Source organism: Bacillus basilensis (assembly GCF_050630465.1).
Taxonomy (GTDB): Bacteria; Bacillota; Bacilli; order Bacillales; family Bacillaceae_G; genus Bacillus_A; species Bacillus_A basilensis.
In genome coordinates, this window is sequence record NZ_JBNTQO010000003.1 from 115,343 (window position 1) to 346,028 (window position 230,686).

Consider the following 230,686-nt stretch of genomic DNA (forward strand, 5'->3'; position numbering starts at 1 on the left):
TTACAGAGAAAGAAAGGGTTATCTCGGAGTGCTATCGTGTATTACAGAAGGACGGAAAGTTAGTTGTAATTGAAATGATTATTAATGCCCACATTGGGAGGGAAGAGGAAGAGAAAATCGCCCAATTATATGGCATGAACGAACTATTAACTGAGAGTGAGTGGATTCAATTATTTCAGAAAGCAAACTTTAGGCGGGTTACAATTGCTGGCGGTGGCACAATTGCAGAAACAATCTCTAGCTATATAGAAGAGCCAGAATGGAATGTATCACAATTTATTCCGAATGATTTATATGAGGCATGGGTACAGCATGAAAATGTACGACTTATGTACCAACATATTTTAGGCCATCGTATTTTTATATGTGAAAAATAAAGAAAAAGAGTTGGCTAAAGGTAGTCAACTCTTTACTTATGTTAAATGAAAAATAATGCAGCCAATGTAATTCCGAAGATGAAACCAAATCCGAGTTCAACACCCCAGCCACAACCGCCGCCTCCCCAGCCGCCGCAACTACCACAACCACGACCGCCACATCCACAGCCGCTGAATCCACCACCACAACCAAATCCACAACTATCACATCTGTTAAGGCCGCCGCAAAGATCACAACCACCGTTTGCATATGCGTCGTAGTATCCGAATCCTGAATCAAAAGATGAGTGCTGTTGCACTGGTTCAATCCATACAGAGCTATTTGTCACATCAATTATTTTCCCTAAATGAATGCGACCATCACGATCTTCAATGCGAACGACTTTACCGAAATAACGTCGGCACGTATCATAACATTTTTGTCTATGCATGTTCTTTCCTCCTTCCGCATTACAGTAATACGATATGTAAAGGGGACAAGTGCGGCTTGTACGAATGTCCTAACTATCATAATTGTTATAGGAAAGGGGAAATATAGGAAGAGGATATATAAGGAGGAAAAGTCATGAAATCTACAGATCAGTTTCAGACATACGAAGTACCGTGGGAAGAGTTTATTGAAGCATTGCGAGAGGAAATGAAGAAGCAAGTAGGGGCAGACATTATTGATACAGTAGTTTGCAATTTAGAAGATGGCTTTGAAGTGTATACATATGTGCAGGGGGATTTGGATTTTGAATATAAGGAAGCACTGGAAAGAAAATACGGGAGCGATGCAAAAACTCCTAATGTGTTAACGATTATGTTATTAGCTAGTATTTATAGTACAAGTGAAGAGAATATACGCTTGCATACGGATAATAAAGATAATCCAGTTGTTAAGGTATATGTGAAGCAATAAATCAAACTTTTTGCTAAGTGTTTTGAATATAAAAAGTAGGAAAAGTCTGTTTTAAGTGTAGAGCTTAAACAGGCTTTTTTTACTTATATAATGGGGTAGAGAGTGCGAGAGGAAATATTACCAAGTTAATATAACTATTTACATAATAATTTTATGGTGTGTTCGTTGTCCTAAAATACAAGTCATATATCTTGTATCCTCTCATAAATTTAAACATAGGAATTTGTCTACAAAGGTGGCGAAGCCTCATCATGAAAATTCGAATTTGTGCCACATTCATGTTGTTTCTATTTATATGGTTACATCCTTTTTGGACTTTTGCAAAAGGAGAGGAGGCAAAGGAAAGGGTCGTTTCACTTGTATATGATGATTCGGGCAGCATGAGAAATAACGATCGCTGGAAATATGCCAATTACGCTTTGCAAAGTTTAGTTGCGCTATTAGATGAAAAAGATAAATTTTCCTACGTTCCAATGAGCAAGCCGAATGATCCATTAAACATTTCGTTAACGAAGGATAAGAGACAAACGGAAATTGAGGGAATTGGAGCATGGAAAACGTATTTAAATACTCCGTTTAGCGCAGTAGAAACCGCGATGCAATCTATAAAAAAGGAAGCAGATATAGATGGGAAACGTGAATTTTGGCTTATTGTATTAACTGACGGGGCATTTAATGATTTAGAGAAAGATAAGGTTGGCGGAAAAGAACAAATTACACAGAAGTTAGCACAGTTTAAGAAAGAAATGGATGTAAAAAAGATATCGTTACATCCAATTTTAATTACGATGGAAGAGGATTTAGGACAGCAGGAAAAGGCACAACTAAATACGTTTAAAGAAATATGGAAGAAAGAGATAAATGGAGTTACGATGCCATCTAGTGGAGAGGATGGCATCGTAAAAAGTGTCAATCAAGTGGCAGCATTAGTAGCAAATCGTGATCCATTCTCCTCTGTTGAATCGATTGTAAAAACGAAAGTAGTAGGAAAAAAAGTAGAGATTACAACACCATTTCCTTTAAAGCGTATGACACTTGTACAACAATCACCTTCTTTGTCTAATTATCAGGTCACACAAATTTCTAAACCATTACAATTACAATCTTCTTTTTCCATACATGCACCAGGAGAAGCGAAATTATTCGGAAATATAGTTCATATAAGTACGGAAAATGAGGAAGTTATTAAACCAGGAACTTATACGATAGAAGTGGACCAGGATATTGAGAAAGAAGGGTTACAAGTACTTGTTGAACCGGCGCTTAATTATACGGTTTCTACTTATGACAAAGAAGATAAGGATAGAAAAAAAGTTGAGGAAATGTATGAAGATGTGACAGCTGTTATTGAAGCAAAGCCTACTGAGTTGCCAGTTCAGTCTTCTTACTTCCAGGCAGAAGTAGAAATAGACGGAAAGCAATATGCAATGAAGTGGGACGATAAAAGACATGTGTTTTATTACGAAACTAAGCTTACTAAAGGATTAGTACGTGGGAAAGTTCATATGAACATAAAAGGATTCTACAGACAGACGAAAGAATTTAAAATTGAAACAACTAAAAAGCCTGAATTATCACTTCAAACTGTCACGAAAGATTATGAAGAAAAAGTATCAAATTTAGAGAATAGTAAACCGTTTATTATACAACCACAGTTAGATGGTAAGCCGATGAAAGAAGAGGCTGTAAAGAAACTATTAAAATCTACTGGTGTCACATCTAAACAATCAATCAACTATGAAATAAAACAACATGGTAATCAAATTTATATTTATCCTCGACCTCATTACTCCGACACATTCAATTTTACAGATACCGGCACCGTAGAAGCTACCATCGTAGTGCAGGATTCAAAATTACAAGAAGTAAAGAAAAAAATATCACTTCATATTCAAAATGCACCGTTTTATGAAAAGTATGCGCTTATTTTTAAGTTTGTTATTCCTATCACTTTATTACTGTTAATAGTAGGAATAATCGTTTTAGGATGGATTGTCCGTCCAAGATTTCACCGTAAAGCACTATTGTATTACGAATGGGATCAAGAGGTAGCGAAAGATTGGTTATATCAATCTGAGCCAGAGTTACTTAAAAATAAATGGTGGAAACATTATTTTGGTATTCCGTATAGAGCAGAAAGAAAGACTGTGCAATCCGTTACGTTTATAGCAAAGAAAGGATCGAAATCAATATTTGTAGCGAAAGAGTCACAAGTAGTAGGAATGATTATTGATGGGATGTTTATAACAGAGGATGAGGTTGGAATGGAACATAAGACATTATATCCAAATGAACTTTTAGTAATTGATAGAGGATATGGTAAGGAGATTTATAAATACGAGTGTGAATAATAGATGGGGAAAAGAGTAGAGTACTATCTTCCCCCCTCTTTTTAAACAAGCAAGAATAGGAAGGTGGTTCACATGACGTTACAAGTTCCAACAATATTAATTGGTTTAGGTGGAATCGGTAGTACTGTGACACATCAAATATATGAAAGGCTACCTGAGGAGCGCCGAAAAAAGGTAGCAATGCACGTATTTGATACTGATGTGAATACATTGAGTAAATTTGATCATATTCGAAAGTTTAAGACGCAAACGAGTTCTAGTAAAACGCCTAGGGAGTATATTGCGGGAGATCCGACGATTCCAGAGTGGTTTCCAATGGACCCGACTATACTTGATAAACCACTGACAGAAGGAGCAGGACAGTTGCGCGTTATTTCACGTCTAGCGTTACGTGCTGCAATGAAAGAAGATAAACTCACCTCCTTTTGGCAAGAAATCGAGAAAATTTTCCCGGTTACAAGTGATCAAACGGAATATGGTGTGCGTGTCATTATAGTAACATCACTAGCGGGTGGAACAGGTTCAGGGATGTTTCTACAAATTGCATTATATTTACGTGAAATGCTTCGGAAGAAATTGCAACACCACAACATTTTAATACGTGGTGCGTTTCTAATGCCTGATGTGTTAGTGAAGACGAGAACGGTTAGTGCGAAAGAATTTGAAACGGTGCAAGCAAACGGCTATGCATCGTTAAAAGAATTACATGCCATTACACTCGGTTCTACCGGAGAATTATCAAAACGCGGTGGCGTTACAATTGAATTAGAATATCGACCTGACCAAGTAGATGAAGACGGCAGAACGAATCATACAATTAAACAACATCATTTACCGTACAATTATTGTTTCTTATACGATTACGAAAATCTGCATGGACACCATCTGCATAATTTATCAGATTATATGGAGCAAATGGCAAATACGATTTATTTACAGTTATTTAGTCCGATGTCTGCAAATCATTTTGCACAGGAAGATAATCAAATTCAGCAATTAGCAGAATCAAGCGGGAAAGGACGATATTGCGGGGCAGGAACGGCAAAGATTATTTATCCATATGAGCACGTGTTAAAATATTGTGCTTTAAAATGGGCCGTGCAAGGTTTAGATGAATCTTGGCTTCATTTAGATCAGTTGTTTCAAGAGAAGAAGCAAAGATATGACCAAGATGTAAAACGTGGTATGCAGCGTGAAAAGCCAGAGCGCGGGAAAAGTTATTTAGAAGACTTAGAACATCTTGCTACTCGTCCTGAACAGGCTCATATTTTCTATAGACAAATGTACAATGAAACACGTGAAGGAGCAGAAGGCGGTAAGGTCGGTGTTGCGAAATCTAAACTGTTTTTAGAAGCTGTAGAAAGTTATGTACAGCGTACGGTGCAAAAAGACGAGGAATTAAATCGTCTGCAGCATGAGTGTAAAATTTCGGCTGCGAAGCTGAAAATGATGGAGCAAATGAAAGGTGAAGTAGCAAGGGTGGATCATGCGGTTCGTTTATATGCGTATGCGATTCCAAGCCGTGTACATGAACATGTAACGACACTATTGTATGACATGATTGAATCAGACCGTTTTTCACCAAGTGGTTCTGAGGGACAGTCATATCAACTAAATACATGGTTTTTAAAGAAAACAGATCCTGTTCATCCAGTATCAGCTCGTTTTATGTTGTATGAAATTCGAAAACAGTTAGTAGAAAAAATGAATCGACTACATGAAAATAATGAGCAAAAGCGTAATTTAATTCAAAACTACGATAAGAAATTTAATGTGAGTAATATTGATGGAACGGTAACAGCTGTGCGCCGAGTAGAAATTGCGCAGCAACAAGGCTGGTTTGGAAAAATGATTAATAATCAGCAACGTTTGTTTAAAAAAGAATTTGAAGATATTGTAACGCAGTACGTACACAAATTAAACGAGTATCGTAAAGAAATGCTATTAGAACTCGTGTATCAATCACTATATCAAGCAGTTAACAAAATGATTCAATATTGGGAAAGGTTTTTTGATAATTTACATGAAACACGTGAAAATTTATTGTTTGAAATTCAAAAACGAAGCAAGGAATTTGAAGGGAAAACAAATCCAACGAATGTATACGTATTAGCTGAAGAGAAGTTGCAAGAAAAGATTTGGCAAGATATGCAGCAACATTTAAATTTAGGTGTATTACCGAAAGATATATCTGCGGAAATTTATATGAGTTTGTACGGGGAATATTGCCGAGATGCGAAAACAGAAGAGATTCAATCGAAAAAGGTAGAAGACTTTTATCGTGAGCACATATTAAGTTATTGCTACGATGAATTACAAATACGCTATCGTGATAAATTAGAGCTAAATATCGTTGAGGCGTTACGCAAAGAAGCGGATTATAAGAAGCGTGATCGTGATGAATACGTTCGTGAAAAAATTGAAGACTTGTTCCATTTAGCTAGCCCATTCGTGCCAAAAGTTTCCCATCATAGGGAATTACAATATTGGGGGATACACCCATCTTTAAAGAAAGAACTGCAAGAGGAATTAATTCAAGAAATGTTTAAAGAAAAAGATACAGTACACGAAGCTTTTTCACCATTTGAAGTCATTTGTTATCGTGCGCATTACGGTTTATCTTTGCAAGACTTTCCTAAGCTTTCATCTGGACATATTGCAAATGGATTTATGAATGATAAAGGTGATTATTTTCAATCTTATTATCGCCGTGTGAATAAATTAAATAGTAAAAAATCTAGTTTAACACCGCATTTAGATAAGTATTGGCACTTACCAGCATTCATGCCAGATTTAAATGCAACGCAAACGAAGTTAGATTATGATAAATGTAATCGAGCTCTTCTATACGCGTATATATATCGCTGGATTAGTTTAGTTGCTGTTGATGGCCAGTTCGTGTATCAATATAACGGTGTTGGACGTAGCTTTTTAATTCAGTCGATGGGAAAAAATATTTCAAGCGAAAGTTACAAATTACACAGAGCGTTGCTCCATAACCCATTTATTTATGAAAACATCTTGTCCAGATTTGAAGAAGAACAAGAAAAGGCGATGATACAAGGTGGACATTTATATACACATCCATTTGTATTAGGTGCTCAAGATATTAGATGGCTTCGTAAAGAGCATGTCCATAATATTTTAGATATGATTTTAATGTATGACCGTGAAGCAAAATATGACCCAACGTTAGAAGAAACTTCTGATGAATTATTAAGGTTATTCCTTGATGAAATTGAGTTATATTTCCAAAACTATTACGGTACAGGTGCCGATATGGTTGCAAAGAAAGAGAAAGAAATGTTTATTAAACAATTGTGGGATCGTTCGTACGCAAAAGGTTATGTAGATCCAAATAGTGCTCCTTATAAAAAGTGGCAAAATTTATTAAGCGTTCATGATGAAGAAGAAACGCCAAAAACGAATGTATAATGAATGAAAAGGGAATCCTTAAAAGTGGCAATACAACTTTAGAAAAGAGGGATTCCGATGCCGTTTTTAGGAAGTGTATATCAAATATTTGGATTGTATCCAGAAATTTATTATGGGATGATTTCAGCTGAAATCGCAGAGCAGCAAAGATTGGAACAAGCGGAAAACGAAGAACCAGAAACAGAAGCGTAACTATATAGGAAGCTTCAAAATAAAAATGATACACGCTACTTGCTCTTTAAACGTATAAGAACAAGTAGCGTGTTTTTGCTATTTAATAATCTCGTTTTCTAAAATTTTAATAGTAGGTTTTACTTTTACAGTAGCTTTTGAAAAAGCACTAGGCCAATCGCTTTCAACCTCTTTCCATTTCTTATATTGAAATGCTCTCGCATAATCACCAAATCCGAATGGATCGAGTTGCTGTTTTTGAATTTTGTGGATTAAATCGTTTAAATCTTCGTTTAGTTGTTTCGTAATAAGTGAAGTTAATTTCTTTTTATCAGCATCTATATTCATGTTGAATGTCATCTCAGATACCGCTATAGCCGGTCCTGATTTTTCGTTTCATAGTAAGAACATTTATTGTTGCGAAATCGCCACTGATTATAGTTTACTTTATATGGGCTATTATGGATAGTTTCATACGGACATATGCGTAGTTTAAATTTTATATTGTATATTTTTAAATTTAACGCTATAATTATAGTGTTAAAGATGGAATCGTGATATGACCTGTTATGAATCTATCGTTTTATTTATGAATAAATGGATTGGTATTTTAGCAAGATGTGCTAATAAACTACTCCACCATGATAATAACGTGCCGAAATGTGGTGCGTATATTTTCGTGGTGGAGTTTTTTTATTCTCAAAAAGGGGGAAAGACCATGAATGACAACATGGTTCATATTACAATTGACGGAAAAAAGTATACAGCGGAGCCCGGTTCAACGATATTGGGTGTTATTAATGAGAACGGGGTTGAACATCCGCAAATTTGTTACGTGCCAGAAGTAGATCCTATTCAAACATGTGACACTTGTATTGTAGAAGTTAACGGAAAGTTAATGCGCTCTTGTTCGACAGTGGCGACGGAAGGTATGAACATTGAACTGGCTTCTGGTCGAGCGAAAGAAGCACAAACAGAGGCGATGGATCGGTTACTAGAAAATCATTTATTATACTGTACAGTATGTGACAACAACAATGGGAACTGTAAGTTGCATAATACAGCAGAATTAATGGAAATTGAACATCAAAAATATCCTTATGAACCGAAAGTAGATGTAAGTGAAGTTGATATGACGCATCCATTTTATCGCTATGACCCTAATCAATGTATTGCATGCGGTCAATGTGTTGAGGTGTGTCAAAACTTACAAGTAAATGAAACGTTATCGATAGACTGGGAAGCGGAACGCCCACGAGTTATTTGGGATGAAGGAGTAAATATTAATGATTCTTCATGCGTTAGTTGTGGTCAATGTGTAACGATTTGCCCTTGTAACGCTTTAATGGAGAAAACGATACTTGGTGAAGCTGGATTTATGACGGGATTAAAACTAGATATTCTTGAACCGATGGTAGATTTAATTAAAGAAGTTGAGCCTGGATATAGCGGTATTTTTGCGGTATCAGAAGTGGAAGCGGCTATGCGTGATACTCGTACGAAGAAAACGAAAACAGTATGTACATTTTGTGGTGTAGGTTGTTCATTCGAAGTGTGGACGAAAGGGCGTAAAATCCTTAAAGTACAGCCTTCTTCTGATGCACCAGTTAACGCAATTTCTACTTGTGTAAAAGGAAAATTTGGCTGGGATTTCGTAAATTCTAAAGAACGAATTACGAAGCCTTTAATTCGTAAAAATGGAACGTTTGTTGAATCTACATGGGAAGAAGCGTTGAATGTAGTTGCAAGTAAACTAGGGTCTATTAAAGAAGAGTACGGTAAAGACGCTATCGGTTTTATTTCTTCCTCTAAAATTACGAATGAAGATAATTATGTGATCCAAAAATTAGCTCGACAAGTATTTGAAACGAATAATATTGATAACTGCTCACGTTATTGTCAATCACCAGCGACAGACGGATTATTCCGTACAATTGGTATGGGCGGAGACGTTGGAACGATTAAAGATATCGCACAATCCGGTCTTGTTATTATTGTAGGTTGTAATCCGACAGAAGGTCATCCTGTTTTAGCTACACGTATTAAACGTGCGCATAAATTACACGGACAAAAATTAATTGTGGCTGATCTTCGTAAAACAGAAATGGCAGAGCGTTCAGACGTCTTTATTAGTCCAAAACAAGGAACAGATCAAGTATGGCTAATGGCTGTTACGAAATATATGATTGATCAAGGTTGGCACGATCAACAATTTATTGATGAGAACGTAAACTTCTTTGAAGATTTCAAAGAGAGTCTTACAGAATATACACTTGAATACGCAGAAGAAATGACTGGCATTTCAAAAGAAACACTTATTCAAATGGCTGAAATGATTCGTGATGCAGATGGTACATGTATCCTTTGGGGTATGGGAGTAACGCAAAATACAGGTGGATCTGATACTTCCGCTGCGATTTCAAACTTACTTCTTGCAACAGGTAATTATCGTCGTCCAGGTGCTGGTGCATATCCGCTTCGAGGTCATAATAACGTGCAAGGTGCTTGTGATATGGGTACTTTACCAGGATGGCTCCCTGGATATCAGCACGTTACGAACGATATGGAACGTGCGAAATTTGAAATGGCTTACGGAGTGAAAATTAATAGTGAACCAGGTCTTAATAATATTGAAATGTTGCATGCAATTGACGAGGGGAAAATGAAAGCTATGTATCTTGTCGGAGAGGACATGGCTCTTGTAGACTCTAATGCGAACCATGTACATGAAGTGCTATCAAGCCTTGATTTCTTCGTTGTGCAAGATGTTTTCTTATCTAAAACTGCTCAATATGCAGATGTTGTATTACCGGCAGCACCGTCTCTTGAAAAAGAAGGTACTTTTACAAATACAGAACGACGTGTACAAAGACTCTATCAAGTTCTTCCTACGCTTGGAGATGCGAAGCCAGACTGGTGGATTGTGCAGGAAGTTGCGAATAAATTAGGTGCAAACTGGAATTATAGCCATCCGAGTGAAATATTTGCTGAAATGGCAAGTTTATCACCACTATTCTCACAAGCAAACTATGAAGTACTTGAAGGATGGCATAGTTTCCATTGGGGAAGTTTTGATGGATCGAATACACCACTACTTTTCCAAGAAGGATTTAACTTCCCGGATAAAAAAGCTCGTTTTGCGATTGCTGACTGGGTACGTCCAGCTGAATTCCCAGCGGAGTTCGATCTTCACATTAATAACGGGCGTATGCTTGAGCATTTCCATGAAGGGAATATGACAAATAAATCAACAGGTATTCAAACGAAAGTACCTGGCGTTTTCGTTGAAGTTTCTCCAGCACTTGCAAAAGAACGCGGAGTGAAAACAGGTTCATTAGTTCGTCTCATTTCTCCTTTTGGAGCGTTAAAATTACGTGCACTTGTAACAGATCGTGTAAAAGCGAATGAGTTATATTTACCGATGAACTCTACTGACAATGAAACGGCAATTAATTTCTTAACAGGTCCTGCAGTTGACACACGTACGAATACACCTGCTTATAAACAGACGAAAGTACGTATGGAAGTGTTAGAAGTTGATGGCGAAAATCCGATGCCAAAAGCGAACCCACGTAATAAAAAACGTCACCCTCAAGCCGGTATTGAGGTACATCGTAAGTGGGCGCGTCAAGGGTATGTGCATTTAACGGATAAGTAGGAGGAGAAAAATATGGCTGCACCTATAAAAATGATTCAAAAACAAGAATTAACTGAGGAAGAAATAAAACAGCAAAAATTAGATGATTTAAAAGAGCTTCTAGCTAATAATGAAGACGCTCTAAATCAAATGTTTAATATAGTAGGGGAATTGAATGATATTGGCATGCTAGAAGCAGCAAATTCTATGCTAAAGGCGAAAGAACCAATCGCAAAGATTGTTCTTGGCCAAGTGACTCGTGAGCCTGTTACAAATTTAATTAATAATATGATGGGGGCTGCGGGTGCTTTAACAGAACTTGATCCGGAGCTTACGAAAAAGCTTATAGGTAGCTTATTAGTAGGGCTAGAAAAGGGTAATGAACATCTAGAGAGTAATAAAAAAGTAGGGGTATTCGATCTTATGAAAGTATTGAAAGACCCAGATATTAACCGTGCTATCGGGTTTGGGCTTCATTTCTTAAAAGGTATGGGAAAAGGATTAAAAGAAGAATAAACTTCATTAAGTGAACCTTTTCGCCCAAATGTTTGTACGAAATAGTTTGGGCGGAAGGCTCATTTTGGTAAAATATATAATAAAGTAAAATGAGGCTTTTGGGAGGTATAATTGTATGTCAAAAAAAGTACATGAATTTAATGATATGATACGAAAACTTCGAAAAGAACTTTTCGGAAAAGGGCCAGAACGAATTCATACTGTTTTTGCAGAAAACATGGCGATCGCGACTCTTTATGGAAACTTAACACCTACTGAAAAATTCATTTCAAGTACGATGGACGGTGCGGAAATGGTCCATATGGCTAGAACGAAAATGATTCAAGAAGTATATGCTGCGAATTCCCGTGAACATTTGGAGGAACTTGTTGGAGCGAAATTAGTGAACCTATTTTCAGATATGAAAGTAGAAGAAGATATTGCAGTTTCGGTATTTGTTTTTGATAAAAATATAACGTGAGAGAAGGATACTGATCGTGAAACCGATACAGGTAGAAAGAGAAATCTTTCGTTATGAGCAAGGGGCGTTTAAACATATAGAGGACAGCATTGTAACAGAGTTTCCAGTCACGATTAAAATGAACGGACAGGAGTTTGTTACAATGGTTAGTACTCCAGAATATATAGAAGATATGGTAATAGGCTTCTTAGCATCTGAAGGAATCATTCGGAAGTATGAAGATATTGATGACATATGGGTGCAAGAGAAAGAAGGATTTGTACATGTCACGACGGCAAAAGTAAATCCGTATTACGAACAAATGCAAAATAAACGTTATATTACTTCATGCTGTGGTATGAGTAGACAAGGATTTGTCTTTGCAAATGATGCATTAAGCGCAAAGAAAATGAATGGCGTGCATGTACAAGTTACTGCAGAAGACTGTTTTCGATTAATGAAAGAAATGCAGCAATCTGCTGAGACATTTCGTCATACAGGGGGCGTTCATAATGCGTCTTTGTGCGATGTGAATGGTATTATTTTAAGTCGAATGGATATCGGAAGGCATAATGCGTTAGATAAAATTTACGGTTATTGCTTAAAAAATAATATTTCTATAAGAGATAAAATCATTGTTTTTAGTGGTCGTATTTCTTCGGAAATATTATTGAAAGTTGCAAAAATTGGTTGTGAAATTATATTGTCAAAATCAGCTCCAACTGAGTTGGCTTTGCAGCTAGCAGAAGAATTAAGTATTACTACGATAGGATTTATTCGGAATCAATCCTTAAATGTATATACGCATCCAGAGCGTGTTTTAAATATAAAATAAGTAAAAGCGAGGCAATAAATATGAAATCTTTCACATTAGACAAACTACAACGTCCTTTAAAGGATTTACGTATTTCTGTTACTGATCGCTGTAATTTTCGCTGTCGTTATTGTATGCCAGAAGAAATATTTGGTCCTGATTATTCGTTTTTGTCTAATGATAAAATTTTATCTTTTGATGAAATTGAAAGAATAACACGTATTTTCGTTTCTTTAGGTGTACGAAAGCTACGAATTACAGGTGGAGAACCGTTACTTCGAAGAGGGCTTCCAAAGCTTATCGAGCGCCTTAATAAAATAGATGGTGTGGAGGATATCGGCTTAACAACCAATGGATCGTTACTTAAAAAGTTTGCTCCTGATTTATATAAGGCGGGTTTATCACGTGTGACAGTTAGTTTAGATTCCTTAGAAGAAGAGCGTTTTTTCTATTTAAATGGTAATAGAAGCAAAGTACAAAGGGTTCTGGAAGGAATACAAGCTGCAGCTGAAGTTGGTATGAAAATTAAAATAAACATGGTCGTTCAAAAGGGGAAAAACGAACAGGACATCTTGCAGATGGCGCAATACTTTAAGGAAAATAAGCATATTCTTCGTTTTATTGAGTATATGGATGTTGGAAATTATAACGGTTGGGAGTTAAAAGAGGTTGTCTCTAAACAAGAAATAGTAGATGCGATTCATCAAGTTATGCCATTAGAACGGATAGAAGCGAATTATGCAGGTGAGGTTGCGACTCGCTATCGTTATATTGGAAGTGATGAAGAAATAGGTATTATTTCATCAGTAACAGATTCCTTCTGTTCCTCATGTACGAGAGCACGTATTTCTGCAGAAGGAAAATTATATACGTGTTTGTTCGCTTCTAAAGGAAATGACTTGAGAGAACTGCTTCGATCTGACTACACTGACGAGGAAATAACAGATATCGTACGCGACATATGGAACAACCGAGAAGATCGTTATTCAGATGAACGCTTAAGTAATAGTAATAAAAAAGCTATGCCTAAAATTGAAATGTCACATATAGGTGGTTAATATAAAGTTGACATAAAAGTGAAAAATGGAAGGTGTACAAGAATTGTAGATTTTCTATTTTATAGTAAAAGTGATGATTGATCTCTCTGTAAAAGATGTGCAGAGAAATTAAGCAGCATTCAAAAACCTTTATTTTGAAGAGGTTTTTTGAAGCTGCTTTTTTATTTGGAGAAAATGGAGGAATTAGTAATGGCATTTCATAAACCGGAACAAATTGCTGAGCTTGTCATTGAGGCCGGTGTTCAAAAAGTAAGTCAGACCTTGCCAGCAATGCTTATTCTCGGTTTTTTAGGAGGAGCATTTATTTCGCTCGGTTTTTTACTTAACATTCGCGTTTTAGGTAATTTACCTGAGCGCTGGGGGAGTTTAGTAAATGTTTTAGGAGGAGCGGTTTTTCCTGTTGGACTCATGTTGGTCGTATTAGCAGGAGGAGAATTAATTACCGGAAATATGATGTCAATGTCTATGGCGCTTTATGCAAAGAAAATTACATTGGTCAGTGTGCTGAATAACTGGATTTGGATTACTTTCATGAATTTTGTAGGAGCTATTTTCGTAGCGTATTGTTTCGGCCATCTTGGCGGATTAACAGAGGGGGATTATTTAAATAAAACAGTAGCGATAGCGGAAGGCAAGTTACATGAATCTTTTGGAAGAACTTTAATTTTAGCAATTGGGTGTAATTGGCTCGTTTGTTTGGCGCTTTGGCTCGCTTATGGGACAAGTGATTTTGTCGGAAAAATAATCGGAATTTGGATTCCAATTATGGCATTCGTAGTGATTGGATTTCAGCAAGTAGTAGCAAATATGTTTGTCATCTCAGCAGTTATTTTTGCAGGTCATCTGACGTGGATGGATCTTGCTAGAAATTTTGTTCCTGTTTTTATTGGAAATGTAATTGGAGGAGCTGGATTTGTTGGATTTGCTTACTTCTCTTGTTATCAAAAACAACATTCTAATATGAAATAGAGTTCGTGAGAGGGAGGGTATGTAATGGCTGAGCGGTATTCACGACAACAGTTGTTCAAACCAATTGGGAATGGAGGGCAAGAAAAAATTAGAAATAAACATGTGTTAATTGTAGGAGCAGGCGCATTAGGAAGTGCAAGTGCTGAAAGTTTCGTACGTGCAGGTATTGGCAAGTTGACGATTATTGATCGTGATTACGTTGAATGGAGTAATTTACAAAGACAACAATTGTACTCTGAAGAAGATGCGAGAGAGAAATTGCCAAAAGCAATTGCTGCTAAAAATCGGCTAGAAAAACTTAATTCGGAAGTACAAATAGATGCTTTCGTAATGGATGCATGTGCAGAAAACTTGGAAGGACTATTAGAAAATGTTGATGTAATAATTGATGCAACAGATAATTTCGATATCCGATTTATAATAAATGATTTATCACAAAAACATAATATCCCGTGGGTATATGGTTCTTGCGTTGGCTCGTATGGTATGAGTTATACAATTATTCCGCAAAAGACACCGTGTTTACATTGTGTGCTGAAGAACATTCCAGTTACAGGTGTGACGTGTGATACAGCTGGAATTATTAGCCCGACTGTACAAATCGTCGCAGCATATCAGGTGGCGGAAGCACTCAAAATTTTAGTAGAAGATTTTTCAACTATTAGAAAACCATTTTTCATGTTTGATATATGGAGTAATCAAAACCATTTTATAAAACTAGGGAAAATAAAAACAGACGCTTGTCTCTCATGTGGTTTGAATCGAACTTATCCTTATTTATCATACGAAAACCAAACGAAGGTAGCTGTTTTGTGCGGAAGAAATACAGTTCAAATTAGACCGGTAGAAAATAGACAGTACAATTTTGATGATATAGAAAAAGTATTAAGTAAACTAGGAAAAGTAGATCGGAATCCGTATTTACTATCTTGCCAAATAGATGAGTACCGCGTTGTTATTTTTCGAGATGGTCGTGTTTTCATTCATGGTACAAATGATATTTCGAAAGTGAAACAATTATATTATCGCGTATTCGGTTAATAGAAAGGGTTGTCAATAATGGAAAGAAGAGTGCCAATTACGGTTGAAGACGCTGTTCGTAAAGTAATGGGATTTGCTCATAAAGGATTAAAGGAGCTACTACCTATTGAATTAGCTTATGGACGTATATTAGCAGAGGATTTAGTAGCTGACCATGATGTACCTTCATTCAATCGTTCCCCGTATGACGGATTTGCTATTAGAGCAGAAGATACGAATTTAGCAAGTTATGAAACGCCAATTGTATTTGAAGTAGTGGGTGAAATTGGTGCAGGATCGCTATTCGATGAGAAAGTAGGTCCGTTTCAAGCAGTTCGAATTATGACGGGAGCACAGATTCCGAATGGATGTGATGCAGTTGTTATGCTAGAGCTGACTCGTCAATATGAGGAGGCTGGCAGTAAGTATATGGAATTGAAGCGGTCATTCAAAGCGGGCGATAATATTTCTTTTCAAGGTGAAGATGCTCGTAAAGGAACGGTTCTTGCAAAGAAAGGAACATACATTCATCCAGGTATTTCAGCTCTTCTTGCTACGTTCGGGTATAGCGAGGTGCCAGTTGCGAGAAAGCCTGTAATTGGACTATTAGCGACTGGCAGTGAATTACTGGATGTAAACGATTCATTACAGCCAGGGAAAATCCGAAATAGTAATACGTATATGATATTGTCTCAAATTCGAAGAGCAGGCGGAAGAGTAAAATATTTTGGGAAGTTTAGCGATGATTTTCATACGTGTTTTACGGCTGTAAAAGAAGCATTAAGCCAAGTAGATATGCTCATTACAACAGGTGGTGTATCAGTAGGGGATTACGATTATTTGCCAGCTATATATGAAAAATTAGGTGCATCAGTTCTTTTCGATAAAATTGCAATGCGGCCAGGAAGTGTTACGACTGTAGCGCAATTAAATGGCAAGTTATTATTCGGTTTATCAGGAAATCCATCTGCTTGTTACGTAGGATTTGAATTGTTTGTAAGACCTTGTATTCGAACGTATATGTTTAGTGAAAAAGCACATGTAAAAAGAGAAAAAGCGTTATTAGGAGAAGACTTTTTAAAGCCAAATCCATTTACAAGGTTTGTACGAGGAAAACTAACATATAACGAAGGGCAGTTAATCGCTTATCCGTCAGGGTTTGATAAATCTAGCTCAGTTTCTTCTCTAGCAGAGACAAATATATTTATTGTACTTCCAGGTGGTACGAGAGAGTATAAAAAAGATATGTTCGTAGATGTTCTCTTGTTGGAAGATAACGAAGGTAGTGAATGGCCTTGGACATTTTATAAAGTGAGAGGTGATTCTAATGGGACAAGTGCTATTTGAAATTGTCGATATACCGATTGTAGTTGAAGAAGTAACGAATAAAGTCGCAAGAAGAGAAGCAGGTGCGATTACAACTTTTATTGGTACAGTGAGAGAATTAACAAAAGGAAAACGAACGCTACATTTAGAGTATGAAGCATATAAACCGATGGCAGTAAAACAACTTACGAGAATTGGGGAAGAAATAAATGAAAAGTGGCCGGACGCAAAAGTAGCAATTACGCACCGAGTAGGACGGCTAGAAATAATGGATATTGCGGTAGTCATTGCAGTTTCATCACCACATCGTAAAGTAGCTTATGAAGCGAATGAATACGCGATTGAACGTATAAAACGAATCATCCCAATATGGAAAAAAGAATTTTGGGAAGATGGAACGATGTGGATTGGAGATCAACTTGAAAATACACCTTATCCAGAAGGAAAACCGAAGAAGGAAGAATGAGAAGATGATTACAATTTTACTGTTCGCAAATTTGCGTGAGGAAGTCGGATTAGATCAATTAGTAATTTCCGAGAAACAAGAAATGACAGTTCAGCAATTAAAGGGATGGCTCAAAGCAAACTATTGTTTACAATCGCTTGATAGAGTGATGGTGGCTATTAATGAAGAGTTTGTAACGAATGAAGAGATGATAAAAGCTGGAGATATAGTCGCATTAATCCCGCCCGTTAGCGGGGGGTAATAAGGATTTGTAAGATGTTGTATATAAATTAGAATTATGAGAAGGGATGAGTTCTATGATTACTCAAGAACAAATAATGAATGCGTTAAAACATGTGGAGGATCCAGAGTTACACAAAAGTATTGTAGAATTAAATATGGTTAGAAATATACAAATGAATGGAACAGAGGTTAAACTTGAAGTAGTGCTAACGATTCAAGGTTGTCCGTTAAAAGCAAAAATTCAACAAGATGTGGAAGAGTCTCTTCAGGCAATTGGCGCCTCTAAAGTGGATTTGACATTTGGTTCTATGACACAAGAAGAACGAGCTGCGCTAACAGAGAAGTTAAAGAAAAATAGTAGAACAGAAACTGGTATGCCGAGCATGCTTCGCCCTGATTCAGGGGTACGATTTATTACTGTAACGAGCGGAAAAGGTGGAGTTGGCAAATCAACGGTGACAATTAATCTTGCAACGGCTTTAGCTCGTATGGGCAAAAAAGTGGGGATATTAGATGCAGATATATATGGTTTTAGTATTCCAGCTATGATGGAAACGAATCAAAAACCAACGATGATTGATCAAACAGCAATTCCAGTCATTAGTCACGGTGTTAAAATCATGTCGATGGGATTTTTTACAGAAGGAAATAACCCGGTTATGTGGCGCGGACCGATGTTAAATAAATGGATTCAAAATTTCCTTGCGAATACGCACTGGGGAGAATTAGATTATTTACTGCTTGATTTACCACCAGGTACAGGAGATATTGCCATTGATGTTGCAGCTATGATTCCGCAGGCGAAAGAAATTATCGTTACAACACCACACAATGTAGCTTCATTCGTAGCATTTAGGGTGGGGGTAATGGCAAAACATACGAAACATGAGATTTTAGGTATTGTGGAAAATATGGCTTATTTTGAAGAACAAGATGGATCGAAAAATTACCTTTTTGGAAAAGGCGGTGGTGAAATGTTAGCAGAACAATTGCAAACGGAAGTAATCGCACAAGTACCTTTTGCAAAACGGGAAGAAAATAACGGTTCATCTGTATATGATGAAGATTCTCTTGTTGGAGAAGTGTTTACAACGTTAGCGGAAGATATTATTTATAAAGGATAGAGGAGGAATTTTTTTATGGGGTGTAATATTGATCATTCTATTGAAGATGTAATGAATAAGCTTGAAAGTCAAAAGAGTTTTTTACCGGAAGTAATTTTTAAAGAGGTAAAGGGATTTTTGCAAGGTAATCATTCGCAGGAAATATTAAATGTTGTCTTTCATCTTCTAAAAAAGTATGACTTAGTTAGTGAAGAAGAAAGAGAGACGAGAAATACTCAATTATTGCTGATTATAAAATAAATACGCTTTGGCTTTTGTTTTGTAACAGGAGGGGTAAATGTAATGAATATGAAGAAGATGATTGAAACGATAGAAGCAACAAAAATGACTGGAGAAGAATTATCGATTGCTCATTTACATCAAAAGCTTGTAAAGTTATATAGTCAAAAAAATGTAACTGATTATACGGAGTTATTAAAATATATTTTATCATTATCCGTGCAGCTGGATTTACATTTCGTATTGAAATATTTTGGTATGCGACCGGTTGTTGCTACAGATGAGCGTATGCAATTTCAAGAGATATTTAAATGCTTAGCTAAGAAAGACGATAATGGGGAATGGTTTTTAAATTTTGTTTCTTTATATGTAGGGCTAATTGTAGTTCTTCATTTTGATGAAAAAGAGATTGAGAGAAGTTTTTTCGATGCTATAGTAGTGGGGGAAGTAAATGAAATATAAGATTCTGCTCATAACATCTTTCTATTTAATTGCTATAACTGCGATTTTAATTGGTTATATAAATATGAAGGTAACGAATTAAAATAGTTTGATAAAAACTGTTCTTCAGTTGTTTCCATCGTTTTTTCATGTTACCATTAAGCGAATTTTTCATAGGGAGAGAAAGCGATGAAATGGATTTATTTTATTATTATTAACGTTATAGCTTTTAGCCTTATGGGGCTTGATAAACGAAAAGCGAAGAAGAAACAGTGGAGAACGCCAGAAAGTACGTTGTTTTTATCAGCAGCAGCTGGTGGCGCAGTTGGTGCTTGGATCGGTATGTATATGTTTCACCATAAAACTCATAAAAAGAAATTTGTTTTCGGTATACCGTTACTTGTCGTTATCACAGTATGTTTACTTTTTGCTGTATGAGAAATGTCGAAAGAATTGCAGAGTGATTATTGGTAAAGTGAGCACGTGGGACCGTATAATGGAGAAAAACGAGAAGAGGAGAAAAGGAAGATGGGGAGTCAATCAGCACAGCAACAAAAAGGGATCATATATGCGGCTGGTGCTTATACGATGTGGGGAATCCTACCAATCTATTGGAAATGGGTTGAGGAAGTTCCGGCCGATGAAATATTAGCGCATCGCATCGTTTGGGCGTTCGTTTTTATGTTACTTGTATTAGGTGTTACGAAGAGATTTCGCCAGTTTATTGGGGAGTTCGTGAATCTTTTTAAACGACCTAAATTATTAATGTCATTAACAATAGCTTCAGTCTTGATTAGCGGAAACTGGTTTGTCTACATATGGGCCGTTAATCATAATCATGTCATTGAAGCAAGTCTTGGATATTATATTAATCCGCTTATTAGTATTTTACTTGGTACAGTCGTTTTAAAGGAAAAGTTAAACTTTTGGCAATATGTTGCAGTTGGTTTAGCTGGATTAGGGGTTATCATTTTAACAGTACGTTTCGGGGCTATTCCGTGGGTTTCTCTATCACTTGCCTTTTCATTTGGGTTATATGGATTAACGAAAAAATTGTTAAACTATGATGCCACAATTGGACTTACGATGGAAACGATGTTAGTAACGCCGTTTGCGGTTATTTATCTCATTATGACAGGAGTACATGGCTTCGGTTCATTTGGATCTATTTCCATGTTATCGACGTTACTTTTAATAGGAGCAGGTATCGTTACAGCATTACCACTTTTTTATTTTGCAAAAGGAGCACAACTTATTCCGCTTTATATGGTAGGATTTTTACAATATATTGCACCAACGATTAGTTTAATTTTAGGTGTATTCGTATTCGGTGAACATTTCACATCTACTCATATGATGGCATTTTTCTGTATATGGGTTGCGTTATTTGTATTTTCGGTAGCGAAAACAAAGTTCTTAGTACAGAAACAACCGAAATTTATAAAAAATAAATCAGCAAAAGTATCATAATGCGTAGTATTTTCTACGCATTTTTCTTTATACTTATATTATATAGAATTTCCATTATAGTCAGTGAGGAGCTGAGAACGTGGAAACAATTTTACATAATGATCCGCTTATGGCCGCTGTAATTTCGTGGTTTTTAGCACAGTTTACGAAAGTCATTTTTAAATTAGTCAAAACGGGCGAATTTGATTTTGCAAAGTTTTTCGCTTCAGGTGGGATGCCAAGTTCTCATGCTTCAACTGTGACAGCGCTCGCGACAGGTGTTGGCGTTGTGGAAGGTGTGGAAAGTACCATATTTGCTGTTGCTGCTATTTTTGCAATCATTGTTATGTATGATGCTTCAGGAGTAAGGCTTGCAGTAAGTAAACAGGCGAAAATATTGAATGAGTTTTTTCACGGTAGACAAACAGAATATAAGAAGTTAAATGAACTTGTCGGGCATACACCGTATGAAGTAGTAGTCGGTGCCTTATTAGGGATTATTGTCGGGGTAGGATATTGTTTATGAGCAGAACATTTTATATGTTCTGCTTTTCTTTGTTTTCATACATATTCAGCGACTTTTTTGAATATCGTTATACGGATTTCGAAAGGGTGGGTGAGTAACTTGCTATTATATGAAAAAGTGCATGAAGAAATAGTAAGAAGAACAACTGCACTTCAAACGATGCAACGGCAAGATGGTACGTGGCGGTTTTGTTTTGAAGGAGCTCCATTAACAGATTGCCATATGATTTTTTTATTAAAATTATTAGGTAGAGATAAAGAGATAGAACCGTTTGTAAAAAGATTAGCATCACTCCAAACAAATGAAGGAACATGGAAATTGTATGAAGATGAAGTGGGTGGTAATTTATCTGCTACAATTCAATCTTATGCTGCCTTGCTTGCTTCGGAAAAATATACAACAGAAGATACGAATATGAAGCGAGCGGAAATGTTTATAAATGAGCGTGGCGGGGTAGCGCGTGCTCATTTTATGACGAAGTTTTTATTAGCAATTCACGGAGAGTATGAATATCCTTCGTTCTTTCATTTACCAACACCAATCATGTTTCTACAGGATGATTCCCCCTTCAGTATATTTGAATTGAGTAGCTCAGCACGTATCCATTTAATTCCGATGATGCTGTGTTTAAATAAAAGATTTCGAGTAGGGAAAAAGTTATTGCCAAATTTAAATCACATTGCGGGCGGAGGCGGAGAATGGTTTCGGGAGGATCGGTCTCCGTTATTTCAAACGTTATTAAGTGATGTAAAACAAATTATATCGTATCCACTTTCGTTACATCATAAAGGATATGAGGAAGTCGAACGGTTTATGAAAAAGCGTATTGATGAAAATGGAACGTTATATAGTTACGCAACTGCCTCGTTTTATATGATTTATGCTTTACTCGCGTTAGGACATTCTCTTCAATCATCAATGATTCAAAAAGCGATAACTGGGATAACGTCTTATATATGGAAGATGGAAAGAGGAAATCATTTGCAAAACTCTCCGTCAACTATATGGGATACAGCTTTACTCAGTTATGCTTTGCAAGAAGCTCAAGTTCCGAAAGCAAGTAAAGTGATTCAAAATGCATCAGCGTATTTACTAAGAAAACAGCAAACAAAGAAAGTAGATTGGAGTGTACATGCACCGGATCTCTTCCCAGGTGGTTGGGGCTTTTCGGATGTGAATACGACGATTCCAGATATTGATGATACAACTGCTGTGTTAAGAGCATTGGCGCGAAGTAGAGGGAACGAAAATGTAGAAAATGCTTGGAAGCGAGCGGTTAATTGGGTTAAAGGATTGCAAAATAATGATGGTGGTTGGGGAGCTTTTGAAAAAGGGGTAACGAGCCGTATATTAGCAAATTTACCAATCGAAAATGCGAGTGATATGATTACAGATCCTTCTACACCAGATATTACAGGGAGAGTGCTAGAGTTTTTCGGGACGTATGGACAAAACGAATTGCCTGAGAAACAAAAACAAAGTGCGATAAATTGGTTAACGAATGCACAAGAGGAAAATGGATCGTGGTATGGGAAATGGGGGATTTGTTATATATATGGTACGTGGGCGGTTATGACTGGTTTACGGTCACTAGGAACTCCATCTAGCAACCCATCATTAAAACGAGCCGCTTTATGGCTTGAACATATACAGCATGAAGATGGTGGCTGGGGAGAATCTTGCCACAGTAGTGTGGAGAAAAGGTTCGTTACTTTACCATTTAGTACACCATCCCAAACAGCATGGGCGTTAGATGCCCTCATTTCTTACTATGATAAAGAAACGCCAGTCATTCGAAAAGGTATTTCATATTTGCTCTCCAACCCTTATGTAAATGAAAAATATCCTACTGGAACAGGCTTGCCAGGTGGGTTTTATATTCGTTATCATAGTTATGCTCATATATATCCGTTGCTTACTTTGGCTCATTATGCAAAAAAATATAGAAAATAAACCGAGAGATGTCTCTCGGTTTATTTTGTTGGGTAGTAGGTCCCTTTTGAAAAGAATAAGGTTGTGATGTACCTTATTTTTCGGTTGATTGGCGTTTTTGACGTGCATCAGCGGCATTTGCACGTGCGTTTGCTTCTAAGTCATTGTGGTCAGCGAGTTCGCGAGAGAACTCAACATCAATGCCATCAGTTGCTTTGCTTTGTTTGAAATTCTTTTTGTTCATTCGACATAATCTCCTTGCACTTTATGCGACGTTGCAAAGTTAGTTTGACACAAATAGACTTTTTTATACAAAGAGGAATTGGAAAGCAAAAAGCCGAAATATACAGTATAAGTAATAGAAATGGGGGATAGGAATGGAGTTTTTAAATGGGAAAACAGCTGTTGTAACAGGAGCTGCACAGGGAATTGGAAAAGAGATTGCAAGGGTTTATGCAAAACTAGGGGCGAAAGTATTAATTAGCGATGTAAATGAAGAGAATCTACAAAAAACGACAAGTGAGTTATCAGATGAAGGATATGAAGTGTGCTCATATCGATGTGATGTGAGTAATCAAAATGAAGCAAAGTCGTTAATTGAATATGCGGTTCAAAAATTTGGTACATTACATATTTTGGTGAATAATGCTGGGATTACAAGAGACGCAATGTTACATAAAATGGAGAAGTCTGCTTGGGAACAAGTATTACAAGTGAACTTAACTGGAGTTTTTTATTGTATGCAACCAGCGCTTCTTTACATGAGACAACAAGGGTATGGACGCATTATTAATATATCTTCAATTAGTAGAGAAGGAAACCTAGGTCAAGCAAATTATGCGGCTACAAAGGCAGGAGTTGTCGGTTTAACGAAAACAGCAGCGAAAGAAGTTGGAAGCTTCGGTATTACTTGTAATGCGATTTGTCCGGGTTTTATGGATACAGATATGACAAAAACGATACCAGATAAAGTGAAAGAAAAGATGGTTGGTGCTATTCCAGTTGGTAGAATTGGAACGCCAGAAGATATTGCGAACGCAGCAGCTTTTTTAGCATCAGAATACGCATCTTATATTACAGGTGAAGTATTAAATGTGAGCGGAGGACTGCAAGTTTAAAGGAATACATAATGAAAAGAACCTGACCAGGTAGGTCAGGTTCTTTCTCATTAATTTAAGTTAAGCCAAACGCTCTTTACTTCTGTATAGTTATTTAATGCGTAAGATCCCATTTCACGGCCAAGACCGGATTGTTTAAATCCTCCAAATGGAGATGCTGCATCAAAGACGTTATAACAGTTTACCCATACTGTACCTGCACGTACTTTACTTGCAACATAGTGTGCTGTTTTAACATTTTCTGTCCACACACCAGCCGCTAAGCCGAATTGTGATTTATTTGCACGTTCAATTACTTCATCAATATCGTTAAACGGTATTGCAGAAATAACTGGACCGAAAATTTCTTCTTTTGCGATCGTCATTTCATCATTTACGTCAGCGAATACTGTAGGAGAAACGAAGTAGCCTTGATCGAATGGATTACTTCCTCCGCATAGTACTTCAGCTCCTTCTTCAATCCCTTTTTCAATGTAGCCCATTACACGTTTTTGTTGTTCTTCAGAAACGAGAGGACCAATTGTTGTTTCAGGGTTAAGACCGACACCTTGATTTAGTTTTTTAGAATAGAGGACGAGATCAGCCATGACATTATCATACATTTTCTTCGGAACAAATAAGCGTGACCCAGCAGAGCATACTTGTCCTTGGTTAAACATAACACCAGAAAGTGCACCAGGAATCGCGCGAGATAAATCAGCATCTGGCAAGATGATATTTGGTGATTTACCGCCTAATTCAAGTGTAACGCGTTTTAATGATTCGGATGCTTGTCGCATAATTTGTTTACCGACAGGAGTAGAACCGGTAAATGCAATTTTATCAACGAGTGGATGATTAACGAGAGCTTGTCCAGCTGATTCACCGAATCCAGGTACGATATTAATAACACCTTTCGGGAATCCAGCTTCTTCAATTAATTCAGCTAAGTATAGAGCAGATAGTGGAGTTTGTTCTGCAGGTTTTAAAACGATTGTACATCCTGTAGCAAGCGCTGCTCCCATTTTCCACATTGCCATAAGAAGCGGGAAGTTCCAAGGGATAATTTGACCAACGACACCAACAGCTTCATGGCGTGTATAGTTAAAGTAATCACCGGAAACAGGAATTGTTTGACCAACGATTTTCGTAGCCCATCCAGCGTAATAGCGCATATGCTCAATTGCAAGTGGTATGTCTGCTGCCATTGTTTCACGGATTGGTTTTCCGTTATCTAATGTTTCGAGCTGTGCAAGCTCTTCTTTATGTTCTTCCATTAGATCAGCCAACTTGTACATGAGACGGCTTCGCTCAGCAGTGCTCATACGAGACCAAGGACCTTCGTCAAAAGCCATACGAGCTGCGACTACAGCTTTATGAATATCTTCGCGACCAGCTTCAGAAACGACGGCAAGTGTTTCACCAGTTGCTGGGTTAGGTGTTTTAAATGTTTTACCGGAAGCGCTTTCAATGAAAGATCCATTCACATATAACTTTTTTGTACCTTGAAGAAACTTTTCTACCTTTTCATGAAGATTTACAGCTAGTTGACTCATTGTATAACCCCCTTGAAAATATAATGTAAACGCAGTACGAGACGGCGCTTATTCCGAAATCAAGGATGTGGAAACTAGATGGAAAGCCTCTAATTAAAATCATAATTAATAAATACTGAAAATTCAAATTTCATTTGTGTTACAATTGTAAAAAATATGTAATGTAAGAGAAGCTTCTATATGATTATAAAAAATCCTGCTTGTTTTTGCTTTCTAGTAGGAAAAACTAGAAGAACAATGGTACAATAATACATCGTGAGAGGAGGGGGAAAAATGAAAGATTATCATGATGATCCACGCTTTAGAATAGCCCATAGAGAAGCGTTAATTGGTCTTGGACTTGCTATTATTAATTTTATAATATGGTACGGATTTGCTTATGGGCTTGGTAGTAAAGATCCGAGTGAATATACATATGTATTAGGTTTTCCCGCATGGTTTTTTTATAGCTGTATCGTTGGATTTATCGTTATGGTTATTTTACTTAGTTTAGTTGTTCGTTTTGTATTTCAAGATATTTCACTCGATGAGGAAGAAAAAAGTGAGGAATAATAGATGAATTGGTATGTAATCATTCCAATGATAATTTCGTTTATCGTTGTATTTTTAATTGGTGTATATGCTTCAAGACGCGTGCAAGCAACTGCTCATAATAAATTTTTGCAAGAATATTTTCTTGGTGGGCGTGAGCTTGGCGGTTTATTATTAGCGATGACAATGATTGCTACATACGGTAGTGCTAGTAGCTTTATTGGTGGTCCTGGTATTGCTTACAATATGGGGCTGGGCTGGGTACTACTATCTGCGATTCAAGTTGTAACAGGGTATATCGTTTTAACGGTTATCGGTAAAAAGTTTGCAATTATCGCTAGGAAAATGGAAGCCATTACTCTTATCGATTATTTAAAGGGAAGATATAATAATAAAGCAGTCGTGATCCTTTCTGCGTTATGTATTATAATCTTTTTATTTTCAGCAACAGTAGCCCAGTGGGTCGGCGGTGGACGATTAATTGAGTCGCTAACGGGTTTATCTTATACAACAGCACTATTTTTATTTACTTTCTCTGTACTTGTGTACGTATTAATTGGTGGATTTCGTGCAGTTGCGCTATCAGATACACTACTAGGTATTATCATGTTGGTTGGAACGACAATCATTTTAATTGCTACTGTCATTGCTGGTGGTGGAATTGAAAAGATTATGCAGGAACTTGTTCAAATTAATCCAAATTTAATTACACCATTCGGAGCAGATGGCAGTTTAACGAAATCATATGTCACATCATTTTGGATTTTAATTGGAATTGGCGTTGTAGGTTTACCGCAAATTAGCGTGCGTGCCATGTCTTATAAAAATTCAAAAGCTATGCACCAAGCTTTAATAATTGGAACAGTTGTCGTTGGTACAATTATGATTGGTATGCATTTAACAGGTGTATTTGCAAGAGTAGTACTTCCAGGTATAACGGTACCAGATAAAGTAATGCCGCTACTCGCGATGGAAGTGTTGCCACCTTGGTTAGCTGGAGTTTTCTTAGCTGCACCAATGGCGGCGATTATGTCTACAGTAAACTCGCTATTGTTACTTGTAAGTTCATCAATCATTAAAGATATATACGTAAATTACATAAATAAAGATGCGGCAGACAGTACGATTAGAAAAGGAAGTTTATGGATTACTGCTATCGTAGGACTGCTCGTTTATGCGGCAGCAATTAAACCACCAGATTTTTTAATATGGTTAAATTTATTTTCTTTCGGTGGATTAGAAGCAGCATTCATTTGGCCGATCGTATTAGGGTTATATTGGAGGAAAGGAAATGCAACAGGAGCGCTTGCCTCCATTTTAGTTGGAGTAAGCTCATATATGTGCATTCATCTTCTCTATCCAAATCCATTCGGTATACATACAGTTGTATTCCCGATTTGTTTTGCGTTTATTGCTTATATAATTGGAAGTATGATTGCTGTGAAGAAAAACAGTATAGGTTAGATGAAAAACGCAGTCCGTATAGGGCTGCGTTTTTTCGTATAAATTTGTTCTTTTTTATTCTGTATATGTATGACTATTCATAAATTAATAACAATTGAGGGGATGGAGTTGAGGGTGATGAAAAAAGTATTATTTTTAGGAGACCCGGGAATTGATGACTCGCTAGCCATAATGTATGGGTTGTTGCATCCTGATATTGATATTGTTGGTGTTGTAACGGGGTATGGAAATGTAACACAAGAAAAGGCAACAAGTAATGCGGCATATTTATTGCAGTTAGCAGGCAGAGAAGATATACCAGTTATTAATGGTGCGAAAATCCCTTTATCTGGAGATATTACAACGTACTATCCAGAAATTCACGGGGCGGAAGGTTTAGGGCCAATTCGACCTCCGAAAAGTCTTTCTCCAAATATAAAGCCTTTTTGTGAGTTTTTCGACATTCTTGAAAAATATAAAGGAGAATTAATTATCGTTGATGCTGGTAGGTCAACGACACTTGCGACAGCATTTATTTTAGAAAAACCATTGATGAAGTATGTGAAGGAATATTATATAATGGGCGGTGCTTTTTTAATGCCTGGAAATGTTACACCAGTCGCAGAAGCGAATTTTCATGGTGATCCCATTGCGTCACAATTAGTGATGCAAAATGCCAAGAATGTGACATTGGTGCCGCTTAATGTTACATCTGAAGCTATTATTACGCCAGAGATGGTAAAGTATATTACGAAACATTCTAAAACGAGTTTTAATAAATTAATTGAACCGATTTTTACGTATTATTATAAAGCCTATAGAAAGTTAAATCCGAAAATAACAGGAAGTCCAGTACATGACGTCGTTACAATGATGGTTGCGGCGAATCCGTCAATATTGGATTATGTGTATCGTCGTGTAGATGTAGATACAGTGGGGATTGCAAAGGGAGAAAGTATTGCTGATTTCCGTCCTCAACCTGATGCAAAAGCCTTAAAAAATTGGGTGCGAATTGGTTGGTCATTACATTATAAAAAATTTCTCGAAGACTTCGTAAAAATTATGACGTAGACATAATGGGAGAATACAAGTTAAAATAATGGAGATGATTACTAAAATAATCATCTCCATTATTTTGTTTGTAAGAGATAGATAGAGAAGAGTTACACAATAGGAGAGGAATTTTACTTGAAAAAAACTATAGTATGCGCAGTGATTGTGGGTATTTTCGTTTTGCTAATATCGGGTAACTTTTTAGTGAAAAAAGTATGGAGTTCGAATAATGATGATGCGCAGTATATCGCATCCTTTATTGAGGAACATAAAGATGAAAAAAACAGTGCGCTTTTAGTAAAGAGAAATGATAAAATTGTTTATTCTGTAAATCCCAATGTTGTATTGCCAGTTGCTAGTACGATGAAATTAATTGTGGCGCTTGAGTATACAAAACAAGTTACAGAAGGGAAAATTGATTCGTCTCGTTTCGTTTCCATTAATGATGTGAATCGGTATTATGTGCCGAATACAGATGGTGGTGCGCAAGATAGATGGCAAAGGTATTTGGAGAGAACAGGCAAGATAACTGAAGGAGCGGTTTCTTTAGAAGAAGTGGCAAAAGGAATGGTTAAGTTTAGTTCAAATGCTAATGCTGAATATTTAATGGAAGTGTTAGGATTAGATAATATTAATCGAAATTTACAAAGTTTATCACTTCCAGCACATCAGCCACTATTTCCGATTGTTTCATCTTTATATATCCCTGGATATTTGCATAAAGAACTACATGTTCCGAAATATAAAATAGAGAAAAAGTTAAAAGAAATGTCTCAAGAGCAATATCGTGAATATGCGATGATTATTCATGAACGCTTAAAAAAGAAAGGACCATTATTACAGAAGGAAATTCCTCTGTATTTAGAGGAACGTTACGATAAAATTTGGTCAGATCGATTACCAGCGGCTTCTGCAAATGATTATATGGTACTGCTTCAAAAGGCAAATCATAAAGGTGGCCTGACAGAAGCAGAAGAAAAAGTATGGGCAAATATCGTTGAAACAGATATGAGCGCTAAGAAATACCGTAAAACATTTAGACATGCAGGGCAAAAAAATGGCTATACGCCATGGACAGTTACAAAAGCAGTTTATGCGATGGATAAACGCGGGAACTGTACAGAAATAGTGTTCTTAGCAAATAATTTAAATGAGGACGACAGTGCAGAAATACGGAAACATTTAGCAAACTTACATTTCCAAGTGTTGCAAAGTGATAAGTATGATGCGACTTTTATTAAATAAACTCGGTGCTTAAAGCGCCGAGTTTATTTTTATGTACAAGCACTTTTTTGCCATCACTGGGTATGATGGGTAGTAATACTTAGGTGAGAGGGGAAAAGGTGATGAAACAAAGTAAAGAAGAGTTTATAAAGAGTGAAGGCGCTGATTTCCCTGGGAAAACATATGTAGATTGTGTATTACAACATGTATTTGACTTTCAGCGTAATTATTTACTGAAAGATATGTTTCAAGTGCATAAAGCACATATTATGATGCTGACGGAAGAAAGTGTAATGAAAATAGAAGAAGCTAAAGTTATATTAAACGCACTTAAAAAAGTAGAGGGAATACAAAAAAATCAATTGCTATATACAGAGCAGCATGAAGATCTCTTTTTTTTAGTGGAACATTTAATTTCTCAAGAAGCGAAAAGCGATTTTGTAAGTAATATGCATATTGGTAGAAGTAGAAATGATATGGGTGTAACGATGTATCGCATGAGTTTAAGGCGATATGTGCTACGATTAATGGAACATCATTTGTTATTGCAAGAAAGTATGCTGCAACTTGCCGATGATCATAAGGAAACGATTATGCCAGCTTATACACATACACAACCAGCGCAGCCAACAACATTTGGTCATTATACGTTAGCGATTTATGATACGATGCAGAGAGACTTAGAAAGAATGAAACGAACGTACAAACTTTTAAATCAATCGCCAATGGGAGCCGCTGCTCTTTCTACAACAAGTTTCCCAATTAAACGAGAGCGAGTTGCCGATTTACTTGGATTCACAAATGTAATTGAGAACTCATATGATGCTGTCGCTGGAGCGGATTATTTATTAGAGGTTAGCTCGTTACTTATGGTAATGATGACGAATACGAGTAGATGGATTCATGACTTCTTACTATTAGCGACGAAAGAATATGATGGTATTACTGTTGCAAGGCCATATGTACAAATTAGTAGTATTATGCCGCAAAAGCGAAATCCAGTTTCAATTGAACACGCCCGTGCAATTACGAGTAGTGCTTTAGGGGAAGCATTTACAGTATTTCAAATGGTTCATAATACACCATTTGGTGATATTGTCGATACAGAAGATGACTTGCAGCCGTATTTATATAAAGGAATTGAAAAGACTATTCGTGTTTTTTGTATTATGAATGCAGTCATTCGAACGATGAAAGTAGAAGAAGAAACATTGAAAGATCGTTCCTATAAACATGCAATTACGATAACTGATTTCGCAGATGTTTTAACAAAAAACTATGATATTCCATTTCGGCATGCTCATCATGCAGCAAGTGTTATTGCAAATATGTCATTGGAGCAACAAAAGGAGCTTCATGAATTACATTTCAAAGATGTAAATATTTACTTACAAGAAAAATTTAAAATACATTTATTGGAAAAAGAGTGGGAAGAAATTATATCGCCAGAAGCATTTATTCAAAAAAGAAAGGTATACGGTGGACCGAGTAAAAAAGAAATGGAGCGCATGATTAAAAATCGAAAAGAGTCATTTCAAAAAGAAGAAGAGGTATTTGAAAAGGAAAAACAGAGAATTTTACAAGCGGAAAATGATTTGAATATGTTAGCTTTGAATATTATTGAATCGTAAAAGAAGGATTTAATGAATTAATCGCCAATACTTAATGAAACTATAAATAGAGAGAAGAGATTGTCGATGATTCAATTACATGTATATGAAGAGATTCTTAATTTTAAAGAAGAGGTTACACCATTTTTAGAAAAGAATGAACAGGAAAACAATCTCATATTAGGTGTATTACGAATGGTCCAACAACCGATATTTATGGGGGTAGCAAAACAAGAGGAAGAAATTGTAATTGTATTTCTTCAAACAGAAGAAAAGAAACAAATTATTGTTGCTACGTCTGAAATGATGGAAGAGGACATCGTGGAACTTGCAAAAAAATTAGCGGAAGTATATCCAAATGTTCCTGGATTAATCGGTAATAAGAAAATTGTACAGAGATTAGCGGAAGAGATTGCAGTGTTAGAAAATAAGAAAACTACGGTTGTGATGGAGCAAGGTATATATGAATTAAAACAAGTGAAGAAAAAGTGGGACGGAGATGGAGTCTTTCGAGAAGTAAGTAGTGATGAGCTAACATTAATAGAACAGTGGATATACAAATTTTGCGAAGATGTGAAGCTTCCTACTACGAAAGAAGAAGCGAAACAAACCGCTCATACATTAATTACTAACCGTCGTCTATTTGGTTTAGAAGTAGACGGGAAGCTTGTTTCTGTAGCTGCAAAAACGAGACCAACTACAAACAATATAACAGTTAATTTCGTATATACACCGAAAGAAGCAAGGAAAAAGGGATACGCATCTAATTGTGTAGCGGCACTTAGTCAGTGTATGTTAGACGAAGGTTACAAAACAACGACATTATATACGGACCTAGCAAATCCAACATCGAATAAAATTTATCAAGAGATTGGTTATGAGAAGATGATGGAGTCTGTACTTATATTTTTAGAGAAATAGAATGATAAGGCACGCTATTATAGCGTGCCTTTTTGTTATTCATCAATTCGAATTACTTCACCCTGCGGGAAAATCTCAGTTTCTAGTAAGTTACGAATTGCTTTCGCAACGTATTCAGGTGACAGTAGTTTTCCTTCTTCTTTTAGTGTGATGAAGCGGTCTAAATTTATGAAGTCTTCTTTATTTGTTTCACGAATTTGCGCTTGCATATTTGTATCAACAACACCAGGTGCAAAAGCGACGATTTTTACTGGATATTCTTTTTCCACTTCTTCAGTTGCTACGCACTGTGTAAACATATTTACACCTGCTTTCGTTGTGCAATAAGCACCCCATCCGAAATAAGGATTTTTTCCTGCACCAGATGAAATGTTAATAACGCGTTTATCTACTTTCCATTTTTTCGTATGTTTCATGAAAGTAGATGTAAGAATCATAGGTGCAAGTAAATTAATGTGGACGTTCGTAATGAATTGTTCACTTTCTGCTTTTTCAATTGGCTTCATAGGAGCAACTGTACCCGCATTATTAATTAAATGAATAGAGGATACAGTGTCTTCTTGAATAGATGAAATGATTTTGTTAAAGTTCGTTTCTAAATTATGTACATCTTGAAGATCTAAGGAGTGGAAGACACAATTGCTATTATATTGTTCTGCGAGTTTCGTAAGTTCTTTATTTTCTCTTCTAGAAATAGAGATGATACTCGTGTTTTCTTCTAACAATTGCGCGGCGATTGCCTCACCTAAACCTTGTGAAGTTCCTGTTACGATAACATAGCGCATAGTGTAGTAAGCTCCTTTCGTATGTGCGGAATTTTGTTGGACAAAGTACATTGCATAGTTTGTCTACATTTTATAGTATAGAGCACTTTTTACTATAAATGAAATGAGATGATTACGTGCCTTTTTTGAATCGCTTTACAACAACAGTAACTGGTGCCGTCACGTTCACTGGGAACACGTTAGGACTTAGTCCCACATCGCCTGCACCAGGTAATATTTTTGGTACACTTGCTGTTTTTACAACTGTAAATACAGCGCTGCAAGTACCAGGGTTCCCAGCAGGTACAACGGATGACTGGCGATTGAATTCTTCAAGTGCAATTTTAAATCTTCCTGCAGGGAGTAGTATTTTGTATGCAGAGTTAGTTTGGGCAGGAACTTTCCGGACTGATACAGAAGATGTATTACCATTTTTAAATGATAATATTACATTTACAACACCAGCAGGAACGTTTTCTGTTACGCCAGACCCTGCTACCGCGCAGCAAGGTTCAGTAGGAAACCAGTTTTATTATGCTCGCTCTGCTAATGTAACGAATCTTGTTAGTGTAGGTGGGGCAGGAACTTATACGACAGGGGCCGTACCGGCTACAAGAACTTCAGCTGATCCAACAATTAGTCGTTCAGCTGGCTGGACGCTTGAGGTTGTGTATCAAAATGCAAGTTTACCACTTCGAAATTTGTCAGTATATGCAGGTCAAGAAATTATCGATGCTTCATCACCACCAGTTGATGCTACTATTTCTGGATTTGCTACTCCGGCAACAGGAGCTGTAACAGGAAGGGTACTTGTAACTGCCCAAGAAGGTGATTCTAACATTTCTGGAGATCAACTTCGCTTTGGGCCAAATGCGAATACTACAGTTGCGTTATTCGGACCAAGAAATCCCGCGAATAATTTCTTTCAGTCACAAATTTGTAATGACAGTGGAAATTTAGATACGAGCGGTACATTTGGAGATTTGAATCAGCCGTTAGGGGTAGCTTTGGCTGTCCGAAGACAAGGGTGGGATATTACGAATGTAGATGCCTCCTCATCTTTAGTAAACAATCAAACGTCAGCAACTGTTCGCTTCGTTACAAATGGAGATGGATACGCTGCAGCTGGTTTTGGTGTTCAAATTGATGCGACAGGTCCAATTATTAATCCAGTTAAATCGGTTAATAGAACAGTCGCAGGGGTAGGGGATACTCTCACTTATACGATTACGGTTCCGAATACAGGAACAGGAAGCGCAGAAAACGTTGTATTACGTGATAGTATTCCGAGCGGAACAACGTTTGTTACAGGTAGTGTAACGGTAGGAGGCGTAACACAGCCGAATGCGAACCCTGCTAATGGAATTAATTTAGGTACAATCCCAAATAACACGCAAAGAATTGTTACATTTCAAGTTCGAATAACATCATTCCCGAATCCAAATCCTATTTCAAATCGTGCAATGGTGTCATATCAATTCCGTCCTTTCGTCGGTAGTCCACCTATTACAAGTACCTCTTCTTCCAATACAGTACAAACGACAGTGAATCAAGCAACTATAAGTATGCAAAAATCTGTAGATCTACAGACGGCAACGCTTAATGATGTATTAACGTACACGGTTAATGTGACGAACAATGGAAATGTTACTGCAAACAATGTTATTTTTGTTGATAGTATTCCTGCAGGAACAACATTTGTCGCAAACAGCGTTACGGTAAATGGAGTAGCACGTCCAGGAGCAAATCCAGCAAGTAGTATTAATCTAGGAAGTATTAATGCTTCGCAAACGACCGTAGTGCGCTTTCAAGTTCGAGTAACATCGAACCCTCTTGTCAATCCAATTCCGAATCGTGCAAGTGCAACATTTACCTTTACCCCAGTGCCTGGTCAACAACCAGTTTCAGGGCAAGCGACAAGTAATACTGTAGTTACTACTATTAATATAGCTGATATAAGAACGAGAAAAACAGTGGATAGAGCTTTTGCGACAGTGAATGACGTTCTCACGTACACTGTTACAATTGAAAATACAGGAAATGTGCTTGCAACGAACGTTATTTTTCAAGATCCAATCCCAATTGGAACGACTTTCATCCCAAATAGTGTAACTGTTGATGGAGTTTCGCAACCTGGGGCCAATCCAGCGACTGGGTTTACGGTAGCTAATATATCTCCGGGCGGAAGTAGGAGGGTTACTTTTCAAGTCCGAGTGACATCGACGCCATCGGGAGGTACGATTGCGAATCGCGGAAATGTAACTGCTAATTTCATCGTTATTCCGAATCAGCCACCGATAACGATTAATAGACAAACGAATACAGTTGTGACACAAGTTAATACAGGCGGTTTAAATGTAATAAAAGAAGTGAATACAACACAAGCGGCAGTAGGGGACACTTTAACATACACAATTGCCGTTCAAAATACAGGGAATGTTCCGTTAACAAATGTGTTTTTCCAAGACGCTATTTCTTCAGCTGTTTCTTTCGTTGCAAATTCTGTAACAATTAATGGAGTACCGCAAAGTGGATTGAATCCGAATACAGGATTTTCTCTTCCGAATATTACTGCGGCTCAAACCGTTGTAGTCACATTTGACGTAATAATTGTACAGGATCCAGAAAATGAAGATATTTTAAATCAAGCAAATGTAACAGCAAGTTTTCAAGTGAATCCGAGTGAACCACCAGTAACAATCAATGTTCCGAGTAACATTGTGAATACAACTGTACAATCAGGGAATTTTGAAGTTGTGAAATCAGTAAATACAGATGTTGCGACGGTAGGGGATGTTTTAGTATATACAATCGAAATCATAAACGCGGGTAGTGTACCAGCAACAAATGTATTTTTCCAAGATTCAATTCCACAAGGTACATTATTTATTGAAAACAGTGTCTTTGTGAATGGGGTCTTACAAGAAGGGGCAGATCCAGAACTTGGATTCCCGTTAAATGATTTGCCTACTGGTGCGAGTGTAATTGTTACATTTGAAGTATTGATTGATGAAATTCCGCTTGGAAACAACGTTGTAAACAGTGCGAATGTTACAGGAGATTTCCTAGTAAATCCAACAGAGCCACCAATTACTGTAACAGAACCAAGTAATACTGTTATGACAGTTGTGAATTCTTCAGGTTTAAATGTAATAAAAAGTGTAAGCGCTACTGAAGCGGGTGTAGGAGACACGTTAACGTATACAGTTCGTATACAAAATAGTGGAACGGTAGCAGCTACAAATGTATCATTCCTTGATCCAATTCCATCTGGAACAACGTTTGTAGCAAATAGTGTAATAATAAATGGAACGCCTCAACCAGGTTTAAACCCAACAACTGGATTTCCACTTGCTAATATTCCAGTAGGAGGGATGGTAACAGTTACTTTTCAAGTGACGATTACGAGTGTACCACCAAATAGAGTTCTTCCGAATAATGCGAATGTAACTGCTGATTTCCAAGTAAGTCCTCTCCAGCCACCAATTACAATTGTAACGATTAGTAATATTGTTGTGACGCGAGTGAATGTAGGATCACTGAATGTAATGAAGAGTGTAAATACACTGCAAGCAGGTGTAGGAGATACGTTAACGTATACGATTCTTATTCAAAATACAGGAACTGTTCCTGCAACGAATATTATTTTCCAAGATCCAATTCCGTCTGGTACTGCGTTTGTAGCAAATAGTGTGACGATAAACGGAGTCGTTCAGCAAGGCGCGGATCCTATGGTAGGATTCCCGTTACCAAATATTCCGATCGGGCAAACGGCCACGGTTACGTTTCAAGTTACAGTGACGAGTATTCCGAGCGGTGGAAATATAAGAAACCAATCGAACATTACTGCAAGTTTTCTTATAAATCCAGCAAATCCTCCAATAACGACTGTTACAAACAGTAATTTTGTAGTGACGCAAGTAAACACAGCACAGTTAAATATACAAAAATCTTCATCTGTACAACAAGCAGCACTTGGAGAAACTTACACGTATTCTGTTGTTATTCGAAATAATGGAACAGTAACAGCAACAAATGTCTCTTTCATTGATCCAATTGCCCCAGAAACAACATTTGTAGCAAATAGTGTAACGATAAATGGAACGTCACAACCTGGATTTGACCCGAATGTCGGTTTCCCGCTTCCTAATATTGCAGCTGGAACATCCTTGACAGTAACGTTCCAAGTTACGGTAATTGCACCGTCTACACGTGGAGCAGTATTAAATACAGCATCTGCTACAGCCACTTTCTTATTAAATCCTTTACAACCACCTGTAACAACAACGAACTCAAGTAATACAACGGTAGTTACAATACCGTTACCTCCTCCCGGTGAAGTAACCGCAACAAAAACAGTTGACGTTGCAACCGGAGCGGTTGGGGATGTATTAACGTATACCGTGCTCATTTCAAACGTAGGAATTATACCAGTTACAGATGTGTTCTTCCAAGATGTCATACCAGAAGGAACGACATTTGTAGAAGATAGTGTAACAATAGGTGGGGTGCAGCAACTTGGTTTAAATCCAGAAATAGGATTTACAGTTACGCCATTATTAATTAATGGTGGAAGTATTGAGGTAACGTTCCAAGTGACGATTACAGAAATTCCAGATAATGAAGTCATCTTAAATGATGCAGACGTTACATTTACTTCACAACCAAATCCGCAAGAACCACCGATTACGGCAACGATATTAACGAATTTAGTCGTTACGACGATTAATATAGCGTTTGTTTTTCCATTGAAACTAGTAGATAAAGAAGTAGCGACTGTAGGAGAAATATTAACGTATGATGTATTCATCTTTAATTTCGGAACAGTGCCAGCGACGAATGTTCAATTTATTGATACGACTTCCGCGGGAGTAGCATTTGTACCAGGAAGTGTGAGTATAAATGGGGTACCGACACCAGGATTAGATCCTTTCATTGGTTTTACAGTTCCAAATATACCTGTAGATAATTTTGTACGTGTCACCTATCAAGAGATGGTAACTAGCATACCAGAAGGTGGAACGATTGTTAACTTTGTAGACGTTACAGCAACATTTGCTGTAAGTGAAACAGAGCCGCCTATTACGGAGACGACGACAAGTAACACGACATTAACAGAAATAAATGAATCTGGTTTGAATGTATTAAAATCAGTAAGTCAGCCGGTTGTTGCAGTAGGCGATACAATCACATATACAACAGTAGTTCAAAATACAGGGACAGTGGTAGCGACGAATATTCAATATAGTGATGTATTACCGTCCTCTATAGCATTCGTGCCGAACAGTGTAACGATAGAAGGTGTGTTACAACCTGGATTCAATCCTAATAATGGATTCCCGCTTCCAGATATAAATCCAGGTGAAAGTGTAGAAGTAACATTCCAAGTAACAGTGGTTAGTGTTCCATCAAATGGAACAATTGTTAATACAGCAAATGTAACTGGAAGCTTTGTATTAGTACCAGGAGAACCACCGGTGATAGTAAATCAACCGAGCAATACAAAACTTACAACTGTAAATAGAGGACAATTTAATGTTATAAAACAGGTAAATAGGGCTGCTACCCTAGTTGGAGATGTATTAACATATACGGTTCAAATAACGAATACAGGAACAGTAACAGCTAATGATGTTCAGTTTATTGATACTATTTCAGCAGGAGCGTCATTTGTACCAAATAGTGTAACGATAAATGGAGCCCTGCAACCAAACTTAAATCCGATTACTGGCTTTGGAGTTGGAGATATACCAGTTGGTGAAACGGTTGTAGTGACGTTTCAAGCGACAGTTACAAACATCCCGGCATCAGGAACAATTACGAACGTTGCAAATATAACAGGAAGCTTTACTTTAGTACCAGGAGAGCCACCGGTTGTAGTAACAGAGCCGAGTAATACGACAATAACAAGGATAAATAGAGGACGATTCAGCGTTATAAAATCTGTAAATAAAGAAGCAACACGTTTAGGAGATACGTTAACGTATAGTGTGCAAGTTACAAATACAGGAACGGTAACAGCGACAAATGTTCAGTTTATTGATGTTCCATCACCTAGTTTAGAATTCGTTCCCGGAAGTGTACAAATAAATGGGATTCCACAAGTAGGTTTAGATCCATTTGTAGGCTTTTCATTACCTGATCTTGCAGTAGGGGATAGTGTATTAATTACCTTTGCAGTAAATGTAATCGCAGTTCCGCCTTCTAGTAGCATTATGAATACAGCGAGAGTAACGGGTGATTTCGAATTAATTCCAGGAGAACCTCCGTTTACAATTACGAATTCAAGTAATACGACAGTCACACCAGTAAATAGAGGCAGTTTAGATATGCAAAAAGAAGTAGATCATTCAATTGTTGGAGTAGGAGAAACGGTAACGTATACGGTTCGAATATTAAATACTGGTACTGCTGATGCGATGAATGTTCAATTTATCGATGTCCTATCTCCGGAAGCTGTTTTTGTACCAAATAGTGTAACTGTAAATGGAGTAGCTCGTCCGGGAGTAAATCCGCAGGTTGGATTTACGATTGTAGACATTCCAGTCGGTGAGACGGCGATTGTAACATATGAAGCTACGATTACGAGCTTTCCAGATGGTGGTACAGTAGTGAACGTTGCTGGGGCGTTAGCAGAATATATTTTAGTACCAGGGGAACCGCCAGTTACAGTGATGGATACGAGCAATACAGTTATTGTAACGGTAAATACTGCAATCTTATTTGTTGCAAAAGGGGCAAACTTTGAAGTAGCAATGGTAGGGGATGTTGTCACTTACGGAATTGCCGTTATAAATGATAGTACAGTTCCTGTGACCAACATCGTGTTAACAGATATCGTTGATCCGAATACGTTATTTATAAATGGCACGGTAACGGTAAACGATGTACCTCTTCCATTTGCTAATCCGAATACCGGTATTCCGTTAGGTGATTTTCAGCCAAATGATGCGGCAATTATTAATTTCCAAGTTGTAATAATAGGAGGGCAAATAAATAACTTAGTCACAAATACTGCTATAGCAAATGGGCTCGCAATTGTAAATCCGAATGAGCCGCCAGTAGTAGTTGAAGGTGATAGCAATACAGTTGTTATTCCGTTTATTCCTCAAAATGTCTCAACGACAGTTGTAAAAACGGCAGATCATCAAACAGCAACGATTGGAGATGTCATTACGTTTACAACAGTTATTACAAATACGGGTGATACTGTAATGCAAAATATCCGTTTTCAAGATATGTTAGATAGTAGTGTTCGATTTGTCCTTGGAAGTGTAACGGTTGGTAATATACCAGTGCCAAATATAAGCTCGGTATCAGGATTTCTTGTAGGGAATTTAAATCCAGGTGAAGCGCGAACAGTTTCGTTCCAAGTAGTAGTTCAGAACGCGCCAAATGGTTCAGGGAATTATATTAATCAAGCGAGTATTCGCTTCGAACATCAAGTGGGCATAGTGTTACCACCTGTTACACAAATAGTAGAAAGTAATATGGTTGTCATTCCGTTTATTCCAACGATTGAACAAATTTGCGAAACAAACTTTAATTGTTTAGATAAAATTCCATTTCAATGTTCTCCGTGTATTCAGTTGCACGGACATAAAAAATAAAAAGAAAAAGAGCATCCTGAAAGAATAGGATGCTCTTTTTGTATTAATCATATAGATTCATTTTCGGACGAGATAAAAAACTCGTTGATTTTGTTTGATAGTAGAAGTGGAATAGCTCCTTTTATAACAGAAATGTCCCAGTCCCACCATGCGAGATTCTCTAGTTTGTCAATCATTTCTTGCGGAAAACGATATCGAATAAATTTTGCAGGATTACCAGCTACAATTGCATATGGAGGTACGTCTTTTGTAACAACACTCTTTGCACCGATAATGGCCCCGTTACCAATTGTAACACCAGATAAAATGCAGGATTGATACCCAATCCATACATCATTGCCGACTACGATATCACCTTTTGAAGAAGGGTGACCAGTAATATGCGCTCCTTCATCAAAAAGTGCATTAAATGGGTAAGTCGTTATCCAGTCTGCACGATGCTCACCGCCAAGTATAAAAACGACTTCTTCTCCTAATGAACAAAACTTACCTATTTTTAATTTCGTTTCATCGTTCCAAGAAAAAATGGTTGGCCCTACTTTACTATAAGTATAATCACCAATATCATATTTATTATATTCAGGTTTTTGATTTAAATATAACATAACAAATTTTGCATCCTCTCTAAAGCAAGTAATGGAACATTATATGCAACTTGGAATAAGTTGAACTGTGTTGTATGAATTGGTAATGAACAAATATAATTAGTAGGCACAACGAATAAAAAAGGAGTGGAATGAATGATATATGAAATGGGGTTATATAATAAACCTTTTCAGTCAATTCAATCAGGAAAAAAAGTATATGAAGTACGTTTATTTGATACAAAACGTCAACTTATAAAACAAGGCGATAATATTGTATTTACAAACCTTACGACAGCAGCAACGATGACTGTAAAAGTAGGAGAAATAAAACGATATGAATGCTTTAAAGCAATGTACGAACAAATTGATAAAAAATTATTGGATTGTGAAAATGATAGTTTAGAGGAAATGTTAGAAAGTACATACAACATATATACGAAAGAACAAGAAAAAAAGTGGGGAACAGTTGCGATTCGTATTGAGGTAATAAAATGATAAGAAATCGCGGCGTAGCTATTATTGTGCAGGAAGGGAAAATTGCTCTTATAAAACGTATTAGAGAAGGGGAAACATATTATGTTTTTCCAGGCGGAGGAATTGAAGAAGGAGAAACACCTGAAGAGGCAACGAAGCGAGAAGCTTATGAAGAATTAGGGATACATATAAAAGTAGGGCATCTTATTACGAAGGTGGAGTATAAAGGAACGGAGTATTATTTTAATGCTCATAGTATAGATGGGATTTTCGGAAGTGGGAAAGCTAAAGAATTCGAGCTGAAAGAGAGAGGGAGTTATATTCCGTTGTGGTTGCCGATACGCGAGTTGGAAAAAGTGAATATAAAACCGTATGAAGTGGTCGGAAGTATATTAGAACATTATAAAATATAAGGTCTGACAACATACAAAAAAAACCATTGACATAGTCTTCTGATTTAAGTATTGTATTCGAGTATGTTTATAATCAGGAGGTTTATATGAGCAATCAAACTACTACACATCATGTGAAAATGACAACAGCAGATCCATCTGGAATTGGTCTATTTGGATTAGCGATGGTAACACTTGTAGCATCATCTCAAAAGCTAGGCTTAACAGATGGCGTTTCTCTTGTATTACCATGGGCAATCTTTTTAGGAGGATTTGCACAAATCTTTGCATGCATTCACGATGCAAAGCATAACAATACATTTGGTACAACAGCATTCGGTGCGTACGGCCTATTTTGGTTAGGCGTTGGAATGACTTGGTTAATTCAACTTGGAGTATTTGGCGAAAAATTAGCACAAGCTGCAGATTCAAAACAGCTTGGTGTAGCCTTTATCGGATATTTGATTTTCACAATCTTCATGACAATTGGTGCAATGGAAACACATAAAGTATTATTTATGATTTTCGTCCTTATTGATTTCTTATTTATCGGTCTTTCATTAAGTACTTTAGGTGTTATGCCGCACGCAATGCATAATTTAGCAGCATATTCTGAACTTCTTATTTCATTATTATCTTTCTATGGTTCAGCAGCAGCAGTGTTAAATACACACTTCGGGAAAGTTGTTTTACCAGTTGGAAAGCCATTTGGTATTTTTAAAAAGTAATAAAAAAGCACAGATGATTGTATAGTCATCTGTGCTTTTTTGTGATGTAAACAGAAATAATAAAAAATATAATTGAAATTGATTCTCATTATTAATATAATGAGAATGAGAATCATTTATTGTAAGAGGGGGATGCCGAAGTGGCGAAAATTTTAATAGCTTATGCAAGTATGTCAGGAAATACAGAGAGTATTGCTGATTTAATTAAAGTTAGTTTAGATGCCTTTGATCATGAAGTAGTACTGCAAGAAATGGAAGGCATGGATGCTGAAGAATTATTAGCTTATGATGGAATCATTTTAGGATCTTATACGTGGGGCGATGGTGAATTACCATTTGAAGCGGAAGATTTTCATGATGACTTAGAAAATATAGATTTATCAGGGAAAAAAGTAGCGGTATTCGGGTCAGGTGATACGGCGTATGAACTGTTTTGTGAAGCGGTAACGATATTTGAAGAACGCCTTGTAGAACGCGGTGCAGAGCTTGTACAAGAAGGATTGAAAATCGAACTAGCTCCAGAAGACGAAGAGGATGTTGAAAAATGCAGTAATTTTGCAATTGCATTTGCTGAGAAGTTCTAAGAATGGGAGTGTCAACGTGGAGACAATGTTAAGTGCGACCGCTATTACAAAGTTAAGAGATGGAAAGCTTATGTTAGCTACTACATATAATGGTTTATTTATTGAACAAGACGGAGAATGGAAACAAATTTTAAATGGTTTTCAAAAACGAATTAGGGATTTACATAGCGAAGATAATGTAGTGTATGGTGTAGGTGACGAAGGAATTTTTATTCGTAGTATGAATGGTGGAGAGAAGTGGACGGTTCAACGTTTTCCAACAAAAGCAACGAGTTGGAATGTATGTAGTAATGTACTAGGAACTGTCATTGCTCATGGAGATAAAACGTTGTATCATTCTAATGATTTTGGTTCGACATGGGAAACTATTCATCCATTTCTTGAATATGGTGGCGGGGCACCATCTATTCGATCGTTGTTTTTATATAAACATTACTTATTTATCGGTACGAAAATACATGCTAAATATGGTGGTGTTTGGCTCTTTAATTTGGAGACACGTAAATTAAAGAGGATTAAAATCGTAATGAATCAGATGATCTCAGCGTTGACTTTACACAACTCTTATTTAGTAGCAGCCAGTGGATCATGCAAGGGGATTAGCGGGAATATCTCTTTTTGTAAAATAGATGAAAGTATTGAGAATGAAAAAACATATTGGCACACATGTCAAAGCGAGCAGAAAGCAAGTAGCTATTTAGACTTAAGTGTAGATCAACATGTGCTATATACAACGTCAACGCAAAATAAGGCGGGGATTAGTACTGTTTGTCGTGTACTTTTAGAAGAAGGAATTGTTACAGTATGCGACTCAGTTAAAGGGCATGGCTGGCGCATCGTTAACGAAAAAGAAGGCTATGTTGTAGCTGGATCAGGTGAATCAAAAGCGATGCAGTGGAAGAAAAAAGTTGTATAGCAAAAAAAACTTTGCTTTTATTATATTGATATGATATATTATATTTAAACCATTTTACTTTTAATAATATAGAGATTTAAATGAGCTGTAACTTCCGAGGAGGATAGCAATGTTAAATCTCCTCAGAGTTGCAGTTTTTTTAATGTCTGACTTATTTTTGTAAAGTGGTTGAAAATGAATATGTACATATAGGTACATTGTAGGAGGATTTTTTAAATGCAAAACGGTAAAGTAAAATGGTTTAACTCAGAAAAAGGTTTCGGATTCATCGAAGTTGAAGGCGGAGAAGACGTATTCGTTCATTTCTCAGCTATCCAAGGCGAAGGTTTCAAAACTTTAGAAGAAGGTCAAGAAGTTACTTTCGAAGTAGAACAAGGTAACCGTGGACCTCAAGCTACAAACGTTAACAAGAAGTAATTGTGGAAAAAAGAAGGGCTTGCCCTTCTTTTTTTTGCATTTTTATTGAATAACCTCCTATGTACATATAATAATGAAATTGAATTTTCGTTTTTTAGACGAAGTATTACATGCATAAAGTGTATGATTAAATAAATACTGAAAATAAAGTATGTGTGTGAAAAGGAATTTAGAAAGAGGTAAATAAATTGGAAAACGCTACACATTTTATTGTGTTTGATATAGAGAGAAATTTCAGGCCGTATAAATCAGAAGATCCGTCAGAGATAGTTGATATCGGAGCTATAAAAATAGAAGCAAGTACAATGAAGGTAATTGGAGAATTTTCGGAGTTAGTAAAACCGGGTGCACGACTTACTCGTCATACGACAAAATTAACGGGAATTACAAAGAAAGATTTAATTGGTGTAGAGAAATTCCCGCAAATTATTGAGGAATTTATTCAGTTTATCGGGGAAGATTCTATATTTGTTACATGGGGAAAAGAAGATTATCGATTTCTATCTCATGATTGTACGTTACATGGTGTAGATTGCCCATGTATGGACAAAGAAAGAAGAATGGATTTACAAAAATTTGTTTTTCAAGCGTATGAAGAATTGTTTGAACATACGCCAAGTTTACAATTTGCGGTAGAACAGCTTGGTTTAACGTGGGAAGGGAAGCAGCACCGAGCTTTAGCGGATGCTGAGAATACAGCGAACATACTTCTTAAAGCATATAGCGAGAGAGATATTACTAAAAGATATAAAAGACATGGTGAGCTTGAACTTGTAGAAAACGGCAAACTAACAGAAAAAGCGAAAAAAAAGATGCGAAAATGGGTATTTAAAGAAATGAGAAAAAATACAGAGCGTCCTTTCGTTTGGAGTACATTTGAAAGTAGTGATACGTGGGAAAGTATAACGGAAAGATATTATATAAGTGAATCTACAGTAGAACTTCTGAAAAAGCATTTTCGTACTGCGGTTAGAAAAGCGGAAAGACAGATTAGGTATTTGGCTGAGATGGAGGAGAATACAGAGGTTAAATGATATTCTCCTCTACTTCTATCTACATAAATTTAACGTCATTGTATTGATGGGTGAATAAAGTATCCATATTAAATAGGAATTGATTTGTTCGAATGGGGCCATTGTAATTGCTTTGAAAATTAAGATGTGGCAAGAATTTTAAAATCTATTAATAAAAGCTCAATTTATCTTTAAATCGTGGTGTATTAAAGATTAAAATAAAAGAGTAAGATAAGAGTTTTATACAAGGGAGGTATGATAGTGATAGACTTGGATATTAAAGATGTCACCGTACAGATGGAATTAAACGGAGTCTTTTGGAATGAGGACGGGACTGCTGAAATGATGGTGACTACAAAAGCGGAGCATTCTTTTATTCTTCGTCTAGTAGTTGATTTAGAAAGTAAAACGATTCGTACGATGAATGCCGAGATAGTAGGTGGATTTTGCCCTCTGTGCAAACAGAAAAGGAATGAATGTAGTGAACTTAATGACCTACAAAACAAAATGGAAATTTTAGAAGAAGCCTACGATTGGGTGAGAGAGCATCCGGAATATCGTTTTCAACTATCTTTTTATGAGTACAATAAATTTGAGGTAATAAAGTAAAAGTTTCATTTTAAGAATATACATAGTGACTAAAAGGAAGCGTACCAAAAACTTTAGAAGGACTTGGTCAACTAGAAATATTGAAGCAAAGATCTCTAATGGAAATACGCTTGATTCTGCAACAAATGTGATCTTGGATTAAAAATTATTTTTAAACATAAGCATATTTTGTTATAAAGTAAAAAAACCGATTCTTAGTAGAATCGGTTTTTAATATAATTGTCAATTCTGTCCCAAATAAAAGAGCGCTTATTAAAAGCGCTCAGTAAAAAAGTTATATGGAAAGATTTATTCAATCCCGTTCCGATCATAAGAATACTGCTGCTTATTCTCAATCCGCTCCATTACGTCTTGCAATTCATCCGGCTTCAGAAACTCAATCGGAGAGAATCCTTTTTCAAACGTAAGTGTATCAGCCTCAATCATTAATATATATCGGTCATTTACCTTTGCGATATGTATTTGATCCCCGAAATCAGCAAGCAGGGCCTTCACAGAGATATGATCTGCTTTTAGCTTTAATTCTACTTCAGGAGCATGCTCGACGATTTGGGCAGTTGCTTCCATTACTTCTTCGGTTGAAAATTGTTCCATAATTTCGCGTTTCGGACTGGCAGCCCATACTTCCATCGCTTGGTCGAATTGTTCGCGTTCTTCCGTACCTTCTTCAAATACATCTTCAATTTGGTCGTATACCATGTCCATTACTTGTGTTTTCATAATTTCAGGCATAGAGCGTTCATATTCGACGAATTTTAAGAAGTCTTCAAAGTAACGGGCGTGTGATGCTTGGTGAATTTTTAGCTCGCCCACTTCGACCATACCTTCTTCAGGCATGTACGGATATTGGATAGATTTCATGTTTTTTGTTGTGATAGCCATTTCAACGTTACGAATCAGTGTGGATTCATCGGAAATAGAAGCGACTTTCGGCTCGAAGTCACATTTCATAACGAAAACGAATGGATCATCAAAGTATTTGCGTAGTTTTGCTTGCGCAATTAAAAATACACCACCGCGTACAGCACTTGTGTCAAGATATGTATAAACTAGAGGTTCGCTCATATCTTTGAAGTTTTCCTTTGTTTCCGCAAAGCGAATGCGATTAAATAGGTTGTAATGAGGGTTTGAATCAAGTTCGTGCCCTTCTTCTACAATAAAGCGACCGATCTTTGTCGGAGCTTGTTCTGTTTTCGCATGACGTTCTACTTTTCGCTTTGAAATTTTTAATAATTCTCCATTCAAAAATTCTTTTAAGGAGCTATCTCCATACTCTTCAGCGTCTAATGTTTGAAAATGTTTGTAGCGCTTATCAACAGCTTCACCTTTTCCTTCTACTTGTACAACATAAAAGGATAGATAATTTATTTCAAAATCCATATTTATCACCTTGTTTCATTTCATTAACTCTTATCAGTATAGAGATGGAAAAAACTTTCGTCAATTTATATAAGGAAGGGGGAGTCCCTTCCTTCATATATTTTTTATTTTCGAAATTAAAATCCGTCTTCTAATGCTGAAAATGGAATGTTTAGTCTGTTTTCTATTGTACGTAAACGTTGGTTTAAGCGGTTTAATCTACGTGTATGACGCTCAACTGTGTTTTCTAATTGACGTACTCTTTGCTCAAGCTCATTTACTCGTCTTTCTAGTTGACGGTTTCCAGTACCAGGAAAAGAGATTGGAAGTTGGAATTGTCGATTTTGATCATATGGATTAACTTGTTCTGCTGGATCTATATATTGTTGGTATTGTGCTTGTAAATCATATTGAGGCTGATAACCATTTTGGTTATATGGATCGTATGGATTGTAGGGGTACATAAAAAAATCCTCCATTTCTTTAAAATAGGTTAATTTCACCATAATGTATGTGCAAAAGCGGAGCGGTGGCACGGCAAATACCTATTTATGTTCAAGAGAAGTTTCTTTATAAATAAGAATATGGAGTTTTTACATTTGTATTTCTTTTGTTTTATGGTATATACTGGATAAAAGAATGGGGTTACATAAAGGTTACAATTCTATCAAACTCAAACTTTTATGTAAATATGTATAGACATTTGGAAAAGAAAAGAGTAATTTATATAGAGTAAAAAATAACTTGTAACAATTTATAAATATATTGTAAAATGATTGTAACAAAACATACATGAAAATGAAATAATACATAAAAGTAATGTTGGGAAAAAGGGGAGAGTATATTGTTCCGTAAAGTAAAGGGTATATTAGTTGGGGTGTTATGTGTAGCTGTAGTGAGTGGTTGTGGTACAAAAGTAAGTGATGTTGCATTAGTAAGTGATATTGGTGGCCACACGGTAGAGGCTAAAGCAGAAGTACAGGATTCTATTAGTTTAGTTGATAGTCGAACTGGTATGGAAGTGAAAAAGCTAGATTTATCGAGTCTAGGTTATTTTGAAGACGAAGCAAAATTTAAAAAATCGGTAACGAAGGTTGCTAGCGAGGTTGGGAAAAGCGTCGATAAAAAGATGGTTCCTTCGCGTTTAGCATCTGATGGAAGTTGGCAAGAAGGAAAACCTTCTTATGAATTAATGGAAAAAGAATTAGTAGATAAATTATTAAACGTTGGTATGTGGGATTCTTCATATCAGTTACCTATTGTTGAGAAAAAACCTACCGCGACATTAAGTGACGCGCAAGGAAGCGGTACGGTAATTGGTAGATATGAAACGAATTTAGGAGGCTCAGCAGGTGGCCGTATTGAGAATATCCGTTTGTCGGCAGCGAGCATAAATGGAGTTGTATTAGCAAAAGGAGATCGTTTCTCTTTCAATGCATTAATTGGTGATACAACGCCAGATAAAGGATATCAATTAGGAAAAGAAATTGTAGATGGTAAATTAGTAGATGGATACGGCGGTGGTGTTTGTCAAACATCATCAACTTTATACAATGCAGCAGATCAAGCTGGTTTGAAAATGGTAGAGAGAACGACACATTCTAAAACAGTAGGCTATGTTCCACAAGGAAGAGATGCTACAATTGCGTATCCATACTTAGATTTAGTATTTGAAAACACAAATGATGCACCTGTGAAACTTTACATGGGTATTCAAGGTGGAAAGTTAGTTGCTGAAGTACATAAAATGAGATAAGAGTTATAAAGTCACCTTTTCTGAAAGTTAGAAGAGGTGGCTTTTTTATTATGAAAATTAAAAAGTGGATAAATTCTGACTTTTCTTATTTACATAGGATGATTTTAGTTGTATCCTTCATAGTAACGGTTATATGTAATGGAAAATATTGGGATAAGGAGATGGAGTTATTCATGGTAAAAATTCATCCGAAAACACGTATTGGTCATGTTGAATTTAAAGTGATAGATTTAGAACGTCAAATTGCCTTTTACGAGAATGTTGTAGGCTTAGAAGTAATTAAGCAAGAGGAGAATAAAGCATATTTATCTGGAAAAGGTGGAAAGAACGTGTTACTTGTTCTTGAAAAGTTAGAGGACGGGGTACTGCAAGAGCCGCGTACGACTGGTATATATCATATAGCCTTTTTAGTTCCGACTCGTGAGGCGTTTGCTTCGGCATTATTTGGGGTGATTCGCAATAAGAATGTAATTGATAGTCCGGTTGAGCAAGAGGGGCGTTATACATATTCAAATGAAATTTTACCAATTTCAAGGTTTAATAGTGCAAGTGATCATACGTATAGCGAAGCGTTTTATTTACAAGACTTAGAGGGAAATGGTATTGAAATTTATGCGGATCGTCCGCGTGATCAATGGGGAGAAGGGCCAGGAGGAAGTACACCACTTAATTTAAAAGAACTAGCAACACTCGTTGATTATGAGGTTGATGGATTACCTGCTAACACTGTTGTCGGGCACGTACATTTACGAATAGCTGATGTAGAGAAATCACATGAATTTTATGTCGAAACAATAGGTTTTGAAGTACAACAGCGTGAAGAGGATTGCTTATTTATTTCAGCAGGGGAATATCATCACCATATTGGTGCAAATACTTGGAACGGAGTAAACAATCCACATCCACCAGTACATGCAACTGGACTAAAGGTATATGCGATTGTACTACCGCATAAAGAAGCGTTAGATGAAGTGAAAGAAAGATTAATAGAAAAACAACATGAAATAAATGAAACTACAAATGGGTTTGTGGTGGTAGATCCAAGTGGTATTACAGTGCAGTTTGAAATAGAAACAGCATAAAAGAAGTCGGAAGGTGTATAATCACTTTCCGACTTCTTTTTGATACGTAATCCAAGTAGCACAAGGGTTAAAAGGAAAGGATTTTAATATTTCCATTGCATATATACTCGTTGAATCAAATTCACCTTGAATAAAAGAATAGCCGTGTTTATTTGCATACATAGCTTGTTTGAAAAAGAGCAGTTTCAGTAAGGGTAAATCTTCTATAGTGTGAGTTCCGCACCATCCTAGTTCTAACGCAGTATCCCTTTCCGATGTATGGAGGAAAGAGTATGCCATAATTTGATGCGCTTCATCTATAATGAGAAAGCTTCCATCTAGTAGTACATCATCAGCTAAAATCATCTCTTGCCAAGTTTCGAGAGAGAGTTAGGCAACCAGATTTGCTAAGTGAGTATACTCGTAATTCGTTTTTACTAAGTGAGCTAGTTTTTCAAAGAAGTTATTATTGGACAAGATGGTGGATAAGGTTTGTACATGATAATTTGAATGAAGCGTTGTCCCGATAGGTATGATTTTTTGTACGTCTAATATCGGCATATATGTTCTTCGGATTTCCATAAAATTATTTTGCTCATAATAATCTTTTAAATGAGCTGACGTTTCCCATATAGAGGTTTGTAATGGTAGTATGAAATTTTCTCGTTTTGGAATCTCGTTTAATAAAAATTGTTCAATGCGTAGCCCTGAATAGAAAGGATTCGTATATATTCGAAAGTATGTGCAGTATGGATGGAAGTTACTGCCCCAGGTAAAAAAGATGCCTACTGCATCTTTTTTATAGTAGGCAACATACGCGCATTTTGTTTTATTATCTCGTAATAAGTGAAATAGATACGATTCTTCATTATATAAATCAATAAGTTGTTTTACTTGAAGCTCATTACTTCTACTATACTTCTCTATAACAAGATTATTTTCATTGGAGGACTTCTTCATAGCTCAATCCAAAATCTTCTTACTACATTTCCATCTTCCTCAGTGAAATCATCATCACGAAGCCCGCCGTTATGTAAAATTGTTTTTTCTGAAGCAGTATTTACTTCATCGCAAACGACAAGTGCTCTCGTGATGTTTAATTCCTTCGTTTTTTCTAGGGATAATTCTAATAACCTCGTAGCATAACCTTTTCTTCTTTCAGAAGGACGAATGCCATAACCGATATGACCGCCAGCGTTAAATAAATGTTCGGTTAAACTATGGCGTATATTAACAGCCCCCACAATTCTATTATTATCTGTAACGAGCCAATATGTAGAGTCTGGTACCCAGGATTCAGGAAGGTTTACTCCGTTATGTGCATCGAGTAATTCTTGAATCAGAGCGGGGAAGTTAGAAGGGTCTTTTGAAATGACCCACGGGATCATTGTTTCACCGCTATCTTTCCATTCGTTATAGAAATCTAAGTATTCTTCTTGTAAATCAGTAGTAGGTGTAAGTAATGAGACGTTCATTGTTAGTAAGCTCCTTTATTTATGTAGTTTTTATAAATAATTATGATACAAAATGAAAGCGTTTTCTGAACTTTCTCAACCTAACTTCATGTAATCCACCCTTGTTTTTTAGAAAATTAGTGGAGGTTTAAAATTAGAAGTTATTTATTTTATGTTAATATTTAAAATATTAACATAAAACGGTCGGAGTATTAAGTGTATTTTAGTGGTATTCCTTCATATTGATAAATAGATGTTTGTGATAATTTTTGTTTTATCTATCTATAATGAATGAAAGGAGGAAGAGCCCGTGAGTGTAGATTTTGATTTTATTATACGAATCGGTGTTGCTGGCTTGTTAGGAGCAATGATTGGTATTGAAAGAGAAATTCGATCGAAAGAAGCTGGATTAAAGACTCATTTCCTCGTAGCGGTAGGAAGTGCGTTAATAATGGTTGTTTCGAAATATGCCTTTTCAGATATTGTGTTTGAAGAGCATATGTCTCTAGACCCAAGCCGTATTGCAGCACAAGTCGTTAGTGGAGTTGGTTTTTTAGGTGCAGGTACAATTATTATTCAAAAGCAGGAGGTGAAAGGATTAACGACCGCGGCTGGTTTATGGGCTACTGCAGGAATAGGATTAGCAATTGGAGCGGGAATGTATGTAGTAGGCATTGGAGCGACGATTCTCGTTTTAATTGGTTTAGAAATTGTAAGTCGTATTTTTAAGGTGCAATTTTTATTTCCACAAAATATAACGGTGCAAATGTGTATAAATAAACAGGAAGCAGTACAACAAATATTAGAAACACTACAAGTGAAAGGCATTCCAATACTTTCATATGAAGTGGAAGCTTCACAGCAAAGTATAGAAACTGTTTATAAGGTAGGGATGAAACTGAAAAATATATCGTCAGAAGAAAAGAATGAGTTTATTCAGCATATGCAAACATTACCGGAAGTTACATTCATAAAGTTAAAATCATAGTGTTAAAAACGAGGATAGATGTAGCGGGAATTTCGCTATGATCTATCCTTTTTTGATATAAAACGCACGTAAAGTCAAGTGTTAATTTTGCACGACATGGATACATGTGTGAACGTTACCTTATTTTTTTCTCAATACAGTATAAAAAGTAAAAATAGTAAAATAATGGTGCGGGACACTAAAAAATGTAAGGTAGGGGAGAGCATGAAAGGTTATTCGAAAAAAGTGTTATTAGGGGTAAGTTTTGCTAGTTTAATGTTAGGAAGTTTTCAAGGGAGTACATTGGCAGAAAGTACAAAGGGAGAGCAAGTTTCTTATCGAAATGTGCTCAAAATGGAGCCAGTTGGCGTACAACCACCAGTGCAAGAATTAGCTCATTCATCAAAAGTGCTGGAAAATAAGTCTTTTGAGAAAAGGCTACAACTTGCTGATTTATCACAAAGACCGCCTGAAGTGAAAAAGGAAAGTAAGCAATTAGCTGCAGCGAAAACTTATACAATTGCTGAATTAAATCAATTGAGCAATCAGCAGTTAGTAGATTTACTTGTAACAATCGATTGGGAGCAAATTACTGGGCTATTTCAGTTTAACAAGGATAGTCTTGCATTCTATCAAAATGATAGTAGGATGCAGGCAATTATTGATAAATTGAAGCAGCAAGGACAAGCCTATACGAAAGATGATTCAAAAGGGATTGAGACTTTAGTAGAGGTGTTACGATCTGGTTTTTATTTAGGGTTTTATAATACAGAATTAAGTAAACTAAATGAGCGGAGCTATCATGATAAATGCTTACCTGCATTGAAAATGATCACAAGCAATCCGAATTTTAAACTCGGTACATTAGAACAAAATAGAGTTGTATCATCATACGGGAAATTAATAGGAAATGCTTCGAGTGATGTGGAAACGATAACATCAGCTTCAAAGATTTTTAAACAATATAATGATAATTTTTCTATATTAGTAGATAATTTATCAGCTGGAAATGCGATTTACGATATTATGCAAGGCGTCGATTACGACATTCAATCGTATTTGTACGATACGAGAAAAGCGCCAAAAGATACAGTATGGTATCAGAAAATAGATAGCTATATTAATGAGCTAAGTCGTTTTGCATTAATGGGAACGATTACAGAGAAAAACGGATGGCTTATTAATAATGGGATTTATTATACAGGTAGACTTGGTACGTTCCACACTATAGGAACGAAAGGGTTACAAGTAGTAACAGACGCAATGAAAATATATCCGTACTTAGGAGAGCAATATTTCGTAGCGGCTGAGCAAATTACGACGAATTATGGCGGGAAAGATGCAAATGGTAACGTTGTTAATTTAGATCAAATACGAGAAGATGGGAAGAAAAAGTATTTGCCGAAAACGTATACGTTTGATGATGGGGCAATTGTTTTAAAAGCTGGAGATAAAGTGACAGAAGAAAAAGTAAAACGTCTTTATTGGGCGGCAAAAGAAGTAAAGGCGCAATTCCATCGTACGGCTGAAAGTGACCAGCCATTAGAAAAAGGAAATCCTGATGATGTATTAACAATGGTTATTTATAATAGTCCAGCTGAATATCAATTTAATCGTCAATTGTACGGATATGAAACGAATAACGGTGGTCTTTATATAGAAGGAACAGGCACGTTCTTTACTTATGAACGTACACAAGAAGAAAGTATTTATAGTTTAGAAGAATTGTTCCGACATGAGTTTACGCATTATTTACAAGGAAGATATGAAGTGCCAGGACTTTGGGGCCAAGGTAAGATTTATGAGAATGAGAGATTATCTTGGTTTGAAGAAGGAAATGCTGAGTTTTTTGCAGGTGCAACGAGAACGGATAATGTTGTACCGAGAAAGAGCATTATTGGCGGATTATCTTCAAATCCAGCGGAACGTTATACGGCAGAGCGGACGTTAAATGCAAAGTATGGAACGTGGGATTTCTATAATTATTCCTTCGCTTTACAATCGTACATGTACAATAAGAGATATGATATGTTTGACAAAATTCATGATCTTATTAGAAAAAATGATGTAACAGCATATGATGCATACCGCTCTGCTTTAAGTAAAGATGCGAATTTAAATAAAGAGTATCAAGACTATATGCAAATGTTAGTCGATAACCGTGAGAAATATAATGTTCCATTAGTATCAGATGATTATTTAGCAACTCACGCACCGAAACCAGTTTCAGATATTGCGGCAGAAATTACAGCAGAAGCAAAATTAAGTAATGTATCGGTTAAGAAAAATAAATCACAGTTCTTTAATACATTTACATTGCAAGGGACGTACACAGGTACTACTGCAAAAGGGGAATATGAAGACTGGAAAACAATTACACAAAATGTGAATGATACGTTAAAACGTTTAAGTGCAAAAGAATGGACAGGCTATAAAACAGTAACAGCTTATTTCGTAAATTACCGTGTGAATGCATCAGGACAATTTGAATATGACGTTGTATTTCATGGGATTAATACAGAAGAAGGCGCTGTGAATAAAGCGCCAGTTGCGGTTATAAATGGTCCCTATAGTGGAAATATAAATGAGGCAATTTCGTTTAAAAGCGATGGATCAAAAGATGAAGATGGGAAAATTGTTGCTTATAAATGGGAGTTTGGTGATGGTACTGTAAGTGATGAACAAAATCCGACTCACGTGTATACAAAAGAAGGAACATATACAGCGAAATTAACAGTAACAGATGATAAAGGGTTAACGAATACTGTTACAACGAATGTAACCGTTCAAAAGAAAGAGGATAATAGTGTAGAAAAAGAACCAAATAATTCATTCCAAACAGCAAATAAACTGCAATTAAATCAAGTTTTACGTGCTAGTTTAGGAAATGGTGATACGAGTGATTTCTTTGAAATAAATGTGGAAACGGCGAAAAACCTGCAAATTAATGTAACGAAGGAAAATAATATAGGAGTAAACTGGGTTCTTTATTCGGAAGCAGATTTAAATAATTATGTTACGTATGCACAGCAAGAGGGGAATAAGTTAGTAGGAAGTTACTACACGTATCCAGGAAAATATTATTTACATGTGTATCAGTATGGCGGGGGAACAGGGAATTATACGGTAGAAGTAAAATAGTAAAAGGGAAATTGTTTTTCAATGAATGGAAATCAATTTAAGCTTATATTTAGTAATGCAGGTAACGATATCAGTTGCAAAAATAAATACTGGAATATCGTTATGCATATCAAAAAAGCTTATACTTTAAATGAAAAAATAACTGTAGGGAATGTATCCAATGATATTAAGAAATCAAGTATTAAGAGCTGATCTTGAAGTTAAGCAGATCTAATCAGTAAATGAGATACAGTCTATGAATCATTATTTCATAGAGATGTGAGCAAAGTAATAAAATTTAAGTATGTTTGATTTAATTAAAGGACTAGAGTTTATCCGTAAAAACAGATAAACTTTGGTCCTTATTACTTTTAATTCATTCAAGAAATCAAGATGACTAATGAGTCAAGTAGCAGCATTTTTTAAATTTATTTAATAAGTTAAGTAGTAAAATTTTATCATTTAAATAATTCCGTCATATTAGCAGGGGATACTAATAGAAAAGCGTGTCCCTTTACCTAATTCACTCTCTATCTCTATATCTCCGTTTAATTCTTTAATAATGCTATAAGCAATCATAGTACCAAGTCCAGTCCCTTTTTCTGTTGTTGAATAGAATGGCAAAGCAATTCGTTTTATTTGTTGAGAGGACATTCCAATCCCTGAATCAATAATATCGATTATAATATTACCTTTTATTTTCTGTATATTTATTTGTAATACTCCACCATTTGTCATGGCCTCAATTCCATTTTGTATGATGTTGTTTAGACAGATTCTGAATTTTTCGGGGTCGCCATTTATATAAAAGGAATCTGTACTATTTTGTTTTATTTCAACTTTATATGATAGAGCGAGTGGTGAAATAGTGTCTTTCACTTGATTTAAAATATGATTAATATCTATTTTCTCTTTTAGGGTGTTCTGTGGTTTTGTTAAAGATAAATAGTTATTAATAGTAGATTGTATTTGCTGCATTTCAATTAACATGATTTCTAAGTACTGATTCTGAGGTAGCTTAGAGGCATGTTTTTCATTTAACAATTGAGTGAATCCATGTACTGTGGTTAGTGGATTGTGGATTTCATGTGCAATGGACGCGGCTAGTTCGCTAGCTATATAAAATTTTTCAGCCCGTTGCAGCTTTTCTTTCATTTTATATTTCTCAATCATTCCCTCTATTAAATAAACTGATAATAATACTGTGAAAATATTAATGATTATATAATTTAATAAAAATTCTATGAGAGTAGAGTCTATTTTACCGCCTGTATTTATTTGAGTTACAAAACCGCAGATAGAAAGTGAAGTTGTACATACTAAAATAAGAAGTAAGCTTAATAATAGCTTTTTTTCTTTAACATACATAGGTAATACGTAACGAAAGAACATTGTTATAACAGAAATAATAGTAAAGATAATAAATGATGGAAGAACGCCATTTCCGCCTAAGTAAAATCGATAAGAAAGATATAAAATTCCTATAAAAACAATGTTTTTTGTATTTCCGTATAGAAAAACTAATATGATAGGAATAAAACGTAAATCGTAAATAAATCCAGCATGTAAATGAAAAGGAAAAGTCATGCAAAAAATAATAGCAACGGAGGAAAGGATAGAAATCAATATATTATTACATGTTATTTTTTCTTTAAATTCTAGCCAAAATACGTGGTAGCTAAGGATACAAATTATTATTATAAAGGTATTTAATAAAAGAGTAGATATTCCCATAGTTTTGCATCTCCGATAGTTTGTATATTGGATTATGTATGAGTTAAACTTAGATGTTTAGTATCAGTAAACTTTCTATCTAAAAAAGGAAGGGCACTTGAAAAAGTACTATTATATTACTCGTATTAGAATTGATAAGGAAGTTAGAAAAAATAATAGATAAAAAAATCTACTTAGATATTTATACATATGAAACTAGAAATTGATTTTTGTATAGGTGAAATTTGAATTAAGTTACTGATAAAATAATGATTTTTTAAGTGTGAATATTCTGTGAAGGTAATATATGTGGTGACTTTTGTTTTATAGCCTTCGTTATATTAACATGGAATATATCAAATTACAAAGTGAAAATTTCAAAATTTTTTATTAGTATATTTTATCTGAAATGGAAACACTATTTATTTGAGTGTCTTGGTACTTAATTGTATGAATTCTTGTGAGAAAAAGAATTTGAAATTTACATGTTCTTTTTTATGAAGCATAATACTGTAGCCTTATCTATGTCAGTTTCTTAATAACCATTAAGGTGTAATTTTAAAATATATAGGTTTAAAGATATGAATTATTACATAAAAACGTACTTACAAAAGAATGTATGATGGTAATAGACTACAAACATCGAGGGGGAACTTAAAATGAAGTTAAATAAACTAGTGCTTAGTTGTGGAGTAATTTCAGCATTAACACTTGGAGTGTTGGGAAATAATACTTATGCTGAAGAAGTAAACAAAATGAATGATACAATTCATTTTGTTGAACATATTCCTACAGACATATTATTAACTCAAACAATGGATTATAGTGGAGAGGCTATAACTTCTTTTGTATATAGTGGGAGTGAAAATTTAAGCTTCTTTATGAAAAATAATGGTCAAAATACAATGGGATATAGTGTGAAAGGTCCAAATATGGAGCTAATTGTTGGTGGTTATATAAAACCTGGAGAACAACAAATTAATGTTACAAATGTACGGAATGCTTTATCTCCATTACCAATTGGAACGTATAGTATTTACGTTTCAAATGATGATGGTTCTAAGGGACAATTCCAAGTTGCAGTAGGATCTATGAATTAAATTTAAAACGCCTTGTTTATAAGTTAATTTAGTCTTTATTTACCGGAAAGAAACTATATTGAATCGAGAATTACACATAAAAATAAAAATGAGCACCTTATGTAATTACGAGAGGGTGCTCGTTTTTTGCTATAAAACAGAAGAGAATGGTTTTCAACTATTTATAAATACATGTTGATATTTTCATTGCTAATTTACTAGTTTGTGTAAAAAAGAGGATGTCGGTTGTGATAAATCTTAAAATAAAGGTAACTTATCATTCAGTTAAGTTACATGGAAAACTAGAAAAACCACTTATATAAGTGGTTTTTCTAGTTTTAGGCTATACATTTAAAATTAGGCTTAGTTAAAGTAATAAGCATTTTATTTGATTGGATTATTTTGGTTCTGGATAATGATTGTAGTACGAAATTCTAATAAATTCTTGATATACATTTGTTAATTTAGCATCTCTGAGAGCATCATTGAATTTTTGCATACGAACACTACCTTGAGCGTAGCCTCCACCAGGAACATAAGGATTTCTAGCTTCAAAGTCATCCATAAAGGCTTTTAATTTTTTATAGTCCTGAGATTGATAAAAAGTAGCCGCTTCTTCAGGAGTGACATCAAAGTAAGAAGATGATGTTGAGTTATAAGAAGCCGCTTGTGCGGTAGGTGTTTCTAGCATAGTTGCAGCCCCACCAAACATAGTAAGCGCCATAGAAGATACAATGATTTTTTTAAACATAATAAAACCTCCACGTGGAATATTTGGATTAATAGTAATCCTGTAATCATTATAGTTACAATGAAAATGTTTATCAAATGCAATGTTGCATAATTTATTATTTGAACGAGAATATATTTTCTCAACAGGACAAATGGTAAATATCTATAAGTACTACTTATAAGGATAATTGGAAAATAGAAATTAATAATAAAGGGGAATGCGAAATGACAACATTAATATCTAATAGAGATCTAGCTAAAATCCGAGAGGAAGATGTAGATGTATTAAAGGTAATGGCACATCCCGTTCGATTAAAAATTGTAAATGAATTAATGCATCATAAACTGTGTAATGTTTCGCAGTTGACAGAAATATTAAGGCTCCCGCAATCCACTGTTTCACAGCATCTATCAAAATTAAAGGGAACCGTGCTCCGTGCAGAAAGACGAGGATTAGAGATGCATTATTATATTGATAATGCTAAGGCTCGCCAGATTGTAGGAATTCTAGGTTTGTAGGTTCATAATTCGTAAAAAATTTTCTAATAGAATTAGTGGCGTACAAAGTAAAAAGAGCACTTTTCAAAAGTGCTCTTTTTAAGATGTACATTAGGAATTGAAAGAGGCATCAATGATAATTTAGAAAAAGTGTGCTTGGAATCAATCTTTTCTTAAAATAAAAGATAGTTATTTACATTGTTTAATAATTACTTAATATATTATTAAGTTGGTTACCTTACAAAACTGTAAGGTTATTTCAATTGACACTCGTATATATAAGTAACTATACTAGTTACACAATGTTGGTGAATATATTAAATAGTTTTAATCTATAAGTGTATGTCTGAAGATTCTTTTCGGAATAATAGTTCGATTTTAAATTATTCATTTGTAATATAGTGTTAATGCCAACTTAATCTATGCTTTATTCTAAGGAGTAGTATTTAAAGATTAACTATAAATGATATATTTACTAACTTGTAATAAATTTTTAGAGGTGCTAAATTTTGAAAAACAAATTAATTGCTACAGGAATTCTTGCTGGAAGTCTACTATCTTATTCTTCTAGTATTTTTGCAGATACTCACAAATTCCCAGATGTTCCTGCATGGGCTGACAAATCCGTTACTTATTTAGTTGATAAACAAGTATTGAGTGGTTATCCAGATGGAACTTTTGGTTCAAATGACACATTAGATAGAGCTTCTGCAGCAACCATTATGACAAAGGCTCTTGGTATACACATTGATTTAAATGCAAAACCATCTTTTAAAGATTCACAAAACCACTGGGGAACTCCTTATATTGCCGCAGCTGAAAAGGCAGGAATAATTAAAGGTGAAGGAAATGGAATATTTAATCCTTCTGGAAAAGTTACTCGTGCTGCTATGGCTACTATGCTAGTGAATGCATATAAACTACAAAATAAAAGCACTAACAATGGACAAAGTAAATTTGAAGATTTAAAGGGACATTGGGGTGAAAAGTTCGCAAATACTTTAATTGATTTAAAAATCTCAGTTGGTACAGATAATGGTTGGCAACCAAATAGATTCATAACACGCGCTGAAGCTGCACAACTAACCGCAAAAACAGATATGCTTCAATATAGTCAAAGTAATCCTTTAGAAAATAAAGCAATAATTATTGATCCAGGACATGGCGGCGAGGATCCAGGAAAAAACACAAAGGGATTACCTGAAAGTAAGATTGTACTAGATACTTCTTTACGTCTACAACAATTGCTTGAAAAACATACTCCATTTACAGTTTTACTAACTCGTGAATCTGATACTAGACCTGGACATGATCAAAAAAGCTCTTTACAGGAACGTGTTAAGTTTGCTAAGCAAAATCAGGGTGATATCTTTATAAGCATTCATGCAAATGCTTTTAACGGTAATGCAAAAGGGACAGAAACATACTACTATAAATCTTCTAAATCTGAAAAAACAAATCCTCATGTGGAAGAAAGTCGTGTTTTAGCTGAAAAAATTCAAACACGATTAGTAGACGCACTTCAAACACGTGATAGAGGTGTTAAACATGGAGATCTTCATGTTATAAGAGAAAATGACATGCCAGCTGTGTTAACGGAACTTGCTTTTATAGATAATGGTATCGATTATAGTAAGTTATCTACAGAAAACGGAAGGCAGATTGCAGCAGAAGCCATTTATGAGGGGATTTTAGATTATTATGAATGGAAAGGGAATAATGTATCTGAATATAGATTGTAATAAGTAAATGAAAATATAGTAATTCTTGAAATGAAGAATTCTATAATTTTTTTACATTTTTTTAAACAACAATTTTAAATTCATATTTAAAATTGTTGTTTAAATCGCTATTTTGTGTTTTAATAATGTTGATAATAGTTATCAGTAAAAAAGAGATGAAAATTAGCAAAACAAGTGTTGATAGTTAGTGTCGTAAAGATTAATAAATTTCTACATTGTAACGTTATGAATCTATCTTTAGTATTGAAAACTAAAAATAATACGTTTATATCTTTTAAATGTTTAAGAAGGAGTGGCTGTCTGTATGAAAAAAGCAAATGGAATAGCTAAAAGTGTTGCGGTAGCGTCCGTTATTATGTCTGGATCACTTGGTTTACAAGCAACATCTGTATTTGCGGATTCTAAAGGAACTGTAGAAAATCTTCAAAATGGTGGAAAAGTCTATAATAGTTTTAAAACTACTTATGACATGAAGCAGAATATCAAAAATTCAATAAAGGTTTCTTTTATTGAGGATCCTTACGCAGATAAAAAGATTGCAATTGTTACCACTGATGGTAGTAATATAGATGCTAAATATACAATTAATGGCGGATACTATAACGCAGGTTTAAAATGGCCATCGGCTTATCATACTGAAGCAGAAATAACAAGTGGTGATAGCGCTCAATTCCATAAAGCTGCCCCAGTTAATACAATGACTTCAGCAAAGGTTACTTCCGAGGTTGGGTATACACTTGGTGGAAGTGTTAAAGTTGGGGTAAATGATAAAGGACCCAATGCCGATGCGAGTATTACGGGTAGCTTTGCTTGGAAAGAAAGTGTATCTTACGATCAAGTAGACTATAAAACGGTATTAGAGACTCACACAGATAAAAAATTAAATTGGAAAGTAGGATTCCAATCATTTAATTACCCGGAGTGGGGAATTTATAATCGTGATTCATTTAATACTTTCTACGGTAATCAACTATTTATGAAATCACGTAGTTATAATGAAGGAACGAATAATTTTGTTTCAAAGGATACAGTACCAGCTTTAACAGGATATGGTTTTTCTCCTAATGTAGTAGCGGTTATTACTGCTGATAAAACAGAATCTACATCAGATTTAAAAATAACAAATCGTAGAATTTCAGATCAGTATAATATTGAATGGGTAAGTTCAAAATGGTGGGGAACAAATAATAAAGATACATATAATGAGTTCTTTACAAACAACTATAAATTGGACTGGAAAAACCATCAAGTTACCCTTGATAACCAAAAAGCCCTTGAAGAACAAATGATTGGTATCAACAACGTGAATAACAAACTTAACAAAGGAAAAGGGAAATTATCTTTTTCAATGAATGGAAACCAACTCAAAGCGACATCTATCAATGCTGGCTATGGTATCAGTTACGAAGATAAAAATTGGGGCATCTTTGTAAATGGTGAAAAGGTCTATACGTTTAATGAAAAAACAACTGTAGGAAATATCTCAAATGACATTAACAAATTAAACATCAAAGGACCTTATATTGAGATTAAACAAATCTAATCAGTAAATGAGGTACAATTGATGGATAATTATTTCATCAAGATATGAGTATAAAGGTTTATTTTAAATCTGCATAACGTAATGAAAGGACCAGAGTTTATCTGTAAAAACAGATAAACTCTGGTCCTTATTATTTTTCGTTCGTTCTTATACTCAATCAGAAAAGAGCGTGAAGTATTTGAAAGCTATTCATGCTACACAGCGGGATATTGTTTTAAGTATGGTGTTTATTTTTATTTCATTTTTAAATGAATTCTTTGTATGATGACATAGGGTAGGAGAGGGTTAGGGGATGTTTCTTTTTGAGGCGTACGTTGTGTGGCGAATAGTTTAAAGTAATCAAGACTTCATCGGTTGTTAAGTTACTACTTTAAATATATAATTAAATTTCATTAAAAAGATACTCTATTCAAAGTCCTTATTGGATTTTTGAAGTGAAATATATATTATTTGAGGTGTGTAAAATGGGGAAATCTCGAGAGCAGACGATGGAAAATATTTTGAAGGCTGCTAAGAAAAAATTTGGAGAGCGTGGCTACGAAGGTACGAGCATACAAGAAATTGCAAAAGAAGCGAAAGTGAATGTCGCTATGGCTTCATACTATTTTAATGGGAAAGAAAACCTGTATTATGAGGTGTTTAAGAAATATGGCCTTGCTAATGAGTTACCTAATTTTCTTGAGAAGAATCAATTTAATCCTATCAATGCTCTTAAAGAATATTTAATAGTCTTTACTACACATATAAAAGAAAATCCTGAAATTGGGGTATTGGCATATGAGGAGATTATTAAGGAAAGTGCAAGATTAGAAAAAATCAAACCCTATTTCATAGGTAATTTTGAACAGTTAAAAGCAATATTACAGGAGGGTGAAAAACAAGGAGTTTTTCATTTTTTCTCCATAAATCATACGATACATTGGATCACTTCTATTGTTTTATTTCCAAAGTTTAAAAAGTTCATTGATTCTTTAGGACCAAATGAAACGAATGATATAAATCAGGAATGGATGCCAGAAGACTTAGTGAACAGAATTATTTCTGCTTTAACAGATAAGCCTAACATGTAAATTATTCATTGTTTATGAATTTTAATTTTCTTATTAAAAAGCCTAATTTCTCAATATATTGTAGAGAGATTAGGCTTTTTTGGACACTTCATTCTTAAATTATTTTAGTATTTATTGTTTATTACATTTGAAATGACTTTTAATGTGTATAAGCACGTGATAAGTAAATTAAATAAACAAAGGCCCTGTAAAAAATACAGGGCCGGATACAGGGTTAAGGGAACGCATAGTTTCTTAGTAACATATTAGCATAAAATTTTCATGTAACTACATAAGAGTTTTGACAAATTTAAGAACAAGATAGAGGGTTTTTAAGAATAAATAGAGTACTGAAAATTAGGGTTGTGATTTAAATGTTAGCGTTGTTATATCGTTAAAAATAGATGAGTATTTTAATCATGATAACGTTTAGGAATGTATATTGAAGAAATATTTTTTGATTAGGTTAAAAGAGAACTCTGTCAATTTAATATACGTTATATCCAAATAACTTTAGATCTTCTCCTGAGTCCGAAATAATCTCTTCGAACTGCAATCCTACTTTTTCTAAAAGCTTTCCTGAATAGATGTTATCGATAGTTGTAATTGCTACAATTCGTTTCAGTCCTAGTTTTTGTACTCCGTATTCGATTACAGCAGAAGCGGATTCAAAGCCATATCCCTTTGAACGGAATTTCTCTAAAAAGGCAAAGCCGATATCAACATCTTCTAATGAATCCCTTTTAATAAGACCACACATACCAAGTGGAGTGAGATCTTCTTTTCGTTCAACTAAGTAAAGACCAAAGCCCATTTTATTATACATATCAACGGGTCCGTTTAAGATGTATTTTTTTGCATCTTCTAAGTTTTTAATTCTTTTATCACCGATATACTGAATCCATGCAGGATCGTTTACTAATTCAAGAATAAATGGAGCGTCTTTTATATCAAACCAGCGAAGAACGAGTCGTTCAGTTTCAAGAACTATCAATCCAATGCACCACCTTTAACATTTATAATAATTAGTATGGATTGCGTAATACGAAATCGCAACATATTTTAAAAGAGTCCTGCTTGTTCACATAAAGTTCGTTTGTTTTGTATAAAAGGATATTTTATAATTAGATTTGATTGTAAAGAGTGAGATGCTTATACAATGACTCCTAGGTGACTAGGAGTTTTTACTATATAACTATCATTATTACTAAATATGACACACTACACATTCTACTCAAGGAGGTACATAATGAAGAAATTATATAATGCATCGTTTACGTATTTGATTATCGGTTTATTATCAGGGATTTTCGCTAGGGAATATGGAAAGTATAAGGGGATTGTAGGATCTACGTTGTTAAATCTTTTGCATACACATACACTTGTACTTGGCTTTTTCTTCTTTTTAATTGCTTTAGGATTAGCAAAAGTATTCGCGTTTCATGAAGCGAAAAGTTTTAATAAGTGGTTTGTTGTACATAATATCGCATTAATTTTAATGTTAGGTTCATTGGCAGCAAGAGGGCTTTTTCAGTTAAATGGAGCGGATTTTAACGGGTTAACTTATATTGTTGGTTTTTCTCATTCGCTAATGGCAATTACTTTAATTTGGTTTATGTTGTTAATAAAGAAGTCGTTTAAAATGTAGTTTTATAGAAAAGAACTTGAAACAATTGTTTCAAGTTCTTTTTTTATTCGAAAGTAAGAAATGAATTTCGTATATGTAAAACTTGAATTATTTAATTTTTCGGATTATTATGTATAAAACACTTAACATATTTTGTAATTCTAATTTATAGAGAGTAGGAGAGTGTACGATGGAAATAACAGTAGAGCGTTTAGTAAATGAATTAAAGGGTGTACTTCCCAAAGATCGAGTAGTTGTGAATACGACAGTAAGAGAGTTACATAGTAAAGATGAATCTTATCATGCTAGTAGTTTACCTGATGTAGTAGTTTTTCCGAAAACGACAGAAGAAGTTAGTGCCATAATGAAAATAGCGAGTGAGCACGGAACAGCTGTCGTTCCATTTGGGGTAGGTTCTAGTTTAGAAGGACATGTAATTCCTTATGAAAAAGGGATTACGGTTGATTTTTCATTAATGAACAAAATTCTTGAAATAAGAGAGAAAGATTTTCTGGTGAAGGTACAGCCGGGGGTGACTCGTTCTCAGCTCAATAAAGAATTGAAGAAATACGGTTTGTTTTTTAGTGTAGATCCAGGGGCAGATGCAACGTTAGGTGGAATGGCTGCTACAAATGCAAGTGGAACGACAGCGGTGAAGTATGGCGTTATGCGTGATCAAGTTCGTGATTTAGAAGTCGTTCTTGCTGATGGAGAAGTAATACATACTGGGAATTTAGCCGCGAAGTCGTCATCAGGTTACCATTTAAATGGTGTTTTCGTAGGATCAGAAGGTACGCTTGGATGCTTTACAGAGTTAACATTAAAAGTATATGGCATACCAGAGCATGTTATGGCCGCAAGAGCATCGTTTCCAACTATAAATGATGCAGTTGAAGCTGTTATTAACATATTGCAAGCGGGTATTCCGATTGCGAGAATTGAACTCGTTGATGAACTATCTATGAAACAAGTCAATCATTATAGTGAAACAAGTTACAGAGAAGAACCTACATTGTTTTTAGAGTTTCACGGTAATGAAGCAGGGTTAAAGCAAGATGTTGAATTTACGAAGGAAATTGTTTTTGATCATAAATGTAAAGAAGTTGCTTTTGAAACGGAAACGGCAGCGAGAAATAAATTATGGGATGCCCGGCATAATCTAGCATACGCTTACGTTCATAGCTATCCTGGTAAAAAGCTTATGAGTACAGACGTATGTGTACCTATTTCAGAATTAGCTGGAGCTATCCAACAAGCGAAAGAGACATTAGAAAAGAATGGTCTTGTTGGTGGCATTCTTGGTCATGTAGGAGATGGGAATTTCCACGTGCTCTTAATGGTTGATCCAAATGATAAAGAAGAAGGGGAAAAAGCGGATGAAATAAATGAAAGTATTGTTCTATATGCTCTTAAACGAGGGGGAACGTGTACAGGAGAACATGGCGTCGGAATCGGAAAAAGGAAGTATCAAGAAGAAGAACACGGGGCAGCATTAATCGTAATGGAAAAAATAAAGAAAGCTCTTGATCCGCAAAATATTTTGAATCCGAATAAGGTGTTTCAATTAAAGGATAGGGGCTGATTGGGTGAAAGTACTAGAAGCGATAAGTAATATAGCTGGAAAGTATTTTGCATTTTGGGTTATTTGTATTGCAGCTATCGCATATTTTATTCCTGCTCCATTTCTCGGGTTAACTAGTTACATAACGATTTTACTCGGAGTTGTCATGTTTGGGATGGGTTTAACATTAAAGGCTGTTGATTTTAAAATCATTGCTACAAAACCATTGCCAGTTATTATTGGTGTATGTGCTCAGTTTATTATTATGCCACTTGTCGCATACGTACTAGCCTACGTTATGAATCTACCAGCCGAATTAGCAGCTGGATTAGTGTTGCTCGGTTCAGTACCGGGTGGCACTGCATCAAATGTTATGGTTTATTTAGCAAAAGGGAACTTAGCGTTGTCTATTGCAATGACGTCATTATCAACGTTACTAGCACCCATTGCTACACCTCTTATTTTATTATTACTTGCAGGACAATGGATGCCAGTGAATGCTATGTCTATGTTTCTTTCTATCGTACAAGTCATTATCCTACCTATTATTTTAGGATTAGTGGTGAAGAAGTTTTTCCCTAAAACTGTTACGAAAGGAATGACTGTTATTCCTTTAATATCAGTATTAGCAATTATCATTATTGTTTCAGCGGTAGTTTCAGCAAATGTAAGCAGTATTACTTCTTCAGGCCTTCTTATCTTTATTGCGGTTATGCTCCATAATGCGTTCGGATTTTTACTCGGATATATAACAGCGTTCGTACTTGGACTAGATGAAGGGACAAGAAGAGCTATTTCAATAGAAGTAGGAATGCAAAATTCAGGTTTAGGTGTTGCACTAGCAACCGCACATTTTGGACCAGCTGCGGCACTTCCAAGTGTATTAGCAGCAGTATGGCATAATATTGCAGGGCCGATTTTAGCAACCATCTGGTCAGAAAATGCAAAGAATACTTTCAGGGATGAAAATGTATCGGTAAATATAGAAAAATAGGAATGATAAAGAATGCAAAAACGTATTGTACATTTTGAAGGCTTAGTTGTATTCTTAGCCGCGATTTATATGTATTCATTATATGAATTTAGTTGGATTATATTTTGGATATTCCTATTAGCACCGGATTTATCAATGTTAGCTTATGGGATAAATAATCATATTGGTGCTAAAATATATAATATATTTCACACATATATTATATCCATTTTAATAGCTATAGTAGGTGTTTATTTTAAGATGGATACCGTTATTATGATAGGCCTAATATGGACGGCACATATCGGAATGGATCGAATGTTTGGATATGGATTGAAATATGAGACGGATTTTAAGGATACTCATATTCAAAGGTTGTAAATTGTATTGGGAAGAGGGATATATTGAAACAGAGAATTACTATCGAAGAATATAACACCAAATGGGAAAGTGAATTTAATAAACTACACACTCTTATTAACGATGTAATGGAAGACAGTATTTTATCCATTGAACATGTTGGGAGTACATCTATTAAAGGACTTGCAGCAAAACCAGTATTAGATATTGATATAGTAATAGAAGATTACGGAATTTTTCCTGAAGTAGTAACAAAGCTTGAAGCGATAGGATACTATCATCAGGCAGAATGGAGTTACAAAGGGAGAGAGGCGTTTGGCAGAAAGGACGCTTTCGTTCCGTGGGACGGAGAAAGTACAGATTGGATGGAACATCATTTATATGTTTGTGACAAAAATAGTGAAGAGCTAAGAAGACATATAGCGTTTCGGGATTACCTTCGTGAACATGAAGCCGTTGCTGCTGAATATGGGAGTTTAAAGAAAGAGTTAGCAAGAGAGTCGAAACATCGATCCAGTTATAGTGAAGGTAAGACGGCATTTATTACAAATATATTGGAAAAAATAAACTAAGGTCGCATTGAGTATATGCGGCCTATTCTTTTTTAATTGAGAGCTGCCATTATAAAACAAATATAAACTGGCCCTGTTGAATGCTACGAGACTTAAATATAATTAGAAATAAAAGATCGGAAAAGAGGGAGCTTATGTACGTACCAAAATATTTCGCAATAGAAGATGAAAAGATGAAGTATGAGATAATAGAACAAAATAGCTTTGCAACATTATTTTCTCAACATAACGGGGAACCATATGCAACGCATTTACCGTTGTTATTAAATTGGGAGACTCTAACTTTACATGGTCATTTCGCACGTCCGAATGAACAGTGGAAAGATAGTGAGAATCAAGAAGTGTTAGCTATATTCCAAGGACCACATAGCTACATATCTCCATCGTGGTATGAAACAAACAATGCAGTACCAACATGGAATTACGTTGCAGTGCATGTATATGGGGAATTAGAAATTGTTGAGGATGAACAGGAATTATTAAATTCTCTTCAAGAGTTAGTACATAAATATGAAGATCCAGAGAGCACCTACTCACTTAATGATGTAGATCCGAATTATATGGGAGGATTAAGTAAAGGGATAGTTGGTTTTAAAATTAAGATTAGTAAAATAGAAGGAAAAGCGAAATTAAGTCAAAATCATTCTGTGGCAAGAAGAAAATTAGTTGTGGAGGAACTTGAGAAAGTTGGTAGTGAGGGGAGTAGGGGGATTGCGGAGTTGATGAGAAAATAAAGTCTACATCAAAGGGAGATATTCTAAATAAGCGTATTTAAAAAGACCTTCTTAATTGAAGGTCTTCCGTTTTTTAAAGTGCTTTTTCAGCTGTTGTTGAGTTGTAGTCTTTACTTGCGTCAACAGATTGAACAAGGTCAGGTCTTTGTGGTGCAGGAAGATCAGCATGACCCGCTTGGTATGTAAATGAACTATGAATACCAGTAGCTAGAATACCGAAAACAGATAGTCCTAAAAAAACAGAGCTAATTTTTTTAATCATTTCAATGCCCCTTTCTCAAACGTTTTTTCTTTTGCTTGTAACGCTTTATGAAAATATTCACTTGCCTTAATGTGGTTATTTTCACTATAAAATTTAACAGCTAATTTTTCTGAGTATTCTTGAGTGTAGTTATATAATAATTCTTTGTCGAAAAACGTAATTCCTTTAAGAATAATTGTTTCTAATTCTTCAGAAGCAACATTATTATTTAGTTCGTTTAGAATTTTAAAATGATATATATATTCTTCATTATTTAATTCAGTACAAATTTTTAACCCTTTTTGGATTAACCCTTCAGCAATACTAGTTTCATCTAGTTTAGAGTGTTCTCTTGCTTGCAAGAAGAGAGCTTTGAAATGTGTAGGTTTCTTTTCAGTTACTTCTGATAGGTGACGGATTGCGAGTGTGGAGAGGTTTTGACTCGCATATAACCAACCCAAATTATTACGTACACTTAAAATTAATTCTTTTTCATTAGATTTTTGTAAAAGGTGTATTGCTGAATTATATTGTTCTTCCGCTTGTTCATATTGTTTTAAATATACAAATGAGGCACCTAATGTATTTTTGCATAATCCAACTTTAACTTCGTAGCCAGTATGTTTATCGAAAATCTCTTTAGCCTTAGTTGCATATTCAATGGATTCAATTGGTTGATAAAAGTGATAATGGAAAATCGCCATTCGATAATAAAATTCAGCATGCTCTAGATTATCAGTGTTATTTACTAGTAATAACTTAGCTTGTTCATAATGTTCGCTAGCTAAGTTATAGTCTGTGGTTAAAGTTGCATAAATGCCTTTAAAGAAGTGATAGTAGTAAGCCAGTGGATGGTTGGATGAGATTAAGTAAGAATCTATTTTATCAAAACAATCTTTTGAAATACTTAAACTATCTACTAAAACTTTATATCGAAAGTCTAGTAAGGAATGATATAATGCTAAGTTTTCATCTTCTTCAAAGTTTAGTTCCTTTTCCTCAATTTCATGCTTTAAGTTTGTCGCCTGGGACACATCTTGTTTAAGCATAGCTAAATACCAATCATTAAATAATTTCGTAATTTGTTCATTACCTTGTAGTTGAACGTTCATGAAATCCCCTCGCTTTTTGAATATTCTTATAAAATATATTATCAAAAATAACAATATTTAGAAATGTAATTTTTATTTCTCAATATTTGTTTAACGAGCTTATGAGTAAGTCTATTGGAATAGTTTAATTTTTGTTTTGGAGTAAAGAAAAGGAATCGGGAAAGGTGCATTTTAAAGTTCTAGTTGAGAGGGGAGAATATAAAAAGGTGTGTTCACACAATCTGTATGAACACACCTTTTTACATGTTAAACAATCAAGTCCCACAAAAAGTACGATAAGGACGATTCGTCGGTGCAGGTGGAACGCAGTATTCTTCTTGCTCTGTAGCATACGCATAAGGATTGGATAGAGCTTCAAGAAGTTTTTCCATTACGCTATAGTCGCCATTTGTGACAGCTGCTTCTAGTGCTTCTTCTACGCGGTGGTTTCTTGGGATGACCGATGGGTTATTATTTTTCATCATTTCGTAGGCGTTTTCTTTCAATTCTTCTTGTTTTTCTAATCGAGATTGCCACAGTTTGTACCATTCTTTAAATTCAGCGCTATCGAATAGAGGCGTATTTTCTAACGTATCAAGAGTTAATGAACGGAATGTATTTGTGTAATCCGCTTTATATTTCTCCATCATTTTTAAAAGTTGCTCAATAAGTGAGTGATCTTGTTCTTCGTTGCTAAATAGTCCTAATTTCTTTTTCATTCCAATGAACCACTGTTTTTCATATTGTACGCTAAATTTTGAAATTTCGTCTTGAGCAATCTTTAATGCTTCTTCTTCATCTTCATGCAGAATTGGTATTAAAGATTCTGCTAGTCGCGCCAGGTCCCATGCAGCCATATATGGCTGATTTCCATATGCGTAGCGACCTTGTGTATCAATAGAGCTAAATACAGTTCCTTGGTCGTAATTGTCCATAAACGCACAAGGGCCGTAATCAATCGTTTCTCCACTGATCGTTATATTATCAGTGTTCATTACACCATGGATAAATCCAACAAGTTGCCATTTAGCGATGAGACTTGCTTGTTTTTTTATGACTTCTTGTAGTAATGCAGTATATCGGTTTTCATGATCCTCAATTTCTGGATAATGCCTTTTTATCGTATAGTCAGCTAGTGATTGAAGATCCTCGATGGAACCACGAGCGGCAGCATATTGAAATGTGCCGACGCGTATATGGCTACTTGCTACTCTAGTTAAAATTGCTCCAGGTAACTTTGTTTCACGATATGTTGGTTCACCAGTTGTAACAACTGCTAAACTGCGCGTAGTTGGAATATCAAGTGCATACATTGCTTCACTAATAATATACTCACGTAGCATCGGACCGAGTGCAGCGCGACCATCACCACGGCGTGAATACGGAGTAGGGCCAGAACCTTTCAGCTGAATGTCAAAACGTTTACCTGAAGGGGTAATTTGTTCACCTATTAAAAGCGCACGACCGTCGCCTAACATATTAAAATGTCCGAATTGATGACCGGCATACGCTTGAGCTAATGGATGAGCTCCTTCTGGGAGTGCATTACCAGCGAAAATAGCAATTTCAACTTCTTTTTTCAATTCTTCAGGATTAAAGCCAAGAGATATTGCTAATGAATGATTTAGTTTAACTAACTCCGGTGAACTTACGGGAGTAGGGGGGGGTTCTGTATAAAATGATTGTGGTAAAGTCGTATAACTATTATCTAAATTCCAACCAGCTTCATTATTTTTAGTCATTTTATCTCCTCCTTGTTTATTTTTTTATTATGTATTTGTACGTATGTATTCTTTGCAAAATTAGCTAAAAGTATAATATGATATTTCCCCTTGCAATCTATTGTAAGGACTTCACTGCACTATGTCTATTTAACAGTAAATATAAAGACCCCATTTTAAGAAAATGGAGTCTTTATTATTATTTTATTTTTACGATTATTTTTCCTTTTGCTCTTCCAGCCTCTGAATATTCCATTGCTTTTTGCGCATCTTCAAAAGGGAAAACTCGATCGATTACTGGTTTTATTTTTCCTGCTTCAATATAATTTGCGATAGTACGTAATTGATCGCCACTTGGCTTCATAAATAAAAATGAATATTGAGCACTATGCTTCTTTTCAAGTGCAGTAAGTTTTTTACTTGCTAATGAAAATAAGAGTGTTTTGAAAAATCTGGAACCAAATTCTTTACCGAAACGAGCATTTGGCATTCCTGAAACGGAAACAATGTTGCCGCCGCCTTTTATAATATCGAATGATTTTTCAAGTGTTGTACCGCCGATTGTATCAAATACTGCATCATAATCTTTTAGTATTTCTTCAAATTTTTCTGTTTTGTAATTAATAATTTCATCTGCGCCAAGAGACTTTACTAAATCGGAACCAGCTTCACTAGCAGTCGTCGTAACGGTAGCACCCATTATTTTTGCTAACTGAATTGCGAAAGTACCAACACCACCAGATCCAGCGTGAATTAATATTTTTTGTCCTTTTTGTAAGTGCATGATGTCATGTAGTGCTTGATATGATGTTAAGCCAACGAGAGGAATCGACGCCGCTTCCTCAAAACTTAAATTTTTTGGTTTTAAAGCTATATCATCCTCATGAATGGCTATATATTCCGCGAAAGTACCGATCTTATTTTTTCTTGGACGTGCATATATTGCATCGCCGGCTTTAAAACGAGTCACTTTTGATCCAACCTTTACGATGACACCGGAAAAGTCATTACCAAGAATTAAGGGCATTTCATATTTAAGTAACATCTTTACTTTTCCATCACGTATTTTAAAGTCAATTGGGTTAATACTAGCTGCATGAATTTCAGCGAGTACTTCATATTCATTTATTTCAGGAGTAGGTACCTCTGCCATACGCATTGGAACTTTCCCGTACTTATCAATTATCATTGCTTTCATTTCTTATACCTCCAAATTTCAATAAAAGTTGTGCAATAGCTTTTCAATATCTAATACAAGATTTTTTAATAAGCCTAATTTTGTACGTATATCAATATAATAAAAGTTTTTTGTGCCTTCTTTTCGCATTAAAATAATACCGGCTTCTCGTAAAATTCTAAGGTGATGTGATACTGCTGGTCGAGAAAGGTGTGTTTGTTTCGTAATTTCACCTACACGTAATCCGGTTTGACATTCTGTTTCCATTAGAACTAACAAAATAGCTTGCCGTGTTTCATCACCAATTGCCAATAATACTTTTTGAGAATCAATAAAATCTTTTTTTATAACGCTTAATTGTTCTTGTTTATTCATTTCAATCACTTTACCTCCAATGAATTAGTCGAAAGGTTTAAGATGATGGACCATTACATCGATACGGTAATGCTACATCATTGTTATATGAGCTGCAATATTGGGAAAGAAAATCGAGACGAATGAAATTTTATGAGTTGAAAATGGTAGGGGATAGAAAAGACTTTAATGATATGTTATTTACAGATGAGAAAGGATAAGGATTTTAAAAAAATAAGCGGTCGTACCCTGAATAACTTATAGGGTACGACCGCTTATCATGTTTTTATTATGATGGTGTCTACTAAAGTGAATTGTTTCGTTTTACTCTTTCATACATGCATAATTCAAACAGATTATAGATGTATGAAAAAGTAAAAGTAATTTGGGGCGTAATCTATCTATATGATAATTTAAAATGAATTATAAGTCTATATCTTTGTTGTTTTTTTGATTATATTTATGTCACTGAGCTCAGAACAATGATGTGGAGGGTAAATATATGAAATTGAATTACATACCAGTTTTAATTGTTGGAGGAGGATTATCAGGGTTAGCCTCTGCGCTATTCCTTGCAAAACATAACGTTGATTATTCACTGGTTGAAAGGCACCCGTCTACTGCAATTCATCCAAAAGCAGGTGGAATCACTTTTCGTACGATGGAGTTATTTCGAGAATTAGGTTTAGAACAAAGAATTAGATCAGCGGGTAAAACATTAGAAAATTGTCGAGGAAGAATAGCTGTTCATACAATAGCTGAGGCGAATCAGGAAGAATTCGCACAATTTAGGGTGACTCAGTATGAAAACGATGAAAAATTACTTCGAAAAGTAAAAGAGATTAGTCCATCAAAACAAACTGCTTGTTATCAAATTACTTTAGAACAGATGATGTTACTAGAAGCAAAAACATTAGGTGGGCAACTATTTTTTTATCATGAATTAGTTTCATTTGAACAAAAGGAAAACGGAGTAATAGCAACGATTCGAGATCGCGAAACGGAAAAAGAGAGGGTTGTTCATTGTGACTACGTAATTGCAGCAGATGGGGCAAAAAGTAAAATACGTGAGCAGCTAGGGATAAGTACGGAGGGACGAGGTACAATCGGTGGCTATTATATGAATATTTATTTTGAAGCGGATTTAAGTGAGTTTATACAAGGAGATGCATTTGGTTTTTCTATGGTATTTCATCCGGAAGTTCTTGGTGCGCTCATTCCAGTTGATAATGAAAGAAGATGGATTTACCATGTATCCTACGATCCATTAAAAGGAGAGCGACCAGAGGATTTCACTATAGAACGTTGTAAACAAATTATTCAAACCGCAATTGGAAGCACAAATGTTGAGCCGGAAATAGTAAGTGTTTTACCGTGGGAAGCGACTGAAAGTACTGCTACAAAATTTCAAAATAATCGCATTTTTTTAGTTGGCGATTCTGCACATATTATGCCGCCAACAGGAGGGTTTGGTTCCAATACAGGGATACAAGATGCGCACAATCTAGCTTGGAAATTAGCGGCTGTTATAAAAGGAAAAGCAAACCCGAAATTGTTAGAAACATATCATGAAGAGAGATATCCTGTTGCAAAATTAACGACAGATTATGCGAGTAGTTTACTGTTTCATGCGGCGAATAGAGAAGAAGGTAGTTTAAATAATATGGACGGTTTAGCTGTTACAGTTGGATATCAGTATTGTTCAGAGGCGATTATAGATGACTCAGTCACTCCACATAGAATGGATAGCGTAGAGTTGAACGGGAGACCTGGAACGCGAGCGCCACACTTTTTTGGAACATATGATGGGAAAGAAATTTCAATACTTGATTTATTGGGTAACGATTTTGTATTACTTACTCTAGCAGAAAATCGTACTTGGGCTGAGTGTGTACAGAATGTTTCATCTACATTAGGAATAAATATAAAATTTTATAGCGTTGGTTTAAGGGGAGACTTTATTGCTCAAGAAGATATTTTTAGCAAATTATATGGAATAGAGAATGGAGGAGCTGTATTAATTAGACCAGATGGTTTTATAGGATGGCGTTTGGAAAAAGAGGTAGTAAATCTAGATGTAGTAAATCTAGATGTAGTGCTTGAAGAGGTAATGGGTAATTTATTATGTGATTTTTAAGTAACTAAGGAAGTATTGTCTTTTATAGGACGATACTTCTTTTTTAGCTTAAAAAATAAAGATTGTGTAGTGAAGAGACATTATTATTATAAAAATATATGTAAATTAATTCTCTTTCTTTTTTTGTTATTAGAATTTTTTTAGTTTTTAGTTATAAGTGTTGGCAATTACTAGATTGAATCATTTTTTTATTGTATTATATTTCCTAGAGATTATATACTACATTACCTCTAGCCGAAGTAAAGCAAATAGACGATGTAAAAAGACATATTTTATCACCAAAAGAATTTCTTAAAGATTGATTAAAATTAAAAACAAGTGCTTTAGGCTATGCAGCAATTGGGGTTGGTATAACTGCTGTAAGTGCCTTTGCGGGAGCCAAAGTAGGCGCAGCTGTTGGAACTGCTGCTGGGGCTTGTATTGGCTTTGGTGTTTCTATAGGAGCTAGTATAGTAACAGATGGAATTAAGTTTAATAAAGGTGATTGGAATCATGATGGTAAACAGGATTCGATAAAAGATAAAGTTAAAACTGGAATCGGAGCAACTTTAGATAAAATTTTTTAGTTTTTGGGAGATTAATATGGAAAAATACCACGGAAAGAGCACGGAACAAATTATTCAGAAATTGATGCCTGACAGTGTAAGATCGAGTGTCGTTATGGTATGGGTAGTTATTAATTTTATGATTTTAACCCCATTTTTATTTCCTCCAACCTTTACTATATACTTATATATAATTTTACCTTTTCTTTTGACTGCTAATATATGGGGAGTATGGGTATTTTTTTATAAACCAAATGAGCTAAGGTTGGTACACATTTTATATAATGGATTTATGGGAATAACTTTTTCTTTTGGAAGCTTTATAGTGATTCAAAAGATTGCATATACCTTTATTAAAATTGAAACACCTCTGTTTTTTATTGTTACTTTTGTGCTTTACATTCTTACAATCTATAAATTGATTTCTATTGGAATGAAAAGTTTTTTAAGGCGATTAAACAATGAAGAAAATGACAATATAAAAATTTCTCCAATTGTGTATTTATCAGGATTGGGATATGTTATTGGACAAATATGTATAGGTACATTATCACAAAACGGTTTAGCGACGGTCTTAATTTTAGTCTTTTCTTTATTTGCTGTTGTGCTTAGTATATCTGGAGTATATATATGGGTATATGTTGATTTGAAGAGGAAGGAAATGGATGGGATGCATAATGGACAAATATAATGGCAACAACATAGTGGATTGTATACGAATATTAATACCATTTGATATAAGAAATATTGTAGGGGCCTTTATGTGGGTTATCATGAATTTTATGCTACTCATCATTTTATTCATATTTCCACCGTACAATATATACTCTTACGCAGCTTTTCCATTTTATGTGATATGTAATCTATGGGGAATTTGGGTTTCTATTTATAAGCCTCGGCAGCCTCAATTGCAACATTTACTATATTCTGGATTTGTTGCGTTAAGTATTTCATTTTGTAGTTTTATAGCTGTGCAAAAGTTAGCTTACGAATTCGTAGAAATAGAATCTCCTTTATTTTTTATTCTATCGCTTATTGCATATAGTTTAATTGTTTATAAATCTGAATTATTCTGGATTAAATATTTTACAGCCCGCTTAAGGGGGATCACTGATCAAGATGTGAAAATCCCTAAAATTGTATATTTTTCGGGTTTAGGTTATATGATTGGTCAAGTTAGTATTGGAATTTTGAGCCAAAAAGCTATGGCGATTGTGCTAATCGTTATTTTTTCATTTATTTCAGTTGTTTTCCTAGCGCTAAGTACACATTTGTATTTTTACTTTGATTTCAAAAAACAAGGTATTACTTCGCGACATTTAAAAGAATTATATTTTCAAAAGAAGCCTAAACTGTCAAGGAAGGAAAGGAGACAATCCGTGGCTGCTTCGGGACATGTAAATATACCACATTCTCAAAAGAAACCTAAACTTGCAAGAAAGGATATACGAAATTAAGAATTTGTAATTAAGTAAAGCCTAGATTTACGTAAATATCATGTCAAATGACAATAGAATTTTATCTTGTATGAATGGAAATTAAAGAAGTTAGATAGGAATCGGGTTGTTCGGAAAAATTCGACGTGTTCAAATAATAATTAGTTTGAGGCAGATGTATAACTCATACTGATTAAAGCTTCACTGTACTGGAAAAATAATATTCACAAAATTTAATAGGTTTGGTATGATTAATTTCGACAAGTTAATCGAGGCCGGAGATATTTGAGATAAGCCATAAATTTATTTAGGGATACAGAAGTGTCCTCTAAATAATTTATGGCTTTTTTTATTGATGAAATGTAATCAATAGGAAGTTACATGTGAATAGGAGGGATATGGAAAATAAATAGTATAGTAATAACATAGGAGAATTATATTTGTAAGATTGGAATTTTAATATAGGCTTATAAAAATAATGAAAGTGTATCTTCTATTTCGTGTAAATCTCATTAACTTGTTGAAATTTACAACGTAGGAAGGGTTAAAAGGATGAGAAAAATTATTAGCGTATTAGTTATTTTCTTTATGACGGGAAGTATTTTTGCTGGGGGAGCTGTTCATGCGAAAGCAGAAGGAAAGCATGAGTGGAATAAGAATAAGTTTTTAAATATTGCACATCGCGGAGCAAGTGGACATGCACCTGAGCATACTTTTGCTTCTTATGATTTAGTAAAAAAAATGAAAGCGGATTATTTAGAGTTAGATATTCAATTAACAAAGGATGGCCAATTAATTGCAATGCATGATACAGCAGTTGATCGCACGACAAATGGAACAGGTGAAGTACGAGATAAAACATTAAGTGAAATAAAGAGTTTAGATGCAGGATCGTGGTTCAATAAAGCGTATCCAGAAAAGGCTAAGCAAGAGTATGTTGGTCAAAAAGTTCCGACTCTTGAAGAAATTTTCCAAAAGTACGGAAGAAGCATGAAGTATTACATTGAAACAAAATCACCAGATGTGTATCCAGGAATGGAAGAGAAATTATTAGCTTTATTAGAAAAATATAATTTAATAGGTCAAAACATGTCTTCTAGCCGTGTCATGATTCAATCATTTAGTAAAGATAGTTTAAAAAAGATTCATAGTATGAATAAAAATATTCCATTAGTTCAATTGCTTTGGTATTATCCAAATGAAAACAATGAGATTGTTGAATGGTCTGGCATTACACATGAGCCGAAACGTGTAACGAATGATGATTTTCAAGAAATTAAAAAATATGCAGTCGGTATTGGACCAAACTTACGTAATGATAACGGAGATTTAATTATCAATGAGTCATATATGAAAATGGCTAAGCAAAATGGACTGTTAATTCATCCTTATACAATTAATGAGAAACCAGATATGAGATTGTTAATGAAATGGGGTGCTACAGGAATGTTTACAAATTATCCGGATCGGTTACATAGTGTGTTAAAAGAAAAATAAGTGAGATAGCATAAAAGGTATACCAGTGTTTTAGGTATACCTTTTTTCTATTATGCTAGATTATAGTAATAGGAAACATATTCTTCTAGACCTTGAACCTCTTTTTCAGGTGGCTCAATACCACCTTTTCTACCGTAGCAAACATTTCTCAAGTATTCTCCAAAAATCATAGAGCGGCTTTTCTCATTTTCCATCCAATTATATCTATCAATTATAAACTCACCATCGAAACTTGTATCAAATGTATATGGGATACAAGTAATAGTTTTAGGTAAATGTTTTTTTAATACTCTATATTGCCGACCAGCGCCTAAGCTTTTGCATACAAATAGTAGCCGATTAATCTTTGTGAAATCAAAAATCTTTTTCGCTTCCATTACATTAGCGATAGAATGGAGGGAGTTTGTCTCGAACATGATAGCATCTTTTGGTACGCCATGTTCCATTAATTTATTTACAATTACTTCTGCTTCTGACAAATCCCCGTAATTCCAGCTCGGATGTTTCATGCCATGTAAACTAGTACCACCTGTAACGATAATTTGATTTCCTAAACCTTGTCGATAAGCTTCTAGAGGAGCTTGCCAATTGCCAGGGTGAGAACCGCCGAAAACGAAAATGGCATCACATTTTTGTGGTGTTATTTCTTTTAGAAAAGTGATTTCTGTAATTTGATCGATTTGTTTTTTCGTAAGAGTAGGGACATCAGGATATTTAGGTATTACCATTTAAAAACCTCTTATATAGTAAAATGATAAATTCATTATATAGCGATTTTGTTAAGTGGAAAAAGGGAAGGTTTTCATTTAAAAGTACCCCTTTTAAGATAACTCTCCAATAAACCAAATTTCTTTTTCATCGATTGCATCCTCATCATAAGTGACTTCTTGAAAGTGCAACATTTGAGGAGTAGGACAAATTGAGATTCCCCATGTTTCCCAAAAATCAATTTCATTCGAAAGAAGTATCCATTTTTGAAATTCATTATTTCTAGTGAAAAAGTTATGAAAGTAGTCATCGTTTTTAAATACGATAATTTGCGATTTCCATAAATTCTCTATAGAAATTAAAGTAACAACTCGATATGTATGTGTATCACTCGGTTTTATTTTTATTAAATGATTTACTCGATCTATTAAGGTTTGTATACATAATCGTTTTACTTTTCTAGGTGTTTTATGAGACTCGATAAAAGCTTGAGAAACTGGTAAAGGCATATACCAATATTCATTGTTATAGAAAATAGAAGGGAACGTTTTTGTATGTTCCTCAATTCGTTTAATCATAGCGTTTGTTTTTCGTTTCATCCCACGTATTTTCTTTTCATGCATTGTGAGTCACCTCTATAAATTTTTGTAATGCAGCTGAGCGAAATATATCGTTTCTAGTAATGAAAGTAGTAGGAACTTTTTTGAAGCTATTTGGTAAAGGATTGAATGATACGTCATGTTCATGCCCCTTTAAAATTGATTTCATCATAATCGCTACGCCCATACCTGATTTTACACATGCAAGTATAGCTTCAATTGTTCCGAACTCTAATACTCGTTTAGGCGAGACACTTTCTTCTTGAAGCCAGTCTTCTAATAAACTTCTATAATAGCATCCGTGACTAAAGGCAAGTAAATTCATATCTCCTATGTCTTTAAAGGAGGATAAAGTTTTTTTACTAATGAGAACTAATTCTTCTTCACGAAATACACTTGTATGAAGTTCAGTATGCTGAATAGAGCCAGCTATAAATGCTCCGTCAAGTTTTCGCTCTAATACAAGCCAAATTAGTTGTTCGGTCGTATTTGTTTCTAAAATCAAATCGACTTTTGGGTACTTCTCATAGTAGGCCGTTAATATAGAGGGGAGCCTTACCGCAGTTGTAGATTCTGTACATCCAATTTTCAAAGTACCTTTTGGCTCAGTTCCATTACTTTGAATCGCTTTTATAGATTGATCCATTAAGTGGATAATTTGTTTGGCGTATGTTAATAAAATCTCACCGTTAGAAGTTAAAGTTACACCTTTTCCGTTTCGGTAAAATAAAGGCACACCTAATTCATTTTCTAGTTGTTTCATACGCATCGTTACGCCTGATTGTACATAGTTCAAATTTTTAGCTGCGTGAGAAATATTGTTTTCCTTCGCAACTTCGTAAAATACAGTTAAATCTTTTATGTCCACGTATCATCCCTCCGAAAAGGTATCATTTTTTTTGATGGATTATATGATGAATCTTTATTTTATATGATATCAGAACTTTCATACAATGGAAGAGGATGGAGGGATTATTGTGTTAATGGAAGAAAGGATGAACAGTACTTATAAGTGGGTTATGTTAATTGTTGCGACGATTGCTCAAACAACAGCGACGCTAATAACGTATGGTGTCGGGGTTTTCGCTTTATTTTGGAAGGAAGAATATGCGCTTACGAATGTGGAGAATGGATTGTTAGTAAGTATTGTAAATGTTGGACCGTTATTTTGTATGCTTTTTGTCGGTCGGCTACTTGATCAATATAATGAAAAAATATTAATTTCTATCAGTTCATTTTTGCTAGGGAGTTCGCTTTTACTGACTAATATAGTAAGTGGATTTAATGGGTTATTATTTGTACTTTTATTAATAGGAATGTTTTATAGTGTTTCCCAGCCAGGAGGAAGTAAAGTGATTTTAAAATGGTTCCCAAAAGAAAATCGCGGATTAGCGATGGGAATAAGGCAAGCTGGTATACCGATTGGTGGCGCGTTAGCGGGAGTGTTAATCCCGTTTCTTACAGTACAATATAATATGACTTACGCGATAAATAGTATCGCATGCATTTGTATAATTGGAGGAGTATTATTTTTTGTGTTTTATAAAGAGCCATATGTTCAGGAGGAAGCGAGGAAAGGACATATTAAAATTTCCTTTTGGATGGAGCTAAAAGTAGTGATATGTAAAAAAGAGTTGTATCCAATTTATATAACGGGTATTTGCATGATTTCATTACAAATGGTGTTAGTTGGACACTTCATGAAATTTTTAGCAGGGGAACAATCGATTACATCTATTGTAGCCGGAACAGTATTTTCAGTTATGTTCTTTTCTGGAATGATTGGTCGTGTTGCATTAGCAACTATTAGTGATGTGTTTTATAAGGGGAATCGGCGTATACCTTTATTTATAGCTGTCTGCGCTTCTATCGGCTTGATTTTATTGTTAGTAATGAATATACATACAATAACGAGTGGAGTCTTGTATAGTGTAAGTGCATTGTTAGGATTCTTTTCAATTGGATGGTTTAGTCTTTTTATAGCCGAAGTTGCTGAATTGGCAAGTGAAGAATCTGTAGGAATAACAGTGAGTGTAGCACTTACATTAAATCAAATTGCTATTATTGTTGCACCTGTTTTATTTGGTTATATTGTGGATGAGAAAGGGTATGCGTATGCGTGGTTATGTATAGTAGTATTGTTAAGTATCTCAGCAGTCAGTTTATATAGAAAAAACAAAAAAATAAAAGAAAGTTAGCAATGTAAATTTTTTATGAAGAAAATATAAAGAAATGCCGAGTGAGCGACATTTCTTTTTTTATTTGTTGTATAATCAAAATATAAATGAGATTCATTTTCAATGAAGTTCATTGCCTCTTTTGAAATTGCCTGTAATTTTAGCCATAATGATTTGTTTTTCTTTATCGTTATTTGCATGATTTATTTTGTTTGAAAATTTTTAGTATCATTTCCTTTTAAAGTCATAATCTATTTTACTTAATATTAAATTATAACTATATTCTATTGTAGGATAATGAAACGTCATATCACCTAAACAATTGTCTCTATCTGTTTTTTTCATCTTAACAACTCCGTTTCTTATAGTGTGTAACAAATGTTACATAAGATGTTGAAATTATAGTAGGGTGCATCCGATTGTATGGTGGAAATTTTGCAAGAAAGAAATACAATAGAGAGTAGCCAAAAACTGAATATGAGAAAAAGGAATCTAGTTCATTTAGGTGAATAATAGGTAGTATTATAAAAAATTTGAAAATTAATAGATATAGAATAGAATGGATGCGCGTTAAGTGAAACTAGATAAAAGAGGGTTCCTATTATGTTAAAGAAATGGTTAATCGTTTTCTTTATTTTTGCTGTTTTTTCTGGAAGTGTCGTTGCACTCATACATGCAAGTAAAGGTAAGAAATATGATATAAAGGCATTTTCTAATTTGAATAATAAGCAAAAGGACGATATGCAAAAAGTTGATGCCAATGAGAAAAAGCACTATGAAGTTGTAGCTGGAAAACTAGATCAATATTTAAAAGATAAAGGATTTAATGGTAGTGTTCTTGTAGCTAGTAAAGACCATGTGATTTTACGAAAAGGTTATGGGTATGCAAATGTGAAAGATAAAGTATTCACAATGCCAAGAACGAAATATCGCATTGGTTCTATTACGAAAACAGTCGTTGCAATATCTATCATGCAACTAAAAGAAAAAGGAAAATTAAATATTGAAGACAATGTAAATAAGTATATTCCATCGTTTCCGGCAGATAAAAATATTACGTTACGAAATTTATTAACGCACACATCAGGGTTACCAGATCAAGGAAAAGGTAGGGTGGATGCGGCGTCACGTTTAAAGTTAGTAACGTGGATTGGTTCGCAAGCGTTACAATTTCCTGCAGGGACAGGATGGAAATATACAGACTATAATTATATGGTGCTTGCGTATATTGTAGAAAAAATTACGAATAAACCGCTCGCTGAATATGTGAAAGAAAATATTTTCACTCCTGTTGAAATGCATGAATCTGGAATGGGGGCAACTCTCCCAGAAGATATTTTTTTAGCAGAAGGTTATACGAGAAAAGATAATGAATTAATAGCTGCACCTCGCTTAAAAATGAACTGGTTGTATGGATGTGGTGAAATGTATACGACTGTTGAAGATATGAAAAGGCTAGATGAGGCTATTATGAATGGAAAACTGTTATCTAGACAAAGTGTATTAGATATGTTTACTGCATCACCTGCAAGAAAGTATGGATTTAGTTTCTATACGTATCCAGATTATTATCATAACCACGGGGTATTAGCAGGCTGGAATACTTTTAATAATTTTAACTGGGATAAAAGAACGTTTGTCATATTGTTCTCTAACGTCCAAAATGGTATGAATGATGCATTTAATCAAGAGTTTAGGAAAATGGCGAATGATTTAATAGAAGGAAAGGGAGCATGAAAGAGAAAGAGCCTCTAGCGAGAGGCTCTTCTTTTTTATAAAGTTGAAAACTCTTCAACAAGTTCACTAAAACGATTTAATGCACTTTCAATCGGTTCTGGCGTAGTTAAATCAACACCAGCTTTTTTCAATAAGTTTAATGGATAGTCTGAACTTCCGCCTTTAAGGAATTCAATATAGTGTTTTTGAGCATTTGGATCGCCGCTCAATAATTTATCGGCAATTTGGATTGCAGAAGCGAATCCAGTTGCGTATTTGTATACGTAAAATGGACGGTAGAAATGCGGTATTCTAGCCCACCCGTATTTTACTTCTTCGTCAAATACGAGGGAGTCGCCATTATACTCTCTGAACAAGTTTTCATAAACGTCGCTAAAGACTTGGGCATTTAATGGTTTACCTTGCTGCGCCATTTCATGCGTGATTTTTTCAAATTCAGCGAACATAATTTGTGTAAAGAAAGTGCCTTTAAATTTCTCAATGAAATGGTTTACTAAATGGTTACGTACATCAGCATCTTTTGCTTCTTTTAATAAATGATGAATTAATAGCACTTCATTTACTGTAGAAGCGACTTCTGCGACAAAAATAGTATAGTGTGCAGAAATTCTTGGTTGGTATCCGTGTGAGTAGTGCGTATGCATACCGTGCCCACATTCGTGAGTAAGAGTGAAAAGACTATTTAAATCATCATGATGATTTAAAAGAATGAATGGATGAACGCCGTATACACCAAAGTTATAAGCACCGGAACGTTTTCCTGGAGTTTCTCTCACGTCGATATAACGTTTATCTTTAAAGCTCTTTAATGTTTCAATATATTCTTCACCTAAAGGAGCTAGTGATTCAATCATGATGTCAAACGCTCTATCGTATGGAATGTCTTGTTTTACACCAGCTACTAAATCAACGCTCAAGTCGTACTGGCGTAGTTCATCTACATTTAATTTTTCTTTTCGAAGTTTATTATAAGTATGTAATGATTGAATGTTTTTTTTCGTTGTATCAATTAAGTTTTCATATACTGCTTTCGGAACCATATCGCCAAATAATGATTTCTCTAACGCCGATGGATAGTTTCTTAGCTTAGAAATAGTAACATTATTTTTAATAGCAGCAGATAAAGTAGAAGCGATAGAATTCTTTAATTGAACGTATGGTTTGTAATAAGCTTTATAGGCTTCTTTACGTTTCTCGCGATTCTCATCTTCTATTAACTTTGCATACATTCCGCGTGTTAAATTTACTTTTTCTCCATCATCATTTGTAATTTCTCCAAATAGTATATCTGCATTATTTAACATGCCGTATGTATGCTGAGGAGAGGAAAGTGCTTCACCCATTTGTGATAAAATCTCTTCTTGGTCCTTATTCAATACGTGTTTTTTATAACGGTATAATTCAAATAAGTCTTCTTTATAATATTGTAAGCCTTCTGCTTCTTCTATGTAAGAATGTAATGTGCCTTCATCTATGCTAAGTAAGAATGGAGAAAAGAAAGATTTAGCCGCACTTACTTTCACGTGTAATTGTGACACTTTATCGACAAGCGATTGGGCGTCAGTATCGCGCGTATCAAGATCAGATTGTAATCGTGCATAAGCAAACATTAAAGATATTATGCTAGATATTTCTTCACTCTTCGTTAAATAAGCTAATAAACTATTGCCATCGTGAATATTTCCATTAAACTCGTGTAATTCTTTCGTTAACACTTCAATTTTATGAAAATCGCTTTCCCAATCTTCAATTGTATGGTAGATATCCGTTAAATCCCATTTCTCTTTCTCATCTACTTGTAATCGATCTTTAAGTTCTGTCATAATCATTTCCTTTCTATACATGTAGTTATATTTCTATATAACTATGAAATACAACAAATTGCAAAAAATCCCTGCTGAAAATTGAAAAGCCTTGCTAAAATGGCAAGGCTTGAAAAATTATAATGTAATTCCGAATTTTGAATGTAAAAGATTTTTATATTGCACATCTGTAACGTTTTCTTTCGTTTTTTTACCGTTTTTCGCTATTGTCAGACTATCCTTTGTTAAAGATGCATGCCCATCTTCAGTTAGTTTTACAATAAGAGGTACTTTATTAAATGGTGAGCCATCATGTTCAACGATAATTTTTTGTGCGGTATTTGCTTTTTCTTCATCCACTTCTTCTATATAAAATGCATAGCCTAACGTCCAATCACCAGCAGAAGATTGATCCAAAAACTCATTATTTTTACGCATCTCTAACATATAGTTTCCCTTTTCGGTCATTTCTTTACGAATACGATAATCTCCTGTAACGGAGTGAATGACTTCACCTGAGAAAGGGACAGGTGCAAGAGGTAAGTATGATCCGAATCCTACTTCAATTAAATAAAGTTCATTATGATGTGTTAAAACGGTTGCGATATGACCAGAATCAACAGCCCATATGGAGTTTGCGGCGTTATATACTGTTCCTGAAACGAGATGAACATCAAATCCAGCATCTTTAAGGAAATAATACATAGTAGGATTGAGTTCATAACAAAGACCGCCACGATTGTTTACTAAAATTTTTTCTTTTAGATTTTCTTTTGATATTTCCTTAAAATTCTTTTCGAGAACATTTAAGTTTTCAAATGGGACAGTTTGTGCCATTGCGTACATAATGTTAGGTAAATCTTCAAATGAAACTTTGTCTTTTTCTTTTTCTTCAATATTTAATCTTGCAAAAAATTGCTTTTGAAAGTCGGTCATAGAAATCCCTCCGTTATGCTTTTATAGATAAATTGTAAACAATCTTGAATAAGATGTGAAATGAAAACTACGTTGAAGTATTGGTTGAATATTTGAAGTTAGACTAAAAAATAATATGGGAGAATGAGAGATTGCTACTTTACTAATTGTAGAACGAATATTATAATAATTCCGATAAACTATGCAAACGTTTTCTAAGGAGGAATGGTTTAAATATGTTAAAAAAAATAACAGTAGTCGGCTTGTCGGTTGTTTTGTTTTTACCTAGTATATATGGGGAGAGTAAAGCGTATGCAGATACGGTTAACAATGGAACGTTAATGCAGTATTTTGAGTGGTATGCTCCAAATGATGGGAATCATTGGAACCGCTTGCATTCGGATGCTGGAAATTTAGCTCAAAAAGGAATTACATCTGTCTGGATACCGCCTGCATATAAAGGAACTACGCAAAATGACGTAGGATATGGAGCATATGATTTATATGATTTAGGGGAATTCAATCAAAAAGAAACGGTACGAACAAAATATGGGACGAAAGCACAATTGAAATCTGCAATTGAAGCTTTACATAAGCAAAACATCGATGTATACGGTGATGTAGTTATGAATCATAAAGGTGGAGCAGATTATACTGAAACTGTAACAGCTGTTGAGGTAGACCGTAATAATCGAAACGTTGAGGTATCGGGTGATTATGAAATTAATGCATGGACAGGGTTTAACTTTCCAGGGCGCGGAGCTACTTATTCTAATTTCAAATGGAAATGGTATCATTTTGACGGAACGGATTGGGATGAAGGAAGGAAATTAAATCGAATTTATAAATTTAGAGGTATAGGTAAAGCATGGGACTGGGAAGTGTCTAGTGAGAATGGAAATTATGATTATTTGATGTATGCAGACCTTGATTTTGATCATCCAGATGTTGCGAATGAGATGAAAAATTGGGGGACGTGGTATGCGAATGAATTAAATTTAGATGGCTTTCGTTTAGATGCTGTTAAACATATTGATCATGAATATTTACGCGATTGGGTAAATCATGTCAGACAGCAAACGGGGAAAGAAATGTTTACGGTGGCTGAATATTGGCAAAATGATATCCAAACTTTAAATAATTATTTAGCGAAAGTCAATTATAATCAATCTGTATTTGATGCACCACTGCATTACAATTTTCATTATGCTTCAAAAGGAAATGGGAATTATGATATGAGAAATATTTTAAATGGAACAGTAATGCAAAATCATCCTGCACTCGCAGTTACTCTTGTTGAGAATCATGATTCGCAGCCTGGTCAGTCATTGGAATCTGTAGTCAGTCCGTGGTTTAAACCGTTGGCATATGCATTTATTTTAACTCGTGCAGAGGGCTATCCTTCAGTTTTCTATGGTGATTACTATGGGACAAACGGAAATAGTAGTTATGAAATTCCAGCGTTAAAAGATAAAATTGATCCGATTTTGACAGCACGAAAAAACTTTGCATATGGTACGCAGCGTGATTATTTAGACCATCCAGATGTGATTGGATGGACAAGAGAAGGTGATAGTGTACATGCTAATTCTGGTTTAGCGACATTAATCTCTGATGGACCGGGAGGATCAAAGTGGATGGATGTTGGAAAGAATAATGCAGGGGAAGTATGGCACGATATGACGGGTAATCAAACAAATACTGTAACAATTAATAAGGATGGATGGGGGCAGTTCCATGTAAGTGGAGGATCAGTTTCCATATATGTTCAGCGGTGAATTGTTAATAGAAAAGAAGAGGTAGACTGAAATATAAGTTTTCCTCTTCTTTTTATATTGTTATCATTCCTAAATCGTTATTTTAATAAATGAACTAGTCGACTTTTGAGACAACAAGGGATGCGTTGGAATAAATAATGTCACCCGTGGCTTCTCTTATTCGTACTCGAAGAACATCTCCTTGGTTTAAAGATAATAGATCAGTTCTGGCGGATGTAGCTCTTACCCCAGGACCACCACCAACTCGTGATTCAATTGCGAATTGAATTGAATCGTTTATTGTAAGATTTAATATACTAGACGAAATAGCTTGTATCACAAATACGATTGAAAAGGATACTGAGTATACACCAGTGGTATCAATTGTAATGGAGTTGTCTACTGGGTTTAGAGTAGTTCCACTAACAGGTCCTGGAAGGGTAAAATTAATATTTGTATTAACTACTACTGAAAAACCAATACCTACGTCAGTAGTTATTGTTCCAAATACGGGAAGAATCCCTAAACCGGTTGCTCCAGTGGGACCAGTAATTCCAATTCCAGTAGGTCCTGTACCCCCAGTGGGACCAGTAATTCCAATTCCAGTAGGTCCTGTAATCCCAGTGGGTCCTGTAACCCCAGTAGGACCAGTAATTCCAATTCCAGTAAAACCTGTCGCACCGGTAGGTCCGGTGATTCCAGTAGGTCCGGTAGGGAATGTAAATGGTGGAATTGGTGGTAGTGTGGGGCCGATTAAATTTGGTTCAAGAGCAGTTCCATGTAAAATAATATATTCTTCGCTCATATAGTAACCTCCTATGATTGCTTGTCATAATTATTAAATGTAGTAGAGAAAGTAAATGACATTCGCAATAGCGGAGGCACTTATTAAATTTTTTCGCAGTGAAATTAAAGAGGTTATTTTAAAGTTGGAGACAATAAAAACCGTACTGTGATTGCTATAGAATTAAATATTAGTATGTTTTTAACGGATTTTAATAGAGATTATATTTGCTTTACGATAAAATGATTATAGTGTAAAATTACACTATAAGTGTAAAATGATAACTGATAGTTTTTTTTATACTTATGATTATTAGAAGAAGTTCTTTATATAAATCGTAATTTAAAATCCATAAGGACATTTTTGTATAGGCAGTAGTAGTAAAAGGAGAGGCAATATGAAAAGAACAATAATGAAATGTAGCATAATGTTTAGTTTATTACTATTAACATCATGTGATATATTGGATGAAGAAATTGAACAAAAAGCACAAAGTTATACAAAATCGGAGCATGGTATTTCTGTGAAACTAGATCGAATTGAAATACCTAGTCAAGGTAAGGATTTTTTAGGACCAGATATACGAATAGCTTATGTACAGCAAGTAGATGAACCATATTTGCAATTTCAAATGTATTTCGATGGACGAACCTCTCCAAAGGTAAATAATGATAACTATAAAATAAAAAAAGAAGCGAATGATTTACGAGAAAGATTCAATACATATTATGAAGAAAAAGGGACTAATACTATACTTACTTTCGAGGAAATGCAAACAGGGGACACTGTTTTCGGTAAGGATGCAGAGAAAAAAATATCGAAGAAACATCCGAAGCATTATGTTACGGCGGTTTTCAGAAGTAATATCTTTTTGGATTTAGACAACCGGGCACATATGGAAACATTAGCGGAAGTTGCGAGAAATATTCAGGAATTCAATAAAACGATTGAAAATAGTAAGAGTTGTGTGGATGATATAACGGTTCAGCTACCCAATGCTAATAAGGACGTATTACAACATATTGCGGTAGATTATATAGTAACGGCTGAAGATGCGAAAACGACCCTTGAGAAAAAGGCTGATTATATGAAAGCTTTACAATCTGCAAGGAAATAGTCTGACACCTTTACTTCTTATAAAACATATAGTATGATGATTTCAGTAAATTAGATTTCAATGACTATAATATAAATTAATGAGAGGTGCTTTTTGTGAGTGCGGTAGGTACTAAATAGGAAAAATTTAATGAAATAAATCGGATAAGACCAGGGGATTTTTATGTATACCATACCCCTAATTTTGTCATGGATTTATTTCGATACCTATGAAGATACCTACAATACTTTATAAAGCGTGTAATAAGGGGATTTCCATCCGTTTTTATGGTTTATTTCCTCATATGTTATTACTCATGCCTTGTAAATGTAAAAGCTGCGGTATCCCCGCAGCTTTTTTGTATATATTTTTAATGTATAAAAATGGTAATTGAATAATGTAGAGCTCATTGGAATCTAATGAGTAGGTATCTTCATTGATGATAGAAATCAATCATAGTGAGGAGAAATAAAATGAATACGATGACTTTTGAAAAGTTACAATATAACGAATTAAAGGATATAGTAAAATCTTATTGTGTAAGTGGATTAGGTAAGGATTTATTAAATAAATTAGAGCCAAGTACGAGTATAAAAGTAGTGAGAAATCGTTTGAATGAAACAACTGAAGCGCGAGCTATATTAGATGCAGAAGGGCATGTTCCTTTCTTCGGGATTTCAAATATTGCTAGTACAATCCAAAAATTAGAAAAAGGGATGATTTTAGATCCAGAAGAATTAGTAAGTGTTTCAGACTTTTTACGTGGATGTAGAAAAATTAAAAAGTTTATGTTAGATAAAGAATTTTTTGCGCCAGTATTAGCTTCTTATGCAAATTCAATGACTGAATATAAAAGTATCGAAGAGGAAATTAATTTTTCAATAAAAGGCAATAGTATTGATGCAGCTGCGAGTAAAGAGTTAAAACGAATTCGAAATAACATTGATTCGGTAAATGGGAAAATAAAAGAACGTTTAACGAAGTTTTTAAATAGTAGTACAAATAAGAAGTATATTCAGGAATTCTTTATTAGTAAAAAAGATGACCGTTATACGATTCCAATTAAATCTTCTTATAAAAATCAAGTTGCCGGAAGTATTGTTGAAGCTTCTGCTAAAGGTTCTACTGTATTTATAGAACCGCATACAGTTACAAAGTTAAATGCGGAACTCGCAAGTTTGAAAGCAGAAGAAGCGATGGAAGAGTATCAAATTTTGGCAACTTTATCAGGAATGGTAGTAGAAAACATTTATCATATAAAAATTAATATGGAATTAATTAGTCAATATGATATGGTATTTGCGAAAGCGAAGTTTAGTAAATCAATCGATGGAATAGAGCCGAAGTTAAATGATCATGGCTACATTCATTTAGTAAATTGTAAGCATCCGCTTTTAAGTGGAAAAGTAGTACCGTTAAACTTTGAAATCGGTCAAAATTATCGTAGTTTAATTATTACAGGACCAAATGCGGGCGGGAAGACAATCGTATTAAAAACAATTGGGCTACTAACATTAGCAGCAATGTCAGGCTTGCATATTGCAGGAGATAAAGAAACAGAAATTGCTATTTTTGAAAATGTGTTTGTAGATATTGGTGATAATCAAAGTATCGAAAATGCACTCAGTACATTTTCATCACATATGAAAAATCTATCTGAGATTATGAGGATGTCAAATAATAATACGTTGCTATTATTTGATGAAATAGGAAGCGGGACTGAACCAAATGAGGGAGCAGCACTTGCAATTTCTATTTTAGAGGAGTTTTATCTTGCAGGATGTATTACAGTTGCGAGTACGCATTACGGTGAAATTAAACGCTTCTCAGAAATACACGATGATTTTATGAATGCAGCAATGCAATTTAATAGTGAGACATTAGAACCGCTTTATAAATTAGTAATCGGTAAATCAGGTGAAAGTAATGCACTTTGGATTGCAAATAAAATGAACGTAAGAGAACATGTACTGAAAAGAGCGAAAGAGTACATGGAAAATAAAGAATATGCCCTAGAAAAACTGAATGAAAGCAAAGTTAGAAAACCGAAAGTCGTGCAAGAAAAAAGAGAAAATCATTACGAGTATAAAATGGGCGATCGTGTAAATTTATTAGATTATGATGATTTTGGTATCATCTATAAGGAAATAGATAATTTTTATAACGTCGTTGTATATTATAACGGTGAATTTGTTGAAGTAAATGTAAAACGTATTACTTTAGAGGTAGCAGCAAAAGAATTATATCCAGAGGGATACGATTTAAATACACTATTTGTCGATTATAAAGAAAGAAAAATGCAACATGATATTGAGCGCGGATCGAAAAAAGCGCTTCGTAAAATCCAAAAAGAAATAAGAAAGAATAGGGGGTAATATAGAGTGGTAACGATTAGGCAAGAACAAAAAAGCGATTATAGAAAAACAGAAGAAGTTGTAAAAGAAGCATTTTTACATGAAGAGTATAGTGATAAAAAGGAACATGAACTTGTAAAGCGTATTAGAGAATGTGATGCGTTTGTTCCTGAGTTATCTATTGTTGCGGTAGATGAGGAAATAGTCGGTCACATTATGTTATCGAAAATTACGATAGAAAAAGATGGAGCTTCTGTAGATTCATTAGCGCTTGCGCCAGTATCAGTTGCTAGGGGCCATCAGAAAAAAGGAATTGGTGGAAAACTTATTGTAGCTGCGTTAGAAAAAGCGAAAGAACTTGGATACGGATCAGTAGTAGTATTAGGGCATCCAGAGTACTATCCGAAATTTGGTTTTAAGAAAGCAAGTGAGTGGAATATAAAAGCAACATTTGAAGTGCCTGAAGAGGTGTTTATGGTGGTGGAATTAAGGGAGAATGCTCTTGAAAGTGTAGAAGGAGTTGTACAATATTCGAGTGCTTTTGCTGAGTAGGAGTATCGGTTAAGAAATATAATCATAAAAGATGCTATCTTTTTGTATGGATATACAGAAAGGTAGCGTTTTTTATTAAGCGAAGCTACTTACATATATTTTGCTCAATGAATAATTGAGGTGTTAATATTGAGATAGAAATGTAAAGGGAGAGAAAAAAGAATGAAGAATCGAGAAACAGAGAGCAATGTCGTTACGTTATATGTTACAAGACATGGTAAAACAATATTAAATACGAACCATCGCGCGCAAGGTTGGGCAGACTCTCCGTTAGTGGAAAAAGGTGTGGAAGTTGCCACAAATTTAGGAACGGGATTAAAAGATATTCATTTTATGAATGCGTATAGTAGTGATAGCGGCCGAGCGATTGAAACTGCTAATTTAGTATTAAAATATAGTGAGCAGTCAAAATTGAAACTTGAGCAAAGAAAAAAATTACGAGAATTAAATTTTGGTATTTTTGAAGGTGAAAAACTTGATAATATGTGGGATGCGGTTGGAAAAGCTGCGGGTGTTGCATCACCAGAAGAACTTATGAAGTTTTCTATTCAAGAAGTTATTGATCTTATTAGAGCAGCAGACCCTACAAAACAGGCGGAAGATTGGGAATTATTTTCTACTCGTATAAAAGCAGAGATTGATAAAATTAGTGAAGAAGCAGCTAAAGATGGCGGCGGGAACGTTTTAGTTGTCGTTCATGGGCTTTTGATTACTACCTTAATAGAAATGCTAGACAGTAGTAAAACAAAACTTGGCGTGGAAAATGCTAGTGTGACAAAGATTGTATATCGAGATGGAGCATATACAGTCGAGTCGGTTGGAGATATGAGTTATGTTGCAAAAGGGAAAGAGAGTGTGGAAATATAATTATACCTCAAATAGAAATATGAAAAGGAAGTTAGAAAAATCTAGCTTCCTTTTCCCTTTTTAGTATACTATTTATAGATTTTAGTTTGAATGTTCTGATAAAAATACACCGTGATAATTATTGTGATGATATAGTAAGAGGTAGGTATTTAGTAGCATCTTAGGAACAAAGAATCGTCTTGTAATATATTGGATGGATAGTGGTATAGTCTTACATCTCGAAATTTAAGTAAGTTTACAAGAACTAAAACAAAGTAAGGAACGTGTGAATATGGATCGAATATATTTTGTGGACAATCCGTGGCCTAATGGTCATCGAATTGTTAATTTTAAGTGGAGTGCACATTTTAAATATGCAGAGGAAGAAGAGTTAAATGGTATAGCTGGTTTGTATTTTGATTTACATTTAGAGACTGCGGATTATGATGAGGAAGATTTGGATGAAGAAGACGAAGAAGATGAAGAAAACGAAGATGATTGGCATGCGAAGATTGTATGGAACAACTTCCATAGTTGCACCTTGTCATCAGAAGAATGGGATTTTAAAGGATTTCGTGTAGGAAGTGATGAGGTACCATTTGACTTGGATATGCTAAATGGGAAGGAATTTGCAATTGATTTTTTATCCGAAGATGAACAGAAGAACTTAGATTTAGAGTTAACGGCATTTGATGTTTATTTACTTGGACATGATGCGTCAGCCTTTCATGATATTAAGTTCACTAGATTAGAAGGGAAGACGTATCAAATTGAATGGAAAGGGAAATTGGCGCTTGCGTATATTGGAGACTATGAGTTCAAATATGATTTTCATACATTAATTTCCTCAACGTCATTTAGTGGAATTAATATTCCTAATGAAATAACTGATCATGAGGCATACGTTTTGTTAAAACGATTTGTTAGTAATCCAGTAATGTTTGAATTGCACCATGATAATGGCAATAGACGATTTGTATTTAAATAAAAATATATCGTTGCCTTTGCGAAACAACTGTATAATGTTTTCAATTTATTTAATTAATTTTTGAGTCGAAGAGTAAGTGATAATATAAAACCCTTTTTTTAGGTCATGGACGAGAAAGTCTAACGATATATAGGAGGGGGTTCTACTGTATATGAGGTTTTGGACATGAGTAAAAGTCAGACTGTGTTCGGCATAGTTAATAACTTTCGTGTCGGAAAATTCAAACGAAATGATATATATTATGTTATTTATGTTCAGTTCTAAGAGGAAAAGAATATTAACAATTATATGGAGAAGTGATTATGTTGATTAAATTAGTTCATTTTTTATTTGGAAAACCGTGTAAAAAAGGTGATTCGTTCCAAACTAAATTTCCACGTTTTATTTATTGGAATGCAGTTGTATTTTATTTTTTTGGAATGATATTCTTTGGGATTTTTTCTTTTATTGATACTGTATTTATTGAGTCGCTCATATTTGGAGGTTTGTTTTTTCCTTTAATATTTAGATTCGTTTATTTTATGAACTTAAAAATGAGCGGTCTAGAAAAAGAAGTATAGAAAGAATATAAATAACAGGGTTATTGGGAAGAAGCGAAAGTGAACATTAATAAAATGAAAAAAGGAAGCAAAGAAATAAAATCTTGCTTCCTTTTTAAATTGGAACGACTAAGGGATTAATAAAATTTTCCCTGTACTTTTTCTGCTCTCTAATAATTCATGAGCGCGAGCACCGTCTTGTAAAGAGAATGTAGTAGGACTTGTAATGTTTAATTTTCCAGTAGCGATCCAATCGAATAATTGAGTAGAGCGTTGCTTACGTTCTTCAAAGGTAGTAAGTATGTTCCAAAGGTCTCCGCCAGTTAAAGTTTTTGAAGTATCCATAAGCATACGTGGATCTACAGGCGCAGGATTACCGCCAGCCATTCCGAAAAATACGACAGTACCACCAACTTTAGTAGCGTTAAAACTTTCCTCAAGTGTAGAGCCTACTGATTCATATACAACATTTACTCCAGTGCCGTTTGTTATTTCAAGTACTTTTGAATGCCATTTTTCAGTATATAAAAATACGTGATCGGCACCAGTTAATGTGGCTACTTTTCCTTTTTCGTTTGATGAAGTTAGGCCGATTACTGTTCCACCCTGTAGTTTAATCATTTGAATAAGAAGTTGACCAACGCCGCCAGCGGCAGCATGTACTAAAGCTGTATCACCTTGATTTATTTGATAGCTATCTTTTGTTAAATAATGTGCTGTTAGACCTTGTAATAAGACAGAAGCAGCTGTTTCAAAAGAAATTGAATCTGGAAGAGGGATTACTTTTTCTGCTGGAACAGCAACTAATTCTGCATTTGCAAATGGGACATCAGCAAATGCAATACGGTCTCCAGAGTTGATAGTAGTAACGTCAGCTCCTACTTTTTCAACAATACCAGCCCCTTCATAACCTAAAATATAAGGCGGGTTTCCAGCGAGATGATAATAGCCGCGGCGTCTGTAAATATCAGCGAAGTTTAATCCGATTGCTTTCGTACGTACAAGAATTTCATTTGGGTTTATGATTGGATCATGTATTTCTTTATATTGTAGTACATATGGACTTCCAAACTGTTCGAAACAAAGTGCTTTCATATGGAATACCTCCATTTATATTGTTTGTAGATGCTCTTTATCATACAATACAAATATCAATAGACAAAGAGGATTATTTTGATGAGATCAATCGAAAATTTCGATTGAAAAGAGGGATGATAAATGGAGATAAAACAATTAATTACCTTTAAAATAGCCGCGGATACTTTGAACTTTACACAAACTGCGAAGAAATTAAACTTTGCTCAATCGAGCGTAACGGCGCAAATTAAAACGTTAGAAGCTGAGCTAGGTACGCCGTTATTTGAAAGATTAGGAAAACGTCTTTTCTTAACTGAAGCAGGGAGGAAGTTTCAATTATATGCTGATAAGATGATTGGACTTAGTAACGAAGCGAAAATGGCTGTGAAAGATGATGAAGAAATAGCTGGTACGTTAACGATTGGTGCACAAGAAAGTCAGTGTACATATAGGCTTCCATCTATATTAAAGAGATTTAAAGCACAATTTCCTCAAATAAAACTTATATTTAAACCAGCACATTCTAATAAAGATGCGAAGGAACAATTGATGGAGGGAAAAGTCGATCTTGCATTTATTTTGGATGAATGTAAAACAGAAGATGCTTTACATGTGGAGCCTCTTATGAAAGAAGAATTAAAAGTAGTAGCTGCTCCAGAGCATCATTTACTCCAGCAAACTTCCGTTTCTATAAAAGATTTAGAGAAGGAAACACTTTTATTAACAGAACTAGGGTGCTCATATCGGACTTTATTTGAGGAGTTATTTCGTGCGAAAGACATATATCCAGCAAATAAGATTGAGTTTGTTAGTGTCGAGGCAATTAAACAATGCGTCATTGCAGATTTAGGTGTTGCTGTGTTACCAGCTATAGTAGTAGAAAAAGATATGCGAGAAGGGGCGATAAAGGAGTTAGTTTTAAAAGAAACAATTCCTCCGATTTATACGCAAATCGCTTGGCATAAAGACAAATGGATGACAGTGCCACTGCAGCAATTTATTGATGTAACAAGAGAGTTTTTTACAACGGATTAAGTGGAGAAATATTTGTTTTCTATAAAAGAAAAAATAGCAATTTTGTATAAAGAACCGATGCTTGCATGTAACAAGTATCGGTTCTTTTATGTTTGAAATAAAGGATGCTATAAAATGTGTATTTCTCAACTTTTTTTCTTAAAAGGATAAGTAAATTTCTTCGTATATTCCAATAATCATAAGGGAATTTACAACATTTTTTTGTTTCTGTAAGATGCCTCTAGGAAGCATGAAAGGAGGGGCGTACATAGGGGATAGATTGTCTTTATCATACGTATTTATTTTGAGGGAGGAGATTGGAAATGTTTAAAAGGTTCATGAAAGTATGTGTGTTAAGTGTAGCGAGTGTAGGGGTATTATTTAGTTTTCAAGAAAGTACATTTGCAGCTACCGATCTTAGTAGTTATTATGACGGGAAAAATCCGGCTATAACGAAAGTGTATGGGGGTAGTGCAACATGTGATGCAGATGGATTTAATGCAAAGTCTACAGCGGTGTATGAAGGTAGCAAAAAAGTAGGAACAGTGTATTTACGTTACAGTAATAAATGTCATGCAGCATGGGCAAAGTTTGTTTTAGATCAACCAGCACCTGCTGTTTCGGGAGGAGTGTACGCGTACGCTGTTGTAAATAAATATAAAAATGGTGTATTCCAAAAATCAGTCACTTCAAATCAGGGGAATGGCACAATAAAAACAGGTCAAACGAGCACGTATACAGGAATGGTATTTGACTTAACTGCTGATTTCGGATACACAGCAGATGCTGAAGCGGTTACGTTTAATAATGGTTATGGGAAAACTGGACGTTATTAATAAAGGAGTGGAATTCTATGAAACTTTTAAAAAAAGTAAGTGCATGTCTTTGTCTGGCGTTGCTCGTTGTAACTAGTGTGTTTAGTACGACCAATAATAATAAAGCATATGCGGAAGACCATACGTATGATGGGAAAAGTCCGTATTACAATAGTTGTGATCAATCAGCAGTAACGAAAGAGAAGAAGTGGATTGATTCAAATTCTTATGTGGAATTAAAATTTAGCACGACGTGTAAGACAGCATGGGCAAAAGTTACTGTAACCCGCCCGGCAGTTTATAATAACGAAGCTGATGCAAGGATAGTCAGAAAAACCGATGGAAAAGCATATACTTGCGGGAGTGCTGGAGGGAATGGTGTTGTGAATAAAGGGCAAACATCATGCTATACGCCAATGGTATATGATTTAGATCCAAGAAAGGCGCAAGCGCAGGGGAAACATGCCATTCCAAATAGTGATGCATATAATTATGCTGAGACTATTTGGTATTGATGAGGATATAGAGATTGTAAGGTAGAATATTTTAAGAGCATGTTTTGATAGGTTTTCAAAACATGCTCGATTTTTTGGGAGTTTAGAAAAATCGAATTAAATAAGATCTGTATCAGGGGGAGTGTATCCAAGGTGACGAGCCATAGATACAATTTGTCCTTTATGATGAAACTCATGAGTCTCCGTATGAGTTAAAAGCCATAGTGGGGTTGTGCTCCAAGGTTCTTTTTGCCATTTCACTTCATTTGCTATATTTTCAAGCAAACGGTCATTGTATTCATCTAAAAAACGTTGTACAACCTCATCGACTAACTTAAACCTAGCACGAACTTTCTCGATATCTGCATGCTCAATTTCATAATCACTAGCGAATGAAAAATCTGCTCGTTTTTGCTTAAATGCGAATGATCCAAGCCAGTATCGGTAGCAATCGGCTACATGAAGATGCGTCTTTATTATGCTACCGCTTCCGAAATTCGGAATAGTGCTATGTAATTTTTCTAGTGGGATTTCTTCCAAAAATGAAAATAGAGTTTCTCTTGTAGAGCTAATAAGATTATATTGTTGTTTTAAAATATCTAACATGCAATTACACTCCTCTTTTATTTACTAAACCATTTGTGTAGTAAGTAATTCTATATTTATGAGGAGTGAACCTTTGTTATTATTTTTACTAAGCATATTAGATGTATTTTTTAATTGTTTCTGATAGATTATACAAGGTGAAACTTTAATAAGTTGAACACTCTTAGCTCATAATAAATTGTACATAAAAAAGGGGAGCGATAAAATGAATAGACTAGTTGGTTTAAAACAATTTGAAATAACGCGTGGGGAATTGCTTAAATTTATGGAGACGCTAGACGATAAAACTGTGGATACGCAGCCAGAAGGCTTTAACAATACAATTCGTTGGCATATTGGTCACGTGTTAACAGCAGCAGAAACTTTTATGTTTGGAAGAGAGTTTAAACAATTACCAACGGAATATCCAGGTATGTTTGGATATGGATCAAGACCATCTAAATGGACAACAGAAGGACCATCATTAGAAGTGTTAACGGCCCAATTAAAAGAACAAGCAAAACGTATTAACGAAATTCCAGCAGAAGCATTTGAAAACAAACTTCCAGATCCATTCCTAGGATTGGAAACAGTTGGTGAGCTTTACGGTATGATGCTTTATCATGAAGCAGATCATATTGGGCAAATGAAGGCGATGGAACGTATTATTAAGGCTCTTTAGTTTGAATTGCATATAACAAGAAAAATGACAGATGTATGGTTAAATAATATATATACAAAAAAGGTAGATAAATTATTATCTACCTTTTTTGTATAACTTCTTGAAGGATTAGGGGTTATCATCGTGATGCTGATGAAGAAGGAGAAAAAACTAATATATAGGGATAAAGAAATTTTATTATTTTTATGGTGTGATTATTAATTATAGTATTCCTAAATATGGAATATACGTATAATAAAAGAGAAGAACTAGAAATAGGGGTGAATACTATGATTACATTGGAACAAAAGTTGGAGCAATACACACATACATATGCACAGTTAAAGGAAGAACTAAAATGGAAAACGAGTGATTCTCGAACAGGAATGATGATTGCTGCTATGTATGCAAGCAGTGATAAATTATTTGATCTCGGACGTTTTTTAGAAATTAGTAGTTATATTAAGAATCAGGTAGGAATGTTTTCATACTTAAAGTCTTATCATCGCTTTGTGGTGGCCGCAACATTAGATATACACTTTACAGATTACAAGAAAGCTTTTCGAAACTTTTTAGATTTATATGAACAATTGGTCGCTGGTGGTTTTAGTCGGAGTATATTTACTTATCTTGCAGCAGCTGTGCTTTTAACAGAAGATAATGAACAGTATGGCACGCACATTCAGCGTTCGATGCAAGTATATAAACGAATGAAAGAGGATCATCTTTTTCTTACAGGTACAAATGATTATCCGCTCGCGGTTTTACTAGCAGGGCAATCAGAGCATGTAGAAGCACTTATGGACCGAGTGGAACGTCTTTATCAGAAACTAGCGGCAGCTGGTTTGCGTAAAGGGAATGATCTTCAATTTCTAAGTCATATTCTTTCACTAAAGAAGGATGTCCGTGAAGAAATGTTAGTTGCAACATGCACAAACATATGGAAGTTATTAAAGCGAGAAAAGGTAAAAGTGAAACAGATGCATTATCCCGCTATCGGGCTACTAGCGTTACTTGAGGATGGAGAAAAAGAGATTCATTCTATTAAAGCATTGATTGAAAAATTGCAGGGGGAGAAATTGTTCCGTTGGCATACAGATACCAATATTCTTATTGCTATTCAACTGTTTGTAAGTCAGAAAAGTGAGGAAAGTAAAGCTACCAACACAGGCTTACAAACAATGATAGAAGTCCTCATACAGGCACAACAGGCAGCTATGATGGCAACGATTGCCGCTTCATCTGTAGCAACCTCCTCCGCTAGTAGTAGTTCATAATGTGCAACTGCTTATGCACTTGTAAATTATGATGAATTTATAACTCTTTTGATGAGGGCGGTTTAAAAAATATTATTAAAAAAGGCACATCACTCTCTAATGAGTGATGTGCTAACTTTTTTACATAATCAGCATTATCTTTTCGACTCCTTCAAATGTTTAAGTTGTGTAACAATCATAATGCTAATAACAACCAGTAAAAACCATGAACTAATTTTGCTTAAGTGAACGAGATTCCATGCTTCCCGTTGATTTGGATATTGCCATGCTCCGAAAAATGTTGCGATGTTTTCTGCAATCCAAATAAAGAATCCGATAAGGAAAAAGGAGAGAACGAGCGGCATTTTATATGTAACATCTTGTAATGAAAACTCCACAAATGTCCGAAAGAAAACGATGAATAGAAGTAATGTTAATGCCCATCTAAAGTCATATAGAAAATGATGTGTGAAAAAATTGAAGTAAATCATTGCTCCTAGAGGTATTGCAAAAATAGCTTTCGGCCAATGGTACATTTGTAAATGCATTCTTCTCCACGCTTGGCATATGTAACTCGCGACACTTGCATACATAAACCCGCTGTAAAGTGGAACTCCAAACACTTTTGAATATGCCTCTTCCGGATAACTCCATGAACCGAAATGTACTTTATATATTTCTAGTAAAAGGCCGATGAGGTGGAAGACAGTAATTACTTTTAATTCGTCTTTCGTCTCAAGTCCAGTCTTATACATAAACAACTGCATAAGAAGACATACGATGAGTATGAAATCATAGCGATATAACCCTGGGATAGAAACGATTTTTGAAAGGGCTAGTGTTAAAAAAATGACGACTGGGAATAAGCAAGATAATGCTTGCTCGTAAGTGAAATGTAGTAGTTGTTTTATATAGAACATTGTGTCTCCTTCGATATTTTTTGTTAGAAAACTCAAAATAATGACTAAGTATACTACAATTTTAAAAATAAGCTAGTAGTCTATTTTGCGTGTATTTGTAAGTTTTGGAAGGGAATTGTAATAAGTATTTTAATATGTAACAAAGTAAAAAATAGTTTGCTATTTAAAAAAAGTGGGGATATAATATCTAAATGAAAATGATAATTATTATCAATATTAATTATAAATAAAAAATAATTATAAAAAACAACTGAATATAAAGGATGAAATGACACATGTTACATAAGTCTACTATACTTACTGGCAATAATCGCTGGATACATTTTAAGTTTATATGTTTCATGAGCTTAACAATTTTATGTTTAATTGGATCGATTTTTTTGGCCGTTGCATTCGGTGCAAAGGATATCCATTTGCAAACGGTGTGGACAGCGGTTTTTGATTACAATCCGAAATTAACGCAGCATCAAATCATTTACGAATTAAGGCTCCCAAGGGTAATTGGCGCAGCAGTTGTAGGAGCGGCTTTTGCGGTCGCTGGGGCTGTTATGCAAGGAGTAACACGAAATCCTTTAGCTGATGCAGGTGTGCTTGGCATAAATGCAGGTGCGATGTTTGTAGTAGCACTTAGTTTTGCCTTTTTCCCGCATATGCCGTATTCCTATTTGATGGTTGTTTCCTTTATTGGAGCAGTTTTAAGTACAGTACTCATTTTTATTATCGGATTAGCAACATCAGGCGGATTAACACCGATGAGGTTAACGATCGCTGGGGCAGTTATGGCAGCACTTTTACATTCGTTAAGTTCAGGTGTTGCAATTTATTATGACTTAAGTCAAGATTTAGCGTTTTGGTACGCTGGTGGTGTTGCAGGGGTTAAGTGGGAACACTTGAAATTTTTAGTTCCTATTATTCTTATAACGATTGTTTTTGCGACAGTGTTAGGGCGGTCTATTTCACTCATATCAATGGGGGATGATGTTGCTACGAATTTAGGAGTAAAAACGAACCGTACGAGAATACTAGGGATAATTACAGTAGTCATTCTTGCAGGCGTATCTGTTTCAGCTGTTGGCTCTATTGGATTTGTAGGACTCGTTATCCCGCACATTGCTAGAAAATTAGTTGGTGTTAATTATAGACTCATTATTCCTATGTCAGCATTTTTAGGAGCTATGTTATTAGTTTTAGCTGACTTAGGGGCAAGAACAGTAAATCCTCCTAAAGAACTTGCGATAGGAATTATGGTAGCTCTTGTTGGAGTTCCGTTCTTCCTCTATATAGCACGTAAAGTTGGGAGGGAACTATAAGTGAAGGATCTTTTGAACACAGATAAGAAGAGAGCTATTACTGTAACTACAATTTTCGGTTGTGTTGGTATCGCTGTCATTTTAATTAGTTTAAATACAGGAACATTGAGTATAGCGCCACTTAAAGTAATTCAAACGCTTTTCGGTTATGGTGATTTTGAAAGTGCAACCGTGCTATACGATTATCGTATGCCAAGAATTATAATCACAATGTTAGCTGGTATTGGCCTTGGAGTTTCCGGTGCGATTTTGCAAGGGTTATCACGTAATGCACTTGCAGATCCTGGTATTCTTGGACTGCATGCAGGTGCATCTTTTGGGCTAATTCTATTCGTTACTTTCTTTCATTCTATTAATGAGAATGCATCGATTTTAATACCGTTATTTACATTTGGCGGGGGAGTGTTAGCTGCATTTTTAATTATTTTACTTGCGAGTGATCGATCAAAAGGTTTACTTCCCATTAGACTTATTCTCGTTGGTATTGCTGTTTCAGCTGGATTTAGTGCGATTTCGTTATTTTTCTCTCTCAAGTTAAATGATGAGACGTATATATTCGCTTCTAAATGGCTCGTTGGTAACGTGTGGGGAAGGGATTGGATTCATGTTCTAGCATTATTACCTTGGATTTTCATACTAACCCCGTATGCGTGGCTAAAATCTAAAACATTAAATGCACTGTCATTAGGTGATAGTGTAGCAGCAGGACTTGGTGTTTCTGTTCAAAAAGAACGGTTGCTACTTTTAGCTACAGCGGTTGGATTATCGTGCGCAAGTGTATCGATGGCAGGAGGGATTGGTTTTATCGGTTTAGTTGCCCCGCATATCGCAAGAAAGTTAGTAGGCACTACCTATCAACATTTCCTTCCGCTAGCTGGCATTATCGGCATGATTATTTTAGTACTAGCAGATACGATAGGTCGTTCTATATTTGAGCCAAACTCTATTCCAGCTGGTGTAGTAGTGGCGGCTTTAGGAGCACCTTATTTTCTTTATTTACTTACAAAAACAAAATAAATACTTCAAAGAGGAGAGCATATGAAAAAGAAACTTACTATTTTATTTAGCATTATGTGTATTTTTGTATTAGCAGCATGCGGTCAAACGAAATCTAATGAAGAGGCAACGAAAAAAACGGAAAAAAGTAATGATCCAAAAATCGCTTCTATGTCTATTCACTTAACGAATAATTTACTTGCATTAGGAATTACACCAGTAGGTTCTGTAATTGGTGGAGATTTAAAAGATTTCTTACCGCACGCAAAAGAACAGCTGAAAGATACGAAGAAACTTGGTGTTGTAACAGATCCGAATATGGAAGCATTACTTCAGTTAAAACCATCTGAAATTTATGTGGATGAAAAATACGCTGGCAAAGATTTAGCGAAATACGAAAAAATTGCAAAAACACATTCTTTCAATTTAGATGAAGGTACGTGGAGAGACCATTTAAAACAAGTTGGTAAACTTGTAAACCGTGAGAAAGAAGCGGATAAATATATTCAAGATTACGAAGAGCAATCAAAACGAGTAAAAAGTTTAATAGATAAAGAGTTAGGTAATAACAAAAAAGTAATGGCAATTCGTGTTACTGCAAAAGAATTAAGAGTATTTAGCACGAAAAGACCGATGGGACCAATTTTATTCCAAGACTTAGGATTACAACCTGCAAATGGTGTAGAGAAAATCGATGGAAACCGTCCTTTCGAAGTCATTTCACAAGAAGTATTACCTGACTTTGATGCAGATGCGATTTTCGTTGTTGTAAACAGAGACGATAAGGCAAAAGCTGCATTTAAGCAACTTCAAGAAACACCAATTTGGCAAGACTTAAAAGCTGTTAAAGGCAAGCACGTATACATTATCAATGACCAACCATGGCTTGACTATTCTGCTTTAGGTAACAAAATGGCAATGGATGAAGCGGAGAAAATGTTTACGAAATAATAGAGTTTTGCTATTAGGAAAGGCCCTCTGAATTTGGAGGGCCTTTTTGTTATTGTTAGAATAAATAAAAAATTATACAATGAATTTAATTTAATGTAGAGGAGATGTGCCAATGTCAGCGCTTATTGTAAGTATCCCGTTTATAAAACAGTTTATGGAACAAGGGGATAAATAGACTAAAATAAGTGTCCCCGTTATTAAAAAAGGGGGAATTTGAAATGACGATGAATCTTTTTCAAAATAAAACTGTTAAATTATCCGCTATTAGAGAATCAGATGCTAAAGTAATGGCTATGTGGCAAGAAGATAGTGAGTATTTAAGAAATGTCGATACAGATGTAGCGTTTCCACAATCGTTACAAGAAATAGTAAGTGATGGGCTATTAAAGGGACGGAGATCGAATAGTGTATCTTTCATGTTGAGGACAGTTCAAGATGATCGCTTAATTGGTTTTGTGGCAATTCATGGCATAGAGTGGAATAACAGAACGGGTTTATTAGCCATTGGTATAGGAGATGCAAATGATAGAGGGAAGGGATATGGAAGAGAAGCAATCCATCTTATCTTAAAATATGCTTTCTATGAATTGAATTTACACCGCGTTGGTCTTGATGTTATTTCTTATAATAAAGCTGCTATTGAGTTGTATAAAAAGATGGGTTTTCAGATAGAAGGCTGTATGAGAGAAGCAGTGCAAAGAGATGGGAAGTGTTTTGATCGTATCATTATGGGGATATTGCGGGATGAATGGATAGAGCTGCAAGGTTAGAAAGTACATTCTAAATTATATATGTAGTATGCAGGAGATATAATGATAATTGGCGAAAATTTACAGTGTACTGATTGAATTTATCCCGCGTTAACGGGCAGTAAAACTCCCACCTTAAAATTCAGTTGGAGCAAAGAAGTTAGGTGGGAGTCGGGCTGTCCGTAAACGTCCGATTGGTTCAACTAATAATCAGTGGGGGATGAACAAAACCCCCACTGATTAAAGTTTCACTTTATAAGGAGCTATGCAAAATGAATTTAGAAAAAGCAAAACCAGTAAATGAAGAGGTCGCTGAATTAAAAGAGCTAATTAAAGAATTGCACGGAAGTGTACATCAACTTCAAAGTGAAGTGCAGCAACTAAGGCACGAAAGACCGGTTGTTGAAGTGCGAAAGGGTGTTCAACTATCACCAGCAATCATTGGACAAATTGGTGGTATGATTTTAGGTGGGTTAGCAATTATAGGTATATTTTGGTGATAAAAAAGGTATGCAGTTTAACGCTGCATACCTTTTTTAGTGTCGTTATTTGTCGGTAAGTCGATATTCTCTGTCGAACCGTCGATATATTTAGAAAATCGTTGATATATTTTAAAAACCGTCGATATAATTTCACACACCATAACATTTACATTAAATAACGTAAATATATATAAGCGTGTGATAACAATAATGCAATAATTGTTAACGGAAAACCAATTTTTAAGAAGTCCATATAAGAGAAAGCATGTCCTTCACGTTTCGCAATACCAGCAACGACTACGTTTGCTGATGCTCCAATCAATGTTCCGTTTCCTCCTAAGCAAGCTCCAAGTGATAACGCCCACCATAGTACTTCGATTTGCGGGGAATCGACAGATAGTCCGAGCCCTGTAGCTAAATCTTGAATAAGCGGGATCATCGTTGCGACAAATGGGATGTTGTCAATTGTTGCAGATGCGATGCCAGATACCCATAAAATAAGTACCGCAGCGAAACCGATATCGCCATTTGTTACGTCGAGTACTTCTTTTGCGAGTGAAGAAATAAGCCCAATATCAATTAACCCGCCAACGAGAACGAATAGTCCGGCGAAGAAGAAAATGGTTACCCATTCAACGTGAGCAAATACATCTTCAATATCATGTTCTTTTACTCCGATTAGCATAAGAAGTGTAGCGCCTGTCATTGCAATTACCGCAGCGTCTACATGAATAATGGAATGAAATACAAAGCCTAAAATAGTTAGTCCTAAAATCGAAATGGATTTTAAAAGGAGGCTTTGATCTTTAATATAATCTTTTTCGTTTAATTCCATTAATATTTTAATTTGTTCAGTTGTTGTTTTTAGTTTGTTGCGATACAGGAAGTAAATAATGCCAAGTGTAACGATAGAAATAATAATTACGATTGGAGCTAAGTTTAGTAAAAAGGCATTAAAATCTAAATGCTTATTTGCCGATCCGATCATTATGTTAGGTGGATCACCGATTAATGTTGCTGTTCCGCCTATATTTGAAAAAAGCACTTCTGAAATCAAATAAGGAACAGGGTTTACTTTTAAAATACGTGTAATGGATAGTGTAACAGGTACGATTAGTAAAACGGTTGTTACATTGTCCAAAAATGCTGATCCGACAGCAGTTAATAAGGATAGTAATAATAAAATGCGGATTGGTTTTCCGCCAGCTGCCTTCGCTGCTTTAATGGCCACAAATTCAAATACGCCCGATTGGCTCGTAATATGTACGAGAATCATCATCCCAATTAAAAGGGTGATCGTTTCCCATTGAATATGTGATGTGAAAGCAGTATGTAAGTCTACAATTCCAAAAATAATCATAATAGCAGCACCGAATAGTGCAATTACAGCACGATTCAATTTCTCAGAAATAATAAATCCGTACGTGACTAAAAATACGGCAATTGCAAAATAATATTGCCAATTTGCTACTTCATGTGCTGATTGTTCCAATCATGTCACCTTCTTTAAAGTATGTATTCAATTGTCGAAATGTATCTCGCTATATGAATACGGGATAAAATATATTGTAGCAAATTCAAAAAAGAAAGAAAACTATTTAACAAAGTGAAGGAAAAAATGTGTTTTTTACATATGATATAAAAAAATAAAGAAACACAGTGCAAATTATTAGGAAAAGTGAGAGTTGTCCTCTAATATAGAGATAGCAATTTACATTATTTTTGCGTAAAATGGTTTAAAGAGGTGAATTCCGATGGAAATAGTAAAAGATAGTTCTCTTATTCAAAATGAAATTGAACGTTTTGTAAATAAAGATGTATATATTCATTTAGAAACGACGAACGGAGCGTATGCGTCACACTTTAATGAAAAGATGATGACAGTTGGGGCATTCATTCGAAATGCAATTATTCGCTTTGAGCGCGGAAAAATAACTGGAACAAACCCATACCGAGTTGGTTTGAAAATGGATCATGGCTGGGTATATGCTGAAGGTATTACGCACTGGGAAGTAGACGATAAAGAACGTTTATTACTAGCAGGGCATGATAATCAAGGCCGCTTAGCAGTTGCGCTTGAGTTAAGCTTAACGCCATTTAAGTAAGAAGGAGGGAAACTTATGGAGAGACATGTACTTGTTGTATTTCCGCATCCAGATGATGAAGCATTTGCTGCGGGAGGAACAATTCGCTTATTAACAGATCAAGGAGTACCTGTAACGTATGCATGCGGTACTTTAGGACAAATGGGACGTAACATGGGGAAAAACGTGTTCGCTAACCGTGAAACGATTCCAAATATCCGTAAAAAAGAATTGAAAGATGCATGTGAAGCGATGGGGATTCAAGATTTAAGAATGCTTGGTTTCCATGATAAAACGTTAGAATTTGAAGATGTTGATTTCGTTGCTGATAAAATTGAAGCGATCATCCAAGAAGTAAATCCATCTCGAATTATTACATTTTATCCAGAGCACGGCGTACATCCAGATCATGATGCATTTGGCCGCGCTGTAGTTCGCGCCGTATCACGTATGCCAAAAGAAGAACGTCCAGTCATTCATGCAGTTGCAATTACGAAAAATCGTGAAGCAGTACTCGGGGAGCCCGATGTTGTAAATAATATTAGCGAAGTATTTGAACATAAATTAGCTGCACTAGGTGCGCACCGTTCACAAACAGAAGCAATGCTTGAAGAAACACACGCGAAAATCAAAAACAAAGATGCAGCAACATTAAAATGGCTGCAACTGGAACAATTTTGGACTTATAAATGGGAGTAGGCTAGAAGGGAACCTTCTAGTAGCTCTTACATAGAAAAAAGCACCGTCATTTGTGACGGTGCTTTTTTTGTTGAAGGCTATATATTTCTTAGAGATATGCTTCAAAGTTTTAAAATTAATGTGCAGTATAGCCTCCATCAACAAGAAGTGTTGTACCATTAATAAAACTAGCATCATCACTTGCTAAAAATAAGACAGCTTTTGCTACTTCTTCTGGTGTTCCAAGTCTGCCTTGTGGATGAAGTGAAGCTAAATATTCTTTCTGTTGAGGATTAACACTACTAAGTAAAGGGGTGTCAATATAGCCAGGGCAGACCGCGTTAATACGTATTCCATATTTAGCGTAGGCAGTACATAAATTTTGAGTTAATAGTTTCACACCACCTTTTGCAGATGAGTATGCTGTTGGGGTAGGTAATGAAACAAAACTATGAATCGAACCAGCATTAACGATGACACCGCCTGTATCTTGTTTAAGAAATTGTTCAATCGAATATTTATCAGAAAGGAATACCCCAGACAAGTTAATATCAATGGTTCTTTTCCATTTTTCGTAGGATAATTCGTTTGCCGGTGCATCATCAGCAACGCCGGCATTGGCATACATAATATCTAATTTACCGTATGTACTTACTGTCTCATGGATTAGCTGTTTAATATCTGCCTCTTTTGTTACATCGGTTTTAATAAATAACGTATTATATCCATGTGCATTCAATTCATCTGATAGATCTTTTCCACGTTCAGAAAAGTCAGCAATAACTACTTTTGCACCTTCTTTGATAAAAAGACGAACAGTAGATTCGCCAATTCCACTTGCACCACCAGTTATGATCGCTACTTTGTCTTTTAATTTCATATAAACCTCTCCATTCATCAATGAATTTAAGTCGAATTTTTTTAATTTGGTTATATTACCATTAACCTTAAATAGTAAGTAGATAGAAGAAAAAGCTTGCGTTTACTTAATTGTGAGAGTGCTATTTTTTTTATTGTAATTTTTATACAGTGATGGACGAAAATATTAATTAGGTCAACTTTATCATTAGATTGAATGTTCGGTAAAGTATTCTCGAATAGGGTGAGTGCTGAAGCTAAACTACTGATCTACATAGATATAACGAGGGAGATTTACATATAGTTGCTCTTTGTATTTTATTAATTAACAAATTTTTAAACTTGCTGATGATGTAGTGGAATTAAATAAGTCGGTTATTTTCAGGTTGAATCAGAACTAAAAACAACAAAAATAAATCGTTGAATAATAATTATTTATTGAAAAACGATAAATAACATGTTAATATCAAATTGGAAATTAGTAAGAGAGGTGTTTTTTATAAAATGTAAAACGAATGTTATGTACTAAAAAAGAAATTGATAGAAATTAGGAAAGTTATATATTTTAATAGCAAAAAAAGAAAAGGGAGTAGAGCATGATTAATAAAACAGTAAAGAAAGTTATCTTGATTGCAGGTGGTTTGTATATTACATATTTAGTAGGTGTAGCCATATTAGCGGAATCTATACCATATCCTACATCTCAACAACTTAAAGAAGCCGAAAAAGTAGTTGAACGTTATGTAGGTGAAAATAATGGAGTGGAAATGATAAATACATCTAGCAGCTTCACGGCTGAGATGTTCGATCGTTCAATTCATATTGAAGGGAATTCAAAAGAGAATCCGGAACAAGTATTTCGAATGGATTTAGATCAAGTTTCTAGTGAAAGTGAAAAGATAACCGAAAAATCGATAAATAAAATTTGTAAATCAAATGATGCAGGAAAGAAATTTACGTGTGCTGATGCTGAATAACTAAAGGTAGGAATGTGTAGCTGCATAGTAACGATTGATAACTACTATTCAAGTTAAATAGGAAAAAGCCTCGCAGGGGGGCGAGGCTTTAAACAGGGTATTAAAAATTATCGATTCATTAAGAATAATTTCTTTTGAATAAACTAATTTTAGCATGATAACTCATATATATGTGTTACGAATTTATGAACGAAAAACCAATGATAATAATTTATGTATAATCTGCATCATTACATAAAGTTCGAGTGGAATAGAGAGTATGCTTTTGTAAGGTGTAATAAAGATATAGTCTGCCTACGGAAATAGGTGGGCTATTTTTTATAAAGAAAAGATAACTTGAGGTAAAGCCCTTGTTAAGAAATAGGGTAAAAACAAGATTTTTTAAGGAGAGATAAGGACGTTCAACAGATAAAGATATCGTATTTGAAACACGTGATTATTCGTGGATTAAGTTCTATTTTTGATAAAAAATCTTTAAAAGGCCTTACAGTCCCTAAAATTGATATTTAGTAATGATCTGTAAGAAACATATATTTTGAATTAATTAATAGAATGATATATATTTATATTGATTTAATGGTTTTAGATTGTTAAAAATGGGGAAATCGATATGAAGGTTAAATTTGCCGTAATAAAAGATGAGAACTTTGATTGTAGTTTATTGGAAACAAAATTATTGAAAACTTTTAAAGAAGTAGATTGTGAAGCAGATATTGTAAAGGTTGAGGCTGAAATTTTTGAAAACAATGATATACAAACGCATTTATCACAAATAACCATTCATGTTACTGGAAAAAATATTGGATATAGATCCGTTTCAGCTAGTATATTTATTGTTCTAGAGAGCTTATCAATACAGCTATTTCGTATTCATATTAGTATACTTTAAGCAGTTCAAAAAGTGGCTTCTTCAGAAAATCATACTGATTATATTGAGTTGTAAATATGAAAACAATAGAAATTATTGTAGGTGCTCCCGAATGTTGGATTGCACCTTGTTTGTTGTTAAATAAACAAGGGGTTCCTTTTCAAATTTTAATTTATCTTAATCGCATATTATCTTAACGCTGAAATTGACAGTCTCAAGGCTGAGCAAAAAGAAATGATGAGAGACATTCGAAATTTAGAAACGCGTATCACTATTAATGAGAAAGACATAGCAACAATCAATAAGCAATTAGAAAAAATAAGTACAAACACAACTTAGATTTTGCGGATTAATATTAGTGCGATAGTAATGTCAAAAAGGGATGATTTAATCTTGTGAAATAGGACGATATAAAAGAAAGTGGGGAGCTCCCTCTTTCTTTTATATCAATGAGAAGCTATAAATTTTCCGTTTCTTTTTCATCTGCATACTTTTCCTCTAAAGAAATTAATAGAGTAATTAACCCAATTACTACGATAATTAATGTAATTATAAAAGATTTAGAAAGAGAGAAAGGACCTTCAATTAAAAGTGGTAAAAACTTGAATGAAAGTATACTAGCTATTAAGGAAATTACTAAAATACTAAAAAGGGATATATTTTTATTTTTTATAGATGCTTGTAGAAAATCTTTAATAAAGCCTGTAGCGACAAATATAGTTAGTATGATAAGAGAAATAAAATAATGTGTTACATTTGTCATACTAATAGTAGGATCGTCTATTATGTAGGCAAGTAATTTAGATAATAATATACCACCAAACAATAGAATGATAAAAGCGAGTAATTCTGTTGATATATAAGTGCTGAAACTATCTTTCTTTTTAAAGATCTTGTAGCTTAGAGTAGCCTGGATCATTTGAATGACAAATAAAGCGATAATCCATACATAATATACAATTGGTAATTCTCCTGAGAATAGAGAGATTAGGAAGTTTATTACTGTCCTTAAAATTTCAATCATTACGAAAGTCCTCCTGTTTGTAAGCTTTACGACTTTAAAATGTGCTAGTTTATTGTTAAATAATTAGGTGTACAATTCCAAACTATTTCTAATTATTCCATAAAAAGGTGGTTGTATCAAGTTATCTCTTTAATAAATCTGCCAAGGCCGAGTACTAGAAAAAGAAACGCAATATGTAATATAATTGAAAAAGTATATTTTAAAATCAATGTTAATATTACCCTCCTATAAGTATTAACATACGTAATTGAGGTGTTTTCTTTGTTGTTTTATGAGCGAATTTCTATAATGGCCCCTCCTGTTCCGTAGCTAAGGAAAGTCTTTTTATTTCTGAGATTTTCAAAGTTATAGGAGGGTATGAAAAATGAAAAAAGTCTCAGTACCATCACTTTTGTTAATGATTATTCTTGTCGCGTTTCCGCAAATTAGTGAAACGATATATACACCGTCTTTACCTGACATTTCAAAGGCGTTACATGTAAGTAATAATGAGGTGCAGTTCACGCTAAGTGTGTATTTCGCTGGATTTGCTTTAGGTGTATTTTTTATTGGATGGTTATCAGATATAATTGGTCGTCGTCCGGCGATGTTATTTGGAATTGTCGTATATGGTGTAGGTAGTTTCTTATGCTTTATTGCAAATTCCATTGAAGTTTTATTGGTAAGTCGTTTTATTCAAGCGTTTGGAGCAAGTGCAGGATCAGTTGTAACGCAAACGATTCTTCGTGAAAGTGTAGAAGGGCATAAGAGGCATGTTATGTTTGCTCAAATCTCGGCAGTTATTGCTTTTACACCAGCGATAGGACCGTTAATTGGTGGCTTTCTTGATCAAATGTTTGGATTTAAAATAGTATTTTTAAGTTTAGTAGTTATGAGTATCGGGATTTTTCTGTATACGTTTGTTTCTCTTCCGGAAACAAAAACGAGTGCAGTAACGGATAAAATAAATGTCTTTTCAGTATGGAAGAGGTTAATTACAAATCCAAAAGTAGTAACATATGGGCTATTAATTGGGGGAGCAAATGGTGTTTTATTTAGCTATTATGCAGAAGCGCCGTTTATCTTTATTGAATACTTTCAGTTATCGCCTAGTATGTATGGATTTTTAGGGATTGTTGTTGCGTCTGCTTCTATTATTGGAGCGAAAGTTTCAAAACGTTTACTTGCTACTTATAAACCAGAGAAAATTATATATATCGGTTGTCTTGTAATGGTAGTTGGAGCAGTCGCTTTATCTATTATTACTTCAGTTGGATCAAATCCAAACATAATATATATGATTGGATTTTTAGTAGCGATGTTTATATTGCTATTAGGAATTGGAGTAGCATTACCTAACTGTTTAAGTTTAGCATTAATAGATTTTCAAGATGTCATTGGTACAGCGGGTGCATTGTTTAGCCTAGGGTACTATGTAATTGTAACAATAACAATTTGGGGAATGAGTCAATTTCATACGGGCTCGTTACTGGTGATGCCACTTTATTTTCTAGTTATAGTAGTTGTCATGATGGTGTTTACTAAAGTGTTTGTTTTAGGTAAACAAACTTCAAAAACGATTTAAATATGAAATGGTAAAAGAGTCTCATTTTTTTATGAGACTCTTTTATATTTTATTCCGCAATTTTGAGGTAGCAAGATTCCTGCCTCAAAATTGGGCTGGAATGAAGCAGTTAGTAGTGTATTAATATATTAAATTTCTGATTGGTATATGAATGGAACGAGTAGGAATTTACGTTATCAACTATAAAGATTGAAGTACATGCGGTCTGAAACCGAGGAAGAAATGCTCTCGTCAATTATTTATATTGTCATAACATTCATACCGGAATCATATTGAATAGATGTATTTTATTGTTAATTTAGTTAAAAATTAATCATACTTATGTATAATAATTTATTGAAAAAATAATTGAATTTTTCAGATTAATGAATTAATATAAGGTAAGTAATTTTAAGATTTATAGAATAATGGAAGATGAAAGGTTTTGAGAATTTTATAAGAAGCAACAAAACGATTTTAGGATAGCTTTAAAGCTAGTGTAAAATGACGTTTGCTTCATCATTTTCAGGGCCGAAAGGAATTAGGAGAAAGCATCTTGTTTTAAAATGCGGCTATGAATCATCTAAGAGGGGGAAGTGAAGTGGCAAACAAAGAATTGAAAAGAGGTTTAGAAGCACGTCATATTCAAATGATTGCTTTAGGCGGAACAATTGGTGTTGGTTTGTTTATGGGGTCAGCCAGCACGATTAAATGGACAGGTCCGTCAGTTATGCTTGCGTATGCAATTGCAGGTATTTTTATCTTCTTCATCATGCGTGCCATGGGAGAAATGTTGTATATGGAGCCAAGTACAGGTTCATTTGCGACATTCGGTCATAAGTATATTCATCCGCTAGCTGGTTACATGACAGCGTGGAGTAACTGGTTCCAGTGGGTCATCGTTGGGATGTCAGAGATTATCGCGGTTGGAGCGTATATGCAATATTGGTTCCCAGATTTACCAGCATGGATACCAGGTGTAATCGCAATGGTTATTCTTGGCGCAGCTAACTTAATTTCTGTTAAGTCATTTGGTGAATTTGAATTTTGGTTTGCGATGATTAAAATAGTTACGATTCTATTAATGATTATTGCGGGATTTGGACTTATTTTCTTTGGAATTGGTAACGGCGGAGAAGCGATTGGCATATCAAATCTTTGGTCAAATGGCGGTTTCTTTACAGGTGGTTTTTCTGGATTCTTCTTTGCATTATCACTTGTAGTTGGAGCGTATCAAGGTGTGGAATTAATCGGTATTACTGCTGGTGAAGCGAAAGATCCGAAGAAGACACTTACAAGAGCGATTCAAAGTACAATTTGGCGTATTTTAATTTTCTATATTGGTGCTATTTTCGTTATTGTAACTGTGTATCCGTGGGATCAATTAAGTACAATTGGTAGCCCGTTCGTAGCGACTTTTGCGAAAGTTGGTATTACGGCTGCGGCTGGACTTATTAACTTCGTTGTTATTACAGCAGCAATGTCTGGTTGTAATAGTGGTATTTATAGTGCTGGACGTATGCTGTATACGTTAGGTGTAAATGGACAAGCACCGAAATATTTCAAGAAACTTTCTGGAAATGGTGTACCATTATTCGGTACAGTCGGTGTAATTATCGGTTTAGCGGTTGGTGTAGTTCTAAGTTATATTGCACCAAAAAACTTATTCGTATATGTATATAGTGCGAGTGTACTTCCTGGTATGGTACCGTGGTTCGTTATATTAATTAGTCAAATTAATTTTAGAAAAGAAAAAGGGGCAGAGATGAAAGATCATCCGTTCAAGATGCCATTTGCTCCTGTTACAAACTATTTGACGATTGCCTTTTTAATTATGGTATTAATCGGAATGTGGTTTAACGATGATACTCGTATTTCATTAGTTGTAGGTATTATTTTCTTAGCTATCGTTACAATTAGTTTCTATGCTTTCGGAATAGGGAAGCGTGCTCCGTTAGACATACAAAAAGATAATGAAATTTCAAGTAAATAAAGATAGTGAAAAGTCCGATTTCTCATTTAGAAATCGGACTTTTTGTTATTAAAACTTTTCTAAAACGATTTTCCCAATGGTGCGCCCACTTTCAAGTAGTGTATGTGCTTTCTTTAAGTTTTCAGCGTTAATTGGTGTGAATGTTTCATTTAAAGTAGTCTTTAAAACGCCTTCATCCAATAGTTCGCTTACTTTATTTAATAGTTCGTGCTGCGTAATCATATCGCCAGTTTCATACATCGCTTTTGTGAACATAAATTCCCAAACGAGTGTAGCACTTTTACTTTTTAAAATACCCATTTCAAGAGGGTGTTCATTTTCTACGATAGAGCAAATTTTTCCTTGTGGTTTAATAAGCTCACAAATTGCTTGCCAATGTTGATCTGTATTATTTAAGCAGAAAATATAATCTACATCTTTTAGCCCGAACTCTACTATTTGTTCTTGTAAAGGTTGGTGATGGTTAATAATATAATCAGCACCGAATGTTTCAACCCAGTGTATCGTTTCATTGCGGGATGCAGTTGTGATTACATTCAATCCAGCCCATTTCGCCAGTTGTATGGCAATTGAACCGACACCACCAGCTCCGCCGATAATTAAAATGTTTTTAAATGTATTTGTATCTTTCTTATTATAATCAATGCCTAAACGTTCGAATAAACCTTCCCAAGCCGTAATAGCTGTTAAAGGAATTGCTGCAGATTCAGCATCATTTAACGTTTTTGGTTTTTTACCAACAATTCTTTCATCAACTAAATGGTATTCACTATATGTACCTTGTCTCGTAATACTACCGGCGTAAAACACTTCGTCGCCTTCTTTAAATAACGTACAACCTTCGCCAGTTTGCACAACAACACCACTCGCATCCCAGCCAAGTATTTTCGCTACCTCTTCTTTTTTATCTTTCGGAGAGCGAACTTTTGTATCAACTGGATTAACGGAAATAGCATTAACTTTTATGAGTAAATCTCTTCCGGTGGCAACAGGCTTTTCAACTTCCATATCAATTAAACTGTTTTCATCTTCAATAGGTAAGTATTCATGTAAACCAATTGCTTTCATTTGTATTCCCTCCATTAAAGTAAGAGTTTTTCTCTTTTATTATAGTAGGTAAAGTGTCATTATGTAAAAAAGTTAAGTCCTTTCCATTTTGTAAAAGGCCTGTTTCAGCCTCATATAGAACTTTGTAACTGGGGAGGACTAGCCATCGTTTGATTTTATAAGCATTGAATGAAAGGTATACTTATTTTTCCAGTGTACCTTGCAATGAACAATACCGAGTGTTATATTATACTTGTAGTTACTTATTATAAAACAGTACTGAATAATAAACAGTAGTGGATGTCAATTAGAATAGGGTGAATGAATATTGAATGTACAATTTAAAAAAGGAGTTTTAGAACTTTGTGTTCTTGTCTTACTGGATAAGCAAGACCGTTATGGATATGAATTAGTTAGAAATATTTCCAATCAAATTGAAATATCAGAAGGGTCTGTTTATCCTCTACTTCGTAGATTAACTAAAGAAGAATATTTTACAACGTATTTACAGGAGTCTTCAGAAGGGCCTTCAAGGAAGTATTATGCACTGACAGATAAAGGTAGAACGTATTTGTACCAACTATTGGAGGAATGGAATGAGTTCTCACAAGGTGTCAATCAATTAATAAAAGAAGGTGTACGTAATGACGAAAAATAAATTTTTACAACAATTAAATGCATCTCTAAAAAGATTATCTGAAAAAGAGCGTGCAGATATTTTAAAAGATTATGAAGAACATTTTACTTTCGGATTAGAGGAAGGAAAAAGTGAAGAAGAAATTGTAGCTTCATTAGGTTCTCCAGCTCAAATCGCCAAAGAGTTATTAGCAGATTATCATATTGAGAAAGTAACAACAAGTGCAACAACAGGAAATGTTTTTCGTGCAATTTGGGCAGTAATTGGATTAGGTTTTTTCAATTTGTTAATCGTACTTGGACCTGCAATTACATTAGCGGCATTGATTTTTTCAGGTTGGGTTCTAGGTATCTCATTTTTAGGTGCACCATTACTTGTTTTAGTTGATACTATTATACATCCAAATACATTCTTGTTATTTAATCTTTTCGTTTCTTTAGCACTTTGTGGACTTGGATATTTCATTGTTATTGCTATGTTATTTTTAACGAAGCTATCAAAGAATGGATTTGTTCGTTATTTAAAGTTCAATATAGCACTAGTAAAAGGTGGTTTGAAGCATGATAAATAAAAAGAGTCTTTCAATCATTGCAGGTATTATTTTCATTATTGGCATTATCGGAAGTTTATTCACTTATCGTTCAATTGCTGCAGTACCAATTTCAGAAGAAAAGGTCATTAATAATAATGTGTCAAGCGTCATTATCGATACGAATAACGTTCGTGTTAACATCAACCCTACAACAGATAGTAACGTGAAAGTAAAATTAGATGGCGAGGTTAATCCAAACGTAAAAAAAACATTAGCTACGGATGAGAAAGATTCAACGCTTCTCATTTCTTATAAAGAAAAACAACAGAGCTGGTTCAATTTTAATATTTCTGAAGTATTGGCGCCATTAACATTAAATGTGTATCTACCTGAAAAACAATATGATTCATTAAAAGTTTCTAATAGTAATGGTTTCGTTTCTATAAAAAAATTACACACAACGTATTTGAATGCCAATACAAACAATGGACGTGTTGAATTAAAAGAAATCAATTCGCCAAAAATTATCGCGGAAACAAATAATGGAATTATGGGATTTAAAGATATAATAGCGCAAAATATTCATGTGAAGTCGAATAATGGGAGAATTATGCTAGAGCATGTTGAAGGTGAAATAGAGGGACAGTCTAAGAATGGAAGCCTTACCCTTAAAACAAATGAACTGGATCGAAATCTCAATTTCACGACTCACAATGGAAAAATCAATATTGAAACTGAAAAAGAACCAACAAATGTTCAATTTAATGTTTCTGTCCACAATGGCAGCGCGAATATCCTGGATAAATATAACGGAAATACGATTATTGGAAAGGGAGAAAATGTAATTAAATTAAACACACGTAACGGAAATATTGCAGTGAAAAAACAATAGCATATTACCTTTTATAATCTCAGCTCGCCACACATAAAGAGCAATAATAAATAAAAAAAGAACCGACTCCTTTTCTCAACATGTAGGTAGTCGTTTTTTTTATATGTAACATTCGGTTAAGTGTGTATCCTTTGTATATTTCAAAATACAAACAGTTGTTTTATTACTCTCGATTCTTAGGAAAATAACGAATAGTAATTAACAATGTAAGAAGAATTTGTGAATGACTCAAAAATAATCGTTGAAACAATGAAAGAAGAGAAGGAGTTTTTTTCTAACAGGAGAAATTTTTTACTGTGTACTTTATCCCAAATTAAATGTAAAGGTGGATACATAATGACAGTAAAGAAGCTTTATTTCCTTCCAGCTGGTCGGTGTATGTTAGATCATTCTTCTGTGAATAGTACACTCACACCGGGAAATTTATTGAATTTACCTGTATGGTGTTATCTTTTAGAGACAGAAGAGGGACCTATTTTAGTAGATACAGGTATGCCAGAAAGTGCAGTTAATAATGAAAACTTGTTTGAAGGGACATTTGCAGAAGGGCAGATTTTACCGGAAATGACTGAAGAAGATAGAATCGTCAATATTTTAAAACGTGTAGGGTATAAGCCGGAAGACCTTCTATATATTATTAATTCTCACTTGCATTTTGATCATGCAGGAGGAAACGGTGCTTTTACAAATACACCAATCATTGTGCAACGAGCGGAATATGAGGCAGCACTTCATAGAGAAGAATATATGAAAGAATGTATATTAACGCATTTGAACTACAAAATTATTGAAGGGGATTATGAAGTTATACCAGGTGTTCGGTTATTGTATACACCTGGTCATTCTCCAGGGCATCAGTCATTATTAATTGAGACGGAAAAATCCGGTCCTGTATTATTAACGATTGATGCATCTTATACGAAAGAAAATTTTGAAGATGAAGTGCCGTTTGCGGGATTTGATTCGGAATTAGCTTTATCTTCAATTAAGCGTTTAAAAGAAGTTGAGATGAAAGAGAAGCCGATTGTTTTCTTTGGACATGATATAGAACAGGAAAAGGGATGTAAAGTGTTCCCAGAATATATATAGTGGAAAAAGTCATGAGCTTACGTGCTCATGACTTTTTCGTTTAAATAATTTTTTTAAATAAGTTATAAACTTTTTTTGAACTATCTTTATTCAATTGATAATACGTAAGGGTTATATCATCAGGAGTATCTTGCTGAGCAATCATCACTTCGTTACTGTCATGATCAACTACCCATATGAAATATTTTTTATAAGTCCCATCCTCGAAAGTAATCCACATATCACAATCTATTAAATCTGATCCTTCTTCATCTAATGTTAATTTTCCTTTTTTTGCGGTATCCATACTATTAATAAACGTTTTTAATTCATCTGTTCTTGTGAGGAAGACATCCTTTTTTGTTTTAAGTGACTCGACATGTATATCTTTGATTTCCTGCTTTCCTAAAAAGACAGGAGGCTCATTTGGATCTCTTTGCGTTGAAATGATAGTCACTTTCTTTTTCGGTTTGTTTGCAGTATAACGATCTTGAATAGATTTTCCAGAGTTTACAAACCATACGATTCCACAAATAATCAATGTGCTACAAAGCAGTAAAATGATTTTCTTAATAGAATATTCTCCTCTCTATTACTTCGTATGAAGAGCTTTTCTATTAATATATGATAGGTAAGCGTAAAGTATTATAGTTGAACGTGGCTATTCTTAACAGTTTTAAGGGGACGATCAACGAGTAAATTGTAAGTAAGCCCGACTAATACGAAAACACCGCCGATAATCTTTCCAGTTGAGAGTTCATTTGTCAGGAAGAAATCAATGATAGTCCCTGCAAATAATTGTCCGATAAAGATGAGTAGCGTTAAATAAAATGCTGATATTTTAGGAGTAATATAGTTCGACAATGAAATAACGATAACGCCTACTAATCCGCCTAAATATACAGCGATAGGTATGGATTGTAACGTATGCATTGGAATATATAATGAATCTGAACTAAAAATTAAAAATAACATAGAGAAAAATAAGCCAGTAATATAATTGAAAAAAGTTCCTTCCCAATTGCCAATTTTCTTTGCTAAATTCGCGTTAATAATTCTAGCAACAACGATAGAAACACCAGCTAAAATAGCGATGGTAATATATAACATTTTCTTGCCCCCATTAATAAATTGTCATGATTATAATTCCAGAAGAGATGAAACATAATCCAATTAGCTTTTTCTTTTCAAACTTTGCAACTTTCATTCCTAATAAGCCGAAATGATCAATAACGATGGAAGCGATGGATTGGCCGAGTAAACTTAATGCAATCGTAATAGAGGCACCAAGGACGGAGAAACTTATATTATTAAACAGAACAGTGAATACTCCAATCGCCCCAGCGCTATATAAAAAAAGTGGAATACTTTTATCAAAATGGATTTTATTTTTGTTTATGATTAAAATGAAAATAACTGCAATTAAACCGACAAGATGAATGACAACGCTTGCTGTATACTTGCCAATTAACTCAGATAAAATCCCATTCAATGGGAGCATAACGGCGATGAGCACACCAATAAAGACAGAAAGAAAGTTATACAATGTAATATCCCCTTTATATTTCATATTTGTAATGACTGTATCATGCTGAAATTGTGTATTACTATGACATATGTCATAGTGGAAGAAGAAAATTTTGATTACAATGGGGATGAGTTGTAAAGGTGGGGGATTATGAAGAAAGTATGTAATTCTATTAAATTAGCAGAGTATATGAAACAAAATAATATTGACTCCTTTTTTAGTAATGATATGAATCCGTATATGGAATTAATATTTTTTAAAAAGAATGAGTTTATTTGTAGAGAAAATGAAGAGATAGATTATTTATATTTTTTTGTTGAAGGAAAAGCGAAAGCGTTTAATACATTAAGTAACGGGAAATCTGTATTATTATGTTTTTATGACAGTTTGCAGTTACTTGGAGATGTGGAGTTAATTCATTCACAAAGGATCACTTCAAATGTACAAGTAATGGCAGATTCATATTGTGTTGCTTTACCATTAGGAAAAGTGAGAAACCAGCTATTTCACGATGCGAAATTTTTAAGATGTATTTGCGGATCGTTAGCACATAAATTAAACCGACTTTCAAAAAATAGTACAATTAATTTACTATATCCACTTGAAAATAGACTTGCGAGTTACATGTTAGCAGCAGGAGAACGAGCAGTACAGCACGGAAATAGAATTGTATTTAGTGGGAATTTAACGGAAACAGCGGAATTGTTAGGGACGAGTTATCGGCACTTATTACGTACATTAAATATTTTTTGTGATAAAGAGATTATAAAGAAAAACAATGGTTGCTTTGAAGTAGTGAATGTGGATGTTTTGAGGGAATTGGCGGCAGATGTTTATAAGTAGGAGAGGATTATAAATGATTACACCTATATTTAGAATTTTTGATATTGAAAAAGCAACGCTATTTTATTTGGATTTTTTAGGATTTAAAATGGATTGGGAACATCGGTATGAGGAGCATATGCCATTATATATACAAATTTCGTTACATGATGCTGTGATACATTTATCAGAACATCATGGTGATGCCTCACCAGGTGGTGCGATTCGGATCAAAATAGATGATGTAAAGGATTATCATTCTGTATTATTAAGTAAAGAACATGCTTATTCGAAGCTTGATATAGAAGAAACACCTTGGGGTACAATTGAATTAACTGTGATTGATCCGTTTTCAAATAGAATCGTATTTTATGAGGAGAGGGTTTAGAAATATTTTATCAAAATAGGGGGTTAAAATGAAGGGGAGTTTACTTGATGGTAAACTGCTCTTTTTATTTTGAATACATATTGAATGATATAAAAATAAAATGTTATTATTATGGAAACGTATGAATACATGAACAAGTATTCATATGTTTAAGAGGAGGAGGGATTAGAGTGAAAGATCTAATTATTATTGGGGCGGGTCAAGCTGGATTAACAATGGGATACTACTTGAAGCAAGAAGGATATAATTTTTTACTACTCGAGGCAGGAAACCGAGTTGGTGATTCATGGAGAAATCGATATGATTCTTTGCAGCTTTTTACCCCAAGGTCTTACAGTAGCTTGCCAGGTATGGCGTTAATAGGTGAAAAAAATGAATTTCCATATAAAGATGAAATTGCAACTTATTTAGAAGAATATGCAAGGCACTTTCAATTACCGGTCCAAGTGCAAACCAAAGTTTTTAAAATAAATAAAGAAAGAGATATATTTGAATTACATACTCCTACAGAAATTCTACAAACGAAAAAAGTTATTATCGCAACAGGTGGTTTTCAGCAACCATTTATTCCCTCAGTTTCAGCAAATCTATCATCACATGTTTTTCAAATACATTCATCACAATATAAATCATCATCACAAATTCCTAAGGGGAAAGTACTAGTAGTAGGTGGCGGGAATTCAGGAATGCAAATTGCAGTAGAACTTGCACAAACTCATGAAGTTACAATGTCTATTAGTCATCCTTTAACGTTTTTACCGTTACATATTTTTAGAAAAAGCATTTTTAGTTGGTTAAAAAAATTGGGTTTATTGTACGCTGAAGTAAATACAAAGAGGGGAAAATGGTTTCAGAAGAGAAAAGATCCCATTTTTGGTTTTGAAGGTAAGGAACTCATTCGTAATGGAGCAATTAAACTAGAGGGAAAAGTGGTTAGTGCATCAGAAAATGGCATTATGTTTCAAAATGGTGGTACGTATAGCGGAGGAAGCATTATATGGTCAACTGGTTTTATTCAGAACTATAAATGGATTGAAATAGAAAAGGCAGTGAATGAGAAAGGATTTCCTAATCATGTAAGAGGTATAAGTCCAGTAAAAGGGTTGTATTATATCGGTTTGCCGTGGCAATCTCAAAGGGGCTCTGCACTTATTTGTGGTGTAGGAAAGGATGCAGCTTATTTACTTTCCGAAATCAAAAAAATAGATCAGTAGCAGCGACTACTGATCATCCATATGTACATGAATTAGGAGAGGTCAAACATTTATTAACTTTATTATAATTGATTTTCATAAGAATAAAAACTGAAAATTCTAATTTTATGTTGAGAAAGTTTTTTGTATCGAAATATATAAAAGAATAGGGATTTTTAGTAAAAGGAAATATGATATTTATATTTTAATAAATTGTGATATAGTTTATAAAGAGCAGATTACATAAAATGTTATTTTATTACATATAAAGGGAGGGGGATGATTGTGAAGTTTGATGATCAACGCCTACTAGGAATCCGATTAGGTTCGATGCTCGTAACAGAGGAAAATCAATATTTAGTAATTAAGAAAAAAAATCATTATGCATTATTGAACATACATACTCTAGAATGCACTCATGTTGAAGTGCAGCTAGAACATATTGAAGAAATGTTGCGGGAAGATTTCCAAGAAAGTATAAAAGAAATTATTGCACCAGAACATATAAAAATTGTTGCGAAAAATGTTATATAGAGAAAGAAGCTGGAAGAACAGCTTCTTTCTTTTTTATTATAAGGATAACGTTTTTATAACATCACCAATAATCCCTTCCATTTGATGAACACCTAAGTCAGCGTTCGTCATTATAACGGCACCATTACCTCGGTATGGATAGCATAATTATACATTGAAATCCCACGCCCCATCCAAGTGAATAAATTTGTAAGTCCTCATCCGAATCATCTAGAAAAACACCTAATCCAGTCCATTTTGAGCAACCTTGAGGAGAAATCATGTCTTGTACTGTTTTTTGAGAAAGTTTTAGTTTTCCCTTTCCTTGTAAGGAATGAATGATTTCAATTACTAAAGTTGATAAGTCAGTTGGTGTTGTCCAAATGCCTGAAGCAGCTGCGAATAGATAAAATGGATACTTCTCATTTGTAACGGTGCCATCTTTATTATGTCCACAAGAGAATGTATCTAATTTATTTATATTTTTAGTAGAGAATACGGTACTATTCTTCAGTTGCAATGGCTGAAAGATATATTTTTCAAGTAAAAGATTGAATGTTTTTCCAGTTATATCTTCAAGTAGTAGTTCAATAATACAAAAGTTTGCATCAGAGTAGTGAAATTCACTTTCTGGTTCATAATTCAGGTCTATAGGTACTGGGCAATATGATGTTTTACCGGCAAGGAGTTCTGACATGTTTGGTCGCCCTTGTGCAAGTGTATAATTCTCAAAACTATTAGGAGGATCAATAATTCCAGATTGGTGACTTAATAAATTTCGCAACGTGATTTTTTTCTGTGAGGTAAGTAGATTGGTAGGTGTGTTCCAAGATGTGAGTCTATCATTTATGTCTTCATCTAAATGCACGATTTCTTGATCTGACAACGTCAGTACAAGCATTGTAGTGGAGAATTTACTAATTGAACAAGAATTGAATATAGAATTCATAGTGACAGTTCTATTTGTTCCAGCTTCAAGTGTTCCAAAAGCAATCGCTTCGTCTAGTTTGCCGTCACGTATAACGGCAAGACTTAACTCTGCAACGGAATATTGGCTCATTTTCTCGTATATATTGTTACTTTTTAAGTTCATAGTGACTCCTTCCTTCAAAAAAGACAGAATGTTAGTTCTATTATACAGTAGTAAATAGAGAGAATGAGAGAAAAAGAAAAAACTTCATCTTTTATCGATGAAGTTTTTAAGTTAATCCGAAGTGAATGTTTTAAGAAATTTGTCTCGGTACATGTACATTAACCATGAGATTGTTAGTAAGGAAATAATGACTTCTTTATTTTTAATTGGCTCATTGAAAATAAGCCAACCAACTATATCAAATAATAAATGTAGTGCAATTGAAAGAACTACAAATTGTAGTAATGTCTTAAAAAATCTTTTCATAAAGTGTCCCCTTAAAATATAAGGTTTTATCAACAGTGTTGTATATTACTATTATACATTAAATGTGTCATGTGGTAAAATTTACATAAGTTAGTGAAATAAAACAAATGAAAGCTAATGAGGAGGAATAGTCATGGAATTTTGGATGATCATACCGATAGCGATCTTTGGGTTTATTTATATCGTTGAAAAATTAAATAAAATTGAAAAGAAAACGGATGCACGTTTAAAGCGGATGGAAGATAGATTACAGCTAATTACGAAAGAAATGGGAATTGTAGATAGAGAACCCGAAATTAATAAAGAGTTGCGCCAGCTTATGGAAGAAGGAAAAACAGTTACAGCAGTTAAGAGAGTAAGAGAAGCATTTGGGTTTTCATTGTTAGAAGCGAAGCAATATGTTGATAAATTATAAAAAGATCATCCATTTGGGTGATCTTTTTTACTGAATCGTACATGTATTTATTTTTACATACAATGGATTTGTTGAAATAAGAAATTGTGGGAATATAAAAGCGAGGAGAAACAAGTTTCTCCTCGCTTTCTTCTAGCTATATTTAAATGCAAAGCTGTCGATTACACCTGCATACGTTACTGAGATTTTAATTCCAAGTATACAAATACCAGTACCGTCATAATTGCTATAACAACGTAAGTAGCATCAAGCATGATAAGTGTCTTTAAAGTTTCAGTCATCCTAATTCACCCCTGGTATAAAAATCATAAAGATAACAATGTACATGAAATTTCTTAAGTAGTTTCTATATAAATATATCATATAAATAATGTAAACAATGTTAAGATAATGTAAATGTATTGTAAATAAAGAGCTTTCCCATAAAATCGGTAATCAAAAAATAGCTAGTTGGTAATAGTTCTCTAAATCTATTAACTAGCTATTTGAAAGTACCAACAAAGATGTACATTTTTCAGTAATGTTTTTAGAGTCAATAAAAATATTATGTCAACAATATGAACTGTCACAAATTTTTATATATTATTGTGATTGATATCACATCCTTTTATTTCACCGGGTATTATGCTTAGTTTGTAAGCAATGATTGGGAGAGGGTGGGATGATATGTTTTGTTATCAATGTGAGCAAACCCCAACAGGCGGATGTAAAATAATAGGTGTTTGCGGAAAGAATGAAACAATTGCAAGTTTACAAGATACAATTGTGTTTGGGTTAAAAGGAATTGCAGCTTATCGTACGCATGCTGCTCAGCTAGGGTATACGGATGCATTTGTAGATGCTACAACGCAAGAAGCACTATATATGACATTAACAAATTCAAACTTTAATGAACAAGAACATATTGATATGGTTATGAAAGTAGGGAAATCAGCTTTACGAGTAATGGAGTTGTTGGATGAGGCACATACGAATCACTTTGGCGTTCCAGAGCCTGTTCAAATTACACAAAACCATGTAGAAGGTAAGGCAATTGTAGTTACTGGTCATAATTTATTTGCATTAGAAGAACTATTAAAGCAAACAGAAGGAAAAGACATTAATATTTATACGCATTCTGAAATGCTGCCAGCACACGGTTATCCGCAGCTGAAAAAATATAAACATTTAAAAGGGAATATTGGGAAGGCATGGTATGATCAACGACGTCTTTTCGAAAAATTTACAGGTGCTATATTAGCGACAACGAATTGTGTTATGCCAATTAAAGGATCATACTCTGATCGATTCTTTTCATATGATATTGCAGGTTTAGAGGGTGTACAAAAAATTGAAAATGATGATTTTGAACCATTGATTCAAAAAGCGCTAGAACTCCCAGAAGTACATATGGAGTCGGATGAGCAGTTAGTAACAGGGTTTCATCATAATACAGTATTATCATTAGCTCCGGAAATTATTAATGCAGTAAAAGAAGGAAAGATTAAGCGATTCTTTGTCATCGCAGGTTGTGATGCACCAGGAAAAGGCGGAGAATATTATCGTGAATTAGCAACGTCACTTCCGCCAGAAACAGTTATTTTAACAACTTCTTGCGGGAAATTCCGCTTTAATGATGTGAGTTATGGTGTTGTACCTGGTACAGAGATTCCGCGTTACATTGACTTAGGGCAATGCAATAATTCAATTTCTACAGTGAAAATAGCGGCTGCTTTAGCAGATGCTTTCCAATGTGAAGTGAATGAATTGCCAGTTAGTATTGTCTTATCATGGTTTGAACAAAAAGCGATTGCCATTTTACTTGGACTATTTAGTCTTGGTATTCAAGATATTCGTATCGGTCCAAAGGCGCCTGAATTTATTTCACCTGGCGTGCTTGATGTATTACAAGAAACATTCGGTTTAAAACTAATTACAACTGCAGCAGAAGATATGGATATGATGTTATCGTAACGAAAAAATGTTTTTATTTAATTATGGCTGTATAAATCATTTGTATGTGCGTGAGTAAACGTACATACAAATGATTTATCTTATTAATAAAAGGAAGCTGCTATATCTATAAAATTTATGATTTTATAAGGCTTTTAAAGGGTCCCACCACATGCTCATCAACTTAAGATTTGTAAGTATCCCCAAAATGAAATTTCCACATGAATATATATAATTTCACCTCTTTTTCATTTGAATTGAAAATATTGAAAAAAGCCCAACTCATTTTGATTACACTTTTCAACATGTAGGGCTTTTTTTACTGTAACAAAAAGTTGGGGTACAGACGCATACCCATCAACCTTTTATTATAAAGTAACCTCTGAACGTATTATATTATTGTTTTTTCTTGCCAGACATAAAAATGATATATTTGTCTTGTTGATAATTGGTAAACAATATTATAAAATGTTTATGTATATGCAAACTTATTTTATTTTCGTTTGGTTTTATTGGATATGCAGGAAAAGTTAATGATAATAAAATAATGGGTATATCACCTGCGAAAAGAGTGGAACTAATACGGAAAGGATGCGTTTGTTAAAAAATTAAAAAAGTAAGCATTGTTAGCTCTTGAAGAAAAATGAATAAAAAAGTTACAAGCATATGGAGAATAGGTGTATATAAAAAAGTCCTAAAGGGGGACGGAATTATGAAACAAAGAAAGTATTTGGTAACACCTCAAGATCGAATGAATTATGTATTAGGTCTTTATTCTGCAGATCAACAAATTAATGCAGTTCTTTATTTTTCTGTAGGTATATCAAAGGAAATACTTGAAGAATCAGTAAGGATAACGTTACAATTGCAGCCAGTTTTGAACAGCCGGTTTGTAGAAAATGATATTCCTTACTGGGAGGAACATTCATCTGGCACTAAATCACCCATTTTCTTTTTTGCAGAAGGAAATAATCAAGAACTTGAAATAATGGCAATGGATTTTATTAAGGAACCTGGTGATCGTATTGATGGGCCTATGGTTCAAACAAAATTATTACGAGGCACTACAATAGATATGTTAGTTGTGAAATTATCTCATCTATGTTCAGATGGTACAGGAGTCAAGGAATATATTAATTTACTTGGAACAATTTATACTCAACTTTCCTTGGGACGATCTAAGAATCAAATTATAAAGGAATTTGGTGAGGAAAATGAGAGTTTTCGAGATCAATCACATGTATTCAAATATGCTGGAATATCGGACATAAAAAGTGCGTATCGTCCTAACCAAGAACAACAGGCATCGTTATGGTCTTTTCCATCTAAACCTAATAAAAATAAATTCCCCCAAATGTCCGTACGACGGTTGAGCCATGAGCAAACTCTACGTCTAACCCAATGGGCAAAAGGACAACAGGCTACTTTGAATGATGTAATCATGGCTGCATACTTCCGAGCTTTATCACATTTCACTGTGTATGCAGAACCTCGCACCGCAGAAAAAATGATTGGTTTGACAATTGATTTACGTCGATATCTGCCTAATAATACAACTGGTGCTATTTGCAACTTATCCGGTATGGAAATGCCAGTGATTAAATTGGAAGAAGATGAAACATTTAATCAGACTCTTGTTCGAGTTAAACAATCAATGGATAAAATAAAGTCTCAAAATCCAGGTCTTTCTTCAGCTGCAGGAATGGAGCTACTGGCAGAAATGAAGCTATCTACAGTGAAAGAAATGTATAATCAGCAATACGAACAGGCTGTACAGATGGGGATGGCGTTGCCATTACTGACAAATTTGGGAGTAATCGCTGATGAAGCTATTCAGTTTGGTCAAATTCAAGCTGAGGACGGGTATATGACATCGCCTATTATGTATGCACCATTCTTTTCAATGGGAGCAAGCTCTTATAATGGAAGACTTACATTTACGATTGGTTATCATGCGCCGGCTACATCAAAAGAAAAGGTAGAAGAATTTTTAGATAGTGTTGTGAATCAACTATCAGAAATAAAATAAAAGAGAATATAGAGAAAAAATTTCTAGCAGAGTTGTATTTTAGGGGCTCGTATCATGTACGGCTAATCTCTGGAAATTTTCTCTGATCACACTTGCCTTTATGCTTTGTATACAAGGGGAATCGTAGTGAGAAACAATTTGTATCGTGAAAAAACAAGATATATCGGTATAAAAACAATAAAACAGAGCAGATTTAAATTCCCCTTTGAATCAGCTCTGTTTTGCTAGTTTGATGGCCCTTACAACAAAAAATGTATATGTTTTTGTTGTAGAGCATTCTTTAACTTACTAGTTATATGGATAGTTCAACATAAAAAAAGTAGCCTGTATCCGATTGGGATATAGCGGATTTTAAATTTTTTTGAAAATAAAGTTGACATTCTCTCTACTCAGTCATACAATGTAGTTGTAATAAGTAATACTGAATAGTGTGGTTTTACTCAAAAGCTATTCAGTAAAAATTCGCCTTAGTACTCTGTGATACTGAATATAAGTCAGACAGAATAGGGGGTAAAGGAGGATCAGAACATGGAAAATTTAACTGAAATGCTGAAAGGTTCGCTGGAAGGGTGTGTGCTGGAAATCATTAGCCGCCGTGAAACGTATGGTTATGAGATTACCCGCCATTTAAATGATCTAGGGTTTACCGAAGTCGTGGAAGGAACGGTCTATACCATCCTCGTACGATTAGAGAAGAAAAAGCTTGTAAATATTGAAAAGAAACCATCAGATATGGGGCCGCCTCGTAAGTTTTATTCATTAAATGAGGATGGACGTCAGGAACTTGAATTGTTTTGGAAAAAATGGGATTTTGTATCGTCAAAAATTAACGTCTTGAAGTCAAACTAGCCTCATAATATTAAATGTTCCGGCTCGTATTTGGAGAGTTTCTTGTTCGGCTTTATAAAAAAGGAGGAAAATAAGATGTTGGAAATGTTCAAAAAATTAATTGGTGATAAAAAAGAGTACAAAATGATGATGGCACGTGTTGCAGCACTGCCAGAGGACTATCAGTTTGTGTTTAAGAAAATTCAAAACTACATGTGGAATTTTTCGACCGGAAACGGGATGGATATGCTGCACATTCAGTATGAATTAATTGATTTGTTTGAAGCCGGTGCAGCTGAAGGTAGAGAAGTGCTTGATATTACTGGGGAAGATGTGGCATCCTTTGCTGACGAACTAGTGGCAAATGCTAAAACGTATGTCTCTAAATATCGTGAAGATTTGAATGAAAGTATCATGAAAAAATTGAGAAAAAAATAAATGCAATAAGTAATACCGACTGATTAGCTGGTTACAAATGTGAACTACCGCCATCGCTATTCAGTTATATTTTTAAACCACTACTAAGTAATACAGATTATCAGTGATACTAAATAGAGGGTGAAGGTAATTTATTTTTATAAGGGGGAAAAAGTATGAGCAATGCAGCGATTTCTGTAAAAGGACTAAAAAAATCTTTTAAAGATAAAGAAGTTTTAAAGGGAGTGGATTTTGAGGTGCAGCGTGGCGAAATTTTCGCGCTGCTAGGTTCAAATGGTGCTGGCAAGACGACGACGGTCAACATCCTCTCGACGCTAATGAAGCAAGGTGGCGGTGAAGTAAGTATTTGCGGGTTTGATGTCCAGAGTCAACCAGATTATGTTCGCCAAAGCATCAGTTTGACAGGACAGTTCGCAGCTTTAGACGGTATGCTTACTGGCCGAGAAAACTTGATAATGATCGCCAAGTTACGTGGTATTTCTAATCCCGCTCAAGTCGCTGACAATCTACTTGCAAGATTTAGTCTGACTGATGCGGCAAACCAAAGGGCAGATCAGTATTCAGGCGGGATGAAGCGCCGGCTTGATATCGCGATGAGTTTGATTGGGGCGCCAGCAGTTATTTTTCTTGACGAACCAACTACTGGACTTGATCCGGAAGCGCGAATCGAAGTGTGGGATACAGTCAAGGAACTTGCTGGTGGAGGAACAACCATTTTACTAACAACCCAGTACTTGGAGGAAGCAGAACAACTAGCTGATCGTATCGCGATTTTGCATGGTGGAAAAATCATTACGACAGGCACTCTTACTGAATTGAAAGAGATGTTCCCGCCAGCAAAAGTAGAGTATATCGAGAAGCAGCCGACATTGGAAGAAATATTCCTTGCGATCATTGGCAAAAAGGAGGAGATGTAAATGAAAAGCAAAACAGGTGTATTACTTGGGCGCTTAATGCGCAATATTATGCGTAGTCCGGATACAATTATTACGGTAGCGATTACACCGATTATGATGATGCTATTGTTTGTTTATGTATTTGGTGGTGCTATACAGACAGGAACAGATAACTACGTCAATTATTTATTGCCGGGAATTTTGCTAATGGCGATTGCATCTGGTGTCGCTTATACATCCGTACGGTTGTTTTCAGATGTAAAGAGCGGGCTTATGGCACGTTTCATTACGATGCCTATCAAACGCTCATCGATATTGTGGGCTCACGTATTAACCTCACTCGTTGCTAATGTACTTACTATCGTGGTGGTTATTCTTGTTGCACTCTTAATGGGCTTTCGTTCCAGTGCTAATATTTTAGATTGGCTTGCAGTAGCTGGAATACTAGGGATGTTTACGTTAGCGCTAACATGGTTGGCTATCATTCCAGGGCTGAAAGCGAAGTCTATGGAAGGGGCAACAGCCTACTCGTACCCACTAATTTTCCTCCCATTTATTAGTTCGGCCTTCGTACCTACCGAAACGATGCCCAAAATTGTCCGTGCGTTTGCTGAGAATCAGCCTGTAACTTCAATCGTGAATGCGATTCGTGCTCTTTTATATGAAGGAACTATTGGCAACGATATTTGGATTGCACTTGCTTGGTGTGTAGGCATAATGATCATCTCTTACTTTTTCGCTAGTAAGGCATTTAAACGTCAGTTAGGGTAAGTAAATTAAATCTTCCGAAATAATATATATCTTTGAAAAAGCACGGGAAGGTTTTCCATGCTTTAATACTACATTCATGCTTCGCCTAATTGTAGTAGTTTTAAAGTAAATAGGAGAATAATAAATCAAATACACATGCCTTGAAGTGTAGTATGTTAACATTCAACTGAAATAAACAGAATATTCTATATGAAAATAGAGATTAAAGATGTTATGTGCTATATTTATACTTATAAGGTATAAAATGTATAAAACAATCGTTTAGGGGATGGAAAAGGGAGAGGTTCAAATGAAATGGTATTTATATACTCTCAAAAACTATGCGAAATTTAGTGGGAGAGCTACGAGAAAAGAGTACTGGATTTTTACTTTAGTTAATAAGGTTACGTTTTGGTCATTAATATATTTGGCCTCTTATTCTTCGTCTGCCTTTTACTTAAGAGCCAATATTACTTTGCTATTTATTGCAATTTTTATTGTTCCTACTCTGGCAGTGGGAGCTCGTCGATTACATGATAGTGGAAAAACGGGATGGTGGCAGCTATTAAATTTGGTGCCATTTGGAGGAGCGGTTCTACTTGTGTTTTGTATCATTGAAAGTGATGAAGGTGAGAATAAGTATGGACCAAATCCACATTCAAATCTTAAACAAGCAATTTAATGTGTTTATAGTAAACTCTAATATAAAAAGGTGTGAACTAAGAGCTAGTTCACACCTTTTTTATTGTATTATTCCTAGAAGCTTCGTTCAGCGATGATAGCAAATATAATGTTTTCCCTAGGTATTAGAAAAATATAGACAACTGGTAATGAATTAAACTCAATATTTTGGGGTTACACCAATCAATGCTTATGGGGAGTATAAACATAATCTCTCTTGTAAACCTGCTAATATTTCTTCAGGCATTTCCCTGATTGTAATATCCTTCCCTAGGAAAAGCACCCAATTTATTATTTCCATCACTTCATCGGAATTGTTAACATTAATAAATGTTTTTAAAATGGCTGTGGATTGGTAAGGATTTGTATAAGATATTGAAATTTTGAAAGGGTGGTATTTTTTGAACTGGGCAATTGCTTTTGGACCAAGTTCAAGTACAAGATTAATTGCTTCATCCTTCTTATTTAGTTTTTCTAAAATCTTTTTCTTATTTAGCTTTTTTTTCGTCGTGTATGGTTCGATATTGATGAGATGATCCACAGGAAACATCCTCTTCTTTTCTTCTTTTAAGTCAAACCCTTCAATGATCCATTGGCTTTTTTCTTGATACAGGTGTAATAGATAAATGGAATAAGACTTGATTTCTTTCTCTTCTTTGATGGTAATCAATAAATGGCTATCCAAAAGAAGCATTTGAATGAGTTTTTCTAACAAAGGGTGGGGGAGGTCAGAAAGTTCAAGTAAATCAGGATTATGAGGGTTAGTCCCTTCAAACAGCAAGAGTTGATTTAAAAGAACAATATCATCTTGCTGGGTTTCAGAGATAAGCCCTAACAGTTTTTCAGCTAAAGATTGACGACTTTTTAGATAGGGAAGTTGTTGATTTCTTGTAGCCATAAAAGCAATAAAAAGAGCTTTCACTTCGTTATCAGTAAAGCGAACAACGGGCAGGATAGAGTTATGCATGACAAAATATCCACCAGTCCTCCCAACTTCAGCGACAAGTGGCATGCCCATAGCTTCAATTTCTCTAATGTCTCTAATAGCTGTCGATCGTGATATGTTAAATTCTCGTATGATTTCTGAAATTGTAAAGTGGGAGCGGTTGTTGATATACCGCATAATTGTATTAATCCGTTCAACTTTTTTCATTTTAGTCTCCTAAACAGTATCATTTTTTGACATGATTTAAAGATATTATAAACTCATCAGATGAAAAGAGAAATCATTTGATTCATTTTAAAAAAGGAAGGTTTTGAATATGAAAAATTATACGATTGAAGAAAAAGATAGCTTTATTGTGTTAGGTATTGGAACTGAAATTAAAAGTGAATATACAGATTTTGTTGGAATCAATAAAGAAAAGGAAGACTTTTGGTCGGCTGTTAAAGAAGATGGGAGGCTGGATACTTTAAAAGCTCTAGCTACAAATGATTACATTTTTTCTGTGAGCGAAGCGGTGAATAACAAGATGATGTATTATGCGGGTGTTATGACAGAAGCACAAATAGAAGAAGAATCTAGAGTGATCCAGTTTCCTAAGGGAGAATACTTAGTAGTAAAAGGGGAAGACAAAACAGCTGAAGAGTTAAGTAATAAGCTTACTGGCATCGCCTTCGGTCAGGCCTTACGAGAAGCAACAGATTTTGCTTATGTTGGTGGGCCAAATACAACGGTTGAGATGGGGGAAAGAAACGGTTTAGTATTTGGTGAAATGTGGATTCCGGTTGTTAGGAAGTAAAAAGATAAAAGGTTCAATTAAGGAAAGTAAAGGCTAACAATCTTGAATTGTTGGCCTTTTTGACATGAATATAATATTCATAACCTACTACACATTATGTTCTGATAAAATAGAATAAAAGGGAATTATTGTAAGGTGGTGGTGGAGTGAATAAAAAAAGACTATTTGAGCTATTTATAGTAACGTTTGTTTTTCTATTCCTTCATGTAAGCACATTTACTAATGAAAAATTTAATGATAAATTGGGTTCCTTTACTTTCTTTGTGCTATTTCTTATGGTTTATATCCATGCTAAATTTATAGACCGGTATTTTGATGATATACAAAAGTGGATTCGAAATATCACATTTTGTTTTGCTTTGTTAGTTGTTATTGGATTATCACTATGGATCGGTTACTTTTAATCCTTACTTAAGAGAATGAGAAGTATGTGATTACAATACATTTAACCCGATAATATTCCTTAGCTACATCGGCTTATATTAATCTTTTCTCTCCTCACTCATGATAAAATGTACAATAGGAAATTTTATGTAAGATAAAGGGGGAAGGTTTATGGTCAGCTTGAGTACTTTGATAGCTTTTGCAATTGTTTCGCTTAGCATGGTTTGTTCACCGGGGCCTAATATGATTTATCTCATTTCCCGTTCCATTACGCAGGGACGTATGGCAGGATTTATTTCTTTATTGGGCATCATGCTTGGTTTCGTAATCTATATAATCGCAACAATGTTCGGACTTACAGTTCTTTTCCTCGCCGTTCCCGCTGTCTATGAAGCAGTCAAATGGGCAGGTGCCGCTTACTTGCTCTGGCTAGCTTGGAATTCGATTAAACCTGGTGCTACATCTATTATGGAGCCTAGTACGATTTCTAATGAGCCGCCACGGAAATTATTTTTGATGGGACTCATGACCAATCTTCTGAATCCAAAGATTGCTATTTTGTATGTATCACTTCTACCTCAATTTGAAGATCCTGAGAAGGGATCGTTGCTTCTACAAGGTGCAGTTTTGGGTCTTACGCAAATCACTGTTAGTTTTATAGTCAACCTCCTAATTGTGTTGACAGCAAGTCGGATTGCGAAATGGTTTGGCACACGCCCAACGTGGCTACGAGTGCAGCGTTGGCTTATGGCAAGTGTTTTAACGGGGCTTGCTGTACGTCTTGCTTTTGAACGTCGACAGTAAGAGAAGAGGTATGTAAAAAAACAAATTGGTTGTATGCATAATATACAACGTCTAAAAAGCTACCTTTGCTAAAAACTATTCACCCCTCTCATAAACAGAAGCCACTTTTTATGAGAGGGATTTATTCAATTTAAGTCTATAAAAATTGAATGAAAGCAATATAAGTTCTCACTTATTTAGAATAAGAGGAAAGATGATGTTTTATTTGTTCAATAAAATACTGATGATGTATATTATCGTTAGATACTCGACTTGCCATAATAGCGCCCTCCATTGAAGATGCAAGAAAGGAAGCGAGCGATATAATGTCTATATCTTCTTTAAGTTCTTGTTTCTCTATTCCTTCTTTTATGAGAGAAGCCATTAACATTACTGTATCATCATAGCCTTTTGCTGCTGCTTTTTGTAATTCTGGAAATACTCCAGTACTTTCAATTGCACTATTAAGCAATGGACAGCCTCCAGCAATAGGGGGATTATTAGCTGCATCTTGATATACAAGGAAAATTGCAAGGATTTTATCAATTGCTGTCTTTTTATTTTCCATTGCTTTATGAAAATGACTCCACATAATCTCACCACTTTTGTCGTAGGCAGCAAGGACAATTTCTTCTTTATTTTTGAATCTACGATAAATAGATCCTTTAGGTAGTTCAGTAGCTGTCATTATATCCTGGATGGATGTGCGAGTTATTCCATTGGTATTAAATAAATATAAAGATGTTTCAATAATCTTTTCTTTTACCGTATCAACTTTAGTCATGCTTTGTAATCCTCCTAATAAAAATGAGCTTAATATTTTAGGTAATGTTTACCCTCTATTTTCTTGATTTTTTTGTAAGTATAAATAAGTTTGGAGTAAAAAATATCATATCAATCCCTATCTTATGGAAACCTCAAACGATACAGTTTGAAAAGAGGTTAATCAAATTGTAGTATCTGTATTATTCGAGTGAATTTTCTGTCAAAAAAACGTGACCAATTGTTTAATTGAGTCACTTTATACAAATAATTTTACTTGAAATCGTATAATGTGTAAAAATATATAGTTAATTTTAACGTATAGACATATGAGTAGTATATATAATTTTAATTAATATGTTTAGCTAAAATGTTTGAACTACTCCCACTTTCATTTTGTTTAATTAGGATATCTTCTGGTTAAAAGCCGTATCATTTCATACTATAAAAGATTAATCGTTAATAATGAATGAGTACGGGAATTTGATTGTAAATAAGAAACTGAGGTATAAATTTATTTGTTTTTTCCCGTTTTGATTGTGTTAATAATTTGTAAAGGGGGTTTGAAAAACTAGAAACTTATAGTATCATTAGATTCCGGACCGAACCGTCCGGTTTGAAATCTTATATAAATATATTTAGAAGGAGTACGTTATGCAGAAAGAAAATTCAAAGATTCTAGGTAATTTCATTATGGAGGTAATAAAGTGAACTTTATTAAAATGAATACAAAAGAACTTATTATGCTAATAGTTTATACAATGTTTGCATTACTTCAAATTGGCTTGTTCATATTATTTGGCATATCACTTTTAACTAACAGCAATTTAGTTGAATCAGAATTTGCTCTTAGTGCCATCGGTTTGACTGTACCTGCTATTGTAGGAATAATTTTCTTTAGGAAAGAAATTATTGAAAGTTTTACTTATTTTAAAGAGAAGACAATTTTGAAAATAGTAAGTATTCCTATGGTGGTTTTATTTACGGTAATTGTAGAACAGGCTGTTATGCGTTTTCTAGCAACTGGTCAGCCAGAGAACCAAGAACAGCTCCTTGAAACGGGCGCGGAGATACCTCTTATATTTACATTGCTTGTATTTGGTATTCTAGGTCCAATACTTGAAGAAATTATATTTCGTTATATAATATTAAATCGTTTTTCACATTATATTGGTACTGCTATTGCATCTATCATTTCGATTATAATTTTTACACTTCTTCATACGAACCAGATTTCGGATATTGCTATTTATTTACCTGGTGCAGTGATACTTACTGCGGCTTATCTTATTTCTAAAAGATCCCTTGCATATGTCATGGCGATACATATATTAAACAATTGCCTTGGTTTCATTCTGTAAGAAATTAAACTTAGCTCTGTTACGAAGTTGAAAACTAGATACAGATATTGATAAATGAGGAGTACAATTTAGACAGTGACTTATGATTCATGTAATTCCTTATACTTCAAAAAACCACAGTTTGGGTGTAAACTGTGGTTTTTTATATAGAGGCCCCACACCTCGCAAACAAGTTAAGCTCATACAACGTCAATTTTGATCTTGTTAGCTTAATAGTAGCCCTATTACAATTAAAAAAATATGTCCATATTGTTTTAATTACTTTTTTAATAATATAACTTAATAAATTTCAATATATGTTATGTATAACAGATATTTTATTTAATAAAATAGGGGGAATATCATGGCTGAAACAAATGAATCTTCAAGAAGCTATTTACAAAAAGATGTGAAGTTTTCTATTATAATTCCTGCACATAATGAAGAAAAGTACATTAGAAAATGTTTAGATTCAATTGCAAAGGCATCAGAGGCATATAAAGAGCAAACGGAAGTTATAGTTGTTTTAAATCGTTGCACAGATAAAACAGAGGAAATAGCAAAATCTTATAATTGTATTACATTGAAAAATAACGATAAAAACTTATCTAAAATCCGAAATGCAGGGGCAGAAATAGCTAGTGGAGAAATAATCGTTACTATAGACGCTGATACTATAATGACAGAGTCCGTGTTGTCTAATGTAGATAAATATTTATCTTCAGGTAAATACATTGGTGGTGGGGTGAATGGGAAGTTTGAAAGAATATCTTTAGGAATATTCTTTTCTGCAATGTTAATAATAATCCCCTTACTTTTTAAGTATGGAGCTATATCTGTAGGGATTTTTTGGTGCTATAAAAAAGATTTTATGGCAATTAACGGATTTAATGAAAACATGCTTATGGCAGAAGATGCAGATTTTGCTAAACGATTAAAAGAATGGGGAAAGCGAAATAATAAGAAATTCGGTACCATTAAAAATGGAATGATAACTTCATGCAGAAGATTTGATACATATGGAGACTGGGACTTATTTAAAAATCCAAAAGTAATATTAGCTTATATAAAAGGAAATGATCAAAAATATGCAGATAAGACATATTATGATAATCAAGAAAGATAACGATAGAGAAAATCGGCAGGAAATAGTGAGAACAGCAGATTTTCTTATACATAATGAGAGCCCAACTTAATTTAATAGATGTGATAAGAAAACCATCAATTTGATTAGTCCTTTTTCAAATCAATGGTTTTTATTTTTGAAATAAAAATCTATTTTTTTATAAAAATATTTTTTGACCCCCATAAAACTTTGTATTGCTCCGAATATGTATAGTGAAGAAAATAAATAGAAGAAAACTGACCTTGAAAGAATATTGAAGTGTTAATAAAATTACTAGATTAAGTGGGGCATCCGAAATAAAAGGGTGAAATTACCAATGATATAGAGAAGAGTTATTCAAGGATTGCAGATAAAATAGAAACAGAGCAAGCAAAACAAGGGGAAGAAAATAAGAAAGTACATTAAAATATAAGCTGAACTATAGTGCCGAGAGAAAAGCAAGATCATTAGGAAAACAGTGAAAAAAGTTAGTCTCGAAAAAATATAAGTAACAGCAAGAAGACAAGACCAAAGAAAAGTACTAACAAAATGTGGTTAAATGGTCACTTGTTTAGTGACCATTTTTCTATTTAAAGCAGAAGGAGGCTGAGAGATTACCAGTGTTGAGTTTAGTAATGAAGATCTTAAGAAAACCAAAAATAGAAGATATCGTATGTAACATACAAAACAATGGAGAAGATAAGGAAGCCTTTATCGTTCAGTATCAGCCTTTTATTAGAAAATCAATATCGTCTGTCTGCCGCCGATATATTACAGAACAGGATGATGAATATAGTATTGGATTGTTTGCGTTTAACGAAGCAATTGAACAGTATTCGTATAAAAAAGGAAAATCTTTTCTAGCGTTTGCTGATCTTCTTATAAAAAGAGATGTAATTGACTATATACGCAAGGAGTCTAAGCATAACCGTGTCTTTTTAAAAGAAGATGAGCAAGAGGAAATGTTAGAAATGCAAGTATCGCTTACAGAGTATATGAAAGAGATGGACAATAGTAATCGTAAGGAAGAAATTCTTCATTTTCAAAGTGTGTTAGCTGAGTTTAAAATCACATTTTCAGAGCTTGCTAAAGAATCTCCTAAGCATCGTGACACGCGTGAGCACTTAATAGAAATTGTGAAGATGATTATAAAAGAAGAGGAAATGATGGAGGAGCTGTTCCGAAAGAAAAAGTTACCGCTTAAACATATTGAACCGCGTGTTAGGGTAAGTCGTAAAACGTTGGAGCGGCATAGAAAATATATCATTGCAATGTGTATTATCTTCGCAAACAACTATACATACATTCTTGATTATATAAGGGGAGGGAAGCATGATGAATAAAGGAATTGTGATGGATATAAAAAAACATAGCGTAGTTGTTTTAACACCAAATGGAGAGTTTATTACGTGTAAAAGAAAAGGGGATTCTTGCATGATTGGAGAGGAAATCTCGTTTGAAGAACAAGAACAAAAAGCATCACGTTTTTCAATCCCTTATTTCTTAAAGCCGGCATCATTACTTGTTGCTTGTTTTCTATGTGCGCTGTTATTTTTCTACAACCAACCGGAAGAAAAAGTATTTGCTTACGTCTCAGTTGATATAAATCCAAGTTTAGAGGTGAGCGTAACGAAGGATCTTCGCGTTATAGATTTGCAAGCTTGTAATGATGATGGAAGGCGTATTTTAAAAGAATTGAAGCAATGGGAAAATAAACAATTGCAAGACGTAATACGTACGATTATAAAGCAAAGTCAAGAGGATAAGTATTTAACGAATGATAAGCAAGTTATGCTAACGGCTGTTGCAAAGGACAAGTTGCTAGAACCACAGTTGGTAAAGGAAATGAAAGAATTAAAGAAAGAATATGAGCTAAAACATATTACAGTCGAATATCAAAGTAGCACGATGCAAGTACGAGAGGATGCTAGAAAGGCTGGAATTGGCACAGGAGTCTATATAAAGCAAGAGAATGAGAAGAACAAATCGCTTACTCCACCTGCCACGCCGTCTAATCCAGTGGAAAACGAAGAAGAGGTGCAATCGCAGCAGGAGTCAGCTCCTGATGCATCACCAGATTTGTCTCCTGTAAAAGAAAAAAAATATGAGAAACCAGAGCATAAAGAACAAAAGAAACCAGAGGAACAGCCATCTAGGCAAATAAAAGAAAATAAGGGTAGAGGATCTCAGCAAGAAAATAGAGGGAATCAGCAGGAGAATAACGGTAGAGAATCTCAACAAGGAAATAATGGAAATCAGCAAGGGAACAATGGAAGAGGATCTCAACAAGGAAATAATGGAAATCAGCAAGGGAACAACGGTAGAGATCCTCAACAAGGAAATAATGGAAATCAGCAAGGGAACAACGGTAGAGATCCTCAACAAGGAAATAATGGAAATCAGCAAGGGAACAACGGTAGAGGATCTCAACAAGGGAATAATGGAAATCAGCAAGGGGACAATGGAAGAGGATCCCAAAAAGAAAATGTTGGAAATCAACAAGGGAACAATGGTAGGGGGTCTCAACAAGAAAATAGAGGTCACCAGCAAGGGAATGAAAAGAATAATCAATAGAATATTGAGAGATTCATTTCAAAGCTAAAAGGATTTATCTCGCTATTGCGGGCAGTAAAACTCCCATCTCAAAATTTGGCTGGGGCAAAGAAGTTAGGTGGGAGTTGGGCTGCTTAAAGTTGCACTTTATTATTCTATAGTTCTATTAAGAAGGAGTATGTGAAAAATATAATGGAGAAAAACATTCAACAAGGGAAAGATAAAGCAAAACCTGTTTTTTATGATCCGAAAGGAAGGAGAAACATAGCTTTTATTTGGTTTCTATGTATCTCAATAGTTAGCGTAAGTATTGTATTTTATTTTTTCTTTCAAAGTATTTTTTCAACACCAGAAATTCCAAATATGAATACCGCTGTACAACAAGATAATAAACTTGTACCAATTAATCAAAAACTTAGTGATCAGCAGTTAAAGAAGGAAGAATTTAAACCAAATACCGAAATGAAGAATAACAAAAATTTGGTGAATTCGAAGAACGATAGTAAACAACCTAAAGAAGTGTATGGTTTTTATGTAAACTGGGATGAAAATAGTACCGCTTCTTTAAAAGAAAATATCGATTCATTAACCACGCTAGTACCAGAGTGGTATCATTTAAAAGCAGATTTAACGATTAGAAGTGAGATAAAACCTGAGATAGTAAAGTTAGCAGAAAAAAATCAAGTGGAAATTATGCCGTTACTTACTAACTATACAGAGGAAGCTTCTGGTCCTGATAGTGGGCTGATTCATAAGTTACTGAATTCCCCAAATGATGTAAAGACAAAGTTTATAAATGATTTAGTAAAGCAAGTTGAAAAGAATCGATTTGCGGGTATTAATATTGACTTTGAGGCGATACCTGAAAGTGATAGAGAAAACTTAACAAATTTTATGAAAGAACTTACTACGGTCTTTCATAAACATGATTTGCTCGTTACACAAGATGTTCCAGCTAACGATAAAGCTTTTGATTATAGTGCGTTAGCGAAGGTAATAGATCGAATGATTGTAATGATGTACGATGAGCACTATGGAGCGGGGGAACCAGGACCAATTGCTTCGAATAAATGGTTCCAACATACATTGAAAGAACTGAATATTCCGTCTAATAAGCTTATAGTTGCTTTTGGTAACTATGGATATGATTGGAAAGTGAACAGTAAAGAACCTGCGAAGTCTTTAACTTTTTCAGAAGTTATGGCAATGGCTCATAATTCAAATATGAAAATTCAATGGGATAAGAGTAGTGGAAATCCTTATTTTAGATATAAAACAGGAGAGAAAGAACATACTGCCTGGTTCTTAGACGGTGTTACCCTCTATAATCAAGTGAAAATCGCAATGGACAACAATGCAAAGGGGTTTGCGTTATGGAGATTAGGAGCAGAAGATCCTACAATATGGAAAGTTTTAAAAAATCCTATTGAGGCACAAGAAAATCCTGATGTATTACATAAAATCACTAGTTTAGATGAAGTGAATTATTCTGGACAAGGTGAAATTTTACAGATTGAGAATGAAAAGCAAAATGGATTGAGAGATTTTAAAGTAGGCAAAGATGGTTATCTTACAGATGAAGTATATCAATCCTTACCATCTGCATACGAATTGCAACGATATGGAAAACCAAAGGGGAAACAAGTAGTATTAACATTTGATGATGGACCAGACCCGAAATATACGCCAGAAATTTTAGATATATTAAAAGAGAATAAAATAAAAGCTGCTTTTTTTGTACTTGGTGAAAACGCGCAACTAAATCCTAGTATTGTAAAAAGAATATACGATGAGGGGCATGAAATTGGTAATCATACTTTCAAGCATCCTAACATAGCTGATACGTCTTTACTACGAACAAAAGTAGAACTTAATACGACGCAACGTTTAATTCAGGAAGTAACTGGACATTCTACGGTTTTATTTAGACCACCATATGAAGCCGATGCTAATCCAGATTCGTCAAATGAAATATTGCCTATTTTACGTGCGCAAAATATGAACTATACAATGGTAGCGGAAAAAGTTGATCCTGAAGACTGGGCAACACCATCAACAAATGAATTAGTAAAGCGTACTCTTAATCCCGTTTATAAGGGAGAGGGAAATATTATTCTTCTCCATGATGCGGGAGGGAATCGTACCCATACAGTAGAGGCGCTGCCAATCATTATCAAAGACCTTAAAAAGCATGGATATAGTTTTGTAACAATTTCAGATTTAATGAATAAAGAACGAGATGAAATTATGCCTCCTGTTTCTTCTGAGGGTGAGCAATATTTACTTTACAATAAAGCTGTCTTTTCAGGGGCGGGATATTTTAAACATATATTAACAACTATTTTTTATGTTGCTATTGGATTAGGTATTTTTCGATTCTTATTCTTAATTTATTTTGCATGGAAGCAGAAAAGAAAAACGCTATCTCGCTATATTAATTCGTCCTATCAACCTTTTGTTAGTGTTGTCATAGCAGCATATAATGAAGAAAAGGTGATAGCTCAGACGATTCGCTCAATTTTGGATAGTAATTATAGAGAATTTGAAGTTATTGTTGTGGATGACGGATCGACAGATGGTACGTCAAAAGTAATACAAGAAACATTTTATAAACACCCTAAAGTTCGTTTCATTCAGAAAGAAAACGGCGGGAAATCATCGGCAATGAACCTAGGATTTCAACAATCGCGAGGAGAGATCATTGTCACTTTAGATGCGGATACTATTATTGCGCAAGACGCCATTTCTCTAATGGTTAGACACTTTGAAGATCAGAATGTAGCAGCAGTTTCAGGTAATGTCAAAGTGGGGAATAGACGAAACTTGTTAACTACTTGGCAACATGTTGAGTATATTACAGGGTTTAATTTAGAACGTAGAGCTTTTGATGAGTTAAATTGTATTACAGTAGTTCCAGGAGCTATTGGGGCGTGGCGTAAGAAGAATGTAGTTGAATCTGGATATTTAAGCGAAGATACGTTAGCAGAAGATACGGATCTTACTATTACATTTTTACGTCAGGGACATAGAATTGTATATGAAGAAAAGGCTTATGCTTTTACGGAGTCACCTGAAGATGTGAAAAGTCTCATTAAACAGCGATATCGTTGGTCATATGGTACACTACAATGTCTTTGGAAACATCGAAAAGCGTTATGTAATTCAAAGCATAAAACATTAGGATTTATTGCATTGCCAAATATGTGGTTATTCCAATATGTTCTGCAATTCATTGCTCCTTTTGCAGATATATTAATGATTGTGGGACTATTTAGTAGTGATCCGCTAAAAGTTTTAGGATTTTATTTTGTATTCTTTTTAATGGACCTTCTCGCATCTCTGTTTGCATTTAAATTAGAGGAAGAGAATCCGAAACCATTAGTATGGTTAATTTTACAACGCTTTATTTATCGTCAATTTATGACTTATGTTGTCGTTAAGTCTATATTCTCATCGATTCGAGGAGTAGCGGTAGGATGGAATAAGCTAAAGAGAATGGGAAGTGTTAAACATTCCACGGAACATAAGGAGGCATCTTAAGAGAGCAGGTTATCTGCTCTCTTTTTTATTGATTTTAGTGTAGAGTAGATACGTCTGTATCTATAGGGGTACTGATAGTGAGCCATTATGTTAAGTTACTCCTTTAGTTTCGGGAAAAAGTTTTTTATATTTTTTTTAAATGACGGACATAAAATCGTATATACCTTCGAATTATATATATGGATAACATAAATGTGTATATAAAAGGGGAGAAATAAGATGAAAGAACAAAAAGAAATGTTTGAAGAAATCGCTGAAGTACTAAAGGTATTGGCGCATCCTGTTCGTTTATCCTTAGTGAAAATAATGCTTTCAAAAGGTCCTACTAATGTAACAACAATGTATGGGGAATTGGAAATGCCTCAAAGTACAATTAGTCAACATTTATCTAAACTAAAAGCTGCTAAAATGGTTACAGGTACTCGGAAAGGATTAGAAATTTATTATGAGGTAACTGACAATCGCACAAAATCAATATTAGCATGTTTAGTTTAAATGCTGACTGTCTAGACATTAAGAAGAGAATGCTAAAGCAATTCTGTGACTACAATTTTTAAGATGTTATACAAAAGTAATTTGTGTAAGTGTATGTGATTTTCTTACTAACATAAGTTGTATTTAGCCTGATTATTAATTTGTTATACTTCTTAATTAGATTATTTTATTTAATAATATTGTATGATCTTCACCTTTTTAAATTTAATATTATTTTATTAAAAATTAGTAAGATGAAGGTTCATTTATGTACACATGAAATATTTTATAAAGAGTACGACTTTACTCCAAAGTTACATTTTTAGTTTTTTCATCTATAGATCTAATACTAAAGGGAAAATAACTGAAATATAAATGTAATTGAAAGGAGTGGAATAATAATGGAAGTAAGCCTTTTTTTAGGTTTTTTTTGGGGATGGGTAACGGTTATCATCACAGGAATACTTTTTGTGCGACCATCTGTACTACGTGAACTGAAAAAATTAGTGGTAGAAGACAGGGGATTTGGAATTATGTATGGCTTTCTATCAATTTTCCTAGGATTAGGTACTGTTATCCTGCATAATGTTTGGACACTTAATTGGCAGGGACTCATTACACTTATTGCATGGCTCGCACTACTAAAAGGGATTTATGTAATTGCATATCCTGAACCATCCAAGAAAACCAATTTTGAAGTAAGGGTACTATCTACTCGAATAGTGCTTGCTATACTTGGTGTTTTATCTTTTTGGATGCTTATATTACTTTATATGAAATAGAGACAAATATTGTTGAACATGGGAGTATATAGGTGGGATTTTTTTGTAGTCCTTCGGAACGAAATTTTATAGTTAACTGTAAATTTAGTGTTTCTTACCTTGTAGACATGTTTTTATAAATAGTGAGATGGGCAAAACGAAAAGAATCTTAAATAAATAGGATTCTTTTCGTTTTATAAAAATGAATTTATTTTGTATCACTAATAAATACAATGGATAATTATTTTTCCGGACTATTCGCAGTTATCTATCTTGGTATATTCAATGGTGGCTATGTGACCATCCGGTCGAATCAAAACGGTATCTATATTTTGCAACTTGGAATCTTGTATTTCTCCTACTATCACCTTTATGTGCGAATCAATATTCATTTTATTTATCTTATCTATATAAGAAGGGTGTATTAATAAAATAAATTTACCATCCTGCATTAATTCAAAGAGTTTATAACTTTTCTTATTTTGAGAAGAAATAGTGAGATTTGTACATCTTTTTCCTATCAATGGATGCCTTTCTATATCGTGCATCGCCGAATACCTAACCCCTAAACCACTTACTCTTTCAGATAAATCGTTATTTATCTCGGGGTATGTAAGTAAGTGCGAAAATAACTCTCTTAATTCCATTCCTGCGTTTGAAAAGTTTATCATTAATTGTTCTTGCGCTTGTACTTCTTTGAAAAATTGTTTTCCCACAGCATGTCGTTCAATATGATAACTTTTTAATAGACTTTCATATTTTTTGTGTTTTATTGCGAGTCCTAATTTCCATCCTATATTAAAAGCATCTTGTAGACCTACATTCAAGCCTTGTCCTCCAGCAGGGAAATGAATATGTGCTGCATCGCCTGCTAAAAATACACGCTTATGTTGATAAGTATTTGCTAGTTTGGTTGCATTGCCAAAACGAGAAAGCCATAATGTGCTCTTAATTTGAATATGTTCACCTGTAATACTATAAATACTATCTATAAACTCCTTTTCTGTAACAGCAACATGAACGGGTATTGCCTGATTCTTAGGATCAACAATTGCAAAACGAAATATATTAGGTGTAATAGGTACCATCATTAATATCCCATTTATATTAGAAGTAGATAAAAATGGAGTATCTGGTATATCTTCTAAAATAACATCACCTAATATAGCAGTAGTTGTTGTGTTTGTTCCATTAAACGGAATATTTGATAATTCACGAACTACACTTCTTGCTCCGTCAGCTCCTATTACATATGGAACTTCTATTTTATATATTGTTTCTCTTTGTTCTATTTCTAGTTGTACGGATGTTTCATATTGTTTTAAGTCTTTCAGAGTATGCCCACGTTTAATGACTACACCTAATTCTAATGCACGTTCTTCTAATATTTCTTCTGTAATAGATTGGGGAATAAAAAGTGTATACGGAAAATCAGTATTTAAATTTTTAAAGTTTAATCTTGTATCTAAGGCAGCAAAATGACTTGTATCTAATTTCTTTCCTCTAGATAAAAATCGATTTTCAATGCCTCGCATGGCCATCAATTCCAGTGAGCGGGGGTGTAGTGTTAGTGCTCTAGAATTTCGTATGCGATCCACTCTTCTCTCCAAAACGACAACGTTTATACCTTGAATAGCTAATTCACATGCTGTCATAAGTCCAACTGGACCACCACCAACTACCGCTACATCATAATAATTTTCCATATCATGCCCTCCATTTATTTAAGTGATTAAGAGCTAATGCAAAAAAATGTAAATATATTTATAAATGCTATCTATTGTACGTATATAATTATACTCCATTTTAGTTTCCTTGGAAACTAAAATGGAGTTCCTTAGAAGAGTTTACATAGTAAGTGTGTAGTTAATGCGATATAGCGTGTCTGCAGCAGTTCCTTGTGGGAGTTGTAAAGGCCTTTCCACTATTCGTAGTTTTAATGACGTAGTAGGGGTTTTAACTCGATTTCAAATAATTCGCTTTCAATTTCATTAAGTGCATACATTGATACAGGGGAGGGAGAGGTATTAGATAAGACTTTTGATGAAAGAAGTTCTCCTGATGATGAGTAAAATGTAACAAACACTTGTGAAAATGGAGGGACCATAATGATTACACGGTCAGTTTTTTGCAACGTATTAACCAACTCCAAAATAATATAGTTTTATAAAAAATCGAAAAACATTAGATAAGTATAAAGATATTATTATGGGTGCTTTTCCAATAGTGAATTAATAAATTCTTTATTTCATTGTAAACAGTCTAAGAGCACACATATATGCGTGCTCTTAGATTAGAAAGGTAGTTTTCTATGAGTAGGGATTCCCTATATAATAAAATATGCTTGTCCAATTTAAATGTGAGAAGTTTTTTAATAAAAACGCCATTTGGTAAAAATATGTAAAAAAACGCCTTGTACAGGCACTCTTTGCAAAGTGTTCTGTCTACTGTAGTAATTTTAAAAAAGCGATGGAAGTTGTTATCCGACTTATAAAACTAGGCAGTAAGCCCCAAAAAAAAGAAACTCCATCGCCCAGTTACTAGGGTCACAGTAAGACAAAGAGTAGTATTAAAATAATCATTATTAAAGATGTTACTTTATATGAAGTGAATCCCGAAAACAGGACACATATCAACAAACCTAAACCATCTATTCCCTAAATTCTTTAGGGGATAGATGGTTTAGGTTTTCTTGAATTCGCACACGAGTGGAGTCCCTTTATCGCTTATGATTACGGCTAATTATATGGAGCATGTAGAACTAGGATTGAAGAAAGTCCCGATATTTGTGCACATTCCCCTTCAGATTATTATACCGGTAATTTTTATTTGTTGTTTCTATAATTCGCAAAAGGATACATCCATAGGGGGATATTTAAAAAGATTAGCGATGATCAATAAAAGTGTCTGAATTAAATATCAGGTGAAAAGTATAGGATACTTTTGTTATAAAGAGTATCTATAGATGAATGTTATTGATTTTTACTTCTGAAAGATTTGGGATTCTAAATTACGAGCTGTTGGAGTATCTCTATTTTAAAATTTCAGTAGAAATATTAAAATACTAATATGAATGTAGAAGATTTAATAAAGACGATAATATTTTGTTAGTCATGTAATCTTTTGATTTGATGACCTTTTCCCCATTCAAATAGTTCATCCATAATTTTCATTAAAGATTTTCCGTGCTCACTTAGTGTGTACTCAACCTTTGGTGGTACTTCTTGATATACGGTACGATGGATAATCCCATCAGCTTCAAGTTGCCGAAGTTGTTGTGTAAGAACTTTTTGTGTAAGGTTTGGAATTTCTCGTTTAATTTCATTTGTTCGCATTTTTCCATCCATCAAAACACATAAAATATAAACTTTCCATTTTCCGCCGATTACATCGAGTGTCGTTGCAATTGGGCAGTCATCATTTTGATTCATATAACACCTCCAAAGGTACCTCAAGGTTCCTATAGTACCTGAAAGTACGTACTTTTCAATTATATGTAACTCATTCATACTAATACGTAAGGATTGATTAATTTATAAAGGGGATGGAAAATGATGAGAACACTTGTAATTGTAGCACACCCTGATATTGAAAAATCACAAATTAATAAAAGATGGATAGAAGAACTTGAGAAACATTCGGATGAAATTACGGTGCATGAATTATATAAAGTGGCACCGAATTGGGAGTTTAATATTGAAGAAGAGCAAAAGTTATTAGTAGAACATGACAGATATATATTCCAATTTCCGCTTTACTGGTACAGTTCCCCACCATTATTAAAAAAATGGTTTGACGATGTATTAACATATGGATTTGCGTACGGATCAAAAGGGGATAAAGTGAAAGGGAAAGAATTTGGTGTGGCTATCTCTATAGGTGGATTAGAAAAAGATTATGAAAATAGCGGAATTACGATGGATGAGTTGACGAAACCATTCCAAGCTACATGCCTATATACAGGTATGGAATTTATACCTTCATTTTATTTATATGGTGCGGAATATAAACTAAGTGATGAAGAGATTGATAAAAGTGCGCCTGAGTATGTGCAATATGTGATGAACAAGAAGTATTCTAATATATAAGGAGAAACAGCCATTTACTTGTTAAGTAGATGGCTGTTTTTTTTGTTTGTTTTATATTCACTAAGTGTAATCTTTAGTAAATTAATAGTTAATCTGGTAAAATAAAAAACCTAACATATATAAAGGGGAGTTTTACTTGAGAACGATGCGACAATTATTACAAAAAAGAGCAATGCAATCACCAAATTTAGAAGCGCTTGTAGGGGGAGAGAAAAGGTATTCGTTTCAGCAGTATAATGAACGAGTAAATCAGCTTGCACAGTATTTGTTACAAAACGGTGTGCAAAGAGGCGATCGTATAGGAATACTTTGCAAAAATAATCACCCATTTCCAAGTATTATGATGGCAAGCTTAAAAATTGGAGCGGTATTTATTCCGCTAAATCATCAGCTTACTGTTTATGAACTAGAAACAATTGTAAAAGAAGCGAAATTAAAAGTATTAGTTATTGATGAAGAATTTAGTGAAGTTTTATTAAAAATTGATGCCGTTAAAGAAATTCCTTATGTAATTAAAACGACAAAAGAAGGCTTTGGTTCATTTGAATTAGAATTGCAAGAACAGCCAATTACAGAACCGAACGTAGAAGTGGATGAAGAGGATGATGCAATTTACTTATTTACTTCCGGAACAACTGGACAGGCAAAAGCATGCGTAATCGGACATAAAAACTTACATCATTATTTTGCTGAGATTGCGGGGCAAAGGGAAATTCCAGCAGGTGAACGCTTTTTATCCGTGCATCCATTGTTTCATATGAGTGGCGTGCTTTCTATTTTAAATTGTATTTATCATGGTGTTACGATGATTTTCTTAGCTGATTCGAATCCTACTCTTATTTGGGATAAGATTGAAGAAGAGAAAATTACTACGATGCTTGCATTCCCGGCTGTTTATAGCTACATGCTTGATGAACTAAATAAAAAAGAACGTAACATTTCAACCTTTACAGTAGCACAAAGCGGTGGAACAAAAGTGCCAGAAACGCTTATCCAAAAATATATGGAAAAAGGAATCTATATGGTGCAAGGCTATGGTAGTACAGAAGGTTGGGTTGTAACTTCATGGCATCCAATGATGGGAAAAGAAAAGATGTCTTCTGTAGGGAAAACCTTGAAAAATGTAGAGGTGAAAATTGTTCATCCAGAAACAGGACATGAACTAACAACTAATGAAGTTGGGGAGATTCACGTAAGAAGTCCATACATGTTTAAAGGATATTGGAATAATGAAAAGGCGACAAAGAAGGTAGTAAAAGATAATTGGTTTAACATGGGCGATGCTGGCATGTTAGATGACGATGGATTCTTGCATATTATGGGAAGATATAAAGACGTTATTATACGCGGTGGTGACAACGTATATCCAGATCAAGTAGAAGATGTTATTCATGAAATACATGGTGTTTTAGAAGTTGCAGTAGTTGGAGTTCCAGATGACTTTTGGGGAGAGGTTCCAAGAGCTTACATTGTGAAGGATAGCGAAAGAACATTAACAGAAGAAACTATTATTCAGTATTGTAAGGAGAAATTAGCAAGTTATAAAATACCAGAAGTGGTATTCGTAGAAGAGTTACCGAAAAACGCTTTAGGGAAAGTGCTGAAGAGAGAATTAAGGGATGTAGTTCTTGTGAAATAAAAATGTTATTAAACGATGAAGAACCCAGTTATGTATAAAGCATGGCTGGGTTTTTGTCTATCAAAAACATAATGATTTACTAGATTTTGTATTTTGTGTAAGATGATAAAGAATATTCAATTAATAATCGAGGGATGAGATGTAAATGAAGCTACCGTTATTAGAAGTAGAGACAGAGAGACTCATGATCCGTCCGTTCCAAAAAAATGATTATGAAAGTTGGTTAGATGGATTTAATAAAAGACTGCCATCGCAGTATAAATATGACGATGGCTATCAAGTTATGGCATCATCAACAAAAGAATGGTTCACGGAATGGATTAGAGGATTTGATGAAGCAGCACATCGGGATGAAATGTATGTATTAGGCATTTTCCGTAAAGAAGACGGAGCTAATATTGGAAAGATAGAGCTTATAAAAATTTTACGTATGGACTATCAATGGGCGATGATGGGGTATTCCATACATAATCAATACTGGAAAAATGGATATGGCATTGAAAGTGTAAAAGCTGCGTTACCGTTATTTTTTAATAGTCTTCATTTTCATAGAATAGAATTACATATACGTGTTGATAATGAGCCATCCGTTCGTCTTGCTGAAAGAGCAGGATTTTCTTTTGAATGCAAGAGAGAGGCGTTTTCTTTAGAGAATGATAGGTGGATGGATTTTCTTATTTATTTTAAAAATAAGGAGATGGACAGATGAGGGTGGTTATTACAGGTGGAAATCGCGGATTAGGGTTACAGCTAGTAAAAGTATTTCATGAAAAGGGGCATATTGTTTATCCGTTAGTTAGAACTGAGTTTGCGGTAACGCAATTGAAGCAAATGTTTAGTTGTAGATGTTTTCCTATATTGGCAGACTTATCGGCTGATGAGAGTACGGAGCAAATTAAGAAACAGCTTGAGGAATATACAGAGTATATTGATCTAGTTATAAATAACGCTGGAATTACTGGAAAGGAGACTGAGATTTTACATACGAATTCAGAAGAGTTAACGAACTTATTTAATATTCATTGCATAGGTGTAATTCGAGCTATAAAAGGTACATATGTGGCTTTAGCTAAATCGGATCATCCGAGAATCATAAATGTGTCCTCGCGATTGGGCTCATTGCATAAAATGGCGAACAAAGAGTTTCCGAAAGGGCAGTTTTCGTATTCTTATCGAATTGCTAAAGCTGCACAAAATATGTTAACACTCTGCTTACAACAAGAGTTTGAGGATAAAGGAATTCGTGTAACTGCCATTCACCCTGGAAAATTAAAGACTGACATTGGTGCTTTTGATGCGAATATGACTCCGGCTGAAGGAGCAAAAAATATATATGATTGGGTAATAGATTCAAATGAGGATGTTTCAGGGAAGTTTATTGAGCCAGGTGTGGGTGAATTAAAGTGGTGATATACGATCTTACAATCATTCAGAATCTATTTGGTCCCTCTAAAAAGGTATTAAATGACTTACCAAATGCAGTGGCAATTGAAGAAATAGAAGAAGATGTTCTTTATGATGTACAAACTTATAAAGAAAAGATAAGTAGATTTGAAGAAGTTTGCTTTAACTGGGAGTTAAAAAGAGCGAGTATTGTATTAAACAAGAGGTTTAGTAGTTATAACACAAGTGCAAAAGTGTTACTTGATGCGGGTTTTTCTTTGCATGCCGCAAAGATTGAAGTATGTAGAGAATTGAACAATACTGAAGAGCTTGAAAGACAATATACATATCGATCAATAGCAGAAGGAACGTTATCGGAAAAAGAATTTAAATATATTTGGGAACAATGTATGTTGGATTCAGGGAATCAAACTTCAACTTTAACTATCGATGAGCATTTTTATTCAGTGCAAACAGAGTTAGGTAAGGGCTGGGAAAAGTCATGTATTGTTTTTTATGATGAAGATGAGTCGATTGGTATGTCCATACCGCATATAGAAATTGGAACAGAAAGTGAAGGACGGTTATTTTATTTTGGGGTAATACCTTATTGTCGCGGGAAAGGAATTGCTTCCCAACTTCACCTTCAATCTTTACATATGTTAAAGGAAATGAATGCTACTTATTATATTGGGAGCACACATACGTCGAATGAAAAGATGCAGGGGATATTTTGGAGAAATAATTGTTCGTTGAAAACGGAGTTAGAGCTTTATTATAAAATTTTTAAAAAAGGTTAGGAGAAAAAATGAAGACTATAAACATATTTCATTATGACGCATTTACGAATAAACCGAATATGGGTAATCCAGCAGGTATTGTATTAGATGCAGATGGATTAACGGAAGAGGAAATGCAACGTATTGCTGAAAAAGTTGGATTTAACGAAACGTCTTTCGTTCTTTCTTCAGAAGTAGCAGATATAAGAATGCGCTATTTTACACCTGGTTATGAAATGGATTTATGTGGACACGGAACAGTTGGGACTATGTATGCCTTGCGTGAAAGAGGTTTATTAGAAGAGAAAACAAATCTTACGATTGAAACGAAGGCCGGGATTTTACCGATACAAATAGTTGTAAATGAAAATGAAGAAACCTTTATTAAAATGGGGCAGGCAGCACCTCAGTTTAAAGATTTTGCAGGTTCAACAGAAGCATTAGCTCATAGTATTGGTTTAGAAGAAAATGATTTAGATGTCAGTTTACCAATTGTATATGGAAGTACGGGGAACTGGACTGTAATTGTACCGATTAAAAATCTAGATGCATGTGAGAGAATGAGACCTCATAATGATGCATTCCCATCCGTATTAAAAGAAATACCTAATGCTTCTATTCATCCAGTTTGTTTAGAAACTTATGATGAACAGGTGCAAATGCATGGGCGTCATTTCTCATCAGCTTATGCTGGAACGATTGAAGATCCAGTGACAGGAACAGCTTCAGGTGTAATGGGAGCGTATTATGCGACGTATTTGGAGAAAGATTTTAATCATGAAATGGAGTTAATCGTTGAACAAGGACAGGAAATGAATAAAGATGGTCGTGTAACGGTATATGTAACGAAAGATGTAGAAAATGAGAATTTACGAATTGATATTGCGGGAACAGCGGTGTATGTGAAAGAGTTTGAAGTTTCAATATAAAAAGAAAGCCCGGAATACGTCCGGACTTTCATTATCTGTTCAATACTTCAATATACGAAGCATCTCCAGTTGTTCTTAAAGCAGAGCGGAAATTGTTGTTTTCTAATGTTTCAGCGACTTGTTTTAACTGCTGTGCATCATCATGATGGATAAGTAAGCTGTCGGCACCACTTTCCTCTATATGAATGTGTTCGACATTTCCGATGGCATCATGTACAGCTTTTAAAAATTCAGGTTTCATAGTGTCCTCCTATATGTATGTAACGTTGTTGTTAGTATTTCCTTATTTTTGAAATGTAAAAGTGAATGAATTTTTGTTATATTATGATTTTGGAAGGGGTTTCCTATTCGTTTGTCAAATAATAGTAAAGTTGTCTTTTGAATTGAAGGAATCTTCGGAATTAAAGGGTGAGGGAATGGACATTTCAGTAATCGCTACACAACTAGTTAAGGAGGAAGTTATTTCACGTTATCCAAATAGCATAAAAGTGTTGAACGGAGGAACGACAAGTACTGTATATTTGTTGGATGGAAAATACGTTGTAAAGCTGAATAAAGCGGAAGTAATACGTGAAGAAGCTAATTTTCTTTCTTTTTATGAGGGAAACGCTATATTTTCAAATCTTTTGTATAAGGAACCTTTACATACATATATTGTGTATTCTTTCCTTAAAGGTAGTACTTCGTGCAAACAGGGACATAAACGAATTACGCTTAGTACTCTTGTAAATGAAGTTATTAATCAGTATGAAATAGTTTCAGATATAGATGGTTGGGGATGGAAAGAAAGTCCGGTTCAATCTTGGAATGAATTTTTAACGAAAAATGTGATGGAAGCTTATGAAAATGTAAGACGTTACATAAGTAAAGAAGAGTATAGAATTGTTCTTAAATTAGCAAAGAGGGACGCTGAAATAAATCAGCCATTTTTATTGCATGGTGATCTTGGATTCCATAATTGTATATTTCAAGGAAATAAGCTGCACGGTGTAATTGATCCTTTACCAGTGTTAGGAGATCCTATATACGATTTAATTTATGCGTTCTGTTCAACTCCAGAAGATTTAACGAAAGAAGCAATTAATTATGTGATGAAACAATGTGTATTTCATAAAAAAGACAGTGAGTTATATGAAGAAATAGTTATTTGCTTATATTTGCGTATAGATACGTGTTTAAGGCACCACCCGAAAGATTTAGAAGATTATTTAGTAGCTTGGCGGTATTGGATGGGCGAGGTTGAGGTGACTTTATAATACAAATATTTTGGGGGAGATGGTGAAATGAATGTTTCAGAAGCGAAAAAGGATTTAGCGATAAAAACGAAGAGAGGATTACCAATTATATTAGCTGGCGTTTTATTTTGGGTCGTTATGAGTATAACGGGCTTTGTTCTTTCTGAAAAACAAGTGGTATGGGTATATTTAATCGGTATGGGATGTGTGTTTCCTTTCGGCTTAATGATAGCTGCTATATTGAAAATTGATATGTTTGCGAAAGGAAATCCGTTAGGGGTTTTGGCAGGATTAATTGGTGGGATAAATGTATTGAATATTCCGCTTGTATTACTTGCCTATTTTCAATTTCCAGAATGGTTACCTTTTGTAGTAGCAATGTTAATAGGTGTTCATTTTATCCCGTACGTATGGATTTATGAAAGTAAAAGTTATGGTTTATTGTCAGTAGGGAGTGTATTCGTAGCGTCAGTTTGCGGGATTCTTTTTGCAGAAAAAGGATTTACTGTAATTCCATTATCGGTTACAGTTGTCTATTTCCTTACTTTTATAAGTTTGTTAATTGAAAATAAAAAAGCAGATCATTACCAACAAAAATCAGCTTAATAAAAATATAGGGATAGGGGGAATTATGATGGAAAATTTCGTTTGTACAACGTGTGGTGTGCAGTATGCAGCAAGTGTAGAGGAACCGGTGAGTTGTCATATTTGTGATGAAGAGAGGCAATATGTTAATCCGAAAGGGCAGTCTTGGACGACTTTAGAAAACTTGCAAACAGATGATACATACAAAAATGAAATAATTGAAGAAGAAAATGGGCTTTATAGTATTACGACAAAACCAGGATTTGCGATCGGGCAAACGGCATTTGTAGTGAAAACAGAATCATATCGTTTACTATGGGACTGCATTACTTATTTAGATGAAACGACAATTGAGAAGATAAAAGAGCTTGGCGGATTAGATGCGATTGCATTGTCTCATCCTCATTATTATTCAACACAAGTAGAATGGGCGGAGACGTTCGATGTACCAATTTATATACACGAAGATGATAAAGAATGGGTAATGCGCCCGAGTAGTCGTATTATTTATTGGTCTGGTGAGTCTTTGAAATTAGCTGATGGATTGGTCATCCATCGTTTAGGAGGCCATTTCAAAGGAGGATCTGTCTTGCATTTGGAAGAAGGTAATGCTGGAAAAGGAATTTTGTTAACAGGGGATATTATTCAAGTTGTAGCAGATGAGCGATGGGTAAGCTTCATGTACAGCTATCCAAACTTAATTCCATTACCAGCGAGAAAAGTGGAAGAAATGGTGAATCGAGTGAAGCCGTTACAGTTTAATCGCTTATACAACGCTTTTCATCGAGTAGTAAAAGAAAATGCAAATGAGGCAGTTGAACGTTCTGCTGAAAGATATATTAAGGCGGTAGAAGGAAAGTTGTTTCATACGTAAAAAGTAATTTGATAAGCGGCAAAGCACTGGATGCTTTGCTGTTTTTATAGTGCTGAAACGTCGTTATTTGTCGAAACGTTGATATATTTCAAGTTGTGATCGATATAATTGAAAAATCGTCGATATAATTTCATATACCTAAAAACAACGAAAAGCAAAGCGATATCGCTCTGCTTTTCGTTGTTTTTAGTAGATCAATCTAAAAATGCTTGTTGCAATGCCTTCAGTCCATCGCTGTAGATGCTATGAAACAGATTAATTGCCTCTTCATCACTAACCTCTACAGGAGTGAAAGTACCAGACCATTCTACTAACGATGTGTTACTTTCGGTACCTTCTTTAACTTTGATTGTAGATAGATAATTAGTGACTGGGAATGGTGCATTCATGATTGAATACGTGTAGTAGCGTTCCTTATCATTGAATACTTCTAAGCGTTCTATAATTGTATCGCCATCTGGATTAGCTAGATGACGTACACGACCGCCTTCAGTTAATTTACTGCTAGGTATATAAGGTAACCAGTCTGGAAGGGAATTGAAACCTCCGATTAATTGCCATACTTGTTCAGGTGAACCGAAAATTTCCATAGATGTAGTAGTATGTGCCATGTTCATTACGCTCCTTTTTATCTCGATATTTGCGAGCAAATAATCAGTGGGGAATGATCCCACTGATTAAGGTTTCAAATTATTTTACGTTGATTGGTAGTGGTGCATTAGGTGCTACTAGTTTTTGTTCGCGCATTTCTTCCCAGAATGTTGCTGGAATTACTGTGTTTAATGCAGTTTGGTCTTCTGCAATTCGTTCCGGTTTACTTGCACCAGGAACAACGGCAGCAACTGCTGGATTTGCTAATGAAAATTGTAATGCAGCAGCCTTGATGCTGATTTCGTGACGATCTGCAAGAGCTTTGATTTTCTCAACTTTTGCAATAATTTCTGGTGATGCTTTTTGGTATTCAAAGTGAGCACCTCCAGCAAGAATACCTGAGCTATATGGGCCACCAACGACAATATCCATATTATGCTTTACAGCTGCCGGCATTACTCGTTGCAATGCACGCTCGTGGTCTAGTAATGAATAACGACCAGCTAGTAAGGAGATATTTGGCTTCGCTTCTTCTAAATCAAGCATAAGTTCAATCGATTCTACTTTGTTTACTCCAAGTCCCCAGCCTTTAATGACGCCTTCTTCACGTAAGCGTGTTAGCGCACGGAATGCTCCTGTTCGAGCAATTTCAAATTGTGAAATCCACTCATCACCATAAAAGTCTTGTGCTAAATCATGAATGAAAACAAAGTCTAGTCGATCTGTTTTTAAACGTTTCAAACTTTGCTCGATAGAGCGAAGTGTTGCATCTGCGCTGTAGTCATTGATCATTTTATTTTTACGACCAAATTCGAACAGTCCGCCTTTTTCACCTAAATCACGTGCAGATGGATCTTCTAGTTCATCTGAAATCGTTCGACCTACTTTTGTACTTAAAAAGTAATCATCACGATTTCTTTTTGATAGTGCTTCGCCAAGACGAATTTCTGCTAAGCCAGATCCATAAAGTGGAGCTGTATCAAAGTAACGAACGCCATTCTCCCAAGCAGCATCCACTGTAGCGATTGCTTCTTCTTCTGGGATATTACGGTACATATTTCCCAGTGGTGCTGTACCAAAACCAATTTTTTCTTTTAGTAATTTACTCATTATAGATATCCTCCTAAAATGTATTTAAAAATTAATAAATCATTGTGAATGGATGTGAAAATGAAAACATGTCATTTCATCGTCTGACAAAATGCATGATAAAAGTATTGAAACAGCTAAAAAAGTACGCACTTTAAAGTACGGTACTAAAATGTAATTTCTAATACTGCATGACTCACTCAACTCTTACAAATGCTATTATGAAATGTATTTTACATAATGAAAAGTACGTACTTTAAAGTGATATAGATACTAAAAAGTAATACAGGTACTTTTTAGTGCCGTACTACTCAGTTACTGTTTACGTATGCTATTATGAAACATGTTTAACACAATAAAAAGTACGTACTTTAAGGTGCTATAGATACTTAAAAGTAATATTTAAATCTTTAGCTTACTTGCCTTATAACATTATTAAAGGAGATTTTTATATGAAAACATACAATATTCCTGTAGAGGCGACTTTAGAGGTTATCGGTGGGAAGTGGAAAGTAGTTATCCTTTGTCATTTGAAGAAAGACAAAAAGAGAACGTGCGAATTAAAACAATTAATGTCTGGTATTACACAAAAGATGTTAACACAACAATTACGTGAATTAGAAGAAGATGGTGTAATCGAGAGAAAAGTGTATAATCAAGTGCCGCCAAAAGTAGAGTATTCTTTAACTGATTACGGTCATTCTTTAGATGCTATACTCGATTCTCTTTGTCACTGGGGAGAAAATCATCTCGACAAGAATGGGAACACATCTATGCTCATAACAGCAGCTGAATAAACAAGGAAAAAACGAACGAAAATATGTTCGTTTTTTTCTTTTTGTTTTGTCATGTATATATAGGGAGATTTTTTAAGTAGCATAATTACTTTTTGGTAATATAGGTACTTTTTTGTGCTGTAGGAACTAAAATGTGCCGTATAGAAAATTATTTGTTTTTACGCAACAATAGAGAAGAAATTTAGAAAAAAGGAGAGGAGCACGCGTGAAACAATATAATATACCGATAGAAGCAACTTTAGAAATTATCGGAGGAAAGTGGAAGGTCGTTATTTTATGTCACTTAACGAAAGGGACAAAGAGAACGAGTGAGTTACAACGTTTGATTCCTGAAATTTCTGTTAGAATGTTGACTCAGCAATTACGTGAGTTAGAAGAAGATGGTGTGATTATACGTAAAATCTATACAGAAATTCCACCTCGAGTAGAATACTCCTTAACGGATTATGGTTGGTCTTTACAAAATGTATTAAACCAATTAACTGCATGGGGAGAAAGATGCATAGATAGAAAAAATAGTGAAGTTAAATGAAATCTATATATGTAATATTGAAAACACCACCCCATGACGAGGTGGTGTTTTTTCAGTATAAAACGTTAGAAAGTTACTATGGTGAAAAGTAAGGGGCTATACCATATCGGCAGCTGTTTTAGTAGGGTGAATGTTTAATTTATCATTCATCATAGGTACTTAAAAGTGCCTTCATCACTTTAAAGTACGTACTATGCTTCATAATATAACCGTTTTATAATGACACTCGTAGCAAGAAGCCATAACGGTTTTAAGCTATGTTCAAAAAGACTTATTAACTAGAATAGTTTTTTGTTCAATTTTTTTAGTAGGAGATGTTTATATGGTTGAAGAACTTTTTTATAAAAAAATACTCAAAAATCTTTTTTCAGATCCAGTTCAAATTACACTTTGGAATGGAGAAACAATCCAATATGGAGAAGGGGAACCTCAATTTCATGTAACATTCCATAAGCCGCTTTCAAAAAAAGAGCTTGCAAAGGATCCTTCTATTGCATTCGGTGAAGCATATATGAATGGGGACCTTGAAATAAAGGGTAACCTTGAAAAAGCAATTCAATCTATTTATAAAAGGCAGGATAGCTTTTTAGGTGATAGTAAGTTGCAATATTTCAAAAGTAAATGGAATTTCTCAAAACAAAAAAATAAAGATGATATTGCTCATCATTATGATATTGGGAACGATTTCTATAAATTATGGCTTGATGAAACGATGACGTATTCTTGTGCATATTTCCAAAATGAGCAAGATTCTTTAACGACAGCTCAGCATAATAAAGTGAATCATATTTTGAAAAAGTTGAACCTTCAAAAAGGTGATACACTATTAGACATTGGTTGCGGATGGGGTGAGCTTATTACAGCTGCCGCTAAACAGTACGGTATAAAAGCGATGGGAGTAACGTTAAGTGAGGAACAATATGCAAAAACTTCCGAGCGAATTAAACAAGAGGGACTTACAGATTTAGTTGAAGTATCCTTACTTGATTACCGCGATATTAAGAATCGTAAATTTGATAAAATTGTTAGTGTAGGTATGATTGAACATGTAGGAAAAGACAACATTACGCAATACTTTGAGACAGTGAATGAACTGCTAAACGATGGCGGAATTTCTCTTCTTCATTGTATTACTTCTCCGGCTAATGGTGGTGCTACGAATGGTTGGATTGAAAAGTATATATTCCCTGGCGGATATGTTCCTGCTGTTAATGAATTAATCACGAACATGACAAATGAACAATTTTTCATTGTTGATGTGGAAAGCTTACGTAGACATTACGGGAAAACATTACAACATTGGGCTCGAAATTTTGAAAACGTACTGGAGGAAGTTCGCAAAACGAAAGATGAGCGATTTATTCGTATGTGGCGTTTATATTTAAATGCATGTGCAGCTTCGTTCTTTACAGGTAATATTGATTTACATCAATTTGTATTTACAAAAGGTATTAACGATACAATTCCGATGACACGTTCTTATATGTATGAATAAGAGTGTGATCTAATAGCTCTTAAGCAATGTTTAAATTTATAGGTTCATAACTTAAAGTAAAAAAGTCGGGATGAAAATCGAAATGATTTGTATCCGACTTTTTTTATTTATTATATATATTTAAAATTAAAACTATATACTTTTAATAATAAAAATATATAATAAAAATAGAAACAAAATTTTATAAGCAAGGAAGTTGAAGAATATGACATTAACAATGGGCTTTATTGGATTTGGAAAATCAGCTAACCGCTATCATTTACCGTATGTAAATACACGTAAAAATATAAAAGTAAAAACGATTTTTGGCCGCCAAATTAGTGAAGAATTAGCGGCTCCATATAAGAGTAAAGGTGTTTATTTCACTACTGATTTGGACGAATTGTTGAATGACAAAGAAATCCAAGTAGTGACAATCTGTACGCCAGCACATACGCATTACGAATTAGCGAAAAAAGTTATACTTGCTGGGAAATCGGTTATCGTTGAAAAACCATTTTGCGATACAGTAGAACATGCGAAAGAATTATTAGCTTTAGGACGAGAGAAAGGTGTAGTAGTTATGCCTTATCAAAATCGTCGTTTTGATGGTGATTTCTTAGCTGTTAAGCAAGTTGTGGAACAAGGATTCCTTGGTGATATTATTGAGGTTGAATCGCACATTGATTACTTCCGTCCTGGCTCCATCTCTCATGAAGCTCCAAAAGAAGAAGGTTCATTCTACAGTTTAGGTATTCATACGATGGACCGTATGATTTCATTATTTGGCCGTCCAGATACTGTGACGTACGATATTCGTAATAATGAAGTGGAAGGTGCGGTTGATAATTATTTCGATGTTGGTCTACATTACGGAAATCAACTGAAAATTAAACTGAAAACAAACCATGTTGTAGCGAAAGATTATCCACGCTTTATCGTTCATGGAACAAATGGATCGTTTATTAAATACGGTGAAGATCAGCAGGAAAATGATCTGAAAGCGGGTATTATGCCTGAGAGTGCAGGATTTGGCGAAGATTCGCCGATGTACTATGGAGTGGCGAAATATCGCAATGCAAACGGTGATTGGATTGAAAAACAAATTAAAACGCCGCTTGGTGATTACGGTCGTTTCTATGATGCAGCGTATGAAACAATTGTAAATGGTGCTCCAAAACTTGTGAAAGACGAAGAAGCGGTAACGAATATTGAAATCTTGGAAAACGGATTTGTTGCTCCATCACCTTCAGTTTACAAACTTGAGGCTTTAAACTTGAATGAATAGAAGAGGGAATACAGCATAAAGGAGGTATGGAAATGGCAAGCGGATCAACACAAGTAAAATACCTCGGCATTTACCAAAAAATTAAACAGCAAATTTTAGACGGCGAATATAAAATTAATGAAAAAATTCCAAGTAGCCCCGTCCTTGCTGAAGAATTTGGTGTTTCAGCTCTTACTATTAAAAAAGCGCTGGATCTGTTAGTGAGAGACGGATACATCATCCGCCGCCGCGGAAGTGGAACAGTCGTTCAAGATTGGCGTCAGCAGGAAAAGGCACGAATGATTCAAACTTTAACAGGTACGAAAGCTGTTTACGGCAATGAGGTAGAAAGTAAAATTATCGAGTTTACGATTGTCGGTGCCGATGAAATCATTGCTGAAAAATTGGGCATTTCAGTGGGGGATTTTGTATATAAAATCATCCGCCTCCGCATCATTCACAGTATTCCAACGATTATGGAGCATACATGGATGCCTATTTCGGTGATCCCAGGTGTTGAAGCTTCGGTTTTAGAGGAATCGATCTACTCGCACATTCAAAATAAACTAGGTCTTGAAGTAGGAACATCCGTTGTTAGGGTCAAAGGGGTTCGCCCAGATGATAGGGAAAAGCAGTTTATGAACTTAACAAATCAAGATTTCTTAATGAGAGTTGAACAAGTGGCCTATTTAACGGATGGACGAACTTTTGAGTACTCTTACGCCGATCATTTGCCGGAAACCTTTGAATTCGAAACAGTCATTACCGCAAAAGGTTATAGAGAGGCATAAAAAATAGGTTGGGGCAAGTATTGCCTCAACCTATTTTTTGTTTTCAATATAGTAGGAACAGTTACTATTCATCAGCTGTAATAAGCATGGACGTATTCCCGTTTTTTTCAAGATGAACTTCTCCCCAAGTGCAGAGGGAATCGAGTATGGCTCCTAAAGAAGAACCGTAATCCGTTAAAGAGTACTCTACTTTCGGTGGTACTTGGTCATACACTTTTCTTTGGATTACATCGTCTTCTTCTAGTTCACGTAATTGTTGTGTTAACATTTTTTGAGTAATACCAGACATTAAACGTTTTAATTCGCTCGTTCTTTTTGTTCCTTTTTTTAAATGGCAAAGGATAACAACTTTCCACTTTCCGCCAATAACTTCTAAAGTCGCTTCTACAGGAATATTATATGTTTTCATAAAAAAACTCCTTTGATGAATTTAGATTACAGTTTTGGACCTAAATACGTTGTAATACTAAAATTATTTCTTTTTAGTGCCTATAACACTTTAAAGTGCGTACTATTTATTGTGCTAAATATCGTTCATAATAACCGATGTAAGAGAGAAGTAAGCAGAACTACACTAGAAAGTTTATACGTTACTTTTTAGTACCTATAACACTTTAAAGTGCGTACTTTTTATTATGCTAAATATCGTCCATAATAAAACATGTAAGTAAGAAATGAATAAAATGCACTTTGAAGTGCATTGGAAATTGGTTAGCATAATACTATGGGAACCATCCACACAAAAAAATGATTAATTAATCCAAGACTTAACATTTGATTAATAGAACTGTAAGGTTTAAAATTACAGTATAGATTTAAGAAGTGAGTTGTCATCATCTGTAAATGTAGTTTCAATCATTTTATAAAAGAAGCATGAAAAGAAACGAATAGTAGAAATAAACGAAACATTGCCGAATAAATAATATTACGTGTATTTGATTCTAAACTGTAATTTTTTTTAATACATTTCAATAACCGATATTTAAAATGTACGTTTCATAAAGAACATTAAAGGAGTGAGTGAAATATGGTGGTTTTATATACAACAGCAAGCTGTGGTTCATGCCGAAAAGCGAAAGCATGGCTGGAAGAGAATCAAATTGATTATACTGAAAAAAATATCGTATCCAATTCTATGACAGTGGATGAACTTAAATCCATTCTTCGTTTAACTGAAGAGGGTGCTACTGAAATTATTTCAACTAGATCCAAAACTTTTCAAGACTTAAATATAAATATAGATGAGCTTTCGCTGAATGAATTTTATAAATTAATAATTGAGCATCCGCTAATGTTGCGTCGCCCAATTATGCTGGACGAGAAAAGATTACAGATTGGTTTTAATGACGAAGAAATTCGTAAATTTTTACCACGTAGCGTTCGAACGTTCTTAAATATTGAACTGCAAAAGTTGGCTAATTAATAAGTAATATTTTTCAAGAAAAGTTTTTTGAAAGGAGGAAACCGGAGATGATAGAAGTATGTGTTACAGTCAATTATAACGATAGAAATTATCAAACAAATGTTATTGTGAATAAAGATACGATATGGACAAAAATCAAACAGTTGGCAGAAGAACAAGTCAAAAAACAGTGGGGCTTTTAATTTGGATTATTTAAAAATTGAAGTTATAGGTTAGAGATTATAACTAAACCTAATATTTGTCAGCGATTAAATATAAAAAAATTTTTGAAAGGAGGAAGCAAAAAATGATAGAAGTATGCGTTACAGTTAATTATAACGATAGAAATTATCAAACAAATGTTATTGTGAATAAAGATACGATATGGACAAAAATCAAACAGTTGGCAGAAGAGCAAGTGAAGAAACAATGGAGTCTTTAAATGTATTTTTAATTTAAAAAGCGAAATGGAGTTATGGGATATAGGTGAGTTCGGATAGAATATAAAAGAATTTATTTCTTTATGATTAGAATGAATTTTATATATTTTAATGTTCGACTAACGTATCTGTAATATTTATGGCTACAGTAAGTTAACATGCCAGAAACATTATTCTTTATCGTAGGAGGAAAACCATGAGCAGCGACTTTACCTTGGCCATTCACAGTTTAACTTATTTAGCTCTACAGCCAGACCGAATGTCAACAAGTAATGCTATTTCAGAAAGTGCAGGTGTTCACCCAGTACGCATTCGTAAAGTGCTAAGTTTGTTAAAAAAACATAAGTTTATTCAATCAAAAGAGGGGACTGGTGGAGGTTTTATTTTTGCTCGGGATTTAAGTGAAGTTAACCTCTGGCATATTTATCAAATAACCTCTGAAGGTGCGTTGCAACCTAAGTGTCCGGAATCAAATGATCAGTGTATTGTAGGTTTGAATATGCAAAAAGTTCTCTTCACTATTTTTTTAGGTGCGGAAGAACATCTAGGTGAATACTTAAAGAACTATACAATGCAAGAAATTGTTGATCTTATCAATCAAGAACGTTAAACGGCTTAAATGTTATATAGTCGTAAGTTTTTAAAAATTAAATGTAATAGAAAATATTACAGTTTAATTTTGTTTTTTATTTCTTGTTTATCGTCATTAAAAATAATTTGTAAGAAGGTGAAAAAGTATGATGTCAAATAATAATCATGTTTTAAAAGTAGGAGATTGGGTTCGAGGAGTATCAAATGAGGGTGAATTCATAGTTGGTTACATTGTATCACTTGATGAAGCGGAAGATGTAGTTACAGTTAGTATAGTGAAACGTGACGACAAGTACACAATAAACGAAGCGATTTTACTCTTTAGTAAACATGTTAACAAGCTCCCTGAATCAAAGGTAATAAATAAGGAGCAAATCCTTTATCTTATAGACCTTGCATTATTAACAGGAGACGAAGAATGGTTTATCGAGCTTTCTTCAAAATTAAACTCGATCAAAGAGTTAGTTAATGAGGGGTTTTAATTTGTTAGGTTGTGCAATAATCAATAAAATCCTCTCTTTTGTTGCATCTTATTAAAAGAGAGGATTGATGTTATGGAAATAAGACTAACAATGGTTAGCATTATGTGTTTTCTTAGTTTTATATTACCCTGTATTTCTGTTCAGGCAATTGTAAAAAAGGAAAATAATATAAACGTAAACTTTGACATAGAGATATTCCTGAAGAAGAGTTAAAAAAACTAGAATTAAGATGACATTGTATTGAGGTGTTTGCACACTCCTGATAATGATTATTATGTAAATAAGCTGCCTGATATGGGTAGCTTATTTTATTTTTTTTCGTTTAGCGTAGTTTTTTTAAGTGTTAGTGGTCTCTTATTGCCATAAAGTAAAAAACGTATCTTCCTAAAAATGTATATCAATGCAATAGCGATAATATATATCCTAAAAAATGGTTTATACATTCAAAACGATATTTATTTTTAATTACATTAATTGTTTATTAGAATATCTTTTCTAGTTTGAAATAAAATTTTTTGACAAATAAGGATATAAATATCTGTATGATGAGTAACTTGAATAAGTAATATATTATTGTATTTTATGCTAATTAATTCAATTTTAAGTGATAGGAACAAGGGTTGAGTGCTAACTGTAAATTATTATCCATATAAAATTATACCTATTAAATATTTCTGAAAATATAAAAATATTAATTTTATAAATATACACGTTATAATGAGGGCGTCGAGAGAAATTTTATTATCTCTGGAGAAAATATAAAAAATGCGATTATTAGTAAGAAAGGTGTGTGATTAGAGGCGAAATGTATGTAAAGTGCTTCAGTGGCTTGTGTAATCAATACCATAAATGCTGCCGAAGTTATTAAAGTGATGTATAGAATTGAGAAAGAAATGCCTCGCAAATTAAGAGAGGCCGGTTTAGCTAAATTTACTGTTAAAAGTAAAAAAGAGAAACCATTAAAGTAATACACTGTTATTAGAAATGTTGCAACGTATTTATGAAGTCTATTCTATATTGTTCTCTTAAGGGTCTTTATATAAAGAGCGGATATTACGAGTAAACTTTTTTGTGAACGCTAACAATTATATTAGGACGCTAACTAGCGAATGTTTCAATTTGGATTTATTATGATGAAGGACATGCAATGTGGGGCAACTTGTAAGGAATTCATTTTCCAAAAAAGGAAAATATTCGTTAGCTAAAAAGGGAGATGCAAGAATAGATACAAGGGGGAGTTATTATATGAACGGGAATACTGCAAAGAAAATAGAAGTTCAAGCTGAAAATACCGCACTAAAAAATGAGCAATATGCAGATCCGAAAAAGTGGCATAAGCAGGATACTACATGGGCATTGAGTCTATTTGGAACTGCAATTGGAGCAGGGGTGCTCTTTTTACCGATTAATGCAGGTTCAGGTGGTTTATTATCTTTACTACTAATTACATTACTTGCATATCCAGTTATGTACTACTCACATAGGGCACTTGCTAAAATGATATACGCTTCTAATTCTGCTGATGAGGGGATCACAGGTACAATTAGAGAGTATTTCGGAAATAAAGCGAGTATCATTTTTAACATCGTATATTTCGGTTCAATTTATACAATCGTACTAATGTATTCGGTTGCGCTTACAAATACTGCAAGTAGTTTTATCGTGCATCAATTGCACATGCCAGAACCTCCAAGGGCTATTTTATCACTTGTATTAGTTCTTGGTCTTATCGCTATACTGAATTTTGGTCAAGATATTACTGTAAAGGTAATGAGTATGCTAGTGTATCCTTTCATAGCTTCTCTACTTTTTATCGCAATATCTTTAATTCCACAGTGGAATACGTCAATGCTTAGTTTTTCAGCTGTTTCTACTGCTTCAACAGGAACAGGATATTTTGGAACGATATTAATGATTCTACCAATCATCGTATTCTCATTTAATCATTCACCTATGATTTCATCATTTGTTGTGAAACAGAGAGCTACGTATGGTATCGAAGCCACTGATGCTAAATGTGCGCAAATACAAAAGGTTTGTTATATCATGACATTTGCGGTTGTTATGTTCTTCGTCTGGAGCAGTACATTGAGTTTGACTCCAGATGATATTAAAATGGCAAAAGAGCAGAACTTATCAATCCTTTCATATCTTGCTAATGAGCTTAATTCGCCTGTAATCACTATTGCAGCTCCTATCATTGCTTTTGTGGCTATTACAAAGTCTTTCCTTGGTCACTATATCGGAGCATATGAGGTAATGCGTGACGTGATTATGAAGTTTGGTAAAACACGTGGAAAAGATATAGAAGAAAAAACAATTAAGACAATAATCCTTACTTTTGTCGTATTAACATGCTGGTATGTTGCTTATGCAAATCCAAGTATTCTTGGAATTATTGATTCACTTAGCGGTCCATTAGTTGCTGCTATCTTATGTCTATTACCGATGTATGCAATCAATAAAGTAGCGGTACTAGCTAAATACAAAGGGAAAATGAGCAACGTATTTGTTATTATTGTAGGTGTCCTTACTGTTTTAGCAAGTATTAAGTCATTATTCTAATTCACGATTGTTAGTTTTAGTGTAAAAATAGTGGATACGAAAAACTTTTTGGACAAACTTCTCACGTTGGAGAGTTTGTCCTTTTTTATTCAATCTATTAACAAACAGCCACCTTTCAGATAAGGTGGCTGCTTCGGTATTAATTTATTTTCACTATTCACGTCTAAATGGACCTTTTGGAGCAATTAGCTCTAAATTAGTACCATCTGGATCACGGAAGTAGGCAACTCCTGTACCAAATCCAGATTTCAAGCCGTCTTCTTCTTGAAAGACAATTGGATCTCCATCTGGTTCTACTCCAATTGCTTTTAGACGTTCTACAGCGGCATCAATATCTTCTACTTCAAAACAAAGATGCATCGCACTAATTTGATCATTTGAGTAAGAGGCTTTATCTGATTTAGGAACAATATATTCTAGAATGTCGATATTTAAATTGTCTAAGTGAAGGTTGGCATATTTAATACGAGTATCTTCAAGTCCTTGAGTTTGCGCCATTCTTTTTCCGCCAATTTCATCGATGTTTGATACTCTCTTACCTGTTAATGCTTCGTAAAAAACGATAGATTTTTCTAAATCACTTACTGTAATTCCAACATGATTTACTTGTGAAAAGCCTGCTGTTTTTTCACTCATTTTTGTTGCCTCCTATTTTTTAGGTGGTGTAATGTATTCGTTTCGCCAATCTTTTACTGTAATTAAAATGAGCCTTTAGTAGAAGTTCTATTCTAAGTATTTTGTAACGGGACACGAGAAATATAAGAGTGTTTTTTGATTAAAAAAGAATCTAGTATCGGCTAGGTTCTTTTTATTTTTCGTTTGTCTTAATAAAAAAATGATGAATTTGAATTACAACCATTGAGCAAAAAAGTTTGTTATTAAAAATATTATTCATTAGTACATACATTTTTAATAAGTTAAATATATTTCATAATAGTCTCTGTAAGAGGAGGATGAGTAGAAAAGTACTTTAAAGTACCTATAGCACTTTAAAGTGCGTACTTTTTATCACCCTGAATATCATTCATAATAGCACCTGTAAGAAGAAAATGAGCTTTACGGTACTAGCTACTTGATTTTACAGCAGTTTATTTAGATTTAGATTGATTGAATTGATACTTTAGAATTCAATAATTTCTCGAAATGCTAGAGTGGCATAAAACGATTATGGAGGTTAAAGATATGAGTACTTCAAATTTGAATGAAATTAGTAAACAAATTGTAAAAGAGGAGGAAACACTTCAATTTTCCTCTTTTACAAATGAAGATGCCTTGCAATTAGGTTTATTTATTGTTGAAACAGCAAAGCGAGAGGGAAAATTAATTGCTGTTGATATAACAAAAAACGGTGTGCAATTATTTCATTTCAAGATGACAGGGACAAATGAGGAAAATACGAAATGGATTGAGCGTAAAAAACGAGTTGTTTCCCTGCATGATCATAGCTCGTATTATATGCAGATACAAAGTGAAATAACTGGAATCTCATATAATGAAAAATATCTTTTAGATACTTCGGAATATGCTGCGTTTGGTGGATGCTTTCCTATCAGAATAAAAAACGTAGGGGTTATTGGAATGATAACAGTTTCAGGATTGCCGCCAGAAGAAGATCACGAATTGGTAATAAGAGCAGTTAAAAATCATTTGAATCAATAGCTGTAGCTAGTGAATAGATAATTAATTTTAGGGGGCAATACTATGCCATTAATTGAGCTAAATACTTGGCCAACGATGTCAACAGAAGAAAAAAAGGAATTTATTTATGAAGTAACTGAACTTACAATAAAACGATTAAAAATTGTCCCTGACAAAATTCAAGTGTTGATCACGGAACTTGAGAAAGAAAATTGGGGGAAGGCTGGAGCTGTAGCAAGTGATGCTACCTTTGCTGAGAAAAGTAGGGTGTCCAATTGGGAAACAAAAGAGTCTTATGATACACCGGATCGTAACGTTGATGGAATGGCTATCATTAAGATCGATATATGGAATACATTTGATCAAGAGACAAAGGATAAGTGGGTAAATGAACTTACACAATTAACCTCTAAATATACACATGCACCTTTGGATAAAGTGCTAATTCTTATTCGTGAAATGATTCCAGGAAACTGGGGACAAAGCGGTGTAACAGGAGCCGATAAAGACTTTCTTTCCAAAAGTCGTACATTTTAATGATTAAATAAAAAAGGCAAAAATGAACATATTTCTGTTCGTTTTTGCCTTTTTTGTTATTTGTCTGCGGTAATGAATATGATTTTTTACTTTTCAAGTAATACCCTCTAAAGTCGCCTCTCTAGGAAGAGTGTGTTTCTTTATATGCTACCTTTCTTCGTTGAATGTAGATGTCAATTTTTGAGCAAAATAAGCTAGGTTATGTAAATATTACTTTTTAGTACCTATAGTACTTTAAAGTACGTACTTTTTATTAGGGTGATTATCATTCATAATAGCACATGTAAGAGAGAAACAAGCTTTACGGTACTAGTAATTAACTATGTTACTTTTTAGTACCTACAGCACTTTAAAGTACGTACTATTCATTATGTTAATTGTATTTCATAATAGTACATGTGAGAGAAGAGCGAGAAGTACGGTACTAAGAAGTACCTATAGTACTTTAAAGTGCGTTCTATAAAAAGAGAATGAAACCATTCATAATAGTGTTTGTAGAGATTAAATGTATTTTTTAAAAGATAAAAGGGCCTTTTTATCGCACTATTATGATAGGAATTATAGGGAAGAGGGGAAACTTAATTGAATTCATATACAGCATCGTCTTCAGAAGTTCAGACGAATCGAAGAAGTATATTTGCGTTATTAGCGCTAGCAATTAGTGCGTTTGGGATTGGGACAACTGAATTTGTTAGTGTCGGTTTATTACCATCTATTTCGGAAGATTTACATGTATCGGTGACAACAGCTGGTTTAACAGTTTCTTTATATGCGTTAGGCGTAGCATTTGGTGCTCCAGTATTAACGTCATTAACAGCTAATATGTCACGAAAAACGTTATTAATATGGATTATGGTTATTTTCATTATTGGTAACGGGATCGCGGCTGTTTCAACAAGCTTCACTGTATTACTTATTGCGAGAATTGTGTCTGCACTTTCACATGGTGTGTTTATGTCAATTGGTTCAACGATTGCTGCGGCACTTGTACCAGAAAATAAACGTGCTAGCGCGATTGCAATTATGTTTACTGGTGTAACAGTTGCGACTATTACAGGGGCACCAATTGGAACATTTATTGGTCAACAATTTGGCTGGAGAACATCATTTTTAGCAATTGTAGTAATTGGAATTATTGCCTTAATTGCAAATAGTATTCTCATTCCATCTAATATGAAAAAGGGTACGTCTGTATCATTCCGCGATCAATTTAAACTGATCACGAACGGAAGACTGTTACTTGTTTTCATCATTACTGCACTTGGATACGGTGGTACATTCGTAACATTTACGTATTTATCTCCGTTATTACAAGAAGTAACAGGATTTAAAGCTAATACAGTTACTATCATTTTATTAGTGTATGGAATCGCAATCGCGATAGGGAATGTGATTGGCGGTAAATTATCGAACCATAATCCAATTCGAGCGCTATTTTACATGTTCTTTATTCAAGCGATTATATTATTTGTTTTAACATTTACAGCGCCATTTAAAGTAGCTGGGCTAATTACAATTATTTTCATGGGACTATTCGCATTTATGAATGTTCCAGGGTTACAAGTATATGTCGTAATGTTAGCTGAACGATTTGTACCGAGTGCTGTCGATGTTGCATCGGCAATTAATATTGCGGCGTTTAATGCTGGGATTGCTCTTGGTGCTTATTTAGGCGGTATTGTAACGAACTCGTTAGGGTTAATTCATACAGCTTGGGTAGGCGGCATTATGGTAGTAGGTGCTGTTATTTTAACGGCGTGGAGTATGTCATTAGAAAAACGAGATCAAGTAAAATAAAAGGAGAGAAAATAAAATGAAAAACTTACAAAGTACAACAACATTGCATAACGGTGTAGAAATGCCTTGGTTCGGTTTAGGTGTATTTAAAGTAGAAGAAGGACCAGAACTTGTAGAAGCAATTAAATCAGCAATTAAAGCAGGATATCGTAGTATCGATACAGCGGCGATTTATGGAAATGAAGCAGCAGTAGGTGAAGGGATCCGTGCAGGTATTGAAGCAACAGGAATTTCAAGAGAAGAATTATTTATCACTTCAAAAGTATGGAATGCAGACCAAGGATATGAAGAGACAATTGCGGCATATGAAGAGAGTTTAAAAAAATTAAAACTAGATTATTTAGATTTATATCTTGTTCACTGGCCTGTAGAAGGGAAATATAAAGATACGTGGAGAGCGTTAGAAACACTTTATAAAGAAAAGCGTGTACGTGCAATTGGCGTAAGTAATTTCCAAATCCATCATCTGCAAGATGTAATAAAAGACGCAGAAATTAAGCCGATGATCAACCAAGTAGAATACCATCCTCGTTTAACACAAAAAGAATTACAAGCTTTCTGTAAAGAACAGGGTATTCAAATGGAAGCATGGTCACCACTAATGCAAGGTCAATTATTAGATAATGAAACATTACAAGAAATTGCTGAGAAACACGCTAAAACAACAGCGCAAGTTATTTTACGTTGGGATCTTCAAAATGGAGTAATTACAATTCCAAAATCAACGAAAGAACACCGCATCATTGCAAATGCTGATGTATTTAACTTTGAGTTAACGAAAGAAGATATGGAGAAAATCGATGCGTTAAATCAAGATCACCGCGTTGGTCCAGATCCTGATAACTTTGATTTCTAAGAAAAATGAGTAAAAAGAGTGCAAAAGTTGCACTCTTTTTTTATTTTCTATTCAATAAAATGTTTCTGTTTATATTATGACTTTTAAATTACTTTAGGCGATCTAAAGAACTGATTAACAGTATTAATGTTTGACATAAAATAATGCATTCTATATTATATATGCTATAGCATGTAAATGGCGATTTATTTGGAGGTGGCATATGGACTTATATGAGTTAACAGGACATCTTGTTCATCATACTGATGTGAAGTTAACAAATTATATAATGTAAGTTTTTAGTCACATATTGCTTATAAAATTTATTGTTTATATGCTATAGCATATAAGTGTCATCTCATAACTTGTAACGGCAAAAATTTAAATGATACAGTAGATATATTATGAAACGAGGAGATTTTAGTTATGGAAAAATTCATATTAGCGTTTGATAGAGAACTTGTAATTGCAGAAAGAAAAGATTCAGTATGGAGCGTGCACTCACAGTTTGTAGGTGCTAATCCGATTGCTTTAGCTTCTGACCCATACGACCAAGAAAGAATGTATTGTGGTACTTTTGATAGGGGATTATGGAGAAGTAAAGATGGAGGAAGTTCTTGGGAAGCGATTGGTACGTTACCTTCCTTTGGTGAAGTGTTCCCAGCCGATGCTATTCATATGAGAGCTATTACAGCAGTTTCTGTATCTCGAGCGAAGGGTGATGACGGTAACGGGATCGTATATGTAGGAACTGAACCGAGCGCAATGTTTGTATCTAAAAATGGGGGGGACAGTTTTGAGCTGCTAACTGATTATCGACAAATGCCATCGTATTCATCATGGTTCTTTCCTCAACGAACATATACACACCATGTAAAACACATTGAAATTGATGCTAATAATCCAGAAACCATTTATACGACTATTGAGGTAGGTGGATTAATTAAAAGCGTAGATGGCGGTATAACATGGACTGAGGAAAAAGAGGGAAACTATCCTCAAGATATTCACGTTCTTAAATCACATCGCAATGTGCCAAATCGTTTATACGGGGTTTTAGGTGATTCATTCTTGAAAGAACCAGGTCATGAGTATGCGGAGAGCTGTGATGGAGGTAAGACTTGGAACTATATTTGTAGTGGGCTAAAGCATCATTACGCATATCAAATGGCAGTTAATCCAACTGATCCAGAAAATATTATTATTGCGACATCGTCAAATCCACACGTAGCACATGATTACAATAATGGAAATTGTGAATCATATATTTATAAGAAAGAAAAAGATCAGTCTTGGACAGAAATGAATGCAGGTTTACCAACTCCTAAAGGAACAATCATACCAGTATTAAAGGCAACAAGTGATGGAACGTTCTATTTATTTAGTAATAAAGGTGTTTATCAGTCGGTAGATGGCGGTTCAAATTGGAAGTCATTAGAGATTCCTTGGGAGAACAGATTTATGGAACAACATCCTTATGAGATGTTAATCGTTAAATAAGTGACGGGTATAGTATTAGCTACTATTCATTAAGAATGTTTAGTGGAATTTAAAATGTATTAAGCCAGGTAATGCGTTAGAAACGCTTCCTGGCTTTTTTGACCATCAATTTAACGTCTACAGTTCATATTTCTGTAAATATGAAACACGCAGGATACATGAATAGAGAATGGGTAAAATAGTACTGAATGATGACTAGATTTTATCAATGATGTTATAAGACGTTTTTTAGGTCAACTGAAGGAAGCAGTGTGTTTAGATTAAGAATGACTGGCAATTGGTGCTATGGAGTTCAATGATTTAAAAATGTACTCATTTAAACGCGTATTATCTTCGAGATGTATCATTTTGAAGAATATTAAAACTTAGGAGGAAATGAATTATGACAAAAGATTTCTATACTGCACTGAAAGAAAGACGTACTTACTATGGGATTAATAAAGAGGTACAAGTATCAGATGAAAAAATTAAAGAAATTGTGGAATTTGCTGTGAAATATACGCCTTCAGCTTTCAATTCGCAAACTGCGCGAGTAGTTGTATTATTAGGTGAAGCTCATAATAAATTATGGGATATTACAACTGAAACATTAAGAAAAGTAGTTGGAGATGGAGATTTTTCAGGAACGCAACAAAAAATGGATTCCTTTAAAGCTGGTTATGGAACAGTACTATTCTTTGAAGATGAGGCAATAGTGAAATCGCTTCAAGAAAAATTTGCTGCATATGCTGAAAACTTCCCAATTTGGTCACACCAAGCATCAGGTATGCACCAATTAGTCGTGTGGACAGGATTAGAAGCAGAGGGATTAGGGGCGTCTTTACAACATTATAATCCATTAATTGATGATGAAGTGAAAACAGAATGGAATGTTCCTGCTAATTGGAAACTAATTGCACAAATGCCATTTGGTAATCCAACAGCTGCACCAGGTGAAAAAGAATTCCAACCACTTGAAGAGCGTGTGAAATTTCATAAGTAATATTCAAATGTAATAAAGTGAAGCTTTAATTAGTAGTGGTCTTACTGTTCGCAAATAGCGGAGGAAGCTAACTGTATTGTGAAAAAAACTGTTTCGTCAAAAAAGTTTATTCGTTCTTTTTATTAATCGAGTATGTATGAATAAAAGCGTTAAAAACACTATTTTAACCTTTAAAGGAACAAGGTGATCGTTTTGATCACCTTGTTTTATTTCTTACATTTTATTTATTAAAAAACGCTAAGTTTTCATAAATGCTTGAAAAACTAGCGTTTTAATCATAGGTATCTGTAATTTGATTACTTAAAACTATATACGAAAAAGCTTTTATACTATTCCTCAAGTTCTATCCATTCCTGTGACCATTCTTCTATTCCACGAATAATAGCTTCTAAAGCAAATCCTTTTTGAGTTAAAGAATATTCTATACGAACTGGTGTCTCAGGAAAGACTTTACGTTCGACAATTCCTTCTAGTTCTAATTCTTTCAATCTTTCTGAAAGTAATCTTCCGCTAACAGGAAGAGAAGATTCAAGCGTACAAAAGCGCTGAGGTCCAGAGAAAAGTTGGTAAATAATTAGTGCTGTCCATCGTTGACTAAAAAATTTCATTCCTTTTTCAAAGCGAGGGCATAATGTAGAATCATTCATTTTCCTTCACCTCCTAAAATAAATTATATAACATCTTACTGTTAGTAACAAATGTTTTTATAATTAATTACTTGACGTAAATTAATTACGATTGTATACTCACTTACATAAAGTAACTAAGTTGTTTTATGTAACTGAAGTTCTTTTCTTTAAATGGCCAAAGTTGTAATAATACATATTGCATATAAGCTGTGAGAAAAAAGAATATCATCTGTAAAAACACTTACGTTGTGTAAGTTAAACAATAAAAAATATAACGATGGAAGGGAATTTTTTAGAGATTCTCTATACTAGGAGGTACCTAATGGTTACAACAGATACAATTCATATGTTAGAAGATAAAATTAAATTTATACATCAAGATGGAAAGGATATTTATTTAGTAGGTCCTATCAAATTGCCAATTAATTTATATGGGGAGACTAAAGTTTTCCAATGGTATTCTTGGTTGCAATGTAGTGAGGTTACAAATAGTGTAGAAGGAATTATTGAAAAACTTTCATCTATCAATTTAGCTGATATGCAACAATCTAGTGTGCTTGTATATGGTGATTTTGAGAATTCTGAAGATGCCCTAATTCGTATGCATAGTATTTGTCACACGGGTGATATCTTTGGTAGTAAACGTTGTGATTGTGGATTCCAATTAAAGCAGTCTTTACAAATGATTACAGAACATGGTTCAGGTGCTTTATTTTACTTAGCGAATCATGAAGGAAGAGGGATTGGCTTGTTTAGTAAAGCGATGACGTACCTCTTGCAAGAAAATGGATTAGATACAGTAGAAGCTAATCTAAACCTAGGTTTTGAAGATGATGTTCGAAACTATGAGGATACAATTGAAGTGTTAAAAGCGCTACGCTCAAAACCTGTAAAACTTATTACAAATAATCCGAAAAAATTAGAAGCGTTACAAAAAGCTGGATTAAATGTTACGAGTCGTGAACCGTTATGGGGTGATGTCTCAGAGTTTAATGAGAAATATTTGCAAACGAAGATCCAACGTTCTGGACATTTTGAAGGGGGACACTTACATGCTTGAGCATGAATTGTATATGAAGCTAGCACTAGAAAATGCCAAGGCTATGAAGGGACAAACCACTCCAAATCCACTGGTTGGATCTGTAATTGTAAATGATAATCGAATTGTAGGGATTGGAGCACATATGAAGGCCGGAGAACCACATGCCGAAATACATGCGATACGTATGGCGGGAGAACAAGCCCGTGGTGGTACCATCTATGTAACTCTTGAACCTTGTTCTCATCATGGTAGAACAGGCCCTTGTGCAGAAGCAATTGTACAAGCAGGAATTAAGAAGGTAGTAGTTGCTACACTTGATCCAAATCCACTTGTTTCTGGACGTGGAATTAAAATTCTGCAAGATGCTGGTATTGAAGTGCTTGTAGGAGTGTGTGAAGAAGAATCTAAAAAGATGAATGAAGTCTTTAATAAATATATTTTGACAAAGCGCCCATTTGTAACGATTAAATCGGGTGTTACATTAGATGGGAAAATTGCTACTTCTTTATCGGATAGTAAGTGGATCACATCTACAGAAGCAAGACAGGAAGTACACCAAATACGAAACGAAAATGCAGCCATTTTAGTAGGAGCGAATACTGTCCAAAAGGATAATCCATCATTGACAACGCGTATTCCAAATGGAAGAAATCCAATTCGAGTAATTTTGGACTCAACATTACGCATACCAATGGAAGCTCACGTTGTTACAGATGGAGAAGCTCCTACCTGGATATTTACAACAAGTAATCATGCAACGGAAAAAAGGAAGGCATTAGAAAATGCAGGAGTCGAAGTATTTGTTACTAGCGGAGAAAAGCATATAAACTTATATGAAATGCTTGATGTTTTAGGGGAAAAAGGAGTTTTCTCCCTGCTTATTGAAGGTGGTGGAGAGGTAAATGCTTCGTTTATTGAAAATGAATTGATGGATAAACTTATTTTATATTTCGCACCTAAAATTATTGGGGGCAGATTGGCGCCTAGCTTTGTAGAGGGGACTGGTATTACTAAAATGCAAGATGCAATTGAATTTAAGGATATATCATTTACCCAGGTTGGAAAAGATTATAGATTTATTGGTTATCCAGAATATCGGAAAGATGAGAAATAAGGAGAAAAAAGCTACTTATATTTTCCGATAAATGGATTGCAGACAGGAGCGATGAAGAGTGAAGTTTGGATTTGATATCGATGATACATTAATTGATTTGAGGCAGCATGCTTTTCATTTATATAATAAAAAATTAAACAAAAAAGTAGGATTGGATGTATTTCATTCTTTAAAAACAATTGAAATTCATGAAGCATTTGGCATGACTTCGGAGGAAGGCGGTCATATGTGGAATAGTTTGCTGGATGAGATTTATTATACTTCTTGTTCACCGTTTCAGTATGCAGTAGAGACATTGCAAGAATTAGAAAGACAGGGACATGAAATATACTATATAACGGCGCGGCCTAAAGAACATGGAGAGCAAACAAAAAAATGGTTAATAGAAAAAGGATTTCCGGTACATGAAGATCGCTTTTTCTATGGAATGAAGGATGAAGAAAAAATTCACTTTATACAAGAAATAAAATTAAACTATTTCTTTGATGATAAGCCGGCTGTCTTAGAAACGTTAATAGGAAAACCGATAAATGTGTATGCAAAAACTACTTCTTACAATCAACATCTCAGTATCCCGCGTATTACAAGTTGGACAGAGTTAGGAAATATTATAAAGAAAGATATGTAAAGATTTAACTAGAAAATCAAATAGAGCCAAGACATAGAATTAATAAATTGTAAAAGTTTAGGTATGGATATTATCGAGAAGAAAATTGACTTTTTCATGAGTAAAAAGATTCTAGTTATGAATTCAATGACAAGTGTAACAATATGTATATTTCAAAAAACACGAAGACTTTTAAGTCTTCGTGTTTTTTGATGCATGTCTGAAAGAGAAGAAATAAAAGTGTGAAATTGTATGATATTTAAACAATTAATACTTAATATTTGTATATGCAAAATTACATACATTTAATGATTGATAATCACGAATTAATGTAACTATAATAATTACACTGATAAGTAACTTACTGACCACAGTTATAAGTGAAGAAGGAGGAGGATTTTATTATATTTTGTATATAAAAAATAGAAAAGGAGATGTACAAATGAAAAGGTTACTTGTTATAAGCATAATGTATACAATGTTTTTCCTCATAGGAAATATACACTTACATGCTGATGAACGAACAAATGTAAAAGAAATTACTAGTTTAGAAGAGCCTACGTGGATATTTCAGGCAGGCATAAGTAAGGGGAAATATCATGATCGACAAGATTTAGGATTAATCTTGCAGAGAAATACACCATTAAAGGTAAGACAAACGAATCCTAATTTTAAAGACAAATTAACATTACGCTTATTATCTAATGACTCAAAAAATGAAAAATCCATACAAGTAGGAAATGAATGGGTTACGATTCAAGGTAATACACCTTTAGTTCCTTTCATAGATACTCCGTATGGTGGTGAAGAGCGCGCCATACTTGAGTACCAAGTAGAGAATAAAAGTGCTACTAAACCTCTTCCAATTTATAAACAACAGGGAAATGTATCTCAATTTTTTAATACATGGGATCAATTTGATGGAGAGTATGCATTAATTCAAGGGGAGAGTTTCCAGTTATTTGTACCTAAAAAAGATAAAGAGTTAGTAAGGTCTTTAAAAGATTTTCAATCGTTGGATGAGTTAATTGTTTATTATGAAGATATTTTTACAATGTATGATTCAATTATTGGGTTAGATGGCTCAACGGTTGAAAATAAAAAAAGTCAAAATCGTTATTTCTTAAAAGCAGATATATCCGGTGCTGGCGGTGCCTATTATGGCGCAAATTGGACAGCGAATAGTATAGATAGCACAAAGATGTGGTTAGATAAACTAAGTTGGGGAACTTTACATGAAATCGCTCATGGATACCAAGCTGGTTTTGATAATCAGGGAATATTTACAGGAGAAGTTTCTAATAATCTATTTGGTGTTCAATATCAATATAGTAAATACGGCAAAAAAGCAGATCAAGTTGGTTGGTTGTTTAATTTTGGGAAGAAGGGACAGGTAGAACGGAATTTATACAATGCTTTAATGAAAGAAAATAAAAATTATGATGACTTAGATTTACGACAAAAACTCATTCTTTTAACGATGGCGAAACAAAAAGCTGGTGATGAAGCTTTTGCAAAAATGTATCAAGGTTATCGAAAACTAGCTAGCAATGCTGCTTTTAAAAAAGGTGACCATTCTTTGCCTGATTTAATGAATCAGCATTATAGTGAGAATGGACAAGTTGATTTTACACCTGTCTTTGAAAGCTGGGGCTTTAAGCTTAATCATAAACAAATAGAGATGAATAGAGTGAAAGGTTATCCGGCTGTTACTTCTTTAGCTTATATAGTGCCTGAATCACAATTAGTTAAAGCAAGAGCTGCAGTTGATCCTGATATTCCGATAAACTCTAACTTTGAAATAGTTACGAATCAGCAAATTGCTTCACTTGGACTAAAAGGGAATTTGCATATCCACTTAAATACAAATGAAATAGATACATTGAAAGGAGGAAAAGTTAAATTAAAAGAAGGGAATACAGTTATTCAAGAAAAAACAATTGAAACAACAGATATCAATTTACAAGACGTACCAAATGGAGTTTATACAGTTGAGATTTCAGGTGAAAAAACGGATAGTATGTACCATTTTAGTTCGTATTATGTCTATGTAAAAGAAAAAGATAATAGTCTAACTATTGATGTTAACGAAATGAAAGTGAGCAAGTTGGTAAATGAAACGATTCAATTCCTAGGATTAGGAGATGATCAGTTTGCTGAATTAAATACAGACTTAGAGCAAAAGCGAGCTGTTTTTACAGTTACTACAAAAACGCCTCATAGCTATTATGCAGGTGAAAAATATGTATCAATAGAGGTGTTTAATGAGAAAGGTCAAAAAATTTATACGAAGGAAATGGAAGGAACAAATGTAACAATTGTAAAAGATATCATTCCACTAAAAGAAGGATATAGAATTAAAATCTATCATGATGAAATAAAAAAACGATTAACTAGTAAAGCTACTATTATCAATCCTATGAATAAAACAAATGAATTTATAATGACAAAATGGGGATTGAAAAATACTTATTTGCAAAATAATCCAGAAGAAAATCTTATGCAAAGAATTGATAGAGAAATGGAGGCAATTATAAGTAATCCTGTTTTAAAAGAAATACCAATGCAAAAATTAGAAATGAAAAAGAATGTGTGGATGGCAATAAATATGTTATCAGAACCACAAAAAATAACGTATATGAATAAATATAAAGATAGCTTATATAATGAGTGATTTTTGAGAAATGAATTGAATCTAAAAAAGTAGCAAACTATGTATGTAGAGGTATGTAAAAACGATTGACTATAGTTAAAATTTTTATCTATGCTTAAAATTCCAAAATAAATTTATTTAATTATATAATACGATTATAAGGGAGTAAGGATATGAATAATTTCGTAAAGGTAGGTTTAACTACAGGAATGGTGTTATCGGCGATTATGCCCTATGGAGGAGTACATGCGGCAACAGAAGATTTAAAAGTGGAAACAAAGGAAGATACGTTCCGAACAGGTAATTTAACAGCACCTTCTCAAAAATCGGCAGAAAATGTAGCGAAGGATGCGCTAAAAGGAAAAACAGAACAAGCATTATCATCAAAGCAAGTTAATACTGAATCAAAAGTTAATTATAATGTTACGCAAAGTCGTAAATCTTATGATGGTACTACATTAGTACGTCTTCAACAAACATATGAAGGACGTGATGTATACGGATATCAACTAACAGCACATATTAATGATGATGGTGTACTTACGAGTGTTTCGGGGGATAGTGCCCAAGATCTACAACAACAGGAAGATTTGAAACAACCTATTACTCTATCAGAAGAGGATGCAAAGAAACAGCTTTTTAACATTTATGGGGATGATCTCACATTTATTGAAGAACCAGAAATTAAACAAGTGGTATATGTAGATGAAAATACAAATAAAGCTACAAACGCATACCAAATTACTTTTAGTGCATCTACACCTGAATATGTATCTGGTACAGTGTTAATTGATGCTTTTGGTGGTAATCTATTAAAAGAACTCGTTCAAAAATTGGGTATACAAGTAGATAGTAGTATTGTCCAATCTGCGACAGCAAATAAATCACAAGATCCTTTAAAATTAACAGGAACAGGAAAAGATGACTTAGGTATGAATCGTACATTTGGAATTACACAACGAAGTGATGGAACGTACATTCTTGCAGATTATTCTCGTGGTAAGGGAATTGAAACGTATACTGCGAATTATAAAGATTATAATAATTATAGAAGAAATGTATGGGGTTATTTAGATGATTTAGTAACAAGTAATTCTACAAATTTTACAGATCCTAAAGCAGTTAGTGCACATTATTTAGCAACGAAAGTATATGATTTTTATCAAGAAAAATATAGCCGAAACAGCTTTGATAATAATGGACAAAAAGTAATTTCTGTCGTTCATGGCTGGAATACAAATGGTAAGAATATAGGAAATCCTAAGCAGTGGTTTAATGCATTTAGTAATGGGGCTATGCTAGTATACGGAGATCCAATTGTTAGAGCATTTGATGTGGCAGGACATGAGTTTACACACGCGGTTACAAGAAATGAGTCTGGACTTGAGTACGCAGGAGAAGCTGGTGCCATTAATGAGGCTCTATCTGATATTTTAGGAGTCGCAGTTGAAAAGTATGCTAATAACGGAAAGTTCAATTGGACAATGGGGGAACAATCAGGTCGTATATTTAGAGATATGAAAAACCCATCATCTATCTCTTCTAGATATCCAGAAGATTATAGACATTATAACAATTTACCTATTGATGCTGACCATGATTATGGTGGTGTACACACGAACTCTAGCATTATTAATAAAGTAGCTTATTTAATTGCTAGTGGTGGAAATCATAATGGAGTAAATGTACAAGGCATTGGAGAAGATAAAATGTTTGATATTTTCTATTATGCAAATACGGATGAATTAAATATGACTTCTGATTTTAAAGAATTAAAAGAAGCTTGTATTCGTGTAGCAACGAACTTATATGGTAAAGACTCATTAGAAGTACAAGCTGTCCAACAAGCCTTTAAAGCAGCTTATATTTAATACTATTGTGATGAATTGTAAACCCTTTTATTTTAATGTAATGATTAATTTGTATGCATAGACAAAAACCTTGTAGAATTTTTCTGCAAGGTTTTTTAGAATGTTATGTTACAGGTGTGTTATATAGTTTTGAGTTAATTAGGATAAAAATAATCCTATAATTGTATTTAAGAATATGTAATTTTACACTCTTTTCTATGATAGAAAAGGATACTACGCTAATAAATATAAAAAGTTAGAAATTATGATATATAGGGCACTTTTTTGTTCCTATGGAACTTTAAAGTGCGTAATTTTCTTTCTAGTTAATATGGACCATAATGGTATTTACTAGTTGGTTTTAGCTTTACTCTGCTGTTGATGTGATTTTTTACATTAGAATAATGCAAAATGATTTGAATCAGAATTATCGAGTAGATCAAAATGCTGATAAATTCGATTTTTAATTCAGTACAGAGTGAAATAGCTACATAACTTTCGTTTATACTCTTTTGAAAAAAGGGTGGATCTGCTTATTTTCTGTTAAAAATAAGAGAAGTGAACCACAATATAAACGTAATTATTTATTCCAACATAGTCAATAATCTAGCACATGAATCTGGGAGGGATCTATATGCATATGCAATTAAAAGGAAAAACAGCACTGGTTACTGGATCTACGGCAGGGATTGGAAAAGCAATTGCCACTTCATTAGTAGCGGAAGGAGCTACTGTCCTTATTAATGGACGCCGTGAAGAAAATGTTAATCAAACGATAAAAGAAATTCAAGCGCAGTATCCTGATGCTATCCTTCAACCCGTAGTAGCTGATTTAGGAACAGAACAAGGGTGTCAAAATGTGATTGAAAAGTACCCTGAAGTAGACATTCTTATTAACAACTTAGGAATTTTTGAACCTGTAGAATATTTTGATATCCCTGATGAAGATTGGTTTAAATTTTTTGAAGTCAATATTATGAGTGGTGTTCGACTCACTCGCTCGTATTTAAAAAAAATGATTGAAAGAAAAGAAGGAAGAGTTATCTTTATTGCTAGCGAAGCAGCCATTATGCCATCTCAAGAAATGGCTCATTATAGTGCGACTAAAACGATGCAACTCTCACTTTCTCGCAGTTTAGCTGAGCTGACGACAGGAACGAATGTGACTGTTAATACTATAATGCCTGGTTCGACTTTAACGGAAGGAGTGGAGACTATGTTAAATAGTCTGTATCCTAATGAGCAATTGACAATAGAAGAAGCTGAGAAGCGATTTATGAAAGAGAATCGACCAACCTCTATCATTCAAAGACTTATTCGACCAGAAGAAATTGCTCATCTTGTCACTTTCTTAAGTAGTCCACTTTCTTCAGCAATTAATGGTTCCGCGTTGCGAATAGACGGGGGATTAGTACGTAGTGTATTTTAATAAATTAAAAACAACATAATATTCTGTTGAAGGTAAAGATGGTAAGACGAGTGAATTGTATTTTATCTATAAACGGAAATATACAAAAAGCGAATTGCGATATGAAAACAGCCGGATTTTCTACTATAAGAAAATCCGGCTGTTATTTTTGGACTTGTTGTAAAGGATGAAAAGCTTTTAGCGCTGTGGCATCTCTCATGTTAAATTGGTAATCAAGAAAAAGGTATGCTCTATTTGAAACATACCTTTTTAGTTTGCAATTTTATTTATTTGTATCTAGCTCGTCTTGATTATCAAATTTCTCTAAAACCTTTAATAAAATAGTTAAGATAATTGTGGATACTATCGCTATAATTAAAATGCCATGAGGTGATAGTTGAACCGAAGTTAATTCAACTTTAGCTATACCAAAATATCCTACATAAGTAGCTAAGAATGATGTAACCACTGAAATCGTAAATCCTAAAAATCCTAATTCATCTAGTTTCTTTTCAGGTAATCCACATACACTTAAAATCTTAGTAAAAATAGCAGCTACTATGAATAACTCGATGGACAGAATAAATAATGACATGACTCCAGAATATACAATTTCATCTGGCATCCATTTCCCTAATGCTAGCATTAGAAGAGCAGGAAGGAAGAGTGGTAAAAATAGTCCTAAAATCATGACTACGATTTCCATTTTATTTGGTGCTTCATTATTATTTTGATTGCTCATAAATCCTCCTAAATAGTAATATGAATGATAGTCTCATGAAGAGTTCAACATATACTATCACATTAAATTAATGAATTTAATATTATTTTTTATTCAGAAAATGGGTTGCAATTGAGGTCCTCAAAATATGGGTTATTTTCGTATTTTAACTGTAAGAAATTATATAGTTGGATTCAGCTGGGGTTTTCAAGGATTAGATAGTTCAACAGTAAATTTTAGATATATAGGTTCTTATGGAAGAGGGACAGCAATTTGAAGTTTTCGTAATTCAGATATATCAATAACTTTTCCGTTGGACATGTATGTAACATACATGTAGAGGGGATTAAAAAAATAAATAAAGTTACATAAATTGACCTTTATGTAACTTTACTATTCTTCCTATGATCGCTAGCAGCATGAAGTTTGATAAATGATGTTAGCAATAAAGGAGTTTTATTTACTCTGTTACTTTCTAGCAACGAGCAATCGTTATTTTTATCGGATTTTAGTTACCAAACGTTTTTCAACACTATTTTCCCAATTGCTTCTTTCGACTCCAAATACTCATGTGCTTGTGCAACTTCATCAAATGTAAAAGATTTAGAATCTAGCAATGGACGAAGTTTGCCTTCTTCTACAATTTGCGTTATTTTCGTTAAGATTTCTCCGCAATCATTACGTTTATCTGTATGTAATATTTTTAACGCCATAAAAGTAACGTGCAGAGAGAGTCCTTTTGCGTGTAAAGAAGAGAGGTCATGTGTTGAACGAGCAGCAATTGTTACGACAGTTCCATTGACTGCAGCAGCTTCGAAGGAGTTATCGAGATTCTTGCCACCTACTGTATCAAATATAACTTCAAATCCGTTGCCATGCGTATGTTTTTGAACATATTCTTGAACATATTCTTCTTTATAATTAATAGCTATGTCTGCTCCTAGACGATGGGCTATTTCAATTTTGTTCTGCTGAGAAGCAGTTGTAAAAACTTTAGCACCTGCCCATTTAGCTAGTTGAATGGCTACGTGTCCTACGCCACCAGTAGCCCCATGAATGAGCACATTTTGACCTGATTTAATATTTGCACGATCAAATAAAGATTCCCAAGCCGTAATTGCGACTAATGGTAGAGCAGCTGCTTCTTCCATTGTTAAATTGTTAGGTTTGTGAGCAATCAATCGTGCATCAGCAAGCATAAACTCTGCAAGTGCACCACCAGTTTCTTTAAAACCTCCGGCACATCCATATACTTCATCACCAGTTTTGAATTTTGAAACGCCTTCTCCTACTTCTATAACAATACCTGCTACATCACCATGCAAAATAGCTGGAAATTCAGGAGCAACTGATGAAACAGCGCCACTACGCATTTTTGTATCGATTGGATTTACACTAGTTGCTTTTACATGGATTAGAACATGACCTGGTAAAAGTTTCGGTTTTGCAACTTCTTCTAATTGAAATACAGATGAATCTCCAAAAGAATGGATAATTTGTGCTTTCATTGGTCCTTACCTCCTGTTCGTGGTTATAGCATAGCAAAGTACAAAAAATAAGTATAATATTATGAATCTGGTTCGTGAGAATTCCATATATTTTTGTATTGTATGTAATGGTATTTGTGTTCTTTTTAGATGATTAATGAAAAGTATTCGATCGATATCTAATTGAACGTATTGCCTATTATTATTCCCATTTCTATTAGCTGGGGGAAGAAGGTTAATTTTTTCGTAGTATCTAATTGTATCAGTACTTAATCCTGCTTTCTTTGCGATATCTGATATTGTGAATATATCGTTTGTTTGTAATTACGCTCCTTTCACTACAAGTGTATTAGTTGGAGTTAACTCCAAGTCAATCATTTTGTTTGAGGAATTTTTATAAAGAAAAGGAGATTGCGTGAAATAGTGTAGCGCACATGCAAAAGCAACTTTGGAAGTTGCTGAAGGAAGGGGAATTGTTATTTTATGCAGCATGATTTATTGATTAAAACTATAATCAGCCATTTGGCATAGGTACTTAAAAGTGCCTACATCACTTTAAAGTACGTACTGTTATTCATGTTATGACCGATTTATAATAACACTCGTAGCACAAAGAAAGTTATAACGATGACAATCGGCAACAATGTGGTGATACAGTATTGCTCATGAATTTTGAGAAGAAATATGAAAAGTAAAGAAAAGCATAGATTTATATGAATGAAGGAAAGTGAGTGAAACACATGGAAAAGTTTGCGAATCATTTTGGATATAATCGTATGTTTGCGAAAGATCAACTTACATTAGGAGTTCACATTCCGATCGAAAATTATCAGTTTCATGCTCCAACGATGGAAAAACAAGTAGAGTTGGTACAAAAAGCGGAACAATATGGTTTTACAGGCGTATGGCTTCGCGATGTTTTACTGCAAGACCCTGACTTTGGTGATCCTGCAACAGGTCAAATTTACGATATGATGATTTATTTAACGTATTTAGCAAGTAAAACAGAGAAAATCGCATTCGGAACATCGGCAACTGTATTGTCACTTCGCCATCCATTGCGTGTAGCGAAAGAAATTGCGACATTGGATCAACTGTTTCCAGAAAGAATTATGCTCGGAGTTTCATCAGGTGACCGACGTGCCGATTTCAAGGCGTTAGGTGTTAGTCATGAAACACGAGGTGAAAAGTTTAGAGAAGCGTTTGCTTATTTGGAAGAGATTTTGTATAAAAACTTCCCGTCTATCCAGTCGACACTAGGAGAAGTAAATGGAGCGAATTTAGTTCCAAAACCGTCTAAACGTGTTCCGACCTTTATTACAGGTTTTAGTCAGCAAAATATGGACTGGTTCGCTGAACATGGTGATGGATGGATGTACTACCCGCGTAGTCCGGTGCATCAGGCGGCAGCAATTGGACAATGGAGAGAACTAGTAGAGGATTATCATCCAGATGTATTCAAACCATTTATACAACCGATGCATTTAGACTTATCTGAAGATCCAAATGAACGTCCTACACCGATACGTTTAGGTTACCGTACAGGACGTAAGGCACTAATTGAATTACTTGATATATATAAAAGTATTGGTGTGAATCATTTGTTCCTTGCTCTATTTGATGGTCAACGCCCGGCTAATGAAGTGTTGGATGAGCTAGGGGAAGAAGTACTTCCTCATTTCCCTGCATTGTAAAGGAGTGGAAAGAATGAAAGCGATAGGACTTATGCAATATGGAGATAAAAGTGTACTACAAGAGATTGAAATGAAAACACCCCTATTGGGAGAAAACGATGTACTGATTGAAGTATATGCAGCTGGTGTAAACCCCGTGGATTGGAAAATACGTGAAGGTTTACTTCAAGATGTAATTTCTTATGACTTCCCGCTCGTTTTAGGATGGGATGTTGCAGGTGTAGTTGCTAGTATAGGGAAAAATGTAACAGCATTTAAAGTGGGGGATGAAGTATATAGTCGTCCAGATATTGAACGAAACGGTACTTATGCAGAGTACGTGGCTGTAGATGAGAAATATGTCGCGAAAAAACCGAGAAATCTATCTTTTGAAGAAGCAGCATCAATCCCTCTTGTAGGTTTGACAAGTTGGCAAAGTTTAGTGAAGTTCGCTAATGTTCAAAAAGGTAATAAGGTTTTAATTCATGCTGGATCTGGCGGGATTGGTACGTTTGCTATTCAGCTAGCGAAAAGCTTCGGTGCACATGTTGCAACAACGACTAGTACGAAAAACATGCAGTTTGTAAAGGATCTAGGCGCTGATACTGTCATCGATTACAAAACGGAAGACTTTTCTCTACTTCTGTATAATTACAATATTGTATTTGATGTGTTAGGCGGAGATGTACTAAAGGATAGTTATAAAGTGCTTGCACCAAATGGAAAGTTAGCGTCTATTTATGGTCCAAAAGGTATGGAAATTCCGCAAACCGAGATATCAAGAGAGAAAAATATTGAGAGTGACCATATATTTACTGAACCTAACGGATATGAACTTTCTCTTATTACAGAATTAATTGAGAGTGGGAAAATTAAACCTGTTGTAACGCATGTGTTGCCTTTACATGTAGAAGGTGTAAAAAAAGCGCACCACATAAGTGAGTCAGAACGTGCTCTTGGCAAAATTGTATTGAAAAAACATTGGTAAAGTATGAGGTTTTAGAGACAGTATTGTGCTAAGTAGCGAATGAGCTTATATATTCTATTCTAGCAATTGTTTTAAAAGGGAGAGAACAAATGGATTCAATGACATTTCTTTTATTCGGAGCGACAGGGGATTTAGCGAAACGCAAAATTTACCCTGCTTTATACAAACTATTTAGTAATCAAAATATACCGCAATCTATTTCGATTATCGGTATTGGCAGAAGGGTAATGTCAGATGTGGAATTTCAAACAAAGGTAGAACAATCCCTTGCTACATTTTCTAGAATATCTACTGATGACGAATCAGGAGTAGAAGAATTTATTAGCACATTTCGTTATTGTCAATTAGATACAGCGAATATAGAGGACTATCAAGATTTGTTGAGTCTTGTAAAGATGCGTGAAGCAGAATTAAACATTCCGAAAAACCGCATGTTTTACCTATCTGTTATACCAGAAGTATTTGATGTCATTACTTTAAATATTAAGGAGAGTGGATTGTGGGCTACAAGAGGATTGAACCGTCTTATTATAGAGAAGCCTTTTGGTCATAATGTAACGTCTGCCCATGAGTTTAACAAAAAATTAATTGAAGATTTTGATGAAACTGATATTTATTATATTGATCATTATCTTTGAAAATGAATGGTAACTAGGAATAAACTTAGAAAAGTATTACGAAATAAATAGTATTTAATCCAAGACATTTTTATTGACGATAATAATTTATGTGGTTAATATACTAAACATAAGATTATTTAATTACTAAAAGTAATCAGATATAAAATATTTCGTTAAATTCTATAAATAAGTAAGTTGTGGTAGAAATGCTTTGAATTGCCACTATTAATATTGGGGACAATTAGAAAGCGAGAGGTATAAAAAGAATTGGAAGTTGATAACTCTTTGTTTTTTATAAAGACATGAGCTTCTGTACAATTCATTTTTAATATATTGACCAGTATTATACAACAAGAGGGGGACTAAAATTGGAATCAATGACCTTTGTTTTATTTGGAGCGACAGGGGACTTAGCGAAACGCAAAATTTACCCCGCACTATATAACTTATATAGAGATCAAAAGCTTCCAAAGCAAATATCCGTTATCGGGCTTGGGAGACGTCAAGTATCTCATGAAGATTTTCAAAAAAGAATAAAAGAATCAATAGAGACGTTTTCTCGTCATAGAGAAGAAGGTACTCCAGAACTCGAAAGTTTTTTAGATAATTTTCGTTATTGCCCATTAGATGTGGGTAAGCCGGAAGACTATGAGAGATTATTACAAGTTGTTCGTGAAAGGGAAGAAGAACTACATATACAAGGTAATAGAATGTTCTATCTTTCAGTTGCACCTGAATTTTTCGAGACAATTGCTTTAAATATTAAGGAAAGCGGACTCGATAAAACGGATGGATGGAAACGTCTGATGATCGAGAAACCGTTTGGGCACGATCTTACATCTGCGCGTGAGCTTAACGATAAGCTTAGTCGAACGTTTGAAGAAGACGAGATATACCGTATTGATCATTATTTAGGTAAGCCGATGATTCAAAACCTTGAAGCACTTGAATTTGCAAATCCTGTTCTTCAATCGATTTGGAATAAAGAACATATAGCGAATGTACAAATCACAGCGAGTGAAACAGTTGGGGTTGAAGAAAGAGCAGGATATTATGATCAGGCAGGAGCCATTCGTGATATGGTTCAAAATCATATGTTACAAATATTAATGATGACTGCTATGAATCTGCCGGAAAAAATTAACGCATGTGAAATTCGAGAGGAAAAGCGAAAGGTAATGGAAACGCTTCGTAAAGTGAAAAAAGAAGACGTTCACAACCATATCATTCGCGGACAGTACTCTTCAGGAGAGATAAAAGGCGGGCAAGTTGTAGCATATAAAGAGGAGCCAGGAGTAAATCCTTCTTCTAACATAGACACATTTGTTGCTGCTCGCTTGTGGATCGATAATCCATTTTGGACAGGCGTTCCTTTCTATATCCGAACAGGAAAACGAATGAAAGAAAAGTCTACTCGTATTGTAATCGAATTTAAAAATACGTTAAAACAACAATATCAAGATAATAATCCAAATGCAGCACCTAACTTATTAATAATTGAAATTAGCCCAGGTGAGAATGTTTCATTACAGTTAAATAGTAAAAATCCATTGAAAAATGGAGAAATTGAACCGATCCGTATTAACTTTACTTGTGAGCAAGCGGATGTGGGAGTACCTGAAGCGTATGAAAGACTCATTCATGATGCTGTGAGTGGAGACGCTACATTCTTTGCACATTGGAGAGAAGTTGAATTGTCATGGGAATGGATACAACCAATTCTTGAAGCATTTGAGGAAAACTTATTGCCACTTCATGAATATGAGTCGGGTTCATATGGTCCAGATGCGTCTAATGAACTATTGCAAGAAAGTGAATTTAAATGGTGGTTAGATCAAAAAATGGAAAAATAAGTACTTTCTTTAATGAAAGCATTTAGGGGGACGATTACTATGACACAAAATATAAATCAATTAGCAGTGAATACACTTCGTACGTTATCAATTGATGCTATTAATGCGGCAAATTCAGGTCATCCGGGTCTTCCGATGGGAGCAGCACCAATGGCTTATGCACTATGGGCGAATCATTTAAATCACAATCCTAATCATCCAAAATGGTTTAACCGTGATCGATTCGTTTTATCGGCGGGACATGGATCGAGCCTACTATATAGCCTACTTCATTTAGCTGGATATGACGTTTCGATTGATGACTTGAAAAGCTTCAGAAAGTTAAATAGTAAAACACCAGGACATCCTGAGTTTGGTCATACTTCCGGAGTTGAAGCGACTACAGGCCCGTTAGGACAAGGAATTGCCAATGCTGTCGGAATGGCAATGGCAGAAGCGCATTTAGCAGCGAAGTTTAATAAGGATGGTCACTCTATTATAGATCATAATACGTACGCTTTAGTTGGAGACGGTGATTTAATGGAGGGTGTCGCTTATGAAGCGATGTCAATGGCGGGGCATATGAAACTTGGCAAGTTAATTGTGCTGTATGATTCAAATGAAATTTCACTTGACGGTGAATTAAACATTGCTTTCTCTGAAGATATTCAGAAAAGGGTAGAATCTGCCCATTGGCAATATGTAAGAGTTGAGGATGGAAACGATGTTGATGCTATTACAAAAGCTATTCAATTAGCAAAAGACAATACGGACCAACCTACTCTTATAGAAATTAGAACCATTATAGGTTACGGAAGTCCAAAAGTTGCTGGAACGAACAAAGCACATGGTAACCCGCTTGGAGTAGAAGAAGCGACAGCGACAAAACAAGTGTATGGTTGGCATTATGAGGAAGACTTCTTTGTACCGGAAGAAGTAACAGCTCATTTTAATGAACTGAAACAAAAGGGTACTGAAAAAGAGAACGAATGGAATGAGCAGTTCAACTTATACAGAGAGTTGAACCCTGCACTAGCAGATGAATTAGAAAAAGCGATTACAGGTGAGGTTTTAATCGAAGCGAAAGACATTTTATCCTTCGATACTGAAAAAACGATTTCAACTCGTGTTGCAAGTGGGGAAGCTATTAATCATTATTTGAAATCGATTCCTTCTATTTTCGGTGGAAGTGCGGATCTTTCTCATTCCACGATGACAGATATAAAAGGTGAAGCAGTGTATGCAGTAGAATCGTATGCTGGCCGAAATATATACTTCGGTGTACGTGAACATGCAATGGGCGCGGCAGCGAATGGACTGGCTCTTCATGGAGGAGTAAAACCGTTCGTAAGTACATTCTTTGTATTTAATGATTACCTTCGTCCGTCTATTCGACTGGCTGCATTGCAAAAGTTACCTGTTACTTACGTATTCACACATGATTCGATCGCTGTAGGAGAAGATGGTCCAACGCATGAACCAATTGAACAATTGGCAGCTCTTCGGGCAATTCCTGGTTTAACAGTTATCCGCCCATCAGATGCAAATGAAACAGCAAGTGCGTGGGCTTATGCTTTACAGCAAACGGATGGTCCAGTCGTTTTAGTACTCAGCCGTCAAAATTTACCGGTGTTTCATGAAACGAAAGCGAACATAGAGAATCTTTCTAAAGGCGCTTACGTATTAGCACAAACGAATGAAAATCCGGATGTGATTTTAATTGCGACAGGTTCTGAAGTATCCTTAGCTGCTAGTGCAAAAGCGAAACTAGAAGAAGACAATGTCTCTGTTCGTATCGTTGCAATGCCAAGCTGGGAGCTATTCGATCACCAATCGAAAGAATATAAAGAATCCGTTCTTCCGTCTTCTGTAACGAAACGAGTATCTCTTGAGATGGGTGTATCTCTCGGTTGGGAGCGTTATGTAGGACAAGAAGGAAAAATATTATCGATTGAAACATTTGGAGCTTCAGGAACTGGGGCTGAAGTCATGAATCTATTTGGATTTACGACAGAAAATGTTGTTCAAATTACAAAAAATGTATTGAATTCTTAAGCTATGACTGTGAATACCTTTCTGGACAGATCAACTTATCAGTGTTGAAAGGTATTCAAAATCGTAGTGATATGGATTTTTAATAAAAGATGATTTGAGGAGGAATTATATTATGCAAGTAGGATTAATTGGTTTAGGTAAAATGGGATTAAATTTAGGGAAAAATTTAATGGATCATAAACACGAGGTAGCAGCATTTGATTTAAATACGAGCGCAGTAGAAGAAATGAAAGAGTATGGGGCTACAGGTACATCTAGTTTAAGTGAACTTGTTCAGTCATTACAATCACCAAGAATTCTTTGGGTAATGGTACCACACGCTGTTGTTGATTCTGTTATTGATGAGGTTACACCATTGCTTTCAAAAGGAGATATTTTAATTGAAGCGGGTAATTCACATTATAAAGAGTCTATTCGCCGATATGAGCAATTAAAGAAAGATGGCATTCACTTTATGGATGCAGGAACTTCTGGTGGAATGGAAGGCGCTCGTAATGGTGCTTGTTACATGATCGGAGGAGATCAAGAAGCTTGGGACATCGTTGAACCTATCTTCCGCGATACTGCTGTAGAAAATGGGTTCTTATATGCTGGAAAAGCTGGTAGTGGTCACTTCTTAAAAATGGTTCACAACGGAATTGAATACGGTATGATGGCTGCTATTGGTGAAGGATTTGAGATCCTAGAGAAAAGTGAATTTGACTACGATTATGAAAAAGTATCAAAAGTATGGAACAACGGTTCAGTAATCCGTTCATGGTTAATGGAATTAACAGAAAATGCATTTTCTAAAGATGCAAAACTGGATGAAATTAAGGGTGTTATGCATTCTTCTGGTGAAGGAAAATGGACAGTAGAAACAGCATTAGATCTTCAAACAGCAACTCCTGTTATCGCAATGTCGTTATTAATGCGCTATCGCTCATTAGACAATGATACATTTACGGGAAAAGTAGTAGCAGCTCTGCGCAATGAATTTGGCGGACATGCTGTAGAAAAGAAATAAACATCTTAAAAATTTAACTCATTGACGTTTAAAAAATGGAGGGAATTGATCATGAAGTTTTTTATTGATACTGCAAATCTTGAGGACATAAAAAAAGCATATAAACTTGGAGTTTTAGCTGGTGTTACAACGAACCCGTCTTTAGTAGCAAAAGAGGGCATTAAGTTTGAAGACCGTATCGCAGAAATTTGTCAGGCAGTACCTAAAGTTGAATCTGTTTCGGCAGAAGTAACGCCAGATGCTGTTACAGCTGAAGAGATGATCGACCAAGCAGAAGAACTGATTAAAATTAACGGTGGCGATGAAAAAGTTACAATTAAACTTCCGATGACACTAGCAGGATTAGAAGCTTGTCGCTACCTTACTGAAAAAGGTGTTAAAACGAACGTTACACTTATCTTCACGGTGAACCAAGCACTTTTAGCTGCTCGAGCAGGTGCAACGTACGTTTCTCCATTTTTAGGACGTTTAGATGATATTTCTGAAGATGGTGTGCTCTTAGTTGCGAAAATTGCTGAGCTATTCGATATTCATCAATTAGATACACAAATTATTGCAGCTTCTGTCAGACACCCAGATCATGTAACTCGTGTAGCGATGGCAGGTGCTCACATTGCAACAATCCCTTATAAAGTAATTGAACAACTTGCTATGCATCCATTAACAGATCAAGGTATTGAAAAGTTCGCTGCAGATTGGGCGAAAGCACCTAAATTATAATGTATAAAAGTGAGAGGCTTTCCGAAAATTGCTTTTCATGAGAGGAAAGATTTCTAGGTAACTTCATCGTTTAACTTGGATCCCGAGTTTGGAGTCTTACTATGTGAAAATAGCAAGAGAAGAAAGTGTCATTCACTTTTGAAGAAGGAAAAGTTGCTCACGTGAAGCGTTTATCACAATAATGTTATAATTATTAAAGAGAAATCCCCTTATTAGAGAGATGGGTTAAAGTGTATCTCTGATAAGGGAGATTCTTTTTATATAAATCATTATGATGTGAATCTGCTTTTTAAGTGTATATCAATATGTAGATGTATCTTTTACTCAAGAAAGAACTATATAGGTTCTCTTAATTATAAAGTAATATTGAAAGGGTTTACATAAAGGGTTAGGTGGAATTGAGTATGAATATGTATCTTTTAATTATTACATTATTATCGATTGTAATTGTTATTTTAGGGGTGTCGTGGTGGAGGTGGCATGCATTTATTAGTTTAACGATTGCAAGTTTGTTTTTAGCAATTATGTCTGGAATGCCAATGGATAAAATAGTGAGTGCTTATGAAACGGGAGTCGGAAGTGTTCTCGGGCATTTAGTAGGTATTTTAGTTTTAGGTACAATTTTAGGGAAAATGATGGCAGAATCAGGTGCAGGAATGCAAGTGGCAGAGTTCTTTATTAAATCCTTTGGAATAAAAAACTTACCATGGGCGATGTTAATTGCAGGTTTTATTATTGGAATTCCGGTGTTTTTTGAAGTAGGCATTTTAATATTATTGCCGTTAGTAATTTCTATTCATAAAACAACGAAACAAAATATTTTATTGATAGCATTACCAGCAATTGCTGGGCTATCTGTCGTACACGGCCTTGTTCCTCCGCATCCAGGGGCAATCGTTGCAATTGGTATTTATAAAGCGAACCTTGGAAAGGTACTTCTTTATTCACTCATTATTACATTTTTTGCAGCGATTATTGCAGGTCCTATATTCGCTAAATGGATTCACAAACGTGTAATTCCTGAAAATGAGCCAGAATTGATTCGTGTAAATACAAAATCAACGAAATTACCAGGAATAGGAGTCTCGTTTTTAGTTATATTGTTACCTGTAATGTTAATGGTGTTAGCTGCAGCAGCTCCTTATGTTCCCCTTTCTGATACTTTAATGAAGATTGTCACATTAATCGGTAGTCCTATAATTGCGCTTTTGATTGCATGTTTTGCAGCGTTCTATTTTCTTGGATTTCGTCAAGGTATCGATAAAAAGGCGATTAAGAAGGTAACAGAAGATAGCTTATTACCAATCGGTTCTATTGTTGCGATTATTGGTGCTGGCGGCGGATTTAAGCAAATTCTTATCGATAGTGGCGTAGGGAATGCTATTGCTCAAATGTCTGAGCATTTAGCTCTATCTCCAATTGTATTAGCATTTATGGTGGCTGGATTAATTCGAATTGCGACAGGATCAGCGACAGTCGCCTTAACAACAGCAGCGGGTATCGTTTCACCAATCGTTGAAAATACGACAGGTGTGAATTTAGAATTACTCGTCATTGCAACAGGTGCAGGAGCACTTATGTTTTCGCACGTAAACGATGCTGGTTTTTGGATGGTAAAAGAATACCTAGGGTTAACAGTGAAAGAAACATTTAAAACATGGACAGTATTAGAAACATTACTTTCATTTATCGCTTTTGGAGGCGTTTTATTACTCGATATGTTTGTTTAAAATAAGGATATTTTTATATGAATTTAGAAAGATAGCTGTAGCGATTTTTTGTTAGGAGGAAGAAATGGTGAGTTCAAAATATATGATTGGTGTAGATATTGGGACAACTAGTACAAAATCAGTTCTATTTTCTACTGATGGATCTGTTATTGCAAGTCATGGAATTGAATATCCTTTATATTCTCCCACGCCAGAAACAGCAGAACAAGACCCAGAAGAAATTTTTCATGCAGTAATAAATACGATTAAAGAAACTGTACGAGTAAGTAGTGTACAGCCGAATGATATTCTTTGTGTCTCTTTTAGTTCGGCAATGCATAGTATCATTGCTGTAGATGAAAAGGGGAATCTATTAACGAGATGTATTACATGGGCAGATAATAGAAGTGCAAGCTGGGCAGAAAAAATAAAGAATGATATGAATGGTCATGAAATTTATTTACGTACTGGGACACCAATCCATCCGATGTCACCACTTTCGAAATTAGTTTGGTTACAGAATGAGCAGGCAGAATTGTTTGCAAAAAGTTATAAATTTATTTCGATCAAAGAATATGTTTTTTATAAGTTATATAAGGAATATGTCATTGATTATTCAATAGCATCAGCAACAGGAATGTTCAATTTGAAATCTTTAAAATGGGATGAGGAAGCTCTTCGTGTTGCAGGGATTTCAGATGAAAAGCTTTCTAAACTTGTTCCAACGACGCACAGCTTAATAGGATTAGATGAAGAACTTGCAAAAGAGATGAATGTACTTGTTTCTACGCCTTTTGTAGTAGGAGCGAGTGATGGAGTACTATCAAACTTAGGTGTAAATGCAATAGATCCTGGGGTTGTGGCTGTTACAATTGGTACAAGCGGCGCGATACGTGCTGTAACAAATCGTCCTGTAACAGATCCAAAAGGTAGAATCTTTTGTTACGCTCTAACTGAAGACCATTGGGTAATCGGTGGACCAGTTAATAACGGCGGTATGATTTTTAGGTGGGCTCGTGATCAATTAGGCACTTCAGAGATTGAACTTGCGAAGCGTTTAGGAAAAGATCCATATGAAGTGCTTACTGAAATAGCAGCAAAAGTGAATCCGGGATCTGACGGTTTATTATTTCACCCGTATTTAGCGGGGGAAAGAGCTCCTTTATGGAATGCAAATGCGCGAGGATCTTTCTTTGGACTTGGATTGCACCATAAGAAAGAACATCTGATTCGTGCTGTTTTAGAAGGGGTAATGTATAACTTGTATACGGTTCTACTTGCTTTAAAAGAACTCATTGGTGAACCGAAAAAAATTCAAGCGACAGGTGGTTTTGCAAGATCGGAACTTTGGAGACAGATGATGGCGGATATCTTCCATCAAGACGTATATGTTCCCGAAAGTTTCGAAAGCTCTTGCTTAGGAGCTGCAATCCTCGGTTTATATAGTTTAGATGAAGTAGATACGTTACATGTAGTTTCTGAAATGGTTGGGGCAAATTTTTATCATGAACCAAACATGGAAAGTGTGGAAAAATATAAAGATTTAACACCAATCTATATTCGTCTGTCACGTCAATTGGAAGAAGAATATGAAAGTATAGCAGCGTATCAAAAAAAGTGGGTTTAAAGGCTATTTAGCAGAGAAATATGGTAACGTATAAAGAGGTACTCCAATTTTTTTAGGATACTCTTTCAACATAAAATATTTTAAGAAGTATGATGAACGAAAAATATAGGGAGAGAGGGTTATGAAAATGAAGGAAAACAAAGAGTTTATTGGATATGTTGGAACATACACGAAAGAAAATAGTGAAGGAATATATAAGTTTACTTTAGATACGGAAGCCAAAAAAATTAGTAATGTAGCACTTGCGGCAAAGCTGGATAACCCTACATATGTAACGATTAACCGAAATAATGAATATCTCTATTCTGTTGTTAAGGAAGGCGACTCTGGCGGTGTAGCTGCTTATTCAATTGATAGTAAAACTGGGGAGCTAAAGGAAGAAAATAGACAAGTAGTAGAAGGGTCTTCTCCTTGTCATGTGAGTGTTGATAGTGGAAATCATACAGTAGTTACAGCAAATTACCATAAAGGAACGATTGAGTCTTTTGAAGTAAATGAAGAAGATGGAACTGTAAATCCTGCCGCATCTATTATGGCACATGAAGGTTCAGGTCCGAATAAAGAAAGACAAGAAAAACCACATGCACATTACGCGGGATATACTCCTGATGAAAAATATGTAGTGGGCGTTGATTTAGGGATAGATAAATTAATTACGTATGAAATAAAAGATAGTACATTAACAGAAGTGAATAGCTTGTCTGTAAATCCAGGAAGTGGTCCGAGACATATTACTTTTCATCCAAATGGAAAGTATGCGTATGTGATGACTGAGCTTAGTTCAGAGGTTATTGTGTTAACATATAATCCGTCAGAAGGGGCCTTTACAGAATTACAGTATATTTCTACCATTCCTGAAGCATTTGATGAAAATAATCAAGGAAGTGCGATTCATATTTCTTCTGACGGCCGCTTTGTATATGCAGGTAATCGTGGTCATAATAGTATTGCTGTTTTCAGTGTGGATCAAAACTCAGGTGAGCTTACATTTGTTGAACATACATCTACAGAAGGAAATTGGCCAAGAGACTTTGTATTAGATCCTACAGAAAAGTTCCTTGTTGCTACAAATGAAAAGTCACATAATCTTGTACTATTTTCAAGAAATGAAACGACAGGGAAGTTAACACTATTACAATCTGATGTTGTTGTCCCAGAGCCTGTTTGTGTTAAATTTTTAAATGTTTAAGTTGTGTTGAAGCTGAATGGGTATAGAGATGTCGTTATTTGTCGGTAAGTCGATATCCTTTGGCGAAACGTCGATATATTGAAAAAATCGTTGATATATTTTAAGTTGTGTTCGATATATTTGAAAAATCGTTGATATAATTTCAGCTGTCTAAAAAAAGCAAAGCGATATCGCTTTGCTTTTTACTGTTTCTTTTTCGGTCTGCGTACTAACTCGCCGCCGCAGTTTGGACAAACGTTATGTCTTTCTTCTGTACACGGTGCGCAAAATGTACATTCATACACGCAAATGTAAGCTTCAGAATCTTGCTCGAGCGATTGGTCGCAAATTTGACAGTTTGTTTTCATTTGTAGTGCCATAGTAATTCTCCTTTTCGTTTAAATTTTTATAATTTAATTATAATTCATTAGGTAGAAACTGTCTTTTTCAATTGAAAGGAAATCGGATGATAAAGTTGTGATTTGAAATGAAAGATGCTCATTTATTTTTAAATTGATTATTTCATGCAGTTAGAATATTATGAAATAGTCAAAAGACAACAGGGGGTATACATTTTGACTAATCATAACGATCATTTAAAAGCAAACTGTGAAAAATGCTTCGGTCTATGTTGCGTGGCGTTGCCGTTCGCAGCATCGGTAGATTTTGCGGTGAATAAAGATGGTGGTAAACCATGTTCTAATTTACAGTCAGATTATAAATGTAGCATACATAAAGATCTTAGAGGAAAAGGTTATAAAGGTTGTACAGTATTTGAATGTTTTGGCGCTGGACAGAAAATTTCTCAAGTTACATTTAACGGGATTGATTGGCGGAAAGATACTAAGCATGCGAGAAAAATGTATGATGCTTTTCCAGTTATGCATCAGCTTCATGAAATGCTTTGGTATTTGAATGAGGCTATTCTATTAAAGGCGACGCAGCCGATTTATAAAGATCTGAAGGAAGCAATTGAAGAGACTGAGCGTCTATCAAATTTAAGTTCAGATGAGTTAATGAAAATAAATGTTCCATTACACCGTGCAGAAGTAAATGTTTTACTTTTAGAAACGAGCGAACTAGTATGGAAAGAAATGAATGCTGCGCGTAAGAAGCGAATCATTCACCGCGGAGCAGATCTTATGGGAGCAAACCTGAAAAAGAAAAATTTACAAGGCGCGAATTTAAGGGGTGCTTATTTAATTGCGGCGAACTTAAATGGTGCAGATTTACGCGGGGCGGATCTCATCGGAGCAGATTTAAGAGATGCTGATATTCGCGGAGCAGACTTTACAAATAGTATTTTTCTTACGCAAGTTCAAGTTAATGCGGCGAAAGGGGACAAACATACGAAATTGCCGAAATTGTTGTCCCGTCCATCGCATTGGAGTGCGTAAAGAGTATGGAGTGAAATTATACGAACAGGCAGAGATTAAGAATCTCTGCCTGTTTTTCATTTCTTTTCAAAAGTAGTAATTAAAACGCTACATATAATAAGAATACCACCAATAAAAAAGTTACTATTTAATGTCTCATTTAAGAGTAGCCAACCAAGCAATGATCCAACGATAGGTTGGAAGAAGAAAAATAAGGAACCGATGCTAGCATCCATTAATTCTAATCCTTTATTCCAAAGGAAAAAGGCACCTGCTGTTGAGACGATTCCTAAATAAAGTACGCCTAATACTACATACATGTTCAAATCTTCAATCAGGTTTGTTTGAAATTCCCATACCATAAAAGGTGTAATAAAAAAGAGTGAAAAGAATATAGCGTATGTTGTAATAACTAAAGATGAAAATTTGGCTGCAGCAATCTTCACATAAATAGATAGTAAAGCCCACGTAATAGCGGCCCCAACTAATATGATTGTTCCGAAAAAATAGGAGCCAATTTCAATATCCCATCCGATTACGATAATGACACCGATTGTCGCTATTATAGTAGATAGCAGTCTACGAGCGGTTAGTTTTTCTTTTAAAATAATCGCTGCAAATATAACCATAAATGCAGGTGTAGCTGATGTTACTAAAGAGCCAGTATGAGCGTCGGATAATTTTGTTCCGATAAATTGACAAGTGATTGAAATAAAGTATCCGATAAATCCAATCCAAGCGAATAGGAGCCAATCTTTTTTGCGAATGGTTACTTTTTTCTTTTGCTTTTTCTCAGCAATTATCAAAAATGCATATAAAACCACAAAAGCAATGATAAAGCGTAGCCAAACGAGTGTCAGTGGTGGGATAAAGTCGAGTACATATTTACTAACAACATACATACCACCCCATATACTTGCTGCTAGTGATAAGCATATAGCGCCTAAAATTGTTTGTTTCATTTGAAGTACCTCCGTCTATTTTTAGGGTAATATTAGTTCCCTAAGACGAGGCATAGTGTATGTGTTAAATGAATGCCCGTCTTATTTTATAGACGGCCTACAGGTTGATCGTTTTCGAATGAAGTGTTGTAGTACATGCGTGCATTCCTCCTTCAGATTTTATAATGATATTATAACGTAATTTTCAGTTTATTGGGATGTTTATTGTATGGAGTTGATTCTTTAGAAAATAGAAATGGAGGTTGTGTAAGAACACATAGTATATGGTAGAAACACATATTTTTAAAATAAAAGAAACAAATTACATAACTGATAAGTATATTAGGAGTAGGATGAAAAAGTAGATTAATAGAGAAAGAGGAGGAGATTTACATTACTACAACCGTTATCTCTCATTTTTATAATGAAGAGTATTTATTACCATGGTGGCTTAAGCATCATACGAAACTGTTTGATCATGGCATTTTAATTAATAAAGGATCTACAGATCGTTCAGTTGAAATTTGTAAAAAATTCGCACCGCATTGGGAAGTGCGAGATTCTGTAAATCCAGAGTTTGATGCATTTGCGACAGATCATGAAGTGATGAGGGTGGAACAAGAAGTAAAAGGATGGAAAATGATTTTAAATACGACTGAGTTTCTTTGCGTACAAGATAAAAATCAGTTTTGGAAATCACTGAATGAATTGGGAGGGAGGATGTATTGGCTGGAAGGGCTTATTATGGTCGATGATCTTAACTATAATTATCCGGACCTTAACTTTGGAATACCTTTAATGAAACAACGATTTCACGGTTATTTACCAGAAGATTGGCCGTTATGGAGAAGAGGTAGATTTATTCATAATCATGAACACGGAAGTTATACGGTTGGAAGACATTTATCTGCACATGAATCTATGATTTATCCGCCACTTGCATGTATTGCATGGTTTGGTTTCAGTCCATGGAACGATGCGATGAGAAAGAGAAAATTACAAATTGGTCCGACTCTTTCTGAAGCTAGTAAGCATGGGGGAATGGGAACGCACCATATTATTACGCCTGAAAAATTAGAAGAATGGTATAAGGATTTAGCAAGAGGGGCGAGGGATTTACGTTTTAGTGTTGCGTATCGTTATGCTTTTTTATAAATGATTCCCACCATAAAATTGTTTCTTCGATTCCAGTATTTAGATCGTATATTGGTTTCCAGTTTGCTTCAGTTTTTAAACGGTCTATATTAACTCCGACAAATAAAGGTTCATCTTTAGAGAAAGGGATAGCACCTAATTTTATTAAATGTTCTTTTCCTATCTTCTTAGCGATGATAGAAGCTAATTCTTTAATTTGTACAGATTGACCGGAGGCGATATTGATTGTGCCTGTAACGTCGCGTTCTAGTACTGTTACGAGAGCATCAGCGACGTCACCCACATGGAGGAAATCTCTTGATTGTTTTCCATGTGTACATAGTGCTTCCTCATTTTTTAATAAGGAAGTGATAATGTTAGAAACGAGTCGATTCCCTTGTTCTTGAGGGCCATACATATGAAAAATGCGGCCCCAACACATGCTGAGGCCTGTTTGTCGTGCGTATGATTGTAGCCAGGAGTGTAGTACGTTTTTACATAATGAATACGGGGTTTTATAGGAAAGAAGCGGTGAATCTTCAAATAATACGCCGTTAAACCATTCATACTCTGCGCCAGTACCTGCGACGACGACACGCTTTCCACCGCATGCTGTGAAGTGTTGAATCAATGAGATGCTGGATGTCAGCCAATAGTAATTATGAATGGATACATAGCATGCTGGCGGCACTGCTTCCCAAGCTAAATGAATGAGATGACTAGGTTTCATATCGTAAATGAGTTTTTTTACTTCTTCATCGCAAAGTAAGTTTACTTTATGCCAATGGCAAGAAAGATGGGAAGGCTTATTTGTATTGTAAGTGGCGTGCACTTCATAGCCCTTTTGAATAAGAGAATGTACAACATATTTACCAATCCATCCACTACCGCCTGTTACAAGGATTTTTTTCATGGCTCAATTACCTCAACTTCTGGTATTGTTACTAAAAATTTGCCGCCCCATTCACGAATGAAAGAGCATTCCTTCATAATTTCGTCTTTCAAATTCCAAGGAAGTATGAGAATGTAATCAGGTTTTGTACGTTTAATTTCTTCAGGAGATTTTATTGGAATGCGGGTTCCTGGTAGAAGGAGATTTTGTTTGTGAGGGTTTTTATCTACTGTATAAGCTAGAAACTCTTTTCCTATCCCGCAATAATTTAAAAGGGTGTTTCCTTTAGCTGGAGCACCGTAACCGATAATTTGTTTGTTTAAAGCTTTCGCTTCGATAAAAAACTGTAAAATACTTATTTTCAATTGTTCTATGCGTTTAGAAAAAAGAAGATAGCAATCTAATGTATCTAGCCCGTGATTGACTTCTTTTTGGAGTAGTTTTGTAACATTGGAATGGATAGTGGATTGGTCACTTAGATGGTTTACAAAAATACGTAATGAACCACCGTGCGTTGAAAGTTCTTCTACATCAACAATTTGTAAATGATGGTGAGCTAAAACTTTTTGAAGGCTTATAAGTGAGAAATAGGAGAAGTGCTCGTGGTAGATCGTATCAAACTGTTTGAAGGATATGAGGTTTAATAAGTGCGGGAATTCAATTGTTATCGTGCCATCTTGTTTTAATAACGTTTTTAAACCTGCCACAAAATTATGCAAGTTCGGGACGTGTGCCAATACGTTATTTGCGATAATTAAATCTGCTTGCGGTAATTTTTTGGCTAAGTCATTGCTGAAAAAATTCACTTCAGTAGGAATTCCTTTTTGGATAGCAATTTCTGCTACGTTTTTTGCTGGTTCAATTCCTAACGTCTCAATATTTTCTTTTTGAAAGTATTGTAATAAGTACCCGTCGTTACTCGCAATTTCAATTACTTTCGAATGGTTTGCTAAGTTAAAACGCTTAATCGCCATTTCTACATATTGCTTAGCGTGTAATAACCAGCTTGATGAGTAAGAGCTAAAGTATAAATAGTCATGAAAAATATTGTGCGGAGATTCAAATTCATCTAATTGCACAAGTAAACAAGAGTGACAAACAAACGTGTGCAATGGATAAAATGGTTCCATTTTATATGAGTGTTCTGGAGCTACAAATGAGTTAGCGAGAGGAGAAACACCTAAATCTAAAAAAGTATTTGTTAGAAATGAGTGGCAAAAACGGCATTTTTTCTGTTCCATTTTATAGCCCCCTTATAAATTTTTGAATGCATCAATTTGTTGCCGCGTGAAAGATTCCATATTTTCACCGGATGCATATTTTTTGTACCAATCAACAGTCCAAGCGATAGAATGATTTGTTGATAACTTAGGAGTCCAACCGAGTTTATTTACTGCTTTTGTACTATCGAGTGTTAAAACAGGTGATTCATAAGGGGGATTTGTATGAGGAGAAAGGATTGTTAGTGGTTTATTCCATAATTTTATTATAGATTGAATGACATCATGAACGGTTTTGTTAGGTTCATTCATCGGGCCGAAATTCCACGCTTCTGCATATTCAGCGTCTGTCCAAAGATTTTCAGCTAAAAGGATATAGCCATGTAAAGGATCTAATACGTGTTGCCACGGACGAATAGCGTTTTTGTTTCTAATATTTAATGTGCCGTCTTGTAAATATGCACGGATGGTATCTGGAAATAATCGATCTTCTGCCCAATCACCACCACCGATGACGTTACCTGCTCTGACTGAGGCAAGTTTAAGTATGTTAGTGCAGAAGAATGATTTTTGGTATGATGCTGCAACTAATTCAGCGCAAGCTTTACTAGCACTATAAGGATCGAAACCTCCTAGCCGGTCACTTTCCGTGAATGCCCGGTTGCCGCTTCCATCATTTTCGTAACATTTATCACTTGTAACATTAATGATGCTGCGTATACTTTCTATATGTTTTGCCGCTTCTAATACGTGAACAGTACCTAAAACATTCGTTTTAAATGTTTCGATAGGATTCTTATATGAAGTAGTGACGATTGGCTGGGCTGCTAAATGAAATAGTATGTCAGGGTTGTGTTGTTTCATGGCGTGGAATAAAGAATCGTAATCTGTAATATCGCCATGAATTGTTATGCACTCTTTTGCTACGTTACATTGTTCAAAAAGGTTAGGGATGGAAGGGGGATGAGAAGAAAAGCCAACTATTTCTGCACCTAAAGAAGTTAAAAAAAGGGTGAGCCATGAGCCTTTAAAGCCAGTATGTCCCGTAATAAATACTTTTTTCTTATTCCAAAAAGATGATGAAGACATATTACCAAACCTTCCACGGAGCGTTATTACTTTCCCATAGCTCGACTAATTTATTTTTATCGCGCAATGTATCCATCGGATGCCAAAAGCCAGTATGTTGATATGCGGCTAGTTCATCTTTGTTTACTAACTGAACTAAAGTGTCTGTTTCAAAAACAGACTTATCTCCACTAATGCAATTAAAAACATCAGGATTTAAAACGAAAAATCCACCGTTAACCCATCCGCCATCCCCGAGTGGCTTCTCTTGAAAGGATGTTACAGACTGTTTATCTAAGACGAGAGAACCGAATCTACCAGGAGGTTGTACGGCTGTAACAGTAGCCGTTTTGCCGTGCTTTTTATGAAATGCAATGAGTTCTTTTATATTTACATTACTTAATCCATCGCCATAAGTGAGGCAGAAAGGTTCGTCCCCGACGTAATTTTGTATTTTCTTAACTCGTCCACCCGTTTCGGTATTTACACCAGTATCGATTAGTGTAACTTTCCACGGTTCTACACGATGAGAATGGCTAGTAATTGTATTATCGCTTAAATGTATCGTGAAATCGGACATGTGTAAGTTGTAATTTAGAAAGAACTCTTTAATCGCATATCCTTTATAGCCTAAGCAAATAATAAACTCAGTAATCCCGTAATGGCTATACAAACTCATAATGTGCCATAAAATAGGTTTTGTTCCAATTTCAATCATAGGTTTCGGTTTTAAATGTGTTTCTTCCCCAATCCTTGTCCCGTATCCACCAGCAAGAATAACAGCTTTCATTTTTTCCTCCTAAAATAAAAAATATAATATATACAGTATTCATATTGTATGCAAATGGTTTTGTTTTTGACTAAGTGCGTAAAAATGTGTGGAGCATGATAGGATGAGACATATTAAGGTTTGAATTTAGGGAATAATTGTTGATACTCAGGATGATTACGTAGATCCTGTGTTGAATTAGTTAACATTAAAAATCGAGCTTCGAGTTCTTCAGAGGACCGACCATATTGTATTTGAAGTCCCAATCGAACGCCCTTTTTTGAGAGGGTGGGTGTAATTTGTAATTTTCTTGCCTTTGTATGTTCGTTCCAAGGGCTAAAATAAAATTTTAAAATGAATGAAGGGGAGTTATAAACGATAGGTTGGTGCCGGGTAAAATGTCTGCCTGGTAAATATGCGCCATCAATATGGTTGTGTATAAATCTCCAGGCACAACCGATTTCTGGTTTATAAGGAAAGAGCCCGTGATATCGTTGTTCTACTAAAGGAATGGAATATCTTAGTTTTGAATAATTGTAATCATGCTTATCAATCATGACAATCATTCTAATCGCATACATATTTTGCCCTAACGTATGAAGTGATGAGAAAAATTCTTCTACATTATTACAGCAAAGAAATTCTGTAGTATTTAATACCATCTTCCAACCTGAAACTTCTCTTTCAATTTCCATTACTTCAATGTCAGTATTAGTGGGATCGAATTCAAGGAATCTTGAATCTCGTACTTCCCAGTGGGGAGCAAATAATTTGCAAAGTTCAACAGAACGATCTGTAGAACCTCTATTAATTAAAATACCGTGATCGAATATTTTTGTGTGATGCATAAGCCACCATGGAAGTAGGTATTCTTCATTATAAAAATGAGAAATGAGTGTCTTTCTCATGTTAATCATCTCCTATACAAGCAATCATTATTAGTAGGATATGTTTTTTAATAAGAAAGGTTAAAAGGTGCAGACAATGTAGTGATTAAGTAATAGTTTAGTAATTTTATTGTATAAGTGTAGATTACTTGTATTGAATAATAATAGGGTGAATCTTGTAATTTTGTATAAATTATGAACAATAAACCGTCACGTTTGACTGTACAGTTTATGTATTGTATGATGGTAGTAATATAATCAAGGGGGGAAGATCGTTGGGAAGGTGTATCGAATCGGACAGTTGGCTCTCATGGCTCACGTGTCGAAACGAACGATTGATTATTATACGAATCTAGGTATCTTAAAAGCGGAGCGATCTCAATCTAATTATCGCTATTACGACGAAACAGCATTTGAGACATTACAATTTATTGAGAAGTGCAAAGAAATGCATATGCCGCTTTGTGAGATTAAAGAGAAAATCGAGGAGAAGAAGAAGCTGCTCGGTATCAATGAACACGTTTCGAAACAAGTGAATGAAGTGACAGACCATATTCATCGATTAGAAGCAGAGTTAACGGAGTTAAAGCCGCTTTTAGATGGATTGACTGATTCACAACGTGAAAAAATATCGAAATCTTTATCTGGTCAAACGACAGCTTTAATACAGACACTTGTTCTATTATTATAGAAAAAAGTGTAATCCGACCTCTTTAATTTTTGTATCGGGCTATGTTTTCTAAGAAACAAATAAGAAAACATTATAGTATACAGGAGGTGGACACCTTAGTTTTTTTAACTAAGGGGATTCATTGGAAATATTTAATTTAGTCATGGTTGCGATTTTAATCGCATTTACTGGATTTTTCGTAGCAGCAGAGTTTGCGATTGTAAAGATACGTTCAAGCCGTATCGATCAGCTTGTTGCGGAAGGAAAACGCGGTGCTTTAGCAGCGAAAAAGGTAACAACAAATTTAGATGAATATTTATCTGCTTGTCAATTAGGTATTACAGTTACAGCTATGGGATTAGGTTGGTTAGGTGAACCGACAATCGAAAAGTTATTACACCCGTTATTTGAGAAATGGAACTTAAACCCTTCTATTTCATCAGTATTAACATTTGGTCTTGCTTTTATGATTATGACGTATTTACACGTTGTAGTAGGGGAATTAGCTCCGAAAACAATGGCAATTCAAAAGGCTGAAAGGGTAACGTTATTATTGGCAGGTCCATTAATGATGTTCTATAAAGTAATGTATCCATTTATTTGGGTATTGAACGGTTCAGCTCGTGTGATAACTGGTTTATTCGGTTTAAAGCCAGCTTCAGAACATGAAGTAGCTCATACAGAAGAAGAATTACGCCTTATCCTTTCAGATAGCTATGAAAGTGGCGAAATTAATCAAGCTGAATACAAGTATGTAAATAACATTTTTGAATTTGATAATCGTATTGCAAAAGAGATTATGGTACCGCGAACAGAAATCGTCGGTTTCTACTTGGAAGATTCAGTAGAAGAACACATGAAAGTAATCCAAAATGAGCGATACACACGTTATCCGATTTTTGGAGAAGATAAAGATGATATTATCGGTATGGTCAACGTAAAAGATTTCTTTATTCGATATATGACCGAGGATCAAAAAGATTTATCATCTATTCGCTCGTATATGCGTCCGATTATTGAAGTGATGGAAACGACTCCAATTCACGATTTATTACTTCAAATGCAGAAGAAGCGAATTCCGATGGCTGTTTTATATGATGAGTACGGAGGAACAGCCGGAATTGTAACGCTTGAAGATATCTTGGAGGAAATCGTCGGCGAAATTCGTGATGAATATGATGAAGATGAAGCACCACCAATTCAGCATGTGAACGAACAACATATCATTGTTGATGGAAAAGTGCTTATCTCAGAAGTGAAAGATTTATTTGGATTACACATCGAAGAAGATGATGTGGATACAATCGGTGGATGGATTATGATGCAAAATCATGAAATCGAAGAAGGACAACATGTTGAGGCGGAAGGTTATGAATTTAAAGTGTTAGAAAAAGACGCTTACCAAATTAAACGTGTTGAAATTCGTAAGATGGAACAAGAGCAAGAAGAAGAGAAAGCAGCAACTGTGTAAGTTGCTGCTTTTCTTCTAAAGTATAAAAAATGCGAGATTAGGAGCGGATATTTTGATTCAAGAAGCCTTACGTGTATATCGATTACAATTGTATGTAATCTTTAGTGGTTTACTACTTATGTGGACGATTACTCCGTTTGGGAAACAAGTAACAGGGTTTGGGATCGGATTAGCTGTAAGTGCATATTGCCTTTGGTTATTAGCTCGCAGAGTGGAGAAACTTGGGAAAAGTATTGTAATGAAGGAAAAGGCTCCGGGATTAGGAGTTCTAAACCGATTTGCAGCTGCCATTTTAGGAGCTATCATCATGTATGAAATTGAGCATGAAATGGAAATGTGGGCATTTGGTACAGGCATTTTAGGTGGTCACTTTTTAATGATTACGAATTTAGCTTATGCAAATATACAGTTAATGAAAGAAGAAGAGAAGCAAAGAGAAAATGCTTCGAAAAACATAGAGCTATGATGAAAGGGACCTAATGGGGTTCCTTTTTTAGTTTAGCGATATGATACAAGTAATCAAATTAACGACAAATATAATACGCTTCTTTTTTACGTTTTTCAATAGTATGAAAAATAATAAAAAAAAATTTGAAAACCCATCGATTTCTAAAGCTTAAGTATGTTATCATGACAAAAGACTTTTTGAAAGAGGTGGATACCAATGTTACAAGCGTTACTTATTTTTGTGCTTCAAATTATTTACGTTCCCATTTTGACAATCCGTACGATTTTGCTTGTAAAGAATCAAACAAGATCCGCTGCTGGTGTTGGATTGTTAGAAGGAGCTATTTACATTGTCAGTTTAGGTATTGTGTTTCAAGATTTATCAAATTGGATGAACATCGTTGCCTATGTCATTGGCTTTAGTGCGGGACTATTATTAGGCGGTTATATAGAGAATAAATTAGCAATTGGTTATATTACGTATCAAGTTAGTTTACTAGACCGTTGTAATGAATTAGTAGATGAATTACGTCACTCTGGATTTGGCGTTACAGTATTTGAAGGCGAAGGCATTAATTCGATACGTTATCGCTTAGATATCGTTGCAAAGCGTTCTAGAGAAAAAGAACTGTTAGAAATTATTAATGAAATTGCACCGAAAGCCTTTATGTCTTCTTATGAAATTCGTTCATTTAAAGGCGGATATTTAACGAAGGCGATGAAGAAAAGAGCGTTAATGAAAAAGAAAGATGAACATGCATCGTAAAGAAAAGGGAATAGTGCAGTTTTAAAAGAACGGCATAATCCCATATGTAAAAGAGAGGAATCTATTTTGATGTAGATTCCTCTCTTTTTTATGAAAAGTATTTATGTTTTAAGTTAAAAAACTAAATCGTATAATTATTTTTTTTACTCATCCTCAAATTAATAATTAGCCATACGACTTGAATAAATATCGGTATGATAAACGCGATTAATAAAACGATAAGTGATATGGATTTAATTTCGGGTGTTTGAATAACACCAGCACCATCAACATCTCGTAGCCAAATAATAGCGGCCCATACTCCAAAAAGGATAATCCAAAATATGTTACCAATCCACCAAGAAATCCATCGTTTTTTCATATTAGCACGCCTTACATTTACCCTTTGTTAACAGTATATTTTCGTTCGTTATATTTATAATGAAACAACTTTAAAATTAGTTTTTAACTGTATATCTAACTTGTTTAAACGTTACCATTTCTCCATCTTTATCATCATCTTTCGTTTGCAAAAGTTGAACTTTTGGTTTGTAATCTGTCCTATGAGCATGCTCAATATCTTTAATGTTAAGTTTGTAAGGTTCACCATTCTTTATTTTTTGTTCCAATACTTGTTTATTGGCAACATAAATAAAAGTTATTTTATTTTCATCAATACCTTCAGTCTTAATTTCTAATTCATTATCTTTTGTTGTAATCGTTGGTGTTAATAATTCCATACTGCCGCTTCCGGTTTCTAAAGAATTTTCTGCTATAGTTGAACATCCTGATAATATGATTCCAGTGAATAGAAGAGTCATTAACTTCTTTTTCATAACATCCCCCGATTTCAAGTGATTTTTGATTTTGGCATTGTTAGACTGCTAGTGAGGTACGTAAATGTTTAGTTAGCACTCTAGTTGATTGTACCATAATATGTAAATTAAAACAGAGTGTATATCCAATTTAAGGGAGATTAAAAAGTTTACTTATTGTTGCAAAATCGTTTGTTTTAGCTTCTATTTCAATCGAAATATAGACAGGAGAAAGAAAATTTTTTATGGAAATTACAATTTTTACATTTTACAATAATGATATGGAATAGATGAATTTATTCACTTCGGAGGTAGTTACTTGAACATTAACGAGAAGGCAATTGAAATGTTTGAACAAAATAATTATGAGGAAGCGATGGAACTGTTTCACCGAGCAGTACATGAATCTAGAAATGAAGTTATACGGGAATCTATCGAAGCGAAAACAGCAGAAATAGAAGATGTTCAGAATGAAGAAGTAGAAGAGAACTGGACAGAAAACGATAAGAAAGAGTTAATTAAGGAATATACAGAAGAGAATAATTGTTATAAAACAATGATAGAACGTATCAAATCTGGATATGTTCCAGGGTTAGAATTTGAAACTGATTATATAGGGGCTTGCTATTTATTTGGTTGTAAAAGACATAATCATCTTGAATATGAAAAATAAAAAGATTCGACTGTCAAACATGATGGTCGAATCTTTTTCGTTATAGGTCGCTTGTATTACATAGGTATATATCCTCTTTAGAGGACCCTTTTTTAATATTTAAAATATGTAGTGAAATAAAACCAATAAGTCCTATTCCACCGAAAATAAGCCATGGTGTATACATTCCGTTTAGGTTGGATGTAAAAGATGTACCGGTATAATTACCGATGATAAAACCAAATGCGAGTGATAGTTGATAAAATCCGAAGAAAGTGGCTGTATATGATTCATTACTGTAATTTGCAATAGCGATATCAGCGTTAGGTAATACGAGTGTTTCACCGATTGTAAATAAAATTACACAAATAAATAGCCAATATGGGTGTTGAAATAAAGGAATGAGTAAAAAGGAAATACTCATTAATAAAACGCCGTATTTAATAATGGAAAGTGTGTTGTATTTGTGAAAAAGTTTTCGGAATAATACCATAAATATGACGCCTGTTATTGCATTTATCGTAATAACTAGTGTAGCAAGCTGATTGCTATTACTAATGTTTTTCATATGAAGTGGAAGTGCGACAGTAAGCTGAGTAAACATAATATAGAAGAAGATCATGATAAATGAAAACAGAATGAAAGACTTGTTTTGTAAGATAGCCTGTATTCCTAATGTAATAGACGTGTGTTCAGTAGTGACCTGGAAGTGATTTTTAAGTAAGTAAAAGATAAAAGCGAATAACAGCATAAGAGATCCTGTTAGAGAGAAAGCATAGATTGGATCAAGTAAAAGTAAGAACCCTCCTGCAATTGGTCCAATTATTGCACCGCAATTAAAACTAAGGTTTAAATATGTAAATAAATTTTTTCTCATATGAGCTGGTTGTGAGCCGAATATGGCGCGAGCAGCAGGTTCATAAAATGCAGTTCCAAAGCCAATAAGTGCAGAGGAAATAGAAATTGTATAGAAATCAGAACATATTCCTAAAGCGATAAATCCGATTCCTCTTAAAAATAATCCGGCTATCATCATAATGATATAGCCTATTTTGTCAGCAATTAATCCTGAGAATAAAGGAATAACTCGTGATGTGATTGTCATAACCGTCAACACTGTTCCTACTTGAACAGCTGAAAAATGGAGAAAGGTTAATAGATAAATAGCTAAAAATGCGTATACTGCAAAATACCCAAAAGACATAAAAAATGAAGAAATAAGCATGAAACGTATCGGTATTGAGAAACTTTTCATAGAACTCCTCCTAATTTTGTAACCAGTAAAATTAATTGATGGTTAACGATTTTATATTATAATTATACATAAAGTCAGAAAAAAGTAAATTTTAAGAAGAAGGTGAATGGAATTGAATCAGAACGCACCACATGAATTAGAATATATTCGGGAATTTTTAAATACATGGAAAATACCAAACGATACGAGAGAGCCAATTGATTTGATACAAACAGAAGGGGATATAAAGAAATTTATGAAAAAATATTTTCATGAAGAGTTCCCTTTTCATACGATAGAGGAATTAAAAAGTTTTCGAGAAGATATTCGGATGACGATTGAAGGTGAAGGATCGTTGCAAAAATGGTTAGAGAAATACCCATTTCATGTACATATAAAGGAACATATGAAAGGTATTACATATGAACCAGTATACGAAGAGAATGTGTATACAAAAATATTAAGCATTGTGTTTATCTCGATTCAAGAAAATTGGTGGGGAAGGTTAAAAGCATGTCCAGATTGTCGCTGGGTATTTTATGACCATTCGCGTAATGGAAGTAAAAGGTGGTGCGGTATGTATGCTGGAGAAGAAGGAGGAAGAGCATGCGGTACAATTGCAAAAGTAAAAAACTACCGAGCGAAGAGAAAAGGGAGATCGGGTTATGATGTGTAATTAATATTAGGGGAAGAAAATAGGATGGGGGAATGAAGGGTATGGAAAGTACACAAATGTTAGCTTTAAATAAAAAGTGTTGGGATACAGTTGCACCTTATTTTTTTCAAGTGGATTGTTTACCGAAATATGGTCCGTATACAGCGTCTGAAGATGAGATTCATTTGTTCGATTCAATCAGAAATAAAAAGGTTCTTGATATAGGGTGTGGAAGTGGTCATTCGTTGCAATATATGGCAGAACATGGGGCAGAGGAAGTATGGGGTCTTGATCTTTCAAGTGAACAAATTAAAACAGCGAATGAAACGTTAAAGTGTTGGAATCCAAAGTTAGTATGCGGAGCAATGGAAGAGGAAGGAGATATTCCGAAAGGGTATTTTGATATTGTATATTCCATTTATGCATTAGGTTGGACTTCGGATTTAAGAAAAACGTTGGAATTGATTTATTCGTATGTAAAGCCAGGAGGAATTTTTATTTTTAGCTGGGAGCATCCCGTATATTCAAACTTAATGTATGGAACTGAGGAGATTGCTTTAAGCTCGTCTTATCATGAGGAAACTCCTATTACGTTTGAAACATTTAAAGGGGAAAATGTACAAGCAACGTTATATAAAAGAAAAATGAGTACATACATAAATGAGTTAAATAGAGTTGGTTTTACAATTGAGAGGATGGAAGAGCCTGAACCAGCTAGCTCATTTGCTGAAGAATTAGCGGAGCCTTCTACGAAGTATTATTCTTTATATAAAGCTAGAATGGTGCCGACTACTTTTATTGTGAAGGCAAGGAAATGAAAAATACAGCGTACGCTTTTTTCAGCGTACGCTGTATTTTGTTAAAGGTTAGTACTTATCTTTTCGGCTGAAAAATATGTTGAAAGAAGTATTTATGATGTAAGTTATCTACAATTTTATTTGCTTGATATGTGCGGTGTTGCTCTAGTCGAAGTCTTTGCTCCATCATTTTTATTGCGTGATCAGATAAACGTAACATAATACATATCTCCTTTTCTATAAATATAGGTGACTATTTGGTATCGTTCCCATATTTATAACTAAGGAGGCAAAATGTGTAGCATAGGCAAAAAGCACCTTCCTCTCCCATTACGCTTACGAGGTTAGCTGTCGGACTCGGGAAGTGAGAGTTCCCTACTTAAAAAAGATTCGCCCCAAGTAGCATAGCTACAAAAGTGGTTCCCCCGCTCCAAAATTTGGACTCAGCAAAAGGTATTATAAAGTAAAAGATAACATAAATAAATTGATGAGTCAAACTATTTTATGTTTTCTGTCTTTTTTAATTGTGTAAGAATCATACGATCGGTAATTTTTATATCTGTTACTTCAAGGAAGCCGTGTTTTTTATATAATGCAATAGCAGGGGGATTTGCTTTACCTGTTTGTACAATATATGTCGTGGAAGAAGGAAACATGTTAAAAATATAAATTAGGAGTTTCGTTGCGATTCCTTTTTGAAAAAAATCGGGCGATACAACTAATCTGTGGATATCAATAAGCTGTTCTTCTTGCATAAAAGAAATAAAGCCGACAAGTTTGTTTACAGAAAAATATCCATAGAATGTTTCACCGCAATTTTGAATATCGTTTACAGTATCATATAAACGGGGGATTGCAGTACTGTTTAAATAGTTTGCTTCAATTTTATAAGCCGGAATTTGAACTTGTAAAATGGATGCTGCTACTTCACAAGAAGTGGCATTTAACTTAAGAATCATAGATAATGAAGCCTCCTTTGAATATGATATATTAATATAATTGATTTTTGGGTAAGTTTGACAATGATTTTCTTTTTTGCATATAATATATGTATCTCCTTACATATATTACTCTTCCGTTTGTTTCTATAGTAGAATATGGTTAGTGTAAATGAATTTGTAATCTTAAATAAGAGTTTTGCTACTCTTGTATTTGAGCATACAGACTATAATAGAAATGGAGGACTAAAGATGGGATGGATTATCACATTAATAGTTGGTGCTATTATAGGTGCAATTGCTAGTTCTATAACGGGTAAAAATTTTCCGGGTGGTATGTTTGGAAATATTATCGCAGGTTTATTAGGTGCTTCGTTAGGCAGTAGATTATTTGGATCTTTTGGGCCATCATTTGGTGGGATTCATGTTGTGCCAGCATTATTAGGAGCAATCGTGTTAATTTTTATTGTATCATTTGTAGTGAAAGCTGCAAGGAAATAAATATAGATTATGACGAAAAGCCCTGAATAAGGGCTTTTCATCATTCGAAGAGGTGGTTTAGTTGGAGAAAATAAATATAAGAAAAAGGGACAAGCTGAAACAGTTTTTTAGAGAACACAATTATTTAGCAGTGCTACTTGGATTTGCATTATTGTTCATTAATATTTTATTGCTAACAAAAATTTCTTTTGTGTTTACTCCGTTTATCGTCTTTTTAAAAACAATTTTCTTCCCGGTATTATTAGCGGGCGTACTATTTTATATTTTGCATCCATTCGTTTCACTCCTTGAAAAGAAAGGTGTTTCAAGAATCGTATCGATAGCCTCGATATACTTAATCGTAATTGGATTATTTGTGTTCTTAGTTTTAACGGTTATTCCTATTATTAAAGATCAAATTGATGCATTAATAGATAACTTACCGTATTTCGGTCATGAAATCGAACGAGCAGCACGTAGATTTGGAGAAAGTAATTTACTGAGCAAAATTCAGGAGAATTTAAATATTGATGTAGCGAGTATGGTAAAAGACTACACAGTTGATTTTACGAAGTCATTATCATCAGTAACAGGAAATGTAACTGGATTTTTAAGCACTGTTACAGAAGTGGTTTTAACGTTTGTAATGGTTCCGTTTATATTGTTCTATCTTTTAAAAGATGGTGAGCAATTGCCGAATCATTTCTTAAAGTTCATTTCAGAGCAAAGACAACCGGCAGCAATGAGAATACTAGATGATATGCATTATGCGATTAGTTCGTATATTAGAGGACAAATTATCGTTAGTTTGTTTATCGGTATTATGTTATTAATTGGTTACCTTATTATCGGTATTAAATATGCCGTACTGCTTGCTATTTTAGCGATGATTGTAAATATCGTTCCGTATGTAGGACCAATCATTGCAATTACACCAGCGTTAATTATCGCATTTATTGATTCGCCAGGAATGGTTTTAAAGGTAATTATCGTTATGATGGTTGTACAATTAGCAGAAGGTAAATTTATTTCTCCGCAAGTCATGGGGAAAAAGTTAGATATTCATCCGATTACAATCATATTTATTATTTTAACTGCCGGAAATTTATTTGGAATTATGGGGATTATTTTAGCGATCCCAGGATATGCGATATTAAAAGTGTTAGTTACGCATGGTTATAGATTTGTTAAGTTGAATACGTGAAAAAAGAGCTAAAACAGTATTATCTGTTTTAGCTCTTTTTTATTAACAATTGATGTGCATATTGGCGTGCCCATTGATCCGCTTCTAATATAGCATCTAGAGAAGGGTCGTTTACGTTATGATGAGCTTCAACTGTATTGTAAATTGTTTTTTCGATATCGAAAAATGCAATTTCATTTTTAAGAAATAGTGCATTTGCAATTTCGTTCGCTGCATTTAATACGGCTGGAGTTGTACCGCCAATTTTGCCACATTCAAATGCGTATTGTAGACAGGGGAACTTCTCTAAATTTGGTTTTTCAAAATGCAAACTACCAATTTCTAATAAATTTAATTTTTCATAAGAAGAAGGTAGCCGATTAGGGTAGTGAAACGCATATTGAATTGGCATCCTCATATCAGGAGCACCGAGCTGTGCCATAACTGATCCATCAATAAACTCTACTAAAGAATGAATAATACTTTCTTTATGAATCATTACATCAATTTTTTCATAAGGAATATCAAATAGCCATCTTGCTTCCATTACTTCGAATCCTTTATTCATTAATGTGGCAGAATCAATCGTTAGTTTTGCCCCCATTAACCAGTTTGGATGTTTTAAAGCATCTTTTGCTTGTAAAGTTTTCATTTCTTCACGTGTTTTATCACGGAATGCACCGCCAGAAGCTGTAACAATTAATTTGTCTATTTCTTTATTATTTTCTCCGTTTAAACATTGGAAAATAGCTGAATGCTCACTATCGACTGGAATTAAACGACATCCGTTTTGTTTCGCCAGTTCAGTTACGATATGTCCAGCTGCAACTAACGTTTCTTTATTAGCGATGGCAATATCTTTCTTCGCCTTTAATGCTTCAATCGTTGGAAGTAGTCCGGAAACACCGACAACAGAACTTAATACAAGATTTGAATCAGGATGAGTAGCTACCGCAATTAAGCCGTCTGTTCCATATGTGATTTTTGTGTTGGTTGAAATACGCGTACGAAGCATGTCTGCTAATTCTTTTGTCGCGACGCTTACAATACGAGGTTGAAACGTTTTGATTTGTTGCTCAAGAAGATCGATATTATAATTTGCGGTTAAACCGATGATTTTAAAATGTTCAGGATGAGTTGAAACGACATCTAATGCAGATGTGCCGATGGATCCTGTTGAACCTAAAATGGATATATATTTTACCATAAAAAAACCTCCAAAGTTGTTTCGAGTATTTCTGCAAACCTATATAGTATTAGACAATTGAAGTGGAAATTCCTGCTATATAAAATAGAAAATTCGGGTTTGTTTGGAAGTGAAATGTGATAAACTGTAAAAAATAAGCAAAAGCAATGAAAGAGAAGAGTACATATTCGAAACTTTTCAGAGAGCTGATGTGTGGTGGAAATCAGTAAGGGATGAATATGGAATGGGCTCTGGAGCTTCTAACTGAAATGAGTAGGTAAAGACGGTTGCTTCACGTTAAGAAGTTGAAGTGAGCTATAATGATAGCTAATGAAGGTGGTACCGCGGGAGTCTCTCGTCCTTTTTTAAGGATGAGGGGCTCCTTTTATTTTGAGAAAGGAGGAGTTAGGATGAGTGAAAAAATAATGTTAACAGGGATTAAGCCGACAGGTTATCCGCATTTAGGAAATTATATTGGTGCGATTAAACCTGCGTTGCAAATGTCAAAGAAGAATGAAGGAAAAGCATTGTATTTTATAGCGGATTATCATGCGTTAAATGCTGTGCATGATCCGGGTCAGTTTAGTAGTTATACGAAAGAGGTAGCTGCTACTTGGTTATCGCTTGGACTTGGAGAAGATGTTATTTTTTACCGACAAACAGAAGTGCCGGAGATTCTAGAATTAGCTTGGATATTAGCGTGCCTAACTCCGAAAGGGCTTATGAACCGTGCTCATGCGTATAAAGCGAAAGTAGAGCAAAATAAAGAAGCGGGTTTAGAGGTCGATGCAGGCGTGAATATGGGTTTATATACGTATCCGATCTTAATGGCAGCTGACATATTACTATTTCAAGCTACTCATGTGCCAGTCGGGAAAGACCAAATTCAGCATATTGAAATTGCGCGTGATATTGCCACGTATTTTAACCATACATTCGGCATGACATTTACACTTCCGGAGTATGTCATACAAGAAGAAGGAGCAATATTACCAGGACTTGATGGAAGAAAGATGAGTAAAAGTTATGGAAATGTGATCCCATTATTTGCAGCGCAAGAAAAACTACGAAAATTAATATTTAAAATCAAAACAGATTCTTCACTTCCAAATGAACCGAAAGAACTAGAAACGTTATATACAATTTATAAAGAATTTGCGACGGAAGATGAAATGCAGTCATTACGTGAAAAATATGAGACTGGAATTGGATGGGGCGATGTGAAAAAAGAGTTATTCCGCGTTGTAGATCGTGAGTTAGCAGCACCTCGGGAGAAATATGCAATGTATATGCAGGAGCCAAATTTATTATATGAAGCGCTAGAAAAAGGTGCTGAACGAGCAAGAGAAATCGCGAAGGTAAATTTAGCGGAAATTAAAAAACGGATTGGATTTGAGAGGGGACGTTAAGTGTTCCCTTGTTTTTTCTATATGAATTTTAATTATTGTATTCGTTATATCCACATGCAAAATAAGGAATTCACATCTTCTTTCCAAATTTATTAATTGCACATTTTAAAAAGTATGTTAATATAGGGATACTTATTAAACATGTTTAATAAGTATAATTAATTCCACTTATTAAAGTCGTTTAATAAGTGGAATCCATTCGATAACGAAGGAGATGATTGTATGAGAACAGAGAAAGAAAAGATGTTGGTAGGAGAAATGTATATTGCGGATGATGAAGAATTAGTGGCTGATAGGGTGGAGGCAAAACGTTTAACACGCCTTTATAACGATGCGATGGAGACAGGGGATGAACAACGTTTTACATTATTAAATCAGCTTTTAGGTTCTTCAGCTGATGGGAAAGCCCAAATTAATCCTGATTTTCGTTGTGATTACGGGTACAATATCCATGTTGGAAAGAGCTTTTTCGCAAATTTCAATTGTGTGATTTTAGACGTTTGTGAAGTGCGAATCGGTGATAATTGTATGTTTGCACCTGGTGTCCATATTTATACGGCCACTCATCCTTTACATCCGGTAGAGCGGAATTCTGGCAAAGAATATGGAAAGCCTGTAAGGATTGGTAACAATGTTTGGGTTGGCGGAGGAGCTATTATTAACCCTGGTATTTCAATTGGAGACAACGCTGTAATTGCATCAGGAGCAGTTGTGACAAAAGATGTACCTAATAATGTAGTAGTTGGAGGTAACCCAGCTAAAGTTATTAAAACGATAGACTTATAGAAAGCGTTTTTAAGGGTACATGAATAAACTAGTTTCGTGTCGTATCGTATAGACAATGTGAAAGGTGTTTCATATGAAGAAAAATAGTACGGAAAATCGTACAAAGACATTACTTGCCTCTCGAAACGCTCTGTTTCTCTTATTTGCTTTGCCTGGTGTGGCATTTGCTACATGGATTTCAAGAACAGCAGCTACTCGAGATATTTTAGCAGTGTCAAATGCAGAAATGGGCTGGATTTTGTTCGGATTATCTGTCGGTTCAATAATTGGTTTACTGAGTGCAAGTCATTTTATTGACGGTAAGGGAGCTAGAGACGTTATTATAGGTAGTATGTTTTTTATGATCGTTGGATTACTTTGTTTAGGTAGTAATATTTATTTTGCTTCTAGTATGGGCGCTTTTGGTAGCTTACTAGTATTTGGAGTAGGATATGGATTAGCAGAAGTTGCATTGAATGTAGAGGGTTCTTCTATTGAGCAAAAATTAGGAACAACTCTTCTTCCGAAATTCCATGGCTTTTTTAGTGTAGGAACTTTAGTAGGTGCGCTCAGTGGCTCTGTCGCCGCCACGCTTCACATTCCAATTTTGTATCAGTTTCTTACGATTTCGGTCGTGTTTGTATTACTTGTATGTATGGTATATCGTTTTCTTCCGCATGGAACAGGAAAGAAGGAGAAATCACGGAACAAAAAACGAGCGAAACTTACGTCCTTACGTATGGAAAAAAAGGTGCTTTTACTTGGTCTTTTCGTGCTTGGAATGGCATTTGCAGAAGGAAGTGCGAATGATTGGCTACCTATCGTGATAGTAGACGGACATCAGCAAAGTGTTGTGACAGGTTCTATTATGTACACCATTTTTGTATTGGCAATGACGTTAGCACGTATGTGTAGTAGTTATTTCCTTGATCGATTTGGTCGTGTCGCTGTTGTACGTGCTACTATTATGATGGCTATTATAGGAATGACAATTGTCATATTTGGGAGTAACTCATATTTTCTAGCACTTGGTGTAGTACTGTGGGGGATTGGTGCCGCGCTAGGTTTCCCAATTGGTCTTTCTGCTGCTGGAGATGGCGGCGAAAATGCGACTTCTAATGTTGCGACAGTTTCTATAATCGGTTTTACAGCGTTTTTAGTCGGACCACCATTTTTAGGGATACTTGGAGAAGCATTCGGAATACGTAATGCTTTGCTAGCTGTTTTATTATTTGTTATCTTGTCTGGAATTGTATCGTCTGTTACGAGAGAGAATACATCGAGTTAAATACGGAGTGCCGCTAGTAGAAATATATCATCTCTATTGCTTTAGAAAATGATGTATGATATATTGTCAACGCAACTTATTAAAAGTGTTTAATAAGTATGTTGATTAAGGTGGTGAGCGATTTGAGTGAACAATTTGTTACTCAAAAATCGATTAAAGAGACAATCCTTCGCGGCATTCGTACAGTTCTTCTGGAGCGAGGTAGTGCAACGAAAGTTGAACTTAGTAATACATTAGAAATCAGTTTTCCAACGATAAGTAAATTTATAGAAAAAATGAAACAAGATGGTGAAGTCACTTTAGCTGGTTTAGATGATTCAAGTGGTGGAAGAAGAGCGAAACGATATGAATATAATCCAGAATATATGTTCGGTTTAGCGATATTTTTAGAAAAAAATGAGACAAACTATACAATTTTTAACTGTTTAGGGGAAGTAAAAGAACAAGGAAGTACTTCAAGTATGTTAATTGATACGGGAGTAAATCTATTATCTAAACATATTGAAGGTCTTATCGCTACATTCCCGAAAATAAGCTCTATATCAATTGGTGTGCCTGGTTCGGTCGATAATGGTCGTATTTTTTATATTCCTGGATATGAAAAGTTCCAAAATTTTAATTTGAAAAGCCACTTGGAGGAACTGTTTTCTATACCAGTAGTAATAGAAAACGATATGAATGCTGCAGTACTCGGCTATCATAAAAATACTGGAAACAATGAAAATTCCTCACTTGTATATTTGTATTCAGGTCAAAATGGCCCAGGTGCGGGGATTATGGTAAATGGAGATGTTGTACGCGGAAGTACGTTTTTCTCAGGAGAGATATCTTTTGTTCCGCAATATGATAATAAAAATTTCTTGCAAGCTTTGAGAAGTGGAGACGAAGTTGAAAGTTCTAATAATCCAGAGGAATATAATATAGATGCTATTACTCGTTTAATAGCTACATATATAGCTATTATTAACCCTCATGGATTCATCTTCTGTGATGATGAAGTGAACCAATTTGTAATAGATCAAATTGTAAAAAGTTGTCCGAAGTACATTCCGGCAGAACATATTCCGAAAATAACAGCGAGTAATTGGAAAGAAGATTATTTATACGGATTAAAAAGTCTTGGACTTGATCTTATAATTACGAGAACAAATAAAGAAAATTAAATGTGCTGGCAATGAAGCATCCAATTGTCAGTTGAATAACATAAAAGAAAAGGTGTTGATTATGAAAATTGAACATGTAGCAATTTGGGTGAATGATTTAGAAGGAATGCGTGATTTCTATAAACAGT

Annotated in this window: 224 protein-coding genes, 6 pseudogenes, 1 riboswitch and 1 other annotated feature (2 of these 232 cut by a window edge); of the genes and pseudogenes, 167 read left to right on the forward strand and 63 right to left on the reverse strand. The window is 34.6% G+C overall.

Annotated elements, in window-relative coordinates:
• A protein-coding gene (locus ACQVV1_RS07170; RefSeq protein WP_309259202.1) for a class I SAM-dependent methyltransferase crosses the window boundary here: on the forward strand, positions 1–377 show its 3' portion. 343 nt of this gene lie to the left of the window's left edge; the window shows 377 of its 720 coding nt (coding positions 344–720); the start codon falls outside the window, past its left edge; it ends in the stop codon at positions 375–377.
• Positions 378–418: 41 nt separating this feature from the next.
• Here ACQVV1_RS07170 and ACQVV1_RS07175 read toward each other — a convergent pair whose 3' ends face one another.
• Entirely contained in the window at positions 419–808 is a 390-nt protein-coding gene (locus tag ACQVV1_RS07175; protein WP_147808916.1) for a hypothetical protein, read from the reverse strand.
• Positions 809–942: 134 nt separating this feature from the next.
• Here ACQVV1_RS07175 and ACQVV1_RS07180 point away from each other — a divergent pair, with 134 nt between their 5' ends.
• The 4 genes from ACQVV1_RS07180 to ACQVV1_RS07195 all read left to right on the forward strand — a co-directional run bounded on the left by ACQVV1_RS07180 (position 943) and on the right by ACQVV1_RS07195 (position 7,256).
• Complete coding sequence (locus ACQVV1_RS07180) at positions 943–1,278, forward strand: hypothetical protein (protein ID WP_242255163.1); 336 nt, start codon at positions 943–945, stop codon at positions 1,276–1,278.
• A 251-nt stretch (positions 1,279–1,529) separates the two neighbouring features.
• Positions 1,530–3,629: a vWA domain-containing protein gene (locus tag ACQVV1_RS07185; RefSeq protein WP_242255165.1), complete on the forward strand. Its 2,100-nt coding sequence runs from the start codon at positions 1,530–1,532 to the stop codon at positions 3,627–3,629.
• Positions 3,630–3,701: 72 nt separating this feature from the next.
• Positions 3,702–7,064 (forward strand): tubulin-like doman-containing protein, encoded by a 3,363-nt coding sequence (locus tag ACQVV1_RS07190; protein WP_098608083.1) that lies wholly within the window; start codon positions 3,702–3,704, stop codon positions 7,062–7,064.
• Positions 7,065–7,121: 57 nt separating this feature from the next.
• Positions 7,122–7,256: a phosphonate ABC transporter permease gene (locus ACQVV1_RS07195; protein WP_431168711.1), complete on the forward strand. Its 135-nt coding sequence runs from the start codon at positions 7,122–7,124 to the stop codon at positions 7,254–7,256.
• 78 nt (positions 7,257–7,334) lie between these two features.
• Here the strand turns inward: ACQVV1_RS07195 and ACQVV1_RS07200 are convergent.
• Positions 7,335–7,662 (reverse strand): annotated as a pseudogene (locus tag ACQVV1_RS07200) (Ger(x)C family spore germination C-terminal domain-containing protein); the annotation flags it as partial.
• 291 nt (positions 7,663–7,953) lie between these two features.
• Here ACQVV1_RS07200 and fdhF point away from each other — a divergent pair.
• From fdhF to ACQVV1_RS07285, 17 genes are all read left to right on the forward strand, one after another.
• On the forward strand, positions 7,954–10,893 hold the full coding sequence (gene fdhF, locus ACQVV1_RS07205) for a formate dehydrogenase subunit alpha (protein ID WP_242255167.1): 2,940 nt from the start codon (positions 7,954–7,956) through the stop codon (positions 10,891–10,893).
• Positions 10,894–10,905: 12 nt separating this feature from the next.
• The gene (locus ACQVV1_RS07210) at positions 10,906–11,388 is read left to right on the forward strand and encodes a helical membrane plugin domain-containing protein (protein ID WP_000729893.1); all 483 of its coding nucleotides are present in this window, start codon (positions 10,906–10,908) and stop codon (positions 11,386–11,388) included.
• A gap of 115 nt (positions 11,389–11,503) precedes the next feature.
• Complete coding sequence (locus ACQVV1_RS07215; protein ID WP_000039582.1) at positions 11,504–11,848, forward strand: Na-translocating system protein MpsC family protein; 345 nt, start codon at positions 11,504–11,506, stop codon at positions 11,846–11,848.
• A 16-nt stretch (positions 11,849–11,864) separates the two neighbouring features.
• Positions 11,865–12,662, forward strand: coding sequence for a formate dehydrogenase accessory sulfurtransferase FdhD (fdhD, locus tag ACQVV1_RS07220; protein WP_309259196.1), 798 nt, complete (start codon positions 11,865–11,867; stop codon positions 12,660–12,662).
• A 20-nt stretch (positions 12,663–12,682) separates the two neighbouring features.
• On the forward strand, positions 12,683–13,699 hold the full coding sequence (gene moaA, locus ACQVV1_RS07225) for a GTP 3',8-cyclase MoaA (protein WP_242255171.1): 1,017 nt from the start codon (positions 12,683–12,685) through the stop codon (positions 13,697–13,699).
• A 189-nt stretch (positions 13,700–13,888) separates the two neighbouring features.
• Entirely contained in the window at positions 13,889–14,668 is a 780-nt protein-coding gene (locus tag ACQVV1_RS07230; protein ID WP_242255173.1) for a formate channel, read from the forward strand.
• A gap of 24 nt (positions 14,669–14,692) precedes the next feature.
• Positions 14,693–15,709: a molybdopterin-synthase adenylyltransferase MoeB gene (locus tag ACQVV1_RS07235; RefSeq protein ID WP_242255175.1), complete on the forward strand. Its 1,017-nt coding sequence runs from the start codon at positions 14,693–14,695 to the stop codon at positions 15,707–15,709.
• Positions 15,710–15,727: 18 nt separating this feature from the next.
• A complete protein-coding gene (moeA, locus tag ACQVV1_RS07240) occupies positions 15,728–17,035 on the forward strand; it encodes a molybdopterin molybdotransferase MoeA (RefSeq protein ID WP_242255176.1) in 1,308 nt (435 codons plus the stop codon).
• Positions 17,016–17,480 (forward strand): molybdopterin synthase catalytic subunit MoaE, encoded by a 465-nt coding sequence (gene moaE / locus ACQVV1_RS07245; RefSeq protein WP_242255178.1) that lies wholly within the window; start codon positions 17,016–17,018, stop codon positions 17,478–17,480. Before moeA ends, moaE begins: the two co-directional genes overlap by 20 nt.
• 4 nt (positions 17,481–17,484) lie before the next feature.
• Complete coding sequence (gene moaD, locus ACQVV1_RS07250; protein WP_242255181.1) at positions 17,485–17,721, forward strand: molybdopterin converting factor subunit 1; 237 nt, start codon at positions 17,485–17,487, stop codon at positions 17,719–17,721.
• Positions 17,722–17,776: 55 nt separating this feature from the next.
• Complete coding sequence (locus ACQVV1_RS07255) at positions 17,777–18,826, forward strand: P-loop NTPase (RefSeq protein WP_242255183.1); 1,050 nt, start codon at positions 17,777–17,779, stop codon at positions 18,824–18,826.
• Between the two features lie 15 nt (positions 18,827–18,841).
• Entirely contained in the window at positions 18,842–19,066 is a 225-nt protein-coding gene (locus tag ACQVV1_RS07260; RefSeq protein ID WP_242255185.1) for a group-specific protein, read from the forward strand.
• 42 nt (positions 19,067–19,108) lie between these two features.
• Entirely contained in the window at positions 19,109–19,507 is a 399-nt protein-coding gene (locus tag ACQVV1_RS07265) for a hypothetical protein (protein WP_242255187.1), read from the forward strand.
• Between the two features lie 168 nt (positions 19,508–19,675).
• Positions 19,676–19,924 (forward strand): DUF1294 domain-containing protein, encoded by a 249-nt coding sequence (locus ACQVV1_RS07270; RefSeq protein ID WP_016086864.1) that lies wholly within the window; start codon positions 19,676–19,678, stop codon positions 19,922–19,924.
• Positions 19,925–20,014: 90 nt separating this feature from the next.
• The gene (rarD, locus tag ACQVV1_RS07275; protein WP_063221240.1) at positions 20,015–20,956 is read left to right on the forward strand and encodes an EamA family transporter RarD; all 942 of its coding nucleotides are present in this window, start codon (positions 20,015–20,017) and stop codon (positions 20,954–20,956) included.
• A 79-nt stretch (positions 20,957–21,035) separates the two neighbouring features.
• Entirely contained in the window at positions 21,036–21,461 is a 426-nt protein-coding gene (locus ACQVV1_RS07280; RefSeq protein WP_063221239.1) for a divergent PAP2 family protein, read from the forward strand.
• Positions 21,462–21,560: 99 nt separating this feature from the next.
• Entirely contained in the window at positions 21,561–23,414 is a 1,854-nt protein-coding gene (locus ACQVV1_RS07285) for a terpene cyclase/mutase family protein (protein WP_242255189.1), read from the forward strand.
• A gap of 73 nt (positions 23,415–23,487) precedes the next feature.
• On the opposite strand, the gene ACQVV1_RS07290 is transcribed toward ACQVV1_RS07285, so the two are convergent.
• Positions 23,488–23,637, reverse strand: a complete 150-nt coding sequence (locus ACQVV1_RS07290; protein ID WP_001035815.1) for a YfhD family protein — start codon at positions 23,635–23,637, stop codon at positions 23,488–23,490.
• Between the two features lie 133 nt (positions 23,638–23,770).
• Between ACQVV1_RS07290 and fabG the strand changes: the two genes are divergently transcribed.
• Positions 23,771–24,511, forward strand: a complete 741-nt coding sequence (gene fabG, locus ACQVV1_RS07295; protein ID WP_431168712.1) for a 3-oxoacyl-ACP reductase FabG — start codon at positions 23,771–23,773, stop codon at positions 24,509–24,511.
• Positions 24,512–24,561: 50 nt separating this feature from the next.
• Here the strand turns inward: fabG and dhaS are convergent, their stop codons facing one another.
• Positions 24,562–26,046 (reverse strand): aldehyde dehydrogenase DhaS, encoded by a 1,485-nt coding sequence (gene dhaS, locus ACQVV1_RS07300; protein ID WP_000080279.1) that lies wholly within the window; start codon positions 26,044–26,046, stop codon positions 24,562–24,564.
• A 273-nt stretch (positions 26,047–26,319) separates the two neighbouring features.
• Between dhaS and ACQVV1_RS07305 the strand changes: the two genes are divergently transcribed.
• The 6 genes from ACQVV1_RS07305 (at position 26,320) to ACQVV1_RS07330 (ending at position 32,828) form a co-directional block, all read left to right on the forward strand.
• On the forward strand, positions 26,320–26,598 hold the full coding sequence (locus ACQVV1_RS07305; RefSeq protein WP_000656237.1) for a YhdT family protein: 279 nt from the start codon (positions 26,320–26,322) through the stop codon (positions 26,596–26,598).
• Positions 26,599–26,601: 3 nt separating this feature from the next.
• Positions 26,602–28,041, forward strand: a complete 1,440-nt coding sequence (panF, locus tag ACQVV1_RS07310) for a sodium/pantothenate symporter (RefSeq protein ID WP_242255193.1) — start codon at positions 26,602–26,604, stop codon at positions 28,039–28,041.
• A gap of 69 nt (positions 28,042–28,110) precedes the next feature.
• Entirely contained in the window at positions 28,111–29,091 is a 981-nt protein-coding gene (locus tag ACQVV1_RS07315; protein ID WP_431168713.1) for a nucleoside hydrolase, read from the forward strand.
• 117 nt (positions 29,092–29,208) lie between these two features.
• The gene (locus ACQVV1_RS07320) at positions 29,209–30,318 is read left to right on the forward strand and encodes a serine hydrolase (protein WP_063221232.1); all 1,110 of its coding nucleotides are present in this window, start codon (positions 29,209–29,211) and stop codon (positions 30,316–30,318) included.
• 101 nt (positions 30,319–30,419) lie between these two features.
• Positions 30,420–31,928, forward strand: coding sequence for an argininosuccinate lyase (gene argH / locus ACQVV1_RS07325; protein WP_242255197.1), 1,509 nt, complete (start codon positions 30,420–30,422; stop codon positions 31,926–31,928).
• Positions 31,929–31,994: 66 nt separating this feature from the next.
• The gene (locus tag ACQVV1_RS07330; protein WP_242255198.1) at positions 31,995–32,828 is read left to right on the forward strand and encodes a GNAT family N-acetyltransferase; all 834 of its coding nucleotides are present in this window, start codon (positions 31,995–31,997) and stop codon (positions 32,826–32,828) included.
• A gap of 35 nt (positions 32,829–32,863) precedes the next feature.
• Here the strand turns inward: ACQVV1_RS07330 and ACQVV1_RS07335 are convergent, their stop codons facing one another.
• On the reverse strand, positions 32,864–33,613 hold the full coding sequence (locus tag ACQVV1_RS07335) for a (S)-benzoin forming benzil reductase (protein ID WP_242255201.1): 750 nt from the start codon (positions 33,611–33,613) through the stop codon (positions 32,864–32,866).
• Between the two features lie 116 nt (positions 33,614–33,729).
• Here ACQVV1_RS07335 and ACQVV1_RS07340 point away from each other — a divergent pair, with 116 nt between their 5' ends.
• Positions 33,730–41,202 (forward strand): DUF7507 domain-containing protein, encoded by a 7,473-nt coding sequence (locus ACQVV1_RS07340; RefSeq protein WP_431168714.1) that lies wholly within the window; start codon positions 33,730–33,732, stop codon positions 41,200–41,202.
• A 47-nt stretch (positions 41,203–41,249) separates the two neighbouring features.
• Here the strand turns inward: ACQVV1_RS07340 and ACQVV1_RS07345 are convergent, their stop codons facing one another.
• Positions 41,250–41,807 (reverse strand): CatB-related O-acetyltransferase, encoded by a 558-nt coding sequence (locus ACQVV1_RS07345; RefSeq protein WP_242255204.1) that lies wholly within the window; start codon positions 41,805–41,807, stop codon positions 41,250–41,252.
• 135 nt (positions 41,808–41,942) lie between these two features.
• Here ACQVV1_RS07345 and ACQVV1_RS07350 point away from each other — a divergent pair, with 135 nt between their 5' ends.
• From ACQVV1_RS07350 to ACQVV1_RS07385, 8 genes are all read left to right on the forward strand, one after another.
• Positions 41,943–42,284 carry an ASCH domain-containing protein gene (locus tag ACQVV1_RS07350; protein ID WP_242255206.1) on the forward strand — a complete coding sequence of 114 codons (342 nt, stop codon included), beginning with the start codon at positions 41,943–41,945 and terminating at the stop codon, positions 42,282–42,284.
• The gene (locus ACQVV1_RS07355; RefSeq protein WP_098555688.1) at positions 42,281–42,676 is read left to right on the forward strand and encodes an NUDIX hydrolase; all 396 of its coding nucleotides are present in this window, start codon (positions 42,281–42,283) and stop codon (positions 42,674–42,676) included. Before ACQVV1_RS07350 ends, ACQVV1_RS07355 begins: the two co-directional genes overlap by 4 nt.
• Before the next feature lie 86 nt (positions 42,677–42,762).
• On the forward strand, positions 42,763–43,383 hold the full coding sequence (locus ACQVV1_RS07360) for an acetate uptake transporter (RefSeq protein WP_000070938.1): 621 nt from the start codon (positions 42,763–42,765) through the stop codon (positions 43,381–43,383).
• A 140-nt stretch (positions 43,384–43,523) separates the two neighbouring features.
• The gene (locus tag ACQVV1_RS07365) at positions 43,524–43,967 is read left to right on the forward strand and encodes a flavodoxin (protein WP_001062756.1); all 444 of its coding nucleotides are present in this window, start codon (positions 43,524–43,526) and stop codon (positions 43,965–43,967) included.
• Positions 43,968–43,983: 16 nt separating this feature from the next.
• Positions 43,984–44,883: a WD40/YVTN/BNR-like repeat-containing protein gene (locus ACQVV1_RS07370; RefSeq protein WP_097951645.1), complete on the forward strand. Its 900-nt coding sequence runs from the start codon at positions 43,984–43,986 to the stop codon at positions 44,881–44,883.
• A 216-nt stretch (positions 44,884–45,099) separates the two neighbouring features.
• Positions 45,100–45,300 carry a cold shock-like protein CspB gene (gene cspB / locus ACQVV1_RS07375; protein ID WP_001179150.1) on the forward strand — a complete coding sequence of 67 codons (201 nt, stop codon included), beginning with the start codon at positions 45,100–45,102 and terminating at the stop codon, positions 45,298–45,300.
• 188 nt (positions 45,301–45,488) lie between these two features.
• A complete protein-coding gene (locus ACQVV1_RS07380; RefSeq protein WP_063221223.1) occupies positions 45,489–46,334 on the forward strand; it encodes an exonuclease in 846 nt (281 codons plus the stop codon).
• Between the two features lie 240 nt (positions 46,335–46,574).
• Complete coding sequence (locus ACQVV1_RS07385) at positions 46,575–46,922, forward strand: hypothetical protein (RefSeq protein WP_063221222.1); 348 nt, start codon at positions 46,575–46,577, stop codon at positions 46,920–46,922.
• A 288-nt stretch (positions 46,923–47,210) separates the two neighbouring features.
• On the opposite strand, the gene ACQVV1_RS07390 is transcribed toward ACQVV1_RS07385, so the two are convergent.
• Both ACQVV1_RS07390 and ACQVV1_RS07395 read right to left on the reverse strand, forming a co-directional pair.
• Entirely contained in the window at positions 47,211–48,302 is a 1,092-nt protein-coding gene (locus ACQVV1_RS07390) for a DUF3900 domain-containing protein (protein WP_242255218.1), read from the reverse strand.
• A 116-nt stretch (positions 48,303–48,418) separates the two neighbouring features.
• Positions 48,419–48,787 (reverse strand): hypothetical protein, encoded by a 369-nt coding sequence (locus ACQVV1_RS07395; RefSeq protein ID WP_242255220.1) that lies wholly within the window; start codon positions 48,785–48,787, stop codon positions 48,419–48,421.
• Positions 48,788–49,125: 338 nt separating this feature from the next.
• Between ACQVV1_RS07395 and ACQVV1_RS07400 the strand changes: the two genes are divergently transcribed.
• Together ACQVV1_RS07400 and ACQVV1_RS07405 are read left to right on the forward strand one after the other, a co-directional pair.
• On the forward strand, positions 49,126–50,037 hold the full coding sequence (locus ACQVV1_RS07400; RefSeq protein WP_242255222.1) for a VanW family protein: 912 nt from the start codon (positions 49,126–49,128) through the stop codon (positions 50,035–50,037).
• Positions 50,038–50,210: 173 nt separating this feature from the next.
• On the forward strand, positions 50,211–51,119 hold the full coding sequence (locus ACQVV1_RS07405; protein ID WP_242255302.1) for a VOC family protein: 909 nt from the start codon (positions 50,211–50,213) through the stop codon (positions 51,117–51,119).
• A 21-nt stretch (positions 51,120–51,140) separates the two neighbouring features.
• On the opposite strand, the pseudogene ACQVV1_RS07410 reads toward ACQVV1_RS07405, so the two are convergent.
• Both ACQVV1_RS07410 and ACQVV1_RS07415 read right to left on the reverse strand, forming a co-directional pair.
• Positions 51,141–52,058: pseudogene (locus ACQVV1_RS07410) on the reverse strand (GNAT family acetyltransferase).
• Positions 52,055–52,573 carry a GNAT family N-acetyltransferase gene (locus ACQVV1_RS07415; RefSeq protein WP_309259188.1) on the reverse strand — a complete coding sequence of 173 codons (519 nt, stop codon included), beginning with the start codon at positions 52,571–52,573 and terminating at the stop codon, positions 52,055–52,057. Before ACQVV1_RS07415 ends, ACQVV1_RS07410 begins: the two are co-directional and overlap by 4 nt.
• Before the next feature lie 289 nt (positions 52,574–52,862).
• Between ACQVV1_RS07415 and ACQVV1_RS07420 the strand changes: the two genes are divergently transcribed.
• Positions 52,863–53,540: an MgtC/SapB family protein gene (locus ACQVV1_RS07420; protein ID WP_431168715.1), complete on the forward strand. Its 678-nt coding sequence runs from the start codon at positions 52,863–52,865 to the stop codon at positions 53,538–53,540.
• A 204-nt stretch (positions 53,541–53,744) separates the two neighbouring features.
• Positions 53,745–56,660, forward strand: a complete 2,916-nt coding sequence (gene colA, locus ACQVV1_RS07425; RefSeq protein WP_309259186.1) for a collagenase ColA — start codon at positions 53,745–53,747, stop codon at positions 56,658–56,660.
• A 459-nt stretch (positions 56,661–57,119) separates the two neighbouring features.
• Here colA and ACQVV1_RS07430 read toward each other — a convergent pair whose 3' ends face one another.
• Positions 57,120–58,373, reverse strand: a complete 1,254-nt coding sequence (locus ACQVV1_RS07430; RefSeq protein ID WP_242255232.1) for a sensor histidine kinase — start codon at positions 58,371–58,373, stop codon at positions 57,120–57,122.
• A gap of 638 nt (positions 58,374–59,011) precedes the next feature.
• On the opposite strand from ACQVV1_RS07430, the gene ACQVV1_RS07435 reads away from it, so the two are divergent.
• Positions 59,012–59,452, forward strand: a complete 441-nt coding sequence (locus tag ACQVV1_RS07435) for a hypothetical protein (protein WP_242255234.1) — start codon at positions 59,012–59,014, stop codon at positions 59,450–59,452.
• A 376-nt stretch (positions 59,453–59,828) separates the two neighbouring features.
• Here ACQVV1_RS07435 and ACQVV1_RS07440 read toward each other — a convergent pair whose 3' ends face one another.
• Positions 59,829–60,182 (reverse strand): hypothetical protein, encoded by a 354-nt coding sequence (locus tag ACQVV1_RS07440; RefSeq protein ID WP_000473489.1) that lies wholly within the window; start codon positions 60,180–60,182, stop codon positions 59,829–59,831.
• A 206-nt stretch (positions 60,183–60,388) separates the two neighbouring features.
• Here ACQVV1_RS07440 and ACQVV1_RS07445 point away from each other — a divergent pair, with 206 nt between their 5' ends.
• The 4 genes from ACQVV1_RS07445 (at position 60,389) to hlyIIR (ending at position 65,016) form a co-directional block, all read left to right on the forward strand.
• Complete coding sequence (locus tag ACQVV1_RS07445) at positions 60,389–60,682, forward strand: ArsR/SmtB family transcription factor (protein ID WP_242255236.1); 294 nt, start codon at positions 60,389–60,391, stop codon at positions 60,680–60,682.
• 488 nt (positions 60,683–61,170) lie between these two features.
• Positions 61,171–62,403, forward strand: a complete 1,233-nt coding sequence (locus ACQVV1_RS07450) for an N-acetylmuramoyl-L-alanine amidase (RefSeq protein ID WP_309259185.1) — start codon at positions 61,171–61,173, stop codon at positions 62,401–62,403.
• 304 nt (positions 62,404–62,707) lie between these two features.
• Positions 62,708–63,946, forward strand: coding sequence for a hemolysin II HlyII (hlyII, locus tag ACQVV1_RS07455; protein ID WP_242255240.1), 1,239 nt, complete (start codon positions 62,708–62,710; stop codon positions 63,944–63,946).
• Between the two features lie 464 nt (positions 63,947–64,410).
• Entirely contained in the window at positions 64,411–65,016 is a 606-nt protein-coding gene (gene hlyIIR / locus ACQVV1_RS07460; protein WP_242255303.1) for a hemolysin II regulator HlyIIR, read from the forward strand.
• A 466-nt stretch (positions 65,017–65,482) separates the two neighbouring features.
• On the opposite strand, the gene ACQVV1_RS07465 is transcribed toward hlyIIR, so the two are convergent.
• Positions 65,483–65,989, reverse strand: a complete 507-nt coding sequence (locus tag ACQVV1_RS07465) for a GNAT family N-acetyltransferase (protein WP_242255242.1) — start codon at positions 65,987–65,989, stop codon at positions 65,483–65,485.
• Between the two features lie 255 nt (positions 65,990–66,244).
• Between ACQVV1_RS07465 and ACQVV1_RS07470 the strand changes: the two genes are divergently transcribed.
• The 6 genes from ACQVV1_RS07470 to ACQVV1_RS07495 all read left to right on the forward strand — a co-directional run bounded on the left by ACQVV1_RS07470 (position 66,245) and on the right by ACQVV1_RS07495 (position 70,822).
• The gene (locus ACQVV1_RS07470; protein WP_431168716.1) at positions 66,245–66,643 is read left to right on the forward strand and encodes a DUF2871 family protein; all 399 of its coding nucleotides are present in this window, start codon (positions 66,245–66,247) and stop codon (positions 66,641–66,643) included.
• A 169-nt stretch (positions 66,644–66,812) separates the two neighbouring features.
• Positions 66,813–68,204, forward strand: coding sequence for an FAD-binding oxidoreductase (locus ACQVV1_RS07475; RefSeq protein WP_309259183.1), 1,392 nt, complete (start codon positions 66,813–66,815; stop codon positions 68,202–68,204).
• Positions 68,205–68,208: 4 nt separating this feature from the next.
• On the forward strand, positions 68,209–69,177 hold the full coding sequence (locus ACQVV1_RS07480; protein WP_309259182.1) for a bile acid:sodium symporter family protein: 969 nt from the start codon (positions 68,209–68,211) through the stop codon (positions 69,175–69,177).
• Between the two features lie 12 nt (positions 69,178–69,189).
• Positions 69,190–69,537: a DUF4260 domain-containing protein gene (locus ACQVV1_RS07485; RefSeq protein WP_001172040.1), complete on the forward strand. Its 348-nt coding sequence runs from the start codon at positions 69,190–69,192 to the stop codon at positions 69,535–69,537.
• Between the two features lie 23 nt (positions 69,538–69,560).
• Positions 69,561–70,088, forward strand: coding sequence for a GrpB family protein (locus ACQVV1_RS07490; RefSeq protein WP_309259181.1), 528 nt, complete (start codon positions 69,561–69,563; stop codon positions 70,086–70,088).
• A 134-nt stretch (positions 70,089–70,222) separates the two neighbouring features.
• Positions 70,223–70,822, forward strand: a complete 600-nt coding sequence (locus ACQVV1_RS07495; RefSeq protein ID WP_242255250.1) for an FMN-binding negative transcriptional regulator — start codon at positions 70,223–70,225, stop codon at positions 70,820–70,822.
• Between the two features lie 73 nt (positions 70,823–70,895).
• Here the strand turns inward: ACQVV1_RS07495 and ACQVV1_RS07500 are convergent, their stop codons facing one another.
• From ACQVV1_RS07500 to ACQVV1_RS07520, 5 genes are all read right to left on the reverse strand, one after another.
• On the reverse strand, positions 70,896–71,084 hold the full coding sequence (locus tag ACQVV1_RS07500; RefSeq protein ID WP_087958833.1) for a Phr family secreted Rap phosphatase inhibitor: 189 nt from the start codon (positions 71,082–71,084) through the stop codon (positions 70,896–70,898).
• Positions 71,081–72,175, reverse strand: a complete 1,095-nt coding sequence (locus ACQVV1_RS07505; protein ID WP_001102707.1) for a response regulator aspartate phosphatase — start codon at positions 72,173–72,175, stop codon at positions 71,081–71,083. The genes ACQVV1_RS07500 and ACQVV1_RS07505 overlap by 4 nt, the downstream gene beginning before the upstream one ends.
• Positions 72,176–72,429: 254 nt before the next feature.
• The gene (locus ACQVV1_RS07510; RefSeq protein WP_309259180.1) at positions 72,430–73,896 is read right to left on the reverse strand and encodes a protein adenylyltransferase SelO; all 1,467 of its coding nucleotides are present in this window, start codon (positions 73,894–73,896) and stop codon (positions 72,430–72,432) included.
• Between the two features lie 178 nt (positions 73,897–74,074).
• The gene (locus tag ACQVV1_RS07515) at positions 74,075–75,073 is read right to left on the reverse strand and encodes an NADP-dependent oxidoreductase (RefSeq protein ID WP_166703206.1); all 999 of its coding nucleotides are present in this window, start codon (positions 75,071–75,073) and stop codon (positions 74,075–74,077) included.
• 18 nt (positions 75,074–75,091) lie between these two features.
• Positions 75,092–75,436, reverse strand: coding sequence for an ArsR/SmtB family transcription factor (locus ACQVV1_RS07520; RefSeq protein ID WP_000571892.1), 345 nt, complete (start codon positions 75,434–75,436; stop codon positions 75,092–75,094).
• Between the two features lie 472 nt (positions 75,437–75,908).
• Between ACQVV1_RS07520 and ACQVV1_RS07525 the strand changes: the two genes are divergently transcribed.
• The 4 genes from ACQVV1_RS07525 to ACQVV1_RS07540 all read left to right on the forward strand — a co-directional run bounded on the left by ACQVV1_RS07525 (position 75,909) and on the right by ACQVV1_RS07540 (position 81,021).
• On the forward strand, positions 75,909–77,543 hold the full coding sequence (locus ACQVV1_RS07525; protein ID WP_309259179.1) for an FAD-dependent oxidoreductase: 1,635 nt from the start codon (positions 75,909–75,911) through the stop codon (positions 77,541–77,543).
• A 582-nt stretch (positions 77,544–78,125) separates the two neighbouring features.
• Positions 78,126–78,779 carry a hypothetical protein gene (locus ACQVV1_RS07530; protein WP_309259178.1) on the forward strand — a complete coding sequence of 218 codons (654 nt, stop codon included), beginning with the start codon at positions 78,126–78,128 and terminating at the stop codon, positions 78,777–78,779.
• Positions 78,754–79,545: a hypothetical protein gene (locus ACQVV1_RS07535; protein ID WP_309259177.1), complete on the forward strand. Its 792-nt coding sequence runs from the start codon at positions 78,754–78,756 to the stop codon at positions 79,543–79,545. The genes ACQVV1_RS07530 and ACQVV1_RS07535 overlap by 26 nt, the downstream gene beginning before the upstream one ends.
• A 531-nt stretch (positions 79,546–80,076) precedes the next feature.
• On the forward strand, positions 80,077–81,021 hold the full coding sequence (locus ACQVV1_RS07540; RefSeq protein ID WP_309259176.1) for a glycerophosphodiester phosphodiesterase: 945 nt from the start codon (positions 80,077–80,079) through the stop codon (positions 81,019–81,021).
• 50 nt (positions 81,022–81,071) lie between these two features.
• Here ACQVV1_RS07540 and ACQVV1_RS07545 read toward each other — a convergent pair whose 3' ends face one another.
• The 3 genes from ACQVV1_RS07545 to ACQVV1_RS07555 form a co-directional block, all read right to left on the reverse strand.
• Positions 81,072–81,749, reverse strand: a complete 678-nt coding sequence (locus ACQVV1_RS07545) for a YdcF family protein (protein ID WP_242255264.1) — start codon at positions 81,747–81,749, stop codon at positions 81,072–81,074.
• A gap of 93 nt (positions 81,750–81,842) precedes the next feature.
• On the reverse strand, positions 81,843–82,352 hold the full coding sequence (locus tag ACQVV1_RS07550; RefSeq protein WP_242255265.1) for a DUF3916 domain-containing protein: 510 nt from the start codon (positions 82,350–82,352) through the stop codon (positions 81,843–81,845).
• Entirely contained in the window at positions 82,345–83,196 is an 852-nt protein-coding gene (locus ACQVV1_RS07555) for a LysR family transcriptional regulator (protein ID WP_242255267.1), read from the reverse strand. The genes ACQVV1_RS07550 and ACQVV1_RS07555 overlap by 8 nt, the downstream gene beginning before the upstream one ends.
• A gap of 85 nt (positions 83,197–83,281) precedes the next feature.
• Here ACQVV1_RS07555 and ACQVV1_RS07560 point away from each other — a divergent pair, with 85 nt between their 5' ends.
• On the forward strand, positions 83,282–84,526 hold the full coding sequence (locus ACQVV1_RS07560; protein ID WP_431168717.1) for an MFS transporter: 1,245 nt from the start codon (positions 83,282–83,284) through the stop codon (positions 84,524–84,526).
• A gap of 99 nt (positions 84,527–84,625) precedes the next feature.
• On the opposite strand, the pseudogene ACQVV1_RS07565 reads toward ACQVV1_RS07560, so the two are convergent.
• A pseudogene (locus ACQVV1_RS07565) lies at positions 84,626–84,850 on the reverse strand (hypothetical protein).
• 258 nt (positions 84,851–85,108) lie between these two features.
• On the opposite strand from ACQVV1_RS07565, the gene ACQVV1_RS07570 reads away from it, so the two are divergent.
• Positions 85,109–86,242 carry a serine hydrolase domain-containing protein gene (locus ACQVV1_RS07570; protein WP_242255272.1) on the forward strand — a complete coding sequence of 378 codons (1,134 nt, stop codon included), beginning with the start codon at positions 85,109–85,111 and terminating at the stop codon, positions 86,240–86,242.
• Positions 86,243–86,277: 35 nt separating this feature from the next.
• Here ACQVV1_RS07570 and pepF read toward each other — a convergent pair whose 3' ends face one another.
• Both pepF and ACQVV1_RS07580 read right to left on the reverse strand, forming a co-directional pair.
• Positions 86,278–88,065 (reverse strand): oligoendopeptidase F, encoded by a 1,788-nt coding sequence (gene pepF, locus ACQVV1_RS07575; RefSeq protein ID WP_242255274.1) that lies wholly within the window; start codon positions 88,063–88,065, stop codon positions 86,278–86,280.
• 117 nt (positions 88,066–88,182) lie between these two features.
• A complete protein-coding gene (locus ACQVV1_RS07580; protein ID WP_242255276.1) occupies positions 88,183–88,980 on the reverse strand; it encodes an arylamine N-acetyltransferase family protein in 798 nt (265 codons plus the stop codon).
• A 215-nt stretch (positions 88,981–89,195) separates the two neighbouring features.
• On the opposite strand from ACQVV1_RS07580, the gene amyS reads away from it, so the two are divergent.
• Positions 89,196–90,737, forward strand: coding sequence for an alpha-amylase (gene amyS, locus ACQVV1_RS07585; protein WP_431168718.1), 1,542 nt, complete (start codon positions 89,196–89,198; stop codon positions 90,735–90,737).
• Positions 90,738–90,831: 94 nt separating this feature from the next.
• Here the strand turns inward: amyS and betA are convergent, their stop codons facing one another.
• Positions 90,832–91,521 (reverse strand): collagen-like exosporium glycoprotein BetA, encoded by a 690-nt coding sequence (betA, locus tag ACQVV1_RS07590; protein ID WP_431168719.1) that lies wholly within the window; start codon positions 91,519–91,521, stop codon positions 90,832–90,834.
• A 376-nt stretch (positions 91,522–91,897) separates the two neighbouring features.
• Between betA and ACQVV1_RS07595 the strand changes: the two genes are divergently transcribed.
• From ACQVV1_RS07595 to ACQVV1_RS07620, 6 genes are all read left to right on the forward strand, one after another.
• Positions 91,898–92,617 (forward strand): hypothetical protein, encoded by a 720-nt coding sequence (locus ACQVV1_RS07595; RefSeq protein ID WP_242255280.1) that lies wholly within the window; start codon positions 91,898–91,900, stop codon positions 92,615–92,617.
• A gap of 452 nt (positions 92,618–93,069) precedes the next feature.
• Positions 93,070–94,971 (forward strand): endonuclease MutS2, encoded by a 1,902-nt coding sequence (locus ACQVV1_RS07600; protein WP_309259171.1) that lies wholly within the window; start codon positions 93,070–93,072, stop codon positions 94,969–94,971.
• Positions 94,972–94,977: 6 nt separating this feature from the next.
• Positions 94,978–95,502, forward strand: coding sequence for a GNAT family N-acetyltransferase (locus tag ACQVV1_RS07605; protein WP_309259170.1), 525 nt, complete (start codon positions 94,978–94,980; stop codon positions 95,500–95,502).
• 162 nt (positions 95,503–95,664) lie between these two features.
• Entirely contained in the window at positions 95,665–96,369 is a 705-nt protein-coding gene (locus tag ACQVV1_RS07610; protein ID WP_242255286.1) for a histidine phosphatase family protein, read from the forward strand.
• Positions 96,370–96,640: 271 nt separating this feature from the next.
• On the forward strand, positions 96,641–97,336 hold the full coding sequence (locus ACQVV1_RS07615) for a hypothetical protein (protein WP_309259169.1): 696 nt from the start codon (positions 96,641–96,643) through the stop codon (positions 97,334–97,336).
• A gap of 302 nt (positions 97,337–97,638) precedes the next feature.
• Entirely contained in the window at positions 97,639–97,896 is a 258-nt protein-coding gene (locus ACQVV1_RS07620) for a hypothetical protein (RefSeq protein ID WP_000905817.1), read from the forward strand.
• 108 nt (positions 97,897–98,004) lie between these two features.
• Here ACQVV1_RS07620 and ACQVV1_RS07625 read toward each other — a convergent pair whose 3' ends face one another.
• The gene (locus tag ACQVV1_RS07625) at positions 98,005–98,970 is read right to left on the reverse strand and encodes a quinone oxidoreductase family protein (protein WP_242255290.1); all 966 of its coding nucleotides are present in this window, start codon (positions 98,968–98,970) and stop codon (positions 98,005–98,007) included.
• Between the two features lie 123 nt (positions 98,971–99,093).
• On the opposite strand from ACQVV1_RS07625, the gene ACQVV1_RS07630 reads away from it, so the two are divergent.
• The 3 genes from ACQVV1_RS07630 to ACQVV1_RS07640 all read left to right on the forward strand — a co-directional run bounded on the left by ACQVV1_RS07630 (position 99,094) and on the right by ACQVV1_RS07640 (position 101,296).
• Positions 99,094–99,987: a LysR family transcriptional regulator gene (locus ACQVV1_RS07630; RefSeq protein ID WP_242255292.1), complete on the forward strand. Its 894-nt coding sequence runs from the start codon at positions 99,094–99,096 to the stop codon at positions 99,985–99,987.
• Between the two features lie 302 nt (positions 99,988–100,289).
• Positions 100,290–100,802 (forward strand): YjfA family protein, encoded by a 513-nt coding sequence (locus tag ACQVV1_RS07635; protein ID WP_431168720.1) that lies wholly within the window; start codon positions 100,290–100,292, stop codon positions 100,800–100,802.
• Positions 100,803–100,819: 17 nt separating this feature from the next.
• Positions 100,820–101,296 (forward strand): DUF2690 domain-containing protein, encoded by a 477-nt coding sequence (locus tag ACQVV1_RS07640; RefSeq protein WP_242256317.1) that lies wholly within the window; start codon positions 100,820–100,822, stop codon positions 101,294–101,296.
• A gap of 96 nt (positions 101,297–101,392) precedes the next feature.
• Here the strand turns inward: ACQVV1_RS07640 and ACQVV1_RS07645 are convergent, their stop codons facing one another.
• The gene (locus ACQVV1_RS07645) at positions 101,393–101,881 is read right to left on the reverse strand and encodes a DinB family protein (protein ID WP_242256316.1); all 489 of its coding nucleotides are present in this window, start codon (positions 101,879–101,881) and stop codon (positions 101,393–101,395) included.
• A 205-nt stretch (positions 101,882–102,086) separates the two neighbouring features.
• Here ACQVV1_RS07645 and ACQVV1_RS07650 point away from each other — a divergent pair, with 205 nt between their 5' ends.
• Together ACQVV1_RS07650 and ACQVV1_RS07655 are read left to right on the forward strand one after the other, a co-directional pair.
• Positions 102,087–102,542 carry a DinB family protein gene (locus ACQVV1_RS07650; protein ID WP_431168721.1) on the forward strand — a complete coding sequence of 152 codons (456 nt, stop codon included), beginning with the start codon at positions 102,087–102,089 and terminating at the stop codon, positions 102,540–102,542.
• A 218-nt stretch (positions 102,543–102,760) separates the two neighbouring features.
• Positions 102,761–103,798, forward strand: coding sequence for a DUF4003 domain-containing protein (locus tag ACQVV1_RS07655; protein WP_431168722.1), 1,038 nt, complete (start codon positions 102,761–102,763; stop codon positions 103,796–103,798).
• 134 nt (positions 103,799–103,932) lie between these two features.
• On the opposite strand, the gene ACQVV1_RS07660 is transcribed toward ACQVV1_RS07655, so the two are convergent.
• A complete protein-coding gene (locus ACQVV1_RS07660) occupies positions 103,933–104,697 on the reverse strand; it encodes a DUF817 domain-containing protein (RefSeq protein ID WP_242256313.1) in 765 nt (254 codons plus the stop codon).
• 275 nt (positions 104,698–104,972) lie between these two features.
• Between ACQVV1_RS07660 and ACQVV1_RS07665 the strand changes: the two genes are divergently transcribed.
• The 5 genes from ACQVV1_RS07665 to ACQVV1_RS07685 all read left to right on the forward strand — a co-directional run bounded on the left by ACQVV1_RS07665 (position 104,973) and on the right by ACQVV1_RS07685 (position 109,203).
• Positions 104,973–106,007, forward strand: coding sequence for a FecCD family ABC transporter permease (locus tag ACQVV1_RS07665; RefSeq protein ID WP_431168723.1), 1,035 nt, complete (start codon positions 104,973–104,975; stop codon positions 106,005–106,007).
• Positions 106,008–107,024 (forward strand): FecCD family ABC transporter permease, encoded by a 1,017-nt coding sequence (locus ACQVV1_RS07670; RefSeq protein WP_242256308.1) that lies wholly within the window; start codon positions 106,008–106,010, stop codon positions 107,022–107,024.
• 21 nt (positions 107,025–107,045) lie between these two features.
• Positions 107,046–107,954 carry an iron-hydroxamate ABC transporter substrate-binding protein gene (locus ACQVV1_RS07675; RefSeq protein WP_431168724.1) on the forward strand — a complete coding sequence of 303 codons (909 nt, stop codon included), beginning with the start codon at positions 107,046–107,048 and terminating at the stop codon, positions 107,952–107,954.
• Between the two features lie 218 nt (positions 107,955–108,172).
• On the forward strand, positions 108,173–108,724 hold the full coding sequence (locus tag ACQVV1_RS07680) for a GNAT family N-acetyltransferase (RefSeq protein WP_000178497.1): 552 nt from the start codon (positions 108,173–108,175) through the stop codon (positions 108,722–108,724).
• Between the two features lie 251 nt (positions 108,725–108,975).
• Entirely contained in the window at positions 108,976–109,203 is a 228-nt protein-coding gene (locus ACQVV1_RS07685) for a coiled-coil domain-containing protein (RefSeq protein WP_001047301.1), read from the forward strand.
• Between the two features lie 148 nt (positions 109,204–109,351).
• Here ACQVV1_RS07685 and ACQVV1_RS07690 read toward each other — a convergent pair whose 3' ends face one another.
• Positions 109,352–110,677 (reverse strand): ArsB/NhaD family transporter, encoded by a 1,326-nt coding sequence (locus ACQVV1_RS07690; RefSeq protein ID WP_242256304.1) that lies wholly within the window; start codon positions 110,675–110,677, stop codon positions 109,352–109,354.
• A 262-nt stretch (positions 110,678–110,939) separates the two neighbouring features.
• On the opposite strand from ACQVV1_RS07690, the gene ACQVV1_RS07695 reads away from it, so the two are divergent.
• Complete coding sequence (locus tag ACQVV1_RS07695) at positions 110,940–111,290, forward strand: YojF family protein (RefSeq protein WP_000407039.1); 351 nt, start codon at positions 110,940–110,942, stop codon at positions 111,288–111,290.
• A gap of 15 nt (positions 111,291–111,305) precedes the next feature.
• Positions 111,306–111,968 carry a bacillithiol biosynthesis deacetylase BshB2 gene (bshB2, locus tag ACQVV1_RS07700; RefSeq protein ID WP_000439475.1) on the forward strand — a complete coding sequence of 221 codons (663 nt, stop codon included), beginning with the start codon at positions 111,306–111,308 and terminating at the stop codon, positions 111,966–111,968.
• A 115-nt stretch (positions 111,969–112,083) separates the two neighbouring features.
• Here the strand turns inward: bshB2 and ACQVV1_RS07705 are convergent, their stop codons facing one another.
• On the reverse strand, positions 112,084–112,827 hold the full coding sequence (locus ACQVV1_RS07705) for an SDR family NAD(P)-dependent oxidoreductase (RefSeq protein WP_431168788.1): 744 nt from the start codon (positions 112,825–112,827) through the stop codon (positions 112,084–112,086).
• Positions 112,828–113,401: 574 nt separating this feature from the next.
• On the opposite strand from ACQVV1_RS07705, the gene ACQVV1_RS07710 reads away from it, so the two are divergent.
• Together ACQVV1_RS07710 and ACQVV1_RS07715 are read left to right on the forward strand one after the other, a co-directional pair.
• On the forward strand, positions 113,402–113,782 hold the full coding sequence (locus ACQVV1_RS07710) for a hypothetical protein (RefSeq protein WP_242256296.1): 381 nt from the start codon (positions 113,402–113,404) through the stop codon (positions 113,780–113,782).
• 610 nt (positions 113,783–114,392) lie between these two features.
• Positions 114,393–114,671 carry a hypothetical protein gene (locus tag ACQVV1_RS07715; protein ID WP_242256294.1) on the forward strand — a complete coding sequence of 93 codons (279 nt, stop codon included), beginning with the start codon at positions 114,393–114,395 and terminating at the stop codon, positions 114,669–114,671.
• 436 nt (positions 114,672–115,107) lie between these two features.
• On the opposite strand, the gene ACQVV1_RS07720 is transcribed toward ACQVV1_RS07715, so the two are convergent.
• On the reverse strand, positions 115,108–115,674 hold the full coding sequence (locus tag ACQVV1_RS07720) for a DUF5823 family protein (protein WP_242256292.1): 567 nt from the start codon (positions 115,672–115,674) through the stop codon (positions 115,108–115,110).
• Positions 115,675–116,038: 364 nt separating this feature from the next.
• On the opposite strand from ACQVV1_RS07720, the gene ACQVV1_RS07725 reads away from it, so the two are divergent.
• Both ACQVV1_RS07725 and ACQVV1_RS07730 read left to right on the forward strand, forming a co-directional pair.
• On the forward strand, positions 116,039–117,238 hold the full coding sequence (locus tag ACQVV1_RS07725) for a multidrug effflux MFS transporter (protein WP_242256291.1): 1,200 nt from the start codon (positions 116,039–116,041) through the stop codon (positions 117,236–117,238).
• A 580-nt stretch (positions 117,239–117,818) separates the two neighbouring features.
• Positions 117,819–119,210: an amino acid permease gene (locus ACQVV1_RS07730; RefSeq protein ID WP_242256289.1), complete on the forward strand. Its 1,392-nt coding sequence runs from the start codon at positions 117,819–117,821 to the stop codon at positions 119,208–119,210.
• A gap of 48 nt (positions 119,211–119,258) precedes the next feature.
• Here ACQVV1_RS07730 and ACQVV1_RS07735 read toward each other — a convergent pair whose 3' ends face one another.
• Positions 119,259–120,278: a zinc-binding alcohol dehydrogenase family protein gene (locus ACQVV1_RS07735; RefSeq protein WP_309259160.1), complete on the reverse strand. Its 1,020-nt coding sequence runs from the start codon at positions 120,276–120,278 to the stop codon at positions 119,259–119,261.
• 307 nt (positions 120,279–120,585) lie between these two features.
• On the opposite strand from ACQVV1_RS07735, the gene ACQVV1_RS07740 reads away from it, so the two are divergent.
• From ACQVV1_RS07740 to aiiA, 4 genes are all read left to right on the forward strand, one after another.
• Complete coding sequence (locus ACQVV1_RS07740) at positions 120,586–120,915, forward strand: PadR family transcriptional regulator (RefSeq protein WP_063221943.1); 330 nt, start codon at positions 120,586–120,588, stop codon at positions 120,913–120,915.
• A complete protein-coding gene (locus ACQVV1_RS07745; RefSeq protein WP_242256286.1) occupies positions 120,902–121,465 on the forward strand; it encodes an HAAS signaling domain-containing protein in 564 nt (187 codons plus the stop codon). The genes ACQVV1_RS07740 and ACQVV1_RS07745 overlap by 14 nt, the downstream gene beginning before the upstream one ends.
• Positions 121,455–122,318 carry a DUF4097 family beta strand repeat-containing protein gene (locus tag ACQVV1_RS07750; RefSeq protein WP_431168725.1) on the forward strand — a complete coding sequence of 288 codons (864 nt, stop codon included), beginning with the start codon at positions 121,455–121,457 and terminating at the stop codon, positions 122,316–122,318. The genes ACQVV1_RS07745 and ACQVV1_RS07750 overlap by 11 nt, the downstream gene beginning before the upstream one ends.
• Positions 122,319–122,654: 336 nt before the next feature.
• Positions 122,655–123,407, forward strand: a complete 753-nt coding sequence (gene aiiA, locus ACQVV1_RS07755) for a quorum-quenching N-acyl homoserine lactonase AiiA (RefSeq protein ID WP_063221940.1) — start codon at positions 122,655–122,657, stop codon at positions 123,405–123,407.
• A gap of 40 nt (positions 123,408–123,447) precedes the next feature.
• Here aiiA and ACQVV1_RS07760 read toward each other — a convergent pair whose 3' ends face one another.
• From ACQVV1_RS07760 to ACQVV1_RS07770, 3 genes are all read right to left on the reverse strand, one after another.
• Positions 123,448–123,942 carry a hypothetical protein gene (locus ACQVV1_RS07760; RefSeq protein WP_431168789.1) on the reverse strand — a complete coding sequence of 165 codons (495 nt, stop codon included), beginning with the start codon at positions 123,940–123,942 and terminating at the stop codon, positions 123,448–123,450.
• A gap of 89 nt (positions 123,943–124,031) precedes the next feature.
• A complete protein-coding gene (locus tag ACQVV1_RS07765) occupies positions 124,032–124,496 on the reverse strand; it encodes a DMT family transporter (RefSeq protein ID WP_063221938.1) in 465 nt (154 codons plus the stop codon).
• 13 nt (positions 124,497–124,509) lie between these two features.
• The gene (locus ACQVV1_RS07770) at positions 124,510–124,956 is read right to left on the reverse strand and encodes a DMT family transporter (RefSeq protein WP_140157144.1); all 447 of its coding nucleotides are present in this window, start codon (positions 124,954–124,956) and stop codon (positions 124,510–124,512) included.
• A 108-nt stretch (positions 124,957–125,064) separates the two neighbouring features.
• Here ACQVV1_RS07770 and yeiL point away from each other — a divergent pair, with 108 nt between their 5' ends.
• The 4 genes from yeiL to ACQVV1_RS07790 all read left to right on the forward strand — a co-directional run bounded on the left by yeiL (position 125,065) and on the right by ACQVV1_RS07790 (position 127,851).
• On the forward strand, positions 125,065–125,757 hold the full coding sequence (yeiL, locus tag ACQVV1_RS07775) for a transcriptional regulator YeiL (RefSeq protein ID WP_063221936.1): 693 nt from the start codon (positions 125,065–125,067) through the stop codon (positions 125,755–125,757).
• A 13-nt stretch (positions 125,758–125,770) separates the two neighbouring features.
• Entirely contained in the window at positions 125,771–126,124 is a 354-nt protein-coding gene (locus tag ACQVV1_RS07780) for a glyoxalase superfamily protein (RefSeq protein ID WP_242256282.1), read from the forward strand.
• A gap of 170 nt (positions 126,125–126,294) precedes the next feature.
• Positions 126,295–127,338: a flavin-containing monooxygenase gene (locus tag ACQVV1_RS07785; protein ID WP_309259158.1), complete on the forward strand. Its 1,044-nt coding sequence runs from the start codon at positions 126,295–126,297 to the stop codon at positions 127,336–127,338.
• A gap of 264 nt (positions 127,339–127,602) precedes the next feature.
• Positions 127,603–127,851, forward strand: a complete 249-nt coding sequence (locus ACQVV1_RS07790; protein WP_242256279.1) for a hypothetical protein — start codon at positions 127,603–127,605, stop codon at positions 127,849–127,851.
• Between the two features lie 36 nt (positions 127,852–127,887).
• Here the strand turns inward: ACQVV1_RS07790 and ACQVV1_RS07795 are convergent.
• Together ACQVV1_RS07795 and ACQVV1_RS07800 are read right to left on the reverse strand one after the other, a co-directional pair.
• Positions 127,888–128,923, reverse strand: a pseudogene (locus ACQVV1_RS07795) (serine hydrolase domain-containing protein).
• 111 nt (positions 128,924–129,034) lie between these two features.
• Complete coding sequence (locus ACQVV1_RS07800; RefSeq protein WP_242256275.1) at positions 129,035–129,229, reverse strand: hypothetical protein; 195 nt, start codon at positions 129,227–129,229, stop codon at positions 129,035–129,037.
• A gap of 133 nt (positions 129,230–129,362) precedes the next feature.
• On the opposite strand from ACQVV1_RS07800, the gene ACQVV1_RS07805 reads away from it, so the two are divergent.
• From ACQVV1_RS07805 to ACQVV1_RS07840, 8 genes are all read left to right on the forward strand, one after another.
• Positions 129,363–129,644 (forward strand): hypothetical protein, encoded by a 282-nt coding sequence (locus ACQVV1_RS07805; RefSeq protein WP_000397700.1) that lies wholly within the window; start codon positions 129,363–129,365, stop codon positions 129,642–129,644.
• A 666-nt stretch (positions 129,645–130,310) separates the two neighbouring features.
• The gene (gene hcp / locus ACQVV1_RS07810; protein WP_431168726.1) at positions 130,311–131,597 is read left to right on the forward strand and encodes a hydroxylamine reductase; all 1,287 of its coding nucleotides are present in this window, start codon (positions 130,311–130,313) and stop codon (positions 131,595–131,597) included.
• A 691-nt stretch (positions 131,598–132,288) separates the two neighbouring features.
• The gene (locus ACQVV1_RS07815) at positions 132,289–133,605 is read left to right on the forward strand and encodes a condensation domain-containing protein (protein ID WP_242256271.1); all 1,317 of its coding nucleotides are present in this window, start codon (positions 132,289–132,291) and stop codon (positions 133,603–133,605) included.
• Positions 133,606–134,133: 528 nt separating this feature from the next.
• Positions 134,134–134,454, forward strand: a complete 321-nt coding sequence (locus tag ACQVV1_RS07820) for a PadR family transcriptional regulator (RefSeq protein WP_000429486.1) — start codon at positions 134,134–134,136, stop codon at positions 134,452–134,454.
• A 75-nt stretch (positions 134,455–134,529) separates the two neighbouring features.
• Positions 134,530–134,871, forward strand: a complete 342-nt coding sequence (locus tag ACQVV1_RS07825) for a DUF1048 domain-containing protein (RefSeq protein WP_063221928.1) — start codon at positions 134,530–134,532, stop codon at positions 134,869–134,871.
• A 155-nt stretch (positions 134,872–135,026) separates the two neighbouring features.
• Positions 135,027–135,788, forward strand: a complete 762-nt coding sequence (locus ACQVV1_RS07830; protein WP_242256269.1) for an ABC transporter ATP-binding protein — start codon at positions 135,027–135,029, stop codon at positions 135,786–135,788.
• Entirely contained in the window at positions 135,789–136,538 is a 750-nt protein-coding gene (locus ACQVV1_RS07835) for an ABC transporter permease (protein WP_242256267.1), read from the forward strand. It abuts the gene before it with no gap.
• A 289-nt stretch (positions 136,539–136,827) separates the two neighbouring features.
• On the forward strand, positions 136,828–137,199 hold the full coding sequence (locus tag ACQVV1_RS07840; RefSeq protein WP_063221925.1) for a DUF805 domain-containing protein: 372 nt from the start codon (positions 136,828–136,830) through the stop codon (positions 137,197–137,199).
• A gap of 189 nt (positions 137,200–137,388) precedes the next feature.
• Here the strand turns inward: ACQVV1_RS07840 and ACQVV1_RS07845 are convergent, their stop codons facing one another.
• A complete protein-coding gene (locus ACQVV1_RS07845; RefSeq protein ID WP_242256266.1) occupies positions 137,389–138,351 on the reverse strand; it encodes a helix-turn-helix transcriptional regulator in 963 nt (320 codons plus the stop codon).
• A 109-nt stretch (positions 138,352–138,460) separates the two neighbouring features.
• Here ACQVV1_RS07845 and ACQVV1_RS07850 point away from each other — a divergent pair, with 109 nt between their 5' ends.
• The 3 genes from ACQVV1_RS07850 to ACQVV1_RS07860 all read left to right on the forward strand — a co-directional run bounded on the left by ACQVV1_RS07850 (position 138,461) and on the right by ACQVV1_RS07860 (position 140,128).
• Complete coding sequence (locus tag ACQVV1_RS07850; protein ID WP_063221923.1) at positions 138,461–138,940, forward strand: GyrI-like domain-containing protein; 480 nt, start codon at positions 138,461–138,463, stop codon at positions 138,938–138,940.
• 146 nt (positions 138,941–139,086) lie between these two features.
• Positions 139,087–139,344 (forward strand): DUF3963 domain-containing protein, encoded by a 258-nt coding sequence (locus ACQVV1_RS07855; RefSeq protein ID WP_242256264.1) that lies wholly within the window; start codon positions 139,087–139,089, stop codon positions 139,342–139,344.
• Between the two features lie 151 nt (positions 139,345–139,495).
• Positions 139,496–140,128 (forward strand): LysE family translocator, encoded by a 633-nt coding sequence (locus ACQVV1_RS07860; protein WP_142332878.1) that lies wholly within the window; start codon positions 139,496–139,498, stop codon positions 140,126–140,128.
• A gap of 172 nt (positions 140,129–140,300) precedes the next feature.
• Here ACQVV1_RS07860 and ACQVV1_RS07865 read toward each other — a convergent pair whose 3' ends face one another.
• Entirely contained in the window at positions 140,301–140,891 is a 591-nt protein-coding gene (locus ACQVV1_RS07865) for a TetR/AcrR family transcriptional regulator (protein ID WP_242256262.1), read from the reverse strand.
• Between the two features lie 685 nt (positions 140,892–141,576).
• Between ACQVV1_RS07865 and ACQVV1_RS07870 the strand changes: the two genes are divergently transcribed.
• The 7 genes from ACQVV1_RS07870 (at position 141,577) to ACQVV1_RS07900 (ending at position 150,663) form a co-directional block, all read left to right on the forward strand.
• Positions 141,577–142,230: a CPBP family intramembrane glutamic endopeptidase gene (locus tag ACQVV1_RS07870; protein ID WP_242256260.1), complete on the forward strand. Its 654-nt coding sequence runs from the start codon at positions 141,577–141,579 to the stop codon at positions 142,228–142,230.
• Positions 142,231–142,573: 343 nt separating this feature from the next.
• On the forward strand, positions 142,574–143,335 hold the full coding sequence (locus ACQVV1_RS07875) for a glycosyltransferase family 2 protein (RefSeq protein ID WP_242256258.1): 762 nt from the start codon (positions 142,574–142,576) through the stop codon (positions 143,333–143,335).
• A 599-nt stretch (positions 143,336–143,934) separates the two neighbouring features.
• A complete protein-coding gene (sigI, locus tag ACQVV1_RS07880) occupies positions 143,935–144,657 on the forward strand; it encodes an RNA polymerase sigma factor SigI (protein WP_098225048.1) in 723 nt (240 codons plus the stop codon).
• The gene (locus ACQVV1_RS07885; protein ID WP_431168727.1) at positions 144,647–145,888 is read left to right on the forward strand and encodes an anti-sigma factor domain-containing protein; all 1,242 of its coding nucleotides are present in this window, start codon (positions 144,647–144,649) and stop codon (positions 145,886–145,888) included. Before sigI ends, ACQVV1_RS07885 begins: the two co-directional genes overlap by 11 nt.
• Before the next feature lie 171 nt (positions 145,889–146,059).
• Positions 146,060–149,407 carry a trifunctional glycoside hydrolase family 18/polysaccharide deacetylase/glycosyltransferase family 2 protein gene (locus ACQVV1_RS07890; protein WP_242256318.1) on the forward strand — a complete coding sequence of 1,116 codons (3,348 nt, stop codon included), beginning with the start codon at positions 146,060–146,062 and terminating at the stop codon, positions 149,405–149,407.
• 219 nt (positions 149,408–149,626) lie between these two features.
• Positions 149,627–149,902: an ArsR/SmtB family transcription factor gene (locus ACQVV1_RS07895; protein ID WP_242256255.1), complete on the forward strand. Its 276-nt coding sequence runs from the start codon at positions 149,627–149,629 to the stop codon at positions 149,900–149,902.
• A 380-nt stretch (positions 149,903–150,282) separates the two neighbouring features.
• Complete coding sequence (locus tag ACQVV1_RS07900; RefSeq protein WP_060487795.1) at positions 150,283–150,663, forward strand: hypothetical protein; 381 nt, start codon at positions 150,283–150,285, stop codon at positions 150,661–150,663.
• Positions 150,664–150,896: 233 nt separating this feature from the next.
• On the opposite strand, the gene ACQVV1_RS07905 is transcribed toward ACQVV1_RS07900, so the two are convergent.
• Positions 150,897–152,348 (reverse strand): FAD-dependent oxidoreductase, encoded by a 1,452-nt coding sequence (locus ACQVV1_RS07905; RefSeq protein ID WP_242256253.1) that lies wholly within the window; start codon positions 152,346–152,348, stop codon positions 150,897–150,899.
• A gap of 1,401 nt (positions 152,349–153,749) precedes the next feature.
• Positions 153,750–154,073: a winged helix-turn-helix transcriptional regulator gene (locus ACQVV1_RS07910; RefSeq protein WP_063221912.1), complete on the reverse strand. Its 324-nt coding sequence runs from the start codon at positions 154,071–154,073 to the stop codon at positions 153,750–153,752.
• 123 nt (positions 154,074–154,196) lie between these two features.
• Here ACQVV1_RS07910 and ACQVV1_RS07915 point away from each other — a divergent pair, with 123 nt between their 5' ends.
• From ACQVV1_RS07915 to ACQVV1_RS07940, 6 genes are all read left to right on the forward strand, one after another.
• Positions 154,197–154,730 carry an NAD(P)H-dependent oxidoreductase gene (locus ACQVV1_RS07915; RefSeq protein ID WP_212956372.1) on the forward strand — a complete coding sequence of 178 codons (534 nt, stop codon included), beginning with the start codon at positions 154,197–154,199 and terminating at the stop codon, positions 154,728–154,730.
• Between the two features lie 136 nt (positions 154,731–154,866).
• Complete coding sequence (locus ACQVV1_RS07920) at positions 154,867–156,369, forward strand: class I adenylate-forming enzyme family protein (protein ID WP_242256251.1); 1,503 nt, start codon at positions 154,867–154,869, stop codon at positions 156,367–156,369.
• A 145-nt stretch (positions 156,370–156,514) separates the two neighbouring features.
• Entirely contained in the window at positions 156,515–157,078 is a 564-nt protein-coding gene (locus ACQVV1_RS07925; RefSeq protein WP_242256249.1) for a GNAT family N-acetyltransferase, read from the forward strand.
• Positions 157,075–157,779 (forward strand): SDR family NAD(P)-dependent oxidoreductase, encoded by a 705-nt coding sequence (locus ACQVV1_RS07930; RefSeq protein WP_242256247.1) that lies wholly within the window; start codon positions 157,075–157,077, stop codon positions 157,777–157,779. The genes ACQVV1_RS07925 and ACQVV1_RS07930 overlap by 4 nt, the downstream gene beginning before the upstream one ends.
• Positions 157,776–158,552 (forward strand): GNAT family N-acetyltransferase, encoded by a 777-nt coding sequence (locus ACQVV1_RS07935; protein ID WP_242256245.1) that lies wholly within the window; start codon positions 157,776–157,778, stop codon positions 158,550–158,552. Before ACQVV1_RS07930 ends, ACQVV1_RS07935 begins: the two co-directional genes overlap by 4 nt.
• Positions 158,553–158,560: 8 nt before the next feature.
• The gene (locus tag ACQVV1_RS07940) at positions 158,561–159,460 is read left to right on the forward strand and encodes a PhzF family phenazine biosynthesis protein (protein ID WP_242256243.1); all 900 of its coding nucleotides are present in this window, start codon (positions 158,561–158,563) and stop codon (positions 159,458–159,460) included.
• 31 nt (positions 159,461–159,491) lie between these two features.
• Here ACQVV1_RS07940 and ACQVV1_RS07945 read toward each other — a convergent pair whose 3' ends face one another.
• A complete protein-coding gene (locus ACQVV1_RS07945) occupies positions 159,492–159,701 on the reverse strand; it encodes a hypothetical protein (protein ID WP_000801648.1) in 210 nt (69 codons plus the stop codon).
• A 175-nt stretch (positions 159,702–159,876) separates the two neighbouring features.
• On the opposite strand from ACQVV1_RS07945, the gene ACQVV1_RS07950 reads away from it, so the two are divergent.
• Genes ACQVV1_RS07950 through ACQVV1_RS07960 form a run of 3 tightly spaced genes read left to right on the forward strand, consistent with a single transcriptional unit; the run spans position 159,877 to position 162,154 of the window.
• Positions 159,877–160,716 carry an aminoglycoside phosphotransferase family protein gene (locus ACQVV1_RS07950; protein ID WP_242256241.1) on the forward strand — a complete coding sequence of 280 codons (840 nt, stop codon included), beginning with the start codon at positions 159,877–159,879 and terminating at the stop codon, positions 160,714–160,716.
• Positions 160,717–160,743: 27 nt separating this feature from the next.
• Positions 160,744–161,301, forward strand: a complete 558-nt coding sequence (locus tag ACQVV1_RS07955; protein ID WP_309259150.1) for a DUF7010 family protein — start codon at positions 160,744–160,746, stop codon at positions 161,299–161,301.
• Between the two features lie 25 nt (positions 161,302–161,326).
• Positions 161,327–162,154, forward strand: coding sequence for an MBL fold metallo-hydrolase (locus ACQVV1_RS07960; protein WP_309259149.1), 828 nt, complete (start codon positions 161,327–161,329; stop codon positions 162,152–162,154).
• Positions 162,155–162,348: 194 nt separating this feature from the next.
• Here the strand turns inward: ACQVV1_RS07960 and ACQVV1_RS07965 are convergent, their stop codons facing one another.
• Positions 162,349–162,765 (reverse strand): SRPBCC family protein, encoded by a 417-nt coding sequence (locus ACQVV1_RS07965; protein ID WP_063221905.1) that lies wholly within the window; start codon positions 162,763–162,765, stop codon positions 162,349–162,351.
• 79 nt (positions 162,766–162,844) lie between these two features.
• Positions 162,845–163,855: an aldo/keto reductase gene (locus tag ACQVV1_RS07970; protein ID WP_431168728.1), complete on the reverse strand. Its 1,011-nt coding sequence runs from the start codon at positions 163,853–163,855 to the stop codon at positions 162,845–162,847.
• A gap of 431 nt (positions 163,856–164,286) precedes the next feature.
• On the opposite strand from ACQVV1_RS07970, the gene ACQVV1_RS07975 reads away from it, so the two are divergent.
• From ACQVV1_RS07975 to ACQVV1_RS07995, 5 genes are all read left to right on the forward strand, one after another.
• Positions 164,287–164,631, forward strand: a complete 345-nt coding sequence (locus tag ACQVV1_RS07975) for a winged helix-turn-helix transcriptional regulator (RefSeq protein WP_242256233.1) — start codon at positions 164,287–164,289, stop codon at positions 164,629–164,631.
• Between the two features lie 205 nt (positions 164,632–164,836).
• Complete coding sequence (locus ACQVV1_RS07980; protein WP_242256230.1) at positions 164,837–165,163, forward strand: winged helix-turn-helix transcriptional regulator; 327 nt, start codon at positions 164,837–164,839, stop codon at positions 165,161–165,163.
• Between the two features lie 322 nt (positions 165,164–165,485).
• Positions 165,486–166,658, forward strand: a complete 1,173-nt coding sequence (locus tag ACQVV1_RS07985; protein ID WP_431168729.1) for a cyclopropane-fatty-acyl-phospholipid synthase — start codon at positions 165,486–165,488, stop codon at positions 166,656–166,658.
• 205 nt (positions 166,659–166,863) lie between these two features.
• Positions 166,864–167,925: an oxidoreductase gene (locus tag ACQVV1_RS07990; RefSeq protein WP_431168730.1), complete on the forward strand. Its 1,062-nt coding sequence runs from the start codon at positions 166,864–166,866 to the stop codon at positions 167,923–167,925.
• Positions 167,926–167,957: 32 nt separating this feature from the next.
• Positions 167,958–168,695: a GntR family transcriptional regulator gene (locus ACQVV1_RS07995; RefSeq protein WP_431168731.1), complete on the forward strand. Its 738-nt coding sequence runs from the start codon at positions 167,958–167,960 to the stop codon at positions 168,693–168,695.
• A 64-nt stretch (positions 168,696–168,759) separates the two neighbouring features.
• Here the strand turns inward: ACQVV1_RS07995 and ACQVV1_RS08000 are convergent, their stop codons facing one another.
• Positions 168,760–169,104 (reverse strand): winged helix-turn-helix transcriptional regulator, encoded by a 345-nt coding sequence (locus tag ACQVV1_RS08000; protein WP_147806915.1) that lies wholly within the window; start codon positions 169,102–169,104, stop codon positions 168,760–168,762.
• Between the two features lie 618 nt (positions 169,105–169,722).
• On the opposite strand from ACQVV1_RS08000, the gene spxA reads away from it, so the two are divergent.
• The 7 genes and pseudogenes from spxA to ACQVV1_RS08035 all read left to right on the forward strand — a co-directional run bounded on the left by spxA (position 169,723) and on the right by ACQVV1_RS08035 (position 174,175).
• Positions 169,723–170,118 carry a transcriptional regulator SpxA gene (gene spxA / locus ACQVV1_RS08005; protein WP_000261180.1) on the forward strand — a complete coding sequence of 132 codons (396 nt, stop codon included), beginning with the start codon at positions 169,723–169,725 and terminating at the stop codon, positions 170,116–170,118.
• A 47-nt stretch (positions 170,119–170,165) separates the two neighbouring features.
• A complete protein-coding gene (locus ACQVV1_RS08010) occupies positions 170,166–170,300 on the forward strand; it encodes a BA3454 family stress response protein (protein WP_063221899.1) in 135 nt (44 codons plus the stop codon).
• A 104-nt stretch (positions 170,301–170,404) separates the two neighbouring features.
• The gene (locus tag ACQVV1_RS08015) at positions 170,405–170,539 is read left to right on the forward strand and encodes a BA3454 family stress response protein (RefSeq protein WP_000573529.1); all 135 of its coding nucleotides are present in this window, start codon (positions 170,405–170,407) and stop codon (positions 170,537–170,539) included.
• 194 nt (positions 170,540–170,733) lie between these two features.
• Positions 170,734–171,147 (forward strand): Rrf2-family transcriptional regulator SaiR, encoded by a 414-nt coding sequence (saiR, locus tag ACQVV1_RS08020; RefSeq protein ID WP_242254708.1) that lies wholly within the window; start codon positions 170,734–170,736, stop codon positions 171,145–171,147.
• Positions 171,148–171,274: 127 nt separating this feature from the next.
• On the forward strand, positions 171,275–171,610 hold the full coding sequence (locus ACQVV1_RS08025) for an IDEAL domain-containing protein (RefSeq protein WP_199678148.1): 336 nt from the start codon (positions 171,275–171,277) through the stop codon (positions 171,608–171,610).
• A gap of 72 nt (positions 171,611–171,682) precedes the next feature.
• Positions 171,683–171,805, forward strand: a pseudogene (locus tag ACQVV1_RS08030) (DUF3888 domain-containing protein); the annotation flags it as partial.
• 1,050 nt (positions 171,806–172,855) lie between these two features.
• Complete coding sequence (locus ACQVV1_RS08035) at positions 172,856–174,175, forward strand: aromatic amino acid transport family protein (protein ID WP_001014166.1); 1,320 nt, start codon at positions 172,856–172,858, stop codon at positions 174,173–174,175.
• A 153-nt stretch (positions 174,176–174,328) separates the two neighbouring features.
• On the opposite strand, the gene ACQVV1_RS08040 is transcribed toward ACQVV1_RS08035, so the two are convergent.
• A complete protein-coding gene (locus tag ACQVV1_RS08040) occupies positions 174,329–174,811 on the reverse strand; it encodes a VOC family protein (protein WP_431168732.1) in 483 nt (160 codons plus the stop codon).
• A 507-nt stretch (positions 174,812–175,318) separates the two neighbouring features.
• Between ACQVV1_RS08040 and ACQVV1_RS08045 the strand changes: the two genes are divergently transcribed.
• From ACQVV1_RS08045 to ACQVV1_RS08070, 6 genes are all read left to right on the forward strand, one after another.
• Positions 175,319–175,834 carry a heme-degrading domain-containing protein gene (locus ACQVV1_RS08045; protein ID WP_242254704.1) on the forward strand — a complete coding sequence of 172 codons (516 nt, stop codon included), beginning with the start codon at positions 175,319–175,321 and terminating at the stop codon, positions 175,832–175,834.
• A gap of 42 nt (positions 175,835–175,876) precedes the next feature.
• Positions 175,877–176,350 (forward strand): tautomerase family protein, encoded by a 474-nt coding sequence (locus tag ACQVV1_RS08050; protein ID WP_242254702.1) that lies wholly within the window; start codon positions 175,877–175,879, stop codon positions 176,348–176,350.
• Positions 176,351–176,932: 582 nt separating this feature from the next.
• Positions 176,933–178,147 (forward strand): MFS transporter, encoded by a 1,215-nt coding sequence (locus ACQVV1_RS08055; protein ID WP_242254700.1) that lies wholly within the window; start codon positions 176,933–176,935, stop codon positions 178,145–178,147.
• 16 nt (positions 178,148–178,163) lie between these two features.
• The gene (locus ACQVV1_RS08060; RefSeq protein ID WP_242254699.1) at positions 178,164–179,003 is read left to right on the forward strand and encodes an aldo/keto reductase; all 840 of its coding nucleotides are present in this window, start codon (positions 178,164–178,166) and stop codon (positions 179,001–179,003) included.
• Positions 179,004–179,408: 405 nt separating this feature from the next.
• Positions 179,409–180,482 (forward strand): WD40/YVTN/BNR-like repeat-containing protein, encoded by a 1,074-nt coding sequence (locus ACQVV1_RS08065; RefSeq protein ID WP_242254697.1) that lies wholly within the window; start codon positions 179,409–179,411, stop codon positions 180,480–180,482.
• A 382-nt stretch (positions 180,483–180,864) separates the two neighbouring features.
• Positions 180,865–181,464 (forward strand): nitroreductase family protein, encoded by a 600-nt coding sequence (locus ACQVV1_RS08070; RefSeq protein WP_242254696.1) that lies wholly within the window; start codon positions 180,865–180,867, stop codon positions 181,462–181,464.
• 329 nt (positions 181,465–181,793) lie between these two features.
• On the opposite strand, the gene ACQVV1_RS08075 is transcribed toward ACQVV1_RS08070, so the two are convergent.
• Complete coding sequence (locus tag ACQVV1_RS08075) at positions 181,794–182,111, reverse strand: winged helix-turn-helix transcriptional regulator (protein ID WP_001000102.1); 318 nt, start codon at positions 182,109–182,111, stop codon at positions 181,794–181,796.
• A gap of 304 nt (positions 182,112–182,415) precedes the next feature.
• Between ACQVV1_RS08075 and ACQVV1_RS08080 the strand changes: the two genes are divergently transcribed.
• The 6 genes from ACQVV1_RS08080 (at position 182,416) to ACQVV1_RS08105 (ending at position 190,788) form a co-directional block, all read left to right on the forward strand.
• Positions 182,416–183,153 (forward strand): GTP cyclohydrolase II, encoded by a 738-nt coding sequence (locus ACQVV1_RS08080; RefSeq protein WP_048525124.1) that lies wholly within the window; start codon positions 182,416–182,418, stop codon positions 183,151–183,153.
• Positions 183,146–184,249 carry a bifunctional diaminohydroxyphosphoribosylaminopyrimidine deaminase/5-amino-6-(5-phosphoribosylamino)uracil reductase RibD gene (gene ribD, locus ACQVV1_RS08085; protein WP_431168733.1) on the forward strand — a complete coding sequence of 368 codons (1,104 nt, stop codon included), beginning with the start codon at positions 183,146–183,148 and terminating at the stop codon, positions 184,247–184,249. The genes ACQVV1_RS08080 and ribD overlap by 8 nt, the downstream gene beginning before the upstream one ends.
• Before the next feature lie 58 nt (positions 184,250–184,307).
• Positions 184,308–184,877, forward strand: coding sequence for a 5' nucleotidase, NT5C type (locus ACQVV1_RS08090; protein ID WP_431168734.1), 570 nt, complete (start codon positions 184,308–184,310; stop codon positions 184,875–184,877).
• Between the two features lie 421 nt (positions 184,878–185,298).
• A complete protein-coding gene (locus tag ACQVV1_RS08095) occupies positions 185,299–187,530 on the forward strand; it encodes a putative mucin/carbohydrate-binding domain-containing protein (RefSeq protein ID WP_431168735.1) in 2,232 nt (743 codons plus the stop codon).
• A gap of 152 nt (positions 187,531–187,682) precedes the next feature.
• Entirely contained in the window at positions 187,683–189,380 is a 1,698-nt protein-coding gene (locus tag ACQVV1_RS08100) for a M4 family metallopeptidase (protein ID WP_242254689.1), read from the forward strand.
• Between the two features lie 613 nt (positions 189,381–189,993).
• The gene (locus ACQVV1_RS08105; RefSeq protein WP_048525128.1) at positions 189,994–190,788 is read left to right on the forward strand and encodes an SDR family NAD(P)-dependent oxidoreductase; all 795 of its coding nucleotides are present in this window, start codon (positions 189,994–189,996) and stop codon (positions 190,786–190,788) included.
• A gap of 262 nt (positions 190,789–191,050) precedes the next feature.
• Here ACQVV1_RS08105 and ACQVV1_RS08110 read toward each other — a convergent pair whose 3' ends face one another.
• The 3 genes from ACQVV1_RS08110 to ACQVV1_RS08120 all read right to left on the reverse strand — a co-directional run bounded on the left by ACQVV1_RS08110 (position 191,051) and on the right by ACQVV1_RS08120 (position 193,284).
• The gene (locus tag ACQVV1_RS08110) at positions 191,051–191,509 is read right to left on the reverse strand and encodes an epimerase (RefSeq protein WP_242254685.1); all 459 of its coding nucleotides are present in this window, start codon (positions 191,507–191,509) and stop codon (positions 191,051–191,053) included.
• Between the two features lie 491 nt (positions 191,510–192,000).
• Positions 192,001–192,996: a zinc-dependent alcohol dehydrogenase family protein gene (locus tag ACQVV1_RS08115; protein ID WP_431168736.1), complete on the reverse strand. Its 996-nt coding sequence runs from the start codon at positions 192,994–192,996 to the stop codon at positions 192,001–192,003.
• 6 nt (positions 192,997–193,002) lie between these two features.
• Positions 193,003–193,284: a MerR family transcriptional regulator gene (locus ACQVV1_RS08120; RefSeq protein ID WP_431168790.1), complete on the reverse strand. Its 282-nt coding sequence runs from the start codon at positions 193,282–193,284 to the stop codon at positions 193,003–193,005.
• A 431-nt stretch (positions 193,285–193,715) separates the two neighbouring features.
• Here ACQVV1_RS08120 and ACQVV1_RS08125 point away from each other — a divergent pair, with 431 nt between their 5' ends.
• The 10 genes from ACQVV1_RS08125 to ACQVV1_RS08170 all read left to right on the forward strand — a co-directional run bounded on the left by ACQVV1_RS08125 (position 193,716) and on the right by ACQVV1_RS08170 (position 206,394).
• Complete coding sequence (locus ACQVV1_RS08125; RefSeq protein ID WP_016129969.1) at positions 193,716–194,669, forward strand: LLM class oxidoreductase; 954 nt, start codon at positions 193,716–193,718, stop codon at positions 194,667–194,669.
• Between the two features lie 13 nt (positions 194,670–194,682).
• Entirely contained in the window at positions 194,683–195,636 is a 954-nt protein-coding gene (locus tag ACQVV1_RS08130) for an NADP-dependent oxidoreductase (protein ID WP_309259138.1), read from the forward strand.
• 89 nt (positions 195,637–195,725) lie between these two features.
• Positions 195,726–196,274, forward strand: coding sequence for a glucose-6-phosphate dehydrogenase (locus ACQVV1_RS08135; RefSeq protein WP_242254675.1), 549 nt, complete (start codon positions 195,726–195,728; stop codon positions 196,272–196,274).
• A 350-nt stretch (positions 196,275–196,624) separates the two neighbouring features.
• Complete coding sequence (gene zwf / locus ACQVV1_RS08140; protein ID WP_242254672.1) at positions 196,625–198,109, forward strand: glucose-6-phosphate dehydrogenase; 1,485 nt, start codon at positions 196,625–196,627, stop codon at positions 198,107–198,109.
• 39 nt (positions 198,110–198,148) lie between these two features.
• Positions 198,149–200,143: a transketolase gene (gene tkt / locus ACQVV1_RS08145; RefSeq protein WP_431168737.1), complete on the forward strand. Its 1,995-nt coding sequence runs from the start codon at positions 198,149–198,151 to the stop codon at positions 200,141–200,143.
• A gap of 112 nt (positions 200,144–200,255) precedes the next feature.
• Positions 200,256–201,149: a phosphogluconate dehydrogenase (NAD(+)-dependent, decarboxylating) gene (gene gnd / locus ACQVV1_RS08150; RefSeq protein WP_001195919.1), complete on the forward strand. Its 894-nt coding sequence runs from the start codon at positions 200,256–200,258 to the stop codon at positions 201,147–201,149.
• A gap of 51 nt (positions 201,150–201,200) precedes the next feature.
• Positions 201,201–201,869, forward strand: a complete 669-nt coding sequence (fsa, locus tag ACQVV1_RS08155; protein ID WP_242254667.1) for a fructose-6-phosphate aldolase — start codon at positions 201,201–201,203, stop codon at positions 201,867–201,869.
• A 404-nt stretch (positions 201,870–202,273) separates the two neighbouring features.
• Entirely contained in the window at positions 202,274–203,599 is a 1,326-nt protein-coding gene (gntP, locus tag ACQVV1_RS08160; RefSeq protein ID WP_309259135.1) for a gluconate permease GntP, read from the forward strand.
• 64 nt (positions 203,600–203,663) lie between these two features.
• On the forward strand, positions 203,664–205,205 hold the full coding sequence (gene gntK, locus ACQVV1_RS08165) for a gluconokinase (protein WP_431168738.1): 1,542 nt from the start codon (positions 203,664–203,666) through the stop codon (positions 205,203–205,205).
• A 127-nt stretch (positions 205,206–205,332) separates the two neighbouring features.
• Positions 205,333–206,394 (forward strand): lactonase family protein, encoded by a 1,062-nt coding sequence (locus tag ACQVV1_RS08170; RefSeq protein ID WP_431168791.1) that lies wholly within the window; start codon positions 205,333–205,335, stop codon positions 206,392–206,394.
• 182 nt (positions 206,395–206,576) lie between these two features.
• Here ACQVV1_RS08170 and ACQVV1_RS08175 read toward each other — a convergent pair whose 3' ends face one another.
• Positions 206,577–206,753, reverse strand: coding sequence for a DUF1272 domain-containing protein (locus ACQVV1_RS08175; protein ID WP_001207874.1), 177 nt, complete (start codon positions 206,751–206,753; stop codon positions 206,577–206,579).
• 195 nt (positions 206,754–206,948) lie between these two features.
• On the opposite strand from ACQVV1_RS08175, the gene ACQVV1_RS08180 reads away from it, so the two are divergent.
• On the forward strand, positions 206,949–207,770 hold the full coding sequence (locus tag ACQVV1_RS08180) for a pentapeptide repeat-containing protein (protein WP_242254662.1): 822 nt from the start codon (positions 206,949–206,951) through the stop codon (positions 207,768–207,770).
• Positions 207,771–207,826: 56 nt separating this feature from the next.
• Here ACQVV1_RS08180 and ACQVV1_RS08185 read toward each other — a convergent pair whose 3' ends face one another.
• Positions 207,827–208,711 carry a DMT family transporter gene (locus ACQVV1_RS08185; RefSeq protein ID WP_309259133.1) on the reverse strand — a complete coding sequence of 295 codons (885 nt, stop codon included), beginning with the start codon at positions 208,709–208,711 and terminating at the stop codon, positions 207,827–207,829.
• Positions 208,712–209,059: 348 nt separating this feature from the next.
• On the opposite strand from ACQVV1_RS08185, the gene ACQVV1_RS08190 reads away from it, so the two are divergent.
• Positions 209,060–209,845 (forward strand): glycosyltransferase family 2 protein, encoded by a 786-nt coding sequence (locus ACQVV1_RS08190; protein WP_242254722.1) that lies wholly within the window; start codon positions 209,060–209,062, stop codon positions 209,843–209,845.
• On the opposite strand, the gene ACQVV1_RS08195 is transcribed toward ACQVV1_RS08190, so the two are convergent.
• The 5 genes from ACQVV1_RS08195 to ACQVV1_RS08215 all read right to left on the reverse strand — a co-directional run bounded on the left by ACQVV1_RS08195 (position 209,814) and on the right by ACQVV1_RS08215 (position 214,681).
• Positions 209,814–210,737, reverse strand: coding sequence for an NAD-dependent epimerase/dehydratase family protein (locus ACQVV1_RS08195; protein ID WP_309259132.1), 924 nt, complete (start codon positions 210,735–210,737; stop codon positions 209,814–209,816). The genes ACQVV1_RS08190 and ACQVV1_RS08195 overlap by 32 nt on opposite strands.
• Complete coding sequence (locus ACQVV1_RS08200; protein WP_242254656.1) at positions 210,734–211,957, reverse strand: class I SAM-dependent methyltransferase; 1,224 nt, start codon at positions 211,955–211,957, stop codon at positions 210,734–210,736. The genes ACQVV1_RS08195 and ACQVV1_RS08200 overlap by 4 nt, the downstream gene beginning before the upstream one ends.
• Before the next feature lie 12 nt (positions 211,958–211,969).
• Positions 211,970–213,025 carry a CDP-glucose 4,6-dehydratase gene (gene rfbG, locus ACQVV1_RS08205; protein ID WP_242254654.1) on the reverse strand — a complete coding sequence of 352 codons (1,056 nt, stop codon included), beginning with the start codon at positions 213,023–213,025 and terminating at the stop codon, positions 211,970–211,972.
• Position 213,026: 1 nt separating this feature from the next.
• Complete coding sequence (gene rfbF, locus ACQVV1_RS08210) at positions 213,027–213,794, reverse strand: glucose-1-phosphate cytidylyltransferase (RefSeq protein ID WP_242254652.1); 768 nt, start codon at positions 213,792–213,794, stop codon at positions 213,027–213,029.
• 113 nt (positions 213,795–213,907) lie between these two features.
• On the reverse strand, positions 213,908–214,681 hold the full coding sequence (locus ACQVV1_RS08215) for a glycosyltransferase family 2 protein (protein ID WP_242254651.1): 774 nt from the start codon (positions 214,679–214,681) through the stop codon (positions 213,908–213,910).
• 262 nt (positions 214,682–214,943) lie between these two features.
• On the opposite strand from ACQVV1_RS08215, the gene ACQVV1_RS08220 reads away from it, so the two are divergent.
• From ACQVV1_RS08220 to ACQVV1_RS08235, 4 genes are all read left to right on the forward strand, one after another.
• Positions 214,944–215,351, forward strand: a complete 408-nt coding sequence (locus tag ACQVV1_RS08220; protein ID WP_000285638.1) for a MerR family transcriptional regulator — start codon at positions 214,944–214,946, stop codon at positions 215,349–215,351.
• 121 nt (positions 215,352–215,472) lie between these two features.
• A complete protein-coding gene (locus tag ACQVV1_RS08225) occupies positions 215,473–216,801 on the forward strand; it encodes a hemolysin family protein (protein WP_000402258.1) in 1,329 nt (442 codons plus the stop codon).
• A 52-nt stretch (positions 216,802–216,853) separates the two neighbouring features.
• A complete protein-coding gene (locus tag ACQVV1_RS08230; protein ID WP_242254647.1) occupies positions 216,854–217,267 on the forward strand; it encodes an ATP synthase subunit I in 414 nt (137 codons plus the stop codon).
• Positions 217,268–217,465: 198 nt separating this feature from the next.
• Positions 217,466–218,014 carry a DUF2179 domain-containing protein gene (locus ACQVV1_RS08235; RefSeq protein WP_000938438.1) on the forward strand — a complete coding sequence of 183 codons (549 nt, stop codon included), beginning with the start codon at positions 217,466–217,468 and terminating at the stop codon, positions 218,012–218,014.
• A gap of 121 nt (positions 218,015–218,135) precedes the next feature.
• On the opposite strand, the gene ACQVV1_RS08240 is transcribed toward ACQVV1_RS08235, so the two are convergent.
• On the reverse strand, positions 218,136–218,375 hold the full coding sequence (locus ACQVV1_RS08240; protein WP_063221880.1) for a DUF3923 family protein: 240 nt from the start codon (positions 218,373–218,375) through the stop codon (positions 218,136–218,138).
• A 76-nt stretch (positions 218,376–218,451) separates the two neighbouring features.
• Positions 218,452–218,829, reverse strand: coding sequence for a hypothetical protein (locus tag ACQVV1_RS08245; protein WP_309259130.1), 378 nt, complete (start codon positions 218,827–218,829; stop codon positions 218,452–218,454).
• A 388-nt stretch (positions 218,830–219,217) separates the two neighbouring features.
• Between ACQVV1_RS08245 and ACQVV1_RS08250 the strand changes: the two are divergent.
• A pseudogene (locus ACQVV1_RS08250) lies at positions 219,218–219,481 on the forward strand (tetratricopeptide repeat protein); the annotation flags it as partial.
• A gap of 40 nt (positions 219,482–219,521) precedes the next feature.
• Here the strand turns inward: ACQVV1_RS08250 and ACQVV1_RS08255 are convergent.
• Entirely contained in the window at positions 219,522–220,715 is a 1,194-nt protein-coding gene (locus tag ACQVV1_RS08255; RefSeq protein WP_242254641.1) for an MDR family MFS transporter, read from the reverse strand.
• Between the two features lie 112 nt (positions 220,716–220,827).
• On the opposite strand from ACQVV1_RS08255, the gene ACQVV1_RS08260 reads away from it, so the two are divergent.
• Both ACQVV1_RS08260 and ACQVV1_RS08265 read left to right on the forward strand, forming a co-directional pair.
• Positions 220,828–221,370, forward strand: coding sequence for a CGNR zinc finger domain-containing protein (locus ACQVV1_RS08260; RefSeq protein ID WP_063220990.1), 543 nt, complete (start codon positions 220,828–220,830; stop codon positions 221,368–221,370).
• Between the two features lie 41 nt (positions 221,371–221,411).
• Entirely contained in the window at positions 221,412–222,167 is a 756-nt protein-coding gene (locus ACQVV1_RS08265; RefSeq protein WP_431168739.1) for a class I SAM-dependent methyltransferase, read from the forward strand.
• Positions 222,168–222,222: 55 nt separating this feature from the next.
• Here the strand turns inward: ACQVV1_RS08265 and ACQVV1_RS08270 are convergent, their stop codons facing one another.
• Positions 222,223–222,366, reverse strand: a complete 144-nt coding sequence (locus ACQVV1_RS08270) for a hypothetical protein (RefSeq protein ID WP_000945244.1) — start codon at positions 222,364–222,366, stop codon at positions 222,223–222,225.
• 97 nt (positions 222,367–222,463) lie between these two features.
• Positions 222,464–222,605, reverse strand: a riboswitch (cyclic di-AMP (ydaO/yuaA leader).
• A gap of 38 nt (positions 222,606–222,643) precedes the next feature.
• Positions 222,644–223,105, reverse strand: coding sequence for a GNAT family N-acetyltransferase (locus ACQVV1_RS08275; protein ID WP_431168740.1), 462 nt, complete (start codon positions 223,103–223,105; stop codon positions 222,644–222,646).
• Positions 223,106–223,336: 231 nt separating this feature from the next.
• Here ACQVV1_RS08275 and ACQVV1_RS08280 point away from each other — a divergent pair, with 231 nt between their 5' ends.
• Positions 223,337–223,585: a GlsB/YeaQ/YmgE family stress response membrane protein gene (locus ACQVV1_RS08280; RefSeq protein ID WP_088097083.1), complete on the forward strand. Its 249-nt coding sequence runs from the start codon at positions 223,337–223,339 to the stop codon at positions 223,583–223,585.
• A 61-nt stretch (positions 223,586–223,646) separates the two neighbouring features.
• Positions 223,647–224,768 (forward strand): AI-2E family transporter, encoded by a 1,122-nt coding sequence (locus tag ACQVV1_RS08285; protein ID WP_063220900.1) that lies wholly within the window; start codon positions 223,647–223,649, stop codon positions 224,766–224,768.
• Positions 224,769–224,796: 28 nt separating this feature from the next.
• Here ACQVV1_RS08285 and ACQVV1_RS08290 read toward each other — a convergent pair whose 3' ends face one another.
• On the reverse strand, positions 224,797–225,954 hold the full coding sequence (locus ACQVV1_RS08290) for a 1-deoxy-D-xylulose-5-phosphate reductoisomerase (protein ID WP_063220901.1): 1,158 nt from the start codon (positions 225,952–225,954) through the stop codon (positions 224,797–224,799).
• A 137-nt stretch (positions 225,955–226,091) separates the two neighbouring features.
• Positions 226,092–226,299 (forward strand) — a binding site (T-box leader).
• A 44-nt stretch (positions 226,300–226,343) separates the two neighbouring features.
• On the opposite strand from ACQVV1_RS08290, the gene ACQVV1_RS08295 reads away from it, so the two are divergent.
• The 5 genes from ACQVV1_RS08295 to ACQVV1_RS08315 all read left to right on the forward strand — a co-directional run.
• Entirely contained in the window at positions 226,344–227,342 is a 999-nt protein-coding gene (locus tag ACQVV1_RS08295) for a tryptophan--tRNA ligase (RefSeq protein WP_431168741.1), read from the forward strand.
• Positions 227,343–227,564: 222 nt separating this feature from the next.
• The gene (locus ACQVV1_RS08300) at positions 227,565–228,128 is read left to right on the forward strand and encodes a maltose acetyltransferase domain-containing protein (RefSeq protein ID WP_242254631.1); all 564 of its coding nucleotides are present in this window, start codon (positions 227,565–227,567) and stop codon (positions 228,126–228,128) included.
• 73 nt (positions 228,129–228,201) lie between these two features.
• Complete coding sequence (locus tag ACQVV1_RS08305; RefSeq protein ID WP_431168742.1) at positions 228,202–229,395, forward strand: MFS transporter; 1,194 nt, start codon at positions 228,202–228,204, stop codon at positions 229,393–229,395.
• 122 nt (positions 229,396–229,517) lie between these two features.
• Positions 229,518–230,558, forward strand: a complete 1,041-nt coding sequence (locus ACQVV1_RS08310; RefSeq protein WP_431168743.1) for an ROK family transcriptional regulator — start codon at positions 229,518–229,520, stop codon at positions 230,556–230,558.
• A gap of 61 nt (positions 230,559–230,619) precedes the next feature.
• Positions 230,620–230,686 carry the 5' portion of a VOC family protein gene (locus ACQVV1_RS08315; RefSeq protein WP_242254625.1) on the forward strand. It continues 314 nt past the right edge of the window, so the window shows 67 of its 381 coding nt (coding positions 1–67); the start codon lies at positions 230,620–230,622; its stop codon lies beyond the right edge, outside the window.

Excerpts from the sequence above, each read along its gene's own strand:
- ACQVV1_RS07990 (WP_431168730.1), top strand. The coding sequence starts at position 166,864 with ATGACATTAACAATGGGCTTTATTGGATTTGGAAAATCAGCTAACCGC.
- cspB (WP_001179150.1), top strand. The coding sequence starts at position 45,100 with ATGCAAAACGGTAAAGTAAAATGGTTTAACTCAGAAAAAGGTTTCGGA.
- ACQVV1_RS07930 (WP_242256247.1), top strand. The coding sequence starts at position 157,075 with ATGAGGGTGGTTATTACAGGTGGAAATCGCGGATTAGGGTTACAGCTA.
- spxA (WP_000261180.1), top strand. The coding sequence starts at position 169,723 with ATGGTGGTTTTATATACAACAGCAAGCTGTGGTTCATGCCGAAAAGCG.
- ACQVV1_RS08060 (WP_242254699.1), top strand. The coding sequence starts at position 178,164 with ATGAAAAACTTACAAAGTACAACAACATTGCATAACGGTGTAGAAATG.
- hlyII (WP_242255240.1), top strand. The coding sequence starts at position 62,708 with ATGAAAAAAGCAAATGGAATAGCTAAAAGTGTTGCGGTAGCGTCCGTT.
- ACQVV1_RS08280 (WP_088097083.1), top strand. The coding sequence starts at position 223,337 with ATGGGATGGATTATCACATTAATAGTTGGTGCTATTATAGGTGCAATT.
- ACQVV1_RS08275 (WP_431168740.1), bottom strand. The coding sequence starts at position 223,105 with ATGATTCTTAAGTTAAATGCCACTTCTTGTGAAGTAGCAGCATCCATT.
- ACQVV1_RS07260 (WP_242255185.1), top strand. The coding sequence starts at position 18,842 with ATGGGGTGTAATATTGATCATTCTATTGAAGATGTAATGAATAAGCTT.
- ACQVV1_RS08100 (WP_242254689.1), top strand. The coding sequence starts at position 187,683 with ATGAATAATTTCGTAAAGGTAGGTTTAACTACAGGAATGGTGTTATCG.
- ACQVV1_RS07540 (WP_309259176.1), top strand. The coding sequence starts at position 80,077 with ATGAGAAAAATTATTAGCGTATTAGTTATTTTCTTTATGACGGGAAGT.
- gntP (WP_309259135.1), top strand. The coding sequence starts at position 202,274 with ATGAATATGTATCTTTTAATTATTACATTATTATCGATTGTAATTGTT.
- ACQVV1_RS07765 (WP_063221938.1), bottom strand. The coding sequence starts at position 124,496 with ATGTTATATATTACCATCGCTATTTTAGCTGGTGTTTCTATCGTTGTT.
- ACQVV1_RS08215 (WP_242254651.1), bottom strand. The coding sequence starts at position 214,681 with ATGAGAAAGACACTCATTTCTCATTTTTATAATGAAGAATACCTACTT.
- ACQVV1_RS07215 (WP_000039582.1), top strand. The coding sequence starts at position 11,504 with ATGTCAAAAAAAGTACATGAATTTAATGATATGATACGAAAACTTCGA.
- ACQVV1_RS07875 (WP_242256258.1), top strand. The coding sequence starts at position 142,574 with ATGGCTGAAACAAATGAATCTTCAAGAAGCTATTTACAAAAAGATGTG.
- ACQVV1_RS07235 (WP_242255175.1), top strand. The coding sequence starts at position 14,693 with ATGGCTGAGCGGTATTCACGACAACAGTTGTTCAAACCAATTGGGAAT.
- ACQVV1_RS07270 (WP_016086864.1), top strand. The coding sequence starts at position 19,676 with ATGAAATGGATTTATTTTATTATTATTAACGTTATAGCTTTTAGCCTT.
- ACQVV1_RS07485 (WP_001172040.1), top strand. The coding sequence starts at position 69,190 with ATGCAAAAACGTATTGTACATTTTGAAGGCTTAGTTGTATTCTTAGCC.
- ACQVV1_RS08270 (WP_000945244.1), bottom strand. The coding sequence starts at position 222,366 with ATGTTACGTTTATCTGATCACGCAATAAAAATGATGGAGCAAAGACTT.
- ACQVV1_RS08115 (WP_431168736.1), bottom strand. The coding sequence starts at position 192,996 with ATGAAAGCACAAATTATCCATTCTTTTGGAGATTCATCTGTATTTCAA.
- ACQVV1_RS07640 (WP_242256317.1), top strand. The coding sequence starts at position 100,820 with ATGAAACTTTTAAAAAAAGTAAGTGCATGTCTTTGTCTGGCGTTGCTC.
- ACQVV1_RS07660 (WP_242256313.1), bottom strand. The coding sequence starts at position 104,697 with ATGTTCTATATAAAACAACTACTACATTTCACTTACGAGCAAGCATTA.
- ACQVV1_RS07900 (WP_060487795.1), top strand. The coding sequence starts at position 150,283 with ATGGAAGTAAGCCTTTTTTTAGGTTTTTTTTGGGGATGGGTAACGGTT.
- ACQVV1_RS08185 (WP_309259133.1), bottom strand. The coding sequence starts at position 208,711 with ATGAAACAAACAATTTTAGGCGCTATATGCTTATCACTAGCAGCAAGT.
- ACQVV1_RS07985 (WP_431168729.1), top strand. The coding sequence starts at position 165,486 with ATGGTTGAAGAACTTTTTTATAAAAAAATACTCAAAAATCTTTTTTCA.
- ACQVV1_RS07230 (WP_242255173.1), top strand. The coding sequence starts at position 13,889 with ATGGCATTTCATAAACCGGAACAAATTGCTGAGCTTGTCATTGAGGCC.
- ACQVV1_RS07735 (WP_309259160.1), bottom strand. The coding sequence starts at position 120,278 with ATGAAAGCAATTGGTTTACATGAATACTTACCTATTGAAGATGAAAAC.
- panF (WP_242255193.1), top strand. The coding sequence starts at position 26,602 with ATGAATTGGTATGTAATCATTCCAATGATAATTTCGTTTATCGTTGTA.
- ACQVV1_RS07910 (WP_063221912.1), bottom strand. The coding sequence starts at position 154,073 with ATGAATCAAAATGATGACTGCCCAATTGCAACGACACTCGATGTAATC.
- ACQVV1_RS07625 (WP_242255290.1), bottom strand. The coding sequence starts at position 98,970 with ATGAAAGCACTTTGTTTCGAACAGTTTGGAAGTCCATATGTACTACAA.
- ACQVV1_RS08075 (WP_001000102.1), bottom strand. The coding sequence starts at position 182,111 with ATGAATGATTCTACATTATGCCCTCGCTTTGAAAAAGGAATGAAATTT.
- ACQVV1_RS07830 (WP_242256269.1), top strand. The coding sequence starts at position 135,027 with ATGAGCAATGCAGCGATTTCTGTAAAAGGACTAAAAAAATCTTTTAAA.
- ACQVV1_RS07405 (WP_242255302.1), top strand. The coding sequence starts at position 50,211 with ATGGTAAAAATTCATCCGAAAACACGTATTGGTCATGTTGAATTTAAA.
- ACQVV1_RS07195 (WP_431168711.1), top strand. The coding sequence starts at position 7,122 with ATGCCGTTTTTAGGAAGTGTATATCAAATATTTGGATTGTATCCAGAA.
- ACQVV1_RS07530 (WP_309259178.1), top strand. The coding sequence starts at position 78,126 with ATGGAAAAATACCACGGAAAGAGCACGGAACAAATTATTCAGAAATTG.
- ACQVV1_RS07970 (WP_431168728.1), bottom strand. The coding sequence starts at position 163,855 with ATGAGTAAATTACTAAAAGAAAAAATTGGTTTTGGTACAGCACCACTG.
- ACQVV1_RS08065 (WP_242254697.1), top strand. The coding sequence starts at position 179,409 with ATGGAAAAATTCATATTAGCGTTTGATAGAGAACTTGTAATTGCAGAA.
- ACQVV1_RS07560 (WP_431168717.1), top strand. The coding sequence starts at position 83,282 with ATGGAAGAGGATGGAGGGATTATTGTGTTAATGGAAGAAAGGATGAAC.
- ACQVV1_RS07395 (WP_242255220.1), bottom strand. The coding sequence starts at position 48,787 with ATGGTGAAATTAACCTATTTTAAAGAAATGGAGGATTTTTTTATGTAC.
- ACQVV1_RS07975 (WP_242256233.1), top strand. The coding sequence starts at position 164,287 with ATGAAAACATACAATATTCCTGTAGAGGCGACTTTAGAGGTTATCGGT.
- ACQVV1_RS07895 (WP_242256255.1), top strand. The coding sequence starts at position 149,627 with ATGAAAGAACAAAAAGAAATGTTTGAAGAAATCGCTGAAGTACTAAAG.
- ACQVV1_RS07350 (WP_242255206.1), top strand. The coding sequence starts at position 41,943 with ATGATATATGAAATGGGGTTATATAATAAACCTTTTCAGTCAATTCAA.
- ACQVV1_RS08255 (WP_242254641.1), bottom strand. The coding sequence starts at position 220,715 with ATGAAAAGTTTCTCAATACCGATACGTTTCATGCTTATTTCTTCATTT.
- hlyIIR (WP_242255303.1), top strand. The coding sequence starts at position 64,411 with ATGGGGAAATCTCGAGAGCAGACGATGGAAAATATTTTGAAGGCTGCT.
- ACQVV1_RS07710 (WP_242256296.1), top strand. The coding sequence starts at position 113,402 with ATGATTAATAAAACAGTAAAGAAAGTTATCTTGATTGCAGGTGGTTTG.
- ACQVV1_RS07190 (WP_098608083.1), top strand. The coding sequence starts at position 3,702 with ATGACGTTACAAGTTCCAACAATATTAATTGGTTTAGGTGGAATCGGT.
- ACQVV1_RS07720 (WP_242256292.1), bottom strand. The coding sequence starts at position 115,674 with ATGATTGAAATTTTAAGGACAGTAATAAACTTCCTAATCTCTCTATTC.
- ACQVV1_RS08045 (WP_242254704.1), top strand. The coding sequence starts at position 175,319 with ATGCTAGAGTGGCATAAAACGATTATGGAGGTTAAAGATATGAGTACT.
- ACQVV1_RS07850 (WP_063221923.1), top strand. The coding sequence starts at position 138,461 with ATGAAAAATTATACGATTGAAGAAAAAGATAGCTTTATTGTGTTAGGT.
- ACQVV1_RS07715 (WP_242256294.1), top strand. The coding sequence starts at position 114,393 with ATGAAGGTTAAATTTGCCGTAATAAAAGATGAGAACTTTGATTGTAGT.
- ACQVV1_RS07345 (WP_242255204.1), bottom strand. The coding sequence starts at position 41,807 with ATGTTATATTTAAATCAAAAACCTGAATATAATAAATATGATATTGGT.
- argH (WP_242255197.1), top strand. The coding sequence starts at position 30,420 with ATGAAACAAAGTAAAGAAGAGTTTATAAAGAGTGAAGGCGCTGATTTC.
- yeiL (WP_063221936.1), top strand. The coding sequence starts at position 125,065 with ATGAAGAAAGTATGTAATTCTATTAAATTAGCAGAGTATATGAAACAA.
- ACQVV1_RS08290 (WP_063220901.1), bottom strand. The coding sequence starts at position 225,954 with ATGGTAAAATATATATCCATTTTAGGTTCAACAGGATCCATCGGCACA.
- ACQVV1_RS08025 (WP_199678148.1), top strand. The coding sequence starts at position 171,275 with ATGATGTCAAATAATAATCATGTTTTAAAAGTAGGAGATTGGGTTCGA.
- ACQVV1_RS07820 (WP_000429486.1), top strand. The coding sequence starts at position 134,134 with ATGGAAAATTTAACTGAAATGCTGAAAGGTTCGCTGGAAGGGTGTGTG.
- ACQVV1_RS07840 (WP_063221925.1), top strand. The coding sequence starts at position 136,828 with ATGAAATGGTATTTATATACTCTCAAAAACTATGCGAAATTTAGTGGG.
- bshB2 (WP_000439475.1), top strand. The coding sequence starts at position 111,306 with ATGGAGAGACATGTACTTGTTGTATTTCCGCATCCAGATGATGAAGCA.
- ACQVV1_RS07805 (WP_000397700.1), top strand. The coding sequence starts at position 129,363 with ATGGAATTTTGGATGATCATACCGATAGCGATCTTTGGGTTTATTTAT.
- moaA (WP_242255171.1), top strand. The coding sequence starts at position 12,683 with ATGAAATCTTTCACATTAGACAAACTACAACGTCCTTTAAAGGATTTA.
- ACQVV1_RS07500 (WP_087958833.1), bottom strand. The coding sequence starts at position 71,084 with ATGATTAAAAAAATTAGCTCTGTTTTTTTAGGACTATCTGTTTTCGGT.
- ACQVV1_RS07890 (WP_242256318.1), top strand. The coding sequence starts at position 146,060 with ATGGAGAAAAACATTCAACAAGGGAAAGATAAAGCAAAACCTGTTTTT.
- ACQVV1_RS08080 (WP_048525124.1), top strand. The coding sequence starts at position 182,416 with ATGGTTACAACAGATACAATTCATATGTTAGAAGATAAAATTAAATTT.
- ACQVV1_RS07745 (WP_242256286.1), top strand. The coding sequence starts at position 120,902 with ATGACGAAAAATAAATTTTTACAACAATTAAATGCATCTCTAAAAAGA.
- ACQVV1_RS08245 (WP_309259130.1), bottom strand. The coding sequence starts at position 218,829 with ATGAAAAAGAAGTTAATGACTCTTCTATTCACTGGAATCATATTATCA.
- ACQVV1_RS07510 (WP_309259180.1), bottom strand. The coding sequence starts at position 73,896 with ATGACTAAAAATAATGAAGCTGGTTGGAATTTAGATAATAGTTATACG.
- ACQVV1_RS07445 (WP_242255236.1), top strand. The coding sequence starts at position 60,389 with ATGACAACATTAATATCTAATAGAGATCTAGCTAAAATCCGAGAGGAA.
- ACQVV1_RS07885 (WP_431168727.1), top strand. The coding sequence starts at position 144,647 with ATGATGAATAAAGGAATTGTGATGGATATAAAAAAACATAGCGTAGTT.
- moeA (WP_242255176.1), top strand. The coding sequence starts at position 15,728 with ATGGAAAGAAGAGTGCCAATTACGGTTGAAGACGCTGTTCGTAAAGTA.
- dhaS (WP_000080279.1), bottom strand. The coding sequence starts at position 26,046 with ATGAGTCAACTAGCTGTAAATCTTCATGAAAAGGTAGAAAAGTTTCTT.
- saiR (WP_242254708.1), top strand. The coding sequence starts at position 170,734 with ATGAGCAGCGACTTTACCTTGGCCATTCACAGTTTAACTTATTTAGCT.
- fdhF (WP_242255167.1), top strand. The coding sequence starts at position 7,954 with ATGAATGACAACATGGTTCATATTACAATTGACGGAAAAAAGTATACA.
- ACQVV1_RS07865 (WP_242256262.1), bottom strand. The coding sequence starts at position 140,891 with ATGACTAAAGTTGATACGGTAAAAGAAAAGATTATTGAAACATCTTTA.
- aiiA (WP_063221940.1), top strand. The coding sequence starts at position 122,655 with ATGACAGTAAAGAAGCTTTATTTCCTTCCAGCTGGTCGGTGTATGTTA.
- ACQVV1_RS07335 (WP_242255201.1), bottom strand. The coding sequence starts at position 33,613 with ATGCGCTATGTTATCGTAACAGGAACTTCACAAGGTTTAGGTGAGGCA.
- ACQVV1_RS07620 (WP_000905817.1), top strand. The coding sequence starts at position 97,639 with ATGTTGATTAAATTAGTTCATTTTTTATTTGGAAAACCGTGTAAAAAA.
- ACQVV1_RS08035 (WP_001014166.1), top strand. The coding sequence starts at position 172,856 with ATGAACGGGAATACTGCAAAGAAAATAGAAGTTCAAGCTGAAAATACC.
- amyS (WP_431168718.1), top strand. The coding sequence starts at position 89,196 with ATGTTAAAAAAAATAACAGTAGTCGGCTTGTCGGTTGTTTTGTTTTTA.
- ACQVV1_RS07770 (WP_140157144.1), bottom strand. The coding sequence starts at position 124,956 with ATGAAATATAAAGGGGATATTACATTGTATAACTTTCTTTCTGTCTTT.
- ACQVV1_RS07495 (WP_242255250.1), top strand. The coding sequence starts at position 70,223 with ATGTACGTACCAAAATATTTCGCAATAGAAGATGAAAAGATGAAGTAT.
- ACQVV1_RS07210 (WP_000729893.1), top strand. The coding sequence starts at position 10,906 with ATGGCTGCACCTATAAAAATGATTCAAAAACAAGAATTAACTGAGGAA.
- ACQVV1_RS07845 (WP_242256266.1), bottom strand. The coding sequence starts at position 138,351 with ATGAAAAAAGTTGAACGGATTAATACAATTATGCGGTATATCAACAAC.
- ACQVV1_RS08135 (WP_242254675.1), top strand. The coding sequence starts at position 195,726 with ATGGATTCAATGACATTTCTTTTATTCGGAGCGACAGGGGATTTAGCG.
- ACQVV1_RS08015 (WP_000573529.1), top strand. The coding sequence starts at position 170,405 with ATGATAGAAGTATGCGTTACAGTTAATTATAACGATAGAAATTATCAA.
- ACQVV1_RS07390 (WP_242255218.1), bottom strand. The coding sequence starts at position 48,302 with ATGGATTTTGAAATAAATTATCTATCCTTTTATGTTGTACAAGTAGAA.
- fabG (WP_431168712.1), top strand. The coding sequence starts at position 23,771 with ATGGAGTTTTTAAATGGGAAAACAGCTGTTGTAACAGGAGCTGCACAG.
- ACQVV1_RS07960 (WP_309259149.1), top strand. The coding sequence starts at position 161,327 with ATGATGGAAAATTTCGTTTGTACAACGTGTGGTGTGCAGTATGCAGCA.
- ACQVV1_RS07615 (WP_309259169.1), top strand. The coding sequence starts at position 96,641 with ATGGATCGAATATATTTTGTGGACAATCCGTGGCCTAATGGTCATCGA.
- ACQVV1_RS07415 (WP_309259188.1), bottom strand. The coding sequence starts at position 52,573 with ATGAACGTCTCATTACTTACACCTACTACTGATTTACAAGAAGAATAC.
- ACQVV1_RS08305 (WP_431168742.1), top strand. The coding sequence starts at position 228,202 with ATGAAGAAAAATAGTACGGAAAATCGTACAAAGACATTACTTGCCTCT.
- rfbF (WP_242254652.1), bottom strand. The coding sequence starts at position 213,794 with ATGAAAGCTGTTATTCTTGCTGGTGGATACGGGACAAGGATTGGGGAA.
- ACQVV1_RS07680 (WP_000178497.1), top strand. The coding sequence starts at position 108,173 with ATGACGATGAATCTTTTTCAAAATAAAACTGTTAAATTATCCGCTATT.
- ACQVV1_RS07905 (WP_242256253.1), bottom strand. The coding sequence starts at position 152,348 with ATGGAAAATTATTATGATGTAGCGGTAGTTGGTGGTGGTCCAGTTGGA.
- ACQVV1_RS07600 (WP_309259171.1), top strand. The coding sequence starts at position 93,070 with ATGAATACGATGACTTTTGAAAAGTTACAATATAACGAATTAAAGGAT.
- ACQVV1_RS07580 (WP_242255276.1), bottom strand. The coding sequence starts at position 88,980 with ATGACCGACTTTCAAAAGCAATTTTTTGCAAGATTAAATATTGAAGAA.
- ACQVV1_RS07645 (WP_242256316.1), bottom strand. The coding sequence starts at position 101,881 with ATGTTAGATATTTTAAAACAACAATATAATCTTATTAGCTCTACAAGA.
- gntK (WP_431168738.1), top strand. The coding sequence starts at position 203,664 with ATGGTGAGTTCAAAATATATGATTGGTGTAGATATTGGGACAACTAGT.
- ACQVV1_RS07265 (WP_242255187.1), top strand. The coding sequence starts at position 19,109 with ATGAATATGAAGAAGATGATTGAAACGATAGAAGCAACAAAAATGACT.
- ACQVV1_RS08170 (WP_431168791.1), top strand. The coding sequence starts at position 205,333 with ATGAAGGAAAACAAAGAGTTTATTGGATATGTTGGAACATACACGAAA.
- moaE (WP_242255178.1), top strand. The coding sequence starts at position 17,016 with ATGGGACAAGTGCTATTTGAAATTGTCGATATACCGATTGTAGTTGAA.
- ACQVV1_RS07185 (WP_242255165.1), top strand. The coding sequence starts at position 1,530 with ATGAAAATTCGAATTTGTGCCACATTCATGTTGTTTCTATTTATATGG.
- ACQVV1_RS08125 (WP_016129969.1), top strand. The coding sequence starts at position 193,716 with ATGGAAAAGTTTGCGAATCATTTTGGATATAATCGTATGTTTGCGAAA.
- tkt (WP_431168737.1), top strand. The coding sequence starts at position 198,149 with ATGACACAAAATATAAATCAATTAGCAGTGAATACACTTCGTACGTTA.
- ACQVV1_RS07535 (WP_309259177.1), top strand. The coding sequence starts at position 78,754 with ATGGGATGCATAATGGACAAATATAATGGCAACAACATAGTGGATTGT.
- ACQVV1_RS07305 (WP_000656237.1), top strand. The coding sequence starts at position 26,320 with ATGAAAGATTATCATGATGATCCACGCTTTAGAATAGCCCATAGAGAA.
- ACQVV1_RS07595 (WP_242255280.1), top strand. The coding sequence starts at position 91,898 with ATGAAAAGAACAATAATGAAATGTAGCATAATGTTTAGTTTATTACTA.
- ACQVV1_RS07290 (WP_001035815.1), bottom strand. The coding sequence starts at position 23,637 with ATGAACAAAAAGAATTTCAAACAAAGCAAAGCAACTGATGGCATTGAT.
- ACQVV1_RS07545 (WP_242255264.1), bottom strand. The coding sequence starts at position 81,749 with ATGGTAATACCTAAATATCCTGATGTCCCTACTCTTACGAAAAAACAA.
- ACQVV1_RS08240 (WP_063221880.1), bottom strand. The coding sequence starts at position 218,375 with ATGAAAAAACGATGGATTTCTTGGTGGATTGGTAACATATTTTGGATT.
- colA (WP_309259186.1), top strand. The coding sequence starts at position 53,745 with ATGAAAGGTTATTCGAAAAAAGTGTTATTAGGGGTAAGTTTTGCTAGT.
- ACQVV1_RS08095 (WP_431168735.1), top strand. The coding sequence starts at position 185,299 with ATGAAAAGGTTACTTGTTATAAGCATAATGTATACAATGTTTTTCCTC.
- ACQVV1_RS08105 (WP_048525128.1), top strand. The coding sequence starts at position 189,994 with ATGCATATGCAATTAAAAGGAAAAACAGCACTGGTTACTGGATCTACG.
- ACQVV1_RS08040 (WP_431168732.1), bottom strand. The coding sequence starts at position 174,811 with ATGAGTGAAAAAACAGCAGGCTTTTCACAAGTAAATCATGTTGGAATT.
- ACQVV1_RS08200 (WP_242254656.1), bottom strand. The coding sequence starts at position 211,957 with ATGGAACAGAAAAAATGCCGTTTTTGCCACTCATTTCTAACAAATACT.
- ACQVV1_RS08110 (WP_242254685.1), bottom strand. The coding sequence starts at position 191,509 with ATGAGCAATCAAAATAATAATGAAGCACCAAATAAAATGGAAATCGTA.
- ACQVV1_RS08295 (WP_431168741.1), top strand. The coding sequence starts at position 226,344 with ATGAGTGAAAAAATAATGTTAACAGGGATTAAGCCGACAGGTTATCCG.
- betA (WP_431168719.1), bottom strand. The coding sequence starts at position 91,521 with ATGAGCGAAGAATATATTATTTTACATGGAACTGCTCTTGAACCAAAT.
- ACQVV1_RS07995 (WP_431168731.1), top strand. The coding sequence starts at position 167,958 with ATGGCAAGCGGATCAACACAAGTAAAATACCTCGGCATTTACCAAAAA.
- ACQVV1_RS07725 (WP_242256291.1), top strand. The coding sequence starts at position 116,039 with ATGAAAAAAGTCTCAGTACCATCACTTTTGTTAATGATTATTCTTGTC.
- ACQVV1_RS07630 (WP_242255292.1), top strand. The coding sequence starts at position 99,094 with ATGGAGATAAAACAATTAATTACCTTTAAAATAGCCGCGGATACTTTG.
- ACQVV1_RS07470 (WP_431168716.1), top strand. The coding sequence starts at position 66,245 with ATGAAGAAATTATATAATGCATCGTTTACGTATTTGATTATCGGTTTA.
- ACQVV1_RS07750 (WP_431168725.1), top strand. The coding sequence starts at position 121,455 with ATGATAAATAAAAAGAGTCTTTCAATCATTGCAGGTATTATTTTCATT.
- ACQVV1_RS07435 (WP_242255234.1), top strand. The coding sequence starts at position 59,012 with ATGAAGTTAAATAAACTAGTGCTTAGTTGTGGAGTAATTTCAGCATTA.
- ACQVV1_RS07515 (WP_166703206.1), bottom strand. The coding sequence starts at position 75,073 with ATGAAAGCAATGATAATTGATAAGTACGGGAAAGTTCCAATGCGTATG.
- ACQVV1_RS08195 (WP_309259132.1), bottom strand. The coding sequence starts at position 210,737 with ATGAAAAAAATCCTTGTAACAGGCGGTAGTGGATGGATTGGTAAATAT.
- ACQVV1_RS08130 (WP_309259138.1), top strand. The coding sequence starts at position 194,683 with ATGAAAGCGATAGGACTTATGCAATATGGAGATAAAAGTGTACTACAA.
- ACQVV1_RS07965 (WP_063221905.1), bottom strand. The coding sequence starts at position 162,765 with ATGGCACATACTACTACATCTATGGAAATTTTCGGTTCACCTGAACAA.
- ACQVV1_RS07860 (WP_142332878.1), top strand. The coding sequence starts at position 139,496 with ATGGTCAGCTTGAGTACTTTGATAGCTTTTGCAATTGTTTCGCTTAGC.
- ACQVV1_RS07430 (WP_242255232.1), bottom strand. The coding sequence starts at position 58,373 with ATGGGAATATCTACTCTTTTATTAAATACCTTTATAATAATAATTTGT.
- moaD (WP_242255181.1), top strand. The coding sequence starts at position 17,485 with ATGATTACAATTTTACTGTTCGCAAATTTGCGTGAGGAAGTCGGATTA.
- ACQVV1_RS07655 (WP_431168722.1), top strand. The coding sequence starts at position 102,761 with ATGGAATATACGTATAATAAAAGAGAAGAACTAGAAATAGGGGTGAAT.
- ACQVV1_RS07835 (WP_242256267.1), top strand. The coding sequence starts at position 135,789 with ATGAAAAGCAAAACAGGTGTATTACTTGGGCGCTTAATGCGCAATATT.
- ACQVV1_RS08050 (WP_242254702.1), top strand. The coding sequence starts at position 175,877 with ATGCCATTAATTGAGCTAAATACTTGGCCAACGATGTCAACAGAAGAA.
- ACQVV1_RS07180 (WP_242255163.1), top strand. The coding sequence starts at position 943 with ATGAAATCTACAGATCAGTTTCAGACATACGAAGTACCGTGGGAAGAG.
- ACQVV1_RS08175 (WP_001207874.1), bottom strand. The coding sequence starts at position 206,753 with ATGGCACTACAAATGAAAACAAACTGTCAAATTTGCGACCAATCGCTC.
- rfbG (WP_242254654.1), bottom strand. The coding sequence starts at position 213,025 with ATGTCTTCATCATCTTTTTGGAATAAGAAAAAAGTATTTATTACGGGA.
- ACQVV1_RS07950 (WP_242256241.1), top strand. The coding sequence starts at position 159,877 with ATGGACATTTCAGTAATCGCTACACAACTAGTTAAGGAGGAAGTTATT.
- ACQVV1_RS07610 (WP_242255286.1), top strand. The coding sequence starts at position 95,665 with ATGAAGAATCGAGAAACAGAGAGCAATGTCGTTACGTTATATGTTACA.
- ACQVV1_RS07550 (WP_242255265.1), bottom strand. The coding sequence starts at position 82,352 with ATGCATGAAAAGAAAATACGTGGGATGAAACGAAAAACAAACGCTATG.
- ACQVV1_RS07525 (WP_309259179.1), top strand. The coding sequence starts at position 75,909 with ATGAAATTGAATTACATACCAGTTTTAATTGTTGGAGGAGGATTATCA.
- ACQVV1_RS07675 (WP_431168724.1), top strand. The coding sequence starts at position 107,046 with ATGAAAAAGAAACTTACTATTTTATTTAGCATTATGTGTATTTTTGTA.
- ACQVV1_RS07475 (WP_309259183.1), top strand. The coding sequence starts at position 66,813 with ATGGAAATAACAGTAGAGCGTTTAGTAAATGAATTAAAGGGTGTACTT.
- hcp (WP_431168726.1), top strand. The coding sequence starts at position 130,311 with ATGTTTTGTTATCAATGTGAGCAAACCCCAACAGGCGGATGTAAAATA.
- rarD (WP_063221240.1), top strand. The coding sequence starts at position 20,015 with ATGGGGAGTCAATCAGCACAGCAACAAAAAGGGATCATATATGCGGCT.
- ACQVV1_RS08070 (WP_242254696.1), top strand. The coding sequence starts at position 180,865 with ATGACAAAAGATTTCTATACTGCACTGAAAGAAAGACGTACTTACTAT.
- ACQVV1_RS07330 (WP_242255198.1), top strand. The coding sequence starts at position 31,995 with ATGATTCAATTACATGTATATGAAGAGATTCTTAATTTTAAAGAAGAG.
- ACQVV1_RS07650 (WP_431168721.1), top strand. The coding sequence starts at position 102,087 with ATGAATAGACTAGTTGGTTTAAAACAATTTGAAATAACGCGTGGGGAA.
- ACQVV1_RS07705 (WP_431168788.1), bottom strand. The coding sequence starts at position 112,827 with ATGAAATTAAAAGACAAAGTAGCGATCATAACTGGTGGTGCAAGTGGA.
- ACQVV1_RS07175 (WP_147808916.1), bottom strand. The coding sequence starts at position 808 with ATGCATAGACAAAAATGTTATGATACGTGCCGACGTTATTTCGGTAAA.
- ACQVV1_RS08300 (WP_242254631.1), top strand. The coding sequence starts at position 227,565 with ATGAGAACAGAGAAAGAAAAGATGTTGGTAGGAGAAATGTATATTGCG.
- ACQVV1_RS07945 (WP_000801648.1), bottom strand. The coding sequence starts at position 159,701 with ATGAAACCTGAATTTTTAAAAGCTGTACATGATGCCATCGGAAATGTC.
- ACQVV1_RS08010 (WP_063221899.1), top strand. The coding sequence starts at position 170,166 with ATGATAGAAGTATGTGTTACAGTCAATTATAACGATAGAAATTATCAA.
- ACQVV1_RS07695 (WP_000407039.1), top strand. The coding sequence starts at position 110,940 with ATGGAAATAGTAAAAGATAGTTCTCTTATTCAAAATGAAATTGAACGT.
- ACQVV1_RS07315 (WP_431168713.1), top strand. The coding sequence starts at position 28,111 with ATGACTATTCATAAATTAATAACAATTGAGGGGATGGAGTTGAGGGTG.
- ACQVV1_RS07825 (WP_063221928.1), top strand. The coding sequence starts at position 134,530 with ATGTTGGAAATGTTCAAAAAATTAATTGGTGATAAAAAAGAGTACAAA.
- ACQVV1_RS07665 (WP_431168723.1), top strand. The coding sequence starts at position 104,973 with ATGTTACATAAGTCTACTATACTTACTGGCAATAATCGCTGGATACAT.
- ACQVV1_RS07800 (WP_242256275.1), bottom strand. The coding sequence starts at position 129,229 with ATGAAAAGATTTTTTAAGACATTACTACAATTTGTAGTTCTTTCAATT.
- ACQVV1_RS07925 (WP_242256249.1), top strand. The coding sequence starts at position 156,515 with ATGAAGCTACCGTTATTAGAAGTAGAGACAGAGAGACTCATGATCCGT.
- ACQVV1_RS07780 (WP_242256282.1), top strand. The coding sequence starts at position 125,771 with ATGATTACACCTATATTTAGAATTTTTGATATTGAAAAAGCAACGCTA.
- ACQVV1_RS07915 (WP_212956372.1), top strand. The coding sequence starts at position 154,197 with ATGAGAACACTTGTAATTGTAGCACACCCTGATATTGAAAAATCACAA.
- ACQVV1_RS07360 (WP_000070938.1), top strand. The coding sequence starts at position 42,763 with ATGAGCAATCAAACTACTACACATCATGTGAAAATGACAACAGCAGAT.
- ACQVV1_RS07815 (WP_242256271.1), top strand. The coding sequence starts at position 132,289 with ATGAAACAAAGAAAGTATTTGGTAACACCTCAAGATCGAATGAATTAT.
- ACQVV1_RS08265 (WP_431168739.1), top strand. The coding sequence starts at position 221,412 with ATGGAAAGTACACAAATGTTAGCTTTAAATAAAAAGTGTTGGGATACA.
- ACQVV1_RS07570 (WP_242255272.1), top strand. The coding sequence starts at position 85,109 with ATGTTAAAGAAATGGTTAATCGTTTTCTTTATTTTTGCTGTTTTTTCT.
- pepF (WP_242255274.1), bottom strand. The coding sequence starts at position 88,065 with ATGACAGAACTTAAAGATCGATTACAAGTAGATGAGAAAGAGAAATGG.
- ACQVV1_RS07440 (WP_000473489.1), bottom strand. The coding sequence starts at position 60,182 with ATGTTTAAAAAAATCATTGTATCTTCTATGGCGCTTACTATGTTTGGT.
- ACQVV1_RS07685 (WP_001047301.1), top strand. The coding sequence starts at position 108,976 with ATGAATTTAGAAAAAGCAAAACCAGTAAATGAAGAGGTCGCTGAATTA.
- ACQVV1_RS07505 (WP_001102707.1), bottom strand. The coding sequence starts at position 72,175 with ATGAACGTTCAACTACAAGGTAATGAACAAATTACGAAATTATTTAAT.
- ACQVV1_RS08000 (WP_147806915.1), bottom strand. The coding sequence starts at position 169,104 with ATGAAAACATATAATATTCCTGTAGAAGCGACTTTAGAAGTTATTGGC.
- ACQVV1_RS07635 (WP_431168720.1), top strand. The coding sequence starts at position 100,290 with ATGTTTAAAAGGTTCATGAAAGTATGTGTGTTAAGTGTAGCGAGTGTA.
- ACQVV1_RS07355 (WP_098555688.1), top strand. The coding sequence starts at position 42,281 with ATGATAAGAAATCGCGGCGTAGCTATTATTGTGCAGGAAGGGAAAATT.
- ACQVV1_RS07255 (WP_242255183.1), top strand. The coding sequence starts at position 17,777 with ATGATTACTCAAGAACAAATAATGAATGCGTTAAAACATGTGGAGGAT.
- ACQVV1_RS07955 (WP_309259150.1), top strand. The coding sequence starts at position 160,744 with ATGAATGTTTCAGAAGCGAAAAAGGATTTAGCGATAAAAACGAAGAGA.
- gnd (WP_001195919.1), top strand. The coding sequence starts at position 200,256 with ATGCAAGTAGGATTAATTGGTTTAGGTAAAATGGGATTAAATTTAGGG.
- ribD (WP_431168733.1), top strand. The coding sequence starts at position 183,146 with ATGCTTGAGCATGAATTGTATATGAAGCTAGCACTAGAAAATGCCAAG.
- ACQVV1_RS07940 (WP_242256243.1), top strand. The coding sequence starts at position 158,561 with ATGAAGACTATAAACATATTTCATTATGACGCATTTACGAATAAACCG.
- fsa (WP_242254667.1), top strand. The coding sequence starts at position 201,201 with ATGAAGTTTTTTATTGATACTGCAAATCTTGAGGACATAAAAAAAGCA.
- ACQVV1_RS08235 (WP_000938438.1), top strand. The coding sequence starts at position 217,466 with ATGTTACAAGCGTTACTTATTTTTGTGCTTCAAATTATTTACGTTCCC.